Source organism: Paenibacillus sp. FSL M7-0134 (genome assembly GCF_038007865.1).
Taxonomy (GTDB): domain Bacteria; phylum Bacillota; class Bacilli; order Paenibacillales; family Paenibacillaceae; genus Paenibacillus; species Paenibacillus polymyxa_B.
The window spans coordinates 230,686-461,371 of the sequence record NZ_JBBOXV010000002.1 but is presented as its reverse complement, the minus strand read 5'-3'; the positions used below and the strand labels follow the sequence as shown (position 1 = coordinate 461,371).

The 230,686-nt window shown below is 45.4% G+C and carries 194 protein-coding genes, 3 rRNA genes and 2 riboswitches (2 of these 199 running past the window's edge); of the genes, 51 read left to right on the top strand and 146 right to left on the bottom strand.

Annotation, left to right across the window (positions count from 1 at the left end; all coding sequences use genetic code 11):
• The 5 genes from purB to NSQ58_RS17780 form a co-directional block, all read right to left on the bottom strand.
• A protein-coding gene (gene purB, locus NSQ58_RS17800; protein ID WP_013308794.1) for an adenylosuccinate lyase crosses the window boundary here: on the bottom strand, positions 1 to 754 show its 5' portion. The gene continues 545 nt to the left of window position 1, outside the view; the window shows 754 of its 1,299 coding nt (coding positions 1-754); the start codon lies at positions 752 to 754; its stop codon lies beyond the left edge, outside the window.
• A 2-nt stretch (positions 755 to 756) separates the two neighbouring features.
• Positions 757 to 1,932, bottom strand: a complete 1,176-nt coding sequence (gene purK / locus NSQ58_RS17795) for a 5-(carboxyamino)imidazole ribonucleotide synthase (protein ID WP_341057949.1) — start codon at positions 1,930 to 1,932, stop codon at positions 757 to 759.
• Positions 1,929 to 2,414, bottom strand: a complete 486-nt coding sequence (gene purE, locus NSQ58_RS17790; protein ID WP_023987047.1) for a 5-(carboxyamino)imidazole ribonucleotide mutase — start codon at positions 2,412 to 2,414, stop codon at positions 1,929 to 1,931. The genes purK and purE overlap by 4 nt, the downstream gene beginning before the upstream one ends.
• A gap of 148 nt (positions 2,415 to 2,562) precedes the next feature.
• Positions 2,563 to 2,664: riboswitch (purine riboswitch) on the bottom strand.
• A gap of 350 nt (positions 2,665 to 3,014) precedes the next feature.
• Positions 3,015 to 3,449, bottom strand: coding sequence for a universal stress protein (locus NSQ58_RS17785; protein ID WP_023987046.1), 435 nt, complete (start codon positions 3,447 to 3,449; stop codon positions 3,015 to 3,017).
• 147 nt (positions 3,450 to 3,596) lie between these two features.
• Positions 3,597 to 3,860: a DUF1294 domain-containing protein gene (locus NSQ58_RS17780; RefSeq protein ID WP_023987045.1), complete on the bottom strand. Its 264-nt coding sequence runs from the start codon at positions 3,858 to 3,860 to the stop codon at positions 3,597 to 3,599.
• A 191-nt stretch (positions 3,861 to 4,051) separates the two neighbouring features.
• Between NSQ58_RS17780 and NSQ58_RS17775 the strand changes: the two genes are divergently transcribed.
• Together NSQ58_RS17775 and NSQ58_RS17770 are read left to right on the top strand one after the other, a co-directional pair.
• Positions 4,052 to 4,180, top strand: a complete 129-nt coding sequence (locus NSQ58_RS17775) for a DUF4023 family protein (protein WP_023987044.1) — start codon at positions 4,052 to 4,054, stop codon at positions 4,178 to 4,180.
• 345 nt (positions 4,181 to 4,525) lie between these two features.
• Positions 4,526 to 5,686, top strand: a complete 1,161-nt coding sequence (locus tag NSQ58_RS17770; protein WP_339201454.1) for a type II asparaginase — start codon at positions 4,526 to 4,528, stop codon at positions 5,684 to 5,686.
• Positions 5,687 to 5,870: 184 nt separating this feature from the next.
• Here the strand turns inward: NSQ58_RS17770 and NSQ58_RS17765 are convergent, their stop codons facing one another.
• From NSQ58_RS17765 to NSQ58_RS17710, 12 genes are all read right to left on the bottom strand, one after another.
• Positions 5,871 to 6,008, bottom strand: coding sequence for a hypothetical protein (locus NSQ58_RS17765; protein WP_023987042.1), 138 nt, complete (start codon positions 6,006 to 6,008; stop codon positions 5,871 to 5,873).
• A 98-nt stretch (positions 6,009 to 6,106) separates the two neighbouring features.
• Positions 6,107 to 8,242, bottom strand: coding sequence for a DNA topoisomerase III (locus tag NSQ58_RS17760; protein ID WP_341057948.1), 2,136 nt, complete (start codon positions 8,240 to 8,242; stop codon positions 6,107 to 6,109).
• Positions 8,243 to 8,371: 129 nt separating this feature from the next.
• Positions 8,372 to 9,364 (bottom strand): ketoacyl-ACP synthase III, encoded by a 993-nt coding sequence (locus NSQ58_RS17755; RefSeq protein ID WP_341057947.1) that lies wholly within the window; start codon positions 9,362 to 9,364, stop codon positions 8,372 to 8,374.
• Positions 9,365 to 9,578: 214 nt separating this feature from the next.
• A 5S ribosomal RNA gene (gene rrf / locus NSQ58_RS17750) occupies positions 9,579 to 9,695 on the bottom strand.
• A gap of 144 nt (positions 9,696 to 9,839) precedes the next feature.
• A 23S ribosomal RNA gene (locus NSQ58_RS17745) occupies positions 9,840 to 12,764 on the bottom strand.
• Positions 12,765 to 13,168: 404 nt separating this feature from the next.
• Positions 13,169 to 14,724: ribosomal RNA gene (locus NSQ58_RS17740) — 16S ribosomal RNA — on the bottom strand.
• Together the 16S, 23S and 5S rRNA genes form the textbook arrangement of a ribosomal RNA operon.
• Before the next feature lie 449 nt (positions 14,725 to 15,173).
• Entirely contained in the window at positions 15,174 to 16,544 is a 1,371-nt protein-coding gene (locus NSQ58_RS17735; RefSeq protein WP_023987039.1) for an NCS2 family permease, read from the bottom strand.
• Between the two features lie 223 nt (positions 16,545 to 16,767).
• Positions 16,768 to 17,157, bottom strand: coding sequence for a hypothetical protein (locus NSQ58_RS17730; RefSeq protein ID WP_341057946.1), 390 nt, complete (start codon positions 17,155 to 17,157; stop codon positions 16,768 to 16,770).
• Positions 17,158 to 17,197: 40 nt separating this feature from the next.
• A complete protein-coding gene (locus NSQ58_RS17725) occupies positions 17,198 to 18,136 on the bottom strand; it encodes an NADP-dependent oxidoreductase (RefSeq protein WP_053324647.1) in 939 nt (312 codons plus the stop codon).
• Between the two features lie 21 nt (positions 18,137 to 18,157).
• Positions 18,158 to 18,628 carry a MarR family winged helix-turn-helix transcriptional regulator gene (locus tag NSQ58_RS17720; protein ID WP_023987036.1) on the bottom strand — a complete coding sequence of 157 codons (471 nt, stop codon included), beginning with the start codon at positions 18,626 to 18,628 and terminating at the stop codon, positions 18,158 to 18,160.
• Positions 18,629 to 18,787: 159 nt separating this feature from the next.
• Positions 18,788 to 19,459 (bottom strand): SGNH/GDSL hydrolase family protein, encoded by a 672-nt coding sequence (locus NSQ58_RS17715; RefSeq protein WP_023987035.1) that lies wholly within the window; start codon positions 19,457 to 19,459, stop codon positions 18,788 to 18,790.
• Between the two features lie 19 nt (positions 19,460 to 19,478).
• Complete coding sequence (locus tag NSQ58_RS17710) at positions 19,479 to 20,324, bottom strand: LysR family transcriptional regulator (protein WP_076265274.1); 846 nt, start codon at positions 20,322 to 20,324, stop codon at positions 19,479 to 19,481.
• A gap of 131 nt (positions 20,325 to 20,455) precedes the next feature.
• Between NSQ58_RS17710 and NSQ58_RS17705 the strand changes: the two genes are divergently transcribed.
• Positions 20,456 to 21,586 carry a Gfo/Idh/MocA family protein gene (locus NSQ58_RS17705; RefSeq protein ID WP_341057944.1) on the top strand — a complete coding sequence of 377 codons (1,131 nt, stop codon included), beginning with the start codon at positions 20,456 to 20,458 and terminating at the stop codon, positions 21,584 to 21,586.
• A gap of 70 nt (positions 21,587 to 21,656) precedes the next feature.
• On the opposite strand, the gene NSQ58_RS17700 is transcribed toward NSQ58_RS17705, so the two are convergent.
• On the bottom strand, positions 21,657 to 22,274 hold the full coding sequence (locus NSQ58_RS17700) for a Type 1 glutamine amidotransferase-like domain-containing protein (RefSeq protein ID WP_076295349.1): 618 nt from the start codon (positions 22,272 to 22,274) through the stop codon (positions 21,657 to 21,659).
• A gap of 474 nt (positions 22,275 to 22,748) precedes the next feature.
• The gene (gene guaA / locus NSQ58_RS17695; protein ID WP_023987031.1) at positions 22,749 to 24,287 is read right to left on the bottom strand and encodes a glutamine-hydrolyzing GMP synthase; all 1,539 of its coding nucleotides are present in this window, start codon (positions 24,285 to 24,287) and stop codon (positions 22,749 to 22,751) included.
• A gap of 145 nt (positions 24,288 to 24,432) precedes the next feature.
• Here guaA and NSQ58_RS17690 point away from each other — a divergent pair, with 145 nt between their 5' ends.
• Positions 24,433 to 25,089, top strand: coding sequence for a DedA family protein (locus NSQ58_RS17690; protein WP_341057943.1), 657 nt, complete (start codon positions 24,433 to 24,435; stop codon positions 25,087 to 25,089).
• On the opposite strand, the gene NSQ58_RS17685 is transcribed toward NSQ58_RS17690, so the two are convergent.
• Complete coding sequence (locus NSQ58_RS17685) at positions 25,090 to 25,338, bottom strand: hypothetical protein (protein WP_028540993.1); 249 nt, start codon at positions 25,336 to 25,338, stop codon at positions 25,090 to 25,092. It abuts the gene before it with no gap.
• Positions 25,339 to 25,546: 208 nt separating this feature from the next.
• On the opposite strand from NSQ58_RS17685, the gene NSQ58_RS17680 reads away from it, so the two are divergent.
• Entirely contained in the window at positions 25,547 to 25,900 is a 354-nt protein-coding gene (locus tag NSQ58_RS17680) for a spore germination protein (RefSeq protein WP_068939403.1), read from the top strand.
• A 206-nt stretch (positions 25,901 to 26,106) separates the two neighbouring features.
• On the opposite strand, the gene bcp is transcribed toward NSQ58_RS17680, so the two are convergent.
• From bcp to NSQ58_RS17660, 4 genes are read right to left on the bottom strand one after another with little or no spacing between them, the layout of a single operon-like run.
• Complete coding sequence (gene bcp / locus NSQ58_RS17675; RefSeq protein ID WP_341057942.1) at positions 26,107 to 26,583, bottom strand: thioredoxin-dependent thiol peroxidase; 477 nt, start codon at positions 26,581 to 26,583, stop codon at positions 26,107 to 26,109.
• A gap of 42 nt (positions 26,584 to 26,625) precedes the next feature.
• Positions 26,626 to 27,414 (bottom strand): ABC transporter permease, encoded by a 789-nt coding sequence (locus NSQ58_RS17670; protein ID WP_341057941.1) that lies wholly within the window; start codon positions 27,412 to 27,414, stop codon positions 26,626 to 26,628.
• A 4-nt stretch (positions 27,415 to 27,418) separates the two neighbouring features.
• Positions 27,419 to 28,213 carry an ABC transporter permease gene (locus NSQ58_RS17665; RefSeq protein WP_053324641.1) on the bottom strand — a complete coding sequence of 265 codons (795 nt, stop codon included), beginning with the start codon at positions 28,211 to 28,213 and terminating at the stop codon, positions 27,419 to 27,421.
• Entirely contained in the window at positions 28,206 to 29,246 is a 1,041-nt protein-coding gene (locus tag NSQ58_RS17660; RefSeq protein ID WP_023987023.1) for an ABC transporter ATP-binding protein, read from the bottom strand. The genes NSQ58_RS17665 and NSQ58_RS17660 overlap by 8 nt, the downstream gene beginning before the upstream one ends.
• Before the next feature lie 103 nt (positions 29,247 to 29,349).
• Here NSQ58_RS17660 and NSQ58_RS17655 point away from each other — a divergent pair, with 103 nt between their 5' ends.
• The 3 genes from NSQ58_RS17655 (at position 29,350) to NSQ58_RS17645 (ending at position 33,038) form a co-directional block, all read left to right on the top strand.
• On the top strand, positions 29,350 to 30,471 hold the full coding sequence (locus NSQ58_RS17655) for an LCP family protein (protein WP_023987022.1): 1,122 nt from the start codon (positions 29,350 to 29,352) through the stop codon (positions 30,469 to 30,471).
• A gap of 83 nt (positions 30,472 to 30,554) precedes the next feature.
• Positions 30,555 to 31,871, top strand: coding sequence for a glutamate-1-semialdehyde 2,1-aminomutase (locus NSQ58_RS17650; protein WP_305954146.1), 1,317 nt, complete (start codon positions 30,555 to 30,557; stop codon positions 31,869 to 31,871).
• Between the two features lie 207 nt (positions 31,872 to 32,078).
• Positions 32,079 to 33,038, top strand: a complete 960-nt coding sequence (locus tag NSQ58_RS17645) for a DMT family transporter (RefSeq protein WP_023987020.1) — start codon at positions 32,079 to 32,081, stop codon at positions 33,036 to 33,038.
• 94 nt (positions 33,039 to 33,132) lie between these two features.
• On the opposite strand, the gene NSQ58_RS17640 is transcribed toward NSQ58_RS17645, so the two are convergent.
• The 14 genes from NSQ58_RS17640 to NSQ58_RS17575 all read right to left on the bottom strand — a co-directional run bounded on the left by NSQ58_RS17640 (position 33,133) and on the right by NSQ58_RS17575 (position 47,813).
• Positions 33,133 to 33,534, bottom strand: coding sequence for a sensory rhodopsin transducer (locus NSQ58_RS17640; protein ID WP_341057940.1), 402 nt, complete (start codon positions 33,532 to 33,534; stop codon positions 33,133 to 33,135).
• A 51-nt stretch (positions 33,535 to 33,585) separates the two neighbouring features.
• Positions 33,586 to 34,620, bottom strand: coding sequence for a glycoside hydrolase family 88/105 protein (locus NSQ58_RS17635; RefSeq protein ID WP_023987018.1), 1,035 nt, complete (start codon positions 34,618 to 34,620; stop codon positions 33,586 to 33,588).
• A 72-nt stretch (positions 34,621 to 34,692) separates the two neighbouring features.
• Positions 34,693 to 35,805 (bottom strand): rhamnogalacturonan acetylesterase, encoded by a 1,113-nt coding sequence (locus NSQ58_RS17630; protein ID WP_341058532.1) that lies wholly within the window; start codon positions 35,803 to 35,805, stop codon positions 34,693 to 34,695.
• Between the two features lie 112 nt (positions 35,806 to 35,917).
• Complete coding sequence (locus tag NSQ58_RS17625; RefSeq protein WP_023987016.1) at positions 35,918 to 36,757, bottom strand: carbohydrate ABC transporter permease; 840 nt, start codon at positions 36,755 to 36,757, stop codon at positions 35,918 to 35,920.
• Between the two features lie 5 nt (positions 36,758 to 36,762).
• Positions 36,763 to 37,671, bottom strand: coding sequence for a carbohydrate ABC transporter permease (locus NSQ58_RS17620; protein WP_023987015.1), 909 nt, complete (start codon positions 37,669 to 37,671; stop codon positions 36,763 to 36,765).
• Between the two features lie 238 nt (positions 37,672 to 37,909).
• Entirely contained in the window at positions 37,910 to 39,202 is a 1,293-nt protein-coding gene (locus NSQ58_RS17615; protein WP_341057938.1) for an ABC transporter substrate-binding protein, read from the bottom strand.
• Between the two features lie 175 nt (positions 39,203 to 39,377).
• Positions 39,378 to 40,937, bottom strand: a complete 1,560-nt coding sequence (locus NSQ58_RS17610; protein ID WP_076160626.1) for a response regulator transcription factor — start codon at positions 40,935 to 40,937, stop codon at positions 39,378 to 39,380.
• Positions 40,915 to 42,645 carry a sensor histidine kinase gene (locus NSQ58_RS17605; RefSeq protein WP_023987012.1) on the bottom strand — a complete coding sequence of 577 codons (1,731 nt, stop codon included), beginning with the start codon at positions 42,643 to 42,645 and terminating at the stop codon, positions 40,915 to 40,917. Before NSQ58_RS17605 ends, NSQ58_RS17610 begins: the two co-directional genes overlap by 23 nt.
• A 124-nt stretch (positions 42,646 to 42,769) precedes the next feature.
• Positions 42,770 to 43,012: a hypothetical protein gene (locus tag NSQ58_RS17600; protein ID WP_023987011.1), complete on the bottom strand. Its 243-nt coding sequence runs from the start codon at positions 43,010 to 43,012 to the stop codon at positions 42,770 to 42,772.
• A gap of 37 nt (positions 43,013 to 43,049) precedes the next feature.
• On the bottom strand, positions 43,050 to 43,916 hold the full coding sequence (locus NSQ58_RS17595; RefSeq protein ID WP_023987010.1) for an inositol monophosphatase family protein: 867 nt from the start codon (positions 43,914 to 43,916) through the stop codon (positions 43,050 to 43,052).
• A 174-nt stretch (positions 43,917 to 44,090) separates the two neighbouring features.
• Positions 44,091 to 45,092, bottom strand: coding sequence for a UV DNA damage repair endonuclease UvsE (uvsE, locus tag NSQ58_RS17590; RefSeq protein ID WP_254349235.1), 1,002 nt, complete (start codon positions 45,090 to 45,092; stop codon positions 44,091 to 44,093).
• A 138-nt stretch (positions 45,093 to 45,230) separates the two neighbouring features.
• Positions 45,231 to 45,554: a hypothetical protein gene (locus tag NSQ58_RS17585; RefSeq protein ID WP_023987008.1), complete on the bottom strand. Its 324-nt coding sequence runs from the start codon at positions 45,552 to 45,554 to the stop codon at positions 45,231 to 45,233.
• A 101-nt stretch (positions 45,555 to 45,655) separates the two neighbouring features.
• On the bottom strand, positions 45,656 to 46,744 hold the full coding sequence (locus tag NSQ58_RS17580; RefSeq protein WP_068939418.1) for a D-alanine--D-alanine ligase: 1,089 nt from the start codon (positions 46,742 to 46,744) through the stop codon (positions 45,656 to 45,658).
• Between the two features lie 73 nt (positions 46,745 to 46,817).
• On the bottom strand, positions 46,818 to 47,813 hold the full coding sequence (locus NSQ58_RS17575; protein ID WP_023987006.1) for an amidase domain-containing protein: 996 nt from the start codon (positions 47,811 to 47,813) through the stop codon (positions 46,818 to 46,820).
• 420 nt (positions 47,814 to 48,233) lie between these two features.
• On the opposite strand from NSQ58_RS17575, the gene acnA reads away from it, so the two are divergent.
• Positions 48,234 to 50,945: an aconitate hydratase AcnA gene (acnA, locus tag NSQ58_RS17570; RefSeq protein ID WP_341057937.1), complete on the top strand. Its 2,712-nt coding sequence runs from the start codon at positions 48,234 to 48,236 to the stop codon at positions 50,943 to 50,945.
• 267 nt (positions 50,946 to 51,212) lie between these two features.
• Here acnA and NSQ58_RS17565 read toward each other — a convergent pair whose 3' ends face one another.
• Entirely contained in the window at positions 51,213 to 52,049 is an 837-nt protein-coding gene (locus tag NSQ58_RS17565) for a YitT family protein (protein WP_023987004.1), read from the bottom strand.
• A gap of 506 nt (positions 52,050 to 52,555) precedes the next feature.
• Here NSQ58_RS17565 and NSQ58_RS17560 point away from each other — a divergent pair.
• Positions 52,556 to 52,708, top strand: coding sequence for a hypothetical protein (locus tag NSQ58_RS17560; protein ID WP_010348453.1), 153 nt, complete (start codon positions 52,556 to 52,558; stop codon positions 52,706 to 52,708).
• Between the two features lie 121 nt (positions 52,709 to 52,829).
• On the opposite strand, the gene thiC is transcribed toward NSQ58_RS17560, so the two are convergent.
• Entirely contained in the window at positions 52,830 to 54,674 is a 1,845-nt protein-coding gene (gene thiC, locus NSQ58_RS17555; protein ID WP_341057936.1) for a phosphomethylpyrimidine synthase ThiC, read from the bottom strand.
• 187 nt (positions 54,675 to 54,861) lie between these two features.
• Positions 54,862 to 54,974, bottom strand: a riboswitch (TPP riboswitch).
• A 155-nt stretch (positions 54,975 to 55,129) separates the two neighbouring features.
• Positions 55,130 to 55,873 carry an IclR family transcriptional regulator gene (locus NSQ58_RS17550; protein ID WP_023987002.1) on the bottom strand — a complete coding sequence of 248 codons (744 nt, stop codon included), beginning with the start codon at positions 55,871 to 55,873 and terminating at the stop codon, positions 55,130 to 55,132.
• 298 nt (positions 55,874 to 56,171) lie between these two features.
• On the opposite strand from NSQ58_RS17550, the gene NSQ58_RS17545 reads away from it, so the two are divergent.
• Together NSQ58_RS17545 and NSQ58_RS17540 are read left to right on the top strand one after the other, a co-directional pair.
• The gene (locus NSQ58_RS17545) at positions 56,172 to 57,209 is read left to right on the top strand and encodes an alpha/beta hydrolase (RefSeq protein WP_023987001.1); all 1,038 of its coding nucleotides are present in this window, start codon (positions 56,172 to 56,174) and stop codon (positions 57,207 to 57,209) included.
• A 253-nt stretch (positions 57,210 to 57,462) separates the two neighbouring features.
• Entirely contained in the window at positions 57,463 to 58,842 is a 1,380-nt protein-coding gene (locus NSQ58_RS17540; protein ID WP_341057935.1) for a Fe-Mn family superoxide dismutase, read from the top strand.
• 20 nt (positions 58,843 to 58,862) lie between these two features.
• Here the strand turns inward: NSQ58_RS17540 and NSQ58_RS17535 are convergent, their stop codons facing one another.
• From NSQ58_RS17535 to NSQ58_RS17505, 7 genes are all read right to left on the bottom strand, one after another.
• Positions 58,863 to 59,708, bottom strand: coding sequence for a lipoate--protein ligase family protein (locus NSQ58_RS17535; RefSeq protein ID WP_341057933.1), 846 nt, complete (start codon positions 59,706 to 59,708; stop codon positions 58,863 to 58,865).
• Between the two features lie 165 nt (positions 59,709 to 59,873).
• Positions 59,874 to 60,467, bottom strand: a complete 594-nt coding sequence (gene folE / locus NSQ58_RS17530) for a GTP cyclohydrolase I FolE (protein ID WP_013308743.1) — start codon at positions 60,465 to 60,467, stop codon at positions 59,874 to 59,876.
• Positions 60,468 to 60,521: 54 nt separating this feature from the next.
• Positions 60,522 to 60,776 carry a YneF family protein gene (locus NSQ58_RS17525; RefSeq protein WP_013308742.1) on the bottom strand — a complete coding sequence of 85 codons (255 nt, stop codon included), beginning with the start codon at positions 60,774 to 60,776 and terminating at the stop codon, positions 60,522 to 60,524.
• Between the two features lie 105 nt (positions 60,777 to 60,881).
• On the bottom strand, positions 60,882 to 62,630 hold the full coding sequence (queG, locus tag NSQ58_RS17520; protein ID WP_028541010.1) for a tRNA epoxyqueuosine(34) reductase QueG: 1,749 nt from the start codon (positions 62,628 to 62,630) through the stop codon (positions 60,882 to 60,884).
• 95 nt (positions 62,631 to 62,725) lie between these two features.
• Positions 62,726 to 63,163 carry a ribonuclease HI gene (rnhA, locus tag NSQ58_RS17515; RefSeq protein WP_023986996.1) on the bottom strand — a complete coding sequence of 146 codons (438 nt, stop codon included), beginning with the start codon at positions 63,161 to 63,163 and terminating at the stop codon, positions 62,726 to 62,728.
• Positions 63,164 to 63,256: 93 nt separating this feature from the next.
• Complete coding sequence (gene lepB, locus NSQ58_RS17510; RefSeq protein ID WP_264454185.1) at positions 63,257 to 63,841, bottom strand: signal peptidase I; 585 nt, start codon at positions 63,839 to 63,841, stop codon at positions 63,257 to 63,259.
• A gap of 131 nt (positions 63,842 to 63,972) precedes the next feature.
• Positions 63,973 to 64,398, bottom strand: a complete 426-nt coding sequence (locus tag NSQ58_RS17505) for a GNAT family N-acetyltransferase (protein ID WP_023986994.1) — start codon at positions 64,396 to 64,398, stop codon at positions 63,973 to 63,975.
• Positions 64,399 to 64,919: 521 nt separating this feature from the next.
• Here NSQ58_RS17505 and NSQ58_RS17500 point away from each other — a divergent pair.
• Positions 64,920 to 65,534, top strand: coding sequence for a superoxide dismutase (locus tag NSQ58_RS17500; RefSeq protein ID WP_023986992.1), 615 nt, complete (start codon positions 64,920 to 64,922; stop codon positions 65,532 to 65,534).
• 134 nt (positions 65,535 to 65,668) lie between these two features.
• A complete protein-coding gene (locus NSQ58_RS17495) occupies positions 65,669 to 66,160 on the top strand; it encodes a DinB family protein (RefSeq protein WP_028541012.1) in 492 nt (163 codons plus the stop codon).
• A 192-nt stretch (positions 66,161 to 66,352) separates the two neighbouring features.
• Here the strand turns inward: NSQ58_RS17495 and NSQ58_RS17490 are convergent, their stop codons facing one another.
• On the bottom strand, positions 66,353 to 67,786 hold the full coding sequence (locus NSQ58_RS17490) for a PTS transporter subunit EIIC (RefSeq protein WP_053324633.1): 1,434 nt from the start codon (positions 67,784 to 67,786) through the stop codon (positions 66,353 to 66,355).
• Between the two features lie 24 nt (positions 67,787 to 67,810).
• Positions 67,811 to 70,003 (bottom strand): alpha-galactosidase, encoded by a 2,193-nt coding sequence (locus NSQ58_RS17485; RefSeq protein ID WP_341057932.1) that lies wholly within the window; start codon positions 70,001 to 70,003, stop codon positions 67,811 to 67,813.
• 174 nt (positions 70,004 to 70,177) lie between these two features.
• Here NSQ58_RS17485 and NSQ58_RS17480 point away from each other — a divergent pair, with 174 nt between their 5' ends.
• Positions 70,178 to 70,999 (top strand): AraC family transcriptional regulator, encoded by an 822-nt coding sequence (locus tag NSQ58_RS17480; RefSeq protein ID WP_341057930.1) that lies wholly within the window; start codon positions 70,178 to 70,180, stop codon positions 70,997 to 70,999.
• Between the two features lie 138 nt (positions 71,000 to 71,137).
• Here the strand turns inward: NSQ58_RS17480 and mutY are convergent, their stop codons facing one another.
• Entirely contained in the window at positions 71,138 to 72,370 is a 1,233-nt protein-coding gene (gene mutY / locus NSQ58_RS17475) for an A/G-specific adenine glycosylase (protein WP_069080779.1), read from the bottom strand.
• A gap of 4 nt (positions 72,371 to 72,374) precedes the next feature.
• Positions 72,375 to 72,779, bottom strand: coding sequence for a holo-ACP synthase (acpS, locus tag NSQ58_RS17470; protein ID WP_076295362.1), 405 nt, complete (start codon positions 72,777 to 72,779; stop codon positions 72,375 to 72,377).
• Positions 72,780 to 72,963: 184 nt separating this feature from the next.
• Between acpS and NSQ58_RS17465 the strand changes: the two genes are divergently transcribed.
• Positions 72,964 to 73,779 carry an alpha/beta hydrolase family protein gene (locus NSQ58_RS17465; protein WP_341057928.1) on the top strand — a complete coding sequence of 272 codons (816 nt, stop codon included), beginning with the start codon at positions 72,964 to 72,966 and terminating at the stop codon, positions 73,777 to 73,779.
• Between the two features lie 211 nt (positions 73,780 to 73,990).
• Here the strand turns inward: NSQ58_RS17465 and nadE are convergent, their stop codons facing one another.
• From nadE to NSQ58_RS17450, 3 genes are all read right to left on the bottom strand, one after another.
• A complete protein-coding gene (gene nadE, locus NSQ58_RS17460; protein WP_025722646.1) occupies positions 73,991 to 74,800 on the bottom strand; it encodes an ammonia-dependent NAD(+) synthetase in 810 nt (269 codons plus the stop codon).
• 101 nt (positions 74,801 to 74,901) lie between these two features.
• Positions 74,902 to 75,336, bottom strand: coding sequence for a BrxA/BrxB family bacilliredoxin (locus NSQ58_RS17455; RefSeq protein ID WP_023986978.1), 435 nt, complete (start codon positions 75,334 to 75,336; stop codon positions 74,902 to 74,904).
• A 141-nt stretch (positions 75,337 to 75,477) separates the two neighbouring features.
• Positions 75,478 to 77,217: a two-component system sensor histidine kinase NtrB gene (locus NSQ58_RS17450; protein WP_076295363.1), complete on the bottom strand. Its 1,740-nt coding sequence runs from the start codon at positions 77,215 to 77,217 to the stop codon at positions 75,478 to 75,480.
• Positions 77,218 to 77,507: 290 nt separating this feature from the next.
• Between NSQ58_RS17450 and NSQ58_RS17445 the strand changes: the two genes are divergently transcribed.
• A complete protein-coding gene (locus NSQ58_RS17445; RefSeq protein WP_069080782.1) occupies positions 77,508 to 78,767 on the top strand; it encodes a BaiN/RdsA family NAD(P)/FAD-dependent oxidoreductase in 1,260 nt (419 codons plus the stop codon).
• Positions 78,768 to 78,979: 212 nt separating this feature from the next.
• Here the strand turns inward: NSQ58_RS17445 and NSQ58_RS17440 are convergent, their stop codons facing one another.
• From NSQ58_RS17440 to NSQ58_RS17415, 6 genes are all read right to left on the bottom strand, one after another.
• A complete protein-coding gene (locus NSQ58_RS17440) occupies positions 78,980 to 80,650 on the bottom strand; it encodes a ribonuclease J (RefSeq protein WP_028541023.1) in 1,671 nt (556 codons plus the stop codon).
• Positions 80,651 to 80,762: 112 nt separating this feature from the next.
• Entirely contained in the window at positions 80,763 to 82,193 is a 1,431-nt protein-coding gene (locus NSQ58_RS17435; RefSeq protein ID WP_023986975.1) for a YfcC family protein, read from the bottom strand.
• Positions 82,194 to 82,195: 2 nt separating this feature from the next.
• Positions 82,196 to 83,779: an amidohydrolase gene (locus tag NSQ58_RS17430; RefSeq protein WP_053324626.1), complete on the bottom strand. Its 1,584-nt coding sequence runs from the start codon at positions 83,777 to 83,779 to the stop codon at positions 82,196 to 82,198.
• Between the two features lie 135 nt (positions 83,780 to 83,914).
• A complete protein-coding gene (locus NSQ58_RS17425) occupies positions 83,915 to 84,628 on the bottom strand; it encodes a GntR family transcriptional regulator (protein WP_023986973.1) in 714 nt (237 codons plus the stop codon).
• Between the two features lie 96 nt (positions 84,629 to 84,724).
• Complete coding sequence (locus tag NSQ58_RS17420) at positions 84,725 to 85,537, bottom strand: PfkB family carbohydrate kinase (protein WP_069080921.1); 813 nt, start codon at positions 85,535 to 85,537, stop codon at positions 84,725 to 84,727.
• 28 nt (positions 85,538 to 85,565) lie between these two features.
• Complete coding sequence (locus tag NSQ58_RS17415; RefSeq protein ID WP_053324625.1) at positions 85,566 to 86,534, bottom strand: SIS domain-containing protein; 969 nt, start codon at positions 86,532 to 86,534, stop codon at positions 85,566 to 85,568.
• Positions 86,535 to 86,851: 317 nt separating this feature from the next.
• On the opposite strand from NSQ58_RS17415, the gene NSQ58_RS17410 reads away from it, so the two are divergent.
• The gene (locus NSQ58_RS17410; RefSeq protein ID WP_316244520.1) at positions 86,852 to 87,484 is read left to right on the top strand and encodes a LysE family transporter; all 633 of its coding nucleotides are present in this window, start codon (positions 86,852 to 86,854) and stop codon (positions 87,482 to 87,484) included.
• 21 nt (positions 87,485 to 87,505) lie between these two features.
• Here the strand turns inward: NSQ58_RS17410 and NSQ58_RS17405 are convergent, their stop codons facing one another.
• Together NSQ58_RS17405 and NSQ58_RS17400 are read right to left on the bottom strand one after the other, a co-directional pair.
• Entirely contained in the window at positions 87,506 to 88,843 is a 1,338-nt protein-coding gene (locus NSQ58_RS17405; protein ID WP_316243292.1) for an amino acid permease, read from the bottom strand.
• Between the two features lie 206 nt (positions 88,844 to 89,049).
• On the bottom strand, positions 89,050 to 89,484 hold the full coding sequence (locus NSQ58_RS17400; RefSeq protein WP_023986968.1) for a hypothetical protein: 435 nt from the start codon (positions 89,482 to 89,484) through the stop codon (positions 89,050 to 89,052).
• 290 nt (positions 89,485 to 89,774) lie between these two features.
• On the opposite strand from NSQ58_RS17400, the gene NSQ58_RS17395 reads away from it, so the two are divergent.
• Complete coding sequence (locus NSQ58_RS17395; RefSeq protein WP_013369372.1) at positions 89,775 to 90,239, top strand: MarR family winged helix-turn-helix transcriptional regulator; 465 nt, start codon at positions 89,775 to 89,777, stop codon at positions 90,237 to 90,239.
• 175 nt (positions 90,240 to 90,414) lie between these two features.
• On the opposite strand, the gene NSQ58_RS17390 is transcribed toward NSQ58_RS17395, so the two are convergent.
• The 8 genes from NSQ58_RS17390 to NSQ58_RS17355 all read right to left on the bottom strand — a co-directional run bounded on the left by NSQ58_RS17390 (position 90,415) and on the right by NSQ58_RS17355 (position 100,135).
• A complete protein-coding gene (locus tag NSQ58_RS17390; RefSeq protein WP_341057927.1) occupies positions 90,415 to 92,007 on the bottom strand; it encodes a glycoside hydrolase family 32 protein in 1,593 nt (530 codons plus the stop codon).
• A gap of 106 nt (positions 92,008 to 92,113) precedes the next feature.
• Entirely contained in the window at positions 92,114 to 93,613 is a 1,500-nt protein-coding gene (locus NSQ58_RS17385; protein ID WP_023986966.1) for a glycoside hydrolase family 68 protein, read from the bottom strand.
• A gap of 609 nt (positions 93,614 to 94,222) precedes the next feature.
• A complete protein-coding gene (locus NSQ58_RS17380) occupies positions 94,223 to 95,737 on the bottom strand; it encodes an MDR family MFS transporter (protein WP_023986965.1) in 1,515 nt (504 codons plus the stop codon).
• A 175-nt stretch (positions 95,738 to 95,912) separates the two neighbouring features.
• Positions 95,913 to 97,472, bottom strand: a complete 1,560-nt coding sequence (locus NSQ58_RS17375; RefSeq protein ID WP_341057926.1) for an ABC transporter ATP-binding protein — start codon at positions 97,470 to 97,472, stop codon at positions 95,913 to 95,915.
• Positions 97,473 to 97,528: 56 nt separating this feature from the next.
• Positions 97,529 to 98,116, bottom strand: coding sequence for an ECF transporter S component (locus NSQ58_RS17370; protein WP_023986963.1), 588 nt, complete (start codon positions 98,114 to 98,116; stop codon positions 97,529 to 97,531).
• Positions 98,117 to 98,273: 157 nt separating this feature from the next.
• On the bottom strand, positions 98,274 to 99,032 hold the full coding sequence (locus tag NSQ58_RS17365; RefSeq protein ID WP_023986962.1) for an energy-coupling factor transporter transmembrane component T family protein: 759 nt from the start codon (positions 99,030 to 99,032) through the stop codon (positions 98,274 to 98,276).
• Positions 99,016 to 99,612: a GNAT family N-acetyltransferase gene (locus NSQ58_RS17360; protein ID WP_023986961.1), complete on the bottom strand. Its 597-nt coding sequence runs from the start codon at positions 99,610 to 99,612 to the stop codon at positions 99,016 to 99,018. The genes NSQ58_RS17365 and NSQ58_RS17360 overlap by 17 nt, the downstream gene beginning before the upstream one ends.
• 217 nt (positions 99,613 to 99,829) lie before the next feature.
• Positions 99,830 to 100,135, bottom strand: a complete 306-nt coding sequence (locus tag NSQ58_RS17355) for a hypothetical protein (RefSeq protein WP_023986960.1) — start codon at positions 100,133 to 100,135, stop codon at positions 99,830 to 99,832.
• A 341-nt stretch (positions 100,136 to 100,476) separates the two neighbouring features.
• Here NSQ58_RS17355 and NSQ58_RS17350 point away from each other — a divergent pair, with 341 nt between their 5' ends.
• Positions 100,477 to 100,956 carry a GAF domain-containing protein gene (locus NSQ58_RS17350; RefSeq protein WP_023986959.1) on the top strand — a complete coding sequence of 160 codons (480 nt, stop codon included), beginning with the start codon at positions 100,477 to 100,479 and terminating at the stop codon, positions 100,954 to 100,956.
• Positions 100,957 to 101,045: 89 nt separating this feature from the next.
• Positions 101,046 to 101,522, top strand: a complete 477-nt coding sequence (locus NSQ58_RS17345; protein WP_023986958.1) for a hypothetical protein — start codon at positions 101,046 to 101,048, stop codon at positions 101,520 to 101,522.
• Between the two features lie 98 nt (positions 101,523 to 101,620).
• Here NSQ58_RS17345 and NSQ58_RS17340 read toward each other — a convergent pair whose 3' ends face one another.
• Together NSQ58_RS17340 and NSQ58_RS17335 are read right to left on the bottom strand one after the other, a co-directional pair.
• Positions 101,621 to 102,385, bottom strand: coding sequence for a MerR family transcriptional regulator (locus tag NSQ58_RS17340; protein ID WP_023986957.1), 765 nt, complete (start codon positions 102,383 to 102,385; stop codon positions 101,621 to 101,623).
• A 133-nt stretch (positions 102,386 to 102,518) separates the two neighbouring features.
• Complete coding sequence (locus NSQ58_RS17335) at positions 102,519 to 103,112, bottom strand: TetR/AcrR family transcriptional regulator (RefSeq protein WP_028541034.1); 594 nt, start codon at positions 103,110 to 103,112, stop codon at positions 102,519 to 102,521.
• 207 nt (positions 103,113 to 103,319) lie between these two features.
• Between NSQ58_RS17335 and NSQ58_RS17330 the strand changes: the two genes are divergently transcribed.
• Positions 103,320 to 105,320 (top strand): oxidoreductase, encoded by a 2,001-nt coding sequence (locus tag NSQ58_RS17330; protein WP_053324616.1) that lies wholly within the window; start codon positions 103,320 to 103,322, stop codon positions 105,318 to 105,320.
• Positions 105,321 to 105,396: 76 nt separating this feature from the next.
• Here the strand turns inward: NSQ58_RS17330 and NSQ58_RS17325 are convergent, their stop codons facing one another.
• Both NSQ58_RS17325 and NSQ58_RS17320 read right to left on the bottom strand, forming a co-directional pair.
• On the bottom strand, positions 105,397 to 105,768 hold the full coding sequence (locus tag NSQ58_RS17325; RefSeq protein WP_076265263.1) for a MerR family transcriptional regulator: 372 nt from the start codon (positions 105,766 to 105,768) through the stop codon (positions 105,397 to 105,399).
• Between the two features lie 115 nt (positions 105,769 to 105,883).
• Positions 105,884 to 106,459 carry a hypothetical protein gene (locus NSQ58_RS17320; RefSeq protein WP_023986954.1) on the bottom strand — a complete coding sequence of 192 codons (576 nt, stop codon included), beginning with the start codon at positions 106,457 to 106,459 and terminating at the stop codon, positions 105,884 to 105,886.
• Positions 106,460 to 106,780: 321 nt separating this feature from the next.
• Here NSQ58_RS17320 and NSQ58_RS17315 point away from each other — a divergent pair, with 321 nt between their 5' ends.
• From NSQ58_RS17315 to NSQ58_RS17305, 3 genes are all read left to right on the top strand, one after another.
• Positions 106,781 to 107,245, top strand: coding sequence for an AbrB/MazE/SpoVT family DNA-binding domain-containing protein (locus NSQ58_RS17315; protein ID WP_023986953.1), 465 nt, complete (start codon positions 106,781 to 106,783; stop codon positions 107,243 to 107,245).
• A gap of 419 nt (positions 107,246 to 107,664) precedes the next feature.
• Complete coding sequence (locus NSQ58_RS17310) at positions 107,665 to 108,171, top strand: hypothetical protein (RefSeq protein WP_076265262.1); 507 nt, start codon at positions 107,665 to 107,667, stop codon at positions 108,169 to 108,171.
• Positions 108,172 to 108,390: 219 nt separating this feature from the next.
• Positions 108,391 to 108,909 carry a hypothetical protein gene (locus tag NSQ58_RS17305; RefSeq protein WP_076265261.1) on the top strand — a complete coding sequence of 173 codons (519 nt, stop codon included), beginning with the start codon at positions 108,391 to 108,393 and terminating at the stop codon, positions 108,907 to 108,909.
• A gap of 178 nt (positions 108,910 to 109,087) precedes the next feature.
• On the opposite strand, the gene NSQ58_RS17300 is transcribed toward NSQ58_RS17305, so the two are convergent.
• Entirely contained in the window at positions 109,088 to 109,654 is a 567-nt protein-coding gene (locus NSQ58_RS17300; RefSeq protein WP_028541035.1) for an NAD(P)H-dependent oxidoreductase, read from the bottom strand.
• 431 nt (positions 109,655 to 110,085) lie between these two features.
• Here NSQ58_RS17300 and NSQ58_RS17295 point away from each other — a divergent pair, with 431 nt between their 5' ends.
• From NSQ58_RS17295 to NSQ58_RS17285, 3 genes are all read left to right on the top strand, one after another.
• Complete coding sequence (locus tag NSQ58_RS17295; RefSeq protein ID WP_028541036.1) at positions 110,086 to 110,997, top strand: helix-turn-helix transcriptional regulator; 912 nt, start codon at positions 110,086 to 110,088, stop codon at positions 110,995 to 110,997.
• An 88-nt stretch (positions 110,998 to 111,085) separates the two neighbouring features.
• The gene (locus NSQ58_RS17290; protein ID WP_023986948.1) at positions 111,086 to 111,436 is read left to right on the top strand and encodes a nuclear transport factor 2 family protein; all 351 of its coding nucleotides are present in this window, start codon (positions 111,086 to 111,088) and stop codon (positions 111,434 to 111,436) included.
• A gap of 161 nt (positions 111,437 to 111,597) precedes the next feature.
• On the top strand, positions 111,598 to 112,392 hold the full coding sequence (locus tag NSQ58_RS17285) for an SDR family oxidoreductase (RefSeq protein WP_341057924.1): 795 nt from the start codon (positions 111,598 to 111,600) through the stop codon (positions 112,390 to 112,392).
• Positions 112,393 to 112,463: 71 nt separating this feature from the next.
• Here NSQ58_RS17285 and NSQ58_RS17280 read toward each other — a convergent pair whose 3' ends face one another.
• From NSQ58_RS17280 to NSQ58_RS17250, 7 genes are all read right to left on the bottom strand, one after another.
• Positions 112,464 to 113,882 carry an aldehyde dehydrogenase family protein gene (locus NSQ58_RS17280; protein ID WP_341057923.1) on the bottom strand — a complete coding sequence of 473 codons (1,419 nt, stop codon included), beginning with the start codon at positions 113,880 to 113,882 and terminating at the stop codon, positions 112,464 to 112,466.
• A 41-nt stretch (positions 113,883 to 113,923) separates the two neighbouring features.
• Positions 113,924 to 114,352, bottom strand: coding sequence for a universal stress protein (locus tag NSQ58_RS17275; RefSeq protein ID WP_023986945.1), 429 nt, complete (start codon positions 114,350 to 114,352; stop codon positions 113,924 to 113,926).
• 27 nt (positions 114,353 to 114,379) lie between these two features.
• Entirely contained in the window at positions 114,380 to 115,591 is a 1,212-nt protein-coding gene (locus NSQ58_RS17270; protein WP_023986944.1) for an MFS transporter, read from the bottom strand.
• Between the two features lie 40 nt (positions 115,592 to 115,631).
• Positions 115,632 to 116,087 carry a MerR family transcriptional regulator gene (locus NSQ58_RS17265; protein ID WP_341057922.1) on the bottom strand — a complete coding sequence of 152 codons (456 nt, stop codon included), beginning with the start codon at positions 116,085 to 116,087 and terminating at the stop codon, positions 115,632 to 115,634.
• A gap of 342 nt (positions 116,088 to 116,429) precedes the next feature.
• Entirely contained in the window at positions 116,430 to 116,531 is a 102-nt protein-coding gene (locus NSQ58_RS17260) for a hypothetical protein (protein WP_023986941.1), read from the bottom strand.
• 113 nt (positions 116,532 to 116,644) lie between these two features.
• On the bottom strand, positions 116,645 to 117,229 hold the full coding sequence (locus NSQ58_RS17255; protein WP_023986940.1) for a TetR/AcrR family transcriptional regulator: 585 nt from the start codon (positions 117,227 to 117,229) through the stop codon (positions 116,645 to 116,647).
• Positions 117,230 to 117,483: 254 nt separating this feature from the next.
• Entirely contained in the window at positions 117,484 to 118,095 is a 612-nt protein-coding gene (locus NSQ58_RS17250) for a pyridoxamine 5'-phosphate oxidase family protein (RefSeq protein ID WP_023986938.1), read from the bottom strand.
• A gap of 115 nt (positions 118,096 to 118,210) precedes the next feature.
• Here NSQ58_RS17250 and pdxR point away from each other — a divergent pair, with 115 nt between their 5' ends.
• Entirely contained in the window at positions 118,211 to 119,725 is a 1,515-nt protein-coding gene (gene pdxR, locus NSQ58_RS17245) for a MocR-like pyridoxine biosynthesis transcription factor PdxR (RefSeq protein WP_053324611.1), read from the top strand.
• Positions 119,726 to 119,734: 9 nt separating this feature from the next.
• Here pdxR and NSQ58_RS17240 read toward each other — a convergent pair whose 3' ends face one another.
• Positions 119,735 to 120,373 carry a pentapeptide repeat-containing protein gene (locus NSQ58_RS17240; RefSeq protein WP_053324610.1) on the bottom strand — a complete coding sequence of 213 codons (639 nt, stop codon included), beginning with the start codon at positions 120,371 to 120,373 and terminating at the stop codon, positions 119,735 to 119,737.
• A gap of 151 nt (positions 120,374 to 120,524) precedes the next feature.
• On the opposite strand from NSQ58_RS17240, the gene NSQ58_RS17235 reads away from it, so the two are divergent.
• Positions 120,525 to 123,824: a DUF5695 domain-containing protein gene (locus NSQ58_RS17235; protein WP_341057920.1), complete on the top strand. Its 3,300-nt coding sequence runs from the start codon at positions 120,525 to 120,527 to the stop codon at positions 123,822 to 123,824.
• 261 nt (positions 123,825 to 124,085) lie between these two features.
• Here the strand turns inward: NSQ58_RS17235 and NSQ58_RS17230 are convergent, their stop codons facing one another.
• Entirely contained in the window at positions 124,086 to 125,132 is a 1,047-nt protein-coding gene (locus NSQ58_RS17230) for a hypothetical protein (RefSeq protein ID WP_341057918.1), read from the bottom strand.
• 173 nt (positions 125,133 to 125,305) lie between these two features.
• Between NSQ58_RS17230 and NSQ58_RS17225 the strand changes: the two genes are divergently transcribed.
• On the top strand, positions 125,306 to 125,740 hold the full coding sequence (locus NSQ58_RS17225; RefSeq protein ID WP_254349252.1) for a hypothetical protein: 435 nt from the start codon (positions 125,306 to 125,308) through the stop codon (positions 125,738 to 125,740).
• A 503-nt stretch (positions 125,741 to 126,243) separates the two neighbouring features.
• Here NSQ58_RS17225 and NSQ58_RS17220 read toward each other — a convergent pair.
• Together NSQ58_RS17220 and NSQ58_RS17215 are read right to left on the bottom strand one after the other, a co-directional pair.
• Positions 126,244 to 126,552, bottom strand: coding sequence for a DUF2500 family protein (locus tag NSQ58_RS17220; protein ID WP_028541043.1), 309 nt, complete (start codon positions 126,550 to 126,552; stop codon positions 126,244 to 126,246).
• Between the two features lie 465 nt (positions 126,553 to 127,017).
• A complete protein-coding gene (locus NSQ58_RS17215) occupies positions 127,018 to 128,412 on the bottom strand; it encodes a helix-turn-helix domain-containing protein (RefSeq protein ID WP_049828369.1) in 1,395 nt (464 codons plus the stop codon).
• A 242-nt stretch (positions 128,413 to 128,654) separates the two neighbouring features.
• Between NSQ58_RS17215 and NSQ58_RS17210 the strand changes: the two genes are divergently transcribed.
• The gene (locus NSQ58_RS17210; RefSeq protein ID WP_028541046.1) at positions 128,655 to 129,107 is read left to right on the top strand and encodes a hypothetical protein; all 453 of its coding nucleotides are present in this window, start codon (positions 128,655 to 128,657) and stop codon (positions 129,105 to 129,107) included.
• A 959-nt stretch (positions 129,108 to 130,066) separates the two neighbouring features.
• Here NSQ58_RS17210 and NSQ58_RS17205 read toward each other — a convergent pair.
• The 7 genes from NSQ58_RS17205 to NSQ58_RS17175 form a co-directional block, all read right to left on the bottom strand.
• Positions 130,067 to 130,894 carry a carbohydrate ABC transporter permease gene (locus NSQ58_RS17205; RefSeq protein WP_341057917.1) on the bottom strand — a complete coding sequence of 276 codons (828 nt, stop codon included), beginning with the start codon at positions 130,892 to 130,894 and terminating at the stop codon, positions 130,067 to 130,069.
• The gene (locus NSQ58_RS17200; protein WP_023986930.1) at positions 130,891 to 131,775 is read right to left on the bottom strand and encodes a carbohydrate ABC transporter permease; all 885 of its coding nucleotides are present in this window, start codon (positions 131,773 to 131,775) and stop codon (positions 130,891 to 130,893) included. Before NSQ58_RS17200 ends, NSQ58_RS17205 begins: the two co-directional genes overlap by 4 nt.
• Before the next feature lie 38 nt (positions 131,776 to 131,813).
• Positions 131,814 to 133,094, bottom strand: a complete 1,281-nt coding sequence (locus NSQ58_RS17195; RefSeq protein WP_023986929.1) for an ABC transporter substrate-binding protein — start codon at positions 133,092 to 133,094, stop codon at positions 131,814 to 131,816.
• Positions 133,095 to 133,312: 218 nt separating this feature from the next.
• Positions 133,313 to 134,380, bottom strand: a complete 1,068-nt coding sequence (locus tag NSQ58_RS17190) for a response regulator transcription factor (protein WP_341057916.1) — start codon at positions 134,378 to 134,380, stop codon at positions 133,313 to 133,315.
• A complete protein-coding gene (locus NSQ58_RS17185) occupies positions 134,377 to 136,176 on the bottom strand; it encodes a sensor histidine kinase (RefSeq protein WP_341057915.1) in 1,800 nt (599 codons plus the stop codon). Before NSQ58_RS17185 ends, NSQ58_RS17190 begins: the two co-directional genes overlap by 4 nt.
• A gap of 133 nt (positions 136,177 to 136,309) precedes the next feature.
• Positions 136,310 to 138,316 carry a beta-galactosidase gene (locus NSQ58_RS17180; RefSeq protein ID WP_341057914.1) on the bottom strand — a complete coding sequence of 669 codons (2,007 nt, stop codon included), beginning with the start codon at positions 138,314 to 138,316 and terminating at the stop codon, positions 136,310 to 136,312.
• 57 nt (positions 138,317 to 138,373) lie between these two features.
• Positions 138,374 to 139,768, bottom strand: coding sequence for an MFS transporter (locus NSQ58_RS17175; protein WP_075153715.1), 1,395 nt, complete (start codon positions 139,766 to 139,768; stop codon positions 138,374 to 138,376).
• 174 nt (positions 139,769 to 139,942) lie between these two features.
• On the opposite strand from NSQ58_RS17175, the gene NSQ58_RS17170 reads away from it, so the two are divergent.
• Entirely contained in the window at positions 139,943 to 140,857 is a 915-nt protein-coding gene (locus NSQ58_RS17170) for an AraC family transcriptional regulator (protein WP_023986924.1), read from the top strand.
• Between the two features lie 160 nt (positions 140,858 to 141,017).
• Here the strand turns inward: NSQ58_RS17170 and NSQ58_RS17165 are convergent, their stop codons facing one another.
• A complete protein-coding gene (locus NSQ58_RS17165; RefSeq protein ID WP_103744619.1) occupies positions 141,018 to 142,106 on the bottom strand; it encodes a site-2 protease family protein in 1,089 nt (362 codons plus the stop codon).
• Positions 142,107 to 142,439: 333 nt separating this feature from the next.
• On the opposite strand from NSQ58_RS17165, the gene NSQ58_RS17160 reads away from it, so the two are divergent.
• Complete coding sequence (locus NSQ58_RS17160) at positions 142,440 to 143,390, top strand: macrolide 2'-phosphotransferase (protein WP_076265253.1); 951 nt, start codon at positions 142,440 to 142,442, stop codon at positions 143,388 to 143,390.
• 166 nt (positions 143,391 to 143,556) lie between these two features.
• Entirely contained in the window at positions 143,557 to 146,922 is a 3,366-nt protein-coding gene (locus NSQ58_RS17155) for a DEAD/DEAH box helicase (RefSeq protein ID WP_341057913.1), read from the top strand.
• A gap of 128 nt (positions 146,923 to 147,050) precedes the next feature.
• Here NSQ58_RS17155 and NSQ58_RS17150 read toward each other — a convergent pair whose 3' ends face one another.
• The 3 genes from NSQ58_RS17150 to NSQ58_RS17140 all read right to left on the bottom strand — a co-directional run bounded on the left by NSQ58_RS17150 (position 147,051) and on the right by NSQ58_RS17140 (position 149,195).
• Positions 147,051 to 148,001: a ring-cleaving dioxygenase gene (locus tag NSQ58_RS17150; RefSeq protein WP_053324602.1), complete on the bottom strand. Its 951-nt coding sequence runs from the start codon at positions 147,999 to 148,001 to the stop codon at positions 147,051 to 147,053.
• Between the two features lie 55 nt (positions 148,002 to 148,056).
• Positions 148,057 to 148,683: a nitroreductase family protein gene (locus tag NSQ58_RS17145; protein WP_341057912.1), complete on the bottom strand. Its 627-nt coding sequence runs from the start codon at positions 148,681 to 148,683 to the stop codon at positions 148,057 to 148,059.
• 140 nt (positions 148,684 to 148,823) lie between these two features.
• On the bottom strand, positions 148,824 to 149,195 hold the full coding sequence (locus tag NSQ58_RS17140; protein WP_023986918.1) for an MmcQ/YjbR family DNA-binding protein: 372 nt from the start codon (positions 149,193 to 149,195) through the stop codon (positions 148,824 to 148,826).
• A gap of 531 nt (positions 149,196 to 149,726) precedes the next feature.
• Here NSQ58_RS17140 and panB point away from each other — a divergent pair.
• A complete protein-coding gene (gene panB / locus NSQ58_RS17135; protein WP_028541056.1) occupies positions 149,727 to 150,599 on the top strand; it encodes a 3-methyl-2-oxobutanoate hydroxymethyltransferase in 873 nt (290 codons plus the stop codon).
• Complete coding sequence (locus NSQ58_RS17130) at positions 150,599 to 151,522, top strand: ketopantoate reductase family protein (protein WP_023986916.1); 924 nt, start codon at positions 150,599 to 150,601, stop codon at positions 151,520 to 151,522. Before panB ends, NSQ58_RS17130 begins: the two co-directional genes overlap by 1 nt.
• Before the next feature lie 101 nt (positions 151,523 to 151,623).
• On the opposite strand, the gene NSQ58_RS17125 is transcribed toward NSQ58_RS17130, so the two are convergent.
• The 7 genes from NSQ58_RS17125 to NSQ58_RS17095 all read right to left on the bottom strand — a co-directional run bounded on the left by NSQ58_RS17125 (position 151,624) and on the right by NSQ58_RS17095 (position 157,487).
• Positions 151,624 to 152,181 (bottom strand): NADPH-dependent FMN reductase, encoded by a 558-nt coding sequence (locus NSQ58_RS17125; protein WP_023986915.1) that lies wholly within the window; start codon positions 152,179 to 152,181, stop codon positions 151,624 to 151,626.
• Between the two features lie 241 nt (positions 152,182 to 152,422).
• A complete protein-coding gene (locus NSQ58_RS17120; protein WP_023986914.1) occupies positions 152,423 to 153,430 on the bottom strand; it encodes an AI-2E family transporter in 1,008 nt (335 codons plus the stop codon).
• A gap of 55 nt (positions 153,431 to 153,485) precedes the next feature.
• The gene (gene psiE, locus NSQ58_RS17115) at positions 153,486 to 153,902 is read right to left on the bottom strand and encodes a phosphate-starvation-inducible protein PsiE (protein ID WP_025723919.1); all 417 of its coding nucleotides are present in this window, start codon (positions 153,900 to 153,902) and stop codon (positions 153,486 to 153,488) included.
• 87 nt (positions 153,903 to 153,989) lie between these two features.
• Positions 153,990 to 154,484 (bottom strand): DedA family protein, encoded by a 495-nt coding sequence (locus NSQ58_RS17110; RefSeq protein WP_013308662.1) that lies wholly within the window; start codon positions 154,482 to 154,484, stop codon positions 153,990 to 153,992.
• A 22-nt stretch (positions 154,485 to 154,506) separates the two neighbouring features.
• A complete protein-coding gene (gene pssA, locus NSQ58_RS17105) occupies positions 154,507 to 155,016 on the bottom strand; it encodes a CDP-diacylglycerol--serine O-phosphatidyltransferase (protein WP_023986912.1) in 510 nt (169 codons plus the stop codon).
• 24 nt (positions 155,017 to 155,040) lie between these two features.
• Positions 155,041 to 156,810, bottom strand: a complete 1,770-nt coding sequence (locus tag NSQ58_RS17100; protein ID WP_028541059.1) for a sensor histidine kinase — start codon at positions 156,808 to 156,810, stop codon at positions 155,041 to 155,043.
• Positions 156,807 to 157,487 (bottom strand): response regulator transcription factor, encoded by a 681-nt coding sequence (locus tag NSQ58_RS17095; protein WP_028541060.1) that lies wholly within the window; start codon positions 157,485 to 157,487, stop codon positions 156,807 to 156,809. Before NSQ58_RS17095 ends, NSQ58_RS17100 begins: the two co-directional genes overlap by 4 nt.
• A gap of 210 nt (positions 157,488 to 157,697) precedes the next feature.
• Between NSQ58_RS17095 and NSQ58_RS17090 the strand changes: the two genes are divergently transcribed.
• From NSQ58_RS17090 to NSQ58_RS17080, 3 genes are all read left to right on the top strand, one after another.
• Positions 157,698 to 159,041 (top strand): glycoside hydrolase family 30 protein, encoded by a 1,344-nt coding sequence (locus NSQ58_RS17090; RefSeq protein WP_071559335.1) that lies wholly within the window; start codon positions 157,698 to 157,700, stop codon positions 159,039 to 159,041.
• Positions 159,042 to 159,203: 162 nt separating this feature from the next.
• On the top strand, positions 159,204 to 159,593 hold the full coding sequence (locus tag NSQ58_RS17085) for a winged helix-turn-helix transcriptional regulator (RefSeq protein ID WP_023986908.1): 390 nt from the start codon (positions 159,204 to 159,206) through the stop codon (positions 159,591 to 159,593).
• Between the two features lie 270 nt (positions 159,594 to 159,863).
• On the top strand, positions 159,864 to 160,310 hold the full coding sequence (locus tag NSQ58_RS17080) for a hypothetical protein (RefSeq protein WP_076265249.1): 447 nt from the start codon (positions 159,864 to 159,866) through the stop codon (positions 160,308 to 160,310).
• 103 nt (positions 160,311 to 160,413) lie between these two features.
• Here NSQ58_RS17080 and NSQ58_RS17075 read toward each other — a convergent pair whose 3' ends face one another.
• Complete coding sequence (locus NSQ58_RS17075) at positions 160,414 to 160,905, bottom strand: phenolic acid decarboxylase (RefSeq protein ID WP_013308656.1); 492 nt, start codon at positions 160,903 to 160,905, stop codon at positions 160,414 to 160,416.
• Between the two features lie 166 nt (positions 160,906 to 161,071).
• On the opposite strand from NSQ58_RS17075, the gene NSQ58_RS17070 reads away from it, so the two are divergent.
• A complete protein-coding gene (locus tag NSQ58_RS17070; RefSeq protein ID WP_076265248.1) occupies positions 161,072 to 161,620 on the top strand; it encodes a PadR family transcriptional regulator in 549 nt (182 codons plus the stop codon).
• A 63-nt stretch (positions 161,621 to 161,683) separates the two neighbouring features.
• On the opposite strand, the gene NSQ58_RS17065 is transcribed toward NSQ58_RS17070, so the two are convergent.
• From NSQ58_RS17065 to NSQ58_RS17055, 3 genes are read right to left on the bottom strand one after another with little or no spacing between them, the layout of a single operon-like run.
• Positions 161,684 to 162,883, bottom strand: a complete 1,200-nt coding sequence (locus tag NSQ58_RS17065) for a Ger(x)C family spore germination protein (RefSeq protein ID WP_028541064.1) — start codon at positions 162,881 to 162,883, stop codon at positions 161,684 to 161,686.
• Positions 162,880 to 163,974: a GerAB/ArcD/ProY family transporter gene (locus tag NSQ58_RS17060; RefSeq protein WP_028541065.1), complete on the bottom strand. Its 1,095-nt coding sequence runs from the start codon at positions 163,972 to 163,974 to the stop codon at positions 162,880 to 162,882. The genes NSQ58_RS17065 and NSQ58_RS17060 overlap by 4 nt, the downstream gene beginning before the upstream one ends.
• Before the next feature lie 25 nt (positions 163,975 to 163,999).
• Positions 164,000 to 165,688, bottom strand: coding sequence for a spore germination protein (locus NSQ58_RS17055; RefSeq protein ID WP_341057909.1), 1,689 nt, complete (start codon positions 165,686 to 165,688; stop codon positions 164,000 to 164,002).
• Positions 165,689 to 165,926: 238 nt separating this feature from the next.
• Here NSQ58_RS17055 and NSQ58_RS17050 point away from each other — a divergent pair, with 238 nt between their 5' ends.
• From NSQ58_RS17050 to NSQ58_RS17040, 3 genes are all read left to right on the top strand, one after another.
• Positions 165,927 to 166,268: a phage tail protein gene (locus tag NSQ58_RS17050; RefSeq protein WP_023986902.1), complete on the top strand. Its 342-nt coding sequence runs from the start codon at positions 165,927 to 165,929 to the stop codon at positions 166,266 to 166,268.
• A gap of 46 nt (positions 166,269 to 166,314) precedes the next feature.
• A complete protein-coding gene (locus tag NSQ58_RS17045; RefSeq protein ID WP_053324595.1) occupies positions 166,315 to 170,205 on the top strand; it encodes an immunoglobulin-like domain-containing protein in 3,891 nt (1,296 codons plus the stop codon).
• A gap of 224 nt (positions 170,206 to 170,429) precedes the next feature.
• Positions 170,430 to 171,797 carry an exosporium glycoprotein BclB-related protein gene (locus NSQ58_RS17040; RefSeq protein WP_341057907.1) on the top strand — a complete coding sequence of 456 codons (1,368 nt, stop codon included), beginning with the start codon at positions 170,430 to 170,432 and terminating at the stop codon, positions 171,795 to 171,797.
• Positions 171,798 to 171,868: 71 nt separating this feature from the next.
• Here the strand turns inward: NSQ58_RS17040 and nirD are convergent, their stop codons facing one another.
• The 8 genes from nirD to NSQ58_RS17000 all read right to left on the bottom strand — a co-directional run bounded on the left by nirD (position 171,869) and on the right by NSQ58_RS17000 (position 181,158).
• Positions 171,869 to 172,198: a nitrite reductase small subunit NirD gene (nirD, locus tag NSQ58_RS17035; protein WP_023986899.1), complete on the bottom strand. Its 330-nt coding sequence runs from the start codon at positions 172,196 to 172,198 to the stop codon at positions 171,869 to 171,871.
• A 39-nt stretch (positions 172,199 to 172,237) separates the two neighbouring features.
• Positions 172,238 to 174,667, bottom strand: a complete 2,430-nt coding sequence (gene nirB, locus NSQ58_RS17030) for a nitrite reductase large subunit NirB (protein WP_076295384.1) — start codon at positions 174,665 to 174,667, stop codon at positions 172,238 to 172,240.
• A gap of 259 nt (positions 174,668 to 174,926) precedes the next feature.
• Complete coding sequence (locus NSQ58_RS17025) at positions 174,927 to 175,598, bottom strand: DUF4867 family protein (RefSeq protein WP_023986897.1); 672 nt, start codon at positions 175,596 to 175,598, stop codon at positions 174,927 to 174,929.
• Positions 175,595 to 177,454: a beta-glucoside-specific PTS transporter subunit IIABC gene (locus tag NSQ58_RS17020; protein ID WP_076295385.1), complete on the bottom strand. Its 1,860-nt coding sequence runs from the start codon at positions 177,452 to 177,454 to the stop codon at positions 175,595 to 175,597. The genes NSQ58_RS17025 and NSQ58_RS17020 overlap by 4 nt, the downstream gene beginning before the upstream one ends.
• A 141-nt stretch (positions 177,455 to 177,595) precedes the next feature.
• Positions 177,596 to 178,555 (bottom strand): DUF7916 family protein, encoded by a 960-nt coding sequence (locus tag NSQ58_RS17015; RefSeq protein ID WP_023986895.1) that lies wholly within the window; start codon positions 178,553 to 178,555, stop codon positions 177,596 to 177,598.
• A gap of 42 nt (positions 178,556 to 178,597) precedes the next feature.
• Positions 178,598 to 179,047 (bottom strand): ribose 5-phosphate isomerase B, encoded by a 450-nt coding sequence (gene rpiB / locus NSQ58_RS17010; RefSeq protein ID WP_023986894.1) that lies wholly within the window; start codon positions 179,045 to 179,047, stop codon positions 178,598 to 178,600.
• Positions 179,048 to 179,066: 19 nt separating this feature from the next.
• The gene (rpe, locus tag NSQ58_RS17005; RefSeq protein ID WP_068941342.1) at positions 179,067 to 179,723 is read right to left on the bottom strand and encodes a ribulose-phosphate 3-epimerase; all 657 of its coding nucleotides are present in this window, start codon (positions 179,721 to 179,723) and stop codon (positions 179,067 to 179,069) included.
• 424 nt (positions 179,724 to 180,147) lie between these two features.
• On the bottom strand, positions 180,148 to 181,158 hold the full coding sequence (locus tag NSQ58_RS17000; RefSeq protein ID WP_068941340.1) for a LacI family DNA-binding transcriptional regulator: 1,011 nt from the start codon (positions 181,156 to 181,158) through the stop codon (positions 180,148 to 180,150).
• A 232-nt stretch (positions 181,159 to 181,390) separates the two neighbouring features.
• On the opposite strand from NSQ58_RS17000, the gene NSQ58_RS16995 reads away from it, so the two are divergent.
• From NSQ58_RS16995 to NSQ58_RS16985, 3 genes are read left to right on the top strand one after another with little or no spacing between them, the layout of a single operon-like run.
• On the top strand, positions 181,391 to 183,070 hold the full coding sequence (locus NSQ58_RS16995) for a spore germination protein (RefSeq protein WP_068941338.1): 1,680 nt from the start codon (positions 181,391 to 181,393) through the stop codon (positions 183,068 to 183,070).
• 24 nt (positions 183,071 to 183,094) lie between these two features.
• Positions 183,095 to 184,198, top strand: coding sequence for a GerAB/ArcD/ProY family transporter (locus NSQ58_RS16990; protein ID WP_068941337.1), 1,104 nt, complete (start codon positions 183,095 to 183,097; stop codon positions 184,196 to 184,198).
• On the top strand, positions 184,191 to 185,384 hold the full coding sequence (locus tag NSQ58_RS16985; RefSeq protein WP_023986889.1) for a Ger(x)C family spore germination protein: 1,194 nt from the start codon (positions 184,191 to 184,193) through the stop codon (positions 185,382 to 185,384). Before NSQ58_RS16990 ends, NSQ58_RS16985 begins: the two co-directional genes overlap by 8 nt.
• 113 nt (positions 185,385 to 185,497) lie before the next feature.
• Here NSQ58_RS16985 and NSQ58_RS16980 read toward each other — a convergent pair whose 3' ends face one another.
• The 7 genes from NSQ58_RS16980 to NSQ58_RS16950 form a co-directional block, all read right to left on the bottom strand.
• Positions 185,498 to 187,540 (bottom strand): serine hydrolase domain-containing protein, encoded by a 2,043-nt coding sequence (locus NSQ58_RS16980; protein WP_341057906.1) that lies wholly within the window; start codon positions 187,538 to 187,540, stop codon positions 185,498 to 185,500.
• Between the two features lie 121 nt (positions 187,541 to 187,661).
• The gene (locus NSQ58_RS16975; protein ID WP_053324586.1) at positions 187,662 to 188,963 is read right to left on the bottom strand and encodes an ATP-binding protein; all 1,302 of its coding nucleotides are present in this window, start codon (positions 188,961 to 188,963) and stop codon (positions 187,662 to 187,664) included.
• Position 188,964: 1 nt separating this feature from the next.
• A complete protein-coding gene (locus NSQ58_RS16970; protein WP_069079786.1) occupies positions 188,965 to 189,705 on the bottom strand; it encodes a LytR/AlgR family response regulator transcription factor in 741 nt (246 codons plus the stop codon).
• 201 nt (positions 189,706 to 189,906) lie between these two features.
• Complete coding sequence (gene treR, locus NSQ58_RS16965; RefSeq protein WP_279835498.1) at positions 189,907 to 190,665, bottom strand: trehalose operon repressor; 759 nt, start codon at positions 190,663 to 190,665, stop codon at positions 189,907 to 189,909.
• Between the two features lie 73 nt (positions 190,666 to 190,738).
• The gene (gene treP / locus NSQ58_RS16960; RefSeq protein WP_075153707.1) at positions 190,739 to 192,697 is read right to left on the bottom strand and encodes a PTS system trehalose-specific EIIBC component; all 1,959 of its coding nucleotides are present in this window, start codon (positions 192,695 to 192,697) and stop codon (positions 190,739 to 190,741) included.
• Between the two features lie 97 nt (positions 192,698 to 192,794).
• A complete protein-coding gene (gene treC / locus NSQ58_RS16955; RefSeq protein WP_023986883.1) occupies positions 192,795 to 194,534 on the bottom strand; it encodes an alpha,alpha-phosphotrehalase in 1,740 nt (579 codons plus the stop codon).
• Between the two features lie 272 nt (positions 194,535 to 194,806).
• Positions 194,807 to 195,388 (bottom strand): LysE family transporter, encoded by a 582-nt coding sequence (locus NSQ58_RS16950; protein WP_023986882.1) that lies wholly within the window; start codon positions 195,386 to 195,388, stop codon positions 194,807 to 194,809.
• 113 nt (positions 195,389 to 195,501) lie between these two features.
• On the opposite strand from NSQ58_RS16950, the gene NSQ58_RS16945 reads away from it, so the two are divergent.
• Positions 195,502 to 196,053, top strand: coding sequence for a helix-turn-helix domain-containing protein (locus NSQ58_RS16945; protein WP_023986881.1), 552 nt, complete (start codon positions 195,502 to 195,504; stop codon positions 196,051 to 196,053).
• Between the two features lie 116 nt (positions 196,054 to 196,169).
• On the opposite strand, the gene NSQ58_RS16940 is transcribed toward NSQ58_RS16945, so the two are convergent.
• The 5 genes from NSQ58_RS16940 to NSQ58_RS16920 all read right to left on the bottom strand — a co-directional run bounded on the left by NSQ58_RS16940 (position 196,170) and on the right by NSQ58_RS16920 (position 202,121).
• Entirely contained in the window at positions 196,170 to 196,739 is a 570-nt protein-coding gene (locus NSQ58_RS16940; protein ID WP_028541083.1) for a sugar O-acetyltransferase, read from the bottom strand.
• A 13-nt stretch (positions 196,740 to 196,752) separates the two neighbouring features.
• Entirely contained in the window at positions 196,753 to 197,967 is a 1,215-nt protein-coding gene (locus NSQ58_RS16935; protein WP_075153704.1) for an MFS transporter, read from the bottom strand.
• 237 nt (positions 197,968 to 198,204) lie between these two features.
• Positions 198,205 to 200,559, bottom strand: a complete 2,355-nt coding sequence (locus NSQ58_RS16930) for a glycoside hydrolase family 2 TIM barrel-domain containing protein (RefSeq protein ID WP_341058527.1) — start codon at positions 200,557 to 200,559, stop codon at positions 198,205 to 198,207.
• A 79-nt stretch (positions 200,560 to 200,638) separates the two neighbouring features.
• Entirely contained in the window at positions 200,639 to 201,433 is a 795-nt protein-coding gene (locus NSQ58_RS16925; protein ID WP_053324579.1) for a Nif3-like dinuclear metal center hexameric protein, read from the bottom strand.
• Positions 201,434 to 201,554: 121 nt separating this feature from the next.
• Complete coding sequence (locus tag NSQ58_RS16920) at positions 201,555 to 202,121, bottom strand: 5' nucleotidase, NT5C type (protein WP_069079794.1); 567 nt, start codon at positions 202,119 to 202,121, stop codon at positions 201,555 to 201,557.
• A gap of 473 nt (positions 202,122 to 202,594) precedes the next feature.
• Between NSQ58_RS16920 and NSQ58_RS16915 the strand changes: the two genes are divergently transcribed.
• Complete coding sequence (locus tag NSQ58_RS16915; protein ID WP_069079795.1) at positions 202,595 to 203,578, top strand: glycoside hydrolase family 5 protein; 984 nt, start codon at positions 202,595 to 202,597, stop codon at positions 203,576 to 203,578.
• Between the two features lie 96 nt (positions 203,579 to 203,674).
• Here the strand turns inward: NSQ58_RS16915 and NSQ58_RS16910 are convergent, their stop codons facing one another.
• From NSQ58_RS16910 to NSQ58_RS16900, 3 genes are read right to left on the bottom strand one after another with little or no spacing between them, the layout of a single operon-like run.
• Positions 203,675 to 206,032, bottom strand: a complete 2,358-nt coding sequence (locus tag NSQ58_RS16910; protein WP_341057902.1) for a beta-galactosidase — start codon at positions 206,030 to 206,032, stop codon at positions 203,675 to 203,677.
• A 21-nt stretch (positions 206,033 to 206,053) separates the two neighbouring features.
• Positions 206,054 to 207,340: a cellulase-like family protein gene (locus NSQ58_RS16905; RefSeq protein ID WP_341057901.1), complete on the bottom strand. Its 1,287-nt coding sequence runs from the start codon at positions 207,338 to 207,340 to the stop codon at positions 206,054 to 206,056.
• On the bottom strand, positions 207,333 to 210,689 hold the full coding sequence (locus NSQ58_RS16900) for a DUF5107 domain-containing protein (RefSeq protein WP_341057900.1): 3,357 nt from the start codon (positions 210,687 to 210,689) through the stop codon (positions 207,333 to 207,335). Before NSQ58_RS16900 ends, NSQ58_RS16905 begins: the two co-directional genes overlap by 8 nt.
• Before the next feature lie 136 nt (positions 210,690 to 210,825).
• Here NSQ58_RS16900 and NSQ58_RS16895 point away from each other — a divergent pair, with 136 nt between their 5' ends.
• A complete protein-coding gene (locus NSQ58_RS16895) occupies positions 210,826 to 211,707 on the top strand; it encodes an AraC family transcriptional regulator (protein WP_341057899.1) in 882 nt (293 codons plus the stop codon).
• 115 nt (positions 211,708 to 211,822) lie between these two features.
• Positions 211,823 to 212,797 (top strand): bile acid:sodium symporter family protein, encoded by a 975-nt coding sequence (locus NSQ58_RS16890; protein ID WP_023986870.1) that lies wholly within the window; start codon positions 211,823 to 211,825, stop codon positions 212,795 to 212,797.
• 266 nt (positions 212,798 to 213,063) lie between these two features.
• Here NSQ58_RS16890 and NSQ58_RS16885 read toward each other — a convergent pair whose 3' ends face one another.
• The 14 genes from NSQ58_RS16885 to NSQ58_RS16820 all read right to left on the bottom strand — a co-directional run.
• The gene (locus NSQ58_RS16885; protein ID WP_023986869.1) at positions 213,064 to 213,489 is read right to left on the bottom strand and encodes a MarR family winged helix-turn-helix transcriptional regulator; all 426 of its coding nucleotides are present in this window, start codon (positions 213,487 to 213,489) and stop codon (positions 213,064 to 213,066) included.
• 486 nt (positions 213,490 to 213,975) lie between these two features.
• Complete coding sequence (locus NSQ58_RS16880) at positions 213,976 to 214,185, bottom strand: hypothetical protein (protein WP_023986867.1); 210 nt, start codon at positions 214,183 to 214,185, stop codon at positions 213,976 to 213,978.
• Between the two features lie 304 nt (positions 214,186 to 214,489).
• On the bottom strand, positions 214,490 to 214,735 hold the full coding sequence (locus NSQ58_RS16875) for a hypothetical protein (protein ID WP_341057898.1): 246 nt from the start codon (positions 214,733 to 214,735) through the stop codon (positions 214,490 to 214,492).
• Between the two features lie 278 nt (positions 214,736 to 215,013).
• Positions 215,014 to 216,681, bottom strand: a complete 1,668-nt coding sequence (locus NSQ58_RS16870; RefSeq protein WP_341057897.1) for an AraC family transcriptional regulator — start codon at positions 216,679 to 216,681, stop codon at positions 215,014 to 215,016.
• Positions 216,682 to 216,834: 153 nt separating this feature from the next.
• Positions 216,835 to 217,797, bottom strand: a complete 963-nt coding sequence (locus tag NSQ58_RS16865) for an ABC transporter substrate-binding protein (RefSeq protein ID WP_341057896.1) — start codon at positions 217,795 to 217,797, stop codon at positions 216,835 to 216,837.
• Between the two features lie 266 nt (positions 217,798 to 218,063).
• Positions 218,064 to 218,882 (bottom strand): alpha/beta fold hydrolase, encoded by an 819-nt coding sequence (locus tag NSQ58_RS16860; protein WP_339201406.1) that lies wholly within the window; start codon positions 218,880 to 218,882, stop codon positions 218,064 to 218,066.
• Positions 218,883 to 218,985: 103 nt separating this feature from the next.
• The gene (locus tag NSQ58_RS16855) at positions 218,986 to 220,107 is read right to left on the bottom strand and encodes a pentapeptide repeat-containing protein (RefSeq protein ID WP_341057895.1); all 1,122 of its coding nucleotides are present in this window, start codon (positions 220,105 to 220,107) and stop codon (positions 218,986 to 218,988) included.
• A 432-nt stretch (positions 220,108 to 220,539) separates the two neighbouring features.
• Positions 220,540 to 221,874, bottom strand: coding sequence for a DUF418 domain-containing protein (locus NSQ58_RS16850; RefSeq protein WP_081365930.1), 1,335 nt, complete (start codon positions 221,872 to 221,874; stop codon positions 220,540 to 220,542).
• A gap of 221 nt (positions 221,875 to 222,095) precedes the next feature.
• Positions 222,096 to 224,909 (bottom strand): M14 family metallopeptidase, encoded by a 2,814-nt coding sequence (locus NSQ58_RS16845; RefSeq protein WP_341057893.1) that lies wholly within the window; start codon positions 224,907 to 224,909, stop codon positions 222,096 to 222,098.
• 129 nt (positions 224,910 to 225,038) lie between these two features.
• The gene (locus NSQ58_RS16840) at positions 225,039 to 226,031 is read right to left on the bottom strand and encodes an LCP family protein (RefSeq protein WP_028541103.1); all 993 of its coding nucleotides are present in this window, start codon (positions 226,029 to 226,031) and stop codon (positions 225,039 to 225,041) included.
• A gap of 47 nt (positions 226,032 to 226,078) precedes the next feature.
• A complete protein-coding gene (locus tag NSQ58_RS16835; RefSeq protein WP_028541104.1) occupies positions 226,079 to 226,777 on the bottom strand; it encodes an SGNH/GDSL hydrolase family protein in 699 nt (232 codons plus the stop codon).
• Between the two features lie 27 nt (positions 226,778 to 226,804).
• On the bottom strand, positions 226,805 to 228,607 hold the full coding sequence (locus NSQ58_RS16830; RefSeq protein WP_341057892.1) for an acyltransferase family protein: 1,803 nt from the start codon (positions 228,605 to 228,607) through the stop codon (positions 226,805 to 226,807).
• 184 nt (positions 228,608 to 228,791) lie between these two features.
• Positions 228,792 to 229,937: a hypothetical protein gene (locus NSQ58_RS16825; RefSeq protein WP_071559361.1), complete on the bottom strand. Its 1,146-nt coding sequence runs from the start codon at positions 229,935 to 229,937 to the stop codon at positions 228,792 to 228,794.
• A gap of 3 nt (positions 229,938 to 229,940) precedes the next feature.
• Positions 229,941 to 230,686, bottom strand: partial view of a sensor histidine kinase gene (locus NSQ58_RS16820; protein ID WP_341057891.1) — the 3' portion only. The gene runs 715 nt beyond the window's last position; 746 of the gene's 1,461 nt are visible here — the last part of the coding sequence; its start codon lies beyond the right edge, outside the window; its stop codon occupies positions 229,941 to 229,943.

Sequence of the window (230,686 nt, the reverse complement as noted above, 5' to 3'; positions counted from 1 at the left end):
CCACCTCACGGAACTCACTCTTTTGCAGAGCACGGACTTCTGTAGCAAATTTGTCCAACGATGTGGCGATCAACGCCAATGTTGCCATGTATTCGGCATGACGGTCGCGCTGTAGCGTCTGTGTAGAAATCGGTGCAGGCTTGGTGCCCAGCTTGCGGCATACAAATTCTTCTACAGCCGGGTCAATGTTGGCATATGTTCCCACTGCACCGGACATTTTACCGTATTGTACTTGGTCAGCCGCAAAACGAAAACGTTCCAGATTGCGCTTCATTTCCTCGTACCACAATCCCATCTTCAGTCCAAACGTTGTTGGCTCAGCATGTACTCCGTGTGTACGTCCCATCATCGGTGTATGCTTGTAAGCCAATGCCTTTTCCTTCAAAATTTCAATAAAATTCAAGATATCACGTTCCAGGATTTCATTCGCCTGCTTTAACAGGTAGCCCAGTGCCGTATCAACTACGTCTGTGGAAGTCAAACCATAATGTACCCATTTGCGCTCGTCTCCAAGACTTTCGGACACCGTGCGGGTAAAAGCAATGACATCATGTCTTGTCTCCTGCTCAATTTCATAGATCCGTTCAATATCAAAACTTGCATTCTTACGCAGAGCCACAGTATCCTCTTTGGGAATAACTCCTAATTCCGCCCAAGCTTCACAGGCACACAACTCTACTTCCAGCCACGCTTTAAATTTATTTTCTTCCGTCCAAATCGCTCTCATTTCCGGTCTGCTATAGCGTTCGATCATGACTATTTATTCCCCCAAATATTGGTTTGTTCAATCCATTCCAGCGCTTGTTCCGCATCCTGGCACAATAGATTAATATGTCCCATCTTTCGGCCTGGCTTGGCTTCACTTTTTCCATACAAATGCAGCTTGGGTACAACATCCAATCTTTCAGCTTCAACATCCGATTGCGCAAACCGCCGAACCACGTCCTCCAAATGCTCACCTAACACATTGACCATCACGACGGAAGTCAGCAGCTTCGTGCTGCCCAAGGGTAAACCGCAAATCGCACGTATGTGCTGCTCGAATTGCGACGTCGCGCATCCCTCCATCGTGTAATGGCCGGAGTTATGCGGTCGTGGTGCCAACTCATTAACGTACAATTGTCCATCTTCGGTGACAAACATCTCCACAGCGAGCAGTCCCACCGCACCCAGCGACTCTGCCACAGCCAGCGCCAACTTGCGTGCTTCCTCCTGGACAGGTTCTGGCACACGCGCAGGCACAATCGACGTGTGCAAAATATTGTTCACGTGAATGTTTTCGGCAGGTGGAAAGGCTTTGGCTTCACCGTTCGTGCTGCGAGCTACAATCACCGAGATTTCGCAGCGAAAACGGATGAACTGTTCCAATACCAGTTCCGCACCGCCTCCTGCCAGTTGTTCGTAGGCAGCCGTGGCTTCCTCCGGTTGGCGAATGACCACTTGTCCCTTGCCATCATAACCACCGACTGCTGTCTTGAGCACACACGGTACACCCAGTTCAGCTACCGCTTGAACCATATCCGCAAGACTGCTGATTTCACGATACGGAGCGACAGGGACACCAGCAGCTTCAATAGAACGCTTCTCTCTCAGACGATGCTGCGTTGTGTACAAAAGACTGCTGCCTTGCGGAACGCTGGATTCCTGTTCCAAAAGTGCAGCCACACCCGCGTCCACATTTTCAAACTCATACGTGATCACATCGCATCGCTCAGCCAGCTCTCTGGCTGCATGCTCATCATCATAGGCAGCGCGGATTTGTTCTGACACCTGTCCACATGGGCTATCCGGTGTAGGGTCCAGTGTCACAAAGCGATATCCTAGATTGGTTCCCGCCAGTACAAGCATTCTTCCTAATTGCCCGCCTCCCAAAAGTCCAATCGTTGTACCAGGAGGTCGGATACGGCCTGTGGGTTCACCTGCCCCATTCATAGCGAGTCACTGCCTTCCAGCACCTCATCACGGATACGGTCGCGTCTCGCCAAAACCCGTTGGCTTATCTTTTCGTCAAAAGCGCCTAATATTTGTGCTGCCAGCAGCCCTGCATTCGTAGCACCTGCCTTACCGATTGCCACAGTGGCAACCGGAATACCACCCGGCATCTGCACAATGGAGAGCAGGGAGTCCAGACCGTTCAGAGCCTTCGACTGAACAGGCACACCAATGACCGGCAAGGATGTCTTCGCAGCCACCATCCCTGGCAGATGCGCAGCCCCACCCGCTCCAGCAATAATGACCTTTAGTCCACGCCCGGCGGCCTCTTCTGCAAAACGAAACATTAAATCCGGTGTACGATGGGCTGAAACTACTTTTTTCTCATATCCGATTTCAAGCTCGTCCAGCACAGCACATGCATGCTGCATGGTGTCCCAGTCTGATGTGCTGCCCATAATGACAGCGACCTGCACTGACATGTCCTTCACTCCCTGTTTATCAATAAGCGCCAAAAATCCGGCACTCGAAAATAACGTTATTTTCAAGACACCGGACTACGAAAAAACAAACGACAGAGCCTCTTAAAGGCATGCCAAAAGCAAGCCTCTTCCACCGCATCCAATGCGGCTTCAGCCGTATGTCTCCCGTAGTCCGGAAATTTAAGGTTTCCAGGTAGAAACTTCCGGGCCATATCCCCGGCATTATACGAGTTAGCATTGTGCCTATTCCATACCCAACGATATTCTTTACAAGTATGATCGTGGTCAGTTTCGGCTCAAACATGTGTACCTTATTAAATTGCACCTTAAGTTCATTTTTTATCGACAATACACTTCCTAGTTTAACAATTCCCTACACCTTATGTCAACTTGAAAACGAACATTATAATAAACATACAATAGAATGTTCGTGTTTAACAAAATCAACACCCTTATATACCCATAGGTCAGGACTATTGTATTACATTTAGCTATCTCTCACCTATCCTGATAACAGCGAGCGCACCGCATTTCACTGACAAAAATAAAAGTCGGCACTCCCTATACAGGCAGTAAACCGACTTTTACTTTTTTATTCAGTTATTTTACGACCAACACAGGAATACGCGCATGCTGCACCACATTGTGGCTTACGCTACCCAATACGAATTCACGGATACCACCTAAACCGCGGCTACCAATCACAATCACATCGAAGTCATTCTCATTGGCATAATCCAAAATGACTTCGGCTGGCGAACCTTGAATGAGCTCCACCTTGGCATCTACGCCCTGCTCAGCAAGCCGCTTTTTAACTTCATCCGTAGTTTGTTCGGCCAAATCGTAATATTCTTTATTCACCGAAGCTGGAATAGGAGCCAAACCCTCGCCCATAAAAATCCGCGGAAAATCAAATGCTGTTACCACCTCAAGCTGCGAGGACGGTGATGCCTTGACCAATTCAGTCGCCTTCAACAAAGCCTTGTTGGATGCATCCGAACCGTCATAAGCAAGCAATATTTTTGAAAATAGCATAATACGCACCTCTTCCTCATTCAGTTTGTTGATTCAAAGCATAAATATGTATTCCTGTTGTTGTTCATGCCATGTCATCACTGGATGGCTGGAGTAGTCTTCTCACTCATCATTAAACTTCCCTATGAGAACCTAAACTCCTCCCCTTTACCGCAAAAAATACCCATACAGCAATGCGTTTATGAATAGCAACGCAGGAATACCTAATCTGAAGCTCATATGCCGTGTTTTATGGCGTTTACGGTACATGGCAATTAGAACGCCTAATGCTCCCCCGATCAGGGCCAGGAAAAACAACGTCCGTTCAGGTACACGATCGCGATGTTTACGTGCTCTCTTTTTATCTTCCGACATTACCAGATAGCCTACTGCATTGATAAACAGCAGCCATACCAACAAGCCTGTCTGCAATGTCTCTCCTCCTTTTGCACACCTACCAAGTTCAGGATTAGGCCTTATATAGCGCTCCCCCCTCATTATAACCCCACCCCTTTTACAGAAACAACGCCTCCCCTGACTTGGATAGTGCTTTTGCGGAAATAGTAAGGTGGCATAAGGGCGATCCCCGAGTGCATCTATTTCGTCTTAAAGGAGGGACTACGATGGAAAGCACCCATGAATACGTTGAAAAGCTGCGAGAAAATGCAAAAAAGGCAGAACGCAACCGCAAACGAGGAAAAGGAACTCCCAGCGCCAGCTTGCCGACAAAACAGCATACCAACAATCCTTGATCAAGGAATCTGTATTAAGCTGTATAGCCACGTTATTAACGTATAGTATCACTTAACCTTGCAGCTTTTCCTGAGAATTGAGTACAAGGTAAACTCCGTTGTTTAGCTTCCACAATAACAGCAAGCAGACTCCTTATGAGATATCTGCTTGTTGTTTTTGCAAATATTTTTTTGAAATCGATTACATTTATAATAAACAAGTTCTAAAGTCACATTCCCTAACATAAGTGTTGACTAAAAACAATTTTACACCCTATAATTCGTGATATTAACGTAATTCGACAAATTATTTGTCAGTTAATCTATCATTAATATTTGAGGTTTAAGATTGGAGAGGAGCTTTATATGACTAACATGAAAAAAATGACGATGATTCCCCTGTTGGCTAGCTTTATTCTCGGAAGTACCTTGTGGAGTGGTGGATTTACCGCCAACGCTGCGGCAGCAGCTACAACCAGCACAACTGCACCTACTTCTGCCACTACAACGTCGGACAAATCCGCAAATCCTCAAACCAATCATTTACCCAATATTAAAATACTTGCCACGGGAGGGACCATTGCAGGATCATCTTCCGTCAATACGGATACGACCGGCTACAAAGCAGGAGCGTTAGGTGTGGAAACTCTGATCAATGCCGTTCCTGAGATGAAAAGTATTGCAAATGTCAGTGGTGAGCAAGTTGTTAATGTAGGTAGCCCCGACGTTAATAATGAGATCCTCTTAAAACTTGCCAAACGTACCAATGAACTGCTTGCCAGAGACGATGTAGACGGCATTGTCATTACACATGGCACAGATACATTAGAAGAAACCGCTTATTTCCTCAATCTTGTTATCAAAAGCGATAAGCCAGTAGTTGTCGTTGGCTCTATGCGTCCAGCTACTGCCATCAGTGCCGATGGTCCCTTCAACCTGTATAATGCAGTGAAAGTCGCCGGGGCTTCGGCCTCTAAAGGTCAGGGTGTACTCGTCCTGCTGAACGACCGTATCGGTGCAGCAAGATATATTACTAAAACAAACACAACAGCAGTCGATACGTTCAAGTCTGTGGAGCAGGGATACCTTGGAGCTGTTGTGGGTGATCAAGTGTACTACTACAACAAATCCACGCACAAGCATACGACTTCTTCTGTATTCGACATCTCTAACCTGACTCAACTGCCGCAAGTAGATATTTTATACGAGTATCAAAACAATGGTCGCTATCTATATGATGCAGCCGTAGCAGCTGGTGCCAAGGGTATTGTCGTAGCTGGTTCCGGTAATGGTTCCTTGTCCAAGACCTCCTCAGAGGGCGCAGAGGCCGCAGGTAAAAAAGGAGTGATCATTGCCCGCTCCAGCCGCGTGGGAAGTGGAGTTGTGTCCCCGTCAACAAAAGACGCGGCATCGAACTTTGTGTCGACCGATTCGCTTAATCCGCAAAAAGCACGGATTTTGCTCATGCTTGCTTTGACCCAAACACACGATGTTAACCAAATTCAATCCTTTTTTAATGAATATTAAAAGCAGTCATCCCAAATCAAATAAATAGATCATCTTTATTATGAAAAAGAAGCAGCGATTACGGTTGACCACCGTAACTGCTGCTTCTTTTTTTTGCGAGACAATTCTAGCATTAGTAACTATTTCATCTGATATCCAATCGTCTTGGTCTTAAACAGTAATTCGTTGTTCCTCCCATGTAGCATCAAGACTGCTGTTTGGGAATCCCATTCAAGCTTGGAGGATATTTCGCTTGCTTCTCTGGATGAGGAGCGATTTCTTCCTCCAGAATACTTGATTTATTTTGCTGATTATTGATTTTAAGCGACTTATGCTTGGGCATAAATACTCACCTCCTCGGATTACCATGCCAAGGAGTGATCGTTTTTATACCGACGTATACCTGCTGATTATGTTGACTACAGCACTTTTGGTCATCCGTTATTTGCCCTGCTTTTGTTCCATCGCTGCTTTTAGCAAATCACCCAAACTGGAGCCAAAAGATTCTTGTTTTTCAAATTTCCTTACTAGCTTTTGCTGTTCCCGTTTGTTTACCCGTTGCTTGTCCGTATCCAACGTCTCAGTAATGCCGCAGGGCAGGCATCTTACATATAGCCCTGCCTTGCCCTCTTTCATTTCCATTTTCTTATGACACTGCGGACAACGTCGATTGGACAAACGTTTTTCCCCTGAACGACGGTAACCGCAATCCGCACTTGGACATACAAGGAACTTTCCTTTCTTCCCCTTCTTCTCCAACAGCTTTGTACCACAATCAGGACAATGACTATTCGTCACGTTGTGGGGCTTGTACTCCGCACTGCTATTTTTTACAGTGGAAACCAACTCTTTCGCCATAGCACGAATAGAATTCAAAAACGGTTCCGGTTGTCCTTGACCACGAGCAATCCGTTCCAGCTCCGCTTCCCAACGTGCCGTCAGTTCGGGCGTTCTTAGCTGTGGAGCCGCCAGTTCAATCAGTTGCTTACCTTTCCCTGTGGGATGCATCACGTTCCCCTGACGCTCAATCGTATCCGAGCTGACAAGCTTCTCAATCAGATCGGCACGGGTAGCAGGAGTACCCAGTCCATGCTTTTCCATCTGAGCGAGCAGGGCTGCTTCTGTATACCGCTTCGGCGGCATCGTTCGCCCAGCTCGTACAAGACAACGTTGTAACCGGACTGAATCTCCTTTTTGCAGCTCAGGTAAAATAACGCCTTGTCCATTGTTTTCCCGATCCTCTGCTTCTTCATCATCCATATCATAATGGTTCGCGTCATATACAGCACGCCATCCGCTATCTTTTACCGTTGTGCCTTTTACCTGAAACGTCTCCTGCTCCACCGTTACTGATACGGCTACAGCATCATAACGTGCAGGTGGATAGAATAGACTGATAAAACGTCGTGCAATCAGATCATACAGTTTACGTTCCTCTGGGCTCAACTGATTAAGCAATAATGTCTGCTCAGTAGGAATAATCGCATGATGATCCGTGACTTTACTGTCATCCACAATTCGCTTTGTGATTGGTAGGTTGTTACGCAATAGCGGACGTGCCAAGGAAGCATATGGACCTACTGCTACACTACTGAGCCTTTCCTTAAGTGTGTCCACCATATCGGATGTCAGATAACGGCTGTCCGTACGTGGATAGGTCACCAGCTTATGCTGTTCATACAGACGCTGAAGCAGATTAGACGTCTGTTTAGCCGAAAAGCCATAGCGCTGATTAGCATCTCTTTGCAGCTCCGTTAAATCATACGCTAGCGGGTGAGGCTCGTTCTTTTCGCTCTTTTTAACACTCGCAACTGTGCCTTTGGCCCCCTCAAGCCTGCGGCGCAAAGCCTCTGCTTGAGTGCGGTCAAACATGCGTGAATCCCCGCTCTCTGCCCGCCAAGTTGCCTGAAAATCGCCGAAATCCGCCGTCAAAGTATCATATTCCTGAGAACGGAATTCGGTAATTTCTTTCTCACGCTCCATAATCATCCCCAGCGTTGGCGTCTGCACTCTTCCAGCCGAAAGTTGGGCGTTATAACGACAAGTCAACGCGCGAGTTACATTGAGACCAATCATCCAGTCTGCTTCAGCTCTACAGCGAGCCGATTCATATAAACGATCAAACTGCTGACCAGGCAATAGCTTTGCAAAACCTGCCTTAATCGCCTTGTCCGTCTGCGAGGAGATCCATAAGCGCCGGAAGGGCTTTTTCCAGTTTGCCATTTGGATGATCCAGCGTGCCAACAATTCTCCTTCACGAGCAGCATCTGTTGCCACGATAAGCTCTCCAATGTCCTGCCGCTTCATGAGCTGCTGCACAGCTTTGAACTGATGATTACTTTCGCGCAGCACCTTTAACTTTGAACTCTTCGGAAGAATAGGCAGGTCCTCCAAATTCCAGGTCGCATACTTAGAATCGTAATCCTCCGGCTCTGCTAAGCCGACCAAATGTCCCAGTGCCCACGTCACCACGTACTGGGGTCCTTCTATATAACTTTTATGCTTCTCGCGGCTACCCATCACACGTGCAATCTCTCTGGCCACGGACGGTTTTTCTGCCAATACCAATACCTTCATGTTACGCTCCTTTCTCTCATAGTGTTAATTATACCATCCTGCCATCTTACGATAAATTCTAATGCCAACGGCTCTTATTAACATGATCCTACATACTATTGCTATTGCTTCTACATCGGTTAGGATAACTTACAAATCAGGCACACTCCATTTTAATAGCAGACCCGCATAGGTGAGGCCTCCCCCAAATCCATATAACAACACATGTTGTCCATACCGTAAACGTCCATCATCCAAACCACACTGCAAAGCCAACGGGATGGATGCCGCCGATGTATTACCATACAACTCTACGCTGGTCAGCGTTTTTTCCAAAGGTACTGTACTTCTTTCACATATGGACTCGATCATTCTCAAATTAGCGCTATGAGGGACAAACCAGTCAAGATCCTCCTTCTTCATATTTGCCTTATCCAATAATCGTTCGATTCCCGTTGGAACAGAGCGAACAGCCCATTTATAAACCTCACGTCCATTTTGAGCAATAAATCCATGGTCTTGCAGCTTCTCTCCATCCAAATGATCAGATAATCCCACACGGTAAAGATGTGCTCCCCCATGCCCATAAGTACCTATATCAGAAGTTAAAAATGATCCTTCATCCTCGTCATATTCAACAAGGGCAACTCCTGCACCGTCTCCAAAAAGTATACACGTCGTCCGATCCGTATAATCTGTAATTTTGGACAACGTTTCGGCTCCCACTACTAGCACCTTACGATGCAGACCACTCGTAATAAGGCCATTTGCCAAATGAAGTCCATAGGAAAAACCTGCACATGCTGCACTAATATCCATTGACCCCGTATTCGGAATATCAAAATGAGCCTGAATACGTGAAGCCGTGCTTGGAAAGTAGTAATCAGGTGTACTAGTCGCTACAATGATCATCTCAACATCGTTTATATTTACGTCGTATAGGTTAATCATACGTGTAATAGCTTGTATACATAAATCAGATACATATTGATCTTCAGCCGCAATTCGTCTTTCACGCATACCCGTTCTTTGTACAATCCACTCGTCACTAGTGTCCACAAGCTTCTCCAAGTCGGCGTTTGTCAAAATGCGTTCAGGCACATAAGTGCCAAAGGCCGTAAGCTTAGCTTTTGAATCCAACAATCTGATCACTCTCCTTTGTAATCCTTATTCACATTATAACACCAGATACTAATACCTGGTACTAAATTATTTTAAAAACGTCTTCTTATTTACTAGTTAATATCCACTTATCCAGTTGAACTTATAACAAACTCACTTTAAATAAAATCCCTCTGCCTTTTAACGCAAAAAAGAGACCATGATCTTCTGAAGATCATGGTCTCTTTTGTTTGTTGCTTGGCGACGTCCTACTCTCCCAGGACCCTGCGGTCCAAGTACCATCGGCGCTGGAGGGCTTAACGGTCGTGTTCGGGATGGGTACGTGTGGAACCCCTCCGCTATCGCCACCAAACATGAATTTACATCGTAAATTCTTTAACAGGAATCAGCATCGCCAAATGCTGTGTGTTCGCTTGTTTCATATAAGCTACTTGAGCTTATACAATACAAAACTTACACCCTGAAAACTGGATCCGAAACTCATTTGCGTTTTATTTAGGATAAGCCCTCGACCGATTAGTATTGGTCAGCTCCATGCATTACTGCACTTCCACCCCCAACCTATCTACCTCGTCGTCTTCAAGGGGTCTTACATACTGGGAAATCTCATCTTGAGGGGGGCTTCACGCTTAGATGCTTTCAGCGCTTATCCCTTCCGTACATAGCTACCCAGCGGTGCTCCTGGCGGAACAACTGGTACACCAGCGGTACGTCCATCCCGGTCCTCTCGTACTAAGGACAGCTCCTCTCAAATTTCCTACGCCCACGACAGATAGGGACCGAACTGTCTCACGACGTTCTGAACCCAGCTCGCGTACCGCTTTAATGGGCGAACAGCCCAACCCTTGGGACCTACTTCAGCCCCAGGATGCGATGAGCCGACATCGAGGTGCCAAACCTCCCCGTCGATGTGGACTCTTGGGGGAGATAAGCCTGTTATCCCCAGGGTAGCTTTTATCCGTTGAGCGATGGCCCTTCCATGCGGTACCACCGGATCACTAAGCCCGACTTTCGTCCCTGCTCGACTTGTAGGTCTCGCAGTCAAGCTCCCTTCTGCCTTTGCACTCTTCGAATGATTTCCAACCATTCTGAGGGAACCTTGGGGCGCCTCCGTTACTCTTTAGGAGGCGACCGCCCCAGTCAAACTGCCCACCTGACACTGTCCTCGCACCGGATCACGGTACCAAGTTAGAACCTAGATACGATCAGGGTGGTATCCCAAGGATGCCTCCCTTCAAGCTGGCGCTCAAAGTTCTACGGCTCCCACCTATCCTGTACAGATCGTACCCAAATTCAATATCAAGCTGCAGTAAAGCTCCATGGGGTCTTTCCGTCTTGTCGCGGGTAACCTGCATCTTCACAGGTATTAAAATTTCACCGGATCTCTCGTTGAGACAGCGCCCAAGTCGTTACGCCATTCGTGCGGGTCAGAATTTACCTGACAAGGAATTTCGCTACCTTAGGACCGTTATAGTTACGGCCGCCGTTTACTGGGGCTTCGGTTCATAGCTTCGCCCGAAGGCTTACCACTCCCCTTAACCTTCCAGCACCGGGCAGGCGTCAGCCCGTATACTTCGCCTTGCGGCTTCGCACAGACCTGTGTTTTTGCTAAACAGTCGCTTGGGCCTTTTCACTGCGGCCCCCTCGGGCTATTCACCCTACCGAGGCACCCCTTCTCCCGAAGTTACGGGGTCATTTTGCCGAGTTCCTTAACGAGAGTTCTTCCGCGCGCCTTAGAATTCTCTTCTCGCCTACCTGTGTCGGTTTGCGGTACGGGCACCTTCTCCTGGCTAGAGGCTTTTCTTGGCAGTCTGAGATCATGACCTTCGCTACTATAATTTTCGCTCCCCATCACAGCCCAGCCTTACGATGTGCGGATTTGCCTACACACCAGCCTCACTGCTTAGACGGACATCCATCAGTCCGCGTCACTACCCTACTGCGTCACCCCATCGCTCATAACGGATTACGGTGGTACAGGAATTTCGACCTGTTGTCCTTCGACTACGCCTATCGGCCTCGCCTTAGGTCCCGACTTACCCTGAGCGGACGAACCTTCCTCAGGAACCCTTAGGCTTTCGGCGGATCTGATTCTCACAGATCTTTTCGTTACTCATACCGGCATTCTCACTTGAATGCAGTCCAGCGCTCCTTACGGTACACCTTCAACCCGCATTCAACGCTCCCCTACCCCTGATGCATTGCATCAAGCCATAGCTTCGGTGGTGTGTTTAGCCCCGTTACATTTTCGGCGCAGAGTCACTCGACCAGTGAGCTATTACGCACTCTTTCAATGGTGGCTGCTTCTAAGCCAACATCCTGGTTGTCTGTGCAACTCCACATCCTTTCCCACTTAACACACACTTGGGGACCTTAGCTGATGGTCTGGGCTGTTTCCCTTTCGACAATGGATCTTAGCACTCACTGTCTGACTCCCGGAACTAAATCTATGGCATTCGGAGTTTGACTGAGCTTGGTAACCCTTGCGGGCCCCGCACCCAATCAGTGCTCTACCTCCACGATTCTATTTCCGAGGCTAGCCCTAAAGCTATTTCGGGGAGAACCAGCTATCTCCGGGTTCGATTGGAATTTCTCCGCTACCCCCACCTCATCCCCGCATTTTTCAACATGCGTGGGTTCGGGCCTCCAGTGCGTGTTACCGCACCTTCACCCTGGACAGGGGTAGATCACCCGGTTTCGGGTCTACGTCCACGTACTCATTCGCCCTATTCAGACTCGCTTTCGCTGCGGCTTCAGCTCTTCACCTTAACCTTGCACGGGAACGTAACTCGCCGGTTCATTCTACAAAAGGCACGCCATCACCCATAGATCGGGCTCTGACTTCTTGTAAGCACACGGTTTCAGGATCTATTTCACTCCCCTTCCGGGGTGCTTTTCACCTTTCCCTCACGGTACTGCTTCACTATCGGTCGCCAGGGAGTATTTAGCCTTGGCAGATGGTCCTGCCGGATTCATACGGGGTTTCACGTGCCCCGCACTACTCGGGATCCGTCTCGGAGAGAACAAGTTTTGAACTACAGGGCTTTTACCTTCTCTGGCGGGCCTTTCCAGACCTCTTCATCTAACCGGTTCCTTTGTAACTCCATGTGAGACGTCCCACAACCCCAAGGAGCAAGCTCCTTGGTTTGGGCTAATCCGCGTTCGCTCGCCGCTACTGACGGAATCACTATTGTTTTCTCTTCCTCAGGGTACTTAGATGTTTCAGTTCCCCTGGTCTGCCTCTATTCTGCCTATGTATTCAGCAGAAAGTGACTGTCGATGAAGACAGCCGGGTTTCCCCATTCGGACATCCCCGGATCAAAGCTTGCTTACAGCTCCCCGAGGCTTTATCGTTGTTCGCCACGTCCTTCGTCGGCTCCTGGCGCCTAGGCATCCTCCGTGTGCTCTTTGTAGCTTAACCTAGACTTTTCTTTCAAAGAAAGAAAATGTCGATGTTCGATAAAGAATGATTTTTGCCAAAGGCAAAAGATCTTTCCTTACCTGCTACCTTTATTTCACTTGTTTACACAAGATCAGCTTAAAGGAATATTCTAAAACGCAATTTCGTTTCGGTATCCAGTTTTCAAGGTGCAATTCGCTTCTTCGAAGCGAAACCCGATGAATATTTCGGTTCCACACGGATGTGTGAATGAAACATTCGTCGAAGCTTGAGAGTTTGAGCTCTCAAAACTGAGCAACGAGTGAGTAATTTAAGGATATTCATTTCATTCACACGAACGTGATGAACCGAATTGAATATCCGGTCGCAGGTACATTGTACCTGCTTATTTGAATGTTTCCATTGCAGGAAACGATTCTCCATAGAAAGGAGGTGATCCAGCCGCACCTTCCGATACGGCTACCTTGTTACGACTTCACCCCAATCATCTACCCCACCTTCGGCGGCTGGCTCCCTTGCGGGTTACCCCACCGACTTCGGGTGTTGTAAACTCTCGTGGTGTGACGGGCGGTGTGTACAAGACCCGGGAACGTATTCACCGCGGCATGCTGATCCGCGATTACTAGCAATTCCGACTTCATGTAGGCGAGTTGCAGCCTACAATCCGAACTGAGACCGGCTTTTCTAGGATTGGCTCCACCTCGCGATTTCGCTTCCCGTTGTACCGGCCATTGTAGTACGTGTGTAGCCCAGGTCATAAGGGGCATGATGATTTGACGTCATCCCCACCTTCCTCCGGTTTGTCACCGGCAGTCTGCTTAGAGTGCCCAGCTTGACCTGCTGGCAACTAAGCATAAGGGTTGCGCTCGTTGCGGGACTTAACCCAACATCTCACGACACGAGCTGACGACAACCATGCACCACCTGTCTCCTCTGTCCCGAAGGAAAGGTCTATCTCTAGACCGGTCAGAGGGATGTCAAGACCTGGTAAGGTTCTTCGCGTTGCTTCGAATTAAACCACATACTCCACTGCTTGTGCGGGTCCCCGTCAATTCCTTTGAGTTTCAGTCTTGCGACCGTACTCCCCAGGCGGAATGCTTAATGTGTTAACTTCGGCACCAAGGGTATCGAAACCCCTAACACCTAGCATTCATCGTTTACGGCGTGGACTACCAGGGTATCTAATCCTGTTTGCTCCCCACGCTTTCGCGCCTCAGCGTCAGTTACAGCCCAGAGAGTCGCCTTCGCCACTGGTGTTCCTCCACATATCTACGCATTTCACCGCTACACGTGGAATTCCACTCTCCTCTTCTGCACTCAAGCTCCCCAGTTTCCAGTGCGACCCGAAGTTGAGCCTCGGGATTAAACACCAGACTTAAAGAGCCGCCTGCGCGCGCTTTACGCCCAATAATTCCGGACAACGCTTGCCCCCTACGTATTACCGCGGCTGCTGGCACGTAGTTAGCCGGGGCTTTCTTCTCAGGTACCGTCACTCTTGTAGCAGTTACTCTACAAGACGTTCTTCCCTGGCAACAGAGCTTTACGATCCGAAAACCTTCATCACTCACGCGGCGTTGCTCCGTCAGGCTTTCGCCCATTGCGGAAGATTCCCTACTGCTGCCTCCCGTAGGAGTCTGGGCCGTGTCTCAGTCCCAGTGTGGCCGATCACCCTCTCAGGTCGGCTACGCATCGTCGCCTTGGTAGGCCTTTACCCCACCAACTAGCTAATGCGCCGCAGGCCCATCCACAAGTGACAGATTGCTCCGTCTTTCCTCCTTCTCCCATGCAGGAAAAGGATGTATCGGGTATTAGCTACCGTTTCCGGTAGTTATCCCTGTCTTGTGGGCAGGTTGCCTACGTGTTACTCACCCGTCCGCCGCTAGGTTGATTAGAAGCAAGCTTCTAATCAACCCCGCTCGACTTGCATGTATTAGGCACGCCGCCAGCGTTCGTCCTGAGCCAGGATCAAACTCTCCATTAAAGACCAACCGAAGTTGGTTTATAGAAAGAGCGATAAGCTCATTTTGAAACTGACGAGATAAAAATATCTCTTGTTTGATTTTGCGAACAAAATCATTTTACTCACTCGTTGTTCAGTTTTCAAAGATCAAACATTCTTTTTCGTTGATTTAGCTTGTCACTTCATCAACTCTTATATCATATCATGTCCGAACCAACTTTGCAAGCATTTTTTTGAAATCTTTTTTTGTAACACTCGCTCGCAACATTGTACTTCTTGGCCGGAATTAGAATATACCATATGCATATCCCTATTGCAAGCATTTATTAGATAAGATTTCACAATGCTTTATTTATTATTCGTTTTCCTTCTATATAATAGCTTCTTTGTATCTATCTGCGTCTAACTACAAAAAAAGAACCTCTTCCCTTAAGCAACAGGAAAGAGGTTCTGTGTTCTATATCTACTGATTATTCGGAGCCCATAAAGGCAAAGCGGATCACTACAATAATAGCAAGCACCCACATGAGCCAGTGAATTTTAACTTTATTGCTGGTAAACAGATTACTGAACACAGCCAGCACAACGTAAGACAGAATACCAGCAGAGATACCATTCGCGATTCCACCTGTGAAAGGCATTAGCACGATGGTCAAAAATGCAGGAAATGCCAACAGGAAGTTATCCCAGTCGATGTTGCGAACCTGACTCATCATTAGGACCCCAACGATAATCAGAGCTGGAGCAGTAGCGGCAGAAGGCACAACCAGAGCCAATGGTGCAATAAACAGGGCCAACAAGAACAGAACACCTGTCGTTACAGCAGTCAGTCCGGTACGTCCGCCTTCTTCTACCCCTGCGGAGCTTTCTACGAATGCTGTAATCGTACTTGTACCCAATACTGCGCCGGTACTTACGCCAACAGCATCCACCAGCATCGCTTTACCGATAATTTTCTCGCCTTTTTTCTTATCTTTCATTATACCCGCGCGTGTAGCTGTACCTACCAAGGTACCGAAAGTATCAAACAACTCTACAAATGTGAAAATGAAAATGATATCAAACAGACCAATATGCAAAGCTGCTTTCAAGTCTAACTGACCTACAGCCAAATTACTGAAATCAGGAATCCAGTTGCCTGTTGTCAAGCTACTCAGATTTGTTACTCCCATCGGAATACCGATTAATGTAGTAGCTACGATTCCAATCAGCAATGCACCTTTGACCCGAACGACCATCAGTGCTGCGATAATAAGCAATCCGATTAGCGCCAGCAGTGCATCCTTTTGATGTACCAGACTTCCCAGAATCAAATTAAAAGCATGACCCGGAACCGGTTGACCAACATCTGTCCCTGGAACGATACTCACCATAACCAGATTACAAAGCTTGAAGCCGACAATCGTAATAAACAAGCCGATACCCACTGTGATGGCTGTCTTTAAATTTTCCGGAACTGCAACAAGCAGCATCTGTCTTACTCGTGTCACGGTTAAAATCAGAAAGACGATACCGGATATAAATACAGCGCCAAGTGCCGCTTGCCAAGTAATCATGCCATTGGAACTCAGGACTACAGTCATAAAATAAGCATTCAAGCCCATACCCGGCGCCATGCCGATCGGCACATTAACGAATAAACCCATCAGTATGGTAACCAAACCTGCACCTACCGCCGTCGCAAAAAAGACAGCTTCACTGGGCATACCTGCTCCAGTCGGACCTAAAAAAGTATTGTTGACCACCAGAATATAAGCCATGGTCATAAAAGTAGTAATCCCCGCAATAATCTCTGTGCGGACGTTCGTGCCATGTTCCTTTAATTTAAAGAAACGCTCCATGAGTCGTAATTCCTCCTACGCAAAGCATACTCGTATTGTTATCGTTCGTTTGAAGTAATATTCGCATTCATATGCGCTATATTATTACATTCGTTATTTTAGGCTCTCACCTACTGCTTGTCAACAGAAAAAGCGAATGTTACAAATTGAACACATATGTATTGTTCGGAAAACAGAAAACCCGCAAGCTATTATTCAGCTGACGGGTTATGATTTAGAGGAATCAGAGATTTTTGTACTTATCAAAGGCATTCGCTGTGTCTGGTATATTTTCCAGATAAACGATCTTACCTTCCGCATCCAGCCGGGCCTTGTCCACTCCAGTAAGTGTATAAACTTCGCCTGTTGCTTTTTTACCACACACTGCCCATTTGGTTTGATAAGTATCAGGTTCTCTGGGTACAGGTTTCCAACCTTCATACATATGCTTGATTTCGAGCGATCCCTCAAAGAACATATTCAAGAAGCTTTTCCAACTGCTCACACCTTGTTTTCGATCACCATTCAATACAAACTCAATCTTCTCAGAAAAAAGGCTAATTAATCGTTCTCTACTCTTCTCGTCATCTTTTGCTAAATCATAGTAGTGAAAATATTCTTCTAAAATCTTCATCGTGTGCAATTCCTTTCGTGCTGTATATGTGTATGCGTCCTTATGAGAAGGTTATTGCAATTTTACCGACAGCGTGGTGAGTTTCGCTTAAAGCGTGTGCGTCATACAAACCTTTTTGTGAAAAAGGAAACGTAGCTCCTACTACCGATCTTACTTTCTTTTGCTCCAACAGATCGGCAATTTCCTGTAGTTGCTGTCCGTTGGGCTCCAGCCATATATTTTTGGCCGTTACGTTGTACTCCTTCACCAGCTCTTCGTCAAAATTGCTGACAATGGATATGATCCGTCCGGTATCCCTTTTCATTACCTTAAAGCTATTCTTCTGAACATCCCCACCCATCGTATCGAACACCACGTCCACATCAGATAAAACTTCCTCAAAACGAGTTGTACGATAGTCAATGATTTGGTCGGCTCCCAATGAAGCAAGCAATTCATGATTACGCTCACTGGCTGTAGTAATGACATAGGCTCCGGCCTGTTTGGCAAACTGGATAGCAAACATGCCTACGCCACCTGCACCTGCGTGGATTAATACTTTCTCCCCTTTGGTCAGTTGACCATGTGTAAAGAGCGCCTGCCAAGCAGTCAACCCCGCCAAAGGTACAGAAGCGGCTTCCTCCCAAGAAATTGTGGCAGGTTTACGTGCCAGCAGGTGATCATCCACCAAGGTATACTCGGCATAGGTACCGAACCGTGTGGTGTCCGGGCGTGCAAACACTTCATCTCCCACTTTCCAATCGGTGACCTCGCTGCCTACTTCCGAAATAGTGCCGGCTACATCCCAGCCTAAAATAATCGGGAACTCCCAATCCATCATTTGTTTTAAGTAACCTTCACGCAGCTTCCAGTCAATTGGATTGATGGAGGTAGCCGCCACTTTGACTACAACCTGATGAGCCTGTGGTGTAGGAGTAGCCACTTCTCTTTCTTTCAATTCATCCTTGCTTCCATACTGATCTATAACGATGGCTTTCATATTCATTTCCTCCTCGCACATTTACATATTCTTTACATTGCTAGACATACGCTGTAGCACATCTGTCAAAGCCACAATTTCCTCATCTGTAAACTTACATAGCAGCTTTTCCTGAAAGGCTTGTCTTTGCTCTGACAAAACTTGCAGCTCTTGAACCCCTAATTCGGTCAAACATATATAGGTCACACGCTTATCCTGCTCTTTTTTACTACGTAAAATCAGACCTTCCTCTTCCAGCCTTCTCAGATGTCGGGTTACTGCTGCACCATCCAGAACGAGCAGGTGTTGGAGTTCCAGCTGACTTAGTTCCTGACGATGATCAATATGATACAAAATTTCAACCTTGGTAAAGCTGGTTTTTAACTGTGCTTCAAAGGCGTTATTCATTTCTTTACACAAAAGATGCATGCGATAAAACAACTGGCTTTTTTCAGAGCAATGTTCGATGACAAACCCTCCTCCTAATACTTGACCTATCAATTGATATATCAAGTATTATACACCCCCTCTAAAAATAAACAAGCCCTGAGACAAGTCTATATATACAAATCCTACAATCACAAAAAAATGCTCAAGCTAAACGAATAAGCCTGAGCAATCTAGAATTTGTAGTTAGTAGGGTCATTCGATAAAACGATGAAATGGTCCAAATTACAGAGTATTCATAAATCCGATAATACGGGCCGCCATCCGCTCGTGGCCTGCCTGATTCGGGTGCAGGCCGTCAGGAACACCATTTTCCCCTGTAAAGTACATCTGTTTATGTACAGGCAATAGTGGTTGAATTCCGGCGATATTCCACAGATCGCAGCACGGGAAAGAATAAAGTGAGGCCACTTCTCTCACGGCCTGTGCATACGCGCTATAGACTTGACCAGTAATGGCATTAGGCAGATGCTCAGGAACCGTATCACTTGATCCGTGAGGCGGAGTCAAAAAGACGATCAGCTTGTCCGGGTAACGGTTAATTAGTCCTTCGGCAATATGCTTGAGCGCACCATAAAACGTACGCGTTTCTGTCGATGGCGTATCCAAGCTACCGAACGGTATTTCTCCCATCGAAAAATCGTTTCTTCCCCCCATAAAAAAGATCACGTCTGCATGAGGGTTCATTTTCTCATAACGCTCACACATCGGTTCAAAACCGCCGCTGGCTACACTGCTGCCGGATATGCCGTGATTCTCAAAGGTTAGGAATCCCAGTGCGTCGCTCACAAGGTGGGGGTAAGGCTTTTCTCCATCACGCAATTCATATCCAAACGTAATGCTATCGCCCAGAAATACAGCATGGCTGCCTTGGTATTTGCCTTGATTGATTGTCATTCGATATCTCTCCTATCTATTAGATCGTATTGTTGATTTCGATAAATTTATGTTCAATCGCTGTCATTTCGTGATTTGACCGGGTTATTAAATATGTATCCATGTAGCCGAAGGTTGGGGGAGCGGGCAAATAGGATGTTACTTTAAATTGCCGCGCCAGCTTTTTGGACATGAGGGTGATTCCCATTCCCATCAAGGAAAATTGCACCATCGTATCAAACACACCGACCTCCACCACCTCGCCATGGGTCAATTGCATGTCCTGATACATCTTCTCTAAATACGTGAGATACAGGCAGCCATCCGACAATATAATAATAGACGCTCCTTGGAGTACCTGTTTGAGATCCGAGCCTTCATGTATGCCTTTCCCCACCAGCACCAGTTCTTCACGGCATATTTTTTGATAATGAATATACGGGTTGGCGGGATACCCTGTAACAAAAGCAATATCGAGTTCGCCGTCAAGGATCAATCGCTCCATTTCCGTCGTGGTTCCGGTTTTTAATGTAACCGAAGCCTGCGGATACAGCTCATATACCTTCGTGAGCGCCCTCGTTGTTTCGCCCGCCACGATGGACTGCATGGTACCGATGCGCAGCTTTTCCTCCTGCGGTCTCATTTTCATCTCCGTGTCTTGCCATAGCAACAACATTTGCTTGAACTGAGCATACAAGGTTTCTCCTGCGGGTGTCAGCTCCATACCACGGGGCTTTCGGTAAAATAACGCTGTGCCGTAATGGGCCTCCAGCTTCTTTATTTTGGCCGTCATATTCGATTGCAGGTGATTCAACTTTTGTGCTGCTTCTGTCAGGCTTCTCAGCTCTGCCACCGAAACAAATGCCTGCATATTTTCAATATCCATCCCTTCACCTCCCATCAAATAAAATGATACCTGTATCATAAACAAGCATTATTATTTATGAGTTAAGTGTATTATATTGGCCTTGGATGCTATTTTCCACCCTCATTTTAAAAATCAGGAGGTATGGCAACATGATCAAAAAGAAGATTCGTGTAGGTATCGTAGGAGGTTCGATGAATAATAAATGGGCCAGTCAAACGCATATTCCGGCTTTGCTCAAGCACTCGAACCTGGATATCACTGCCGTCGGTACCTCTCGTATGGAGAGTGCGCGACAAAGCGCAGAAGAAGTAGGTGCGGCACTAGCTTTTGATGATTCCAAAAAGCTCGCAGCTTCCGAGGATGTGGACATGGTCGTGGTGAGCGTAAAAGTTCCCCATCATTACGAGGCGGTGATGGCGGCAATTCAAGAGAGAAAGCATATTTTTTGTGAATGGCCCTTGGGGGCAAACACTGCGGAAGCTGCTGAAATGGCCAAAGCGGCGGAACTGGCAGGCATTCATCATACCGTCGGCTTGCAGGCACGGCAGGATCTTGAAGTGCAAACGATGAAAAAGCTCGTGGAGGGCGGAGAGATTGGTGAAATTATATCCTGTCATATGCAAGTAGCTACTCCCGGCAAAGGAGGACAAGTAAATCAGGACACTGCTTATCTGCTGAATAGAGCCAATGGGGCTAATCTGCTCACGATTAATGGCGGGCATTCCCTGGATGCGCTGCAATACATCGTTGGCGAACTCCGCGAGCTATCAGCCATCACATCATCTCGTTATCACGAAGCCACTATTCAGGAAACGGGTGAAGTCATTTCCAAGGATACAGCCGATCAGATTCTGATTCACGGACTATTAGAAAAAGGAGCACCGGTATCCGTTCACATTCAAGGTGGAGTGAGTTCTAAGTTTGAGATAGAGATTCAAGGGAAAAAGGGCATTTTGCGTTTGTCACAGAATCCTTCGCTTGGGCATGTTCAATTCGGGAATCTAACGCTCGAAAAACTTGTGTACGATCCAAGCAGTACGCAGAGTCATGGTCCTAATGGCGCTTTTGAACAAATACGTATAACTAGAGAGCCTAATATAAGCCTAGATTTCCCAAAAGAAGGGGTAACCCTGAATGTAGCCAAGGCTCATTATGTTTTTGCCGAGGATATTTTGACACACACCCGTCTCGCTCCCGATTTCAACCATGCCTTAAAGCTGCATCAGCTACTGGACCGCATTGAGGAATCAGCTGCAACTGGGAAAAGGATCGTATGGTAAGGTAGAATTATAAAAAAGAACCTTTAACACCACGATAGATGTGGAGTTAAAGGTTCTTGATCTTTTAAAATCATGCATTCTCGACCTTTATACTGTCATTTTCAACCAAAATAACTTCCGCGTTGCTGATTGGATATAAATTTAATTGGCTGCCATATTCCTCAATGATGCTCTCCACCGCTTTTTTAAACGGGATGTTCGTATGGTGGGGGACTGGATAGAATTCAATTATCCCGAGCGCAATAAAGGAATCCAAAGCAGGCGCCTCCTCCACATTGTCCATAAGTCGGGCATATTCGATATTCGGTGATAAAATCATCGAACCTGCCGATTCGCCTATATATAACTTCCCTGCATTAACTTCATCAGCAATGATTTTGTCAGCCCCGGTTCTTCTCAACTCTTGAAGTAAATAAAATGTGTTGCCTCCGGTAATATAAATATAGTCATTTTCTCTAATTTTACTCTCTATTTCGTTCAATGTTGCTGTGCCGATTTCGATTTCATCCACGACTAATCCTAAATTCTCTAATGCTTTTTTCCCTGAATCCACATAAAACTTAACTTTCTCTGGAATACTTGCGGTTGGGATGAAGGTGACTTTTTTTCCTTCTAAGTTTTCCCCAGCGAAATGGACTAAGCATGGTGCAACATCCTTAAATGAGGACGACAGAAATAATTTTTTCATCTCTTTATTCTCCTTAGAACAGCGTTTAATAAAACGAGATATGCAACACTTTAATCTAGGTACATTATAAAATATATTAGTATCAAAACATGACACCATTAGAGCATGACATGAAAAAGAAGTGAAAGTTTAATTTCATACTTGATTTAAGCTATTTATAGCTTGAATCTAATAAAACCATATAAAAAAAGGAGACATTACCATTGAATAATATCTCCTTTTTTCAGCTTCATATTCCGTTTTGCAACAATAAATGACTTCATATCTCCGCCGCATGAGGCAATGCTGTTCGCCTTTAGCTAACCCCCGTCGATTGAGGTTGCCGTACAGTAAACTTTCCCGAGCAAAGGTTCGACCTGGCACCCGTAAAAAAGACTCCAACCGCATAGCGATATTTCGCCGATACGTAGGAGTCCTGATGTTGTATTGGTAAATCTTAAAGGATTGATGGTTACGGCGCGGGAGTCTCCGCGTTTATTCCCACTCAATCGTTGCTGGTGGTTTGGAGGTGATATCATACACGATGCGATTCACGTTATCCACTTCGTTTACGATACGTACCGAAATTTTCTCCAGCACATCCCAAGGGATACGTGCCCAGTCGGCGGTCATACCGTCGATGGAGGTTACTGCACGAATACCTACAGTGTAAGAATACGTACGAGCATCGCCCATAACGCCAACACTCTTCATATTCGGCAAAGCGGTGAAGTATTGCCAGATTTCCCGGTCCAGACCGGCTTTAGCAATCTCCTCGCGCAAAATGTAATCCGACTCACGAACAATGGTTAGCTTGTCCTCTGTCACTTCACCCAGCACACGAATGGCAAGACCCGGACCTGGGAACGGCTGACGCCATACAATCTCAGGTGGCAGTCCGCATTCTTCGCCGACTTTACGCACTTCGTCCTTGAACAGGGCATTCAACGGCTCGATCAGCTTGAACTTCATGTTCTCCGGCAAACCACCCACATTATGATGGGATTTAATGGTCTGTGCCGTTGCTGTTCCGCTCTCTACAATATCCGTATACAGTGTACCTTGTGCCAGGAAAGTAAAATCGTCGAATTGAGAAGATTCTTCCTCGAACACATAGATAAACTCGTTACCGATGATTTTACGTTTTTGTTCCGGATCATCAACTCCTGCCAGCTTGGACAAGAAGCGCTCACGTGCGTCAATTTTGACAACTTTCATATCAAATTTACCAACGAACGTCTCCATTACACTTTCGGCTTCACCTTTGCGCAGCAATCCATGGTCAATGAACATACACGTCAGTTGGTCACCGATCGCTTTGTGAATAAGCATCGCTACAACAGAAGAATCCACGCCACCGCTTAAGGCACACAATACTTTCTTGTCGCCAACCTGTTGACGAATCTCACGAATTTGATCTTCAATGAACGATTCCATGGTCCAGTTGCCTTCACAACCGCACACTTCATAAAGGAAGTTGCTGATCATCTCGTTACCTTGAACGGAATGACGTACCTCTGGATGGAATTGCACCGCATACAGATTCCGCTCCAGGTTACTCATCGCGGCAATCGGCGCACTCTCTGTTCCTGCATCTAGTGTAAATCCGGTTGGCAGATCTGTAACGTGATCCCCATGGCTCATCCATACGGTTTGACGAGAATCCAGTCCTTTAGCCAAGCGGGCATCCTGATTGAATTGCACGTCTGCTTTGCCATACTCACGCTTGCCCGCACGTTCTACCTTACCATCCAGTTGGTGAGCCATCAGTTGCATGCCATAGCAAATACCAAAGATAGGGATGCCAAGATCATAAATTGCCCGATCCACCTGAGGAGCATTGTCTGTATATACGCTGGAAGGTCCGCCTGAGAAAACAATCCCTTTTGGCGCCAGCTCTCTCAGCTTCTCCGCAGGCGTATTGTATGGAAGGAGCTCGCTATATACACCGAGATCCCGAATTCTTCTTGCGATTAACTGGTTGTATTGTCCTCCAAAATCGAGAACTACAACGATTTCATTAGGCTTATTCATTACCGTGCCTCCCTCAATTGTTCGTTTCATTATACGCAACGATAAAACAAGACGTCAAGAAATCAACCGGAGTTGAGTGGGCATGAAAAGATTGTTAAAATGAATTGATTCTAAAATACTCAATCTGTTCGTAGGAGTGTAAACGATGGATGTGCTGAAGTGGATCGCGCAATTGTTCGAAGAATACGGCTACGGCGTCCTTTTTTTCGGCTTGCTGCTTGAGTTTATTGCTTTACCTTTTCCCGGGGAAACCACAATGGCTTATGCGGGATATCTTTCCTATGCCGGTACCCTGGATTACGGTAAACTGGTGCTACTAGCTTTCTTGGGCACAACCATCGGTATGACTATTACCTACTTTATCGGAAAGTGGGCTGGACTCCCCTTTATTCAGAAATATGGTAAATGGGTTTTGTTATCGCCGGACAAGCTTCAGAAAACACAAAAATGGTTTCAACGATATGGATACTGGCTTATTTTCCTTGGATATTTCATCCCCGGTGTCAGGCATTTTACCGGTTATTTTGCCGGGATTATTGCTCTTTCTTTCCGTAAATTTGTCTTGTATGCTTACAGCGGCGCTTTATTCTGGGTCATTCTCTTTCTAAGCATCGGCAAGCTGTTTGGTCCCCAATGGGATGTCATTTTCCATTTGGTAGAGCTGTATGCACTGCGAATTGCGGGAGTCGTTGGGTTCATGATCCTGCTGTATATTATTTACCGGTGGAGAAACTTCCTGTTTAGCTCGCTACGCAAATCCGAAAAATCAGTGAAAACCAGCAACAAGGATGACACGGAGTAGTCAAACTCCTGCTGCCTTACGACTACGGGTCCTTGCATAATACATTGAAATCACGATAGATATCACCACAAACCCTGCGCCTCCACCCAAGCCCAACATACGCGGCTCCATCATTTCAATCGCCACCCCTGCTCCAAACATAGACAGTCCGATGATACCTTGGCTCCACGCCGTCAGCATGCCCAGCATGACCACAATGGACCCTGTAAATACAATGGGGTCTCCCGCATTAATAATGTATCCAGACAAATGCCCCCCTACCCCGCTAGCAACCAGACCCGCGCCCAAAGCGGCTTAAAACACTCCAATTCCGGCATCGTCCAGCCTGAAATCCTGCACTGCATATAATTAGTTGTTTATCTAATTTATAAAAATCACTCTATAAACCGTCAAGGCATAAATTCATATATTCAGAACATACTAAGCCAACAAACTCCAATATCGGAGGATTTTACGTATGCCAAATCAGAATAAAAGTTGTCCAGTTACTCATGTGTCCTCTAACTTGAGGGATAATGTAAACCATATTGAAAGCTCCTTTGGAAACAGCGGAGATTTAATCATTAAAGAGCTATTATGGATGCAAAAATGGCCAGCGGCTTTGTTTTATATCAATGGTCTGATTAACACTCAATTACTCCATGATTCCGTTCTGCGTTCATTAATGCGGGAAAACGAACATCATGTACCAGAGGGCGCGGAACCATTCGACTATTTAAAGGATCAAGTATTGATTGCTGGTAACTCAGGTAGTTTGGAGGAAATGGATATTACTGGTGTTTACTGTACTATCGGGAATAGAGGCTTTTAGTCGCGTTAGTGAGATGCTGTTATCTGTATATGTATTCATTTTCTGTGGCAACGGCTTGATCATTCCACTTCTATTATGGGGTGTTTATCTCTGCAAGCAAAAGTGGAAGCAGCGGCAAAATATATCTAAAAATTAACAAAAACCTTTTGAAACCGATACGCCTGAAAGCACGATCCGGTTTCAAAAGGTTTTCTTTGGTTCTTCACTTACGCCATATCCTGAATGTATGCCAGCGCAGCATCAATATGTCCTTTTACTCTTAAACCACGCCATTCATGAACTAAAATTCCATTTTCATCAATAAGGAACGTAGACCGAACAATACCCATGTACTGCTTGCCGTACATCTGTTTTTGCTGCCATACACCATACGTCTCAGCCACGTGATGCTCTTCATCAGATAACAACTGAAAAGGGAGTCCATACTTTGCAATAAACTTGTCATGCTGCTTGAGTGGATCTGGGCTTATCCCCAGAATCACCGTGTTCAAGCCTTCAAACTCCGTATGTTTATCCCGAAAATCACAAGCCTGGGTCGAGCAACTAGAGGTCAAATCCTTGGGATAGAAATACAACAATACCCTACTGCCTCGATAATCAGACAGCTTGACACGCTTTCCCTCACTCCCAGGCAATTCAAAATCCGGTGCCGGTTGTCCAATAATGGTAGATGTCGTGGACATCTCATCATCTCCTATCTTGTGGGAGTTCTTATGTGATCCGCCCTATGAGCCTGCCCCTCTGTAACGGCGAACTCCCCAGTTCCATGCCAGTAAACCCAAAGTCAGAAAGACAATTCCCATCACAGGAGTTAAGAGCGCCATATGGCGCATGTCCTCTCGGTGAAGGAACAGGGAGGCTGGATATACGCCAACAAAAGCAAAAGGCAGTATCCAAGTCAGCACAACCTGAATAGCACGGTTATAGATCGTTACTGGATAACGTCCGTAGCCCTGAATATTGTACATGAGCGGGATAATTCCTGTAGGCGCATCCGAAAAGAATGAAAGAGATGTCAATATGGTGTATATGCCCGTATAGATCGCCACGGCACTTAGGCTCAAAACGATCAGCGCTGGTACGAACCACCACTCCATAGCCAAATCCATCTGTGCCCCGCTGATTCCCATAATAATCAGACCGATCACTGAGCCCACCAGCGCAGGCGGATCCACATTTTCAAGGAAAATCTGGAACAGATTATACGCGGGACGGGTCATTACCCGGTCGAGTTCACCTTTCACGATGTAACGCTCGCTAAAGTTCCAAAGATTTACAAAACAACTGAATAGTCCGTATGGAACCATGAAAAATCCATAAACGAACACTACTTCATTTTCACTCCAGCCGCCCAAACTGTCTGTATGCATAAAAATAACCAGGATAAAAATAAGATTTGTGGCCTGAAACAGCAGGTCTGAAATCACTTCTACCCAAAAGTCGGCCCGATAGGTGAGCCGTGACTTCATGTAATTTTTTAAATATTCGCTAATGAGACCCAAATAGTACATCATCGGCTTACCCTCCCTGCACGAACAGACGTCTGCGCGCCAGTCGCCAAATGATGATCATCGGCACGAGCAGAACGACCAGCCAAATGATTTGGATACCCAGTACATTCCAGATGCCAACGCCTTTTACACGTCCCGTAAATACAGAGCCCGGCAAATAGGTAATCGCCTGAAACGGCATCCATTGGGCGATCGTCGCCAGCCAGCCTGGAAACAAACTGATTGGCAAAATCAACCCAGAAAACAGATCTACAACTACGCGCTTCATACGCATCATGCCCTCATTATTTTCGATAAAAAAGGCCGTTAACCCCGTAATAATATTGATCTGAGTGTTGATCATAAAGCTAAAAAACAGCATGACCAGAAAACCAACCCAGGCTACCGGATCCGTGGGAAGCTTTACCGGAAATAGCAGCATCGCAATCGCCATGCCTGGAATCATAAACAGCAGAAAACGGAACATTCCCTCGCCGAGTCCTTGCATAAATTTAACAAGTACATAGTTATAAGGTCGGATCATCTGAATTGCAATGCTTCCATCACGTATATCCGTCGAGATTTCACGATCCAGATTGTTAAAATAAAAGGCTCTCGCCATCCACGATACTGCTACATACGTCGTCATCTGAGCAGCGGTAAAACCTCCAATGCTACCCGCATCGCCATATATCGCTTTGTATGTGAAATAATATACGCCAATATTCATGCAATAAATAAGGATTCCTGAATAATAGTTCACACGATACGCAAGCATCGTGAGAAATCGGATACGAATAAAATCGGTGTATACGCTAAGCATGAACTTTGGCCTCCACTATCGGATTGCCCTGGCGTTCAGCCGAACCAGACTGATAGATACTGCGGACGATATCATCCGTGTTGGTTTCAATGATTTTGATATCCGTAATATCCGTGCGACCGACTACGCAAGCGAGAACATCCGATACATTAATATGAAGAGGAATCCATACTTTGGCAGCCAAATCATTATCCATCGTCCAAGCCAGTGGCATATCAGCAGTCCATGCCTGTAATTGTTCCAACTGGGTCGATGTGCCGAACTGGAACCGCACTTCTCGACCTGTCCCCCAACGCGCCTTCAGATCCTCCAGACCACCATCATAAATGATATTTCCATCATCCAGCATAATGACGCGCGAGCACAGCGCTTCAATATCCTGCAAATCATGGGTTGTCAGCAAAATAGTCGTACCATAATCCCGATTCATGTCCTTTAGAAACTCGCGGATTTCGGACTTTACCATAATATCGAGCCCAATGGTCGGCTCGTCCAGAAAAACAATGGACGGATTGTGCAGCAAGGCTGCTACTAACTCACAGCGCATCCGTTGCCCGAGACTAAGCTTGCGTACCGGGCGGCTTAGCAGATCCTGCAATTGCAGTCTCTCTACCAGCTCATCCAGCCTGCGTTTGAAGTCCGTGGCCGGAACCTGATATACTTTCCGCAGTAGTTGAAAAGACTCGATCACACCGATGTCCCACCAAAGCTGGCTGCGCTGACCGAAAACAACACCAATGTTGCCTACAAATTTCTCGCGTTCCTCATAGGGGACATAGCCGCCCACCTTGAGATGTCCCGATGTCGGCACGAGAATGCCTGTCAGCATCTTAATCGTGGTGGACTTTCCGGCGCCGTTCTCACCGATATAACCGCATATTTCTCCTTGCGGAATACGGAAGGATATATCTTTGACCGCGGCTACCTCGTTGTATTCGCGGGCGAATAAATCAAGGAAGGCACCTTTTAAGCCCTCGCGATTTTTTTGAACCTTAAATGTTTTGCGCAGATCCTGCACATCAATTGCCAGCATGTTATACCTCTCAATCAGGATTTGTAAAATCCATAGTTAAATTGATTGTGCTCCAAAAAGAAATTATAATGTAATGAACTGAAAAGCGAAAGGGAGAGCATCCATGACAAGCAGAACCAAAAGGACGATATGGTCGGTTCTAGCCGTGGTAATCGTCGCGATTGTCGGCTTTGCCGTGTACTATTTTACATCCATTTATAATCAGCTGGATAATCTGCATAAAGAGGGCGCTAACTCCCCCTTCAAAAATGTAAAGCAGGTCGATCAGGTTCGTACGCCAGAACCGCCCAAGTGGGAAGGTACCGATATGGTTAACATTTTGCTGATGGGTGTCGATGGGCGCGGTATCCAGAAAGGGGAAGTTCCCCGATCAGACAGCATGATGGTCGTATCGCTGGACCCCGTTAAGAAAAAAATCCACCTGTTCTCTATTTTGCGTGATACGTACGTGGATATTCCCGGCTATGGAAAAAATCGAATTAACACCGCCATTACTCACGGACCCAACACAGCCATGAAGACGGCTGGCGATCTGTTAGGCATCCCGGTGCAATATTATGTGTACACGGATTTCCAGGGCTTTATCAAACTGGTGGATGCCGTAGGCGGGATTGATTTTGAAGTGGAAAAGGATATGCATTATACAAGTAATGCGGATAAACATCAGTACGATATTGATTTGAAAAAGGGCATGCAGCATCTAGATGGCAACACGGCGCTTCAATATGTGCGGTTCCGCCACGATGCAATGTCCGACTTCTCCCGATCAGGACGGCAACGCGCATTTTTGGAGGCAATAGCCCAGAAAATGCAGACCACGACTTCCATCGCTAACTTGCCAAATATTTTAGAGCAGGTTAACCCGTTCATTGACACGAATCTCAGTGTTAACGATATGTGGAAGCTGGCAAATGTGGGGTACCAAAGCAACTTTGCAGGCAGCGAACAGGTTCCACCGATGAAGATGCTCGGAGAAGAGAATGTGGGCGGCGCGGCAGTTCTTACTGTCCGCGATCCGGAAGAACTGAAAACGTATGTGCAGGATATATTTAATAATCCACCCGCACAAACACAGGAACAAAACAAGGATCAGAACGAAACGAAACAGCCAGACAGTGCATCGTCTACCAAGAAGGATAAAGCTTCTTTTACAGGGGGCAGTAAAACCAGTAATGAGGATGCTTCCACACAATCAACAACAAAGACAGGACAAAAAGAGCTATAATGATGTATGCAGGGGCAGCCGTGAACGCTGCCCTTTGGCGTGTGTATACCCTATTTTAATGAACGGAAAGGAAGTTTTTGATGATGAAACGGGAAAACTCCGAAGCACTATATAAAGAAGCCCTGGAGCATATTGTCGGGGGCGTTAACAGCCCTTCACGCTCCTTTAAAGCTGTGGGCGGCGGCGCTCCAGTATTCATGAAACGCGCTAAAGGTGCTCATTTCTGGGATGAGGATGATAATCGGTATATCGACTATTTGGCGGCTTATGGCCCTATTATTACTGGACATGCCCATCCCCATATTACTAAGGCTATCAGCGAAGCGGCCGCGAACGGCGTATTATACGGAACCTCAACGGTATTGGAAATCAAACTGGCCAAGATGCTGAAGGAAGCAATTCCTTCTATGGACAAGGTCCGGTTTGTGAATTCTGGCACAGAAGCGGTTATGACAACGATTCGTGTTGCACGGGCCTATACGAAACGGAACAAGATCATCAAATTTGCCGGCTGCTACCACGGTCACTCGGATCTGGTACTTGTTGCCGCAGGCTCCGGCCCTTCCACGCTAGGCATACCTGACAGTGCAGGCATTACGACCAACATTGCGAGCGAGGTTATTACCGTACCATTCAATGATCTCGACGCGTTACGCCAAGCCTTGGAGCGTTGGAGCGACGATGTGGCGGCAGTCATGGTCGAGCCCATTGTCGGTAATTTTGGCATGGTCATGCCGCAACCCGGTTATTTGGAAGGGTTGTGCTCCATGGCGCGTGCGAACGGCTCACTCGTCATTTATGACGAGGTCATTACCGCATTCCGATTCCACTTCGGTTCCACCCAAACGTATGCAGGTTTGGACAACCATGATGCGATTCAGCCAGATTTGACCGCGCTGGGCAAAATCATGGGCGGTGGTCTGCCGATTGGTGCCTACGGCGGCAGCAAGCACATCATGGAGCAGGTTGCCCCACTCGGCCCAGCTTATCAGGCGGGTACGATGGCGGGCAACCCAGCGTCCATCTCGTCAGGCATCGCCTGCCTTGAAGTCCTTCAAGGGGAAGGCGTGTATGAAGAGATGGAACGTCTGGCTGTGAGGCTGACGGACGGTATCCAGTCCTCTGCCGAACGCTACGGCGTGCCATTGACGATCAACCGTATTCGTGGAGCGTTCTCGACGCATTTCTGTGATCATCCGATCACGAATTACGCGCAGGCGCAGGATACGGATAGCGAAGCGTTTGCATCCTTCTTCCGTCACATGCTGGATCGCGGTATTCATCTGGCACCATCCAAGTACGAAGCCTGGTTCCTCACAACAGCGCATACGGACGAAGATGTGGATGCTACGCTGGAAGCGGCGGACGATTCGTTCCGGGCGATGTCACAAGGTAAGTAAACTAAGCAGTAAGTGATAGAATATGAATAGGATAAGAGCTGGAAGTAGTCTTAGGGATGGGTATCCGACCTCTGGGGCTTCGTTCCGGCTTTTTTTCATTTCACAACTGTACCCGTACAGTTGCAGGTATTATGGATTGTATCAGGTTATGCCCTCCGGGTATATTGAGAGAACCACAGGTTAAGGTCATTATTACGGAGGTTTATTATGAACAGTCGTTCCAGAAATGGAGCCGCCTATCTGGCAGCTCTCAGCTATGCAGCTATACTTGGATTTTCATTTTTATTTGTAAAATTGACAGTCACAGAGGCAAGCCCGCTGGATGTGATTGCCCACCGCTTTGCGCTGTCATTTATCGCTTTGACCATTCCCGTGTTGCTCGGTTGGATTAAGATCAACATCAAGATGCGTGACATTCTGCGCATTTTACCACTGGCGCTGCTCTCGCCATTAGTGTATTTTCCACTGCAAGCCTTCGGGCTGATGAGCACTTCTTCATCGGAAGGTGGAATTATCCAAGCAACCGTTCCCATCTTTACGCTGCTGTTAGCTTCCTATTTTATTAAAGAGCGTACAACGGTAGTCCAGAAGATTTCCTTACTGCTCTCTGTCTTTGGCGTGGTTTTTATATTTGTGATGAAAAGTGGGGCACCGCTAGCATCCAGTAGCTATGGTGGTATTCTTCTGCTCGTGCTCTCTGCGATATGCCTATCCGGCTATAACGTACTGGCACGTCCATTAACACAAAAGTACAACCCAATGGAATTGACCTACGTTACCTCTATTTTGGGATGTATCGTTTTTAACGTGGTGGCACTGGGATATCATGCCATAGACGGCTCCATGAGCGCCTATACCGCTCCACTGGTGAAGCCTGGTTATTGGATGGCACTGGCTTATCTAGGCATTCTGTCTACCCTCGTCACCTCGCTGTTATCGAGCTTTGCCTTGAAGTGGATCGAAGCTTCCAAAATGAGTGTGATCGGCAATTTATCCACCCTCATTTCCATGATTGCCGGTGCTTACATTTTGAAGGAGCAGCTCGCCTACTATCACATTATTGGGGCTGTGATGATCATTATCGGCGTGTTGGGTACCAATTTCGGAGGACGAAAAAACTTCACGCCAATCAAAACAACTTCGGCAAAATCACAAAAAACGGGCTAAAAATAGACACTCATTTGCCTGCAAAAAAAGAAATCTCCAGGCTGCGCAATTCCAGCCGAGAGATTTCTTTTTTCATTTCTTAGTCTTCGTCGCATTAGATAGGGTACGCCATGACACTCATTAACGCCAATTCCGGCTGTGTCGTGTCCAATCTGCTATATTGTACGATTATGGGCACATCGCTAGTGACCGTAATTGCGTAAGGAATACCTACCGGAATCTGCTCGCCGGATTTCTCCAACGAGGCTGTTCGGATATGACGGGTTCGTCTTCCTTCCACCACCTCGATCAATCCCTCCAATGGCTCGCGGTCTTCAAAATAGATGTCCATACTCAGATTTGCCACACGGCTCCCACAATTCAGCACGCATATACTCTCATGACTGAGCAGCTCACCCCGGCTTTCCGGTGGAATATACCCATCGGGGATGACCCAGAATAGGCTACCTCGCGGCTGATTAGCCACCTTATTCTGAGAAAGTTCAGCATTTCCCATACTATTGGCCTCCTTTACTCATAATACTTTTTGGCGCTTATCCCCCTTCTTCTAGCCGTACGGATTCTCCTTGGTACGCAACAGTTGAGCCAGAAAAGCAAGCGCCAATCCCTGACCCCATCCCTGAATGCGTTTGTATGGAACGTTTCGATAGCCGTCAATATCGTTCATCACAGCAGTTCCCGCGGATACACCCGTTACTGTGCCGTCGTCCTTAATGCGGGAAAGAATACCTTCGATCGCCTTTTGGGTGTATTTGTTAAACAATCTTCCTTGCATAAGCAAGGCGGTCGCAATTCCTGCCGAGCCCGAGGTTTCCAGATAAGAGGTATCATCGTTCAGCACCGTATGCCACAGCCCTTCTGGGGATTGCAGCCGCACCAGTGCATTGAGCTGGTCACGCAGCGAGCCGTCGATGATCATATAAGATGGATGCTGCACCTCCACAAGTTTCAGCGCTTTTGCCATCGTGAGGGCTGCCCATGAATTGCCGCGCGCCCAATATATTCCTGACATCCGGCTTTGATTCGCATGATCCCATCCGTGATAATACAGATTCGTATCCGGGTCCTGCAAAAATTCTTCATGCCCGTGATATTGACGAATTCCATCCTCCCAATACTCCTTGTTGCCTAACAGATGACCAATACGCAGCAAATAATAACCGGCCATAAACATCGTATCCACCCATGCTTGCTGCGGAAATACATCATGAAGTGAATTCACCGTATGCTGGAAAATGCCGTCGGCAAACCGCTCCGCTTTTTTGGCCAAAAATTCTGCCATCTCGATGGCAATATCAAGGTATTTTTGCTCACCTGTGGCCTGATAAAGCGTCAACAAACAGTGCCCGACAGAAACGCCGTTCACCGAGAGAGACGGAAGCCCATCCTCGATATTTTCGTCTACCCATTCTTTTAGCTTGGTCAGATACTTTTCGTTCCCTGTCGCTTCATACGCTTCGCATACTCCGTAAAAGGCTACTCCGCCCGGCCAATCCCAGCTGTAGTGCATTTGAAAGGTGCGTTCTACTACCCGGTCGATCACCTGCTTAACTTGTTCTTCATCAAAAATCAATGCAGGCATTTCCACGTCTCCCCCTTTGGTAAGTTTCACGTGAGTTACCTCCTTGACGCCCGTACATGAAAAGGTCGTCCTTCAACGTAAATACATGCGCAGCGGTTGCAAATCCAGTTCCTTCACAGCATCCACCACCATGTCTGCAATACGAACCGCGCCATTCTCATGAAAATGCGTGTTATCCTCTAAGCCGCCGGAAAAGTTCATGTATTCACCAGGCAGCAACCACATAAAAAGCTCTTTACTCTCTTCGGGACCCAGCTGCTCATATAACTCCTGCGTGCGGGCAGACAAATCAATCAGCGGTACATTCGCTTCTTCCGCCAGCTCACGAACCGCTGTTACATAGTCACCATGTGTGTCAGATAGCGTACCATCCTCGCTAAAATAGCGACGATGTACGGGCGTGACCAGTACCGGGGTTGCCCCATGGCTTCTTGCGCCGTCGATATAGAGGCGAAGATGCTCCTTGTAGGTTGTAAAAGGCTCTGTAGCCCGCTCCGGATCAGGCTTCTGATCATTATGACCGAACTGGATGAACAGGAAATCTCCTGCCTTTATTTCGCCCAAAATGACACCCAGCCGTCCTTCGTCCACGAAGCTTTTGGAGCTTCGTCCCGATACGGCATGATTATCCACACAGACATCATGCTTGAACAGGGCGGGCAAAGCCTGACCCCAGCCTGTATACGGATAACCGGATGCGTCCTGATCCGTAACCGTGGAATCTCCGGCTAGGAATAGCCGGAGATTCTGTGGCGCTGGCGCAATCTCCAGCGCATTGAGCCGTGGCGCGGTGCCTGACACGGTGAGGCGCAGTTTGCCACCCCGGACAGGCACCGCAAACAGTGCTTCGGTGAACTGCCCTGGCAGCGTGTGCACTGGGGGAAGCATGTGCTTGCCTTCACCAGCCTTGAGTCGCGTGAGCGTTTCCGCCTGCGAATCGCCGACCAGTATAGTGACAAGATACAGCCCGTCTGGCACATCTACAACAAATGCAGCGTTTAGTGGAATACAAAAGCTGCTTCGCAGCCGCGTGCGTGCATCCTTGGCTGCACTCTGCCTTTTCCGACCGTACACATGCTCCGTAGTCTCAAAGCCATAGCCCTGTTCAGTTGTATATAAGCAATCCGAAGACACTCCCTTGTAGCCATCCGCAGGCTCCCCCGGACCAAAATCAAACTTCCACAATTTACTCACCTCTCAGCCATCGCCCTCAAATCCCGTCCATTCAATCGCGCAAACCCGGATGCCTTCCATTTCCACTCGTAAGCTTCATAACTCACGCTATGGATTTTGGATCTTACCCCTTCAAACCACTCGTACTCATTCCTTCTACAATTTGCTTCTGGAATGCGAAGAATACAGCGATAACTGGAAGCAGGCTTAGGATAGACATCGCGAACATTCCTCCCCAGTTGGAAGCCGACTCGCTGTCGAGGAACATCTTGAGTGCAATAGATACGGTATATTTCTCTGGCGAATTCAGATACAGTACCGGACCAAGCAAATCCTCCCACTTCCAGTAGAAAGAGAAGATTGCCGCTGTAGCCAACGACGATTTAAGTAAGGGTAAAATAATTCTGAAATACAGCCGGAACTTGCCGCATCCGTCAATCGTCGCCGCCTCATCCAACTCTGCTGGAATCGTCCGTATAAACTGCACCATCAGAAAGATGAAGAACGGCATCCCGAAGAAGGAGGGTACCACTAACGGTAAGATCGTATTGATCCAACCGAGCTTGGTGAAAATAATATATTGCGGTACCAGTACCACATCCCCTGGTAGCATAAGCGTCACCATCATCAAAGCAAACCACAAGTTACGCCCTTTGAATTTCAAGCGTGCGAAGCCAAATGCGATCAACGAGGAGGAAAGCACAGCTCCAATCGTTGAAATCACCACGATCGTGAGCGAGTTCAGAATGTACGTGCCAAAGTTGTAGCCAGTCGTCCCTTTCCAACCTGTTACATAGTTTTGCCAGATCCATTCTGTAGGGAAAAGCGAGGATGCCGTGACGAATATCGTCCGACTTTCTTTAAACGAGCTGAACAGCATCCAAAAAACGGGATACAGCATCAGGAGCGCCAGTGCAGCAACCAGTATGTGATAAATTGGCCATTTGACCGTTTTCCATGCCATCAGTATCAGCGCCCCTTTTCCGTTTCATAAAATACCCAGTATCTGGAGGTTATAAATAAAATCGCTGTCAGTATCCCAATCATAATGAGCATGACCCAAGCCATGGCTGCCGCATATCCCATGTTGCTGAACATAAACGCCTGCCGGAACAGATACAGTGAATGCAGCATCGTTCCATCCATCGGGCCTCCTTCGCCCTTAGAAATAACATAAGCCGGGACGAAGGTCATAAAGGCGCTGATCGTCTGCATAATCAGATTAAATAGAATAATGGGGCTAAGCAACGGCAGCGTAATACTGAAAAATTTTCGTACTGGCTTAGCACCATCTACACTGGACGCCTCGTACAATTCAACAGGAATGTTCTTCAAACCTGCCAGAAAAATTAGCATGGAGGAGCCAAATTGCCATACGGACAGGGTGATCAGCATCGTAAGCGAAGCATCCGGATCACCAAACCATTTCACCGGGGTCGCCCCTAGAGTCGAAAGCAGGCTGTTCACTATGCCGTTATTACTGAAAATGTTCCGCCACATAATCGATACCGCAACGCTACCTCCGATAATGGATGGCAGATAGTACATCGTCCGATAGGTGCCGACCATGCGCGATTTGGTATTCAAAATCATAGCCACAAACAGCGCGAAAATCAGTCGCAACGGTACACCGACCAATACATACGTAAACGTGACCCTGATCGAATTCCAGTATTTCGGGTCGCCTGTGAACATCTTTTCGAAGTTACCCAGACCAATCCATTTGGGCGGGGTGAACAGGTTGTAGGTGGTAAAGGACAGATACAGCGAAATAAACATTGGAATTAACGTAAACGCCAGAAAGCCCACAATAAAAGGGCTGATAAACGCATATCCGGTCATATTGGCTTTCAAGCTCTGATGATTTCGCAAGCTCATCAAGCCTCCCTTCTGTTGCATTTAAAGAATTAGTAAAACTTTATGATGTCAATAATTCGTTGTTATGAGAATAATATCGTGATGTCTGCAAAGGGTGCTTATGCAGTTGCTTCGTCGAATCAACCGTGCGCAATCATGTTTTGGACTACGCACGGTTAACTTAACGAAATGTTCCTTCGATCCTATCGATTCTTATGCTAAAACGTTGTCAGATATCCTAAAGGTCTCATTACGCTTATTATTGCTTGTTATTCGCAAGGATGGTATTCGCATCAGCCCGGAATTTGGTCGCTGCGTCTTCAGCCGTCATCTGTCCGAAATTGACCTGCTCAATATAATCGGTCAGAGTCGCAATCACTTCCGGCGATCCGACTGGTGGCGGCGGGCTCATTGGAGAAGCCTTCGGCTCCATGGAAGCTACAAATTCAAACACCTGCTTCGTAGGCTCGCTCAACTCTGGTGCAACAGCTTCCTTGATTTTGGCGGAAATCGGCACGCCCCGTTCGCCTTTAATCAATTTATTCGCTTCTACATCGTTCATCCAGAAATCAATAAACTTTGCGGCCTCATCCTTCACCTGTGAACGGGAAGCAACCGTCCAGTACATCGTAGGCTGCATATATACGCCTTTTTCCATATTCGGCCCAAACATCGGAGCCAGTGCCATTGGGCGGTTAACGACCTGCTGTAAGCCCACATACTGATTGGACCACTGCCAAATACCGATGCCTGTTCCTTTTACGATATCGGATTCCTCAAGAATCCCCTTGGTCTGGTTCATGATTTCAGGAGGCGGGGTCGCTCCCTTCTTAATCAGATCAGCCAATCCGCTGAAGAAGTCAACAAACAGCTTATCGTCGTCATACCCCAATCCTGTTCCTTCCGCATTGTAGAGAGTCTTTCCTTGAGTACGCAAATAGTAGTGGAAGAAAATATCGGCAGCCATCGAGCTGTCAAAGTATACTTTATTGGAACCAGCCTTTAAAGCCATTTCTTTGTATTGATCCCATGTCCAGTTGTCAGGAATTTTGTCTATACCCGCCTTCTTGAGCAACGCCGGATCATACTGGAAACCCAGAACATTAACACCGGTTGGGATACCATATTGCTTTCCAGCAATTACGCCGGTTTTGAGTACATTTTCTGTCACATCAGCAACCTGAATTTTTTGATTCAAGTAGGGCGCGAGATCCTCCAGTTGACCATTTTTTGCATATTGGCTAATGTACGAAATGTCCATTTGCACGATATCCGGCAACTGATTAGCCGCAGCCTGCGGAGCGAGTTTTTTCCAATAGTCATCAAAAGAGGCATATTCCACATCAATCGTTACATTTGGATTTTTCTGCTTATACAAATCAACGACCTTTTGCGTGTATTCATGACGCGTATCCGATCCCCACCAAGCGATACGTAACTTTACTTTCCCGTCTGCACTTGTGCCCGAATTGCCGCCGCCGTCCGCTCCGCTACATGCCGTCGTCAAAACGAGCAGCATAGCTATGATCAGAAACCATCCCTTTTTGCTCACCTATCTCTCCCCTTTTCGCTGTTCTAGAAAGGAGCCAAATTACGAGTGACAACGCACTTTCGCAACTTTGATAGCGTTTACATTAGCTCCTGTTGTTATTTTCCCAAAAGCCGAGAAACATTGGAATACACAAATCAGGTTTCCTGGGTTTAAAAAACAGTGGGACTCCATACGCTCATCCCCGTTCATGTGATTTAATGTACTCGGAAGGCGTCATACCCGCCCACTTTTTGAACACCTGGCTAAAATATTGTGCGTTCCCACCGAAGCCGAACCATTCCGCCAGCTCAAACACCTTCACGTCTCCTGTCTCCCGAATATGCTCAGCCGCACGTTCGATCCGATAACGATTGACGTAGTGTGAGAAGTTTTCGCCCGTCACCTTTTTGAATATCTTCCCTAAGTAGTCGGAATTCATATACAGCATTTGACCTGCCACTCCGTTCAGCGACAGATCCGATTTTCTGTAGTTTTGCTCAATAATAGTGATCATTTTATCAACGGTGGAAGATTGGCGATACACATTACTTTTATAATAGATTGCGGTCATTCGTTCGGCAGCTTCTTGTACAAAAGATTTGAGACATGCCAGCGTTTTTTGCTCTGCCAGCACCACCATTCGGCTCGTAAACGCCGCACGCTCTTCTTCGGGGCATATACGGATCATAGCGGCATAGAGCTGAAGCACATAGGAGCGGGTCACGGAAATTTCCAGCTTCATACGGGACAGAATACCGAACAACCGATCCACTTCCTGTGCAACCTCCACCGTATTTCCAGCCTTGATCAGCAGACCGAACTTCTCCTCGTCCAGCTCCAAATCTGCCATCTCCCGGGTATCCTCAGCCGCTAAATCCTCCTTCGTAATCAGACTGCCTTCCCCGGTGTAAAACCGGTGATTCATACAATGCAGTGTCTCCCGATACATCCCCCGTGAATGCTGCATACTATCCGACTCACTAACTGCGACCGTTACCTCCAGCTTGTAAAAGCGATGAAATGTCGCACGTACCGCTTCAATCTGTTTCATAAACCGTGACGTGTCATCCTCACTTTCCAGCACGATGAGCAATTGCCCCTGCATGGTCGTACTGAGCAAGACATCATCCATCAAATCTGCCGCTATATTTTGCAATGCAAACAAATGCTCCGGCTCATGTGATTCCTCCACCCGCAGCAGCAGCATTCGAACCTGCTTATCTTGCAATTCAAGTCCGAATAACCGCTCATAAAAAGCGATATCGCGGCTACCGTAAGTTTTATAGGAAATAAACTCCTTCAAAAAGTGTTCCTTCACATGAGGCAGCATACGCTGAAAATCTAGCTTCATCCGGTTTACAAACTGCTTGCGTTCTTCCTGCTCCTCCCGCTCCTGCCCCAACTCGGTCAGAGCCTCATGAATTTGCCGCTCATTGCATGGCTTCAACAAGTAGTGCTTCACCCCGTATTGCATGGCCCGACAGGCATAGTCGAAATCTTTGTAACCAGACAACAGAATGAAACGGACGTCTGGAAAATGCTCCGTCGTTTTGGCAACCAGTCCGATACCGTCTAGTCCAGGCATAGAGATGTCGCTAATCACAAAATCAGGCGGGCTGGCCTGAATCTGATCATAAGCCTCAATCCCGTTACGTGCCGTACCAACCAATTTCGTTCCCGCTTTACCCCAATCAACCACCTGCGATATGCCTTCCAAAATCATACGCTCATCATCAACCAGTAGCACCTTGTACACGACCCTGATCCCCTTTCACATATGGAATACAGACATGAATCGACGTTCCTGTTCCTGACTCGCTATGCAGTTCTATCCCCCAAGGTGTACCAAATGTCAGGTTAATCCGTTCCTGAATATTCGTAAGTCCAATGCCCTGCCCACGAGTCGTGACCTGCCCGCTCCGCAGTTTTTCCAAGAAATCCGGCGTCATTCCCGGTCCGTCATCTTCAACTCGCAGAAATAGAGCCCCCTCGCTTTCTCTCGCAATAATAGCAATCCGACAGGGTTCAATTCGCGGCTCCAACGCATAATGGATGGCATTCTCCACCAAAGGCTGAAGCGTTAGCTTCGGAATTTGCGCATCCATCAGTTCTTCCGGGACATCCAGATGGAAAACGAGACGCTCATCAAAACGTGTTGTTTGGATCGTTACGTAGCTCCTTACAATATCCAGTTCTTTTCGAAGCGGAATCAGTTGCTCTTCAAAACTGACCGCACTACGCAATAGAAAAGCAAGTGCTTCCACCATCTCTGAAATCCGATCCTGCTTGTTGGCCTTGGCGAGCCAGTTCACGGATTCCAGCGTGTTGTATAAAAAATGTGGATTAATCTGTGCTTGTAGTGCCTTTAGCTCTGTTTCCCTCAGTAATAGCTGCTTGGCAACATTTTCATTAATGAGCTCACGAATGCGGCGAATCATTTTCTTATATGTCCGATGTAGCAAGCCTACCTCGTCCTGTGTGGAAAGGGGGACCGCGCCAAGTGCTTCTTCTTCCAAACGGTCGAGATCGCCTTTTTCTATTTTACGCATGTTCTGGATTAGTTGAACGATCGGTTTGGTAATGCTGCCTGACAACCTAGCTCCCAGTGCCAATGCAATAAGTAGCATAATGACAAAAATAGCGCTTACAACTTCTTTAATGATCGTAATGCTGCGAAACATATCATCGAAGGGGGTCATATGCAAATACGTCCAACCCGTATAAGAGGATTTGATTTGAGCAGCGAAAAAGGTTCCTCCTGAGTAGGTCGCAATCCCGTAAGGCTGCTTCCGACCAAGCTCGGCCTGAATATCACTCTCACTCAATAGTGGTGTTTCGGGATAAATCATCCGCCTTCCATCTGTAATCATCAGTTGTCCGTCACGGCCGGAGGTTTGCACGCGGTCCGCTACAATCCGGTCAATTCGCACACGAATCGCAAGCGTTCCGAGCCCATTCAGCGTAAAATTGGAATCGGTAAAGGATTTGAACTGCCGAGCTGCCAGCAAGGAGGAATGGCCTGCCGCATACCATGCATTGGAACCGTCATGTTCGTCTGCCAGCTCCGACAGGGTGGATCGAAGTTCTTGGGGAATACCTTCGCGGTTGCCTGCACTCATGACCTGTCCCTCTTTATCGATCACTATCATAGAATAGACATAGGTCTCAGAGCCGGCAAAGGCGACGAGCCTATTCGTTATTTTTTTACGCAGCACCATTTTGGCATAAGGTGACGTTTCCTTTTCCAATTGCAGCAAATAACGTTGAAGCTGCTCGTCCGTTGTTACCTTGAAAGTAACTTTTTCCACATCCTTCAACTCATTTTCTATACCGATTGAAGAAATATTGAGTACTTCGGATGTTTTTTTGTACATTTGATTATCATAAATATGAAATACGTACTTAAGTATGACTGCAACTACTGCAAAATTAACCAGCATAAGCACCGTAATCAGTAGTACCATTTTATGATGGATTCCAGCATTTTTGTAAGCGCTTTTAAAGTAGGTAATCAGTGAATGTCGCCTCCTTTATAACATACAAAATACCCCATGCCTTGGTCATTCGGCAAGAGGTATTTGTATTTGCTTAGCGTTGATCGGATGGTTTCGATTTGTCCGCCTTGCTCATATATTCGTCGTATCGGTCATCAAGTTCACGTGCCATACTCCGGTATTTACGCGTCTCCTCAACAATGGGATCGATATGAGTCTGAACCCGCACCTCATATTTAGGGCTGAGCCGTTCCCGCTTTTTGGCCTCATTCTCACGAATTTCGCCTTCCGTCAGCAGTTCACTGAGCTGGCGTTCCAATTCTTCGGATTGGCTCATCGCGATTTCCTCCTTCAGGATGATGGTCTACGTAGAATTATAACCCGGTTGCGTCTGCTTCTTTCAGCACTTGAATAAGTTGAGAATGAATAGCTGTATTCGTAGCTGCAATATGCCGTACACTCAGGTCATAAGGTCTGCCCAATGTATCGGTGATGGTACCGCCTGATTCCTGTACCAGCAAAGCGCCCGCTGCTACATCCCACGCATTCAAACCAATTTCGCAATAAGCCGACAGCCGTCCTGACGCTACATAAGCCAGATGCAATGCTGCCGATCCCAGCGCCCGAATGCCACGTACTTGAGGTGTAAGAACCTGCGTAATTTTCATATTTAGCGGTTGTGCATACGTACGGTCCGGTGGGAAGCCGATGCAGACCAGACTATCTCCCAGTGTTTCTTCTCTCGATGCTTGCATGCGATTGCCATGTACATACGCGCCTTTTCCTTTTTCCGCTACAAACATTTCATCACGGGACGGATCATAAATGACCCCGACAATCACCTCTCCACGATGGGCCAAGGCAATAGACACACTGTAATACGGCAGACTGTGTACAAAATTGGTAGTGCCATCTACCGGATCAATAATCCATAAATATTCCTCTTCACGGGCAGCCTCTAATGCACGAGCCGAAGCTTCGGCTCCCGGCTCTACACTCTCTTCACCCAAAATGGCATGATCGGGAAAATGGGTCAGAATCAGTCTGCGAATCATCTGCTCTGCACCTTTATCTACCTCGGTCACTAGATCCGTAGGAGACTGTTTGGTATTCAAATGTTCAACAGTTCCCAGTCTGCTCTTAATCCATTCCCCGGCTTTGGATGCCGCGTTAATAGCCACGGCAGTATAGCTTTTTCCTGATACGATATAGGGAACCTTTTCGTTTTCATGTTCGTTCAACGTGTTCACTCTACTTTCTATATCATTGTTACGTGGTTTATGAAGCTGCCCTACAGCACAGTCTCTTAACCATCTCTGTTTCATTACAAGTTTGCTAGTTTACACATTCTAGTATACACAATAAACTGCATAAAGTTTCTCTAAATGGGAGCTTTATCCGCGAAATGCTACTTTCTAAGGCATAATTTCTACGGAAGCCCCATCCAGCACTTTTACCCCATTGTCTTCCTGAAGGCGCAGTTCATTCATCAATCCGAATAATGCTTCATCCTTAAGCTTGGCTTCAAGCATGACATCAATTCGATCCGTATATCCGGCAATATTGCGCAAAAAGGTAAGCAACGGCTCCACTAGAACACCCTCCGCATGGCCCCGGGGATCTTTTTCACTTTTGGGACTGGACGCATGAATTTTGGGCGGCAATGGATAATCAGCAGAAGATCCGGCTTGGGCCAACTCCCCTTTCCAAGTATCCAAAATACCCGGCCATAGCTCCCACGGCTTTTCCCCCTCATTATTCACCCATTGATGATGAATATCGAGAACCATCGGCAACCCCGTCAATTTGCAAGCCTCCAGCGTTTCCACCGCATTGAACGTTTTATCATCATTTTCCAGCGTTAACCGTTCTCTTAACGAAAGATCCAGCGCACTAACCTGCTCTACAAAACGCTGACCTGAGGTCACCTTATCTCCGTATGCACCACCAATATGAATGTTGTTCTTGGCTTCGGCACCGAGCCCCATGGCCTCCAGCATCGCTTTGTGGTACTTCAGATCATTAATGGAGCTCTGCAACACCTCAGGACGGGGAGTGCTTAACACTGTAAAATGATCGGGGTGAAACGATACCCTCATCCTATTCGCCTTGACATAGTTCCCTACCTCTGCAAAATCAGCAGCAAGCGCCTGAAACGGGTCCCAATCCCGCAGATCCTGATGGGTCGCGAGCGGAATCAGCTTAGATGAGAAACGATAGACCTGGATATCACTCGCGCGATTATGGCGCAACAGCCTCAAAGTATTATGGAGATTTTCGGCTGCTATCCGTTCTAGCTTGCGGATCGCAGCTTCTCGGTCTCCAATCTTGGTAAAGCTGCTCATTGTCATGGTTTTAGAGGGGGATGCATTTTGCACGGTAACCGACATGGCTACATAACCGAACCTTACGATCATAGGGTGTCTTCCTTTCAGCAGTCGCAGTAGATGGTAAGGCCGCTTTCGTTCTGTGACCTAAAACCCTTTTCTACTGATCATACCCGGAAAAGCACCTGCTGATTCGGTGTTATCGCACAAATTGCAAGAAGGAAACAGCTAGGATTGCTGCTGTGCTCCAAAAAACATTTCATCCGCCAATGCGGTCTGAATTCTTGCTTCCTCTTCATTCAGCTTACGAATGAGAATCATTTCAACTTCGGTCACTTCATCGCCCTGGAAATTAATTTCGGCGATACAGCCCACAATCTGCACGATGGCTACTGCCACGTTATCCACGCTGTAAGCGATGACCTTCTGGCCTGTCGGAAACACGCGCAGCCCGGATTTAACCATTTTGCCACGTCCGTATTCCAGGAGTTCGTAAAGTTCTTGTTCGCTCTTGAATTTGCACACTGAGTTAAATTCAGTTTGAAAGCCCATGTGTAGCCGCCACCTTTCATGATTAAGGGTTTAGTGTTGTGCTCAAAGATATGCCATTTATATGAACAAAAAGGAGAGTGATCAGCTCCCCTTTGTTTCGTTTATGAGTTCTCGTAGTGCAGTGCCGACCTGCGCTCATAACGCTCCAGTGCAAGGGCAATCATGCGGTCCAGCAGACTTGCATAGGATACGCCTGTTTCTCTCCACAGTAATGGATACATACTGAATGGTGTAAAACCAGGCATTGTATTCACTTCATTAATAAGGATATGTCCGTCCGAGCGTCTGACGAAGAAATCGGCACGGGAAATCCCGCAGCCTTCTAGAGCGCGGAATGCTTGCAATGCGGCTTCACGAATACGATCTGCCACTTCCTCATCCAACGGTGCCGGAATAAGCATTTCCGATTGGCCATCCGTATATTTGGCAGCGTAATCGTAATAATCACTCGCCGATACAATTTCACCCGGTACCGAGGCAATCGGCTCATCATTGCCCAGTACACTGACCTCAATCTCACGGGCATCGACGTACTCCTCAACAATCACCTTTAGGTCAAATTGCAAAGCCAGATCTACAGCCTTTTCCAGCTCTTCTCGGTTGCTGGCTTTGGAAATACCGACACTTGATCCCAGATTGGCTGGTTTGACAAAGCAAGGATAACCTAGCTCGGTTTCCATGTTACGTACCAGATCATGACTGGTTTGGGCCCACTGTGTACTATTAAAATAACAGTATTTCACTTGCGGCAATCCTGCATGCTCAAACAGCTTCTTCATGACGCCTTTATCCATACCTGCTGCCGAAGCCAGCACTCCCGCACCGACATAAGGCATATCCGCCATTTCGAACAGACCCTGAATCGTTCCGTCCTCGCCAAAGGTACCGTGCAGCAACGGAAACAGCACATCCAGCGTCTGCTCTCCGTACAGCTTGCCGAACAATGTATCTAATGCCGCCTTGGTGCCACCCTCTGCGCGTTCCAGCTTCAATTGCTCTACAGAAGCCAGAGGAGCGCTTAATAGCGCCCCTCTACGCCAATCGCCAGCCTTCGTAATATAAAAAGGAATAATCTCGTATTTCTCATAGTTAAAAGCGTTCATTACCGCATACGCTGTTTGCAACGAAACCTCATGTTCGCCCGATTTGCCACCGTACACCAGCCCTACGGTCAATTTTTGATTTGCCATGCCTATCCTCCGCTTTCCTGCTTTCGTCATTGTGACTGATTTGCATCACTGTACCTGTTATCCATCATCTCATTTAAAAATAGTCGGCGATGTGATAAAAGCGATATACCGTGTTGTCGGTCCACGCATACGAATTTTTATAGTCCCAATAACGATGTCTGGAGCTTACCGTATGTGCATTGACTAGCGGCATGCCGCCCGCATCAAAGGCCGTGACCACCGTGCTGTGCTGGAAGGTTCCGTCACCATCCCAATCGTAAAAAATGACGTCCCCCAGCATGAGCTGCTCTGGGCGACTCACTTGCTCAGCAGTCAACCCCCATGAACTGGAGCCCAAATACCGCTCCAGACTGTTGGAAACTGCCCAACTGTAGCTCCACAGCTCACGTCCGGCAACCCGTCCTTTATACCACCAGCCCGATTCTCTTTTACCAGTATAGTGGATCGGTGCTCCCCCTGCAAAGAGGCATTGCGAGATATAATTGGTGCAATCCACATCAAAACCTTCAAACTCCGGATTGAAGCTATCCCACCACTGATCTGCATAGGCCGCTGCTTCTTCGCGGCGATATCGGCTGGGACGTGCTGATGAGCCGAAGCCCAGCACACCGCGATTCAGCAGCGGCAGATTTCCTCCTTGATTAAACGAAGCCTGTTCAAAAGGAACCTCTCCCCCCGCTGGCTTCCTTTCTGCCGGATCGCGCTCAATTCTCGCTACCTGCCAGGCTTCACCCTCGCGTGTGAACGTCAGACGCTCCCGTTCAATCCGATCCTCCCGGTGAGTCATCCCGCCCTTTTCATAAAAGAGTCGGACATGCAGTTGTACATCTACCACAGCCTCATCCGGGGTATCCTGCACCATTCGTAGCGGCTTGGCGCGTGTCTCGCTGCGTAGGGGAACAGCATCCCGTTCGTTGTACCACTGCTCCAATCTGGCCGCACGTGCTGCTCGTTCCATCCGCTGACCCACCTCCAGATACTCATCCGGCTGCGGTACACCATTCACTTCACTGCGATTGTATTGATTCACGTAAGCAAAAAGGGCCTGTTTCCATTCCCGCTCCCCCATCCCAATCCCTCCATATTCGTCCCGCTATCCTTTTCCGGGGATAACCGGAATGATGTATAACTTCCTTTCTTCCCTCTCTGGTCTGATATGCTCTCTATCTATAAGTATGAATCTCTAAAGCTTGGTATGAACATCGAAACGCGAGGGAGCGGAACGTTTTATTTTCCAATCTGCAACGCATCATTTAGGCCAAAAAAACTTTACGGAACCGTCTGAAAACGGTATACTTAATCCAAAAGCAATCATTTTGAAATCACGTTTCATCTAATGAAACAAATTACATTGATCGCAACCTCTAACACGTAATGAACCACTGAAGATGTAATTGAGAACGCAACCAATTTAAACCAACTGTGCAAGACGTCGAAAAAACGACATCCCTATTTTCCCCCAAGCATCCACTTCAAGGAGGTAATACTTATGTCAGGAAAAGATCAATTCTCCATTGCCCGTAGTCTCGAAGTTAACGGTAAGCCTTATCGCTACTATAGTCTTAAGGCACTGGAGGAACAAGGAAAGAGCGGTATTGCCAAGCTGCCTTTCTCCATTAAAGTGTTGCTGGAAGCCGCGGTTCGCCAATTTGACGGACGCGCCATTACAGAAGAACATGTGCAACAGCTGACAGGATGGGCTGAGGATCGTGACACCAACAAGGAGATTCCGTTCATTCCTGCACGCATCGTGCTTCAGGATTTTACCGGTGTCCCGGTGGTTGTCGATTTGGCAGCTATGCGTGATACGGTGAAAAAAGCGGGCGGTGATCCGAAACAAATCAATCCGCTCGTCCCTGTCGATCTCGTTATCGACCACTCGGTCATGGTCGATGCTTTCGGTACCAGTGATGCGCTGGATTACAATATTAATGTAGAGTTTGAACGCAACGAGGAGCGGTACCGTTTTCTGCGTTGGGCGCAAACGGCGTTCAACAACTTCCGCGCCGTTCCGCCATCCACCGGTATCGTCCATCAGGTCAATCTGGAGTATCTCGCCTCCGTGGCCGCCACCAAAACCATTGACGGCGAAACAGTCGTCTTTCCAGATTCCCTCGTGGGAACAGACTCCCATACCACGATGATTAACGGCCTTGGTGTTGTTGGCTGGGGTGTCGGCGGGATTGAGGCAGAGGCGGGTATGCTGGGGCAACCGCTGTATTTTGTCACTCCCGATGTGATTGGCTTCAAGCTGACAGGCAGTCTGACGGAAGGCTCTACCGCCACCGATCTGGCGCTCACTGTAACGCAAATGCTGCGTAAAAAAGGCGTAGTCGGCAAATTCGTGGAATTTTACGGGCCTGGTCTGGCTAACATCAGCTTGGCTGACCGTGCGACAGTTGCCAACATGGCACCGGAATACGGCGCAACGATTGGCTTCTTCCCTGTCGATGCGGAAACGCTGGCCTACCTGCGCAGCACCGGACGTTCCGATGAGCAAGTAAGCCTCGTAGAGGAATATTACAAGGCGCAAGGCATGTTCCGCACATCCGATACGCCGGACCCTGTATTCAGCGATACCATTGAGCTGGATCTGGCTTCGGTTGTACCGAGTCTCGCGGGACCCAAACGTCCGCAGGACCGTGTTGAGCTTAGCCGCATGAAAGAAACGTTTGAAGGCATTATCCGTACCCCGGTGGACAAGGGCGGCTATGGACTGAGCGATGAAAAAATCGCACAGAAGATTCCTCTGACCCATCCGGACGGCTCCACCAGCGAGTTGGGTACAGGAGCAGTCGTTATTGCAGCTATCACAAGCTGCACGAATACCTCCAATCCAAGCGTTATGCTCGGTGCGGGCTTGCTGGCCAAAAAAGCAGTGCAGCGCGGGCTCAAAAAACCAGGCTATGTTAAAACAAGCTTGACACCAGGCTCCCTCGTCGTGACGGAATACCTGCAAAAAGCCGGATTAATCGGACCGCTCGAAGCCCTCGGCTTCCATGTAGCAGGTTACGGCTGCGCAACCTGTATCGGTAACTCCGGCCCACTTCCTGACGAAGTGAGTCAAGCCATCACAGACAATGATTTGACGGTTGGCGCAGTCATTTCCGGCAACCGGAACTTTGAAGGTCGTGTGCATGCGCAAGTAAAAGCCAACTATCTCGGCTCACCGCCACTGGTTGTCGCTTATGCGCTGGCAGGCACAGTGAACATTGATTTGGTGAATGATCCGCTCGGTTACGATCAGGACAATCAGCCTGTCTACCTGAAAGATATCTGGCCAACCTCCGAGGAGATCAAGGAAGCCATCAGCCTGTCTCTCAGCCCGGATATGTTCCGTCGTAAATATGAGAATGTATTTACTGCCAACGAAAAATGGAACTCCATTCCGGTTCCTGAAGGCGAACTATATGAATGGGATGAAAAATCAACTTATATTCAAAATCCACCATTCTTTGAAAAACTTCAGGATGGCGTGCAGGATATCAAGGAAATCCGTAATGCCCGTGTGCTTGCCCTGTTGAATGATTCGGTCACAACCGACCATATCTCACCAGCAGGCAACATTTCTCCTTCCAGCCCGGCAGGACTGTACTTGAAGGAGCATGGCGTGGAACGCAAGTACTTCAACTCCTACGGCTCCCGTCGCGGTAACCACGAGGTCATGATGCGCGGTACATTCGCCAACATCCGTATCCGCAACAATGTGGCTCCAGGTACTGAAGGCGGCGTGACCAAATACTTGCCAACGGATGAGGAAATGTCCATCTATGATGCATCCATGAAATATCAGGCAGCCGATCAAAACCTGATCGTCATTGCTGGTAAGGAATACGGCACAGGCAGTTCCCGTGACTGGGCGGCCAAAGGTACGCTTTTGCTGGGTGTTAAGGCTGTCATTGCCGAAAGCTTCGAGCGGATTCACCGCAGTAACCTGGTCGGCATGGGTGTACTGCCTCTGCAATTCCAGGAAGGCTATGGCTGGTCCAGCTTGGGTCTGAACGGTCGTGAAACGTTTGACATTCTTGGCATCGACAATGACGTGAAGCCTGGTCAAGAGCTTACGGTTGTGGCTAAACGCGAGGATGGCACGAAGTTCGAATTCCCGGTAATTGCCCGTCTGGACAGCACTGTCGATATCGACTACTACCACAACGGTGGTATTCTGCAAACCGTATTGCGTCAAATGATCGAAAGCTAAGTTTATGAACTTCATATGTGAAGAACCCCCGTTTTGCAGATAAAGCTGCAATCGGGGGTATTTTTTTATTTATATAAACCGAACTTAAGAGTTACCTATAGCGCCACTGCGCAGTCGGATGGTGCTTCGCTTGTACAGCACCATTCCGCCTACTCCGTTTTGATGTTCATTTTTCAAGTTCATCTTATTTATATAAAACAAAAAAAGTCGATCCCTCAGGACCGACTTCTAGCCACGTTCTCTTATAACCCTACCTTCGCACGCGAGTTACTTCGAAATATCCAAAAAGCCCTCTCCGAACACGTCCCGCACGTCATGAATGGTGATAAATGCTGCTGTGTCGATGGCTTTCACTATCTTTTTAAGCGCTGACACCTCTTGTTTACTAATGACGATATACAGCACTTCTTTTGGATTTTTAGTGTAATATCCGTGGCCTGACAGGACGGTAACTCCACGATCCATTTTCGTGATGACCATCTCGGCAATTTTATCTTGGTGCTCCGAAATGATCATGACCGCTTTTTTAGGGTTTAGTCCTTCGATCATGAAGTCCATCACCTTCGTACCAACGTACAAAATAACGATAGTTAGCATCAATTTTTCTGGACCAATAATAAAATAGGAAGAGAACGCGACAATCAAATCAAAAAACAGCAGGCCATAGCTGATATTCCAATCCAGATACTTGTTGGCAATTCGGGCTAAAATGACCGTTCCCGCCGTAGTGCCACCTACACGTACAATTAAGCCAATGCCGACCCCCACCAAAACTCCGGCAAATACAGCATTAATCGTCGGCTCATGCGAATCAATCCGCCAGTTGACCGTTAAATGTAGAAACAGCGAGTTAAAAGCGACCGCAATTATAGTGTACAGGGTCGTTCTCTTGTCCAAAAATTTATATCCGACAATCAACAGCAAGCCATTGATCACCAGATTGACGATCGAGGGAGACCACTGAAACAGGTAGTACAAAATGATCGTAACCCCTGTAACGCCCCCCTCACCAAACTCATTCGGGATCACAAACAGATTAACAGCTAGCGCGAAAAAAAACGCACCCAGAATAATAAATGCGATATCTGCAATACTTTTTTTCATATATGCTCTAATCCTTTCTCTAACATTTCAAAGGATGAATCGCCAGATGGATTGGCTGACTCTTGTTGCCAAAATACGCTGACAACCAGTTCATGGTATCTACTACCAAACATAAAGTCAATACAACTTTGACACTTTAATTCGCCACCAGACTGCCTCAATCCTGACTTGGATTCCGCAAAATTCTCCTTTTACAAGGTTATTCGACAAAATAACACAATCCCGACTACTAAACTAAGAAAACGGGCCTCTAGCCCTTGTTTTAGACCTAGGCACATTTTCCTCTAAAACGACCATCCTCCTAATCGACATTTTGGACACATATGACCATCTTCCTGTTTTATGTCAAAAGCGTTTTACTTTGAAAAAATGTGGGTATAATGATTGAAACATTACCAAGCAACCTACATAGCATCACGACATCAAGTACATACAAATAGTCCTATACAGACGTCCTAAGCAACTCAATCTGAATTTGACAATATGGAATTGGAGGAATGACCTACATGAATACAATGAACTTAACCGTCCACACCCTGATGCCCTTTCACCACCAATACCAACGTGCCAACGCGGTGAGTATGCAGAAGAAAGAAGATAGCTCGGAGAAGAAGCTCAGCTTTCAGGACATTTTGAATGAAAAAATGGGTAAAAAATAAGGCGCCGTTTATCCGGTTGCAAGATCCCGCTTTACATAAGCTAAAAAGCCGTAGTTCCCTACATCGACTGTAGAGAACCACGGCTTTTTTAATTCATTTTTCCTAAACTCACACGTTCGTTTTACTGACCTCCATCCCGATACTGCTCTGCCTTCTCACGCATCCCGGCAGCTACTGCTTCTTGAGTGTTCAGCCCCTTATCCGCTGCATAAGCGCGAATGTCCTGCGTAATGCGCATACTACAAAATTTGGGACCACACATCGAGCAGAAATGTGCTTCCTTGGCGCCCTCTGCCGGTAGCGTTTCATCATGGTAGGACAAGGCCCGCTCGGGATCAAGCGACAGATTGAACTGGTCCCGCCACCGGAACTCAAAGCGTGCCTTGGACAAAGCATCATCCCGCTGCTGTGCCCGTGGATGACCCTTCGCCAGATCGGCAGCATGTGCCGCAATTTTGTAGGTAATGACACCCTCACGGACATCATCCTTATTGGGCAGACCCAAATGCTCCTTAGGCGTAACATAACACAGCATGGACGTCCCGAACCAACCGATCATCGCCGCCCCGATGGCTGAGGTAATATGATCATATCCGGGGGCAATATCCGTCGTGAGCGGTCCCAAGGTATAGAAAGGAGCTTCCTTACAAATCTCCATTTGTAAATCCACATTCTCTTTGATTTTATGCATAGGGACATGTCCTGGCCCTTCAATCATGACCTGAACATCATGCTTCCAGGCGATTTGCGTTAGCTCGCCCAACGTTTCCAGCTCTGCAAACTGTGCTTCATCATTCGCATCATAGATGCTACCCGGACGTAGACCATCCCCGAGAGAAAAGGCCACATCATAGGCTTTCATAATTTCGCAGATTTCTTCAAAATGCGTATACAAAAAATTCTCCTGATGGTGCGCAAGGCACCAGGCTGCCATGATCGACCCACCACGGGATACAATTCCCGTCATTCTATTCGCCGTCATCGGTATATACCTCAGCAATACACCCGCATGAATTGTAAAATAGTCCACTCCCTGCTCCGCCTGCTCAATCAGCGTATCGCGATACAGCTCCCACGTCAGCGCTTCTGCTTCGCCGTTCACCTTTTCAAGTGCCTGATACAGCGGTACAGTCCCAATCGGTACAGGAGAATTCCGAATGATCCATTCACGTGTTGTATGGATATTACGGCCTGTGGACAGGTCCATAACTGTATCCGAGCCCCAACGCACAGCCCAGGTCATTTTCTCCACTTCCTCCTCGATGGAGGAGGTAACCGCAGAATTACCAATGTTCGCATTGATCTTCACGTGAAAATGACGCCCAATGACCATTGGCTCACTTTCCGAGTGATTGATATTCGAAGGCAAAATGGCTCGTCCAGCCGCCAACTCCTGCCGTACAAACTCAGGCTCCACCCCTTCGCGGATCGCCGCAAATTCCATTTCAGGCGTAATGATCCCTTGCCGCGCATAATGCATTTGCGTCACTGTACGACCTTGCGAAGCACGAAGCGGACGGTTGGTCACGCCGGGAAATTCAACTGTCTCCCGTTTGGAGCCAGGTTTCAGTCCATTATCCTCCGGTTTGACGGCGCGTCCCTCGTAAGCCTCCACATCGCCCCGTTCCAGGGCCCAAGCTCGCCGTAATGGAGGCAGGCCCTGACGGATATCGACCTGATAGGCTTCGTCGGTCATGGGACCGCTCGTATCGTACACACGCAATGGCTCATGATGCTCCGTGCCCTGCGGCGTATGTGTAGGATGAAGAGCAATTTCCCGCTCTGGCACGGCAATGTCCGGCCGTGAGCCTTGAATATATACCTTACGGCTCCCTGGAAAGGGCGTTACCCCTCTGGCTTGCTCCCCGTTTGTCTTCTCTACCTCAACTTCTTTTGTTCCTACCAATCTTACTTCTGTTGATTTCAATTCTGTTCCTTTTGTTCCTTCTACTTCTGTCGGCTTCATTGTCCATTCCTCCCGTTTCGATGAAATGACACACCGATCCGGAACCATTCCCAGGGTGGCGCTGATCTATGCAAAAAAGCCGGTTCCCTAGGGAACCGGCTAATCTAACGAGGCAGCTATCCAGACAGTACGCATGTGGAATAATCCTATTCCAATGCGCCACTGTAGACAGCAGCCGCGTATACATTTCAATGGCCGATTACTTCCCTACGCTGGTATGATCCAGATCAGGTGCAAAGGGTCCGGAATCTTGCACGATTCCATCTCAGCCCGGCATTACAGGCTCCCCCAGTAACTGTGATACTTCTATTCACATGAGGCGGCTATAACAGATATCCCGCCATCCTTACCAGACTACTTTAAATTTATGGCTTTGGCAACCCTTCTAGGTTCCCTTTACCAAGGAGACGCTCCCCATCAAATCACTTTGCTTGCTTCAACTGTGCTCATTCTTGTTACGGAAGCATAAGTCCCATTTCCTTCGCCGCTTCAATCAAAATCGGAGCAAAGTCATGTAGCGTCTCGGGTGCAAGCCGACTGACCGGACCGGATACAGATAAAGCCGCAGTGACCTGTCCCTTCCGGTTTACAATTGGGGCAGCCACAGCAGCAGCCCCTGGCTCCCGTTCTTCATAGCTGGTCGCATAGCCCTTCTCGCGAATGTCCTGCAGCTGGGCTTTATAGACCTCCGGGTCTACTGAGGACGGCCATTCATCCCCGCTTAGCAGGGCTTCCAGCTCCTGCGGCGGCATAAAGGCTGCCAGCACTTTGCTGGAGGCCCCTACAGCCAGCGGCATACGCGCACCTACAGGCGCAACCCTGCGGATCGCCTGATTGCTCTGCACGGCTTGTATGCGAATACGCATGCTGCCGTCCCGTAAGTACAAGCTGACCGTCTCGCCCAGACGATCACGTAGTCCTTCCATTGCAGGCTGTAACAACACCGCCGGCTCGTCGCTTTGGGACAAGTGCGTGGATAGCTCCCAAATGCGGAAGCCAAGTCGATATTTTTCCGTTTCGGCATTCCGAACGACAAAGCCCCGATCCTCCAACGTAGTCAGCAGCCGATGAACCGTGCTTTTATGTAGACCAATTTTGGAGGCAATCTCCGTCAGGCCAAGATCCGAATCTGCGGTAAAACACAGCAGTATATCAAGTGCACGCTCTACAGCGCGAACGGTTAATTTACGGTCTTCCATCGTGAACCGCTCCTCTTGTATCCATATTCGTTTCACACTATGAAACATGGTTACATAAATTATATAGAATAGTCGCGGCTACTGTAAACCGATGTTTTTGTGACAACCATATTACAGAACGAGAACAAACATCGACAATTCTTTGCATCATTTTTACTTTTCCGGTTCAGGCGTTGACTTTGGATAATCCCCATCATACGATAATAGGTATCTATACGGATCTACACTACTATTTTCAAGTGGAATTATACCTAAATTCTATGAAACGAAGATCAATTTTATATAAGGAGGCTCTTACATGATTTCGACATCCCAGCGCAACGCTCAGCTACAGACCGCTGTTCAGGAGCCGTCCACCCCACTCTTTAATCCCCGTCTGCTGCGGTTCAAGCACGTTGTGATTGCTCTGCTGCTGTCGGTCGTCTTTTTTCTGTTGTTTTGTTTTATTGCCTTGCATGCTTACATCGCATGGGTACTTACGAATCCCACCGTTGCACCACTGTACTCTAATCCGATGCAGGCCAAAAGCATGCCTTATGAGGAAGTCAGCTTCCCTGCCAAGGATGGTAGCCGCATGGTACAAGGCTGGTATATCCCGGCGGATCAATCGCGGAAAACGATTATTTTCAGTCATGGCTATGGGGCTAACCGCGAAGAAAGCTGGATTCCCATGTATGATCTGGCGCATTATGCCCACAGTTTGAACTTTAATGTGGTCATGTTCGATTATGGATTCGCGTCACAAAACAGCAAAGCAGTCGCAACCGGAGGCAAAGCAGAATCCCAACAGCTCCTCGGAGCAATTCAGCTTGCGAAGCAACGCGGCTCGTCGGAGATTATCGTATGGGGCTTCTCCATGGGGGCAGGAACCGCTCTTCAGGCGGGCTTGCAAACCAAGGATGTGGACGCAATGATTTTGGACAGCACCTTCCTGCTGGAGCCAGATACGCTGTACCATAACATTCACAATCAAATTAATCTGCCAAGACATCCGTCTTTGGAAATTCTGGAGTTGCTGTTTCCAGTCTTGAACGGAACCAGCTTGCATCAAATTCCATATCAGGAAGTTAAAAAGGAAAACTATCCGTTCCCGATCATGTTTGTGCATGGTACACAGGATGAAAAAGCTCCTTATCCTATTGCGGAAAAGCTCGCTGCCAATCAAACCAACCCGCTTTCCAGTGTATGGATTGTTAAAAACGGGATACATGAGCTTATTTTCAGAGAGCACCCTCGTGAATATTTGCGACGGGTATCGACGTTTCTAAGCAGTGTACAGGAGCTGGAGGACAAGAAAACCATCGCTGATGCCCACAAACAAACGACTACGAAGTAAATTTTTCGAAGAACTGTATTCTATTCTTCGCCTGGAAGAAGCCTGCCTATGGACACTTAACCCGTGCCGTAGCTGGGCTTCTTTTTCGTTTTCCATGGGTATTCATTGTTTTACGTAACAGATGTGACCGGATTAAGGGAGTTCATAGACATATTCCTGATGAGACAGCGAATATACTGGGTACGTATGCATCCAGGGCAGATCTGCCAGATCCGCCGGATAGCCATAGTAGGATACGGGAGGTAAAAAAACGATGCTGAGTACTTATGGGTCTTTCCTGCCCTTACGTGTGCTGGAGGAAATTCGGCATTGGAAGCAGCAGGAAAGTTGGCATGTGGAAGTGATTAAATCCGCTACCGAGGGATTGGAGCCAACTTATGTACGGTTGCTGGATGATTGGCGGACTGTATTCGAACAGACGGAACGCACCGCCATAGAGTTGCTGGAAGAGCAACGGAGCGCACTCGATCCGGCAGATCAGGCGTGGCATCAGGAATGGAAACAGATGTCGGCTGCTCCACAAGCACATACACACGAATTCACTGAACATTCAAAACAGTCAAGGGGATTAGACGCATCATCATCTGTAAAGATGCCATTGTCAGAGTCAGCCTTAAACTCTCAGCCTGACTCACAAGAATTAAATCGTCGACTGGACGATTTGCTGCAAACCGCAAACCGTCAGTCACAGGAGTATGTACGACAGCTCGGTCTGCTGAGCGAGCACAGTCATGCATTGCGTCAGCAGCCAAAATCCGCCGGAGTTGTATTACACGCGGCACATGAAAGCCAATATTTCCTAATCTCGACAACCGCCTTTCAAGAACCTGGCTCCATCGCAAGGGCTGCTAGGTTGTATCATGTAGCGGCAGAGGGTGAGAATTACCCAGAGGAAGCGTTTCGAGAACGGCAGGCAGGCATAAGGGGAGAAGGCGCATGGACGACTAAAAGCGTCAAGTCCAGCCAGGCACAACCTTCGGCAACGGAAAAAACCTCAATCGGCCGCTCGGTTCCTATTGGGGGACATCGGCTACCGCCGCTCCCTTACCCCTATAATGCGCTTGAACCGTATATTGATGAGAAAACGATGCGTATTCACCATGATAAGCATCATTTGAGCTATGTGAATGACCTGAATAAAGCGGAAAAGAAGCTGGAAGAAGCCCGAAAAACAGGTGATTTTGACCTCGTAAAACATTGGGAACGAGAACTGGCATTCAACGGCGCAGGCCATTATCTGCATACTCTTTTTTGGACGATCATGAGTCCTAAAGGTGGTGGAAACCCAAGCGGACCGCTGGCTGAACAGATTAAAAAGGATTTTGGCAGCTACGATGCGTTCAAAAAGCAATTCAGCTCGGCAGCCGAAAAGGTCGAGGGTGGCGGCTGGGCTATCCTGGTATGGAGTCCACGCGCGGGCCGGCTTGAAATTTTGCAGGCCGAAAAGCACCAGAATCTGACTCAATGGGAGTCCATTCCGCTGCTGGCGATAGATGTATGGGAACATGCATATTACTTAAAGCATCAAAATGAGCGTAACAAATACATTGAGGATTGGTGGCATGTCGTTAACTGGCCTGAAGTGGAAGCGCGCTACGATCAAGCCTCCAAACTGAGATGGCAACCCTTCTAAGCTTCTAAGCTAAAGAAAAACTACACCTGCAAATCGTATCGCTCTCTGAGCGCTGCCATTTGTTCGGTCAATCCTTCCAGTTGTACCAACCAGCCATCGGCAGGTAAAATGGCTGTCCGGCTCTCAACGACACGGCGCAGAGATGCCGTGTACGCCTCAACAGACGGCACTCCAGCCAGCTCTGCCAGGCTACCCATCGTTGCTGGATTCACCCGGGGGTAATCCTGCTGCTGCACGCCTGCCGATGTGTCCCCGGCTGCCTCTGTATAGAAATGCTGCACCGCCTGTGCACGCTCTGCACCGCTGCCCTCAATCATCACGAAGGCTGTGATGATATACGCCTTGGCTTGGCGCCGCTGTGCAATGCCGCAAAACTTGCGGCCCCGGACGCTGACATCGTAATCCCCGGGACAGAAGGACCCGAGGATTTCTCCGGTCTGCGCCTCGCCAGACCACGGAACCAGCGCATCGGCAATTAGCGCTGCCATGAGCCGAAAATCCTCATGCAGGCTGATGGCCCGCTGTGGATTCGGCAGGATTAAGGACAGGTTCAGTACCCCTCTGTCCAGCATGACGGCTGCTCCACCCGAGGGGCGTACGCATACCGAGGTTCCCGTGTTGCGCACTCGTTCCATCGCCTGTGGGGCGTAGGGAAGCCTGCGGTCCCGGTGACCGATCACAAGCGCTGACGGATGCCGCCATAGATGCAAAATGGGTGTAGCTCCTTTCCCTACTTGCCGACAAGCCAGCTCCTCCCAAGCCAGCGGAGACAAAACATCCTCCTGAGTGGCCGCGAGTGGCGCTTCAAACCACTGTAACTCAGGCAAAGCTGTTGTTTTTTCCGTTGATCTATGTACATTCTCCATACGTTATCCCCTATCTATAAAAATAACTGTTATCCATAGGCAAATCGTAATTTTAAGGCAGCTATCCCGTCGTCTCTATTTCTGATGTTAACAAAAAAAGGTGGCTACGCCTATGCGTAAACCACCCTTTTTTTGTTCATCACATAAACGTCTTGCGATGTTCGATCAATCCTTGAGCAGCGACAAAAACTCTGCGCGCTGCGCTGCATCATCACGAAACGTACCGCGTACCGCAGACGTTACCGTTTTGCTACCAGGCTTTTTGACACCTCTTGCACACATGCACAAGTGCTCACCTTCCACGACCACCATAACCCCGTGAGCGGAGACCGCTTCATTTAAAATATCAGCGATCTGTGATGTAATACGCTCCTGTACCTGCAATCGGCGGGTCACTGCCTCTACCAGGCGTGCAAGCTTGCTCAGTCCTACAATTTTGCCGCTGGGTACATAGCCGATATGCACTTTTCCGAAGAAAGGAGCCATATGGTGCTCACACTGGCTGTAATAGACGATGTCCTTTACGATCACAAGCTCCTCGTGATTCTCGTCAAATGTCACACCCAACGCATCCCGGGGATCAACCTCATAACCCGCAAATATTTCCTCATACATGCGCGCAACGCGTGCCGGTGTTTCCAACAACCCTTCACGCTTGGGGTCCTCACCGATCAGTTGTAAAATCTGCTCCACATGGTACTCGATTTTATCCCGGTTATCCGCAGCTTTGCGGTTAATATAATCTTTTACGCCAGCCACAGTAATCCTCCTCTATGCAGCAACCTCATGCGGCATCCGTGCTCACGTTGCTCATTATTTCCGACGGCCCTGATTTTTACGCGGACCAGGCTGATTTTTGGAGAACTGTTGGTTCTTCATCATCTGCTGGGCTTTTTGCATTTGTTTCCCATTCAGGTTGTAACCCATCTGTTTGGCCATTTTTTGCAGCGTTTCGGGGTCGTTTTGCATCTTTTCAAGCTGTTTACGAAGATAATAAGCACCGATGAAAAATCCCCCAACCAAACCAGCAATCAGGGTAATAATCGGAATGACAATATTCCACACCACGAAGTCGTCACCTCTGTATATTTATATGAAACATCTTGAATTGCACGAACCTATCATAGCAAAACATGGGACAGCTAGCAAATCACTTTTTGCAAACATATGTCCTTATTGTTTCTCCAAATCCAGCAGCTTCGTCTTGACTGGTAAGCCTCCAGCATAACCGACCAAACTTCCGTTTGCACCCGATACCCGGTGACATGGAAACAGAATGGGTAACGGATTTTTGTTATTGGCTCCACCCACAGCACGTACCGCCTTGGCTCGTCCGATCGATTCTGCAATATCTTTGTAGGACACACTTTGTCCGTACGGAATATTTTGTAATGCACGCCATACCTGCTCTTGAAAAGGAGTGCCCCTCAAATCATAGGCTATACTGAATTCCCGTCGTTCTCCCGCAAAATATTCACGCAGTTGGTCCGCGGCTTCGCGCAGTTTTTCCGGCTCCTGCACATAGACATATTCCCCAATCCATGTTCGGGCCCATTGCTGAAGCAGTGCTTCCTTTGCATGAAAAACGCCATAGTCTATTCGGCACAGCCCCCGATCCGTAGCGCACAGCGTCAACGTGCCCACAGGTGTCTCCATCTCATCATAATAAATGGTGGTTGGACCCTGTGAATCTCCGGCCGTTACTTCTGATTTTGGTAATTCAGACGCCTTTTGCTGTTCTGCCTGCTCTTGTTCCTCTAGTTTGGAATGCGCTTGCGCGATCATTTCGCGTACTTGCTCATGTTGTTCCTTCTCTGATGCTTGCTTGATCGCTGTCATAGCGTTCTCCCCTCCTATTCGACTCAAAGCCCACGCCGCCGTGCCTCGTAGCTCGGGACGCGGATCATCCAATAAAACCTCCGTTAACTTGGGCACCGCGCTGATATCCTTGAAATTGCCCAGTCCAATGACTGCATTGCGTTGAATGGGCTTCTTCCCCCGCCAAGCCGCCGCACTTTGTCCAAATCGGTCTTTGAATTCACGGTTGCTCAAATCCAATAACGGCAGCAGCAACGGCTTCACAATTTCAGGATCGGGTGTAAGCTCGGGATGGTGATCCCAATTGAGACCCCGATTTTTGGGGCATACCATTTGGCAGGTATCACATCCGTATAGCCGATTCCCTATCTTCCGCATAAACTCCTCATCCAGAAAGCCCTTCGTTTGCGTCAAAAAGGACACACACCGCTGGGCATTCAGCTGTCCAGGACCCACAAGCGCGCCCGTAGGACAGGCATCCAAACATTTGGTACACTCGCCGCAACCATCCGTTACCGGTTCATCTGGCTGGAAAGGAATGTTCGTCAACAGCTCACCTAGATAAATCCATGATCCCAGCGTCGGTGAAATCATCATCGTATTTTTGCCGCTAAAGCCAATCCCTGCGCGTTCCGCAACGGCTCGATCCGACAATTCTCCGGTATCCACCATGTTTTTCAATATGGCATCAGGTACCCGCTCACTTATAAAAGCCTCAAGCTTTTCCATCGCTTCGCGTAGTACCAGATGATAATCTTTCCCCCAGGCTGAACGTGCCAAAATACCACGGTACTTCCCCTTGTCCGACTTCGGCGGGTCCTTCATTTTAGAAGGGTACGCCACCGCAATAGCAATCAGAGATGCAGGCTGTGAGCCATACAGCTCCGGGTAGATCCGCTTATCAATATCTGGCTCCTCAAAGCCGGATTCATAGCCTTTCGCACGATGCTCTTCCAATATAGCTTTCAGAGACAGAAAGGGGTCGGCGGATGCGAACCCGATGGAGTCGATACCCAGCCCTGGAGCTGCCTCAATAATTTCCTGCTTGAGCGAAGCCCAAGTCGAAGCGGTTCCGGCAGCCGCCTGAGTCAATCCGCGTTGCATCCGATACTCACCTCTCTTCCACTTTTTATCATTACAGATATGAGGATTTGCAAAATTCTCATATCTCAAATTTCAACAGAAAACAGCAGCAGATGCTACCGTAAATTTTTAACAGCACTGGTCGCCAGAAAATCACAGCGATTATTCAGTTCATTGTCACTGTGCCCCTTAACCTTCACATATTCAACCTCATGCTTACCCATCAGTTCCCACAGTTCTTCCCATAGTTCCTTGTTCTCCACTGGCTGATTTTTACTGTTGCGCCAGCCATTACGAAGCCAGTTCTTAATCCAGCCCTGTTTGAAGCAATTGACCACATAGGCAGAGTCACTATGTACTTTCACATGGCAAGGCTCCTTGAGCAGCTTCAGTGCTTCAATCACGGACTTGATCTCCATACGGTTGTTTGTCGTCATTTTCTCGGCACCCGACAGCTCCTTACGATGTTCCCCATACAGCAAAACAATCCCCCAGCCCCCAGGACCGGGATTTCCCGAACAAGCACCGTCGGTATATACCATCACTTCTTTCATCATCCTCTTCCTTTCCTCATCGGTAACCGCCTGCTCCGTCATGGTCCTGATCGGTTCGGACGTGTTCCGCATTAATTTCAGACTTTAGTTGCTCTATAGCCATTTCCACTCAGATATCGGCCAAAATATAAATTCTGCACGTCCCAGTAAATCTTGAGATTTAATGCTTCCAAAATAGCGGCTATCCTTGCTCGCTGCAATATGGCGATTATCTCCCATGACAAAAAAGTGCTCCGGCTCCACCGTAAAAGGACCATAATCACCATCCTCCACGTCAGAGTTGGTGTAGGGTTCATTTAGCAGTTCACCGTTCACATACAAATGATTATGTTCAACTCGGATTACATCTCCGGGAATACCTATGACTCTTTTCACTAAAAATCTTGGGCTCGACAGCTTGGAATCGGGATCTTTTAAAATCACAATGTCCCCCCTGCCCGGATCATGAAAATTATAAACCAGCTTGTTGACGAATAAATGCTGGCTTTCCATTAGCGTCGGCTGCATCGAATGTCCTCTGACCGTGGACAAGTTAAATACAAACAGGTTCAGAAGCAGCAAGACGACCATGGCAATCAGAAGGGTGACTAACCAATCGCGTATGTAACCAGAGCGACCTGCTGGTTTGGACGTTTCCGGCGAGGGAAGTGGGCCTGACGAAGGAGCCAAAGCGTCCATAATTAAACCTCCTCAACCCTGTTATAAATAGAAAAGCATATCCCGTACCCGATTGCAACGGTTACTCAGATATGCTCTAAATGTAAATATTATACTTAATGTTATTCAATTCTCTTTATTTCGATTCCCGATTAATGAGGCGCCAAAATACTCAGCTTCTGAAAAGCCTGTAAAATCTGGCTTGCTCCATAGCCCATCGCTTCGTACAAAGGCATGGCCGCACTGTTATGCTTGTCCCCTGCTACCCAAATACGGCTAACCTTACGTTGCTGAAAACGCTGCTCCATGGATTCCACAAGCGATTTGCCGATTCCCATCCGACGACGATCCGGATGAATAGCGATACGATAGTAACAACCATCATTCTGATCGATCGTGCCGATCAAAGCACCAACGATCTCACCCTCTTCTTCTGCAACGATGATCAAACCGGAATCCCACGAAAGCTGACGGGCAAACGCACTCACCGTCTCTTTGTAGCACTCCTCTGACAAGGCAATTTGCATGAGTTCCGTTACTGAGTTCACATCACTTAATTGAAAGGAACGAACGTGCATAAGTAATATCTCCCTTTTCGTAAGCATAATAAAAAAATTGAGACAGCACCGTCATTTTTACATAAATCCTTAAATTTCTTATCATGGTGTTAATCACAAGGCATTATGATAAAAATGCATACGATCTGCTATATATGAAATGAAGAACAGGAAAAGGGTGTATGCCCTCAAGTTCGTCATGTCATAGACATGACAGATTATAGCAGACGACAAAAAAGCCGAAATTTCTGCTTCCTTGACCATTAAACCATACTTTTTGATGGAATACATCCCTTTTTCTCATGTAAGCGCTGTATATAAAGCGTTTACATTTCAATGTTCACAATTTACCTCTTATTACCTAGGTATTATGTATTCAAATCGGGTTTTTGGACATGCTAGCTACCAGGCCGTATTGCCCAGTTTGCTATTTTACAAACAAAAATGTTGATTAAATAGGCTGAATGCGGTTTAATATAACTGTCGAGGGTATTATTACATAGGAACACTTACCCAACCATATAACCAGGAGGGATTTTACTATGGCATTTCAATTACCAGAACTTCCTTACGCAAAAGACGCACTGGAACCGCACATTGATGCACTGACAGTAGAAATTCACCATGATCGTCACCATAACACATATGTAACGAACTTAAACGCAGCTCTGGAGAGCGCTCCTGAACTGCAAAGCAAAAGCCTGGAGGATCTGATCTCCAATCTGGACAGCGTTCCTGAAAGCATCCGCACTGCGGTTCGCAACAACGGTGGTGGACACCACAACCACAGCCTGTTCTGGGAAGTTATCGGTCCTAACGGCGGTGGACAACCGACAGGTGCTATTGCTGAAGCAATCAGCAACGAGCTGGGCGGCTACGACAAATTTAAAGAAGACTTCACTAAAGCAGCTACAACACGTTTTGGTAGCGGCTGGGCTTGGTTGGTTGTCGGCAAAGACGGCAAACTGGCGATCACTAGCACTCCAAACCAGGATAGCCCGCTGTCTGAAGGTCTGACTCCGGTACTTGGATTGGACGTTTGGGAGCATGCTTACTACCTGAAATATCAAAACAAACGCCCAGACTACATTGCAGCATTCTACAATGTAATCAACTGGGATGAAGTAAACAAACGTTACGCGGCTGCAAAGAAATAAGCCAGTAACAACATCTCTATCCTATAATAAAGGGCTGTCTCAAAAGTAGATTTTCTACGAATGAGACAGCCCTTTTGGCATTCCATGGTAAACTGGTGGAGATGATTCTCAAATACAGCTCTGGAGGTTGATGGATGCAGACTTTTTTTCGTTACAACTGGATGATTCGGGAACAATGGTACCGCTGGTGTGAAGAGGTGTCGCAGGAGGAATTACTGAAACAACGCGTCGGCGGAGTCGGCAGCATTCTAAAGACACTCTTTCATATCGTTGATGTGGAGTGGAGCTGGATTCAAACGATTCAGGGCAAACCCGACTTTCAGGAGGACTTCTCTCTGTATGATACGCTCGACAAAGTCCGTGAGCTGGATGCAAAGTTTCGACTCGATGTCGAGCCGTTCGTGCTCGCCTGGCATGATGGTCTGGAACGGAAAAGGTTTGAAGATCACCTCCCGGACGGCAGGATTGTAATTGATGCCTGGGGCGAGGTGATGCGTCATGTCATCGCCCACCAAATCCACCATATTGGGCAGTTGTCCATATGGTCTCGGGAGCTAGGCAAGCCTCCGGTTTCGGCCAATGTAATCGGCAAAGGGCTGATTGAAAGCGATGGTGGCATCGATTAGCTTTAACGAACATACAAGTATATTCATGTGACTCAGAGCCGTCCTCGGTCTTTTTTAACGACTGAGGACGGCTCTTTTACTTTTTCATCTATACTCTCTTGTCCATTCCACGCATATTCTCTTCTTTTAACCGTTTTCATAAAGCCTGATTGTAACTGATTAAGTTATTCAACTTATCAATACTCTCTTGGTTCAGAGTGTTGACCTCTTGCTCTTGATAGCACCGTAAGCCAATGTAAATAATGCTCCACATAACAGGGCAATAAGATGAGCGATAAGATAATTCATATGACCATGGTTCTCTGACGCTGCAATTGCAAAGCCAGGAAGAGCCGTGGTTCCGAATCCTATGGCTGTCAGCTTGCTTAAATATACATATGCTCCCGCAATCATTCCTCCAAGGCATCCAGCAATCAGGGGGAATTTATACTTTAAAGTGACCCCGAAGATCGCTGGTTCGGAGATTCCAAAAAGTACAGACCCGAATGCAGAGTAACCCATTTCTTTAACCTTGGTGTCTTTGCGATTCAAAAGAATATACCCCAAAACGGCGCCCCCTTGAGCCATCAAAGCTACTGATGCCAATGGGTTGATAAAATTTCTGCCTGTATCGGTTAGCAGCTGCGCTTCTACCGCACCCATAACATGATGTAAGCCTGTAATAACAATGATCTGCTGAATGCCTGCAAAAAACATAAAACCGAATATCCCAAGGTTTTGCGTCATCCAAAGCAGCGAAACGGTGACCAGACTGGCTAGCTCTCGCCCAAGAGGGCCGATAATCGTAAACAATAGCAGGGAAGAAATAAAGACCGTCAGCAACGGAGCCAAAAATAGTTTAATCATGTCTGGAACCTTTTTGTTAAAAAACTGATCCAACTTGGCTACCACATATCCCATCATTAGAGCAATAATAATACCGCCCTGAAATCCAACCAACTGTACGGGAAGGCCGAAAAGACTGATCGATTCCGGATTTTGACTTCCTTTAGCTACCTCAAAAGCATCTGCCAGTGCCGGATGAAGCATAATCGCACCCAGCACAAGCCCCAGAATAGGACGACCGCCGTATCTCTTGGTTGCGGAATAAACAACAAGCAGCGGCAGGATTGTAAAAATACCCGTGGAAACGATTTGAACAAAGCGATTGATCCCTTGAAAAATTGGATACATCTCCACAATCGACTTAGGACCAAATAACCCCTTCTGACCTAACAGCCCGGTTATCCCCATTAACAATGCGGCAGCAAGAATTCCCGGCATGATCTCAATGAAGACATCTGACAGCGATTTAATGGCCTTTTGAAAAGGATTTTGCTTTTGTGCGGACTTCGATTTGACATCACTTAATGACATATCTTCTGTTCCGGTCAGTTTGGAGAACACGGCATAGATGTTATTGACCAACCCTGCTCCAAAAATGATCTGCAGTTGGTCCCCCGCTATGAAAACGCCTTTAACCAGATCAATATCTTCAATCTTTTTTAATTCCGCTTTTTCATTGTCCTCAAGTACAATTCTTAATCTTGTGGCACAATGGGCCACACCGATAATGTTCTCTTCACCACCGATATATTTTAAAATTTCTTGAGAAATTTGCTTATACTGCTTTTCTTTTGCTTCCATCTAGTAAAACCTCCTCTAGCTGAGTCAGATGTCTTCTTTAACAAATCTCCAGAACATGCCTAAAAAGTCCTGCTTTACCCTGGCAAGCGTTATGCCGACATGCATTAATTCATCACCGCCGAACAGCTCACCGGTTTCTACATTTCTATAAACGTAGTCTGGATTCAGACCTTTGAATTTTAATGTTTTAATCGCGGCAGCAGGTTGGGATAAAATCTTGAAATAGCTGGCCGCCATTTCCATTTGATCCTCTGATACAAAGCTCCATGCGGCTTCATTTTCATCAAACGGATTAATTATTCTGTAAAACTTCCCAAATTGAATGAGCGATCTCATTTCTTTATATAGAGCTATCTGTTTTTTTACTATTTCTTTTTCCTCAACGGTTAATGTCGTCAAATCTAGCTCATATCCAAAATTCCCGGCCATGGCGACATAACCTCTTGTCTCCAAGGGAGTTATTCTGCCCACTTGATGGTTGGGTACTGTGGAGACGTGTGCCCCCATGGTAACTGGAGGGTAGACAAGACTTGTTCCCCATTGAATTTTCAGTCGGCAAATGGCATCCGTATTGTCACTCGTCCAGGTCTGAGGCATGTAATAGAGCATACCGGCATCAAAACGACCTCCTCCACTAGAACAGCTCTCGAATAAGACATGGGGAAACTTTGATGTAAGCTCTTCCATAATATTATAGAGTCCCAGGATATAACGATGCGCCGTCTCCCTTTGTCTCTCAGGCGGCAAGGCTGCCGAACCCACATCCGTCATGTGACGATTCATGTCCCATTTTACATAAGTAATTGGAACGTCCGATAAAATATCGGAAACCGACTTAATAATGTACTCACACACTTCCTTCCTCGATAAATCCAACATCAGTTGATTTCTTCCCAACGTATACGGACGATCAGGGACATGGATACACCAATCTGAATGCTTTCTGTATAAATCGCTGTCTATGGATACCATTTCAGGTTCAAACCACAAACCAAACTCCATACCCAGATTTCGTATGCGGTTTGCAAGATCCGGCAATCCATCTGGAAGTTTGCGACGATCCACCACCCAATCGCCTAATGAAGTATTGTCATCATCCCGTTTTCCAAACCACCCATCATCCAGTACAAACAGCTCCACTCCTACACTTTGAGCCTCCTTCGCCAACTGCTCAATCTTGTCGGCATCAAAGTTAAAGTAGGTGGCTTCCCAGTTATTAATCAGGATCGGCCGCTCCTTGTCACGAAAAGGCCCACGACATAATCTGCTCCTGTATAATTCATGATAAATTCTTGACATGCCGCCCAATCCATTTTCGGTGTATACCATGACCACTTCTGGCGTTTGGAAGGATTCCTCCGGTTCAAGCAGCCATGTAAAATCAAAAGGATTAATCCCCATCGCGACTCTTGTGTTCCGATAGGAATCTACCTGAGCCTGTGCCGTAAAGTTCCCGCTGTACACCAGATTAAAGGCGTACACTTCACCCTGTTCTTCATCTGTTCCTTCTCTTACAAGTGCCATAAAGGGTGCCTGTTGAGGGCTGCTGGCTCCACGGCAGCTGTCTACCATTTGAATTCCGGGTAAAATTTTTCGCCTTGCTATATTTTTTTCATTATTATGCGCACCGTACAAGGTAATTAGTTCGTATTCATCATCACGAAAATCCACACTAGCACTTAACGCTTTAAGCAGTTTTAACTGCTGCCGACCTTCATTATCGAACCGGACTGAACGGGTGATGACATCCCACTTTTGATATAGGCTATAGGATAGTACAATCTTTACATCAATTAATGGGTCTTCAAGGACGATTTCCAGAGTTTCTACTTCGCCATCATCCTCTGCATAAGTAGAAGGAAGCCCTTTCAATTTGGGCTTGCCTTGGTAAACCTGATGTTCTTTATACCGAAAGTCTGTCACGGTAGAACCATTCTCCAATTGAAGCTGATACGCAGGAATCCTGAAATCACTATTTCCAAATGACGGATATTCTTGTGGGATGGTATCCAGTGAAAAGGTTCGATCCTCACCATCCGGATTGGGTGAAAATCCTCTATCCATAAAGATGATCTTATTGCTTCCCCGATAGTTCTGAATTTTCTTTCCCCAATACAGATGGGCTAAATAACCATCTCGTATAACCTGCATGACATAACTCGTATTGCTGCCTTGTAAATGGAATAAAAGATTCTCTTTATCGATGTGTATAGTCATAGCAACCCCCTTATAGCGCCAATAGTACGTTTTTTCAAAATTATAAATTATGTTGTTTTCTTATTGTTTACATCCTAATAATAATTGAATAGTTTTAATAATTATATGGAATAATGTAGACTCTATATGAAACGGTGTGATAATATACAGAGATGAATTAAGGGGTGAAAACAAATGAGTTCGCACTTTTCCAATCATTCCTATAACAACCTGGATCTCAATTTATACACATGTGGCAAAGAAAGCTGTACCAGCAAGCACTCTTATGGTCCAGCCATTCGAAGCGGGTATATGGTGCATTATATTTTAAAAGGAAAAGGGATCTTTAAAGTCAACGATAAAATCTATCATTTGGAGAAAAACGATGCTTTCTTCATTGAGCCGAAGGTTTTAATTTACTACGAAGCGGACGAAGTCGAACCATGGGAATATGCCTGGATTGGTTTTAATGGGGTGCAAGCAAAAGAATATCTAAGCCGTACCTGTATCAATAGGGACAATCCCATTTTCCGGTTTGAAGCGGAGGGTAGCCTTGCCCGCTGTATGGAGAGCATCGTCGTTTCTTCTACACTGAAATCCAACAAAGACCTGCTGCTTGCATCCAAGCTATATGAATTTCTGTATTTGATGTTTGAACATTACCCTAATCAGGAAGTCAACCATGAAGTAAGACAGCAGCGGTATATTAAAGAAGCGCTTCTCTTCATTCAGCAAAACTATTCACACTTCATTACCGTAAGTGACATTGCCAAGTACATTTCAATTGACCGTTCGTATTTGCATCGTTTATTTAAACAGCAACTAAATAAGTCACCGCAGGAATTTTTATTACATTTGAGGATTGAAAAATCGTGCTCCCTATTAAGAAATACTTCCCTTAAAATCGGAGATATTGCGCGGTCTGTAGGGTATAAAGATGTACTCCTATTCTCCAAAATGTTCAAAACGGTCAACAAGGTGACTCCATCCGAATACCGAAAAAATCCCCAAAAATAACACGCTTCGTTCGCAATTAAATTAGGCATATTCATTCCAAAAACAGAAAAATAGCGGCAGTATGGATCAACCTCATGTCCATACTGCCGCTATTTTTTTAACTACCCTCTTTTATGGGCAAAACCTTTAGTTTGACCATTAGTTCTCTTTTTGCTTCGCATAATACTCGGTGATCAGATCAAGGAACACCTTGGGAAATGCCAAGGTGGCCATATCCGCCTCGCTGATCCAGCGGTACCCCGCTGGCAGCGCATTGCGCGTGTGCTCCGCCTGCTCAGCCAGCGTAATCAATGCACCCGGCTTCGCTCCGGTGCTGTAGCTGGCCCGCTGTTCGGCAGCCAGCGGATGTCCTCCCGCCTCTCCGGCAGGGGCGGCGACCTCTTCACACTGGAACACACGCAGGTTCCAGTGAATGTGGCTGAACGTGTGCTCCGCCTCACGTACAAACCGCACCGGGCGCGCAAGCACGCCCTCTGCCAGCAAATGAGCCGCCAGATGGTCCATGGCGGGCTCATCCGGCACCGGGCCGTTGTAGCCCTCCGGCCCGGCAAGCTCATGCGGCAGCTCCCACATGCGGGCCAACAGGCCCTTGGCCGGGCGCTGCCGTACGAGCAAGCGGCCGGCGTTCGCTCCGCTGCCCTCGATGAGAGCGACGGAGCGCGGCTCCAGCCGCGGCGGCTTCGCCTTGGTCTTGACTGGCAGTGTCTCCTCGCGACCTGCCAATCTGCCCGAGCAATGCTCCATGACCGGGCAGGTCAGACAATGAGGCGACTTCGGCGTGCAGACCAGCGCCCCCAGCTCCATCAGAGCCTGATTAAAATCAGAGGCTCTTCCTTCGGGAATCAGCTCCCGTACCAGACTTTCCATATGCGCCCGCGTGCTACCCTTCATAATATCCTCTTCAATGAGAAAATAACGCGACAGCACACGCATCACATTCCCGTCCACAGCAGGCTCTGGTCGGTTAAAGGCGATACTCATAATCGCCCCCGTCGTATACGGGCCTACTCCTTTCAGTGCAGCGACAGCTTGTGTATCATCCGGTACCTGCCCGCCGTGAAGCTCAACTACTTGTTTTGCCGCAGTTTGCAAATTCCGGGCCCGCGAATAATAACCCAGCCCTTCCCACAGCTTAAGCACATCCTCTTCGGGTGCTTCCGCCAGTGCTTCAATTGTAGGAAAACGTGCAATAAAGCGATTAAAATACGGAATGACCGTATCCACACGCGTCTGCTGAAGCATAATTTCCGAGATCCAGATATAAAAAGGATTCCGATGGCGGCGCCACGGCAAATCGCGTTTGTTACGTGTATACCAATTCAACAGTTCAAAGCTGAAATAACGCTTTTGTTCCAATGTATTTGTAGTCATCACATCACATCTCCTTATATTCGACAATCACAAAAGCAGAGGCAATGTTAGGCTGATGTGTAATACTCAAGTGAATGCTGTAATTCGAGTCACCTGTAGACGGCAACCTCAGTCTATCCCACGCGGATGAAGACAAATAAACTACTGGCTTCCCCCCAGGTTCCGGTAAAATATCCATATCGCCGAACCCGATGATTTGCCCAATTCCACAACCGAAGGCTTTCGTTATCGCTTCCTTGGCGGCAAAGCGCCCTGCTACGAACTCCGTTAGTCTACCCTTGCGTTCCACAGCAAGCTCACGTTCTGCCGGGGTCAGCACACGATTCAAAAACGAATCTGCATATTTACCTGCCAAAATATTAGCCATACGGCTTATTTCCAGCACATCATGTCCAATTCCGTAGATCATTTGGGTATTCCCCGTCCTTTTTACTTTACTGGATCTATTGTAACAGTGCGTCCACACCCTGGCGAGTCACAAAAGCGTAAAAACGGCACCAAAATATGTTAAAATAAGAAAGGCTACAGGTGAATGTTTTGAAATTCAGCTGATATGCCCATTTAAAAAAATTCCCGTAGAAAGGAAGGATAGGATGTCAGAAACCATTATTGTTGAAGCAGGAACAGATGCGGTGATCCGGGCTTCCTGGTTTCCCGCTAAAAATACAGCCAAAAGCCTGCTCATCATCGCTCACGGCTACAAAGGATTTAAGGATTGGGGCATGTTCCCCTATATAGCAGAAGCATTGAGTATGGATAACCATGTTGTGACCTTCAACTTTTCACATAATGGCATAGGTGAGGATCTAGAGAATTTTACCGAGCTGGAAAAGTTCGCACGCAACACCAATAGCCGCGAACAAGAGGATTTGGAACTATTGCTATCCAATCTGAGAGCACGTCATGAGTTCAGAGAATTGCCGTTGTTTCTGTTAGGACATAGCCGAGGCGCGGGGAGCTGCTTTGTATATGCTCTAGATCATCCCGGTGAGATTGCTGGCGTCATTTCATGGAATGGCGTGACAGATCTTGATCTGTTTACTTTACCGCAAAAAGAAGAAATGCGCGCCAAGGGGCGCAGCTATGTGGAAAACGCCAGAACCGGACAACAGCTTCCGCTGGATGCTGTCATTCTGGAAGACCTGGAACAAAATCGCCAGCGTTTTGCCATTGTAGACAGACTTGCCAACAGTCAGCTCCCAGCTGTACTGATCCAGGGAACCGAAGATTCCAAACGTCTACGGGAAGGCTCTGCCCAGCTCACATCCGTTCGTCCCGACATCGAATGGGTACAAATTCAAGGCGGAACTCATACCTTTAATACCGTTCATCCATTCCAGGGAGGCAGTCTTCCGCTCGATCAAGCGATTACCGAAACTCGCCGCTTCATTGAGTGGATCGCCAATTAATTATTGCCCCTTCAATACAAACGGCGATCCGCCGGGCGGATCGCCGCATTTATTTACTTCAGGATTTTGCAAAATTCGATTCCATTCGCTCCAAGTGCAATATATAGACGAACTAGACCATTTCGATCTATATATTATTTATTGAAAATCGCTTATTGGATTTTTGCAAAATCCTCACTTGAGCATTTTACAATTCCATAATGATTAATGCTTACACTCCTGGGATGCTTGTCCGCTTATGCGCTGTACGTGTAAAGAAGCTTTCCAGCTTTTCGCGTGCCGCGGGGTCAATTTCCTTGCCTTCTAGGTAGTCGCTGTTTGCTTCGTAGGAGATCCCCAGTTCTTTTTCATCCGTCTGGCCTTCCCACAATCCTGCTGTAGGCGCTTTGTCCAAAATGGCCTGCGGAACTCCGAGATAGCTGGCCAGCAAGCGCACCTGACGTTTGTTAAGCGTGCTAAGTGGCGTAATATCGACCGCTCCATCGCCCCATTTGGTATAAAAGCCTGTGATGGCTTCTGAAGCGTGATCTGTGCCAACGACGAGCAGATTCAGCTCATTCGCGAGTGCGTACTGAACCACCATACGTGTTCTTGCCTTTACATTCCCTCTCACTTGCGGAGTAATGGAACGCTCCAGACCGATATCCTTTAACGTATGCTCCACTTCCACGGCAACCTTGTCCACGGCTTCCTTAATGTTCGTTTCCCCAGCATATTTCAGGTCGAACGCTTTGGCTACCGCGTAGCTATGCTCGATATCTTCCTGTTGGCCATATGGCTGGAATACACCCAGCGTTTTGTATTCGTCCCCTTGCTCCTGCGTCAATTCATCTGTAGCCCGCTTGCACAAAGCGGCTGCTACGGCACTGTCAATCCCGCCACTGATGGCGATCAACAGCCCTTTGCTTCCCGTTTTCGTTACATACGACTTGAGGAAATCCACACGCTTACGGACCTCCGCTTCTACGTTAATCGTAGGCTGTACTCCCAATTCAGCAATAATCTGTTCCTGCAAACTCATCAGATAAGCACCTCTTTTTTAGGAATTTCCTTCACAAGCCAACATGCAAAAGCCCCGGCAAGTTTCGCAGGCGAAAAATGCGGGGCATAGCTTGAGCAGTCTTACCGGCAAAAACGATCAAATGCACTGGTCAAATCAGCAGCGATCTGATCTGCCGAACGATCCTCCACCTGATGACGCTCGATGAAGTGAACCAGCTCGCCGTCTTTCAACAGCGCGATAGAAGGGGAAGACGGTGGATAAGGTGCGAAAAATTCGCGAGCCTTTGCTGTTGCTTCCTTGTCCTGTCCGGCAAAAACCGAATACAGATGATCTGGCGTAAGATCATGCTTCAGTGCTTCAGCCACACCTGGGCGGCACTGGCCTGCGGCACAACCACATACCGAGTTCACAACAACCAGCACTGTACCTTTAGCATTAGGCAGCTTGGCCTCCACATCTTCAGAAGTACGCAGTTCCTGAATCCCAAGATTCGTCAGTTCATCGCGCATTGGCTGAACTGAATCTCTCATATATTGATCGAAAGACATAGACATATTCTTTCACTCCTTTTCCAAAAATCATGTATACTACGTTTCTAATTTCATCCTTTGCCGTAGTAAAGGCATGGACATCTAAACTTCATTATACAATCTTTTTCACGTAATTTGCAAAAATCCGGCTATATATTTGCACGATTATTTCTGTATCGAATTCATGACAGGAAACTCAGAATGATCCCGGTAAGTCGGAACGGTTCTGCGCAATCGAACTTTAAACTGCGTGCCCATTCCCTCCACCGAATCTACGGCAATTGTACCGTGATGACGCTCCACTATACTTTGACATAAGGCCAGACCCAGACCTGTACCTTTCGTTTTGGTCGTGTAAAAAGGTTGGAACAGCTTTTCAAGCTGCTTTTGCGGAATTCCCGGACCTGTATCCTTTACTTCCATTTCCACGAAATCCCCTTCCTCATGAGTCGAAATGGTCAGCACTCCCTTTTCCCCCATAGCTTCCATCGCATTACGCGATAAATTAAGCAGCAATTGCTTCATTTCCTTAGGGTTCAAATGCAGCATCGTCACATGATCCTCTAACTTTAGCTCAATCGTCTGTCCCCTCAGATTCGCATCTGCCCACAATAAAGGCGTCAGTTCGCGAATAATATCATGCAGATGACATTGCTCCTTCTCAACAATTCGATTCTGGGCCAGTGAAAGAAAATCGTTAATAATCCCGTTCGCCCGGTCAAGTTCCTCCATCACAATGCGGTAATAATGGTTGAGGGATTCTGGGCTTTTCTCACGCATAAGCTGTAAAAAACCACGCACAACCGCCATCGGATTACGTATTTCATGAGTAATGCCTGCTGCCATCTGTCCAACCAGACTGAGCCTTTCAAAATTACCCAGCTCACTGCGCAGCGTCTCCAGCTCTGTAATATCTTGCAAGGCGATAATGACACCTGTCGTTTGGTTTGCATGTTTATCCCGAATAGGAAGGAAACTTGAGAAGAATACTTTGGGGGTAACATTTATAAAATCAGCCCCCGCCTCTCCTTCCAACGCTTTCGCAACTCGTTCGTTAACCGCAGGCAAAGCGCTAAAACCATATAACGAGGTGAATGGACGACCTACTACCTCAGGCAGCGTAATGTAGGGATCGTAGTCCCGATAGAGTTCCAGCATCGTTTTGTTCATATGTATAACTCGTTCTTCGCTGTCCAAAGTAACAAGAGATAACGGCATCAAATCCATAACTTGACGCAGCTTATCCACTTCAATTAAATATTTGCTCGTAAACTCAGTCACATCACGCCGTAACGTCAGCTTCTCAAAGGCATTATGCATCAGGCTCACGACCGTAAAACTTGCCAGTACCCCTGCACCAATATTCCAAAACGTTGTAAGTAAGTCAGGAATGTATACCGCAATATCCTGTTTGCCCCACAGTAGCGGAAATATCGCCTTAAACAGCATATCAGCCACAACATATGCGGAGATCAGGAGCTTTTTGTCCAACATTGTTCCTCTTTGAAAAAACTTGACATGCAGGAGCATAAAAGGAAAAAGGATAAAACCCGTGCCCACGTACATCGGGGACATTTCTGTTGACTGGGCTATAATTAGGACTCCCATCAGTGCGGAAGCGGCGAGCACGAAGGCAGTGCGACGTCTACCGTACATGATGCCAACTGCAAGGGGAATAATACCGAGATTGGAAGGTAGACCATATGGAGACTGATATTGAAAGAGTGTACATAACAATATGGCTGGCAAGCAACACAAGTACAGTATTCCTTGATTGGGTCCAGGAAGCAGTTTGCCACCCCAAACCTTTTTCTTATCCCCATAATCCGTTAATATAGAGAAAAAACCCGCCGATATAACGGCAAGGAGAACTTGGAGCACACTTTCCTTCAACGCAATTAACAAGGACTTCTCCCCCTCATCATCTTTCCTTGACGCCGTTAGTTGAATTAAAGCACAGGCTACAATATATTACAATATATGTGTTAAAATCCCGGTGTAGAACGACAAAATTTGCTAAATACTAGATGTTTATAAGAGGAGCGTTTTTACGCAATCCATATCCCTACAATTGAAAGATATACGCGTTACTGTACTCGAAAACTATCTAAAGTGACGGTATTACGTTATGATGAACAATCGGTTACACCGTTCTGAATGATTTTGAAAATTTGTCGACGAAAAGGAAGAGGTTAATGACTTACGACGTTATTGTGATCGGAGGCGGCTCAGCCGGATTAATGGCTGCTGCTGCTGCCAGCGGTGAAGGTGCCAAGGTGATTTTGCTGGAAAAGGGAAATAAACTCGGGCGTAAGCTGGGGATCTCTGGTGGAGGCCGTTGCAATGTCACGAATGCCAAAGAGCTGGACGAACTCATACGGCACATTCCCGGCAATGGCCGATTTCTGCACAGTGCACTGGCGGCTTTCGGCAATCGGGATATCATCGCCTTTTTTGAACAGTTGGGTATAGCCTTAAAGGAAGAAGACAACGGGCGTATGTTTCCAGTGACGGACAAAGCCAAAACAGTTGTCGATGCTTTGATCAACAAGGTACGCTCTCAAGGAGTCGAGATTCGGACAAGCAGTCCTGTTCAAGAGGTTATTTACACTGAAGGTCATACAGCTGGGGTGCGACTGCGTTCCGGTGAAATCCTACATAGCCGTAATGTCATTGTAGCCGTTGGTGGCAAATCCGTCCCGCATACAGGCTCGGAAGGTGACGGCTATGCATGGGCAGAACAAGCAGGGCATACCATTACGGAGCTGTATCCAACAGAGGTGCCGTTGACCTCAGGCGAGACGTTTATCCAGACGAAAGAGCTTCAGGGACTATCCTTACGCGACATCAGTCTGACCGTATGGAATGCGAAGCAAAAGAAAGTTGTCGTCCATGAAGGAGATATGATTTTTACACATTTTGGTCTATCTGGCCCGACTGCTTTGCGGTGCAGTCAGTTTGTCGTCAAGGGAATAAAAAAGGATAAGGTGAACACGGTGTTGTTGACTCTCGATTTGCAGCCTCACAAACATGCCGATGAAGTCTACCGTGAGACACTGGAATTGGCATCGGTCGATGCTAAAAAAGCGATCAAAAACGTGCTTAAGCCTTATTTACCGGAACGCTTAATTCCATTGTTGCTCCAGCAAGCCGAACTGCGTGAGGACTTGACCTATGATCATATTCCTAAGCAGCAGTGGCAAGAACTTGCTCATCGCATTAAGGCCTTTCCAATCCGTGTGAACGGTACGCTCTCTCTGAAGGAAGCATTTGTTACCGGGGGCGGTGTGAATTTGAAGGAAATTAATCCGAAAACAATGGAGTCCAAGCTGATGCCTGGATTGTTCTTCTGCGGTGAGATTCTCGATATTCACGGTTACACTGGAGGTTATAATATTACAGCGGCGTTTACGACAGGGCATACAGCAGGAACCCAAGCGGCCGTAAGCGATTAAGACGCTGCGCGTAGGATTTGATCTTACGATCGCTGTTGCTTCTCCAGATTCAAATCCTCCGCTGCGCTGCAAACCGCCATTACATCCGCATTCTTATAGGAAAAGTAGGAAGGAAATCAAAAAGACTTAAATCAGTCATGTTACTGATTTAAGCCTTTTTTTTAAAATGGCGTAAAGAACAAGCTCCATCTTGTTTTGACATTTGCCGCTATTTAAACCTCAATAATGATAGGTAAAATCATGGGTCTTCTCTTCGTCTGACTGTAAATAAACCGGCCAACATCATCTTTTAACATCTGCTTAATCAGTCCCCACTGACTCATTTCGATTTCGGTTAACTCGTTCACTGTGGACATAATCGTGTCGTGGATCTGGCTCATGAGCTCTTCGGAATCCTTAACATATACAAACCCTCTTGATATGACCTCTGGTGTTGCGAGCATTTGCTTCTCGTTTTTGCTCAACGTCATCACAATAATCAGCATTCCGTCTGATGAAAGCTTTTTACGGTCTCGCAGTACAATATTACCTACGTCCCCTGTGACCAACCCGTCTACCAAGCTATTGCCTGCTGCTACTTTGGGGCCTAGGGATGCCCTTCCCTCTTCGATTTGAACAGTGTCACCGTTATGGACGATAAATACATTCTCCATCGGAATTCCCACAGACTCCGCTAGCTGACGATGCTGATACAACATCCTGAATTCGCCGTGTATGGGAATTAAAAACTCGGGTTTCATCAGGGTCATCATTAATTTTAATTCTTCCTGGCTGCCATGACCGGACACGTGCATCCCTGTGGTGCTGCCTGATCCATAAATAACGTTGGCGCCCAGTACGTACAGGTTATCAATGACCTGGGAAAGATTCCGTTCATTCCCGGGTATGGCTCCTGCAGCAATGATTACAGTATCACCAGGCAAAATTTCGATTCTGGGATGCAGGGAATTGGCTAGACGGGACAGTGCAGCCATTGGCTCACCCTGACTTCCTGTACATAAAATAGCAATTTCTTCTGCAGGAAACCGTTCTGTTTCTCCCGCCTCAATCAACAAGTCCTCAGGCATGTGCAAGAAACCCAGCTCCTTAGCCACTGACACCACATTTATCATGCTGCGACCCAGTAGAACGAGTTTTCTGCCTGTTTCTACAGCCGCGTCAATGACTTGTTGGACACGGTTCACATTGGATGCAAACGTAGAAATAAATACTTGCTGTTTGGCTCTGGCAAAAGCATCCAAAATATGTCCGCCAACCAAACGTTCTGAAGGAGTAAATCCTGGCCTTTCGGCATTTGTACTTTCGGAGAGCAGCACTTTTACCCCCTTCTTTCCTATTTCAGCCATGCGATGAAGATCGGGGAAAGGTCCACTGACGGGAGACATATCGAATTTGAAATCCCCGGTATGGACCACATTTCCTTCCGGTGTCTGAAAAAAGACACCCAGGCAATCCGGGATACTGTGGACGGTAGTGAAAAAGGATGCCTGAATCGTTCCCGCTTGAACGGTTGAATCCGCATCTATAAGATGAAGCTCAGCATCACGTAAAAGGTTGTGCTCCCTTAACTTAATCTTAATTAATTCGATGGTGAGCTTTGTTCCATAAACGGGCATATTAATCTGCTTCAGCAGATAGGGAATACCTCCGATGTGATCCTCATGCCCATGAGTCACAATGAGCGCTCTGACTTTATCCTGATTTTCCAGCAGATAGGTGACATCCGGCACAATGAGGTCAATACCAGGCAAGTTCTCATCAGGAAACTTGGAACCACAATCGATAACGACAATATCCTGATCGTATTGGATAAAATACATGTTTTTCCCGATTTCATTAACACCGCCTAGAGCAGCAATGAGTAATCTATTATCAGCATGCATCAATTTTATTTCCTCCTTAGGAAAATGCTATCCATATTATTCATTTTCCACGTAAACTTATGCACAAAAAGAAACCCTTGTCTCTAAAAGACAGGGGCTCTCACTTGATTTATTAGATACCCACCGCAGCCGAAATAGCAGCAAAAATAGCAGCAACTAACCACAGGATCGGGAATAGCTTGAAGATTACCTTCAGCCACTGTCCAAAGCTGATCCGGGCAATGGCCAATCCCGCCAGCAGTACTCCGCCTGTCGGTGAAATTAGATTGGTTAACCCGTTACCGAATTGGTACGCTGTGACTACTGCTTCACGATTGATACCTACAAGATCGCCAAGCGGTGCAAGTACAGGCATGGTTAGTGCTGCTTCCCCCGAAGAAGATGGGACTAGGAAAGTAATAATATTATGTGCAACCAACATAATGGTAGTGAACAAGTAACTTGGCAATCCTTCCAGAATGCTTGCGAGTGCATTCAATACGGTATCGATGATCATACCCTGCTCGGCGATGATCAGAATTCCGCGGGCAAGACCTATGATCACTGCAGCGTAGATGAATTCTCCACACCCTTTTACAAAATTCTCAGCTATTTCCTTCTGGCTCATTTTAGTAACTACCCCGACAAAAAGACCCAGTGCGAAGAAAAGGGCACCAATTTCAGTCATATACCAGCCTTTGGACAAAATTCCCCAGACAATTGCTCCAAGCGTTACAATAAATCCACCTATTATTAATTTGTCCCGAAACGTGAAGACGACGTCCTCACCTGTATTTTCTTTTATAAATTGCTCACGATTTATAATATCACTCTGAAAAACAATGGATTTCTCCGGATTTCTCTTAACCCGATGCGCATACCACATCGTAAAGGCAATAGAAATCATAGTAAATACAAGCCATTCAATAAATCTCAGCCAGAGCTGAGGATTCCCCTCCACTCCTGCGATCCCCTGGGCAATCAATACTGAAAATGGATTAACAGTCGAACCAACATAGCCAATTTGCGTTCCCAGAAATAGAATGAGAATAGCAGTCATAGAATCGAAGCCTAGGGCAAACATTAACGGAATGAAAATCGCATAAAGCGGAATAATTTCTTCGCTCATCCCAAAGGTAGAGCCTCCGAGACTGAATATAACCATGGCAATTGGAATAAGCAGAATCCCCTTATTCTTCAGCCGTCTGGCAAGAGCTGTCAGGGCACGATCGATGGCTCCCGTCTGCAATATAATCCCGAAGGAGCCGCCCACAATAAGGACAAAAGAGACGACATCCGCGGCATTGATAATCCCCTCAATAGGAGCGCTTAGGATTTGAGGGAGGCCTTGTCTTAAATCACCGTTCTCACCAGTTTTGGGTACAGTGTGATAGGTTCCCGAAACGATCGCCGTTTTGGTCACGCCGTTTACTGTCACTTCATGACGCTCAAATTGTCCGCTGGGCACAATCCATGTCAATGCGGCGACTGTAATAATAATCAAAAATATTAAAGTATAGCTATGGGGCAAGGATAATTTCCATTTCATATTCTTGATGTTCATGTTTATCCCTCATTCCAAGAATGGTTATACGTAACCTTCCCTCCCATAATGGTCAATATCACTTGGGCGTCCCTGATGTCACCAGCGGATGCGTTAAGGAGGTCGCGATCAAAAACGGCGATGTCAGCATATTTTCCAGCCTCTAGCGTGCCTGTAACCTCTTCCATATAACAATGTTTGGCTCCATTAATGGTCCATGCCTTTAAAACTTCGGATGGCGGCATCCCCCGATCGGGATACCAGCCTCCAGCAGGTGATCCGTCCGGAAATAACCGATGAGAAGCTGAGTACAGTGAATCGGGAACACTCGTGATAAATAAGGGCAGATCAGTCCCAATGGTTATTGGCACATTAGCCTCCAGCATAGATTTATAATTATAAAACCGATTTTCATTACCTTTGCCTACCACAACAGGCATATAGGCCTCTTCATAGGTTGGATTCAGTAGCAGGATTTGAGCGTAGACTTCGGCAAAAATTTCGTTTTCGCCCATTCTGATCAGATCATCTGGATGAGGATACTCTAGATCACTGATCGAATGTCTGATAAGGTTATTACCTTGTTGTTCGCGGCATTTTTCAATCATGGATACCGCTTGGCGAATCGCAGCATCACCTTCTGCAGTTAGGCAGCATTTGATACCTTGGCTGTCTGCTTCCAGCACAGAGGCTTCAATCTTTTTGTAGTCAACCGTCCTCAAAGTCGTTACTCCGGGCATATCTGCGTAAGGTTCCAGCATGTCCCCCGTATGATCTGCTACGACACCGTCAAGCATCAGCTTGTATCCTTGGAAACGAATAAGGTCTCCATTATAAAGTGCTTTATACTTCATACCGGTGGCAATATCAAGCGATTCAACAACGGGTTCAAGCGAGAAATGAAATCGGAGTGGCAGTTCCCCTGTTTCTTTCAATTCTTCTAGAATCGGCAGCAACTCGCTATGCCGGTCAAAGCCAATATCTTTTATGGAAGTAACTCCTCGTGCAGCTAGTATGCGGCAAAACTCCATAAACTCTTGTTTGACAAGACTGTGGTCCTGCATCATAGCTTGGAGCAGCAAAGCGCGTGCCTCAGCACTGCATTGATCCGGCAAAAATTGATATTTCTCCTGAGCCAGTCGGTTCATCCAGCAGTAGCTTTTATTTAGGTTAATGGCAATTACCGCCCGATCAGGGAACAGCTCGTCCAACAAGCTTTGCTCAGGCAGCTTGCCCCATCCTTCCTCGCTCCAACCGTAAGCGGTTACATCTTTCCCTGGCAGAAGATTGTTTGCCGCTTGTAGCATTGATTCCACTGCTTCTTCAATCGAGGCTGCATGAGTCAAATCCACGCCCCGATGCATCGACATATATCCGGTAAAAAATACATGGTTGTCATGAACTCCTGGCATGATAAAAGCATCACCCAAATCACAGACAACCGTTCCCGCTCCTATCCAAGCTTGTGCTTCCTCGGGACGCCCCACTGCTGCAATACATTCTCCTCGCAGTGCAATAAACCCAGGCGAGGCTTCATTTTCTAAGCCATTAAAAATAGCATTTGACAGTAAAACTTTGTCCGCTAATGTGTCATTCTTCCCTTGCACAATTTCACCCCCTCATTATTTATCCGTCCTATAACATAACGTAATATAACGTTATAATATTGCTTCTGCTTCTCTTATGAAGTGGAAGCAGAAGCTGCGCCGTACCTGAATAACATTACCTAACAGGCAACGGATTTATATTGAGAATTGATAACGGTCTCCAATGATGTACTGCTTACCTACATGAACGGGGCTTCCATGCTGATCATAAATAATCGTGTGCATGTAGAACAACGCCTGTCCGATGGCCGTCTCCAGCAGCTTTGCTTGGTATTCATCCGCCAAAGCGATTTGTAATATCGTCTCTCCCGGTTGGTTAGGATCGATGCTGTATTTATGACGCAGCAGTTCGTATACAGAGCCCTCCAACTGTTCTTCCATTAGAAAAGAAAATCGGTCATAAGGATAAAAATTATTCTCCAGCATTAGCGGTCGATCACCGGCGTATCTCTTGCGCTGAATAAATAACACTTTTTCTCCTTGTGGCAGCTGCAACTGATGTGCAATTTTCTCATCTGCTTCTATGATTTCACGTTCTGTGACCACACTGTGTGAAGAGAGGCCGTTGGATTTGCAGGCAGCTGTAAAGCTGATAATATGTTCAATCTTCCGCCCAATTTTGGGTACATTGACAAAGGTACCTTTTCCTTGACGTTTGGTCAGATAACCTTCATGAACCAATTCGGCAATTGCTTTTCTTACGGTAATTCGACTTACATTGTAGGTCTCGCTTAGCTCAGTTTCGGTAGGTATACGACTTCCCTGCGTAAATGTTCCATTATGAATAGCGGTTTTGACTGCTTTTTGTAATTGAATATATAATGGCTCTGCTTGGTCTGAATTCAACATAATGTGCCCTCACTTGTCATATAACGTTATATTACTCCCACTTAGAGTATCAAATGTTACATATTCTTACAAGTGAAGATATTTGAAAATATTTTATTAGTAGCGGACGCCGTATCCGAAAGAACCTTCTACCAGACAGCTCTGGGCGGCAACCCTCGAGCCTTCTGCCATAGCGTCCTGAATGTTGCTATTTTTTAAAAAACTCAGTAAAAAGGCGGTTATATAAGAGTCTCCTGCCCCCATCGTATCCACAGCGTCAACGGAATCAGGCATTTGAAAATAGAACTTAGTACCATCATAGGCAATAGATCTATCTCCGCCGCGTGTGGCTACCAGGATTTGCCCCTCTTTTTTTCGATTGGAGCGGATATAGTTCTGTGTCTCTTCATCCGTCATATGGCTGCAAGAGAAGAAAGCGAAATCGGCATACGCAATATATTTCTCCACCTGTGCATCTACGAAATCATCCGAAAAGTCAAAAGAAAGAGGGATTCCCAGCGTCTCCAATTCAGGCAGCAAGTGCCCTGTATGACTGTACAAGCCGGTGTGTATAAGGTCGAACCCGCCAACATAGGCCTTGTCTTCTTCACTCAGCTCCAGCGGATGGAGACGTGTAACTCCTCCCTCATTGCTGCCCAGAAATACTCTGTCTCCGTCTTCCAGGGTTACACGTGCGCAGCCGTTCTCACCGCTGTGATATCTGCACCGTGAAATGTCAATTTCCAGCTCACGGAGAATGTGTTCTACATGCTGCGCTTCGTTATCATCTCCGAATACTCCTATAAAGGCTGCATCTACTCCCGCTTTTTTGGCAAATACACTGAAATTAAGCGCATTGCCGCCAGGATACATCATGCGCAGATGAACATATTTATCTACCACATTATCGCCAATGCCTAGAACTTTCATGATGGTTTCCTCCTGTTGGTAAGAGCGCTTAGTAAGCTACTTTGCCCATATAACGGCGAGTTTCCAGTGGGTGATTGCGTACATTTGCGAGTGCTTCACGATAAACACATACAATGCTGTAAAATAAAACCGGGTTAAAAAACTCGACGACCTCGTCGGCAATGGTTCCGATTCCAAGCTCCTTCGCATCGATCACTTCCACTTTCTCGGCATATTGACTTAGGAAAGTCCGTGCCCGCTCATCCAGTGCCCGTGTGCGTCCTTCGTTGATCATCAGAATAAATGGAGTTTCTTTATCCGTTACTTCAAACGGACCGTGGAAAAATTCACCGGAATGGATTGAAGCCGCATGGAGCCATTGCATTTCCATCAGAGAACAGATAGCAAATCCGTAGGCATGTCCATAAGAAGCTCCGCTGGTCAGGATATAGAAAAGGTCTTCATTGCGATATTTGTCAGCAAATACACTGGCACGGGGTTCAACTTGTATTTTTGCCCGGTTAATAATTCCATTGATTGCTCCCAAGCCGTTCTGGAAAGCTTGATAATGCACATAGCCTTCAGCGATCTGAAGCAGCTCAACAGTAAGCTCTAAAATAATGGCCATAGGATTATTTTTAACATCGCTCTCATCTCCCCATTCGTAGAGGAATGAATAATCGGAATAATTGAGCAGTGTCGCTTCACTATTGTGGGTTAAGCCGATGGTGTAAGCGCCTTTCTCTTTGGCTGATTTAGCAGCCGCAACCGATTCCGGCGTGTTTCCACCATGGGAGCAAACGATGACTACTGCGTTTTTACCTAAACGTTTTGGCAGCGCGTGCACAAACTCATTCGCCGTATACATGCCTGCTACCAGCTTCTTTGCTTCACTATCCAGAAAATATTTTGAGGGATACATATCGACTAATGAGCCCCCGCAGGCTACTAAATAAACCTCTGAAATCTTCCCACTCGCTTGTTCATAAATCGTTTGAACCGTCTGATGTACATTCATTGTTATCTCTCCCTTTTATATAACGTTATATAACGTATTGTTTACGAGATAAATATAAGCGCTTTCAATAAAAGTGTCAAGCCCAATTATTCGATCAAATAGACTTTTTTTATAACCTGTCATTAAAAAAGCTCTAATCCTTTTATGTAAGGGATTAGAGCTCCTTTTTTAGTTTTAATTCATTGATAGTGGTTGGCAATATCGAGGCTACTCCTGCAATATACGTACAAAATAATGGTCTTACAGATGGGTTTGTCCGAATAAACTAATATAGACAAATACATAACATCCAATAATACTCAAGGAGGAAAAAGGACATTAATACGTTTATCAGTTATATTTTTCTTGGTTTGTCACTTTCCGCTCCCATTGGACCGATTAATGCCGCACAGTTGGATCGAGGTATTAAGAATGGGTTTTGGCACGCCTGGTTTATTGGGCTTGGTGCAATAACCGCAGATATAATCTATATGTTGCTTGTCTATTTGGGAATGATCCACCTTCTTAATGCCCCGTTTGTCAAAGCTTTTTTATGGATGTTTGGTTTTTTCGTGCTTGTGTATACAGGTCTTGAAAGTATTAAAAATGCTGGCGTGATTTCAGAATCTGAATTAAGGGGAAATGGTAATACCCTAACCAACTCATTTCTAGCGGGTTTCCTGATGTCATTATTCAATCCCCTCTCCATCCTGTTCTGGCTTGGGATTTACGGGTCCATACTCGCAAACGTCGCTAATACATATCCAGTACAACAGCTAATGATCTTTAGCGGAGCGATTGTATTAGGTGTGCTACTCTGGGATGTGACTATGGCAGCCGCTTCAAGTATTTTCCGTAGGTTTCTAAAAACCGGATTGCTTAAAACCATCTCTTGGATGTCTGGATTATCTCTTATCGGTTTTGGCTTTTATTTTGGTGTACAAGCATTTCAATTACTTTTTTTACACTAACTCTTTGGCTTCTTGGCAAAATTACCGAGATACCTTCGTATGTTTTCGGCGAATCCATTGTACGATAAGGTCACATATTGCAATTAACAAGACAAGCAATAAGCTGATGTAAACTCCCGGGCGGCTAAGCTTATGAAAAAATGATCCGACCACAGCCATAGCTATCAACAATAATCCAATCCAACGTTTAATATGGTTTGATCTACTCGATTCCAGTAGCTTACCTGAAGACAGCAAAATAAAGCACCAATTATACAACAGCATTAAACCCGCTGCAGTAGTGATATATTCATATACTTTTCCCGGTAGTAGCAACGACATTACGATGGCTGAGATTAATCCAACGGAGATCAAACTAAGTGCATATAGAGGATATTTACCCTTCCACTTCCGTGAAAATAATGTGGGTGCATCTCCTTCCTGTGCGAGTGTAATCATCATAGATGTCTCTGCATATAGAGATGCTGTCATTGTTGAGAACCCTGCAATAATAAGCACTCCATTAAATAAATGAGGCATAAAAACCAGATGATCGCTGCTGAGCGCAAGCACAAAAGGACTTTCTTTCGGGTTAAAGGCACTTAATGGCACCATAGACACAGCCAGACCAATCGAAAGCACATACACTGCAACCAGTGTAACCAGCATTACTTTTCCTGCTTTAGGTGCATCCTCCGGTTTTTGAAGCCGATTTGACATAATTCCGAGCACTTCAATACCTCCGTATGCATAAAAGGCAAAAATAAAAGATGACCACAATCCTATACCGCCGGTAGGGAAAAACTCTTTGTAACTGATGGGGAACTTTGGATTATATTTTCCTCCTCCGATCCAGCCTGCCAAAAGAGCAACGGCCAAGACCAGAAACATAACAATAGCTGCCATCTTAATGATGGCCAATACATTTTCAACTCGATCAAAACCCTTATTGCCAAAAAAAACAATCACAAGCCCTAAAATCCCGAAGCCTGCCGCAAAGATCCACATCGGTACCTGAGGAAACCAAAAACGTGAGAATATAGACAACGCAGTTAACTGGCTCCCATTAATAAGGAGTTCCGAAAACCAATATACCCAGCCACTGCCGAATCCTGCCCAACTTCCAAATGCTTTTTGGGCATAGGAACGGAAGGAACCCTGTTCAGGATGATCTGCCGTCATTCGCGAAAGAGCATCAAACACTACATATGTTCCAACCGCTGCCAAAAAGTATGCAATCAGTACGGCTGGACCGCCAATAGAAATCGCTAAGCCGGACCCCAGAAAATATCCTGTACCGATAGTACCTGCAACTCCTAACAAGCTAAGTTGCCACCATTTTAGTTTTTGTTCTTTTTGCATATCAGACGGTTTGTCCATTAAAAAATCACCCTACTCCTAGATTTTGGGACAGATCTCTCCATTCTTTAGATTGCCCTCTCCAATATATTTCATGTGAATGAATGACTCTTCTTTATCAATAAAAAAGCACCAGCTAACCCGCTCAAGGTTTACTGGTGCTTTTTACTTCACAAAACATTTGGAACATAAACAACCGCCTAATCGACATAGCGTCATCATTTGGGTCAAATATGGATGCTTCCAGAAAATCCATCCACTTCGTCTTCCGGTTGTTGATCAGAGCTGACGTTGTGCTCCCCAGTTGTGTTGCTGTACGTTCGAGAGGAACCGTTTTTATACGCTTCACTCCAATCCTCGTTGATCGTGTGCGCCGGGATAATCCAGTCCTCCGGGCTATAACCTGGATTTTGTACACCGACATTTCCTTGCAGATCGGGAATTGCATCCGGTCTAGAGAAAAGAGTTCCTACCTCAATCATACTTCCTTCATAGGCTTGGCAAATCTCCAATGCAGACAACACATCCTGGTTCTCAATATGAACACTGAGACCTGTGTCACCATTTGTGCTGGCGGAGTATCCAATTTCCTTTAATGTTTCACAGGCTTGGGTGGCTTGCTGCGGATCACGAAATTGAAAACGGAAAGAACCCGTATCCATGTGTTTCATCTCCTCTGAAGTAGCTTATTTTGTTAATTGGGGTTCATTAGGTTAGGTATGTTATTTTTAATATAACCAACCGGAACAGTATTTTTACATTCAAAACCTTTATTTTTCAAAAATTTACTTTAAAGCTTTGAAATTAAATAGTTAAAAAAGCAGCTACTGTGACAAATCGCATGTTTTCGCTACGTAAATCCCTTTATGCTAGTAACAAGGGTATGGTTGCCCGGTCATCCGAGCCGAGCGGTCAAAGGATGCCCAAATCCATACATAAAGGCGGAATGAAGATGATAGATTACCGAACATTGGTGACACAGCAATCTATGCATTTGTATAGCGTGTTTGCCAAGTCATTCAAAAGTGTAAACGAACATGCGGTTGCTGGCATCAAAACGGTGGGCTTCAACCCAACGGCCTTCGCCGTGATGGAAGTTTTATATCACAAGGGCGCGCAGCCAATCCAACAAATTGGAGCAAAGCTGCTTCTGCAAAGCGGAAATGTCACTTATGTTATTGACAAGCTGGAAAGCCGCGGTTATTTGCACCGTCACCCGTGCGACCAAGATCGTCGGATTATATATGCAGAATTGACGGACGAAGGACAACGTGTCATGGACGAAATTTATCCTGATTATACACGTCAGATTGAACGTGCCTTTAGCGGAATCAGTGAAACCGAAAGAGATCAACTCATCGGCTTGCTCAAAAAATTGGGCCGTAGCGCTGATAACCTGTCACCTTATCACAAATAGAACGAATAGTAATTTTAGCAACTGATCGTTTGTGAATAAACGAACAATCTTATAGCTGTGCTAAACGAAAATTTAGATTTACACAGAAAAGTCCACCCTTATATTCATGGGTGGACTTTTCATATACCTGAATAGAGCGAAATATGCCCAAGCTTACGAGCAGCATAAGTACCTGCTATCGACTAAAATGTTTGACCACTACATTATTAAAAATTGCTGGACCGCCATCGGAAAACAGAGTGATTTTCTGATCCTCTAACCGTGGAAATATTAAAGAGGAATAAGCTACTTCTCCACCATCGACAAACACTTCAATACTGGTTTTATCGACGAGAATGTTCAGGTGGACCTTTTTCTTATCGGGATCAAAAGGCGCCTTGCTCTCTACATATTTTCCACTCTGATCCGGCTGCCCCGTGTTCGCTCTGTTTACGTAAGAGTATTGACCTTCCACTGAGACACCCACATCGACATGACGCTTGCCATCCGTCGACTCTCGAAGCCTCAATCCTACATTTTTAATCGTGGACCAAGATACATCCGCCTCTAGCTGATAGGCATCGCCTGCTACTGGAAGCCGGTGAGCACCCTCTACTTTAATCGTTCCTAATGATTTTTTGGATGTTTGGAATCGCTCCAAATTGGGTACCGGCTGTGAAACCAAACGATATCCAGCATCTGCCGTATGTTTCAGTCGAATTTGGCGAACAATCGAATCCATTCCATTAAAGCCTTCCTTTAGGGTAGGCGTGTTATTGGCATAATCCCAATTGTTCATCCAGGCCAGAGCATAACGGTGACTATATTTATCTTTGTCTTTTCCTTCCTCGAACGTAACTGCACCATACCAGTCAAACCCATAATCCAGCCACTCAGGTTCACTGTGATCAGGGAGAAATGCTTCTCCATTAAAATCTCCCGTCCAATAGGCATACGTGTTGGGCCCGCCTGTTGATTTGCTATTGGCGCTCACGCCTAGAATCCATTGATAGGTTCCATCATCCGCACGCATCCGGTAAAGGTCAGGACATTCCACAAGCCCGATATTTTCCGTTTGAAAGCCGCTCGTATACCGCCAATTCTTTAAATTATCAGACTCATAAAAGCCAATCTTTGTTCCCTCTGCCATGACCATCACCCATTGATTACGTTGAGGATCTCGGATGATTTTGGGATCTCTGAAGTCCTTTGTACCTGGGTTGGACATCACAGGCTTGTTGCGGTAAGAAGTAAACGTCTTGCCTTTGTCCTTACTGTACCACAAAAATTGTTCCTGCTTTCCGCCATCTGCGGAGGGCTGTGTCACAATGGCTACCAGCGTGCCTTTTCCAAAACCTGCGGTATTATTATCATCGATCACGACCGAACCGGACCAAGGATCTCCATTTGGGTTCGTATATTTGGGAATCGCCACCCCTTCATCTTTCCAATGTACCAGGTCGGTTGATGTGGCATGTCGCCATTCTGTACCGTTCTTTTTGGGATAGTCACGATTATACAAATAGTAATAATGATATTTTCCATCAAAATAAATGGGCCGTTGAGGATCATTCTTCCACTTATCCGGAACAGTAAAATGATAGGATGCCCGATAGGTCGGTGTTTTATGCTTACTTTGATTAGCTTGATTTTTGGGAATTGCAGCAGGTTTTTGGGGTTTGGCTGCATCCTTTTGGTACATACTCCATCCCATAGCTATAAATATAGTTAAGCCTGTGATGATTACAACGGATCGTATCCAAATGCTCTTGGGAGCTTTTTTTCTCATTATGACGATCCTCCTTACCTCTCATTGCATTGTTATGTATCGTCCGACGGACGGCAGATCGGTAAGCTACCAAACCGCCGCCTTCGGACATACTGCATATACCTACTTATTTCTTCCCATACTCATTTGGAGATTCTTTTTTGTCATTCGTTGGATCAACCGTGATTTGCCCTTGCTCCAAAATACCGTTTTTCACAACAGACGTTTTCGAGCCTTTAATATTCAGCAGGAAGCTTGGCGCGAAAGTAGATTTGTGATCCGGGAAAAGCCCTCGATTAGTCATATAACTCGAAACGACTACGTTATTGCCTTTGCCTTGCGGGATAGCAAAATGGGCATACGTCCAGGTAATATCATCACGATCCAGATCCTGATGAAGAACGAGACCGGTTCCATTCAACGGTTTATAAGGCCCTGTCAAGGAAGTAGAAACATAACCCAGCATGTAAATATCATCGTCTCCGATCGCATCTACAGTCACCTTGGAACCTCTCGTACTCGTAAATAAATACCACAAACCGTTCATTTTGAACACATTCGCCCGTTCAATTTCATCTGTTACCAGATTGGAAGCAATCAAAGGAGGCATTACATTTTTCAACGTATAATCATCATTCAATTCAACGATGCCCAGTGCGCCGTTCGCCAGCTCAGCTCCTTTTTTCTTAGGACTTTGCTGCAGATTAGAAAGCTCTTCCCTGAAGAATTTCTTATTGCCGCCATAATAAGCTGAGTTTTGAAGCGAATCTTCGCCTTGGTAGCCTGTCTCTGTCCCTGTATTGGCTTCAAATATAATATATTTGTGGCCTTGATCCTCGACATAGTGAGGGTCTCTAAACGTATGGTTATCCATATCCACTCCGACGCTTTGCTGCACATTTTGATAGGTTTTCCCATCTCCACCGTCATAGATCGATTTCAAATCCTCGACTCCATCTACTTTCAGTGTCTTATCGTCAGGCTGAGAGACATTAATTTGAGCCGTGCTCAAGGTTTGCTTGCCGTATAATTTGTTATTCGGATCATAGGGCTGTCTGCTGGTATAAAATAAACGTACTTGTCCATCAGAGGTTAAGGTAGCTGAACCTGACCATTCTTCTGACTGATTTTTTAGAATCGGATCGTTGGCAAGCAATTTATCATTGTCTTTAAATACTCTGCCGGCATTTTTCCAGCCGCTCAGTGAAGTATTGCCCGCTTTTTGATAGAACAGGTATATGAATGTATCCTCGCCTCTTTTAGGATCGCCTGCCAATCCAAAAACGATATTATACCCTTTGTAATTGGCTACTGTGCCATCGGCATTTTGTAACGGCCAAGAGTCCCAGACATCGAAATCAATTAGCTTGCCTGAGCTGTCGCGACCAATAGCAGAAGGAATATTCTTAATTGTAGACGCATCGAAGGACGGAACCTCATATTTTTCTTTGCCTTGCTGTTTGAAAATATTCAGCATGTCATTACGCGTAATTTGGGTAAATGCATTGTCTGTTTTGAGATCAGATGCATCATTTTCCTCGGCAAAAGCCTGAACGCCGCCTCCTAACAGCAAGGTAGTTGCTACTGTTGCAGTGGCTGCTTTACTGAACCATTTGTTAAACTTCAAGTACTCCATCTCCCTTAATCTAATTATGCTTCTAGATTTGAAACCCAACTTTTTGGTTGGTAGGGCCATTTTATATGGTATGTCAAACGATTGATATAGACTGAAAAGCCCTATTATGTGAGGTAAGCAAACAGGTGCCTCTTGAATTTCATCCTCATATTTTCCTAGTAATTTTCTGAAAATTCCTATATTTTTCATTTTTATTACATTCAGAAAAATTTGCTACTTGATTTTTTTCCGTGTCCCATTTTGCTAGGTTGGTTGCTTCATTCACATGCAAAATCGTTCTAAAATAAATCATACAAAGCCCGATTTGTAAGCGGGTTCAAAAAAATGGTTCCTTAGTACCCTACAGCTCAATTCAGAAACATATTTTTTGTTACAATTTCTTAAGACTTTTTTACCATTTTGTTACCTATACCCTATGAATATATAGCAACTCTAGGGGGTTTTCATCTCCTTTTTGTATGCTGGGGAATTTATCGGTCCTATACGAGGTGGCTATTTTGCTGAATCAGTAGGAGGAGAGACCATTGCATAAAGAGACAGCCCGGACCCTTATTTGGTGTACCGGACTGTCTCTTTATCATGAAAGATTAATATTATTTTTTATGCATGTTCTCTTTGTGGTGTCTTTACGCGCTGATCTGCCTCTTCTTCAGTGCCCGGCGGACGGTTCCGCAGTCCGAGGACGACAAACCAGCTAATAACCGCAATAACGACCATGATAACGAACAGAGAATGCAGACTGTTTTCCAATACAGAACGAAGTAATCCAGCAACCTTGTCACTTAGACTCTGTGAAGCATGAGGTGCAAGCAGACCGTTAATATCCTCCTGCGTTACCCCTTGCTGTGTAAGCTGTCCGTCTGCTGTCTGGGCAGCAATGCGATAATTCAGCCATGAACCGAAGGCTGCAACCCCGATCGTTTGCCCCAACGTGCGCAGGAATGTATTCAAAGCTGTAGACGCGCCACGCAACTGGAACCCGACCGAGGACTGGGCAATAATCGTAAACACAGTCATCGAGAAGCCAAACCCCAGTCCATACAACAATGTAGACAGGAACAGCAGCCAGATCGGAGCCGTTTGGCCCATCAAGGTCATGACGAAAGCCCCCAAAACAATCAGGGTCAGCCCAATCAAAGAGGTTCGACGTGAGCCCAGGGTCAGCAAAATGCGTCCTCCGATCATGGAGCCAAATAGCCAGCCTACGGACATTGGAGCCAGCGCGAGACCAGATGAAGCGGCATCTCCACCGTGTACACCTTGAATCCATAGTGGAAGATAGCTAGTCAGTCCGATCAGCAGGGTGCTGACTAACAGTGCTGCGGCACAGGAAAAAGCGATATCCCGTATCCGAAATAGCTTTAGTGGCACCATCGGTTCCTGAGCGCGTTTTTCGATAACCAAAAACAGAATCAGGAACAAAATGGCTACGGCAGCCAAGGCCAACAATTCAGGAGAAGCCCAGCCGATATACTGCCCGCCCAGTGCCAATACGAGCAAGAGGGCCGTCATCCCGATGGTAAAGGTAACCGCTCCCGGCACGTCGATACGCGCAGTACGCTTGCTTACCTGTTCCCGCAAGTAACGGGCGATGAAGAACATAGCCAGCAATCCAAAGGGAACGTTAAAACCGAAAATCCACTCCCAGCCAAAATAGGTAACCACATAACCACCCAAGAGAGGCCCGATCAGGGAAGAAATCCCCCATACGGAGCTAATCATGCCTTGGACTTTGCCGCGTTCCTCCATTTTGTAGATATCACCGATGATGGTAAAAGTAACAGGAATGACACCACCCGCACCAATACCCTGAATGGCCCGGTAGATAATAAGTTGCTCCATACTACCAGCCAGCATACAAAGCAAAGAGCCAAGTACAAACAACGAACAGCCGATTAAAAATATGGGTTTTCGGCCAAACAAATCGCTAAGCTTGCCGAAAATGGGTGTGGTCACAGCCATAGTCAGCAAATATGCCGTAAAAATCCAACTGAGCAAATTCACGCTGCCCAGCTCGCTAACAATCGTCGGTCCCGCCGGACCGATAACCGTTCCTTCAATTGCGGCCAGAAAAGTGGCCAATAGAACACCTGTCAGCACGAGTCCGCGCTTCATGGGTTTATCGTTTGCCAAGCAAATCACAAATCCTTCCCTTATAAAAACTGTGTTGTATCTGTGCGCGGTTTGCCTTTCCAGATTGGTTTATTACCCGCACTGCATAATCGTAAACAGGCGGCCTATATAGGCCGCCTGTTTTGTACGATGTATATATATTATTGTCTACATGTCGTTAATTTTTGTCAACTGTAATCGTATGATAAATCTCACTATTTTCCACTTTATAGAGATGACCCTCTTCCATGCACAGAACATCGCTGGCAAAGCTTTCAGCCACCTGCATATCGTGGGTGATGACCAGAAAAGCCGCACCTTCGGCAGACTGCTCTGTGCACATACGGAGCAGAATTCTCGCCCCTTCGTAATCCGTTCCTGCGGTAGGCTCATCCAGAATGTATAGCTTTTTGGGCAAGATGAACTGTGCCGCAACGCTCAACAGTCTTTTTTCGCCTCCACTTAGTAGGTACGGGGAGGCATCCAGTCTGTGCTCCAGCCTGGCGGCGGCCAGTAAGCGCTGCGCCCGTTCCACATATGCGGCGGGAACTGGCTCCCCGGTCCGTAAACCAAGCTTGGCGCGCACGCTGTACAAGCACTCCTCCCATACCGTTGCAGCTGCAAACTGATGCTCTGGCTGCTGGAACACATAGCCGATTCCGGCAGCCAACTGGTGAATTGGCAGCTTCGCCATATCCTGCCCCTCCCACCGCATGCACCCCTTCGGTGCTGGGAGCAGGCCCATGAGCAACTTGCCGAGCGTGGTTTTACCCGAGCCGTTCTCACCCAGCAACACGGCTCGTTCACCGGGCGCAAGAGCTAGGCTCACGCCCTTTAGCGCTGCCCGCTGGCTACCGGGATAGGTGAAGGTCAATCCCTTCACCTCCAACAATGGCTGCCCAGCGCGGTCTGCCGCTGAGCCGGGATTCACCTCCGGCTCACCCGGCATGTCTCCCCTCCCTGCGGGAGAGGGGAGCAGCCCCAAGGCGACCAGCTGCGCACCATGCTCGCGCAGCAGCGTTTCGGGCGGACCCTGTAGTTGTACGGTCCCGCCCTTCAAGACGATGACGCGCTGCGCTGCCCGCACGCCATCGTCTATGCGGCCGGACGCGGTAACCACCGTCCGGCCTGCCGCATGGAGCCGCCGACATAACTCTACGAAGTCGCATACAGCCGGCGGGTCCAACTGCGCAGCTGCGTCGTCGAACACGACCAGCGGCGCTTCCAACGCCAGTACCGCAGCAATCGCGGTGCGTTGGCGCTGGCCTCCCGAGAGGCGCCGCACGAAGGAGTCGCGCTCGGGAGCTAGGCCGACGGCTTCCAGCGCAGTAGCAATGCGCTGCGCTATTTCTGCCGGAGGCACGCGCAGGTTCTCCGGCCCAAAAGCAATCTCATCTTCGACGATTCCCTGCACCAGCTGGGCATCCGGGTCCTGAAGCACGACGCCAACAGTGGTGGCGACAGTAGCCAGATCAGCGATATCGGGGTCCATCCCGTACACGGTCAGCTCCCCTGTCCGTTCGCCCTCACCGGAACGGGACAATCCACCATGAAGCAGCTGACATAGCGTAGACTTTCCACTTCCACTAGCTCCGACAATGGCTACATGCTCACCCACCGCAATGTCCAGTGTCAGACCATGTAACGCTGGCTCTACCTGATCATCATACCGATAGCCAAAATTCTTCAAGGATACGGCTATTTTACGGCTAGAATTATAATCGCTATGTTCAATCATAACTGAAATATCCTCGATCCCCATTGTTGAAGATATAACCACATGCATAGCCACGGCTATGCACGTGAAGCGCGTCCCAGTTCAAACCGTTTTAACAGTCCCGTACGATTTAAGGCATCGCCCAGCACTTTCGTCAGCAGACCGCACAGGACAATGCCGCTCAGGATACGAACGACCAGTGCAATCGTCAGCACCTTCCACCCCCAATGCATATAGCCAAACATATTGGCTGCGACAATAAACCACAGCGGAACCATAGCCCCACCCACTAGCATCAGCGAAACTGCGTTCCAGCGCCGATACCGCAACAAGGCAAATACCAACTCAGCCGCAATCATATAGCAGACAGCCGCCGCGATAATAGAAGCAATTCCATAGGCGGAGCCCATAAAAGACTGCACTACCGCGCCAAATGCATAAGCAATAACCGCCGTACCCGGCTTACGAATAATATAATAGGCCAACAAGCCGTATATCATGTACAGCCCGACAATAGCGGAAGTTGCGATAGGCCCTCCCAGACTGTTTAATGTTTTGTTAATGAGCGACAAATACACGGTCATGACGCCGTTCAACGTGGCCAGCATCGCCATGAGTACGATATCCAGCGTTGTAAACTTTGCAAACATACGAGATTCCTTCATATGTATTTCTTGACTCCTCTCCCTATCTAATCTATAAGATTACAGCTCTGATCCTTGTACAAGCTGCTACTGTATAAATGTATTCATTTGCAGCCTTATTGTCAACCTAATTATATTTTACAGGTTGACAATAAGAACAAAAATAAGAGGCTTCACTTTATAAGCTCCACCATAAAACAGCCGTAGTTAATACAGCAGTCACAGCACATAAGTTGCCTACACGCCCATTGTTCAGTGTACGAAGATATGTCCGTTCTGCATAAGCGCCGAAACCTTTGCCCTCCATAGCCAGCGCCGTCTGCTGAACCCGTCTTACAGCATTCACCAACACGGCAGCCGCATACCCGCTCCACCATGATAACCGATTGCCCCACCCTCGTGGTGGTTCCTGTCCACGAACACGCCGTGCTGCCATAATTGTTCGCCCTTCTTCTTCCAATAAGGGGAGAAACGTCAGTGCCACTGAAATACCGAACGCAAACCGATAAGGAACACGCAAGCGCAGATTCAATGCCTGCACAAAATCTCGGGGATCCGTCGTCGAGAGATAGATATAAGATGCCAAAAACAACACAAAAATCCGCAACGTTAACGCCCCTGCGATATCCAGTCCCTCTGCTGTAATGACAATGGGTCCCCATGAAGCCACGGTATGTCCTTCTCGAATCGCTAGGATAGACAGTATAAAATACGGGATACCTAAACCAATCAGGAACGACATAGCCCGAAGTTGGCGTGCTAAGGTCAAACGTGCGCCCAAGCCAGCCACAGCAATCAGTACAGCCAAGAGTGCTGCTTCCCGCAGCGTCGAATCCCATGCCATCGACAGGAGGCTAAAGCACCCCACCCATATTAGCTTACTTAACGGCCCTAGCCTGTGCAGCGGCGACGAACCGCCGTTATACTGAAACAGCATTTCGTTGTGCCTCCAGTCTGAGCCATTCTTCATGCAGTAAAGAATACATCAGCATATCCTTAAAGCCTGTAGATGTATGCTGTACCTGCCGCAACAGTCCTTCCTGTGTCCAGCCCATCGAGGACAGCAGGGCTTGCGAGCCTGTATTACGCGGGTCCACCAGCGCTTCGATCCGATTCAACCGAATCGTGTTATACCCGAATGACAGCACCAAGCGTAGCGCCTCGGTCATGTAACCCTGTCGCCAATAAGGCTTGGCTATCTCATAACCAATCTCGGCTTTATAAGCTCCCTCCGTCTGCCAATAATTAAACCCACAGCTTCCAATCAACTTCCCATTCTCCTTCAGTTCTATTCCCCAGCGCAGCGCATCCTCCGTCTTCGCCAGCTCATTCAACAACTCAATCATATCCTCTGCATCCTCACGTCCTGACATACCAGAAAGGTTCATATAACGGTGAACCTCCGGGTCAGACCAGCAAGCGAACATCGTAGCCGCATCCCCGCTTTCCATCCTTCGCAGCCGAAGACGCGGACTTTCCAGCGGTGGTATATGCCCCTTACATGCATATGCACACATGTTCAATCATCCTTCCAACATTAAAATGACAATAAATATACGCTACATTTAAGCATACACCTTCAACAAACACAACCTTATTTAAGCTGAGAAGCTTATATATATAAATAGCCCTCCTGTTCCTAGGATTAGGAATTAGAAGGGCATCTTCTATATTATAAGAGATTAAACCGTGCGAGCTTGTCTTCCGAATCAAAATTATCGAGCCTCTAAGCCTTTAAGAAGAGACTCGGGTAGTGGTGCGAGTCGGTTTCTTCACAACATCCTTGTACAGTACGCCTAGCATCGACTGAATTTCCTGTAATTCATCGATCCCTGCACCGGTAATGCTAAACATATCATCATGCGGTGTCAGAAAGTTTTCCTGCGTCAAGTTTTCAAGCTCCTGCTTGACCTCACGTTCTCCTACACGGTAACCGCGTTCTTCCAACACAGGTTGAATATCTCTTACCGTGAGATCGTTCTGATGTGCATAAGAAAGCATCTGTATACGGATAAACAAGTTCTGAACATCTGCATGCATAATTGCAACTCCTCCCTGGCCTAGGCCAACCATGTTACACTGTTTTTACCCATAGAGGATAAGCTGGAAACAGATGAGGGCAACCCTTGCTGGATTACTTTCTATACTGTTTGCCCCGCTAAAACGTATAGCTTATCCCCTTCCCAAAATGATTCTGTACAGAGGTTAGAGTACGGAGATACCAAAAGGTTACAGAGTGATTTTTCACTTGACTGAATATATACAATCGTTATATCTTAAATTAATTAACCAATGGTAAAAGCGAATTGCATAATTACCTATTTTTGACGATATATACAACAGTTAATGTAAAAATTTAATGTTAGGAGCGTGAACTCTACATGTTTCAAACCATACCTTACGAGGGCACACGTCATGAACAATTCGAATCGGTTCTCGGACAACTCCGGGCACTTATTCATGATGAATCCAATACCATTGCCAATCTGGCGAATGCTTCAGCACTACTTGGTCATTTCCTTCCAGATATTAACTGGAGCGGCTTCTATCTTTATGATGGTACTGAGCTTGTACTTGGTCCTTTCCAGGGCTTACCTGCATGTATACGGATTCCATTGGGACGTGGCGTATGCGGTACCGCAGCAGCTGAACAACGAACACTTGTTGTAGATGATGTGCATGCGTTTCCAGGACATATCGCCTGTGACGCTGCTTCCAATAGTGAAATCGTTATTCCCCTTGTCAAGAATGGGGAACTGATTGGAGTGCTGGACATTGACAGCCCGCTAAAAGGCCGCTTTGATCACGAAGATCGTGTATTCCTAGAGGAATTTACGGCTATTCTGGTGTCTAGCTTGTAACCAAAATTGTGCATATATATGGTCTCCCTTCGCCACAATAAATGAGGGTCTGAAACCCAAAATTATGCGGCGAAGGAGATTGATGATTCATGTACAACAACATGGCTCCACAACAACAACTTCATCAATGTGAACAAATCATGCAGCAATTGGTACAACAAACACAGCAAGGAACTGCCATGTATCAGCAGTTGCTGCAACAGGAACAACAAAATGCATCCAGTCTTGAAAGCCTGGTGCAACGTGAACGAAGTGCAGCTCAAATGATCCAAACTGCAATTCAGCATCACCAGCAGGCTATGCAGCAGTACCAGCAAGTTATTCAACTGTGTAGTCAGTTGGAAAACTCCATCCGTTCCAGCAGTCAAATGACTCAGCCCGGATTTGGCGATAGCTACGCCTCACGCAGTATGCAACCATCCTCCTATAATGCAGGAAGCCACATGAATCACAGCTTCCCGCAACACATGGGGACGACTGGACAGCATTATGTAAGCGGTAGTGGCATGCAGCAGTACGGAAACAACAGCCAGCAAGGCATGAGAGCGACACAAAGCAGCATGTAAACTGCTCTACACACAAAAAGGGTGAACAGCAGGCCATCGGAATTGGCTTGTTGTTCACCTCTTTTTCAGACCTTTTACAGCCCTTCTTCCCCGCTTTGTTAATTTAATTCCCGTTTGGCTAGAACCTTCATCCCGTCTCGCAAATACTCAGCTAGTCCGGGGCGATAGCCTTCATACATTTTACTGAAATCCTCATGCTCCACATACAAGTCTCCCAGCCCGCTATAAATTTCTGCTGTAGGAGTATAGAATCGGCTTACCCATTGAAGATGACGGCGGATCAGCGCCTGTACTTCTTCACTATTATGCTTCAATCCTTTATTCATGGCTTCAGCCAGCTGCCGATGAATCTGATCAGCCTCTGCCTGTGAATCCAAATAATCCTCTTTGCTCCAGTTCTTTGTCGCCGTCTTGCTCTCCTGAATTGTTTCCTGAGCCTCTTGACCATAACGGTCTGTCAAATCACGTTCGTACATTTCCTGCTTTTCCGGGTTAAACCCTTGGTACATGTGCTCTGGTTTCATTGCTTGTTCCCCTTTCAAATGAGCCACCGTTTCGTCGATGGTCTGTAGGAGAGTATGCAAGCGGAAGACTTTGGCCTCGACCTTGGCTCGATGCTCCTGTAAAACCTCAGCTTTTTGTTCCTTGGTTTGCTCCAGCACCTTTCCAATTTCAGATAAAGGCAAATCCAGTTCCCTGTACACCATGATTTGCTGAAGCCTCAAAAGTTGTTCCTGTTCGTAATAGCGATATCCATTATTTCCAATATGATGCGGTTTCAGCAATCCGATTTCATCATAATAATGCAAAGTTCGTACGCTGATTCCCGACAGATTAGATACTTCCTTTACCGTATAGGCCATTCCGCTTCACCTCCCTTGCTTGACAGTCTAGTGTCTCACGTGGCGTGAGAGTCAACACCCCCACTTGCCCACCTTGGTACTACACTTTTACCCGTTAAGCGTGTGATGAACCGTCCCTGTGACAAGGATACAATCAATTCTTTTGTTTAAAGATCGTGATCAGACGACTCATATATTCACGCATATTTACAATTAAATTCGAGTCGCCATCATGAAGACACCAGTTGTACATGACCCCACGAGCTGCAATAAATAAGTAGTCTGTCATCTCTTCGGATGTCATGCTTTGATCCAACTCTCCTGCAGCTTGTCCTCTCTCTATAATCTGTTGAAGTATATTTTGCATATCACGACCCTTAGTAATGAAAAGCTTGTTATTAGTTGTATATAACTGTTTCACCGTCTCTAAACCAATATTCTGATTATATTCCGCATAAACTTCAAAATATTGAATAATATCCTGCACAATACTTTCTGAAGGTGGTTCATTCTTAAATTTCAATTCAAAGTAGTCATCGGCCTGTGCATACATCTCCACCAAAATATCACTTTTAGTCTTGAAATGATTATAAAATGAGCCCACAGACACTCCGGCCCTCCGGCAGATATCCTCAATTCTAATTTTTTCCAGACTCTTTTCATGCATTAGCTCTAATGTACTGTTATATATATTTTTTTTAGTCTGCAGGCTTTGCAGCTTTCGTCCACTCAATTGTTGGTTTGGCATTTACCTACTCTTCCTTTCTATTCTAAACATTCCTATCCTCGATGCCTTGTCCATGTTACTTAATTATAATAAGAAATGCTATTTTGTTTAATTGTGAAAACAATCACATAATAATGTCCGCTACCGTCCTATACTGAATCCATTCAATGAATTCATTCACTGAATGGATTCATTGAAATGGTCGATTCATAATTAGGAGGCATTGTTATGAAAGAAGAGCATCGAATTTTATTTGAGCCTATGAAAATTGGAAAACTAGAAATTAAAAATCGGTTTGTCATGGCTCCCATGGGCCCTGGTGGGCTTTGTGATGCCGATGGCACCTTTAATGAGCGCGGCGTCGAATATTATGTTGAACGGGCAAAAGGCGGGACAGGACTGCTCATTACAGGTGTAACGATGGTTGAGAATGAAATTGAGAAATGTGCCCTGCCATCAATGCCCTGCCCTACTCTAAACCCCTTAAATTTTGTTAAAACGGGTAAAATGATGACGGAGCGGATTCATGCATACGGCACAAAAATATTTCTACAATTATCCGCAGGCTTTGGACGGGTAAGCATCCCTTCAATTGTAGGTAAAACGGCTGTCGCTCCCTCTCCTATCCCTCATCGCTGGCTTCCCGATGTAATCTGTCGTGAGCTAACTATCGATGAAATTCACACCTACGTCAGAAAATTTGCGGAATCTGCGGCTATTGCCAAAAAGGCAGGCTTTGACGGTATTGAAATCCATGCGGTTCATGAAGGCTATTTACTGGATCAATTTGCGATTTCTTTCTTTAACCATCGGAAAGACCAATACGGCGGAAATCTGAGAAACCGCTTAAGATTTGCCATAGAGATCGTCCAAGCCATCAAAGCCGAATGTGGACAGGATTTCCCGGTATCTCTTCGATACAGCATCAAAAGCTTTATTAAAGATTGGCGTCAGGGTGGATTGCCAGGCGAAGAGTTTCAGGAACAGGGACGGGATATTGAAGAAGGAATTGAAGCGGCCAAAATATTAGAGGAAGCTGGATATGATGCTTTTAATGGTGATGTTGGTTCGTACGATTCATGGTATTGGGCACATCCACCAATGTATCAGGAAAAAGGACTCTATCTTCCTTATAACAAAATTTTAAAAACCATTCTAAAGGTACCTGTCATTACTGCTGGCAGATTGGATAATCCAGACTTGGCCAGCAAGGCTATACGTGAAGGAAAAACCGATATGATTGCACTGGGTCGGCCATTGTTGGCTGATGCTGACATCCCCAACAAAATCAAGGCCGGGAAAATAGAAAAGATTCGTCCTTGCCTCTCCTGCCAGGAGGGCTGCATGGGTCGATTGGCATCTTTTGCAACGATTTCATGTGCCGTTAATCCGGCTTGCGGCAGAGAAAAAGACTATGCACTCGGAAAAGCAGATCAGTCCAAAAAAGTCTTGGTGATCGGTGGAGGACCCGCAGGATGTGAAGCTGCCCGTGTAGCTGCTATTCGCGGACACCACGTTACCTTATTCGATAAAAATAACCGATTGGGAGGTAATCTGATCCCGGGTGGAATTCCAGACTTCAAAGAAGACGATCATTTACTTGCGACCTGGTATGAAGGGGAGCTAAAGGATTTAAAAGTTGACGTCCAATTGAATACCGAGGTTAATCGGACTACCGTAAATGAATATGCAGCAGATGTTGTTATTTTTGCTACCGGCTCCTCTCCCAAAACCTTCTCCATTGGTACATCTACTAAGGTGTATTCCGCAGAAGAAGTTTTGCTTGGGAAAAAAGATCCCGGTGCTTCCACCGTAATTGTCGGAGGTGGGCTTGTGGGATGCGAAACTGCACTTTGGCTTGCTGATCAAGGTAAAAAAGTAACGCTGGTGGAAATGCAAGAAGATATTTTAACCGTCGGCGGCCCCCTGTGCCATGCAAATGAAGATATGCTGCGTGACCTTGTTGCATACAAGGATATCCATCTCCTGACCAACGCCAAAATTGTCGATGCCAACGATCAAGAATTCGTTCTTCAAAATAAAGATGGTGAAGAAACGATTCTAAACGCAGATTCAGCGATTCTGGCTGTAGGATATACTCCTCAGCAATCGCTTTATGAAGACATTCAAAATGAGGTTTCCGAGTCCTACTTAATCGGCGATGCCAAGCAAGTACAAAATATTATGTATGCTGTCTGGGACGCCTATGAGGTTACTAGAAATATATAGTACCCCGCTACCTCCAAAGCCGTTTACTATGTAAGCAGGCGGCTTTGGCTTTTTTACCTTTGCAGCAATTGCTTAGTTAAGAGAGGTTTTTCCCCATAACCACATGATCATAAAAAGCTATCTTTTGAATAATTTTCTCCAAATTGTGCTGCGTTTGTGCCACATGTGCTTCCACTTTCTTTTTGTGGGCTACAAGGAAATCTCTTCTCTCTTGGATTGTGGCTTCTCCTTTTACATTTAGCTCAAGGTATGCCTTAATTTCTTCAATAGTCATCCCTGTATCTTTCATAGCCATAAGGAACCTAATCCAATCGATTTGTTTTTCGGTATATACCCTTCTTCCACCTTCATCCCGACCGACATCAGGTAATATGCCTTCTTTTTCATAATAACGAAGGGTGGATGCGGGCAATCCGCTCTTGATTTGAACTTCTTTAATGGAGTACATGGTTATTCCCCTCCTCGTTCTTTTATTTTCTCTTCAAGTCAGCTTTAACGATAAGTATAAGTTTTCATAGTAAAGAGTGCAAAATTAAGATTCCGATATTCGTCTAGCAGAAAAGCTAGCCCTCTCCCTGTCCTTCTTCTCTCAATTTCCCAATACAACTCCTAACATTCTCCTCCGGATGGTTCACTTCCCAATGATCCAACAGCCGATTAACCTCCTCATCCAGAGGGTGCAGCCGATAATAAAATATGGCAGCTCGTAATTGGTGATGCTCCTCGACAGGTTCATCGTCGGGCCAGTGGTACTCTTGCTTGCCATTCTCATCGGTAGTCCCTATAGCTCCATCCAGCAAGGGAGAACGGCCTTCTAGGCCTTCACCGCGGGCAATTGCTTTGAGAAAATCGGCATGCCTCATGGCAACATCCGGCGAACAACGGTACAAATTCTCGAAAATATCAAAGGCATCAATCGGATCGTATTCCAGATTCTCAAGGAAATGCCTTTGCAGCAGCGAAGCAACCTTCTTATTGCCCGTCAGTCCAGACAGAAAATAGAACGTGGGCATCTGTGCCTCATAACGAAAATCGTCGACATGGCTGATAATATCGTCCACAATCTGGTCGGTCTGAAGACCTTCACGTGCTAATCGAGTTAGTATTCGCACCGCCTTATACTGCGTCCAATCGTACACACCGAATAGCAGTATCCAAATCGATTGCCACTACAGCTTTCTTATTCTTCTTCCAAAACTGAAATATTCTCATATGTAATTCACAGCTCCTTATCCCGTGTTACTAACAATTTCATTGCCAACTAGAATATTCTTTATGAATATATATCGGAAATTCTTTATAATCTCCTCAACACGTTTCCCCCAATAACAAAACATATTTTGGAAATTACTTGTATACTTTTCAACAGTTTACTAAATATATGCGATTGCTTCTCTAAGCCTATTCTTTTTTATCATAACTATTTAGTATTATAAGGATATAAAAAAGGAGGTTATCATTTGAAAAGTACAGGTATGACACGTCCCCTAGATGCGTTAGGCCGTATCGTTATCCCCAAAGAAATGCGAATTTCCATGGATTATAATGTGGGTGATCCTGTTGAGATTTTTGCAGATGAGGAAACTGGTATTCTCGCCTTTCGAAAATATACTGGGGTGACGTGTAAAATGTGTGGTTCAACAGAACAATTAACTTATTTTAGAGACAGCTTTATTTGCGGGGAATGTATTGAAAGTTTAAAAAAGGGAATACATTTTAGCCCTATCCTAAGACCAGCCAAGTCAGCTTTATCCAACTCACAACGATCTAATAAAGAGTCCAAACGTCTGCGGCGATCGACACAACAGATGATCGAAAGTCTAAAAGAATTAATGCAAAAACACCCCAATGCAGCACAGCACGAATATGCCAAAATACTTGAGGTTTCCCAAGCCCGTATATCCCAGCTCAAAAAAATGCTCTAACTACAGCTTGATACCCTACATAGATATACACCAGAGATTTCATCATGTGCAGCTACTTTTGAACCGTGATACGCAGCATCATAGCTAACCGACAAAACGCATGAACGTCCATACGAAAATTCCACACTAGGTATAAAGAACTAGTGAATGACTTGCAAGCGAGAACGCCTATAAGCAGAAGGCTGTGCTACATTTAATAATGGTTCCTGAATTAAAAAATGACCTTCTTTAATTAGAGAAGGTCATTTCATTTATTTATTCATTTTTCTATAGTAAACCACCACACACTTCTAATGTTATTTTTCAATTAATCCACTTTAACCCCAATAATGTAAAAAAAATTTTACAACTATGATTTATCACAAAAAAAGTAAAACTGTTTTTACATATGGTTGTAAATAAGGATGGGTGAATCTAATATGAACAGACCTGCTCAAATTATTTCTATTCTTATATTTTCCGTAAGTGTAAGTGTGTTTGCTGGTTGTGGAAAGCAGGAAACAACGGATACATCTACCAATGGAACAATACCAACAACCTCAGAAACGGTAGTAAAAGAAGAAACAGATCAACCAGCCGCCCTGCAAAACTTGGACGAGATCAAATGGAATGATGTTAAAGACCCTCTAATTGAGGATGCCATGATAGCAAAACTCAAAGCAGCAATAGCTGCCTTCGTGTCAAAAGATTTGGATCAATTCCATGCTGCGCTCGGTCCAGACGTTGGAACAGGTCACGATTACCTCTTCGATCATCCGGTGAAGTTTACTGGTATTGCTGAAGCTATGAAAGAAAATAATCGGATATTGATACCCATTGTAGGGGAACGGCTGAATAATGAAGAAGGATATTCACCCGATATACGATATACCTTCTATTTAGAAAAAGATAAAGATGGTGCATGGAAAATTGTTTCAATTGATTAACTAAATTCTCTAAGATGCATTTATCTCGATTTCATCCATGATGCTATAAACCAAATGCTTTTCATTCGTAAAGGTATGTTTTTAGTAGTCGCTAAAAGCACACTTTTTTGGGACAATGAATTTTTCCAAAAAAATATCTTGTAGCAACATTGCCCATTCCAACAAGTACGTTTGCACATATGATGTCACAAAATTCAATCTAAAGGAGAGATACACACCTTGTCTAAACATTCTTCTCATCGTTCGATGGGGCCGTTACAACCACATTTCGCGACCACTACTGAAGTGAGCAATTTTGTTAATTTATGGGGAATATTTACTGTGAATGGTCAACAGATCGTTGCTTTTGTAAAAAGCGTAGATCCCGCTAACAAATCAATGTTAGTGCTATATCCTAATGGTACACAATCATATATTGATGTAACTCAAATCAGTCAGGCACAAGGCCCTTATCCAAGTATGCCTTCTATTCCAGGACAAAGCAGTGGTCAGGGCGGTCATCAAGGCGGTGGATCGCCTTGGCCTCCTCACGGTCAAGGCGGTGGTCAGGGCGGTGGGTCGCAGTGGTGGCCTCAACATGGTCAAGGCGGCGGTCAGGGCGGTGGGTCGCAGTGGTGGCCTCAACATGGTCAAGGTGGCGGTCAGGGTGGTGGATCACAGTGGTGGCCTCAACATGGTCAAGGTGGTGGATCACAGTGGCCTTCCGGTGGATCTCGTAGCGCCAATCGGAAAAACTAATACCCAACCCTTATTGTAGCAATTGCCGTTTGCCATGAGCGAGTGTCGATTGGAACACATTCAATATTGGACCAAACAAAAAGGCGTCGCCTGCAAATGCACGCGATGCCTTTTGGATTAGCCACTGGCTACTTCGATTCCCCTAATTCTTAATCCTCTGCTCCTAAACATATTTCCATTAGGCTTTGCTGGCCATGTCTGCAATCTGGCGAAGCCACACTTTACGTGTATCCTCATCGGATTGGGGTACCGACTCGAAGAACAGATGATACATGACGTCAAGCCCACAGTATTCAAATATACCTTTGTCGGACGTCAAGCGAAGTGCTTGATCCATGCCATTGCTAGCATATTCCGCATGTGATTTTCCTTGCGTATTGAGGATAATAGCTTTCTTTCCCTTGAGCATTCCCATCTGCACTCCATTTACATATTTATAAGCAAATCCATAAGAGAATACACGGTCAATATACCCCTTCATAATAGCTGGCATCCCCGTCCACCAAATAGGATAAATAAAGGTGATTACCTCTGCCCATTGCAAAAATTCCTGTTCCCGTACAACATCTTCTCCGATTCCTTCAATGACCTCGCTGCTGCTAATCACAGGTTGAAAGTTGATTGCATATAGATCACGAACAACCACATCATGTCCTTTTTGCTTTAGCCCCTCGACTGCTGTGGTCAAAATTGCATGATTAAAGCTTCCCTCGGATGGATGTGCGTAAATAATAAGATGCTTCATGTTCTCTCCTCCATTTACTTTAAAATAAGTGATTGATCAATTACTTAACTACGTACTCCTTCAATCAACTGAATCTGCTCAATCCATAGTTCGGATAAAGATACGTTTGAGTAAACTTTAGCGGTATCCTGCTCATGAATATCACCTCCGTTGCTTATTAATCCAGTTAGTGATTGATCAATCACTAATGATTGGCCTCAGTATAGTATATTCCTTTTTACTTTGCAAGTGCTCTTTGTTCAACTTTATATAAAAGATTGTAAAAAGATCTGATCCCAAAACAGTGTTATTATCGCTGTTCAAAGTAAATAAAGTCCCCCAGTTGGTTTTAAACAGATTGATGTCCATCATGGTGTGATATCAAGCAATCACTTAATATGACTTTATAATGTCATATTATAAGGTGTATGCTACTGAGAGAGGTGAAGCGTATGCCGTTAAGCAGACATTTTGAAATCGTTTATATATTACTCCATAAGAAAAAAGTGACTGCTGATGAATTGGCAGAGCATTTTGAGGTTTCCACACGAACGATTTATCGGGACATAGATGCCTTAAGCGCAGCTGGGATTCCCATCTACAGCAGTAGAGGCAAGGGTGGCGGAATATCATTGATGGAGGGTTATGTCTTTAACACCTCTTTACTGTCCGAGCAGGAACAAGATGATATCTTAATGGCCCTTCAGAGTGTGGCTACAGCTACCATCCCACAGGTAGAAGAAGTGCTAAACAAGTTGAGTAGGATTTTTAAAAAAGACATGGGAAACTGGATCGAAGTAGATTTTTCGCCATGGGGAAGCCAAAACAGCCAGAGACAGCTATTCACTCTTATACGCAACGCAATAATCACAAGCCGTGTTATAAAGTTCCGCTATTATAACGTCGCCGGGGAACAGAGTTATCGTAGCGTCGAACCTGCCAAGCTCTTGTTTAAAGATAAATCCTGGTATGTGGAAGGTTACTGTTTAAATACCGAAAGTCATCGTGTATTTAAGATTGGCCGAATGAAAGAGATTGCAGTTACCGAAATTAGTTATGAGCCAAGAACAGTCGTAGCATCTACAGACACAAAGATGAACGACTTGCTTCATACCATTGAAGTAACTCTTCACATTTCTGCTCAAGGAGCTTACCGCGTATACGATGAATTTGCCGAGAAAACAATTACTCAGAAGGAAGACGGCTCTTATACCGTCACGGCACAATTTCCTGTAGGCAATTGGCTGGACAGTTATCTGCTGTCCTTTGGTCCCCTCCTTATAGAGGTTAGCCCCGAACAAGTACGTACAAGAATATTGTCTCATTTAGAAACGATGAAAAGAAATTTAAATGATCCTCTATAATATGACACCATGTAGTCATATTATCACTGCTATGATGAGTTTGAAGTTATCGCTCACAACATACTCACCATAGGAGGTTGAAGGATTAATGAATCCACATAAAACCATGCCACCGGCAGTAGAAACTTACTTTACATCAGCGAACAAATCCCAGCTTGAAGTATTTACTTCCGCTTTCGATAAAGATGCGTTGATCTTGGATAATCATCGCGAAATCAAAGGTATGGAAGCCATAAAATCATGGTGTGAAGCAGAAATATTGGAGCCGAATGTCACCTTCGAGATCGTGGATATGGATGACAGTAATAATACCATCGTCGTAATTGCGAAAGTAGACGGAGACTTTGATAAATCGAATCTTCCCGACCCACTCCTCCTTAAACATCAATTTCTAGTAAACAACAATAAAATTAAAGAACTGATTATTACACTTCCATAAAGGAATTAAAAAATAAGAAAGGGAAAACGAATATGCCTGCTTATGTTGTTTTTATACGTGAACAGAGTACCGATCAAACTGAACTCCAACTCTATTCTCGGAGTGGAGATACCTAGAGGTATTCCTCAACCACATTGTAAAATTTAGGAGGAATTATTCGCATGAGTTTTCAATTAGAAAGCATATTAAGTGAGTTTAAAGGCAAAAGGGCCTTGGTCACAGGCGGTACCAAAGGAATGGGAGAGGCTATTGCTAAGAGACTTACGGCTGCAGGTGCTACCGTAATAACTACGGCTCGAACGACTCCAGTTAATTTAGAAAATCCAGACCTGTTTATTCCAGCCGATATTAGTACGCCTGAAGGTGTAGATAAAGTAGTAAACAGTGTTCTTGAGCGCCTAGGCGGTGTAGATATTCTTGTCAACAATGTTGGAGGCTCGTCAGCCCCATCTGGGGGAGCTCTTATCTTGACAGACGAGCATTGGCAGCAAACTTTTAACGCCAATCTGTTTGCTGCCGTCCGTTTAGACCGTGGACTGCTGCCGGCTATGGTGGAAGAGGGTTCCGGTGTTATTATTCATATTTCATCCATTCAACGTCGCTTGCCGCTATATGATGCAACATTGGCTTATGCTGCAGCCAAAGCAGCTTTAACTACTTACAGCAAAGGGTTATCCAAGCAGTTTTCACCTCAAGGCATTCGTATTAATACAGTTGCGCCAGGCTTTATCGAAACGAAGGCAGCACAAAGTTTGATTGATCGGATTGCTGAGATGACAGGTGACCGAGAAAGTGCATTAAAGCAACTGATGGACTCGTTGGGAGGAATTCCAATTGGTCGTCCAGGACTACCAGAAGAAGTCGCTGAGCTTGTTGCTTTTCTGGTATCCGACCGGGCCGCTTCAATTACAGGAAGTGAATATAATATTGACGGTGGAACAGTTCCAACGGTCTAAAACTTTATTTTCATCTGACAATCACGCAAAACGTATTATCTATGTTCATCAGATAGGCTTTTATATAACTACTACCGTTTAATAACGATCAGCTTTGTTTCCAGCATTTCTTCCATGGCATACTTTACACCTTCGCGTCCCGTGCCACTTTGCTTCACACCACCATACGGCATATGATCAACACGGAAGCTTGGAATGTCATTGATCATCACGCCGCCCACCTCAAGCTTGTCCGCTGCATCCAGCGCGGTCGTGATATTACGAGTGTAAATTCCCGCCTGCAGGCCATAGATCGAATCATTTACATGGTTTACGGCTTCATCTATAGAGCTAACAGAATGAATCAGCACAAGCGGGGCAAACACTTCACGACAGGACACCTTGGAGGTCGGGTCCACATTAAGCAAAACCGTCGGCTCCAGAATACCTCCCTTGGCTTGGCCACCCAGAGCGATCCTTGCGCCTGCTTGAACCGCTTCTTCCAGCCATTCACGGACACGTTCGACATCCTTGGCTGAAATAAGCGCGGATACATCCGTGTCCGGCTCTAGCGGATCTCCAATTTTTAAACGTTGAGTTGCTTCTATAAATCGGGATACAAAGGTATCATACAGTTCATCGACAACGTAAATACGTTGAACTGAGATACATACCTGCCCCTGATTGGCAAAGGCTCCACTCACACAACGGTCGATGACCGCGTCTACATCCGTATCACGGTCGATAATAACGGCCGCGTTGGAACCCAGCTCCAGCGTGACCCGCTTCAAGCCAGCCTTGGAGCGAATTTCTGTACCGACCGCCGGGCTACCGGTAAAAGTGATATAGCTGACGCGCGGATCAGTGACAAGTATGTCGCCAATGGTTTTACCATCGCCGCTGATCACGTTAAGAGCGCCCGCAGGCAATCCAGCCTGCTCCAGCAGCTCCGCAATCAAGTAAGCCGACAACGGCGTCTGCTCCGCAGGCTTCAATACGACCGTATTGCCTGCTGCCAGCGCGGGACCCACTTTATGAGCAACCAGATTCATCGGGAAGTTAAATGGTGTGATAGCTCCTACTACCCCTACAGGTTCTTTGAGCGTGTAGGCCATACGACCCTCGCCGCCCGGTGCGGCATCCAGCGGAATGGTTTCCCCGTGAATCCGTTTGGCTTCTTCAGCTGCGAACTTGTAGGTTTGCACCGTCCGGTCAACCTCCGCCAGCGCAGCCTTCCATGGTTTGGATGCTTCACGTGCAATGATGCGCGCTGCATCCTCACGCCGCTCTTCCAGCAGGTCAGCCAGCTTCTCCAAAATGGCTGACCGCTGGTGCGCTGGCATGGTCCGCATCTCCGAGCGTGCATCAGAGGCCGCCTGAATAGCAGCCTTGGCATCCTCTGCTGTGGCCTCTGCCACCTCAGCAATGATTTCCCCGGAATACGGTGATTTCAACGTCGTGTACGATGAAGCTGCTTTCCATTCTCCACCGATAAATAAATGCTGCTGCATGCTTTTTCCTCCTTCTCTTGATATCACGTTCCTTTTACCATCTATTTTACCGTCAACACCGGACAAGGTGCATGCTGAATCACCTGATGGCTCACGCTACCCAGTATCATTTCAGAAACAAGTCCTTTGCCCCGCGTTCCCATAATGATCAAATCCGTCTTTTCCTGCTTTGCACTTTCGCAAATGACACTCGCCGGATCACCGTGACCCGCCAGCATACGGTAAGAAATACCCTCGTCCTTCAAATAGTCGGATGCTGGTTCCAAGATATGACGACCTTCCTCTTCGATTCGCTCATCCACATCAACCCCAACCGGGGGCTCATTCATGGATAAAGCCGGGTTTACATGTAATACAGTCAGATGTGGATTCCCCTGAAGCTGCTTAGACAACGTTTTGGCTGTCTGCAACGCATTCATAGCATGTTCCGAACCATCAATCGCGACCAGAATATGTTTGTATTCGCTCATACTCTTTTCCTCCTCAGAAGTTCGATCTTAGTGTGCATCCACCTGAATATCCTGCATATGTCGACGACGTACGATCAGCACAGCTACGCCAATCAGTACCATCAATGCTCCAAAATAAAATGGGGTTTCTGCTGAGTACCACTCTGACAGCTTCCCTGCAAGCCACGGCGAAATTGCCCCGCCCAAAAACCGCATGAAGCTGTAGGCCGCAGATGCTGTCGAGCGCTCCACTGGAGCAGCCTGCATAACAGCAGTTGTAATCAATGTATTGTTAATCCCCAGAAAAATACCAGCCACAATGACGGCGACAATGACAGTCGTTGGTGAACCAGCTACCGTCCCGATCGCCATAACACCTAAATCAATGGCAAACAGCGTCAGCATGATACTAATGGAAGATACCACGCTCAAGCGTGCTTGAATCTTCGGTGCTACAAACACCGAGGTAAAGGCCAGCATAATTCCCCAGCCAAAAAACACATAACCCAAACCATGCTCGTCCAGATTCATTACATATGGAGAATACGCCATCAACGTAAAAAATCCAAAGTTATATAACAACGCTACAATACCGAGCGTGAGCAAAGCCGGATAACTGAGCGCTTTGAACGGATCGGCAATGGAACCGCGTTTTTTGGGCTTTGGAATGGAAGGCAGCATAAACGTAATGAACAAAAATCCCACTACCATCAGTCCGGCTACACCGAAAAACGGACCGCGCCAGGAAATGGAACCTAACTCACCGCCCAGCAACGGACCCACTGAAATCCCGAGGCCCAATGCCGCTTCATACAAAATAATTGCTTTAGCTGTTCCAGAAGTGGACAGACCTACAATCGCAGACAACGCTGTTGCGATAAACAAAGCGTTCCCCAAACCCCAGCCTGCCCGGTAGCCCACAATTCCGCCAACTGTACTGGCTGTGCCGCCCAGTCCAGCAAACACAATAATAAATAAAATCCCGGTTAGTAGTGTCCATTTGACACCCAATCGACTAGATACAACGCCTGTAATCAGCATCGCAACGCCTGTTACCAGATTATAGCTGGTGAACAGCAATGACACTTGGCTTTTCGTAGCATGAAGCTGATCAGCAATGGCCGGAAGAATCGGATCGACCAATCCCAGACCCATAAATGAAATAACACAAGCAAAGGCGACTGCCCATACCGCTTTAGGTTGAGACAGCAAGCCTGAGCGTTCTTTTAACTCTTCAGGTAATGCATGTTGTGAACTCATATTATGATGTTACCTCCACATCTGAATGTAAATGTTCTTGTTATGACGGGTCGTGATCAAGTTCATCATCCAGAAGAACCTTGCGTTCACGCACCCTAACCCGTAACTCCTCCAACTCAGTCTGGAGCATACGGATGCTGTTGATTTTTCCCTCCATTAATTCCAACTGCTCGTTCAATGTACTTTCCATATCCTCCAACATGGCCCGTCGCTCGTTCGGTTGCAAATGCTCCGTTCGCTCGCGATATTCCTCCCGCTGACCCTTAAGCATTTCCGCTGCGGACATGTAACGCTGAAGCTCTTGCAAGGAGAATCCAAGTACTTCCTTGGCACTCAATATTTTTTTTAGTAAGTCCACATCCTCCTGCGTATACAGGCGCATATTTCCTTCACTGCGCTGCGGAGAGGGCAATAAGCCGATTTCCTCATAATAACGAATGGTTCGCTTGGTTAATCCGCTTTGTTTGGCGACCTCATCAATTTTATACGTAACCATGACACCCACCTTATGAAAAAGATTATATATAAATACTACGCCTCTATAACGTTAACGTCAACGTAAACTTCAATATAAAAAAAACCGCCTCTAATTGGAGACGGTTCCTATTTTGACTAGTACGGTCATAGACCCGAGCATCGGTGCTCAAGCCCATGAATATAGCTTTAGATGAAACAAGTACGAGTGATGATAACCAGTAAAATGAAGAGAACCAGAATAACACCAGTGGAGGTGAACATGTTACAACCGCCACAACCTCTATCTACTTCACCCATTTCGTATTCCTCCTCCCTACTGATTCCAGCAAATCTCCCGAATTTTAAATCCTTGAGCTACGAATTAGATGATAAATGCTTTGGAAATAATAACGAGCAGAATGAAAAGTACCAGAATCGCTCCTGTAGATGTAAAAGCTCCATAACCAGCGCCTACTCCAGACATGGTGATTCCTCCCTTCATGGTTTACAAGAGCATCTTATGCTTATGCCATCATCCATGATAGGGACAAATGCCGCGCCTGCCGCCCAAATCTAGGTTGGGGTTGTACTGTCCTGTTATTCTTCGGACCCGAGCATGCCGTGATACAGGAGGTTTCGTGCCTGCTTGGCAAGCACAGACGGACTTTCACGTCCAGGCAGCAATTTAGTTAACGTCAGTCGTTCAATCAAGCCGATCACGCATTCTGCTGTCAGTTCAGGGTCCAGTTCCTCACGGCAGGAGCCCCATCGTTGCGCCGCCAGCAGATGTTTTTTGATATGCTCAGCCATTTCCGCCTTAATACGCACCGAGTCTGTCGCCTGGTAAAAACCGACACGAGTGATCGCCGGATTATTAGACAACACACGAAAAATAGCTTCTAGAAACACCTGTCCCCGTCTCAAAATTTCAGCCTCGCTTAGGTCTGGGCCTATCTTCATGCTTTGTACCGTATCATTCACCAAAGTACCGAAGCTCTCCACAAGCTCCTCGTATAACTGTTCCTTGCTTTCAAAATGAATATAAAAATCCGGCTGCGTCAATCCTGCACGTGCCGCGATCGAACTTACCTTTGTCTGATAAAACCCCGTCTGAGCAAACTCTTCAGCCCCCGCTTCCAGTAACAACCGTCGACTCTCCCGACTTCTGACTCCTGCTCTCATCACGGTCTTGCCCCCTTACGCCACAAATCTATCGTATTATAAAGTTCCTTTGCAGTAAGAACAACGGGCTTGAGGATGATATATACCTGTCCTTCAAAAGTCCTAATACAGAAGGACTGAACGTTTTGGAAAATCAAGGGCATCTCCCTACAAGGTATAATTAACCAATCTGACGGTGAGCGAGCAGGAATTATTAAGCCGAATTCAAATATTTATACTTGAGGATTTTGCACAACCCTGACTTTCGATATATATCAGTGATGAGGACAATATTTGCGCATCATCTCAATCGTTGTCAGATCATCATCCAACCCCCGTTGTTGCAAGCCGTCGATAATTTGCTGACGTTCCTGATCTTTAACATTTTGACCGAATTTAAACTTGGCAGTCCATTCCTCCGGTACAATTTTGATCAGAGCGACCCCTTTTAAACGTGAAGCATACCGAGAATCGCTGGCATCAATCGTGTCATACCCGCCTTCCGGTTGCAGCTTACTCATAAAAATGGAAAAGGCCGATGCTTTTTCTTCCAAATCCACTACATGCTCCGCATGACCACGCACGGTAATACTTTTAAAAAATGAAGTCGCCGGACATGCCATATGTTCATCCGTAAAATAAGACGGAATGAGCGCATATTCTTTGGCGGCTGAAAAAGTAACTCGATTATCTTCTTTCATCCGTTCCATCTTTTCTCCAGCACGGCTGCCATGAATATAAAAAACGCCATTTCCATAAGCGAAATTCAAGGGAACCACACGCGGAAAACCATCCTCGCTGTTCATGCCTAAAAATCCGAAACTGACCTCGCTTAGAAACTGCTCTATTTCCTCTAGTTCTGCCACCGTAAATTCTTTTCTTCTCATAGGGAATTCTCCTTCCATCTATTGACCAATGATACATTTCAGATTATGTTGAAAATGGATTCATAAAAAGATCCAATATGAACGAAAATGAGTGGCCCAATCGAAGGAGAAGAGTATGGATATTACGATTGCTTATCAGCGTGCGCTTCAAAAATATCATTTAAAATATTTGGCATTGTATCATGCTCTTCGTGAGGGAATCCTCAATGGTTCCCTTGCCAGTGGTACGCGTCTGCCTTCCACTCGTGATCTGGCTGTGATGTATGGAATTTCACGAGGGAGCGTTAAAGAGGCATATGATATGCTGTTGGCAGAAGGATATATAGATTCGGCAGTAGGCAGAGGAACCTTTGTTATGGAACAGACAGCGGTGCTGCCCGACAAATCTTTAATCAACCAGCAGAACCAAAATTCACCTGTTGTAAAACAAAAAGCCCCTGCTCTATCAGCTTGGGGACAACGAATCATGCAGATCGAAAGGGAACGAAACTTACAGCCGTCTCCTGCTTCTGCTACAAATAGAGACAGTGCGCAACAGCCTTTGATTTCTTTTCAGGCAGGAGAAGTTGTATTGGAGGGCAGTTCACAGATCGCATGGAAAAGCGCAATGACTGCCGCTGGAAAAGATCTGCAAAAGCCCTCGGCTGACGCGACGACTGCACCAGTGAGCGGTGATGAATGGCTGCGTGAAGCGATTTGCCATCATGTTGGCAGAACACGCGGAATTACAGCCACTCCGGATCAAGTCGTATTATGCAGTGGTTCCATGGAAGTGATCACGTTATTAAGTCAGTTGCTTATTCATGAACAAGATCGAATTGTATTAGAAAACCCCTGTTATTCCGGCATCTACCGTGCAGTTACTGCCTCAGGCGGACAGATACATGCTGCTGAGATGGATCAACATGGAATTGTCCCACAGGATTGGGATTCCAAACTCCTATTTGTTACACCTGGACGACAGTTTCCAACCGGTGCAGTGTTGCCATTAACACGCCGTCAACATATTTTGCAATGGGCAGCATCCAAGGGAGCGTGGATCATTGAGGACGATTATGACAGTGAATTCCGTTGGGCAGGACGACCCATTGAACCATTAAAAGCACTGGATCGCACAGAATGTGTCATCTATGTCGGCTCCTTTTCCAAAAGCATGTTCAGCAGCCTTCGACTCGGGTTTGCAATCTTGCCCGTTGAATTAGCCCAAGCGCTGACAGCTGCCAAACGACTATACGATCCCCTGCCGCCTGCCCGCTTGGAACAGCGCGCACTGGCACGTTTTATGATGCGCGGCGACTACGTTCGCCATGTGCGTCGGATGACTCGAATATACAGATCACGCTACGACGTGTTCCAGCGTGGAATACAGCAGTTAAGTGAACTATTTCACTGGCATCAGAACGATTGTGGACTACATGCCTATGCCATCTGGAAGCAGGAGTCTGCCCAGTACCATCATTTGATGCAGACAGCACAATTTTACGGAGTCACATGGCGTGATGCCGCCGATTACCAACTGACACCGGGACCTCCATCAGCCTGCTTTATCTTTGCCCATTTAACGGAGCAACAAATTGTTGAAGGGTTTAACCGTCTGCGCCAGGCTTGGGACCATATTAAAAATCAATGAGGAGTTCCCTTATTTAATCACTAGCCCCAACAGCCCTACAAATGATGAAGCTTGATGCGGTGAGATGATGCAGCCATTCAAATCTTCTATATCCACCTGTAACCCATCAAATTCACAATCGCTCAGATCAATCCCGTTGAGCTTGGACCCCGATAGCATCGCTTGATCCAGATTGCAACGGTTAAAAAAGGTTTTTTGTAGTGTTAAATGATACAGATCGGCACTTATTAAAGAACAATCCTCAAAACCAACTTGCTTAAAATTAGCAAAACGGAACATCGAATAATCCGCTAAGCAATCCGAAAAACGAACGTTTTGGAGCCTGCTTCTGGAAAAGTCTGTTCCAAGCAATTTGCAGTTTTTGAACTCTACCCGATGGATAAAGGAACCGGAAAAATGAACATTAGACAGATCGCATTTATCAAAAATGACGTCTGTCCATTCACTTTCCGGTAATGACGATTCCATGATCGTTACATTTTTAAAAGTCATCTTCTCTAATGAAACCTTAACCGCTTCCACATTATCCAAAATCATATCTTCTACAGACCCCATACTATATTCGCCTTTGGACCGTAAGGAATACATTTCTTCGTTTAGTACGGGCAAGTCCGCAGGAATTTTCGGCAACTCCATTTTAATTTTCATAATAACTCTACCTCCACGATTGAGAGCCCTCTAGGACATCTATATGAATCTATTTTCTATCAATTCTCATACATAGGGTAGCAAAAGTATTTCTCACACATATATTAACGTAGTGAGCACGCTCACGAACCTTTGTTAGGAGGTTGATAGCATGGCAGTACAACTATCTAATCAAGTGTTCTCCATCTCTGTCGGAGATTACGGCGATCTCTCTTCCTTACGGCTGGTAGGGGACACTTTTAATACCAACTATGTCATGAACAGCTCCAACGCACCTAAACAGAATACGTCGGATCATCAGTGGCTGGGTGAACTGATGTTCACCTATCGTCTCGGCAACGGAGCGTGGACTCGGGCATGGACAAGTAATTCTGCTGATGCGCGCCAGATCACCTCTTCTGGAAACAGTGTCCAGGTAGCCTATCAGAATTCATCAAACAATCAGGGAATACGTAATTTCATTTTACATGAAACTTATTCGTTGGTTAACGATTATTTGCATTGGCAAATGAAAGTAACGAACACCTCTAATCAAACACTGGAGATCGGAGATTGGGGACTGCCGCTTCCGTTTAACGAGTACTGGTCCGGCGGCAATAATGAACAAATTTATGAAACCAGAGTACTCTCACACTCCTTTGTAGGCCATAACAGCTCCTTTATTACCGCTGGACGACCTAGCGGCATCGGACCGTATGTACTGCTGATCCCTGATGCCTCAACGGGTGCTGGTCTCGAATATCAGGACCATTGGAGAACTGAGGAGCATCCCCGCAGCACATGGGCTATGGAGCAAGGTGGCTGGTCCGAAGGACTGAATGTGTTCTATATCCATTCCAATGTCATCAAGAGCACCAACCGTGGCTATCTTGGAAGCACCAGTCTGTCGCTGGCTCCTGGTGAAAGCAAAACGTATGCCTTTAAATTTTACAAGGTAGCGGACGAGCAGGCTGTAAAGGACAGGCTGTACAGTGAGGGACATGTGGATGTGACCGTGGTTCCGGGTATGATTTTCCCGACGAATCTCAAGGCCAAATTCGATCTGCATACCAGCAAATCCATTACCTCTGTCACAGCGCAATATCCGTCTGAAACGACCATCAGCTATCTGGAAACAGCCCCTACAAACCATAAAATATATGAACTCACACTGGGACGACTGGGACATAACAATATTACTGTAAACTATGGTAACGGCGAAAAAACCGTTCTCCAGTTCTATGCCATCGAGCCAGTCGAAGCTGCACTTCAGCGTCACTCTACCTTCATGGTCAACAGCACCCAATGGAACGTGCCGGGCGACCTGAGGGACAAGGTCTTTGATGACTGGATGATGCAGTACAAGGCTAGACGCAACAGCTTTGCTGGTTACTGGGGCTGGGGTGATGATTGGGGACTAACTCACGGCCAGTTTCTGGCGGAGAAAAACGTTCAGAAGCCCGTGGCATCTGAGATCAAGGCAGTCGATGATTATTTGGAAGTAGCCATCTGGACGAATTTGATGGAAGGCCATCATACCGATTATCTGGTCCCTGATTTCCTGATGCCGCAGCCTAACACGACACCAACGTACCGTGGCTATGCCTATCCGCACATTTATAATACGTTTTTTAGCATGTATAAAATTGCCAAGCTGTATCCCAACCTGATCAGCTATCGCAATAGCAAAAACACATATTTGCTACGTGCTTATCGTATTTTTAAAGCGTTGTATGAAGGCCCTGTTGCTTATAACTGGAACACGGGACTCATGGGTGAGCTAACTACACCTGATATGATTAAAGCGCTTCAGGAAGAAGGCTTGACCACCGAGGCTAACGACCTGATTGGCAAAATGGCTACCAAGTACAACAATTTCAAAAACACCACCTATCCTTATGGCTCTGAGTATAACTATGACAATACAGGCGAAGAAGCCGTATATACACTCGCCAAAATGAACAACAACACGACGATGATGAGCAAAATCAACGCCAAAACGCGTGCTGCACGCGGTCATATGCCTGTCTGGTACTATTACGCCGATCCGGTCACCATCACCGGAGAGAATTGGTGGAACTTCCAGTACACCACCTCACTTGCCGGCTATGCGATGGATGACTGGACACGTCGGCATTCGTCCAAGCCCGAAGTGGATCAGCGTCTATCCTATGCCGCCAAGCTGGCGAACATCGGAGCGATTAACTCGGGACAGATCAGCTCTGATCCTGCCAACATCGGGGCGGTATCGTGGACATATCAGGCGGGCAAGGGCAATTACGGCGCACTCGGTCTGGACGGTGGCCCTCTCTTTAACGGATGGCGCGGCATGTCCGGGGAAGCCGATCTGGGACTGTTTGGAGCCATCAAAATCCTAAGCTCGGATGTTGCTGTAGATCCAATATTCGGCTTGTTCGGCTATGGCTGTGACGTTACAGAAAGCAGTAACAGCTACGCGATTACTCCAAAGGACGGTGTATTCCAACGACTGCATCTGATCACCCAAAAGCTGAGTTTGGAGCTGAATCGGGATCAATATAGCTTGGCCATCGTGTCCAAGTCCAAGAACAACATCCGTCTGACACTGAAAAATATGACTCCAGGCACGACTCATACCACCGTTATGAGCTTGACCGGACTCGCGGCAGGTACGTATGACGTGCTTGTAGATGGCACAAAAACCGGGTCAGTCACGGCTACTAACAGCTCTGCGACCACGGTCAGACTGAATATTGGTACGGCAGCCAACTATGATATCCGTATCCAGTCGAGTACAGACAACCCGTCTCCCGCCGGAGACATTGTAGCCCGTTATGAATTTGACGAAACGGCCGGATCTACCGCAGCCGATTCGTCAGGTTATGGACAGCAGGCCAGTGTAAGTGGAGGCGCGTGGGGCGCCGGACGAAAAGGTAATGCCCTGCACTTTAACGGTACAGACGCCTATGCTAGCCTGCCCGGTGGTATCGTTAGCAGCATAAATGACTTTACGATTGCCGCGTGGGTACGGGTGAACACGCATAACGGCTGGGCACGCCTGTTTGATTTTGGAGCAGGCACGGATCGGTATATGTTTTTGACACCCAAGGCCGAGGGAACTGGCATGCGCTTTGCTATCACCGTCTCGGGGAACGGAGAGGAACAACAGTTGAATGCGCCAGAGCTGGCAACTGGGGTTTGGAAGCATGTCGCCGTGACTTTGTCAGGCAATACTGGAATGATGTATGTGGACGGTGTAGAGGCGACGCGTAACACCAACATGACGCTGAAGCCTTCTAGCCTTGGACTGACAGACCGGAACTATATTGGGAAATCCCAGTTTGATGATCCCTATCTGAACGGTGCAGTGGATGAACTGATCATTTACAACAGAGCCCTGACCGCTCAGGAAATCCGGGGCTTGGCCTCGGCAAGCAGCACCATTACAGCCCATGATGAGGGAGCCCGTTCATATGCCGAAGGAGCAGATTAGAATACATTTACGCATTCATTCATGCCGTTAACGTTTTAGATTGTGAATGATTTGTACTGTGAATCATTTGCGTCGTAAATGATTGGTATCGTGAATGATTCTTGCTTATATTAGCTCTACCCCCGGATTTCTTAAGTTAAGTCTGTAATCAGGGGAGAAATCCGGGGAGATGATGCTTCCGAGCGAGCCACCCTATGGAAAGCATTTAAAGCGACCGCCTTACCGGGACGATCAGCGGCAACTTTTCCATCTGGAGGGCGTTTAGCTCCGTCTAATGCGTGTCGTTCTTGGTCTTAAGCGAACCAGTTCCTCACTAGTGAGTTGCCTAGTATAGGAGCGAGGGGAAGATCCTGTATCTACCCTCAGTACTCTGCCTGCCCCGTTGGGGCGGGCTACCCGTGTGTTGAATACCTGCATGGCCCACTGCACCGGAAAGGCTATAGATAAGCGACCATCTGCCGTGCCTGCATAGTTGACCGCAGCTGCATAATTATCTGACTGTCTGAGCCATACAGAGCCAGAATCCCCAGGTAGTGATACGGGAGTCGTACCTCTAATAACCGTCTGATCTTCGAAGGTCAGTAAGCCCAACTCTCCACCATAATTGATTTGCAGGTCCGTATAGACGGACTCTACCGTGCCATTGACCCGCCCGGTCGTACGCCCTACCTTCTTCAATCTTTCCCCTATGCGATATGCGGTCACATGACCCGGAATCGCTCCTACTGTAGCATAACGCGGATTGAGCAGGTTGTTGCGGGTCGGAAGCGAAAACGCCGCATCAATCAGGTTCGTTCCGGTGGGATTCAAGCGTACGTAACGATAAAGCCGTCCTATACGATCCTGGGCAACCGTCCCACCATCGGCTCCGCCTGGCTGAATTGTAGCCTCTCGATTGTCTGTATTGGAGGGATTGAGGACATGGTTATTGCTAAAAAGATAACGTGTCGCCGGCGCTCCAGTTGGGGCAACGATGAGTCCGGTTGAACCGGAGCCTTCAATCGTCCCGACACTGTAGCCGGCGATGACCGGGCGTATGCGCACTTTGTAGTCCGTGGCATTGGCTCTGATCTTTCCAGTCTTTACAATTCGGACTGGAACGTTCGTTTTCTTTCCTAATGCGGTGGCCGACAGGAGTCCGGTAGAGGCCGACGCTAAACGGTCCGTGTACACAATGACAGCGGCTCCTCTTTTGGGATGAGCAGGGTCCCTGTACCCTACGCCAATGCCGTGGACACCGGACATTTTTAAAACTCGCTTGGCCATCCGCTTTTTCACCTGAAGCGCGGCCGAGAAGGTAGCCAACATAATCATCTCCTTTTACATTCAGATGAAATATTGTATGGCTAAGGCCGCTTCGCGTTCCATTTGATCATACGATCGCTGTATTGAAAGGCATATGAAAACATTCCAAAAAATGGTATACTCATTTCCGAAATTGACATCTTATCATTTGATTCTGGTGTTCAAGGAGGTACTTTATGTTTTCAATCATGTTGACATATAGCATACAAGCAATTGTAATTTTACTGATTATCTTTGAATTGTTGAGAAATAACAGAAAAAAAATAGGCTGGGGATCACTTTCACTGCTTTTATCTCTTCTTGGTATGGCTGTTTCTTTCGAATTTGGCAATTACATATTGGGAGACCAGTTGCTTTCCTTTTTAGGATTGCCCGCCTGGTCTAACAGTGTTGATAATACTAGGTTTCACTACACCATTTTTCTATCCAGTATTTTTTTTATTCCCAGTTTAATCATTGGATATAAAAATCCTAAGGAGTTTGGAGCTACAATCGGAAAACGGATTTCCAGTATATATCTATTTTTGATCATCATTTCACTTTTATTTTTATTATCAGCATTTTCTCGAAGTGAAAGTTGTCTTAGCGGAGGTTGTTGTTTTATACATTAAATCCGAACAATCCGGGGTGAGTAATTAGATCAAGGAGTTGGTATTATCTATAATTCATTTACCTCCATATTCTTTCCGGCACTGACTGCAATCATCCTTATAAAGATGCCAATATTGGAAACAAGAGTGGACAAAGGTACGATGTTGAAAGTGAGAATTACAATAATAACAGTCCTGCTTATCGGAGTCGTGTTGTATATAATTGATACTCAGTGGTGGATTGTGATTGCTTTTGCAGTATTTTTCTGCATACTACTTGTTATAAAACTTTTGAAAAGGCGTAATAAGCCACATTGATTTATGATTCTCATACTCAGCGTCTAACAAAAGCCCTCCATTAATGGAAGGCTTTTTATATTACGTAGCATATTTAAATTCCCAACTTATTAAAACACCCCACCAGCGTATGCCAGCAGGGTGCTACCGATGCTTTCGGATTTATATGGGAAGTATATAACGTTTGGGTGATTATGTAAATAAATATATAGATTAAGCTGATCCCCTCATATTATGACACGTTCTACCCAGTTCCAAGTACCTTGGCTTGTTACTTTGATTTTATCCCCTACGACAAAAAGGCCATATTTATCGTTACTAACTGAAATTTCTTTGCGCTCATTGCTTTCGAACTCGCAAGTTATATAAAATGTTTTTGAAGACGATCCTTCAGTCCAATCTACCCGCTTATCAACCACCTCACCTATACGTTCTATTCTCGGTTGTTTACGATTATTGCTCGCAATCCGAGAACCGCCTATAAACGCTGAAAGAATAAGTCCCACGACTATAAGTAAAAGAATCCAAAAGACCATCTATAATCCTCCTAAGTATTCATTAGTTGGTAATTATGATATCGGCTTTTCAACTGTTTATTTTGATATCGATTGAAAAATGAATATAAAAACACCCCACCAGCTTAGCCAGTAGGGTGTCACCGATGCTTTCGGATTGCACAACAGTACTTCCGTATTCGTTTTATCAATACGATTGGTTTGGATAAATTTGTAAATACAATATGTATGGTTCATGCTGATCACCTCAAGATAGGTATTCGGTGATTGATGTGTTAATTCCTCCAAAATAACAAATCACCGCCAACCACTGGATGGCGGTGATTTGTTTGCTTACGCTTAAGCACCTCCATGCTGTACATGAGGCTGTATATCATGCGTCTGGGCAGGTACAGTAACAATAAACAAAAAACTAGCTGCAATCATTAGCAGTACCATTTTTTTAACATTGTCTAACCATTCATTCTAAAATAGAGGGCATAAATATTAATAGTAAAATAATCTTTCTCTTTGCCCTACACTAACTAAACTTTCATACTTTATAAAAGTTCTAACGTCAGCAAATTGTTTAAACTGCTCAAATAATCTTATGCATCTAATGAAGAAGGATTCTTTGTTATTGGCTAATGATTTAGATAAAACGTCTAGCAGGTATCTGAAGCCATAAGAGTAATTGCCTCTGTTCAAGTAGTATTTAGCAAGTTCATATTTAAAACGTGTTGTTTGCTCTGGTACTACCTGATAGGTATACATATCCGATGATGGCTGTTGTACAAAAGAATCAATAATCATTTCAAACCGTTTAAGTATATCATTCACGTCTAACTGAAATCGGTTAGCTGCAAACATTACGTTCAAAAGCTTTACGATCATTTCCTTATCGACTTTATCACTTGATGCAATAATATATTGAACATAATCGTTTAGCACGCTTACATCTCCAGATAAAAGCTTATATACGTACGTGTTACCTTCTGCCCAGTTTTGGAACAAGCCCATCCAGTATTGGGTGTCCTCGTCCTTCTCCAAAACCCAATCTAAATTAGTGTAGGCGTATGTATACTGTAGGGCTTGGTGGTAATCGCCTTTAGCTTCGCAAGAACCTGAACACAACAAATCAGCATAAGCGATGTACACAAACAGTGGACGACTTAGTTTCTTGGAAGACTCATCACGCATTCGACTCTGCTGTTGATGTTCCAAAGTATATTGGATTTCAGCTTTAGCTCTCATTGTTCTAGCTACTTCCTCAACCTTGTCCCATTTACGCAAAGACCTGTACACGTTTGCTAAATCCTTCAGCGCGTCAAGCTGTTCTATTTCATCCAGACGTTCCACGAAGGATTCAAATAGCGTTGCTGCCTTGAGATTCCGGCTTTGATCGTTTCCAACTTGAATCGTGAATATACGATATTGGCAGACTGCCAATCGTTCAGAATGTTGATACTTCTCCGCTTCAGCCACACCCTCATAGAGCAGTAGTGCAGCCGCATGTCTTCCCTGCTTCAACAATTCTTCTGCAATTTCAAATAGCTTGGGCGAATACAGTAGATTGTCCATGATGGCTCCCACCACTCGACTAATCGCATCCAACTTGTCCAACTCCGCACAACGAAATAGAAATGGCTCGATTCGCCTCATATTCGGGGGGGTGTCGATGATGTAGTTTTCTATAAACAGATCGTAAAAATACCCTTCTGGTAAATCCATAGCCTCAGTGATTAGGTCAAGCTGGTTAACAGACATTGACTTATTCCCTGTCACAATAGCACTTACTATTCCCCTATTCATGCCTGCAAGTTGTCCGAATTGCGCTAAGCTCAAACCCTTTTGTTGTAGGTAACTATCTAATTCTGCTCTAATCGTAGGTGTATGCTTCATGTCATATCCACCTTCCACACAGAAATTCCAAAACTTTTTATTATTGCATTCTATTTTTGTCCATAATTTAACAGTTGTCAATAAGCTTTGAAATATATGTCATGCAATATTCGAATAAAATATATATTTTCGAATATTAATGCTTTTTACCATTTTGTTAACAAAAATATACACTATATTCCTTTTTTAATGATATACTTGGTCAGTAGTACAAATTATACCAATCGAGAGGGCGATTTTTGATGAAGTTTAAAAACACAGTAATCATTCTTACAGGTGTATTGGCTCTTACGGCAGTAGCTCCGCTGGCTGCTACTGCCGCACCAGTTACGGGGATTAAAGTATCGAAGGATCATGGAGGTATAGTTATCCAACAAACTGGTCAAGAGGTACATGAGGTTCTTGGTGGGACAAGTCCGACGATGGACTTAACTGTTGATAAAGGTTATGGACATGTAAAGATTAAAGTTCGGAATCAAGGAACATCAACTATCTCTTGGAGCTTGCAGGGTAACGGGAAAGAATATGTCTATAAAACTGTTGGCAAAGGAGGCTCATTAACGTGGAATAGTCTTAATTCATTCCCTAATGGGATGCCTTCAGGGAAATACGTAATTCAATTCAGAGCCGACGGAAACAAAGTTGATGGCGAGGCTTGGGCTACTACTGGTCAGTACCCATCAGACATTAACTAACCGTTATTACAAGCAGGGGAGCGTCTTGGAGTTAAATCCAAGGCGCTTTATTTAATTTTTCCAAAAAAATAAAGGTGAAGGTAGCAAAACACCTGATGTAGTGATAATTGTTGGTTTAGTGATCGGAGTTCTCATAGGTATCGCTCCTGTCTTTCTTAGTGGAATACAAGAGTGGACTTGGCACACTACAGTCCTTGTACTTGGTTCTGCGCTTGTTATTGGTCACATCCTTTATAGTTGGATAAAGGAAAAGATAGTATATGAGACAAACTATGTCACGGTATTCGTAAATTAAAGCCCTTGTTGCAAATGGAAGACCTATTCATTGTAATGAAGAGGAGAGAGTGATGAAAAAGAAATTTTTTATCGTAATTGGAGTTATAATAGGCATCCTGTTCTTCTTTTACTTGTTAACTTTATGGGCGGCAAACAATCTCCATGTGCCCTCTCAATAGATTAAACAAGTTATATCGATTTTGTTTGATGTTCATTTACAATTCACATAAACGTTCCTTTCCATAAAGAGTTGCGTTTGCAATATACTCAAAAGTAAAGGAATTGTGGCTAACTTCAAATGAGAAGCATATCTTATTACAAGTAAACTCTCAACATTTTAAGCCCAGTGGAATATGAGGTATGCATAATAATCAAGGGAGCTGATATTATCTATAATTCATTTACCTCCATATTTTTTGCTGCGTTAACTGCAATCACCCTCATAACGCTGCCAAAATTAGAAGCTAGGGTGAGTAAGAGAATAATGTTGAAAGTGAGAATTTCCATAATAACAACAGTTCTGCTGATCGGAGTCGTGTTGTATATCATTGACCCTCAGTGGTGGATCATTGTAGCCTTTGCAATTTTGTTTGTAACCCTTCCTATCTTTTTATTGAAACGTTGGCGCGAAAAAAGCTGAATCAGAGAAAAAGCCTTCCTTGTTGATAGGAAGGCTTTCCACCTTATCCCTTAACCGCTCCCTCCGCAATGCCCTCCATGATGAATTTCTGAAAGAAGGCGTAGATCAGGATAACCGGGATGGAGGTCAGCACAAGTGCGGCCAGAATAAGCGACCAATCCTTGTTGTACTCTCCAAACAGCATATTGGTCGAGAGAATCAGGGTGTAATGGTTCACATCCGTCAGCATCAACAATGGAAGCAAAAAGTCATTCCAAATCCACAGAAAATCCAAAATCGCAATGGTAACTGTGATTGGCAGCAGCAATGGAAATATAATGCGAAAGAATGTTTGAAACTCATTACAGCCGTCCATTTGTGCGGATTCTTCCAGCTCACGAGGAATGGATTTGACGAATCCATGATACAAAAAGATCGCCATATTCACACCCAAGCCGATATAGATCAGGGCCAAGCCGTACGTACTGCCTTGAACGGACAAATCTTTTGCCATTCGCGTAAGCGGTATCATAATAGAGTGAAACGGCACCAGCATCGATGCGACAAACAGGAAGAAAATCACACTACTCAATTTCCCCTGTGTACGAGACAGCTTGTAGCCTGCCAGTGCCGAACAGATCACAATGCCACCAATGCCGATAAAAGAAATAATCGTGGAATTAAGGGCGCTGTTCAGCAAATGAGTCTGATGAAAAGCCTGACTGTAATTTTCAAAGTGAAGCTTCGTGGGCAGCGCCGTAAAGGATGCAAACATCTCACCCTGTGTTTTAAACGAGTTAATTACCGCCATGTAGATTGGGAAGAAGGACACGACTGCGCCCACGCACAGAATCAGCGTAATCAACAAGGAATTGGCTTTCTTCAGCCTCATGCCTCCACCTCCCTCTTCTTCATGACACGCAGCTGAATCAGGGTGAAAATGAGAACGATTGCGAATAAAATAACGGATTTGGCGCTCGCATAACCATAACGGAAGTTGTTGGAGAAGGCCTCCTCATAAATGTTCATCGTAATCACCTGTGTACTGCGCCCCGGCCCCCCGCCAGTCAGTCCGTATACGACCTCATACACCTTGAAGGCACCATTCAGCGTCAGGAAGAAACAGATCGTAATCGCATGAGTAATCATTGGCATCGTTACGCTTCGCAATGTCTGAAATGCGTTCGCCCCGTCAATAATAGCAGCCTCCTTCAAGCTTTGTGGTACACCTTGAAGCGCAGCCAGATAGATGATCATCATATAACCGACACCATTCCAGAGCGACACGATAATAATTGAGAAGAAAGATACTTTCGGATCGCCCAGCCACGATTGGCCCAAAAATGCGATAGCCGTCTTTTCGGCGATCTGTGGCAGCACGGAAGAAAAAACGAAGGTCCACATAAATGCGCTAATAATGGTACTGATCATATTGGGCATGAAAAATATCGTCCGGAAAAATCCTTTGGTACGTGTACGCGACTCAATCAACACTGCCAGTGCCAGTGCCAGTACATTTTGCAGCACAATCATGACCAATACGTATTTAAGGGTAAACCAAAGGGAATTGAGAAAATCGGGGTCTTCCTTCAACGATTCCACAAAGTTCCCCAAGCCGATAAAGCTGTAATTAGGATTCAATCCGTTCCAGTCTGTAAAGCTGTAGTACATGCCGCTGATCGTTGGAATGAGCAGGAAGATAGCATAAAAGATCAGCGCCGGGGCTGTAAACGCCAGTAACATGACGTATTTTTTATAGATTTTAAAAGGCATGGAGTCTCTCCCTCCCGGTGTAATTCTGTAGGTTACCGTTACTTGTTCACTTTGTTATACGATTTCCATGCCTTATCCAGCGCCTTAATTACGTCATCCTGCGAGAGCTGACCAGCATAATAGGATTGTAGCGATTTGCCTGCCTCGTCCTTAACCGCTTGCGGGATAGATGGATCTTGGTACGACTTGCCTGCTTTCACGTATTCGGTAGCGTCATTAACCCAAGGATAGCTTTTAAACGTATGCACTTTGGAGATCGGGTTAAATTTCAATGCTTCATAGAACGCGCTAGAATCCTTGTCATCCAGCACATAGTTAACAAAATCGAGCGCAACCTCCTTATTCTTGCTTGTAGAGGATACAGCCAGCGAAGTCGAAGTGGACAAATTAATCAATGTCGCATTGGAATCGTCATTGATCGGCAGCGGTGCTACCCCAAAATCCATCTTCGGATCCGATTTTAAAATCGTTTCCGCGAACCACGGCCCTTGAATCCACATCGCCGCTTTACCCGAGGCAAACGCAGCCGATCCATCATCCCCGCCGATTTCCAGCGCCTTGTCAGTACCGTTGCTATTTACCAGATCAATAATATCGAACATGCTCTTCATTTCGGAAAAAGAGCCTTTATCCTGATTCATCCGGTCGATAAAATCCTTATTCTGTGTGTTCATCATTGCACCTGCCGTAAGTGGCACAAACAGCTGTGGAATCCAGGATTCCTTGTAGGACAACAGGAACGGTTTCACATTATTCGCTTTCAGCTTCTCGACCACAGCCTTCATTTCGGTCAACGTTCCCGGCGGCTGCAAATCCAAATCCTTAAATATCTTTTTATTGTACAAGTAGCCCCATGAGATCGTCTCCAAAGGAACCGCTACGACCTTTCCGTCTTTGGTTGTCACCGAAGGCTTCACACTATCCATCAATTTGTTAACAAAAGGCTGACCGGACAAATCCTCCAAATAGCCCGCTTTATAAAACGGAGGAATTTCATTCACCGCGTGCAATGCAAATACGTCCGGCGCATCGTTGGATGCGAGTCTTGTCTTCAAAATTTGTGCGGCGTTGTCAGCAGGCGGCATCTCCAGTTGGACCGTAACGTCGATATTTTTATCTTTCTTCTCTTTCGCTACGAACGCATTAATGTATTTATCGTAGTGCTCCTTCAAACGGGGCTGAGCAATAAACATTTTGAGATTCACCGTTTTGCCGTCTCCACCGGAACCGCTGCTGTCACTGCCTGAAGAATTCGCTCCACACCCGGCCAATAACGTGCCAACCAGCATCGTGCTCAATACACCTTTCCACACTTTCATGAAAAATGACCTCCCCTATTTTGAAAATAACTGTTACCCATCGGCAAATCAGCTGTTATTCAAAGCAGCTATGCCGCCGGTCTTCAACCTCTATTCAGCTCTGTGCGAACTTCGTAAGGCCAAATTCCTTTGTACCGCTTGTTTTGTATACGCTTTCATTATAGAGTGGGAGGTCACTTCTGCCATTGGACACCCTTAGCTTATTGAATTGGACTTTTTTAAACTTCCTTCCTCATTTCACCGGGTGCCATGCCAAAATGCTTTTTAAATACCCGATAGAAATAAGACACATCCTCATATCCTGCCATCTCCGCAACTGCTTTAATTGAAATCTGTTTATTGGCCAGCCATTCCCGCGCCTTTTCCATTCTTCGCTCTACGATGTAGTCCGTTACATTTTGACCATACTCCTGCTTAAATACCTTGCTCATATACTCTTTGCTCACAAAAAAGTTTTTCGCCAACTGCTCCAGTGTAATCGGCCCAGCAAAGTGACTGTCGATATATCGCCGTACCTCTTCTAAATTCAGTTTGTTTTTGTATTTCCGCTGCCGAATGAGCTGATCCAGTTCCTGAACATAGCACGACGATACGAATTCCAGCGCATGTTCTACAGAGGATACGGCATCCTGCGGCAGTGGAAATCCTGCCTTTGTCGTAGAATTATCCAGCCCGTTATCCGCTGCGAGCTCTTTCAGCAGGGAAAGAAGCTCCTGCACCAGCCTGCCTAGCATATGTGGACTTGGTGCTCCATAACTCTCCAACTCCTGCATAACCTGCCTGCAGGTTAAGTTCACCCCGTCACAGTTCAGCTCATTAAAATAAAGACGCAGCAGTTGCTTATACCGGGTCAACCTGTGAAAAAACTCATAATCCAGCTCTGTCGCTTCTTGCTGCTGTTCAGCCACCTTGACCTCCAGATCGTTTTTGCATTTGAGTAGCACTGCATTCAGCTCTGCAGGATTGACTGGCTTTAACAAATAATCGACGGCCTTATAACGGATGGCATGTTTGGCATACGCAAAGTCATCATATCCACTCACGACAATGATTTTCACATCAGGACAATGGTTATTTAGTGCTTGCAGCAACTCCACTCCGTCCGCACCCGGCATGCGCATATCAGTAATCACAATATGGGGAGCTAACTCCCCGACCAGCCTGAACGCCTCGTCCCCGTCTTCAGCCTCACCCACTACCAACATTCCAAGTTTTTCCCATGTGCCAAATGTCTTCAGAATATCGCGGTTCCACGGCTCATCGTCCACAATTAATACTCTGATCATACTTTTCCCTCCTCTGCTGAGGTGAATGGAATGCGGATGGTGACACGTGTACCGACTCCCTGCTCACTATCTATCGTCACTCCGTAGTGCACTCCAAAATTCATCCGTATGCGTGAAGACACATTGCTCAATCCGATATGACTACCCTGCGCCCAGATCGGTTCCTCCGACGCGTTTTCCAGCTTTGCCCGTAGTTTTTCCAGCTTGTCCGGGGCCATGCCGTTTCCATTATCGCAAACCGTAATACACACATCTTGTTTCATAATCTCCACCCGAATCCCTATTTGCCATGCCCCCGCCTTTCGATCAAGACCGTGCTGAAAAGCATTTTCCAACAATGGCTGAAGCGATAGCTTAGGCAGTCGAATATCCATCGCCTGTTCTTCCGTCTCCACCTGGAACACCAATCTTTGTGGAAATCGTCGTTGCTGGATGCGCATATAGTGTCCCACATGGTCGAGCTCTGCGCGTAAAGAGGCCAAATCCTGAGGTTCCCGTACCACGTAACGGAACATCTCACTCAGCGACCGAATGACTTCATAGGTGTCCTCCGGCTTTTGAGAAAATACCATACTTCCGATCATTTGCAGCGTATTTTGCAGAAAATGTGGATGAATCTGCGCTTGGAGTGCTTTCAATTCAGCCGTCTTTTTTTGCAAATTTATACTGTATTCCGCCTGAATATGCTCGCGAATTCGGCCTGCCATCCCATGCAGACTTCTTTCCAGCAGCCCAATCTCATCCGGGCGTGTACTTGGCTGTCCAATCGGTCCTTTGATCATATCCAGCTCCTGTACGGAACGCGCCAAATGAACAATCGGACGTGCAGTCCGCCATGCGATGAAAACGGCAATGCAGATGGAAACCAGGATTGAAATCACGCCTACGATAATACCATACAGCATGGTTGAAAAGGCACTGTGGTTAATGGAGGAAGTGGGTACGATTTTGACCAGCTTTAGCCCAACTACATCCAGATCATTATAGAACACATAATGTTCAGCAGTTTGAATCACTCCAGGGCCTGACTTAACGTCACGAAGAGCTGTCAGCACACCTGCAGGTGGAGGCGACTGCCGAGCCTGTGCTGGATACATGACCCTGCCATCCGCATCTGTAATTAGCACCTGATGCTGATCCCCTCGTCCCAGCAGGCCCAGCGTCTGATCGAATTGCGACCACAATACATCCAATGAAATAGCTCCCGTCTGCTTCTGATCTTCAAAACGCCGAATACTGCGCGTCAAAGTAAAGCGTTCCGGGTCAGCAGAGCTTGGACGAATCGAATAATCCTTATTCGCTTGCCACATCTCGGCATACTGTGGGGGAATACCGCTCACTGTCGTAATTTCATTTTGCATGCTATTAAAGGTAAACAGGGTTTGCGATTGCTTCAAATAAAGCTGGATGCCGATCACATGACTTCCGGCCGAATAATACACATTCGCCATCGTATTCAGCATTTTTCGCTGGGCATTAAATTGGCTCGAAAGATTGTCAGGCTCGCGCTCATTCAAATAATCGCTCAGATCAGGGCTGATCTGAATGCTGTAAATCAGATGATTCAGACGATCTAGCTGGTCGCTGATATAGATCCCCGTCCATTTCATATTGGACATGTTCGTCTCTACCACTTCAGTTTCCATGGAAGCTCTACTTTTTTCCGCAGCCAGCACCGTGACAGCAATGACCGGCAGCACAGATAGAACAATCATCGTCAAGATCAGCTTAAGCTGAATGCTGCGTCGATACGGGGCCGTCAGCGCCCGGAACCAGCGGACTGCTCGGGTTGGCATAGCGATGCACTCCTCTACTCAGCCATATGCGAAAACGCCCCGCAATTCGCAGGGGCGCTTCATTTACCGGATACTCCCGGAGAATACCTATATGATATTATTCGTAAGTTGGTTTCAGCTCATTATTCATCATTTACGCTTCTTCGATAATTATAACACCCCAAGGCTCTAATGGAAGCGTTTGTCCTTGGATAACTGTACGCCTCCCGATTAACTCCTTGCCGTCTCCATGTGGATATACCACCGAGCCTGCTTGTTCGGAATAGTTAAAATAGTACCGGATTGTCCGTCCCAGCTCATTTGTGCCGGATTTAACAATGATCGGATAAGACGTTTCCTGATCCACTCCCCATACTCCCGCCTTTTTGGCTACAGAGCTGAATAGTTCGCGGATGACCGCCGGGCTGACGATACAGCCGATGTAGGTCGCTGTTCCCTGACCATAGCGGTTTTGCGTAATCGCGGCATATTTTCCCCAATGCGGGTGATCGTAATAGGCCAACACTTCGGCGGTCGTCGGGGTAATCAGCTCCATCCACGTATCTACCTGATTGTCCTCTGGTGCCACCTCAAAAGGATTATTTTTGAGCGTCACCTTCTTCGGCTCCACGAACAAGCTGTAATGAATGCCGCAGGCTTCGCTAATCACGCCCGGCTGCCGGGACGTTCTCACCTGCACATGCTCGTCAGTAAATCCGCTTCGGAATGTGTATACTATATGACCACCTTTCTCCACATATCGGTTCAGCTTCTCCAGTAGTGCGTCTGGGGCAGAATAGAGGACCGGGACGATCAAGAGATCATAGTCGTCAAACGATTCTGTACCTGGATGAACAATATCCGTCCCGATATTCAGTTTATACAACTCGTCATACAAACGGCGTACGATGTCATTGTAATTCAACGGGCTGCTCATATTAAATTTAAACCAGTCAATCGACGTCAATGCTTCGTTGCTGACCAGAATCGCCGTTTTATTTTTCTTTTTCAGGTTGACCAAATGCGGAGACAATCTTGCAAAATCCTTCCCTATGGTCTGTGCTTCCTCATACACAGGATTCGGTTCAAAATCATGGCTGAGCAGACCCTTCCAGTAGGTTTCGAAGGAATTATGGATGGAATGCCAGTGCCAGTATGCCACCATATTGGCTCCAGAAGCCAGATGGCTGAACGCTTGCAGACGCAATTGCCCCGGATAGGGAACCCAGTGGGTAAAAGCCTGCGCTTCCGTTTCCAGCACTAGATAGTTGTTATTTTTCGTCGAACGCGCTACATCGCCACCGAAGGAAATTTCAATTCCGGTCAGATCATCCTGTGATGGATGGTAAATATCCACCCCAGTCACATCAAAGGCTTGCGATGCCGCAAAGTGATCCACGTCTGGCTGAACACCAAAGGAATGACCTCTCCATTCAAAATCAAAGTTTTGCGTAACAAATTGGTCTTCCCGCTTATATTCATTCACCAGCGCGACCTGCCATGCCAGGAAATCCGTCACCAGCTTGCGCTGGAATTGGGAAAAGGCTGCGCCCAAACTTCCATTAATCGTTCCGACCACCGAAGGAAAGTCCTCCCAGCTATTGATGCGATTACTCCAGTAGTCCAGACCAAATTTGCGGTTTAGCTCCTCCAGCGATTCGAACCGCTCCCGCAAATACTTTACAAATTGCAATTGCACATTGGGCCCACTCGTGTGGTAATGCTTGGTCTCATTATCCGTCTGAAAGCCAATGACCGCCGGATGCTGACTCACCCGTCCGATCAGCTTGCGTATGATTCGCTCGGCATGGAACAGGTACACCGGGTTCGTAATGTCCATAATCTGGCGAGCTCCATATTTGCCCGGACCTTGAGGCGTTGTTGCCAATACATCAGGATGCTCCTTCACTAGCCATGTGGGTACGGCATAGGTGGGCGTCCCCACAATGACTTCGATACCCGCCTTATGCATGGCGTCCAGCACCCGATCCACAGAGGTAAAATCAAACACGCCATTTTGCGGTTCATGCGTACTCCAAGTGGATTCGGCAATCCGCACCACGTTGATGCCCGCATCCTTCATCATTTGGATATCCTGGTCCAAACGGTCATATGGCATATACTCATCATAATAGGCAACACCGTACAGTAGCTTTTTCATCAAGTCGTCCTCCAATTAGGTTCGTAATAGGGTATGTGGAGCTATATAAGGTTATTTTCAAACACCGTGGCTGTTATGCGGTTTTTTCAGGGATGGAACGGATATCGTCTTGTCGGCAACACCCTGCTTCGCAGAATCTGCCTGTTGTAGATTTTTTTTCGCACTTGCCAGCCAGCCTTCTACGTCTTTTTCTTTAATCTTGTACAGCCATGCAAACAGACCTGCCGTAATTAAGGCCCCCACTCCAGGTACTACTGCATAGAGCGCGAATATCCATGTGAGAACCTGTCCGGTCTGCGGTACATTCGGGACATAGCCTGCAAAGGCAAGCGCATAAGCGACGATTCCACTGGCTGCCGCTCCCCCCAGTTTTCCTGCAAACGTTTGGGTAGCAAAAGCGGTACCACTGGCACGTACGCCTTTTTTGAATGCGCCATATTCCACACAATCGGCCGTAAACATCGGTACCATGAGCTGTGGTGCAGAGCTGAACAAACCGAAAAGAACCGCAAATACACATACGACAACAGGGTTGCTGTAACCGATTACAAATAAGGACAAGCCCGTAGTAAACAATCCAATCAAGCTGACGACATTCACTTTCCACTTGCCGAATCTTTTAATAATTGGTGGTAAAATCAACGCAGTGAGCAGCTGCACACCCAAGGAAATGAACATGAGAATGGAAATATAAATAGGATTTTTCAAGTTGTATAAGGCAAAGTAACTGACGACAATCCCTTGCAGATTGGTCATAGACAGCATCATAAACGACGTCAGGTAAAATAAAAGCTGCTTGTTTTGCAATGGATACGTCATAATTTGCTTGAGCGTAACCTTCTCCGCCTTGTTGGAATACCGTTCTTTGACATTAAAGCGAGTAAAGTTCATGAGTATCAAACCCGCTATGGCAACAATCAGTGCCAAAATTGGCCATGATATCTGATTGGCCACAGCTACCGAAGATGAGGAGATGACCATAAAACCCAAGAAGACCATCGTCCGGCCTCTGGACATTAACAGATCACGTTCATGCGTATTTTTCGTCATCAGTGTAGCCAACCCAAAGCCAGGCGCATCACTGATCGTATAACACATTTCCCATGCCAGATACGTGACGGCGATATAAATCACCTTGGCGGTAAGCGACGCATCATTAGGAACGAGAAAAATAAGTACAGTAAGTATCGGCAAAATGATGGAAGCCAGATTCGTCCACGGTTTGAACAAGCCGCCCTTCAGATTGGCCCGGTCAATGATCACACCGAAGATCGGAGCGCTAAGGGCATCCCATATACGGGCTAGTACGAATAAAGTACCGATAATAGAAACAGATATGCCAACATAATCCGTATAAAATAGCATCGCAAAAGAGGCGACCAGACAGAGAATTGCGTTGCTCCCCAAAAAGTAAACGTAATACGATACACGTTCTTTCGATGTTGTTTCCATAGCTCCTCCTGATTACAATATGGCATCGCTTTCAAAAAATCTACATATAAGCGCTTTCTTTTATGTAAAAGCTTATACTATAGCATTTGTAAACGCTCTTTTATTATAGTTAAATGTTAGATACAATGAGATTGTCTAAGCGGTGTAAAATTTGCCCTAATCGAAGGTGATCTGATGATATTAAATCCTGATGTTGATCCAGCTCTATTCCACGATTGCCGATGGCTGCCCATTATTGACTGGAATGTGAAATTTTTTGGCGCCCATATTCACCGGGTCAAAGCGGATTGGTGCATGCCTGAGGAATCTCATATCGGTTTTGAAATTGCACTCATTTTAGAAGGTCGTCAGGAAACGATTATGGAAAATAACGTATATTCGGTTGGGGAGGGTGATATTTTAATCATTCCGCCTGGCTTCAAACATGTGAGTCAGTGTGTTTCCCCAAACGGCATGTACTATTTTAGCTCTCATTTTAATGTCGATGATCCATTGTTCCGTCAGGAAATGATTAAGAGCAATCAGCTCTTTTTCCCAGCGGGTACTGAAACGAATACCAAGCTGCAAAAGGTCGTCCATAGCTGGATTGGCATGGTGCAAGAAAGCGGAGAATATACGACAGCAGACCGTTTTCGTATGCAAATTGCCTTATTTGAGCTATTCGGGATATTCTCGCAAATGATATCTACCGGTTTGGAGCCCAGAATTGCGCCTTCATCCGTTCAATATGCCAAGGCCATCATGGAAGCCATTCAATCAAGGTTTAAACCTTATCGGGAAGATGAATCTGGCGAGCAAGCGTTCCGCCTTGAAGATGTGGCGGCTTCCCTCGGGATCAGTCCTGGCTATGCCCAGGAAGTGTTCCGCAAGGTATACGGCTATTCTCCACGTCACTATCTATCGGAGACCAAGCTGCATGAGGCTAAGGTGCTGATCCAGCAGCCCAATCTGCCACTCAACAAGGTAGCTTCCCTGCTCGGATACTCCAGTCTGGCTCATTTCAGCAGACAGTTCAAGCGCTGGACAGGCACCAGCCCACTTAAATACCGTCAGACGTTAAAGCCGATTACTGATGCACAAAGGATTTAAGATATAAGGACGGATAGCAAGGGCTCCACCCTGCTATTCATACAAAAAAAAGAGCGTGACACCGAATATTGCGGTTGTCGCGCTCTTTTGACTCTATTTTCTATAAGCTCTACCGTTGCCTTAATGATCTAAAATCTTGACTAAGATCTCATTACTCGAATCACAGCCTAATATCCCCTATATGCTGGTGCACCACATACATCATCCCCATCAGAAATACGGCCAAAGCCAAGTAACCGATGCCGAATTTCCAGCGCGATGATGCGGGTACTTCGTAATATTTATCATTTTCAAACGGAATGCAATCAATCCCACACAGCAATCTGAGCTGGTACGCATCCGGCGTCGGTATATGTTCCACACCGTTCAGCCATACATGCTGGACAAGACACTGCTGTGGCAGCAGAAGCGTCTGTTCCACATCCAGACTTTCCATATACACCGTCACATATTGCTGCCCCTCCAAATCCGAGTAGGTATTAAAAGATAATCTGCGCGTGTGCTCCGGTCCGGGCAGCGGATATCCTTGCTCATACAGATGCTGTACGTTCACCAGCGGCTTTTGCAAAAAGGATTGGACCTTAACCTCCTCTTTATTGCGTTTAACATATTTTTTGTACAAATCGTAGGCAAAGAACGCCCATATCAAGAAAAATAAAAAGGATTTTAAATATACTACGACTACAATTCCACCCAATAGGCCCACCAGCCACAGCCAACGCGTCACTGCCGTGGAAATCCGTCCTCCGTCGAGCGGATGAATCGGCAGCAGGTTGATCAGGTTCAGGAAAAATCCGACATACGAGAGCGCATACAACAGGGGACTGTCTGTTGCATAGGCTCCTGCGTATACCGCCATAGCCCCAACCGTCCCCAGTAACGGGCCGCCCATGGCTACATAAGCCTCTGTCTGCGCATCCAAAGGTTGCCGTTTCATTGTGATCAGCGCCCCGAGAAAAGGAATAAATAACGGTGCTGATACGGGAAGCCCCTTGCGCTTGGCGGCCAATACATGCCCCAGCTCATGCACAAACAACAGCAACACGAATCCGACCGCAAATCCCCACGGGTAAATGATCGCATATGTGCCAATCGTTATCGCCATAGATATCAGCGCACCGCCAAATTTACTGAATTTTAAAAGGGCAAGTAACGACTTACCTTTCAGAAGAAGCAATGCTGCTGCACTACCAAGGTACCATTTGGATGAGCCGGATTTGGAATCGGTCTTTTTCTCTTCATTTTGCAAAAGTATCCGCCTCCTTTCTTTAACACTTCCATTGTATCCTGCTATGTGCAGCTTGTAAAAACTTCTCTAACTCACAGATAAGCGAACTGGGGTAGCCATTTATATTATTCCTCGTATTGTAGACATCCTCCAATGTAGGATGTTATATTGGTGCTGGGTTAGATGCCCTATTTTGTAAAGGAGGTTTGCTCTTTCATGTGTACTCACTACATGCGTCTCAGATAAAAGGATAGGCTTTTCAATGAAGCTCAACCCGTTTTTTTATATGGAAGGTTGAGGCTTGTTTAAGTTACCTTTTTTTAAACTAAATCTGAACAATGAGGTGTGTTTCATATGACTGAAAAGCGTTCCTTGACTAACTCAAAAGACGTTAGTGATATATTGGCCCTTGCCAAAAGCAACGGGCTTCACATACTACATGAAGGATTAGAGCTCAACGAGTCCGGGCTAGATTTCCGGGCACTATTCGCCAAAGACATTCAGGGTACCCCTTGGGTTCTACGTACACCGCGACGAACAGATGTGGTCCAATCAGCCGCTTACGAGCACAAAGTGCTTCAGTTGATTCGGGATACTCTTCCTGTAGCGGTACCGGATTGGCAAGTGTATAGTCCAGAGTTCATCGCCTACCCTCAACTGGAGGGCACTCCTGCCGCTACCATTGATATGGAAACCAAAAGCTACGTATGGTTCATCAATCCTGAGGCTCTGACGGAAAGATTCGTTGCTTCGCTCGCTAAAGCCCTAGCCGCGTTGCACCGGACGGATCACCAACAGGCAGCAAATTTCGGTGTCCGCGTAAGGCAGCACGACGAAGTTCGGCAATTGATGGACCAGCGGATGAAGGAAATAAGGAGCGTCTTTGGTGTATCTGGCGAGCTATGGCAACGATGGCAAACCTGGCTGACAGACGATAGCTACTGGCCGGAATATTCCGTACTTGTACACGGTGATTTGCACCCAGGCCATATTTTAGTCTCTTCGAATACAGAGGTTACTGGAATGCTGGACTGGACCGAGGCCGAAGTAGCTGATCCGGCGATTGATTTTACGAGTTACTATACTTTGTTCGGAGAAGTAGAGCTTACTCGTTTATTGAAGCTTTACGAGGCAGCAGGCGGACGTGTATGGCCGCGTATGAGCGAACATATCGTTGAACTGACCGCGGCTTACCCTGTGCTTATCGCCGAATTCGCCCTCAAATCCGGGCTAGATGAATATATGGAGATGGCACGTAACGCGCTGGGTGTCCATGAGCAAGAAGAAGGACTGCCCGACATATAATATAGCTGTAGCCACCTGGCAGGCTTTGGTTCAATGACGGACCAAGGCCTGTTTTTTTCTGCTCTCCTTTTTTTGTAAAGTTACGTTTCGCGCCCAAGTGTCCATCCTCCTGTCTGTTCTGTTATCATGTAAGAAAACGGAATAACTCAGGAAAGGATTACGAATCATGAGTTTTGAACTTACCCGGCGAGCCATCAGACAACTATGCAGTCAAGCTGCTTATGACGACGGGGATGCCTATTACCGGGCCAAAAGAGTGGCCTTTACACAAATAGATCATGATGAAGGGGTATACGAAGCTACGGTCAAAGGAAGCAGCTTTTATGCTGTTGCGGCGATGATCCGATCCAATGGAAGTATCCGAGCAGAGTGCACCTGTAGCACATTTCAGAACACCGGACGATATTGCAAACATATCGCTGCTGTTCTCCTTAACGCCCATGATATACGCCGTGGAAAAAGTCTGTCTGTACGCTCCTACGCCTCCAGACTTCATCCCGGTACTACCCCAGATACAGCAGGAAGCATGGATTCAGACGGGATGTACACATCTACAGATGCTCCATATGATCACACTGCTAGAGCGGCACGATCCTCTGACATCACACAAGGGGATCTCCAGCTGACCGACAGTATGTTAAAACTATTTGACCGCAAGCGACCGCTTCGCAGCACGCCTACCCTGCTGGATACTCGTGCGGTCTTGGATTTTCAGTTTGTCATCCGGCCTTTTGCCTACGGTTACCAAAAATATATGTTTGGTGTAGAAATGAAGGCTGGCCCCAAACGATTATATATCGTCCAGAAAATTCGTCCGTTTCTGGATAGTATTGACCGTGGGGATAGCTACATGTTCACGAAAAGCTTCTCGTACGAGCCTGAGTTGTACCGCTTCCGACCTGAACATGACGCTATTCTCCAGCAATTATCCCAGGTATGCCACCATGAGCGTATGATTCGGGAAACTTCAGGCACGTATTCATCTTCCAGTAGTCATATGAGCGGCGAGCGAATGCTCCTCATTCCGCCTGCGGCTTGGGAAAAGCTGCTCCCCTTGCTGACAACAGCACAGGGCGTCTACTTTGAAATTCACGAAAACATGAGCGAGGGTATTCCCCAATCCGACCTGATGCTTCCACTGCAATTTGAATTTGATGAGGCCGGGGCCGTAACCGAAGGCTACCAGCTAAGCATACAAGGATTGGATGACTTGACCATCATGGAGGACTATGGTGTCGTCATTGCCGATGGCAAGCTTGTCAAACAGAAGGCCGATCCCTTACGGCGTTTGTCCGAGCTAAAACGGATGGTAGAGGTACACCACAGGCGAAAAGTTCTGATTGCGCCAGAGCAGATGGAATCTTTTATGGACAAGGTTGTACCCGGGTTAATGAAGCTCGGACGTGTTCATATGACTCGGTCCGTCTCAGATCGGGTCACACAGCAGCCATTGAAGGCAAAGCTATATCTGGACCGGGTAAGAGACAAGCTACTGGCAGGGCTGGAGTTCCAATATGGGGATATCATCATCAACCCGCTGGAAACAGATGCACGAACGCCTGGTAACGACCGAATTCTGATACGTGATGGGGAACAGGAGCAGCGGATTTTAGAACTGATGGAGCATAGCTCCTTTGCCAGAACAGACAGCGGATATTTTATGGAAGATGATGATGCAGAGTATGATTTTTTGTACCATACTGTTCCTCAACTGGAAAAGCTGCTGGACGTCTATGCTACAGGTGCAGTCAAAGCGAAAATAAACAATACTCTGCCTACCCCAAGGATACGGGCGGAATGGGATGAACGTACGGATTGGCTTGAATTTAAATTTGATATGGAGGGCATTCCGGAACCGGAAATTCGCAAACTGCTCAAATCGTTAGAGGAAAAACAGAGATATCACCGTCTGCCGAATGGTGCCTTGCTGCCGTTGGAAACAGAGGAGTACAAGGAATTGATTCGGTTCATGAATGAAACAGGTATCCGCAAAAGCGATCTGGATGCAGCGCAAATTCGTGTTCCCGTCACGCAAGGACTGTACTTAATTGATCCTCACGATCATGGAAAAAACCTGACTTTGGGTAAAACCTTTCGCCAGCTGCTGGAAAATATACGTAACCCAGACCATCTCGACTTTCCAGTTCCAGACATGCTTGCTCCAATCTTGAGAGATTATCAGGTTTACGGCTTTCAATGGCTTAAGACATTGGCGCATTACCGTTTTGGGGGCATTTTGGCAGATGATATGGGGCTGGGTAAAACGCTGCAAAGTATCGCCTTTCTCGTCTCAGTATTGCCGGAGATTCGCAGCCAGCAGCTTCCAGCCATGATCGTGTCCCCTGCATCACTGGTGTACAACTGGCGGAATGAGCTGGAGAAATTTGCTCCACACGTCCGCGTCACTATCGCAGATGGCAGCCCAGAAGAACGCGGCCGGATCATACGGGATGCCGCCAGTTATGACGTCGTCATTACGTCCTACCCGTTGCTACGGCGCGATGCAGATGTGTACAGCAAGCCATCGTTTCATACGCTCATACTGGACGAGGCGCAGGCTTTCAAGAACCATGCCACCCAGACGGCACAAGCTGTTAAGGATGTAAAAGCCCGTTACCGTTTTGCCCTGACAGGAACGCCTATAGAAAATACATTGGAAGAGTTATGGTCCATATTCGACGTTGTATTTCCTGCGCTATTTCCCGGTGGGAAAAGAGTGTTTCACAACCTGCCTCGAAATGTGATTGCCAAGCGGGTTCGTCCGTTTCTGTTGCGCCGTCTTAAGAGCGATGTCCTCAAGGAGCTGCCGGAGAAAATCGAATCCGTGCAGGTATCCCGGCTTCTGCCAGATCAAAAAAAGTTGTATACAGCCTATCTGGCCAAGCTCCAGCATGAAACGTTGAAGCATCTCAACGAGGAAGGATTTCAGAAAAATCGAATCAAAATTCTCGCAGGTCTGACCCGACTTCGTCAGCTCTGCTGTCATCCGGGCTTGTTCATCGAAGGATATACGGGAAGCTCCGCCAAATTTGAACAGCTGTTGGAGATCATTACGGAATGTCTCAGCTCCGGGAAACGGATACTCATTTTTTCACAGTTCACTACGATGCTTCAAATGATCGGACGTGAGCTTGCTCGAGAAGGGGTGTCCTACTTTTACCTGGATGGGCAGACTCCCGCTCCGGAACGAGTCGAGCTGTGCAGTCGCTTCAACGAAGGAGAACGCGAGCTGTTCCTGATTTCCCTAAAGGCAGGAGGCACTGGCCTGAACCTCACCGGCGCAGATACAGTCATTCTGTATGACCTGTGGTGGAATCCCGCTGTAGAGGAGCAGGCTACCAACCGCGCACACCGAATGGGTCAGAAAAAAGTCGTACAGGTTATTCGTCTCGTCGCCCAAGGCACGGTAGAGGATAAAATGTATGAGCTGCAACAAAAAAAGAAAAACATGATCGACCAGGTCATTCAACCGGGGCAAGAAACCCTTTCGGCACTGACCGAGCTGGAGATTCGTGAACTGCTCATGATCTAGCCAACTCTTCCACGCTTATTTATACGTTAGTATGACAATTCCACATGCAAAAAAAGGTCCAATCACGGTAGAAATCTTCCCGCATTGGACCTTTTTGCTTCTAAATATGATTGTTTGGATCGAGCAGATTAATCCTGTTTTAATACTCTAGGTTCAATGGGAACCAGGTTAGACTCAATCTGGGTGCGCTGAGGCTCATACCATTCAGGCAGCATCAGCTTGTGCCCTAACTCATTCAATTCCTCATCCACGGTAAATCCGGGTGGATCGGTTGCGATCTCGAATAAAATACCGCCCCGCTCGCGGAAGTATACGGCATTAAAGTATTGGCGATCTACAATACCACTGGTCCCAAAACCATGCTGATGAACCCATTCGTTCCACGCCTGATGCTCCGTATCGTCCTGCGCGCGCCAGGCAATATGGTGAACCGTACCGGCGCCGCCATTCCCCCACGGGACATCTTTGACCGGAATGTCGATCAGGTTGCCCAAATCACCTGTCGCCTGATAGCGGATGTAGCCTGCATTTGCGTCTTCTCCGATGGGAGTCATCCCCAGGACGTTCTCCAACACCTCTTGCGTATGCTTGGAATCCGCACTGTACAGTACCGCCCCGCCAAAGCCCTTGATAGCTTTATCCGTAGGCACGCCGCCAGCTGTCCACGTGTTCACCGGGCCATCTTCCCGCTCCACCAGCTCCAGATGCAAGCCCTCGTTGTCTCGGAACTGGATGAATGACTCGCCAAAACGAGTGGCCTTCGTGAAAGACACCTTCAAGCTGTGCAGACGGTTTTCCCAGTATTCCAAAGCACCGGACGGCACGACATACGTCGTAATCCCGACCTGTCCACCTCCAATCTTACCCTTGCGTGTACCCGGAGCTGGAAAAAAGGTAATGATCGTTCCCGGGCTGCCCTCTTCATTACCAAAGTACAAATGGTATACTTCTGGAGCATCAAAGTTGATCGTCTTTTTAATCAATCGTAAACCAAGTACGCCTGCGTAAAAATCAACGTTGCCCTGCGGGTCTCCTGCAAAGGACGTGATATGGTGAATTCCAGCGGTTTTCAATGACATCTTTATCACTCCTTCATTAACATGATGATTTATTTACACAAATGATTTACAAATTTCAAAATCCATTGTAGCTGACAAATTGTCCAACCGGCTTGCGGTATCCCCGTGCCCGCTGACCCGATTCGTCCTCTTTACCCAAGATAATCATCATCACGGGTACAAATTGCTCTGGAATATTCAGTACTTCCTGCACCTTCGCCGGATCAAAACCGATCATCGGGCAAGTATCCCAGCCTTTGTCCTTGGCAATCAACATCAATTGCATAGCCGACAGACTGGCATTACGGATCGCTTCTTCTCTCTGGAAGACAGGTCCCCGCTCGCGATAAAACTGAGTTACCGATTCCACCGTACTATCATATTCCTGCTTGCTTAGGACACCTAAATTCAGGAATCCTTCGTTGAGGTCAGCTACCTTGGTATAAGCTTCTGTATCCCCCAGCACTACAATGGTCGCCGAAGCCGTTAATATTTTATACTGCTTACTTGCCTCATCATGCAGTCTTTGTTTGGTATCAGCATCCTGCACTACGATATAGCGCGTATGCTGTAAATTAAAAGCCGATGGAGCAAACTTCACCAACTGAAATATTTCTTCTAGTTCTTTTGCATCTATAGTAACATCAGGAATAAATTTAGAAGCTGATCTTCTCTCTTGAATAATATTCACCAGTTCGCTCATGTTAAGTTCCACTCCTTGATATTATTTTCAAATGAATTATCTTTAAATTAAGAATATATCTATTCGTGTTTTCTGTCAAGTAAAACTATAATAATGTTAGTAAGTATTTTTGGATACAACCTAAGGGCTTCACCAGCCCTTTACAAATCCGTTGCCCGTATTCTCATCGTAATCGCTTCGCGTTGCGCTTTGGTTAAGCTCTTGAAGACTAGCTCATACGAATGGTCGATCATGCTGTACAAATCCTCCAGTGGGAAGGTAGCATCAACCTCAATCGTATTCCAATGCTTTTTATTTAAATGATAGCCTGGCTTAATTGCCTTGTTTTGTTCACGCAGATTTACCGCAATGATCGGATCACATTTCAAGGATAGATGGCTAATGCCGTCCTTTTCAGATAATAGAGCAAACATCTTGCCTCCAACTTTCAGTACTAGCGTTTCAGCACCGAATGGATAATCCTTAACAGCCTCTTTTTGGCTCAGACCATACGCTACAATTTGTTCATACACCAGCCTTCACTCCTCTGCTTGAGTCATCATCTATAAAACGATTTGTGCCCTATTATATCACGCTCTCCACATACAATAGTCCCATGTTACAATTAGAATTCTATCGGGAGGGTCAATCCTTTCTATATGAATTTATCGACCGTCCGTGACCTCATACACGTCCTAAAGATTTAGCGATATTTCACATACTGTATCTGCAAGCTGACAGCCCTTCACTTCCGAATAGGAAGTTGGAGGGGCTTGTTTTGTTCATATAGTAGAGAATGTTATGCAACAGCCCTATATTTTGGTATACTTCCGTGAGAGGCTGTATCGATACATTCGAACGGTACTCTAGTTACTGTAATTCAATATGTAGATGTGTGAGCCTATGGAGGTGAACTCGTTGGATTTTGCTCTGATCCGCAAGGACCGAGACAAAAGAACGGTCGCAAATTGACTCTTTTTTTGCCTTTCGGACCTTTTCAGCCATGTGCTGAAAGGTTTTTTTTGTGATCTAAAATAAAGGTAGGAAAGGATTTGAATGCAACCATGGCAACCTCGAAAGCACTTAATATTTTGCAATTGAAGAAAATGAAACGAGAAGGTTCACCTATAAGTATGATTACGGCGTATGACTATCCATCTGCTCGTTTGGCTGAGGAAGCCGGGATCGATATCATCCTTGTCGGTGATTCCGTAGGTAATGTGTTATCTAATTATAACTCCACACTGCCCGTCACTATGGATGATATGGTCTATCATACACGGTCTGTCGTGCGCGGTGCGGAACATACTTTTATTGTTGCGGATATGCCATTTATGACGTACCACGGGAGTAGTGAAGAAGCCCTTACTAATGTGCGCAGGCTCATGCAAGAGGGACATGCCCATGCCGTGAAATTAGAAGGGGGCATGGAAATTTGCGACACCGTGAAGCGAATTGTTCAATCCGGCGTCCCACTACTGGGGCATATCGGACTTACACCACAGTCTGTGCATCAAATCGGCGGATACTTCATTCAAGGTAAAAACTCACAGGCCGCTGAGCGCCTTCTAAATGATGCCCGGGCCCTGGAGCAAGCGGGAGCTTTTGCCATCGTGTTGGAGCTGGTGACAGAGGAAGTGGCGAAGAGCATCACCCGAGAAATATCTATTCCGGTCATAGGCATCGGTGCAGGGAGATACTGTGATGGCCAGGTTTTGGTGTATCATGACATGTTACAATACTCAGCTCCTTACCGGGAGAAAAAGTTCGTAAAAACCTATTCGGATATAGGTGCTTTGATTCGCAACAGCATCGGGCAATATGTCGAAGACGTGAAGAATCATTCTTTTCCAGGCGAGGAGCATGTTTTTAAGGCAGATGAGAACGTAGTAGAAGGATTATACGGGAATGCAAAAGTAAAGGCAGGGACCCTATAATGCGATTTCTGATTGTAGGTGCAGGGGCGATTGGAGGCTATTTCGGGGGACTTCTTGTTCAAAAAGGAGAAGACGTGACCTTCTTCGTACGCCCTTCAAAAAAATCTCAGTTGGCAAAAGACGGTCTGATTATTAGAAGTGTTCATGGAGATTTCCAGACGCCAATCCGTGCTATTACAAATGGTGAAGCTGCCGATCCGTTCGACTGTATTATCATTTCGGTCAAAGCGTATCATCTTCCCCAATTGCAATTCGATCTTGAGCCTTATGTCGGTGATCATACCATGATTCTTCCGTTACTTAATGGTTACGAACATTTTGACTTTTTGCGCAAACAATTCGGTTCTGAAAAAGTGCTGGGCGGACTTTGTTATATTGAAACTACGTTGGATCATGATGGTTCTATTGTTCAGACAAGTCCGTTCCACCGTATCGTCTTCGGTGAATGGAACGGAGTGCAATCAGAGCGTACACAATTGCTGCTGAATCATCTTGATCATGCAGGCTTCACAGTGGCACGAAGCCACGATATCCAGCGTGAAGTTTGGCAGAAATATATATTCGTTGCCAGCTTGAGTGCAATTACAACACTGATGGATGCCTCGGTCGGAGCTATACTTGCCACGGCAGAGTCACGTGCTATTTACGAAAAGCTGCTGCATGAGATTGTCACACTTGCTCGCAACGCGGGGATGCCGATTGATTCAGAGATGGAAGTTCATACACTGAAAACGATGGAATCCTTACGACCAGAGATGATGTCATCCATGCAACGCGATATGCTTAAAAAGCTTCCGGTTGAAGCCAGTCATCTACATGGTTCACTGCTTGCATTGGCTGCAACCGGTAATACTGTTTACCCCATACTCGAAACGGTATATGCCCGATTAAAGGTATACGAGAGCTTATTGGACACTGTCTAAAATTCAAACTTTAAAATCAATTAAAAGAGGAAGCGGCAGCTTCGAAGGTGAAAATGAAATCTTAGACTGCCGCTGCTTTTCCTTTATTAAACTTCAAAAATCTAAAGAGTTCCTGTGCTTGAGCATGCTTGCTCAAGCCCTTGAAGTAATGCTTCTAGCTCCTGCCTAGTTTCAGCGTTTGTAATTTCACCTTCCTGATTTAGCTTCAAGGTGATATGCGGAATAATGACCTTTCCATTCTTTACAATCTGTGCATTGATCATTTGCAATGTGAGCAGCAGCGAGGCATGCGCAAGATGGCCGCCCATAGGAGACGGTGACGCGCTAATGACCGCTGTAGGTTTATTTACAAATTCACCTGAAGATACGAGCCAATCCAAGGCATTTTTCAAAGCACCCGGCACACCATTCCCATATTCCGGTGTACAGATCAGCACTCCATCCACTTGTTTCAATTGCTCCCGTAGCTCTTTTACGGAAGCTGACCCCTCATCTACATCCAAGTCAGGGTTAAAATGCGGGAGATCCCCCAATCCATCATAGACTGTGAATATCATATTTTCAGAAGCCAGCCCAATAGTAGCCTTCATAAGCGCTGTATTGGAGGACTTTTGACGAAGGCTACCCGATATAGCCAATACCTTAATTTTCTGTTCCATCCGATCATCTCATTTCTTTTAACTTGATCTAATCTTGCATATTCAGTGTACTATAGCTAACAAGAGAATTAAAAAATAAGTGAGAATGCATTGATAATGCCGTTGGACACCTCCTGCATGATGATGAGCGTCAGCGATTTTTTCCTATGAACAAAAGGGCAATAAAAAAATGCCTGCGGCTTCGCAGGCATTCGTGATGAATCAATAGTCACTATACAAGGGTGGAATCTGTAGTGCTGAATCAAGTATCCTTCTCTTGCTTGCGTTTTATCCCAATCAGATCAAGGAAGAAAACAAACAACGGAATACCTACAATCAAGCCCCAAATTCCAATCAGATGCTCAGAGAAAATAAGTACGACAAAGGTAAAGAAGATCGGTAAATTCGTTTTGGATGACATCAGCTTCGGATTTAAGAAATAGGCCTCAATCGCATGAATCACCACGATCAGAATAACTAGATAAATCACATATTGAATGCCGCCGACACTGAAAGCGATCAGGCCGAGCGGTGCCAGTGAGATAAACACACCTGCCACTGGAACCAATCCAAGTACGAAAATGATGAGCGCAAGACCAAGCAGATTAGGGAAACCCATAATCCAGAGTGCAATCGTGGTCAATATACAGTTAATAAGTGAAATCAGTAGTTGAGCCTCCAATACCTTCCCGAACGTATCCAGAAACATACGGCCAAAATGACCCACTTCCTTGAAAAACCAACCCAGTTTGCTATCTACAAACGTAGCTGTAAAACGTGTAATATATGATTTTTCCATCAGGAAGAACAAGCTCAAAATAATCGACACCAGAAGCTGTGTTCCCAATTGACTGACCTTCATCACTGCACTCAGGCCAGGCTCAAATAGCCGCTGAACATTCAGCGTGTCCATAAATTCGATAATCGTTTCGTTCCATTGATTACGATCAGGATACATATACGCTTGCTGAATCATGAGATACACCTGCTTGACCTGTACAACGATTAGCGGCACCATTCGGTAAACGCCCCACACCATAATCAGAATTAGCAGCCCATACACCAGTAGCAACACGATCATTGACGGCACATTGACGAACCGCTTGACCAGCTTATTCACTCCGTTATATATACTACCAATCAAGATCGTAAGCAGCAGTGTTAACAACATAATATTCATCATGCTTCTTAACATAAACAACAGTAAAACGATTATCGCAAGGACGGCTACCCGCCTGACGCCCGCATGATTCATCCAGTTTCTTACCATTCGTCTTTATTCCCTCTTTCCCACTTGACTGTCAACTTTGCAATCTTCCTGAGCATCAATTTTCTCTTTTTATCAATTTACTGTTAGCGATCAATAGAGAACCTACCATGACTAGGATAGCAATAGACCACCAGAATGTATTTTTAGCATCATCATGATCTACAATAATGAGCCTGATGACAGCCGTGATCCCAATATAGATAAAATAACGTAATGGAAAATGAAAATTGGTTTTAAAGTACTTAACTATTAATGCTATGAATTCAAAATACAAGAAAAACACAAGCAACTCTTCCGTGAATTCATAGTAATTTTTGTCGGCCTCTGTGTACAAAAAAACATAAGAAAAAATGGACCATGTTTCTTTTAGAAGTAAGAAGCTTAAAATCAGCCCGACCAGAAACAGCGAGATATTCAAGATCATTTGCAGAAAACTAGGTAACTTCTCAATATACTTCATTAATGCATTCAATACAGATCCCCTCACTGGTTGTACAGTATCTTTATTTATATTATCGGTGGTATACGTGAAAAATGCTACATTACTTTTGAGGTCACCTTAATGAAAGTTTATATTCGCCCCTGCAATATAACCAATGGAGATAAAGATAAGCGTCCATATCAGAGAACCTGCGCTTGCCACCAGCATATATTTTCGGACAGGCATCGCACTAATGCCCGACAAATAGCTTGTCGCATGTCTGACTCCTGGGATAAAATAACCAAACAAAATGGTCCATAACCCAAAACGCGCAAACCACCCCTTAACTCTTGCAAATCGCTTCGGTGTCAATCCAACCCACTTGCCGTGCTTATCCACCAAGGGCTGACCCAGCTTTTTGCCTAGCGTGTAGCTGATCATCATCCCTGTCATTGCACCGATGAAGCTGACTAATATAGACACCGAATAATTCAGTACCATGATAGAGGATAAATAGCCGACAAACACCATAATAATTTCATCCGGAACCGGTAGACCGATAATCCCAAGAGCAAGAAGAGCAAAAATAGCGATATATCCGTATTGTGTAATCATGCTGATGACCCATTCCATAGGAGAGCCACCTCCTGACCGATTATTTTTTGAAGGACGGAAAGGGAATACGGCTAACCATCAGGAACGACAGCACTACCATTAATGCAAGCAACAACCCCGGCTTCAAATGCTCACTCCATAAAAACATAAAGGACAAAATCACACCCGCCGCCGTAATCGGCATACCTACAAAGCCTTTGCTAAAAGCCATTAGGTTGAATCTTGCCAATCTTACCGCACCGCATATGACAAACAAAACAGCCACAAGCGGTCCTATCCAATGGGTATCTCCCAGTTTGTATAACAAGATCAAGAAAGCAGGGGCAACCCCAAATGAGACAACATCCGCCAGCGAGTCGAGCTGTTTGCCAAAATCACTGGAGCAATGCAACAGCCTTGCCAGCAAACCGTCTAATACATCCCATAAAGCAGCCACCACCACGAGAATAAAAGCGGTCATGTATTGCTCATGAATCGTAAAATACAGGGATAAGACCCCTGCCCCCAGGTTTGCAATCGTGAATAGTGAGGGCAACCAATTCCATTTCATACTCCTTAACTCCTTTGCCGTAGCTTAGCCTCCGAATATAACAACAAAACGGACGCCGTCCTTGGTATTCTCCACCTTATAGCGGAATTCGTGCAAATCTAAAATTCGTTTGACGATCGACAGCCCCAGTCCTGTCCCACCCGTCTGGCGGCTACGTGACAGCTCGGCCCGGTAAAAACGGTCCCATATCTGCTCCAGTTGATCGTCAGGAATGGTCTCACCTTTATTTTCAATGGAAAAAAAACGGATTTCCTCAGCGCCTTCGATACGAATCGTGATTGAGCTTCCTTCCTCAGCATGCCGTATGGCATTGACAACAAAGTTGATAATCACCTGTTCCATCCATCCTACATCGGCATGAATCGGCATCTCATTGGCGGGGATAATGACCACTTCCAGCTTTTTCTCCTTCAACAGATGGAATAGCTTGTCCACGACTTCCTCCACCAGCTCACTCAAGATAAAGGTCGTCTTGCGGAGCTTGAGAGTACCCGATTCCAATTTGGCGAGGTCCAGCATATCTTTGACCAATCGCTCCATTTTGTCCGCTTCCTCTACAATGACTTTCATATAATGATCCTGCTTCCCGGCGCTAACCCCATCTTGTAATCCTTCTGCGAAGCCTTTAATGATACTCAGCGGGGTTTTCAGTTCATGAGAAGCGTTGGCAAAAAAGTCTTGTTGCACAGCCTCCATCCTCTGTTTCTGTTCCATGTCCTCGACCAATTGTTGATTGACCTCCTGAAGCTCGCGCAAAGCCGTGTCCAGGTTCTGGGACAGGGTATACATGCTGTAGGACAGGCTGCCCAGCTCATCATTCTGCCGGATTGGTGTATGGGCTGTAAAATCGAGCTTAGCCATTCGCTTGGCGGTATTATTCAAAGCAATGAGCGGACGGGTCACCATCCGGGAATAGAACAGGGACAAAATCAGAATGAGTGCAAATCCCCCGATCCCTAGGTACAGATAAAACCAGCGCAGAGCTTCATTCGTCTCACTAATTTCCTGCAACGATGTCACTGTGAACAGGAGGTCGATCTCGCCTGTGTCCTGACGAACAGGATGGACTATGACTGCATTACGTACCCCTGTCCAAGGTTCCGTCCAATCTTCCTCCAACACTTCGAAATTCTTAAGTTTCTCCAGATGCGCCTGTGATAAAGGGAACCATTCCTCCAGCGCACCAAACAGTAATCCTTGTCGCTGACTCCATGTTTTCAGATCTGGCAGTGCAATCTCTGTCACCGTACCGGATAACCTTACACTGTCATCTGTGCCAGCCGCTTGCGATGTCGTTCCTATATTTTTGAAACCAGGCTTCTGAATGCCTAATGGATAAATTAAGTTGGGGGAAGTGATGCCGTCAGTCCCCAATACCTCACCTTCAACCGTTACCGTATCACCGGGCTGAATCCGGGCAGCTCTCAACTCATCTCCGTACTCGCTCATAAACAGAGACAGCGATATCTTAACAACTTTACCATCTGCTGTTCTGAGACTGATATGAAACGCATCATCCAGCTTTACTTTGCCGTCTAGGGTAACAATCGCCAACTGGTTCTTATTCTGAAGCATAAAGCGAGCTGCCTCTCGCGAAACCCTGCCCGATCCCCAAGCCTCCTGGACATAACTTTGACCGAAGCTTTTCAAACGGCTTTCCACACGACCAATCTTCTGTTGCTGATAAAAATTTTCAAAAAACAGAAATTGACTTAAAATCACCATACCGTAAAAACACAGGAAAAACACAACCGTCATAATGAACAACTTAAAGGTAACTCCCCGTTTGTTCATTCTTCCTCCTCAAACCTGTAGCCTGTACCAAAAACCGTGCGGATATGGCGTGATTCACGGCCTAGCTTACTTCTCAGCTTTTTGATATGAGTATCGACAACCCGTGTGTCTCCTTCAAAGTCGATGCCCCACACCCGGTTCAGTATCACATCCCGTGAAATGACTATGCCTTTATTATGTATAAGCAGCCGCAGCAACTCATACTCCTTGGGCGTCAGCTCGACTTCCGCCTGATCCACCTCAAGTCGATGAGCCATCGTATTGAGAATGGCAGTGCCGAATCGCAAAATATGCAACTCCGGCTGCACATGTCCTTCCACTCGCTTCATCAGCGCGTTTGCGCGGGCGATCAACACCTTGGGGCTAAAAGGTTTGGTAACATAATCATCGGCTCCCAGTTCAAAGCCTAATATTTTATCATCATCACCGGATTTGGCTGTCAACAAAATGATCGGCACACCTGAACGGCTGCGTACCTGGCGGCACACCTCCCAACCATCCAGCTCCGGCATCATAATATCGAGTATAATCAGGTCCGGCTGCACTGAATCAAACCAGATTAGTGCATCTTTTCCATTACCTGCTTCATAGACTTCCCAATTATTTTGTTTAAAATAATCAGCAATAACTTCACGAATACGTATTTCATCCTCCACGAGAAGAACCCTTTTCTTCAATCGACTTCCCTCTTTCGTCATTCTAGGACACCAGCATATCAAAGACATGTGTACTTTATGTGTTCTTGATACCTCTTATCAGCAGAACTTCTCATCAGCAAATTCGACCTTGGATTAGGGCAAATTTGTCTTGGCTCAGACCATCTCATCTCCTGTGATCCTACCCTATAATAAGAAGAGATACAAAAAGCCTGAACAGGAGGGTAATACATGAGTAATCAAACCATTCAGTGGTTTTCCACTTCTAAAGCTAAAGCTTGGCAATCCCAAGCTCATCATCTTACCGATACCCAAGATAGTGCCAACCTAACCCTTACGGGAGAAACACATCAGCTTGTCGAAGGTTTTGGTGGCTGTTTTAATGAATTGGGTTATGTAGCCCTGAACCATTTGGAAAAGGACGAACGAGATCGGGTGCTTCATTCTCTCTTTCATCCAGAGGGCGAGCACAAATTTGCAATATGCCGACTTCCTATTGGAGCGAGTGACTACGCGCTGGAGTGGTACAGCCACAATGAAACAGACGGCGACGTGGAGATGAAGCACTTTTCCATTGAGCGTGATCAGCAATATCTCATTCCTTTTATTCGGGAAGCGTTACAACTCAATCCTAACCTGAAGTTGTTCGCTTCACCCTGGAGCCCGCCGACATGGATGAAATCACCGAAAGCTTACAATTACGGCACTCTGCGCTGGGAAAAGGATATTTTGAAAGCGTATGCATTGTACTTTGTCAAATTTGTTCAGGCTTACCGCGAGGCAGGTATTACGATCCATCAGATTCATGTTCAAAATGAAGTCATTGCCGATCAGAAGTTCCCTTCCTGTGTATGGACCGGAGAGCAACTGCGTGAATTTATTCGCGACTATTTGGGTCCTGCTTTTGAGGAACACGGACTAGATACGGAAATTTGGCTGGGGACCATTAACGCTCCCGATCCGTGGGAGGAATTAATGAAAAAGACTTCGACCGGATTCGATGAGTATGCCCATACCGTGTTGAGTGACCCCGAGGCCTACAAATATATTAAAGGCGTAGGCTACCAGTGGGCAGGCAAAAATGCCATTCAGCGCACCGTTGCCAGCTATCCTGAGCTTCGTTACATGCAAACAGAAAATGAATGCGGTAACGGAGAAAACTCATGGGACTACGCCAAATATGTATATAATCTGTACCAGCACTACTTCAGCAATGGTGTGAATGCTTATATTTACTGGAATATGGTTTTGGAACCGAAAGGCAAGAGCACATGGGGCTGGGAGCAAAATTCGATGATTACCGTTGATCCCGCGGATCGAAAACCTGTCCTGAATCCAGAGTATTATGTCATGAAGCATTTTTCTCATTTTGTATTACCAGGTGCCCGACGCATCGGACTTCGTGGCTCATGGACTGGAAATGCAGTTGCTTTTCAAAATACAGACGGGCAAAGGGTGGTGGTCATCGCCAATCCGTTCAAGGAATCGCGTGTGCTGAATCTGTCTCTCGGTGAAACAACACACCGCTTGGAGCTGGAGCCGGAGTCCTTTAATACTATCGTGATTCCTTCTTAACGCCACAGATTTCTGGACTCTTCCAGCTTGCACACATCATTAGGTACCCCTGTCCGGTCTATAAGTGTCCAAGCATATGTATAGTTTCCAAAATGGATGTATATCCTTTTGCGTATAGTAGCTATAAATAGTATACTTGGAATAACTACGGACAGGAGGTCGATGAATATCACTACTGTAAAAGACCGGATTGATTTGAAGCTGATTAATTGTGATAAGGAATTGACTCTCGCGGTCATCGGTGGAAAATGGAAGCTGATTATTTTGTGGCATCTCGGTATGGAAGGCACCAAGCGGTTTGGTGAATTGAAGAAGCTGATCCCCCATATTACGCAAAAAATGCTGACCAACCAATTGCGCGAGCTGGAGGAAGATAAACTCATTCTTCGTAAAGTCTATCCCGTCGTCCCTCCACATGTGGAATATTCACTGACGGAGCATGGCGAAAGCCTGATTCCGGTACTGAGAGCAATGTACGATTGGGGATCAAACTATCGCGAGAACGTGATTTGGAAAGAAGAAGAAGCGATTCAGGATGTCACACCCGTGTGATCAGCAAAACAAGCATTTTGCAAAATGCTGAACTATATTTTTGTAGAGACGACCCTGGGGAGATCTGGGGTTGTTTTTTTGTGATATAAAGACGTTCCCCAAGATAATAAAAGAAATGGATGCAAGTATCCGTTTCCATTGGCATTAAAGCTCGTTTTCCGCTACATATCCTCATTTTACACTTGTATTCGTGATTTACATTACATCCGCTGTGACGTATGATTCTTCCATCCCTATTTACAGTGAATCCGAGAAGGAGGCCGTTCTAGCATGAGCATGACGCTTGCCCAGCCCACAACATCCCAAGCGACCCAATTAAGTATTGGTTCCATGGAAATGATTCAATACGACTATCGTCAATTTTCTGACTCAAAACCTTATCAACACCATTGCTGTGGCTTGCTTACTATGTCGTGTAACGGCGCTCAAGGTTTGGCGGAATATGAGCTGTCTGAAATTAAAGGTGCCTTTGACCTTGTCCGCTGGGCTTCCGTGTTTACCTCGCTCAAGGGTCTGTCCTTAACCGAGGCTGAGCAATATATTCAGCACCATGCTGATCACTGGGGGCCTGATAAAACAGAGCTAGCTCTATCTGCCTTATCCGATCTGACTACCCATGCGAACCTGCACATTCTCTCCCCATCAGCGACCATACTCCCCCCTCGGATTAGTCGTTCATATCTTATCGAGCATGGTCTGGTCTACTATTCATTCTAAATATCGTCCACAACTCCATTAGCAATCCACTTTCCAGTTCACGTAAAAAAGCCTGAGACTGTTTATCACAGGCCAGGCTTTTACACTTTCAGCACAGAGTTGATTACACTTGCAGTTTACCTGCACGAATATCGTCTGTCATTCCTGCATAAGGTGCTTGGGAAATTAATTGTTCGTTGTTCACACCTGCATTTTCGATGAATGTAATATCTGCAAATTCAGGAACCACATACTTCGGATATGTTTCATACTTTTCACGCGATTCCTCCATCAGCGGAATAAAATCGTTTTGATAGCGCACAGTGATTTCCGGATGCTCATGAACCCATTTAGGAAAGAAAATAATGCCGTGCATACGTTTTTCCTCAGGCATAAAATTCAGAGACACGTCAGTGCCTGTCGGTTCGGTCCACGATACTTTATACACATTTTCCACCAGCTTCACCAGATTGACCTTCTGATCACGTACCCAGCGGCCGCCTACCATACCACTATGAATGCGATAATCGATCGTATCTTCATTTTTAATATATATTTCGTACTCCCAACCATTCTCATAGGTGTAGATCATGTGGCTGCCGATAAACTTGTCCATCTTGCATCCTTCTTTCCTAAATTATAAGTTTTTATGAATTGAGTAGGAGACCAAAAATAAAAATATTCAATTCAAAACATGTAATGTTAAACATGTTATTAAGTACATATAAATTGTAGCACTATGGTATACTAGTGTCAAATAATGTTTGACAAGGAGAACTACGTTGAAGCGCACATTAAAATACGCCATTTTGGGCCTGGTTCATAAAGAGGAAATGAGCGGCTACGATATTACGAGTCAATTCAAGAAGGAAATCGGACAATTTTGGAGCGCCAAACACAGTCAGATTTATCCTGAGTTAAAAAGGCTGACCGAAGAGGAGCTTATTGAATATCGCACCTCCATTACAGGAGCCAAGCTGGAAAAGAAGCTGTACTGCATCACCCCCAAAGGAACCCAAGAGCTGACCGAATGGCTGTTGAGCGCCAAAGAGTTACCGGAAACGGAAAAGGATGAGTTTATGCTCATGCTGTATTTCTCAGCAGCCATCCCCAAGGAAGAGAACAAGCGATTGTTCGAGGACCAGATAACCAAACGTAAAGAGAAGCTGGAGTATCTGTACGAAAGTAAAAAATCCCTCCAACAGCTGGACGAGAACCTTCAAGCCCCCGGTTCTAATCAATTTGGGCATTATCTGGTGCTGAGCCGTGCCATTAATCGGGAAAAAAGCTATATTACGTGGCTGGAAGAAACACTGTCCCTGTTTGAATAGCCTAAAAAACCTTCAACGCCACGTAGATTCGTGGTATTGAAGGTTTTTCTAAATAGGTGCAAACTAGTCTGCCGTCGTAATCGAAGAGCCGTAATCTTCAATATGGATATCTGTGCTAAAACGTACAGGAATGGTACTAAAAATGTTATCCCAATCCTCTTTAACCTTACGCCAAACTTTAGGATGCTGAATCCTCAACGCTTCTCCGAAACCTCCAACATCAACCTGCAGCTTTTGCATTTTGGCTACAGTTTGTTCAGTTAATGAATTCACTCTCTCTTGAAAGATACTCTCTTCTTGTCCGAGCACATCATTGCTACGCAAATTTTCTTTCTTGTTAAAAACCTCGGAAACGCGTCCCTCTGAGGTCATTTTTACTTGGAAGGAAATGTCGCCCCCCTGAACGATGGCCTTGATCCTGCTTTTCACCGCTTTGATCTCATAGGCTATATTTTTACCGGTTTGGGGATCACTACTTTTCAGCACGCCTCCAACCAATTGACCTTTGATCCACATGAGGCCCTCGACCTCTGACTCATTCAGAAAGCCACCGTAGGTTTGTGTCTTTCCCTTGATGATTCCCGCACCTGCGAGCTTGATTTCATTCTCAGCCGTAATGACATTGGGCAATATAAAGCTTCTTTTACCCTTCATGGGCCCGACCACTTTAACCAAAGCCACGGGCTTTATCAACCGGGCATTCCGTTTACGATTTTCGAAAATATCCTTTAAGATATAGGCAGGAATTTGACCAGGAATTTTCTCCTGAAGCGCATTGCCCGCCTTGTCTGTACTAATCAGCAGCTGGACGCTGGGCCGAATGTCATTATCCCCCAAGAAAAAGTCCAGCAGCTCATACAATGGAATTTTGCGAAGCAGACTGGAGCTGATAATAATCGTTTTCAAATGTTGTCCGATGGGCGGTCGGTTGGTTCGCAATGAAATTTCTCTTAACATTTCAAAAACGGAATCCCCCGTTTCCGTAATATTAAAAAACTTTTTAGCTTGTGGGGAGGAGCTGTTGGAGCCGCCGCTTTCCTCTGGGATGATAAATTGAAAGGTTCCGGTGATTAACTCTTTTTTCGGATAGTCTCCTCCTTTCCGTTTAATTTGTTCTTCTTGTGAAGATTGTGACACTACATCCATAGCAATGCCCGTCTCCAGATTTAGATCCTCCACCGGAGAGCTGCTCCAGCAGCCTGAAAGTGTACAGCATGTCAGGAGAGCCACCATTCCGAGTAATCCTGACTGGACTCTCTTCATGACCGCACCCCTCTCCAATGAGAAATAAGCAGCAGAGGGAGTGGAAGCAGAGCGAATAGAACGAAAGCTGCATTCCCGATCATCGTTCCAAAAGAAAATAACTCATTCAGATTTTTGGGAATTTGGGACAGGACGTAGATGAACGGGAGCAAAATAAACAGCGCCTTGGAATAAGAGCTATTCAAAATTTGAGAAACTCCGAGCGAAGCGCAATAAAAAGCAATACTGAATGTAGCAAAAATTTGCATGATCCAAATGGACAACAATAGGGATTCGAACCGTTCCAATAACAGATACTCCACTTCAAAGGAGCGGGCCAAGTCTAAAAAAGGCCAGGTTCTGGTCATAACTCCTTCCACCGAAAAGGCGCCAATGCATAAGATCAGCGTAGCTGTATAAAAAATGGTCGAGATCCCGATTGCCAGTCCGACCGCCTTAGTTGCTTTCTCCGGTTTTTCCATCCGACAAAGAATAAACAGTAGGCACTCTGTCCCCGTTAGGGTCAGGGTTGTAGTCTTGAGCGCTTTAATCACTGGCATCACACCCTCGGACAAAACAGGACGCAAATTATTCAATTCGAAAATATTCAAACTCAGCAAACATATCAATAAAAAGATAGCTGCCGTAATCGGGAATATAACTTGACATATTTTACCCAATGTACCTATCCCCCCCAAGCAGAGATACAGAGAGATCCACATAAAGGGGGCTGAAATAGCCCACACTGGAGTTCCTTCAAGCAAAAAGAACGACGTTACTTCCTCCACAGCTCGGATTTCGTATGCAGCTATACAAATAAAATAGATGACGAACAAGATGCCCAACACTTTGCCGATGGCTTTGCCAGTTATCCGCTGAACATACTGGTAAAAGGTGCTTTCTGGAAACCGTGAACTTAGTTTGACTATAATCCATCCGAACAGGAAAGTGGCAGCCCCTGCTAAAATGACGGACATCCACACATCCGGTGTTTTTGCAGTTTCAACGGCTACTCTGGGAAGAGTAAGCAACCCGGCAGCCAGCATAAAGCAAAGCACGATTTCCGTCGTCTGTAACGTTGTAATTTTATCCGTTTTTTTCCCACGGGCCATCTTGCTCCCTCCTGTGTTGTTGAACTCATCCTTGTCGCTTAGGATCTTTATGCTTCAATAGAATGGGTCTATTTTTCATAAATTGTAACGGTGCTCGCAAAAAGTAATCTTTCCAGTCCTTCAATGAACGGGGGGCCGTTAAGCTAAGATATGGCACGCCGAAGCTGTGTAATTTAGCCATATGAATGCTCAGCATCAGGAAAAACATGATCACTCCATACAAACCGAAGATAGCAGCCGTGAACATGGCCCCAAAACGAAGAACACGCATAGAGATCCCGGCGCTGTATACAGGTGAGGCAAAGGAAGAAATCGCCGTGACCGCTACCACAATAACGAGAATCGGACTCACAATCCCGGCGTCAACAGCGGCCTGTCCAATAATCAAACCGCCGACGATGCCCATCGCTGGACCGATGGGTTTGGGGAGCCGAAGTCCTGCCTCGCGTAAAATTTCGATGGAAATTTCCATAATCAGGGCCTCAATCAGCGTCGAAAACGGAACTCCCTGTCTCGCACTGATAATGGAAATGACCAACTTGGTTGGAATCAGTCCGGGATGAAACGAGATAAAGGAAATATAGAGCGCCGGGGCGAACAGAGATATCGTAGTTGCCATAAAACGAAGAAATCGAATAAGCGACCCCGGTATCCATCGTTCATAGTAATCTTCGGGAGACTGGAGCATCATCCCGTACGTCACAGGCATAAGGAGCGCAAAAGGTGTACCGTCCAGCAGAATCGCCACACGTCCCTCCAGCAATGCAGCCATGACCCGATCCGGTCTCTCCGTATTTTGAATTTGCAGAAAGGGGCTAAGAAAATTATCCTCAATAAGTTGCTCCACATAGCCCGACTCCAGCACCTCATCCATATCAATGGTTTTGACCCGCCGCTTCACCTCATCCACAAGCTCCGCGTCGGCAATGTCTCTGAAATACACCACCATCAGCTGCTTTTCCACTCTTTTGCCGACTTTAAAGGACGACATGGCTAGTTCCGTACTTTCTCCATGCCTGCGCAGCATCGCTGTATTATCGCTGAGTATCTCTGTAAAACCGACTCGCGGTCCCCGCAGCACCGATTCCGATATGGGGTCTTCCACCCCTCGTGTATTCCCTTTGGGTGTACCCAGCACGAAAGCACCCGGTATGCCCTGAATCAAGAGTATGACTGAACCGAACAGCACCTTTTGCAAGGAGAACTGCACCTCTAACGTATACTCTGTCTCCGATACCAGCATAACCTGACGAATAAACATATCCCGAAGCTCTTCTCCTCTCGGGAGATCTTCCCCCTCTTGCCCGGAGCTGCCCCAATCCATCAACGGCTTTAAAATATTCTGATCCATGCCAACCTTGTCCGTTAATCCATCCACAAAAAAAAGTGTGCCTACAGCGTTCAATTTTTCCAGAAAAATAGATCGTTCGTTCACGTCTGACATATCCGTAACTGCTTGTCTGATTTTTGCTACATTGGCTTCATAATCTTCGGTAAAGGTCCCAGCCTCACTTACAGACGGATTACGATCTGCATGCTGCGAACGGTCTTCTTCTTCTAAAAGCTTTAACCGTTCCATACGTCTGCTCTCTCGACCATCCATCGCTCTAATTTGTCGTACCGTCAGAAAAATAATCAAAGGGATGAGGAACAAAAAGAAAGCTTCCATCCATACGTTCCATTTGGGCATATGAGTTCCGATGACCTGCCACACACTCTTTCCTCCTTCACTTCCATAGGATTTGTATATAGATTTACCTGGATTAGAAAAAAGATGCATGGGCAATGGAATAAATTTCTTTACTCACAAAAGGAATAAAAAGGTGAATTTGATAGATGAACTGTAGTGCCAAAAGTGGAATTACATGATAATATCTATTCATTCTATGACTAATGTCACAAATTTGTTGAATTCGTGGGCCATTATTCGAAACTAAAAAGGAGTTGTAGGTATGAAGAATCATTTTTGGAAGAAAGCCGCTGTGTTGAGTTTGTTAGCGGTCATTTTGTTAGGGGGAACGGCGATCAGTCCCAAACAGGCACATGCAGGTTATGAGCCTTATATTGGGGAAATTACGGTGTACCCGTACATGTTCGCTCCTAAAGGTTGGCTAAAATGCGAGGGTCAGCTCTTATCTATTTCGCAAAATACAGCACTGTTCAGTCTGCTGGGCACTAATTTTGGCGGCGATGGAATGAGCACATTTGCATTACCCGACTTGCGCGGGGCTTCCCCGTTGCCGAATGTAAACTACTATATCGCAACCGAAGGGGTTTACCCATCCCGCCCTTAATGAATGTGTTCATCGGTGGGCTAATTAATGAAGAAGAGGTGATGGCGTGCTCGAAGGCAATAACTTCACACGCAACAAATTGAAACCCTATCGCTTGCTGGTTCCATTGCTGCCATTTATCGGCGGTACGTTCCTGCTCATAGGGACGAATGAGGTTCACGCTGCCGGTTGGGAAAATGTGGTGCTTAACAAGCCAGCCACATCCAGTGGCTACAGCCAGCCCTATGATCCCTCCAGAGCTGTGGATGGGTCAATCGAACCAACAAGCCGCTGGTATCAAGCCAGCAACGGTGAAAAATGGATTCAGGTAGATCTGAGAGACTGGTATATCGTAGATCGATACGTTGTTACAGGTATGGGAATCCATAACGGGTGGCAGGATCAACGTGATCCATACAGTTTCCGATTGCAAACAAGCAGCAACGGAAGTAATTGGGTGACTGTTGATACCGTCCAGAATAATGAGAGCTCTAATGTTGAAAAGAACATTGCCCCTGTAACTACACGATACTTGCGATTATATATTGATCAAGGAAATACAAGAAACAATCAGTGGGCTTCCATCATGGAATTCGCAGCTTATGGGGAGCGATTGCCCGTTCCACAGGCTCCGGGGCATTTTACAGGAACCAAAAATGGAAATACAGTGGAGTTAAGCTGGGATGCCGTTCCTTATGCAACTTCATACAAAGTCATACGAGATAGTGTAACCCTCTATACAGGTAACTTAACCCAATTCATAGACACCTCAGCATTGCCGCCAGGTGAAGCCCTTTACACGGTTCAGGCCGTGAATGCTAAGGGGGAGAGCACTCCCTCAGAGGTTAAAGTGAACATACTTACCGATGCCGAGAGAGTTGCACAGGCAAAGGCTGCTCTTGCATTAGGCTTCGCATCTGGAGATTCAGTTGATTCCGTATCCCAAAAGCTGACACTGCCACTCGCTGGATTGAATGATACGACGGTGAGCTGGAGTTCGGATACTCCTGACGTCATTACGAACGAGGGGGCTGTCACACGCCCGCGGTACGATCTGGGTGACCGAAAAGTAAAACTGACAGCTACGATTGCGAAGGGAAGCGCCTCGGATACTCAAACTTTCGAAGTTACCGTACCGAAGATAACTGCACAAGATACATTGGATCAAGCAGCAGACACCCTCTCGCTTGGCAATTTGTCTGCGGTAACAGAAAATATTTCTCTCCCTTTATCCGGTTATGGTGGAGCGCAGATCGAATGGTCCTCAGCCAAACCACTAATTATTGCAGCAGATGGAACACTCACCAGACCCTCTTATAATAGTGGAGATACGGATGTTACCCTAACGGCTACCCTGCAACTTGCAGGCTTAACGAAAACAAAGAACTTTACTGCGCATGTACTCAGTCTGCCCATGAGCGATACAGAAGCCGTTGACGCAGCATACAGGGCGCTTGAGCTGCCAATGACTACAGTAACCGGAGACGTATATTTGCCAAAAGACGCTCTGCATGGTGTTCAGGTGTCATGGTCATCGACTCAGCCCCAGTTCTTGGATCATACTGGGCATGTAACATTCCCAAGCTATGTGCAGGGCGATCAGACCATCACGCTGGAAGCAGTTGTGTCACGAGGCGGGGTTGAGCTACGAAAAACATTCAGCCTGCTCGTGCCTGCACTGCCCGTAAGCGCTGATGAAGCCGTAAATTTGGCAGCTAATACACTGAATTTAGATTATCCGCAAGGGATTAAGGATTCCATCGCTCTGCCTCGTACAGGAGCATTTGACACCCAGATCGACTGGTCTTCGGATCAACCAGATATCCTCAGCAATAGCGGTCAGGTGAATCGGCCTAAATATACAGACGGTGATATGAATGTACAGTTAATTGCCATTATTTCTAAAGGTACCGCTTCTGTACAAAGAACATTCACAATCACAGTGCTGAAGGCATTACCGAATACACCTTACGTACGATTGAACGGCAGTAATCCAATTGTTCTGGAAGCCGGTGACAGCTTCACTGATCCGGGAGCCAGTGTACTGGACAGCGTATACGGCAATATCCTGATCCCTGAGCTTTCAGGTAACGGGAATGTCGATATAAATGTACCCGGTGTATATGTATTGAACTATGCTTATAGCGACAATGGAGGTTGGACAGCGGAGCCAGCAGAGCGCCATATAAACGTGCTGCCCCGTGCTGTTAGAGCCGCAGCAGGCAATGGGGATATAGCCTCTGTGGTCGTTACAGGTGCCTTACCAGGCGCACGGCTTGAACTGTACAATGCCCAGCAGGAGCTTATAGCGGAAGGAATCGCTTCGGGAGAGGGAAAATATACATTTACACCTGTGCCTGAAGGAGCCAGCTACTATGTGCTACAGAACGTAAATGGTATGAAGAGTGCCCCGTCAGGGCTAGTATATCCGCAAGGGTTAACCGCGCAGCGCGTTGCGGATTCCATCACAAGCATAACAACTCCTACAACAAGTGACACACTGCTCAGGTTGCCTGTTGTACCTGATGGTTTCCGTGTGACCATCAGCAGCAGTAGCCACCCAGACATCGTGCGTACAGACGGAACTATTGTTCAAGCAGATACTCCTTCCGTTGTAACTATCATGCTGGATGTTATAAGGGTAAGCGATGGTTCTCATGCGTTGACGCAAGCCATAGAAGTCACCGTCCCTGCCAAGGTAATTGCAAACACAGGCAAATCTAACAAAGATAAGAATGAGGATCTATCTGCTTTCGTACCACAGATCGGAATTTCCGAACAAGGGAAAGAGTTCTCCCTCTTTGTTCCTTCGCCGGCATTCCTGGATGAGCAGATACAGCAAGCACTTCGCGAAGGCAAAGCATACGCAGACATTCGTTTGGAGCAGGAGAAGCAACTGAGTCGTGTTATCCTTTCTCATTCTTTACTGAATAAATGGGATAAGATTGGTGCATCGGTAATATCCCGATATGGAACACTGATGATATCCAGTGACACCTTAACCCGCATGGCCTCAGGCCAGCAGGACGTTACATTGTCATTCCAGCAGGTAGATGTACAACGTGCACAGCAGATCCGTGATTGGGCTGAGCAACAATCCAGCCTGACGCTGATGGGTCCGGTTACAGACATCAAAGCCAATGTGACAGGAACCTCGTCGATCATTCTACCGCTGGATAACGAATCCTTAGGTGAGTTACACAATGCAGAGCCCCAGTTCTCCATTCTTGTTATTCATGAGAATGGCGAGCGTGAGATTCTAAAAGGGACTGCTGTAATGGATTCAAAAGGGATTTTGTCGGGTGTGAGTGTCAATACGACCGGGTTAGGTACCTTTGTCGTCGCCACAGACGCAAAGTCTCAAACCAATAATGCCAGTGTGCAAAATGACCAAATCAATTCGTCAGATTCGCAAGAGCTAGCTCAGGTATGGCCGGATGTACAAGGCCATTGGGCAGCGAAGTCCCTGCAATCTCTTGCAGACAAAGGCTGGATACAAGGCTATAAAGACGGCAACATACGCCCTGAGCGCGCTGTAAGCCGTGCAGAATTTGTAGCCATACTGACCAGAGCATTGGGAACTGCTGGAGATGAGAGCCCTTCTACCTCATTTACAGATATGCAGGGACACTGGGCTGGATCAGCCGTGGATTCTGCTCATCGTCAGGGATGGATTCAAGGGCTAACCGCTCAAACTTTCGGACCTGATGAGAGTCTTACCCGTGAGCAGGCGATGGTGATCCTGTCACACGCGATGCAGAATCAGATATCCATTTCCAGTACTACTGCACTGCAATCCTACAAGGATGAGCAGCAGATTTCAGCATGGGCCTCCGCAGCATTTCAAAATGCAGTATCCTCCGGTTGGATCAGCGGTTATCCAGATGGAACACTCAAGCCAAAAGCAGCCATCAGCAGAGGTGAGATGGCTGAACTGCTGGTACGTATTCTTAAATAAGACTTTTCAAGCTTCATACATCAGATGAGTATAAGCAAATACAACGCGGCCTCCAAGCTTTTCGGGGGCCGTATTTTTTTATGTACAAGCCTCCAACAATCATTTTTGCTTGTTTATTCACCCTTTTCGCTTCAGTAAATATATTATGAATATCTGCGAAGCGGGGCGATGAACCACCTATCACCTCTACAGTAGGAAGAATGATAAGGAGGAGATATTTGAGCATGAAACATAAAAAACCGTTCAGGTTCAGTGGTGCTTCAAAAAAAGACGAAGACTGTAAACCAACAAGAGTAAATAAAAGTATCGAAGCTCTTCTCAGACTGATTAATGAATTGACCGCGATCATCCCCGTCGTATTCGCAAACCCCTCTGCGGCTAATGTATCTTCCTTGCAACAGATTTTAAGACGTTTGTTGTCTCTGGCGAAAAGCTTAAGACTTAGAGGCGGGGTTAAGGCAGACTTGCTGGCAGCGCTGGAGCTTGCTATTGTTGCGTTAGAAGCTACACCTTTCTCTCCGATCGGCGTAGGTACTGCACTGCAACAATTGCTGGATGCCCTATTGTCCATCGTTTTACAAGAATCCCTTGATCCTGCTCTTAAAGACAGCTTAATCAGCGCGATCAGAATCGCTGGAACGACGGTTAGCAACGCATTAGGTGAAACATACTTGTCAGGGGAGTCCGGTGCACAAGGACCTCCTGGACCTGTGGGACCCGGCGGTGCGCCTGGACCCGCAGGTGGACCAGGGCCACAAGGGCCTCCCGGACCTATCGGCGCCGCTGGACCTATCGGAGCACCCGGACCTGTTGGCCCTGCCGGGCCCGTGGGGCCTGCGGGGCCCATTGGAGCGGCTGGACCTGTTGGCGCCGCCGGGCCTATCGGGGCCGCTGGACCGGAAGGCCCGGCCGGACCTGTCGGCGCCACGGGTGCTGCGGGCCCTGCCGGGGGTGTGACAGGCGCCACGGGCGCTACGGGCGCGGATGGATTGGTCGGGCCAGCCGGGGCCATAGGGCCTGCTGGAGCCACGGGTGTTACGGGCGTTACAGGGATTACCGGAGCCACCGGCTCGGGAGCCATCATCCCGTTTGCTTCAGGAGGACCTGCTATACTGACAACTGTTCTTGGCGGAGTGGTAGGAACCACAAGTTTGATCGGCTTTGGGAGCTCAGCAACAGGTATTAGCCTCGTAGGCGGGGTCATAGACCTGACAGGTACACTTGTAGGACCTCTGATTAACTTTGCTTTTTCCGTACCACGGGATGGCGTAATTACATCTATTGCTGGTTACTTCAGTACAACAGCTGCATTAACTCTCGTGGGTTCAACTGCGACAATTACTGCCCAGCTGTTTAGTTCCCCAACACCTAATAACACTTTCACAGCAGTTCCGGGAGCTATCGTTACATTGGCCCCTCCACTGAATGGCATTGTTGCTTTGGGAACGACCTCTAGCGGCATTACTACTGGTTTGGCTATCCCCGTAACCGCACAGACTCGTCTGCTCCTTGTCTTCTCTGCCACAGCTACAGGTATTTCCCTCGTAAACACTATCGTAGGTTATGCAAGCGCAGGCGTTACCATTACCTGATCCAAGACGAAAAAAGGGCCCCACAGGATTGTTCCTGTCGAGTCCTTTTTATTTGTATTCCAACAGACGAACTAAACCGTTTCGAACGATATTTTTACTTCTTCTCCCTCTTCACAAACGGCGAACGTTTTAATTTGTCCGTGATCAGGCTCTTGAACGATGCCCGTCTGCAGATCAATTTTCCAGTCATATAAAGGATCATAGATATAATGACCAGATACTATAGCCTCTGTAAGAGGACCTCCTTTGGGATGAGGACTGCTATTTTCAACGGCATAAAGCTCATTCTCCGAAGTGCGGAAAACAGCAATTTCAGTACCTTTGATATGGATGGTACGCCCTATTCTGATCGGAAAATCCTTACTATGACCGACGACAAGCCATTCGGCATTTTTGATCATTTGCTTGATCGCTCCCTTCCTCAGGCATTTTAGATACAATTACACAATAGACGGGGTGACAACCTCGAATAAATTTTTGCGTGAATCCTCATCATTGATGATCTTTTTCCAAGGGTCTTCGACCTGTTGTAATGCAAATTCGATGCGTTCTACTAAAGCTTGTCGATGATCTGTATCATGAACGACAGCCTTCTGAATCTCCTCCAGACCGATCCGTTCCACCCACTCCGAAGTACGTTCCAGGTATTGTCCTGTTTCCCGGTAGAGTTGCATTACGCTTCCTACAATATCAATCAACTCGGCGTCGGTTTTTACTTTACAGAGTGAATCAGCCAACCGCGCTTTAATACCGCCATTACCACCGATAAAGATCTCCCAGCCCCCATCATTACCTACGATTCCGATATCTTTGGTACATGATTCCGCACAGTTGCGTGGACATCCATTAACCGCTAATTTGAATTTTGCCGGGAAATCCAGTCGTTCGAATTTCCGTTCCAACACTTCTCCCATTCCCATCGAGTCCTGTGTGCCAAACCGGCAAAATTGTGATCCAACACAGGTTTTAACTGTACGAAGTGACTTCGCGTAGGCATATCCCGACGGCATATCGAGTTCTTCCCATACTTTAGGCAGATCCTCTTTACGGACACCGATCAAATCAAGCCGCTGTCCTCCTGTTACTTTAACGACCTTAACGTTGTATTTAAGAGAAACATCTGCTATCTTCTTCAAATCTTCTGGGGTCGTTACACCACCGTACATTCTAGGAACAACTGTAAACGTTCCATCCTTTTGAATGTTCGCGTGCAATCGCTCATTTACAAAACGGGAATCTCCCTCATTTTCATAGGTATCCGGGTTAATCATTCCCAGATAGTAATTCAGCGCTGGCCGACATTTGGAGCATCCTTCATCATTATGCCAACCCAGTACATTCATAACTTCACGCGTTGTTGTCAGCCCTTTGGTTTTGATCGCTTCCACAATCTCGTCCCGACTCAAAGTTGTGCAGCCACATATTCCTTGCTTGGCTGACGTCTTGAAGCTGTCTCCAAGAACGTACTGCAGAATTTGCTCTACAACCGGCTTACACCCTCCACAGGAACGCGTTGCTCCGGTACATGCCTTAATTTCATCGACTGTGGTCAGTCCATTATCATTAATCGCATCCACAATCGTCTTTTTGGTTACACCGTTACAGCCACAGACAATTTCATCATCAGCCATCGTTTCAGCGGATAATGATTTCGCCCCGTCCTTGCTGCATCCAGTACCCATGATCTGTCCATATATCTCATCAGTCATCAACGTTTGCTGACGCACATATTTTTGAAGGCTAGCAGATTCGCTCACATCGCCAAACAGTACAGTTCCTACAATCTTATTTTCACGAAGCAGCACTTTTTTGTATGTGCGCTTCCACTCATCCTTTGCAACAATCACCGTATGTTCAGGCTGGGTTATGAATTCGCCAGCTGAGAAAACATCCACCCCTGAAATTTTGAGCTTGGTGGAAACCACCGATCCCATATAACCTTCAGTATCCGCACCTGCCAAATGTTTGGAAATTACACTCCCCTGTTCAAACAGCGGAGCTACCAAGCCGTAACAGGTTCCGCGGTGTTCAACACATTCCCCTACAGCATATACATCCGGCACGGAGGTTCTCATCAAATCATCGACTACAATACCACGGTTCGTTTCCATGCCACTTTGCACAGCCACCTGAATATTAGGTTTGATCCCGACGGCCATAACGACCAAATCCGCTTCCAGCTCGCTTCCGTCTGAAAACCGCAGTCCTTGTACCCGATCTTGACCGTACACCTCCGCAGTTTGCATTTGCATAGCAAACTTGATTCCCTGGCGTTCTAGTTCTGCTTTCAGCATCGCAGAGGCTTCCCGGTCCAGCTGGCGTTCCATCAAATCCTCCATTAAATGAACGACCGTAACATCCATACCCAGGTTGACCAAGCCTTTAGCTGCTTCCAGCCCCAATAGGCCTCCACCAATGACAGCTGCCTTTTTAAAGGTCTTTGCTGCCTCAAGCATTGCCGAGCAATCGGCGATATCTCGGAAACCGATGACACCCGGTAATTCTTTACCCGGAATAGGCAGAATAAATGATTGTGAACCAGTAGCTACCAAAGCTACATCGTAATCAATTTCCAGTCCGTCTTCGGTGCGAATCTTCTTGTTCTCACCGTCAATGCTTTTCACCATTTTTCCTGTATATAAAGTAATCCCTTGATCCGCGTACCATTGCAAATCGTTCAGTATGATATCATCAATCGTTTTACTACCTTCCAACACATAAGAGAGCATGATCCTGTTATAGTTCGGATGCGGCTCATTTCCCAGGACCGTAATTTCATACTTATCCGTTAATTTCAAAATTTGTTCGACCGTATTGATACCAGCCATCCCGTTCCCTATAACCACAAGTTTTTGTTTACTGTTTATCATATACCGGTTCCTCCATTCATTCGACGATGCTTCCTATCCGACGACATCTCCTACGTTCCTATGAATATTGCTTATGCTTCTATTTTAATGCAGCAGATAGAGCTATATGTGATTAGAATCACAATGTAGTTCAAATTAAAAATATTTAGGGATTTCCCTATTCTGCTTCAAGGGATAAAGGTAAGCAGCTGAAATTGAGTTAAAAAAAAGGACCAGCTAGCTGGTCCCTTAATTTAATTTATGAATGATGGACTTTGACTCAAATGGGTGAAATATTCAGCAACTTCCCGTGCAGCCCGGGATGGACGCCAGCCGCGATTTTTTCCATCTGTGTACTATGAACCATAAGAAATTTATTTTTCTTAGTCAGCAGTAGGTTCCCCCGGCTACCTTCTCCCGCTTCAAGTGGCATATTCGTTCCTGCCGGAAGGATCACAATCGTCAAATATCCTTCACTGTCAACTTTACAGGGAGCATAATGAAGTGTCGTTGAATATATCTCGACAACCGTGTTTTTAGGCTGAAAAAACACCTGAACATTTGCACTGTCATAGGAATTGTCCTCAATGTCCTGTACTCTGCCGACAAGATGAATACAGTCTGTAGCGGCAATCACCACCTCGCTGCCCTGATGATATTCCAGCCCGGTCAGACCCGTATTCTGACCTGCGCAAAAACCAGCCTGAATTGGAAGTTGGCCGTACACCTCATCTTGAATCCGGTGAATTACACCGAAGTCTTCGAGTTCTGCGACCGAAGGTACATAATGGTTTCCCTGATCGGGTACGCTGGTCGTTTCTTTTGCATACTTGATAAGCTCTGTGGTATTAAAATGAGGCAGCAGCCTTCCATACGGGCGGAATGCTTCGCTCATTACCTCATAAATAACCAAAGGTGCATTGATTTGATTTAGTCTTTCCGTAGTCTTCATAGCTTGACCTCCAGCAATGAATCTCCTGTGTACACTCGGTTATTTCCCAGCACCTTAACGTCAGAGTATTCGGCTGTATTCGTCACAATAATCGGTGTAGTCATGTCATAGCCCAGAGCTTTAATTGCTCCAATATCAAACTCGACCAGCAGTTGACCTTTGGTAACCCGATCCCCTTCTGAGATATGCGTTTTAAAATGCTGTCCTTTCAACTTGACGGTGTCCATACCGATGTGAACCAAGATCTCCGTTCCTCCATCCGATACAATACCAATCGCATGGCCTGTACGGAAGGCATTAGCTATAGTTCCGTTGAATGGAGAGAGCAGTTTGCCATCCTCAGGCACAATAGCAACGCCTTTACCCATGGCTCCAGTAGAGAACACTTCATCAGATATCTCGGATAACGGTTTGACAGTACCCGTCAGCGGGCTGGAAATATTCTCGTTCGTTAGCGCAGGAGCTGGGGTTGCAGCTTCTTTCTTCTCTTCATGGACTGCAATCATTTCTGTTTCCATGGAATCATTAAATCCAAAGAAATACGTGGTAATGGCTGTGAATATATAAGCTACGATAATGGCAATTACGAATCCGGCAAATCCTGTGCCGAAGAATATCGGCAGGGATGCCAAGCCCGGTATACCTGGAGCAATTGCCACGGAACCCGCCGCACCTGTGATTGCCCCGGCGATAGCGCCCCCGATAATAGCCCATACGAACGGTTTTTTGTAGCGGATACTAATCCCGTAGATGATCGGTTCCGTGATGCCAAACAAACCTGTTATCGCTGCAGGCCCGGCAATCGCTCTCACTTTTGGATTTCTGGTTTTAAGGAATACACCCAGTGCCGCACCTGCTTGTGCAAAGTTAGAAGGCGCAAATAATGGTTTCAAAGTATCATGACCGTATACCGCAATGTTATTGTACATGATAGGAATAAACGCCCAGTGGAGCCCCATAACAACTAACATCTGCCACCCGGCACCTACAATGACTCCCGCTACAATCGGACTCAAATTGTATAAGAAAGTGTAACCCTTAGCCAGCCCCAAGCTCGCATATATTCCAATTGGTCCAACCGCAATCAGAGTCAAGGGAACAATGACCATCAGACAGATAAGTGGCGTTATAAAATTTTTCACGCTATCATGAATTACTCTATTCAGGAATTTCTCCAGAATGGATAGCAACCAAACCGCGATAATCACTGGAATAACCGAAGAAGTATAACTCATAAGAACAACAGGAATATTGAAGAACGAAATATCCGTTTTATCGTTATACAAAGTAATAATATTCGGATACACCAGAGCCCCTGCTACCGCAAGCGCAACAAAGGTATTGGCTCCAAATTTCTTCGAAGAGGTCACAGCAATCGCGATCGGCAGGAAATAAAAGATACTGTCTGCGGCAGCGAACCAGATCGAATAGACACCACCTGTTTTGGTGAGCCATCCTAACGAGACGAGCATTAATAAAAGCCCTTTCAAAATCCCCGAAGCTGCCAGTGCCCCCAAAAATGGTGTAAAAATACCGGAAATAATGTCCACCGTTTTGTTGAACCAGTTGCCTTCAGGAGCAGCGGATGCATTCGATTTGTCGTCATCTCCAAGGCTACTGATCTTTAAAATGTCTTTATATACGTCCCCTACCGTATTTCCAATGACCACTTGATATTGTCCACCGTTTTCAACAACTGTAATAACCCCGGGAATATTTTGTGTTTGGTTCTTGTCGGCCTGATCCCTGCTATTTAATTTAAATCTTAACCGAGTGGCACAATGCACCAAGCTAGAGACATTTCCTTCTCCGCCAACGGACGCTAAAATGTCTTTTGCCAGTTTTTCATTGGACATACTGCTCGCTCCTTTAATCCTCATTTGGCATTTTTCTATAAAAGTAAACGTTTACATGGATGGTGGTAATTCAAAGACTCTACGCGCACTCCAAGGAGTACGAAAAGAATATAGAGTCTCTGAATTACACGGGGTCAATCGTTACCGGCTTCTTCCTACCATTCTCTTGATTGTATGTCTGCGTCCTTTAATGGACAGCGCAAGCTGGTATACGTTTTCAGGAAGAGGTGTTCCTGCATAACCACCATCTCCAATGGCATGAATATCCGCGCCCGTCTGTTTCATCATGAGTGCGATCCAGGCAATCGTTTGAACATCTGCCCCTTCAACTGAGCTGTTCAGGAAAGAAAGAGCAAGCGTTCCGGGTTTATATGAATGGACAAATTCTACACATTGTCTGACGTGCTCCACTGTAATACCATGTCTGGAGCCAGGTGCAGGCAACGTAATAACGTCAGCACCAGAATCGATCAAGTCCTTAATAATTTCATTGGAAGGTCTCTCGCTCAGTGGATCACCCAATACTTTCTCAATGGTTCCGTCTTCCCATTTTCCGGCGCAGATCAGGATTTTGTCTCCCAGTGTTTCTTTTGCCAGCTTGGTAGCCTCAATGATCCGTTCAAAGGTTGTACCTGCGGAAGGATTTCCTCCCAATACGATAAAGTCAGCTCCAATCTCTAAGGCACGCAGGAAGTTCTCTCTGGAAGCGATTCTTCCTTCTTTGGCCTCCACATATTGTTCTCCCGCAACCTGAGCATCCGGGCTTGGACACTCAAAATAAATACCGAGCGGAACACCGGCCCATTCCTTGATTTGCTTCAGGCTATACGGCTTATCAGCCAGCTTGCCATGCTTCATTTCACGCAATCCGATATTGGATTCTTCCTTGATCATATCAAAGCCATTCAGCATAACCATATCTGCGCCGTAAGCTGCTTGGATCTCCGCATTGGTAACGCCATCGACCAGGCCGGAATTCAGCATCACATGATGCTGTCCCATAATGACGCGCCCTTCAGAAGCCAGAATGGATTCTTTTAGATCTGCTGCGCTAAATTTCAAAATATCCGTTTTCGTGCTTGCGATTAATCTTTTTGCCAATGTAATCTCCTCCAAGTCATTTATGTTTTAAGTGGTCGTTCGTCAGCACAAATGCTGTTCCTCGATGTCGGATATCATCTTGATGCGGTCGCCATGGCGTCCTCCTTCAAACTCAGCCTCCAGCCATGATTTCACTATCATTTTCGCCAATTCGCTTCCGACGACACGTGCACCGAATGCAAGAACATTTGTATTGTTGTGCTGCTTGGACAGCTGTGCAGAGTAAGGCTCGCTGCATACTACAGCCCGAATTCCCTTGACTTTGTTGGCCGAGATGGATATTCCCACGCCTGTGCCGCAAATCAGAATGCCTGCGTCAGCCTGCTTTCCGACCACAGCCTCTGCAACGAGCTTTCCATACTTCGGATAGTCGGTTCTTTCTGAAGTTTGCGGTCCATAGTCCATGACCTCATGACCCAGTTCATTAAGATAAGTTGAAATCGTCGTTTTAAGCTCTACAGCCACATGGTCGCTACCGATGGCAATTTTCATGGCTTTATTCCTCCCCGAATTAGATATTTTTTAATCTGTTAATGATGGTTTTGTAAGATTCTTCTTTACCAAACAAAGTGGATGTCCCCAGTACGAATCCTTCAACCCCGTAGTGTGCCAATTCGTTGATCTTCTCTTCGGAGATAGCCCCATCAACCACGATTGTATAATTCAATCCCTTTTCGTGTTTAAAAGCTTGCAGCGCTTTAATCTTGTCGTTCACGAAGGGTAAATATTTTTGCCCTGCAAAACCCGGATTTACGGTCATGACCAACACATAGTCAACCATGCCAAGTAAAGGTTCTACTGCAGCAATGGCTGTCCCCGGATTAAGAGCGATTCCCGCTTTTACCCCTCTTCCAACAATTCGGTCAATGGTGCGCGTCGGGTGCATATCGGCCTCCGGGTGAAAATAAATGATGTCTGCACCCTTATCGGCAAATAAATCAATATAGGCGGAAGGGTTGTCTATCATCAGATGTACATCCATTGTTTTTTGGGTTTGTTTACGGATAAACTCCAAATCCTGAAGCCCCATTCCGAAATTAGGGACAAATCTACCATCCATAATATCAATATGATAAATATCCACATTGGCTTCTTCCAGCGCGTTTACTTCATGTTCCAAGGAGCTGAAATTAGCGCACATCATGGAAGGACATAATAACATACTCATTCATAATCACCCTTCTTCTAAAATAGAGTAAACGATTACTCAAACGACATAATCTGTTTAACATTTTCCAAAAAGCAACCGTTAATTCTTCTGCTCTTTGGTATTGAATAAACCAATTAGGAAAACGTTTACCCATTAAAAAAATAACAACAGTTCATGGCTCGAACTTCATCACTTGTTGGTTTCTCACACATCATATGGATTCTGAACTCTCTTGGGTAAACGATTGGGTAAACGATTACATTTAACATAATTAAAGTTATCATTTTCTGATATTGTTGTCAAACCATTTTTTTGTTGGATATTAAACGGGAAAGTTTACAGCATAATAGAGCACAGCTCGACCATCTTACTCTGGAGAGGTAAAACAGTACCTATGCTCACCTCTCCCTTGGCTAATGCAAGATGATATCTGACCACGAAACTAGGTGGTACTGCGTTGTATCAATCGTACTGGGATGGAATAATGCTGCTCTTGTTCCATCTTGTCTCCACTCAGCATACGAAGCAGCATACTGGAAGCTTTATCTGCAAGTGTTTCTTTATCCTGTTCAATTGTGGTCAATGGTGGATTACAATATTGGGAAATTGTGTCATTATCAAAACCCACTATCTTGACTTCACCGGGGACCTGTACTCCGAATTTCTGTAACGCCAGTAATCCGCCCAAAGCCAACCAGTCATTAGTTGCAAAAATACCGTCAAACCGCAGTCCTTTTTCCAAGACATGTTTAATAGCAGCCTGTGCGGTCTCCAGAGTAGGCCCATCATTGCGAACTGCAACCAAGCGGTCCTCGGATGGATGCAGTCCATGCTTTTGCAGAGCATCTTTATACCCGTACAGACGCTCATTAACAGAGGATAGATTGTTTTGCTTGGTCAACAGCAAAATTTCCTTGCAGCCTTTGTTAATCAGCTCCTCTGTCGCCAAAAATCCACCCTCATAATGATTGGACTCAATAAAAGCTACGTTCGTATTAATCTTTGGTCGTCGGTCAATACATACAATCGGAATGGGACGTTTAAGCAATTCCGCAGAAAGCTCCTCCTGACCCGAAATGCAGATCAGACCATCTACCATTTTTCCATCCAAAGTTTTCAAATATTCTCGTTCCTTCTCCGCATCTTTAGCAGTATTACATATAATGGTAGAATATCCTTGTTTAAAAAAGAAGCTTTCCACTTTTTGTACAATGACTGAAAAAAATTCATTATTAATATCCGGCACCAAAACGCCAATCGTCTGTGATTTACTCATCCGCAGGCTTTTGGCGATGCTGTTAGTCTCATATTGGTACTTTTGGATTACTTCAACAACCTTCTGCCGTGTTTCCTCAGAGAAGCGACCATTCTCGTTAATCACACGGGAAACCGTAGCTACAGAAACTCCACTTAACCTGGCAATATCCTTTATGGACACTTGATTTTTTTTCATATTATTTCCCTCAAATAATTATATTGAGTAAACGTTTTCCTGATTGGAGATTAACATAATCCTAATATGGGTGTCAACTGACACACTAGCATAGAAAGAGTTTTCCGCCAAAATACGAAGAGACCACAAGTCAACATACCATTTAATGAGTAAATACAACCTTTATAAGGAATACTTTAGGAACAACTTGTATCTTAAGGAAAAATGAATTAATCGTATGGAGGTGATCATCATGTGGTCTAAAATAATTTCTTATATTCCAAGCTGGAGTACACTCTTTCAAGCAGGCCTCGCATTGATTATTCCTTTAGGGATTTATTATATAAACACCTCGATTTATTCGTTTGTTGGCAGTAAGGGAGCGAAATCCAAGCATTCTTCTGGTCGTTCTCTTTCCGACGAACATAACGAAGGCCACGCTGATCAGCAGCATGAACCAAGCTCCAAAATTACAGGGAATTATGATTCCGACTTAAAGTCGATCCAAGAAGCTATAGGCGAAAATAGTGATGTGCATTTTCGTGAGTTTGTAGTAAAGAAATATCATGCACGGTCCGTTTTAGTCTTCATAGATGGTATGCAGGATGAAAAGCTAATGAGCAAGCAGGTATTGGAGGTCTTGATGTTTGACGGCCAGCAGGCCCCACAGGAACAGCAGGAAAGTATAAATAGCTCTTTTATAAAAGAAAGCTTGATGCCGCTTACGCAAATTAGTGAAGTTGCTGATATGGAGGACCTGCAAGAGTCTATACTTTTAGGGCATACTGCCTTATTAATTGAAGGAATGAAGGGAGCACTGCTGGTAGGCTCGCCTAATGGCGCCATTCGCTCCGTCAATGAACCAACCTCTGAAGCATTACTTCGGGGGCCCAGAATTGGTTTTACGGAGGTATTAAGTGAAAATACTTCGATGCTTCGACGCCAAGGCATAAACAAAAGTCTGGAAATGAAGAAATTCCAAGTGGGAAGCCGAATCAAAAAAGATCTGGTTGTCGCGTACATCAAGGATATTGTGAATCCGGATCTCCTCGAAGAAGTAAACAGCAGAATTTCAAAAATAGACATGGACTTTTTAGCTGAATCCGGTTATGTGGAGCAACTTATTGAAGACAATTATTTAAGTCCGTTCCAGCAGGCTCACAACACTGAGCGCCCCGACCGTGTCATGAGTGCCTTGTTGGAAGGAAGAGTAGCGATTCTGCTGGATGGTACTCCCTTTGCACTTATTGTTCCGGTGACCTTCAGTATGCTACTCCAATCTCCCGAGGACTATTATGAGCGCTGGATTCCAGGGACACTTTTACGCGTGTTACGATTTTGCGGAGCTTTTATAGCGCTTATGGGTCCTGCTTTATATATCTCTTTCATATCGTTTCATCCCGGTTTGATTCCAACCAAGCTGATTATTAGCATCATCGAGACCCGTCAAGGCGTTCCTTTTCCATCTGTCATAGAAGTTATGATTCTGGAAATCTCTATCGAAATCCTGCGGGAAGCCGGCATACGATTGCCCAAACCTATCGGTCCTGCCATGGGCATTGTGGGAGGCTTAGTCATCGGCGATGCTGCTGTCAATGCGGGCATTGTTAGCCCGTTCCTGGTGATTGTGGTTTCGGTTACTGCCATCTCTTCGTTTTCGATACCGACATATAGTGCGGGCATTACCTTGCGTCTTTTGCGTTTCGTTGGCATGCTATTTGCAGCAATCCTGGGCATGTTTGGAACCGTATTGTTCTTTCTGTTAATTTGTATCCATCTGACGAAATTAAAAAGCTTTGGCGTACCGTATGTGACTCCCTTCTCCCCTATGCGTCCAAGCGACTGGAAGGATGTGTACATTCGAGCCCCTATATCTCTGATGAAACGAAGACCCGTTATGATGAAAACTCAGCAAAGCAAGCGCAAATCATAGCACCCGGAGGAAGGAGGAAGGATTGTGTTTAGACGTTCTGATGATAAGATTACATCCAAACAGGCGGCAGTATTCCTGACCAATACGGTATTAGGCGCAGGGATTTTGACACTGCCGAGAGGTGTAACTGAAACGGTAAAGACTCCGGATGCATGGCTCTCTGTCCTGCTTGGCGGATGTATTGTCATATTAGTGGTGTTGCTCATGGTAAAATTAAGCCAACAATTTCCCGGTAACACTGTGTATCAATACTCCAGGAGAATCGTCGGTATCATTCCAGGAGGATTTTTAAGTCTATTATTAATCATATACTTTATCATCATCGCTGGCTTTGAGATTCGTGTTTTAGCTGAAGTGACGATTTATTTTTTGCTTGAAGGGACACCCATATGGGCGATTGTGATTCCATTCATCTGGGTGGGAAGTTATCTGGTTTTTGGAGGTATTAATCCCATTGCGCGGTTATACCAGATTGTACTCCCGATCAGTCTCTTCTTTTTACTCATCTGTTTTGTCCTTAGCCTAAGGATCTTTGAAATTGACCATCTTCGTCCTGTATTGAGTAGCGGTATTCTTCCAGTAGTTAAGGGGCTAAAGTCGACTGTCCTTGTTTTCACTGGATGTGAAGTCATCATGACACTGGTCGCTTTCTTACAGTACCCTGAAAAAGCCATAAAGGCCATGGTAGTGGGAATCAGCATCCCTTGGGTATTATACTTTTTGACAGTAGTTATGGTAGTCGGCGGGTTATCGGTGGACTCTACTATGACAAGTACCTGGCCCACCATTAATTTAATGCGCAGCTTTGAAATCTCCGGATTTCTTTTTGAACGTCTTGAGTTTCCGTTGCTGGTAATCTGGATGATGCAAATGTTTTGTAATTTCTGCAGTTTTTTCTTCAATGCATCCTTAGGTGTCTCACAGGTATTTGGCCTTAAATATCGTTATGCGATTTTCGGCTTAATCCCAATTATCTTTATCTCCACAATGACTCCTGTTCGTATGATGGAAGTGTTTAGCCTAGGCGATGCGATCGGATACATGGGAATCATTTTATTTTTTCTGGTCCCGGTACTTCTCTCCATCGTTTTCATGATCAGGAAGAAGGGAATGAAGCAAAATGTATAGGCAACAAATCCTATCTTTGCTGCTTGCCTTCATTCTCCTGGTAACTCAAGCCGGTTGCTGGAGCAGCAGAGAAATAGAAGAACTAAGCATGTATACAGGACTGGCTCTGGATAAGGGTGAGCCCAGCACAGTGGAAAAGGACCTGGAAAAGGAAGGCAGCCGTTACTTCAAGAAAAATAAAATTACTGCCACTGTGCAAATCGTCCCCAAAAAGACTTTTGGAAACACGGCAAAACAAGGTGGTGGACAAGGGCCAAACTATATTAATATAGCTGCCACCGGGGATTCTTTACTTGAAATCTTCCGGCAATTATCCCTTCGTCTGGATCGCCCGATTATTGGTCACCATCTAAAGGTCATGGTGGTTTCCACCAAATTGGCAGAACAACAGACGATGCAGCAATTGATGGATTTTGTGCTTCGTGATAATGATATTCGTCCGAGTTGTTTTGTTTTCTTAAGTAAGGAACGTGCAGCTGATACCTTAGTTACCAAATATAAGGACGAGGTCCCATCCATTCATATTCTATATATGCTTCGTAATCATTTCAGAACCAGCAAGGTGATGAGGGGAGTCAATTTGTCTGAGTTGGATGGGTTGATGCACTCCAAAAAAAGCTATATATTGCAAAACATTTCTGAATCCGATGGAGAATTAGAATTTTCGGGTGCTGGTGTTATTAAAGGAGACACCGGTCACTGGATCGGTAGTTTGGGACAACAAGACGTAGAGAGCATTGCATGGATTAAAGGTGATGTTGAGGGCGGAGCTGTCAAAACGTATGACAAGCGGAATGAAGCTATAACTTATGAGATCAAATCGGTAAAAAGCAAAATAACAGCGAAGGTGACCGAGGGTAACGATATCTCGTTTCACGTAAAAATTGAATCCAAAGGACGTTTAATCGAAAACTGGGATGAGAAAGTGAACCCGACAGAGACACGAAACATGAAAGAGGCTGAGAAAGAATTTGAAAAAGAAGTGACTAGAAGGATTAAGTCTCTTATGCACAAATTACAATCAGAATATAAAGTCGATGTCGCCAGTTTTGGTGAACGTTTAAATATTGAGCAGCCTCAAGTGTGGAAAAAAGTAAAGGATGATTGGGATTACAAATTCAGCAAAATACCCGTAACCTTCGATATAAAATTATCTATTACGGATTTAGGCTCATCTGCCGAATGAAAGAGTCGAATTGGCCTTATATAAAAGCCAATTCGACTTAAGATTCGCGGTTGTCTTCATAACCATCCAACACTGCAACGGTCGCTCCTGAATTTCCAGAAGCGGCTACACGCTTAATTCAAATTGATTTTAAATCCATCCCCTGCATGGCCACCTAAAACGATCAAGCCACCTTTGGGCAGTACAACCGAATTGTTATTGCTAGCAGTTGAAAATTGTACAACCGCTCCGTTTTCATCATAGACAGCGAAGCCTCCGCTTTTTGGAAAATCAACGGTCATCGTTTTATTGGCTGAGTTTTTATCTATTTTATACCATGTGGCTTGGCCATTAGATGGTATGGTGTACACTGATTTTCCTCCCAAGATAGGTTTAACAGCATCTTCACTGATATAGGATTGTCCATCTATGGTTAAATACTCCGAACCATCCTTGGTATAAAAATTCAGATCAAATGCATCTCTTCCACTCATAACAGGAATCTCAACGGCATTTACTGCTTTATTCTCATCCACAATTTTAGTACCACTTGCGTATCCATCATGATCAACGGATATTTTTTTTGTTATAAATGAGGGGGCCAGATAAAATATGGAAGATATCTTTTCATCCAAAGCATAATAATTTTTCCCGTTTCTATTTTCCCATGCCTTTTTAACTGTAGTATTTAGAGGATTGGCATCAAGCTTTTGATATTCATAAATCACCATAACCATTTGGCCTAATCCCGGAAAGTTTAAATAAATGTTAGCCTTAATATACGTTTTCCCGTTTTTTTGTTTGTCAAAGCTTACGGCTACACTGCCATCACTGCTTTTGAATTGTCCATCACCTGTATACACATATTTTTGCGCCGGGACGAATCCATCCAAAAAAGCAGGTAAATCAAACTCACCGTTTTTAATCTCTACATTGATGGTTGTACCCACAGAACCGTATAATCCCGAATAAGAAAGTAAATCAGATGGCATTTCCACTTTTACAGGAGCCTCAAATGTTTTATCTGGTATGATGTCTTTAATGATGCCCTTATCTTTTAAAACTTCCAATAAAACGTTAGAAGCAAAAATACTATCTAAGATGGAAGACCCTCCAGATGAAAGCACAGCCATAGAAATTTGATGCTCTGGTATGGTGATCAAAGTAGAGTGATACAAAACAGTATCCCCACCCTTGGATAGCGCAGTTATTCCGTAATCACTAAACGGTGCCAACTGAACCGCATCCCAGCCAAGCCCATAATTAAAGCTGTTTGTCTCTTCAGGTACCCATATTCCTTTTCGATATTCATGACTTTGCATGGACTTCGCCGATTGTGCAGATAAAACATCGGGTCTGTTTCCCATTAATACTTCTGAAAACATAGCCACCTCTTCTGCGGTAGAGTATAAGCCCCCTGTCCCGATGACATTGGCATTTTCAACGGGTAAGGCCCCCTCAATCGCAGGAAAATAAGTTTTGGACAGCTTTTGTCTGTCAAACTGATCGAGTGGTGTTTTCGTAGAGTTCAAACCCAAAGGGGCACTAATATGCTTTGCCAGAAATTCGGTATAACTTAGACCACTCACCCGTTCAACCAATATTTCAAGCAATTGAAAACTATCATTACTATATACAGAATATTCGCCGGGGTTGGATTTTAAAGTTTCTGATCGTAATCTCAGCAATAGCTCATCATGATTTTCTGTATCATTGTCATTAAATAACATACTATTTTTATAGTGGGCACCGTAAAGACCCGACGAATGATTTAACAGCATACGTGGTGTAATTTGTTTGTACCTTTCATCAGCCATTGTAAAGTCCTTAATGTATGTTGTTAGCGGCTGATCAATATCTACCTTATGGGCATCCACCAGCATCATCGTTGCAGCAGATACATACATTTTGCTTGTAGAGCCTATACCGAACATCGTATCCTTGGTGATTGGCTCGTTGGTTGCTTTATTCTTTACACCCACGCTATCCGATAATACGATGTTTCCATGGTCCCTAATGGCATACTGCACACCGCTAGCACCGTATTTGGATACCAGCTCCGAGGCCAGACTGCGAGCCTTTTCCTTAATGGGTTCAGGATTGTCTTGAGCAAAAGCATTCGTCATCGGCAGTACAAAAAGCATAGCCGAAATGAACACAGCTATTATTTTCTTCATTCCATATTTCCTCCTCTTATGGGTTCCCAGATTATTACTGGACTGATCATACTATGAACGAGGATTCTATATAAAAAAGTCACCCTGAAACGAAAAAAACAATCCCTAAACAGCAAGATGTCTAAGAATTGTCCTTATAAAATGGCAATAAAACCATATTATCGAATACTTTATTTTTTGTTTCAATGGTCATATTCCCACCGTATTTGTCACATATTCTGGATATATTGGTCAAGCCAATGCCATGTACATCCGGGTTTGATTTTTGACTATGCAAATGAGCCACTTCATTCTCCACATGATTAAGGATGTGAATGAAAAGCGCGGACTCATTGGAATGTATTTTAATAAGAATGTACCTATCATCCGCAATCTTGATCTTTTTAGATGCTTCTATGGCATTATCCAGCATATTGCCCAGAGCGACACACAAGTCATAACGTTCAATATTTACTTTTTGTGAATACAAGTTAAGCTGAGTATCTACCTTGATGCCATTGGCCTGAGCAATATTAAGACTATTTGTGACAAGAGCATCTATAACCAGATTACCGGTATTAACCCTTTGATAGGCTCCTTCGATTTTATTTAATGTAACCTTAATATGTTCACTCGCCTCAGCCAATTCATTTCTCTTGATACATTCTTCAATATACAAAAACTGTTGGTGTGTATCATGAATGATTCTTTTCATATTTTTGAAGCTGTAAACCGTTTTTTCGTAGTTAGCATCTTGGTAGTCCATCTGATGTTGTAATTGAGCATTTTCATGCATTAATTGAAATTTTTCAATGATATTATCGAAAATATATATGATAAAAACATTTAAAAAAATAAAGCTAATAATAGAACCAAAATAATACATATTCTTTTCACTATAAACAGATAAAACATTGACCTGGTATAAACTTATGATGGGAACGATTAAAAATAAAATATAGTAACGATGCTGCAAAGGGAAGGTTCTGCGTTTGGCAAATAGCCGTATAATCTGAATGACAGCAAACATGATAATGCAGCTGAGTAACATAACCTTAGAGGATATCAAGTGATCTTGCCCACCCAAATGGCTAAAGTTGCTAATTTTAACGGAGCCTACAGCATATAAAATATAAAGAGATATAAAATTAACGATGGTTATCAATACAGCATAAAGGATAGAAAAAATGATCTTTGTCTTTATTTCCACTGTATACGAGTGCGCTAAACTAAATATGACAAGTAATGCCAAAATCGAGGATAGCGTAGGAGACAGATAAACACTTAAATATAAGATGTTCAGCAACCCGAAAATAATGAAATATATGAATCTATTTGGCTTTCGATTGGACTTATCAAAAACGGAGTTAAAGTAAAAATTCACTTGAAAGCACATCACCAGTACAACACATAGGTTAAGAAGCAGGTAGCTATATTCCATCATATTAATGCATCTTCATGATCATAAATTTGGTATATAGATCTTTAACTTCTTTTATTTTAGAACGCCCAATAGGTAACTTCACATCATTTGACATCAAAACATCACCGCCAGCAAATTTTTTCACATGAATTAAGTTTATAATAATCGAACGATGAATTTGTAGAAAATTATGTTCTTTTAATGCTGAAGCATAGTCCGAAAGAATCCCTTTGCTATCATAGGTTTGAGTAGAGGTTACAAAATGCAGTTTGTTTTTTATGGTTAAGCTTTTGGCCACTTCAATACTAATGATATCATCATATTTTAAAAGCACTTCCTCATAAGCTGACTTGATGATAACGAATTTTTTATCGAGAGATTGAAAATATTGACACAGCTTTATCATTTTTTCCTCAAAGATATGGGGAGCAATCGGTTTTATTAAATACTGAAATGTGACTACGTCAAAACTTTCCACCATATATTCAGGGTAGCTCGTTAAAAAAACAATCTGTTCATCCAGGTGATTTAAATTCCTTATTTTTTGGGCGGTTTGAATTCCGTTTATGCCATTCATTTCAACATCCAATATTAAGATATGGAATGGAGATTCATGGTTTTGATAATGAGATACCAGCTGTTCTCCTGAGTCGAATAATTCAACTTTAAATTCTATATTGGTCTTTATCGACAAAGTGATCAGCATATTTTTAACAAGTTCTCTGTGCTTGTGCTCATCATCGCAGATAGCCACTCTATACATAAATAACATACACCTCATTCCCATTGCATTGATCATGGAATTGTATTCTAAACAGTATATAACCTTTTAATATTCTATAAACAGCTTTTGGATAAAACGCAAATTCAAATCCCTCAAATGCCAGTATACAAGCTGCTCAGCAGTTGCATCCAAGGCAAAAAAGAAACCCTCGTCTTCAAAAGACGGGGTTTCTTAACTGTTTTATTGATCGTTATTAAAAAAATCAGTTCTTTTCTCTTCACCGTGGGAACGTCTGGCAAAGTCGACAAATTGGAATTTGTCCAGCCGATGCCTTGACTCGGTATACTGGAACAAGGTGGTGTCCTCCAGATAAACATAGTTACGTACTACGACCACATGAGTGTAGTTCTGAAGGTCCATCAGCTTATGATCTTCTTCGTCTGCATTTTCTACGGAAACCACTTTTTTGGCATAACTGATTTGAAGATGGAGTTCTCCCTCCAAATATTCGTAGATGGACCCACGACTAATTTCCTCGGTAAGCACAGGTACAATGTCTGATCGAAAGTAATCTTTATCCAGTATGACGCATTCACCCTCAATCTCACGCGCACGAATAACTTTCCAGACCAAATACTTGTCTTTGTTAATCTCAAGATGATTGGCTATGTCATCTGGAACTGGAATTAAATGATTTTCATGTACAATTGTTCGTGATGTACGCCCAATCCGTTCAGACATTTCCTTGAAACTGACCAAGCCTCCTATAGGGAAATCCATCCGTCCCATATCCAGAACAAAAGATCCTTTAGCTTTTATTTTATGGATATACCCATTTTGTGCAAGCATGTGAAGTGCCTTACGTACGGTTTCGCGAGAAGTGTTATACTCTCGGGCCAGTTCATTTTCAGATGGCATTTTCGTGCCTGGAGCCAATTCGCCTGTCTGGATTCGTCCCGAGTACTCCTGATAAATTTGCAAAAATATATTCTTTGTCAATTTTCATCACCACGTTCATTGTAGCATCCTTTCACTTCCTGTTCACTAAAATAGGCTGTACGATGAATCTGACTTAATTCGTATTGTCTGATGAAGAATTCAAATGAATTCTCATTAAGGTATACTGCAAATCGTCTGCCTCACCCGGCAGTTCCTCAACCGATTCAATCATACTCTGACCATCCGGGACAATGACTGGTGTAATAATGGGGTATCCCGATTTCTGAATCAGCTCACGGTCAAATTCCATCAATAGCTGGCCTTGCTTTACGGTTTGACCTGTCTCCACATGCATGGTGAATCCTTCCCCCTTCAGGGACACCGTGTTAATTCCCACATGTACCAGAATCTGTACACCTGTCGGATGCTCTAAGATCAAGGCATGCTTGCTTTTCACCATGATGTGAATGACTTGCCCACTGAAAGGGGCAAGAATTTTGCCATCCTTCGGTTCCACTGCTATACCTTGACCCATCTGCCGTTCGGCAAAAGCCGGGTCAGGAACTTGTTCTAACGGTACAACACGTCCTCGTACGGGAGTCCTCACTTCAAGCACATCTAGTGCGGTATTTTGCGGAAGCGAGTCTTTCCTTACGGAATCATCGGCTGGTGCAGCCTGACGGCGCTTAGTTAACAACTTGCCATACATTAAAGTTAAAGCAAACGGCACAATTAACACGATCGCCATCCCGATGAAGAATACACCCCAGTTGTTTGGGAAAATAGACAAGAAGCCTGGAATCCCGCCCACACCAATGGAAGAAGCCATCACATGATTTACGGTGAGCAATATACCTGCAATACCGGAACCGATCATTGCGAATACAAACGGATATTTATATCGGATATTCACTCCGAATATGGCAGGCTCGGTTACACCCAGAAATGCAGACACTGAAGAGGTAAGAGCCAATCCTTTTCCCTTTTGCTCCTTCAATACCAGCATCATTGCCAGTGCTCCGGCACCCTGAGCGATATTGGACAGCGCCAGCATCGGCCAGAGGAATGTTCCACCCTGCGTACCAATTAATTGCACGTCCACCGCCAGGAAAGTATGGTGCATTCCCGTAATCACGAGCAAGGAGTACAAGCCTCCATAAATCAGGCCTCCCAGCGCAGGAGCCAAATCGAAAACGTATACAAGACCAGACGTAATGGCATTACCAATCATAAAAGTAACCGGACCGATCACTGTAAAAGCCAGAAATCCCGTTATTAATAATGTAATCGGTGCTACGAGTAACAGCTTAAATGAATCCGCTATCTTCTTATTTAGGAATTTCTCAATGTGGGCGAGCACGTAAGCGGATACTAAAACGGGTAAAACCTGTCCTTGATAACCAATCTTGTTCACTTCCCACCCAAACAAATTCCAAACCGGAACGGTGCCCTTTGTAACCGCATCCGCATAACCGTATGCACTTAGCAGATCCGGATGAACCAGAATCAGACCCAGTACGATCCCGAGTAAAGGACTGCCGCCAAACCTGACAACGGCCGACCATCCAATTAAGGCAGGTAGAAATGTAAATGCGGTGCTGGCAATGGTGTTAATGATAGCAGCAAAGTCGGTCCATTGAGGATAGACCTGAACCAAAGCCATTCCTTCGAAGAAGATTCCCTTACCAGTCAAAATATTATTTATTCCAAGCAATAAGCCTGCAGTCACGATTGCGGGCAAGATAGGGATAAAAATATCTGCCAGCGTCTTGATGGCACGCTGAATTGGATTTTGTTTTTTGCTTGCCGCATTTTTGACATCGTCTTTAGAAGCCCGACTACCTCCTGTAATGGAGATCATTTCGTCATATACCTTATCCACCAGACCTGGGCCAATTACGACCTGATACTGTCCTTGTGAAGAAAATTGGCCTTTGACCAGATCATTTTGTTCGAGTGCATCTTTGTCTACCAGCTTATCATCATAAAGGGCAAATCGCAGACGAGTTACGCAATGCGTAGAGGCCTCTATGTTGTCTTTGCCACCAACGGCTTTTATAATGTCTTCTACCTGTGATCTTTCAATCGCCATTTAGCCCACTCCCTTAACGTTCGCTCATTTTAAAGCAGCAACCCCGGTTATCAAAGATAACGTGCCCGTGCCCGGGGTGCTACTAGATGTCTCCATACTATTCACTAAGTCTACAAACAATCCACATATATGAAGCATATGGGGTCAAAGAGATCACTTGTTTTAGCTCCGGGGCGTGCTGAGTATTACCAATTAAGAGCTCAGCCGCATCCAACGCTTGATTTTCTAAACATGAATAAAATGAATCCGGTATACGGAATTGCGTATCCTGTCCGCTAAAATTGGAGATGACGATCAAAGTCTCCTCTTCATTGCTGCGTTGATAGGCATAGACCTGAGGATGAGCTTCGTCCAGGCGTAGATAATTCCCATCGGTAATGACTTGCACCGTCTTACGCAGATGAATTAGCTTACGGTAATGGTGATAGATAGAGTTCGGGTCCTCTAACTGAGCCTGAACATTAATCTGTGGATATCGTTCATCTACCTTAATCCAGGGAGTACCTGAAGTGAAGCCCGCATTGCGAGTGCCATCCCACTGCATCGGTGTTCTCGAATTATCACGAGACCGCTCTCGAATGATATTCAATGCTTCTTCTGCACTTTTGCCTTGCTCCTGTAAGATACGATACATATTCAGAGATTCGACATCCCGAAACTCTTCAATGTCTGCCCACTGCGGGTTGGCCATCCCAATCTCTTCACCCTGAAATATATAAGGCGTTCCTTGAAGACCATGTAGCGTGGTTGCCAGCAGCTTAGCGCTTTCCGCTTGGTATTCGCCATCATCCAAAAAGCGAGAGATTGCCCTTGGCTGATCATGATTATTAAAAAACAATGCACTCCAGCCACCGCCCTGTTGCATGCCCGTTTGCCAATCCGAGAATAGCTTTTTCAGCATTTCAAAATCATATGGCATCAATTCCCACTTTTGTCCATTTGGATAATCCACCTTCAAATGATGAAAATTAAAGGTCATGGACAATTCTTTTCTCTCTGGATTGGAATAACGGATACAGTGATCCAGTGAGGTGGAGGACATCTCACCCACAGTGACGCTATTCTGTTTGGCAAATACTTTCTCATGTAACTCATGGATGTATTCATGCACATGTGGACCGTCCGTATAATACTTACGTCCGTCGCCAGGAGCCGTGCTTCTATCATCGTCCGAGAATTGCTGATCCTTGGAAATCAAATTAATGACATCCAGTCGGAAACCACTGACTCCCTTCTCAGCCCAAAATTCCAGCAGATTGACAACTTCTTGACGGACTTTGGGATTTTCCCAGTTTAGATCCGCCTGAGTCTTATCAAACAGTGTCAGGAAATATTGGCCTGTTGCCTCGTCATATTGCCAAGCTGGTCCACCAAATTTGGAAACCCAATTGTTTGGAGGTCCACCATCGGGTGCTGGATCACGCCAGATATAGTAGTCCCTATACTCACTATCCTTAGAAAGCCGTGCCTCCTGGAACCAGGCATGTTCTGTGGAAGAATGGTTAACCACGATGTCGATCATTAGGTACATCCCACGCGCCCGGATTCCCTCGCTCAATTCTTCAAAATCCTGCATTGTTCCATAATCGGGATTAATCTGGCAATAATCGGCTACATCATACCCGTTATCACGTTGTGGTGAGACATATACAGGCTGCAACCAGACAATATCCACACCCAGTTTTTTTAAATAATCCAGCTTTTGCGTCAGTCCTCTTATATCACCGGTTCCTTTGCCCGTTGTATCGTTAAAACTTTTGGGATAAACCTGATAGACCACTGATTTGCGCCACCAGTCCTTATATTGAGGAATTAAAGTCTTGTTCATTGCTTCCATTCATGCTCATTCCTTTCTTGCGAAATGAAGTAGCGTAAAAAATAATATAACGCTTTCAACATCTTGTATATACAAGATTAAGTCATGTATATACAAGTTGTCAACAGCTTTATCTATTAAGGTAATACCCGTTTTACAGCTAAATGATCAGGAGACTCATCCATTCTGTCCGATTGTATGTTATGACTCGTAGAATAAGCTCAATTCACACGAAAAAAGGCTCCTGCCTATAGTCAGGAACCTTTCTTTTCTATGATGAATAAGGTACTCATTTACATCCATATCGATAGTGCACTATAAAGGAGCAATAAGGACATTATGATATTGAAGGAACGCTCATGCTTATTCAAGAAACGTTGAAACACTGCGCCAAAAATCGCCCAGCTCACTACAGCTACAAAACCAATACAGGTCAGGAGTAATGAAATCGTAATAAGCTCTATATACGATACATCATAAGGCATTACAAACGTTGAAATGACCGTAATACCATACAAAATGATTTTTAAATTGATAAATTGTAGCAACAGTCCTGATTTGAAGGAATATCCCTCATTGTGATCATTATCCTCCGTAGAGGATTTGCTCTTTGCAATTTTCACCGCCAGATAAAGCATATACAGACTGCCGAGAACATTCATCCAGATCTTAACCCGTGGCAAAAAATGATACAAAGCAAGATTAAAATAGCAGGCTAACAGCATAATGGCGAAACAACCTGCTGTTACTCCCAGCAAGAATGGGAATGCTTTTTTCAAACCCAACCGCCTGGCACTGTCTAAAGACATAATATTGTTGGGACCTGGCGTAAAGCTGCTAACAAGTGCATAAGAAAGGAACGGAATAAACGGCATGCAACAATCAACTCCCGTATGTTATAATTGAATGAAATGTACGTTGAGACGTACATTTGTACTTTATGATTGTACAATATGTTCTTTATAAAGCACAATAGGAGCGAAGAATTATGGAGAATATTAATCTGATTTTAAGTAAAAATTTGAAACATCTAAGAAATGAAAGAAAATTAAGTTTAGATAAATTAGCTGATCTGACGGGGATCAGTAAAACGATGCTCGGTCAGATTGAGCGCGGAGAATCTAATCCCTCGATTACAACCGTATGGAAAATTGCGAACGGCTTGAAAATCTCTTTCACTGCTCTGATTAATGAACCACCTTCAGATGCAGTAGTCGTTCCTAAAAGCAAAGTACAAGTGCTTGAAGAAAATAATCAATATCGGTTGTATCCGTTTTTCCCCTATGAAGGCAGTAGAAATTTTGAGGTCTACACCGTAGAGATTGAAGCAGGCGGAGAACTGAGTTCAGCGCCGCATCGTGAAGGTACAGAAGAATTTATTACGGTATTTGAGGGTGAGATGGTGGTAAAAGTCAGTGAGGAAATATACACGGTTAAAGCTGGAGATTCGATCCGCTTTAAAGCAGACCGCCCACACATTTACTATAATCTAGGAGAAACCCTGGTTCGGGTGAATATGATTATTTATTACTCTGTATAGTTCAATCTTGAAGACCATAAGTATACAAGTCTTTAAATTAAATGATCCTATTAAAATAAGGAGCGCTTTTAATAGGATCATCGGTACAAATATTAAATGATTTGCCTGTATGCTGTTTAGGAGATTTTAATTTGCTTTATCACTCGTGCTGGATTTCCAGCTACAACCACATGATCTGGAACATCCTTGGTTACTACTGCTCCTGATGCCACTACGACATTATTACCTATCGTAACACCGGGATTAATAACTGCTCTACCGCCGATCCATACATTGTTGCCAATCGTTACAGGTTTTCCATACTCTGGGCCAGCGATTCGTTCAAACGGATCTATGGGATGAGTCGCTGTGTAAATATGGACTCCTGGAGCCATGAAACAATTATCTCCAATGCGCACTTCGCAAACATCCAAAATGGTACAGTCAAAGTTGGCGTAGAAATTTTCCCCAACATGGATATTGTATCCGTAGTCACAGCGTATGTTGGGTTCCATACCTATATTTTCACCAGTTGATCCGAAAAGCTCCTTAAGTAACTTTTCACGGTACTCACGATCCGTCTCTGCCGTCTGATTAAAGAGACGTACACATCTTCTCGCATACTCTCTTTCATTTGTTAATTGAGGATCAGCAGCTACATAAAGTTCTCCATTCATCATCTTTTGTTTTTCCGTTTTCATAGTCATGGGACAATCCCCTTTATATTTTAATCTGATTTTTTTCTTTCATCCCAATAGGTTGGGCTGCGCCCGATATCAAGCCAGCAACAATAACGCCAACAAGCACTACAATCAAGGCATGTAGAAGTCCAACATGTTCACCTAAAAACCCTAAGCTTGGAGGGCCTACTAAAAAGGCAATGTAACCGATCGTGGCTACGGCTCCAACCCGGATAGCTGCACCACGAGGATCGTCTCCGGCAGCAGATAAGCCCACAGGAAAACCAAGTGAGGCTCCAAACCCCCATAATACGACGCCCAGTCCGGCCATGAGGTAATGCTGTCCCCAGATCACTAGAATGATACCGATAGCAGCCAGGACAGCACTCCCTTTCAACACAGGGACACGGCCGTATTTATCCAGTATGAATCCGCCAGTAAAACGTCCAATGGTCATCGCTGCCACAAATAGTCCATACATATAGGAACCTGTTAAAGAATCCACGCCATAACCATCTACCATCGTTAGCGGCAGCCAGTCATTCGCAGACCCTTCTGCAAACGCCATACCTAACACGATGATACCGATTAGTAAAATCCGTCTTTCTTTCCATACAGCAAGCTGCACCTTGAGATTAGATCCGACCTTTTGAGTAGGTACTTCTTTCTCTATACCTGTATCGCGGGGCAGAAAACGATAAAAATAGAAAGTTACCGCTGCAATCATGACAGCCATAGCTCCAAAATGGACCACAACAGGTATGTGTAGTGCCGCTGCTCCAGAGCCAATAACCGCACCTACAAGTGTCCCCATACTAAATGAACCGTGAAAAGCAGGCAAAAGCGTTTTTTGCAATTGATTTTCTACCGCAGAACCTTCGACATTAAGAGCTACTTCCGCTGTCCCATAGCCACCTCCAAAGATGACCAAACCAGCAAATACGATGCTCGTGAGCGAAAATGCAGTTCCCAACCCTACAATGACAAAACCGATCACAATCAAAATCGCACTTACCAAAATGACCGCCCGTGCACCTATACGAGAAATAATGTTTCCCGCACTAAGTAGTCCCACTAAAGAACCTGCGGCTAATCCAAAAATTATAATTCCCATTTCGGCAGTCGAGACATGTAAAATATCCCGGATAATAGGCGTTCGAGACACCCAGGAAGCAAAAGCTACACCCGGTAAAGCGAATAACAAAAATAAAATGTTACGAATTACCCTGGGATTCATGGAGGGTTCTACTGGCATTTACTTATCTCCTTATCACCACTTTTTATTAATCTTTTAATAAGTTATATTATAATTAGTCATTCTATTCGTATCCAAACTATTTGTCAAAAAGAGAATTATAGTCATAGATCGCTATTGACCGTCTGCTGTAAACATATTAAAAAAGGTCTGAGCAGGTAGGGCATAAGCATTCACCACCTGTTCAGACCTTTTAATTAAACTATACAAGCTCTATACTGAATCAGCCTTGAATTATCATTTGGGTTCTTCTTCTATTTTCAGTCTGGTTTCTCCCAGCAACCCCCCATCTGCTGACGCTTGAAGCAACAACTCACCAGCCACATAACCGGATTGTACAACAACGAGACACCTTCCTCTGTGTGTATGTCTCTCATTCCCCTTAAAGGATTCATCGCTGGTGAGATCCCCATTGTCTATTCCAAGGATACGACCATCTCCCTGCAGTTTAAAGATTACATCAAAATCCTGGTTAGGTACGATGATCCCGTTTGGGTCTATGACCGTTACTTCCACATGAGATATCTCATGCCCATCAGCAGGTAGAACCGTCCGATCGGCCTCCAACTTTAGAGCATAAGGAGCCCCGGCAGTGGTCAGTTCATGCTCACAAACCTTCTCGTTTCCATTACGACCCACAGCCCGGATTTTGCCCGGTGTATAGGGAAGCTCCCATAGGATTAGATGATTAGGGTAATCCACTAGCTTCCTCTCACCGTATGATTCATCATTCACGATCAATTCCACACTCTCACAATTAGTGAAAGTAACCAACCGTATCAATTTTCCACCGTATTCAGGAAATGTCCAGTGATCTTCCATAGCCGGAGATTTCCAGTGCATCGTCCATGTCGGATTAAATTCCGATTTCATATGTTCGTTAAATGCGGCTATGTGCACAATAGGCTGATCAGACCATAAACTTTGTTGAAGATAAGATACTGGTTTGCGGAATCCGCAAGTATCAATCAGACCCGAAGACCACCCTTTGGAGGGATAGCTCGTTTCTCCCAAATAGTCAATTCCACTCCAAACAAATTGACCGATCACATAATCATGATTAGCGACATCAAACCAGGGATTCATAGGCAAATAACCTTTAACCCGGTTATCCTTACCCCGATAGTATGGGAATGTTTCTGTTCCAAGGATAAGCGTATCCGGCATGGCCGCTCTATAGTGCTCATACCACTGCTCCTGATAGTTTACCCCCAGAACATCCACTCGTTGTGCCAGCTGTTTGGTATGCTCCACTTTGGCCTCAATCGAACCCTCACGCAAGCTGATCGGTGTATTATGCGGCTCAAGCGCACATGTAACCGGTCGAGTCGGGTCTTTTTCATGGCAGAAACCCACGAGCTGCTCCAACATTTTGAGCATGGATGGCTGACCTTGATTCTCCACTTCATTCCCAACGCTCCACATGAAAACACTGGGATGGTTCCTGTCTCTGAGCAACATTGCTTCCAGATCTTTTTCCCACCACTCATCATATAAATGCTCATAGAAAAGAGACTTCCATTTGTCAAAAGCTTCATCAACCACCAAGAACCCCATCTGATCACATAAATCTAATAATTCGGGCGCCATCGGGTTATGAGCAAAACGAATCGAGTTACAGCCCATTTCTTTCAGCCTCTGCAGCCTTCTCTTCATGGCTGTATCATGGTAAGCAGCCCCCAGACAGCCTAAATCATGGTGAATGCACACTCCCTTTAGCTTTAAGCTGTGCCCATTCAGAAATAAACCTTTTTGAGTGTCCAGCTTCACTTCTCTTATACCAAAAGGAGTACAATAACGATCCACCTCTGTATTGTCGCAATAGATCGTCGTCTGGGCTTCGTAGAGCACTGGGTTGTCCGGTGACCATAGTTCTGGCTCTAAAACTTGCGCTTTTTGCTCTATTTCCCTCGTTTCACAGCCCAAAAGAGTTACTCGGTTTTCCACTTTTCCTTTGATCTGTCCCTGTGGGTCCAGCATTTCAGTCATAATCGTACACTCTACGGCATGCGCGTGATGATTAGTGACCTGGATTCTGGCAGTCACCTTGGCTTCATCTGGCGAAATTTCAGGTGTGGTAATGTAAGTCCCCCATTCGGTTATATGAATATAATCTGTACAAATCAGCCAGACATTACGATAAATACCGGCCCCCGAATACCATCTATCAGGTGAAAGAATCGTATTGTCCACTTTGACGGCAAGCACATTCTCCTCATCCCACCGAATATATGGAGTCAAATCATATTGAAAGCTAACATATCCATAGGGTCGCTCGCCCACAAAATGCCCATTGATCCAAACCTCACTGTTACTGTGAATGCCATCAAATTGTATGTATACGCGCTGTTTTGGAGAGGAGGGCTTCACATTAAAATGCTTTCTGTACCATCCCACAGACCATCTCGGCAAATAAGCTTGATTGCCACCATACAGCATATGCGGATCAAAGGACTTTTCAATGCTCCAATCATGAGGGACTTGAAGGAGTCGCCAATGCTCATCGTTGTAGTCCATTTTCTCAGCACCTGCGTAATTACCCTCTATAAACTTCCAGTCCGTTTTGAACGGCATAATCACTCTGCTTCCCATCATCTTGCCTCCATTTCATAAAGTGGATGAACGGATATAACAGCAGTGCTGGATGACCATCACAAAAGACGTGTTCTCATTACAATATTTGATACACCGGGCGATCTTCTATAAAGTGTACGGGGAGCATTGGAAATTGGGCGGAAAGTACATCTGCGAGATACTTCATCCCAGGTGCTTCACTTTCAGCATGTCCCAGCATGATAAGTGCTTTACTTTGCCCTTGATAGACAGCATCTTTAACATATTCTGGTGTTTCCCATTCTGGGCCCTCACCGGCAATGACTAAATCCACATTTTCATTTAGAAATAATGGAATGGCTAGTTCACCACCTCCCCTGTATCCTACTGAGATTCCCACTCGTTCACATGGCATGGAAACCTCGCCAGCCACCCGTACATAACGAATATGTAGTTTGGCTTTGATATATTCAGCGATCTCCTTAACTTCCATAGCCGGAATAGTCAAAATGGCGGCCGTCGGCTGCTGTTTCACAATGTAGTTGTGCCAGCTAAGCGCCTGAAGAAGCCCAACCATCACTCCATCCGGTTGATAACGATGTATGGCGTCATGAAACCGATAAATGCCTATACCTGCATCGGCAATGAGGCGAGATTTTTGCAAAAAAACAGGATCATGTAGTAAACATTCATGCATTCTCTGATGACTATAAAAGATGCCTTCATGCGTAATGATAAAATTTGCACCTAGAGAAATAGCTTGTTCTATCACATACTGCGAAGCGGAGAAAGCGGTTACAATTCCTTGCACCTCAGTATCTATATATCCTGGGTCCAGTAGATCTACGGTGGTGTTGGGTATGCTTATTCCCTTGGTCAGATGATTCACAATCTGACCCATAGTCATGGTCATACACGTTCCCTCCTCATGGATAATGCATATCAATTGTACCATTTTATTTCAATCATAAGTGCTATTCTTTCTAGCAAAATAGCCAGTTCCAAAGGAGCCAGCTGTTTTACGAATGGTTCTATTATTTATACAGAACTCCTAAAATGGAGTCGATTCGTTCTTTTGCTCCTTGCCAGGATGTCATGACGGGGAACTCATATTGCTCTCTTACTCTCAGATTCCATGGATGAGGAATGCAAAGCACCTTTTTCCCCTCCTCTAGCGCAGGCACTAAATTATGAGGACCATCATCAATCAGGAGATCATAGTTAATCAGGTTCTTTCGTTTACATGGGAAAAAGTTCTCAATCGGAATGAATGGCATATGTCTTTGAAGCCAGTTCCATTTCTCTACGACGGTCTTGGGTTCTGCCGCTGTCACAATAATGACATCAAAAGCATTGCAAAGCTTCTCCATCTCTTCTACAACATACTCGTCATACAGTTCAAGTTCCTCAAACAAACCCGGTCGCCCATAAAATACATCATGCGTGCTCTTGGGATGACGTAGATGATCAGTATTCCAATCTAACATTTCTTCATACCGAAGCGGATGAGTGGGAAATTCACTATTGTTATGGTATATGGCTCGTTTGACGAGATGACAGATGGTATCGTCCATATCGACTGCAATGATTGGTTTTCTCATCAGCTTGCCCCTATTCACTCTGGTAAAATTTTTCACAAGAATATCATACTATAATTTAATATCGCGGTGAAGCTTAGGTATTGCTGGCCGATTAGATCTCGCCTTTATTCAAGATAATTAGCCAAGCACAACGTTAGGTTTATCTACATAAATCAGATATATTAAAGCAAAAAAGTTAGGTTGGTTTTATTAAAATAAACTAAATTTCAAACAAATATAAGCAATAAATACAATGATATCATAGAAAATCTCACTTAAATAATAAATCTATGTGTTTATTCTTAGAAAACACAAAAAATAACTAAAAAAATCAATTGAATAACAAAAACTCAAATGATAGAATAACAAAAATAACTTTTCTCCAAATTGAAAACGCTTAATTTGTGTTTAGCTTACTGCTATTTACACACTTACATACCTACCTCATCTCTGTATAGCAGGAAGTTGAATAATATATTTAGGGAGGAATAAAAATGAAGGTATTGTTAAGAAAAGCATTATTGTCTGGACTGGTCGGCTTGCTCATCATGATTGGTTTAGGAGGAGTTTTCTCCAAGGTAGAAGCTGCTTCAGGATTTTACGTAAGCGGTACCAAATTGTATGATTCTACAGGCAAGCCATTTGTTATGAGAGGCGTCAATCATGCTCACACATGGTACAAAAATGATCTTTATACAGCTATCCCGGCAATTGCCCAGACAGGTGCTAATACCGTCCGAATTGTCCTTTCTAACGGAAACCAGTACACCAAGGATGACATTAATTCCGTGAAAAATATTATCTCTCTAGTCACGAGTTACAAAATGATTGCTGTGCTTGAAGTTCATGACGCTACAGGCAAAGACGACTATGCGTCTTTGGATGCAGCTGTGAACTACTGGATTAGCATAAAGGATGCTCTGATCGGCAAGGAAGACCGGGTTATCGTAAACATTGCGAACGAATGGTATGGTTCTTGGAATGGAAGTGGTTGGGCTGATGGATACAAGCAAGCGATTCCCAAGTTGAGAAACGCAGGTATCAAAAATACGCTCATCGTCGATTGTGCCGGATGGGGACAATATCCTCAGTCTATCAATGACTTTGGTAAATCTGTATTTGCAGCTGACTCTTTGAAGAATACGGTATTCTCCATCCATATGTATGAGTTCGCGGGTAAAGATGTTCAAACTGTTCGAACCAATATTGATAACGTTCTGAATCAAGGACTTCCTCTGATTATTGGTGAATTTGGCGGTTACCACCAGGGAGCAGACGTCGACGAGACAGAAATCATGAGATATGGCCAATCCAAAGGAGTAGGCTGGTTAGCCTGGTCCTGGTATGGTAATAGTTCCAACCTTTCCTACCTTGATCTTGTAACAGGACCTAATGGCAATCTGACGGATTGGGGAAAAACTGTAGTTAACGGAAGCAACGGGATCAAACAAACATCGAAAAAAGCCGGTATCTACTAAAAACACATTAAGAAAATAAAAAATACTCATGTATTCACTGGCCCCTTACTTTATGTGAAATTAGTCTGGAAAGGAATCACCATGTAACCTTCTGGGTTATATGGTGATTTTGATTTCATATACAGGCACAAGGCTAACCGAACCGATATCTACAATACTTTCCTTTGTCGTCTCTTTCCAGCCAGCCATGGTCGTATTGCTATTGAGAACCTTACCTTTTCGAATGGAAGAAACATATACGTACAACCCTTGCTCGATGAGCCGATGCTCAAATGCTTTCAAACCTATTTCCCAGGTCGTATGGTTGCAGAAATTATCGTTGATCAGTTCGCCATCAATAAAAGCATAACCGATATCTCCAGTATAATGGATACGCAGCAGAGCTTCCTTGATTCCGTGAAAGGCATCTAATTCGAAATCAAGGGTAAATTTATCGTTATTTATCCTTTTCAAATTGAAATGAATTTCTTTCTCAGGAGCCTTTAAACGATATGTTTTGAATACATTGTTTTCTGTTATTTCAAGCAGTTCTCCACCGGAAATCGATGTGAATGAGGCGTCAAAATCCGGGAATACACTCAGGGTTACCATTTCTTGGTCCGTTGATTCCAGCCTTAGATCGCCCTCAGATACAAGTACATTGGCATTTGTCAAAATGACTCTGTCCCGGCCTTGCATGTTTACCTTCCAAAATGTAAGACTTTGCTCATCAGTCATCGTATAGATGGCAACTTTTTGACCACTTTCAGATACCAGATGGATGAGACTATCCTCCTCTTCAGCAACCTTAATGATCGTGTTCCCATCCAATTGCTCTATCGAACCTTTGTCGATTGTGGCACTAATTATATCTTTTGACTCCATTACATACGTTCCTTTCATACCCTCTGGTACAAAGAAAAAATAATATGCTTCTCCATCCTCTTCTATCCTTGTTATCAGCTGTGCCGTAGCATATTTGAGTTTCATTCCATCTAAATTGAAGTTAAATGGCAATATGGCAAAACTATCACGTCCTAACGTCAGTTCACCTTGGCTAGGGATTACAATTGTTTCCTCGGGTAGCTCAATACTCACATTAAAATCGCACAGGTCGTAATTTTCGACATGGTCTTGAAAATTATTTAGAAACAGGTAACCCGATCCGGCACTAGATCGCACTGCATATCGTAACGTATCCACATCATAAGGGTCCATCTGGGACGTATCCCCTGGCAGAATTGTCTTTGTTAGTGAGAATTGCTTTTGGAACGTTGAAAAAAAGTAATGCTGCAGCTTTGTTCTTTGGTATGATTCCCTTACTTGGCCGAATTCGCCGATCATAGCGTTGAAATCATAGGATATTTTAGGAGTGGCTAGATCATTTGTGAACGGGTTAACCTTACCTCGAGGATTGGAACCCCCATGATACATGTAGTATCCGATCAGGTTACAGCCTTCTGCAACCTTCATGACAGTCATCGCTGGAACACTGCGGTAGGGAAATGCGAACCGGTATTTATAAAACTGAACCATGCCGCCACCCATTTCACAGCAAGCGTACGGATAGTCCTCAGGCGCGTATTGAGGCTCAAAATTGTAGCTCTTTGGAATCTTGTTATTATGCTTGTCTCGGAAAATGTATTCCGGTGTCGCAGGATGCTCGTTCATCCCCTCCATCCGTCCCTCTTCGTAGTAGATCCATGGCCAATAGGCATACCCGCCCCATAATGGCAGCATATCAGGTACAGGAGTTGTCGCTCCTCCCCATCCTGTGCACGTATAGATCGGAGTATCAATCCCTGCTTCCAGAGCTATTTCTTTAAGTTTTAACATATGCGAGTTACCGTCACTTCCGCTGTTTAACCACATATCATTAATTCCTACAGTCAAGGCCCACTGGGCAGATGAATGATTATGCTCGTTTTCGATTTGGGTGCCGATAATTGGCCCCCCCTCCTTATATAACAACCCTTTAACCTGAGTACCGATTTCGTTATACATTCTTCTTGTATAGAACAGATACCCCTCATCATTAGAACGAACCTCAAATGGTCGACCAAATAACCAATCCGGCATACCGCCGTTTCGAATTTCCCCATGATCAAAGGGTCCGATCCGAATCATGGAGTATACCTGATGCTTGCCGCACAACTCGATGAAACGACGAAGATTTTTGTTCCCACTCCAATCAAAAATACCTTCAACTTCTTCATGTAGGTTCCAAAAAATATAAGTGGCAATGATGTTTACGCCGCCCATTTTTATTTTAATAATTTCGTCTTCCCAATAGCGTTCATCATAACGGGCATAATGGAATTCACCACAAATACCGAAAAAGGGCTCTCCGTCCTTCTCCATAAAATAGTTGGTGAATCCGATTTCCTCTCCTTTGGGATTGGTGCCGCCAAGTTTGATATGTCCTTTAACAATATGCTTTTGATCGTCTTTGACTGTAACCCGATAGTTTCTCATGGAGTTCACTCCCCTCACTCGTTAATCTGAATTCAAGATAAATTGATTCCATTTGCGCTGCCAAGCGATATCATTCCAGAATGGATGATGGGGAGCACAGTTAGAGCAGAGGGTCATTCCCCAGAACCCAAGTGCCATTCCTTTTCGCAACACATATTCAGCGATAAATTTGCCGACTGGGCCTTCTTCAAATTGGGCATACAACGGCGTGTAGCCTACATAACCTTCTCCTATGACAATTGGAATGCCGGAATGACGAGTCCATTCATGAATCTCTTCCAAACGGGTGTCGGCCTTCTGCAACATGGCAATTTTATGGTCTCCATACCGATCGTACAAAAATAAATCCCATTGGTCGGGATCTACCCAGTCGTGTAAATAAATAAGCCTCATACCGACTGGATTGCCTTCCATCCGCCAATTCTGCTCCGGAGGCAGGGTCCACTTTGCAAATGGAGGAGCATCTTCTCTTAATAGGGATTGTACGAATGGATTGGGGAACGGCGCCAACTCTTCATAAAGCCCTGCCGCTTCCATAAGCTCATTGAGCACCCCTTTAATATAAAGATGAAAATGGGCAACCTGCATATTGCGCGCGACGTAAGCTTTAGGGTAGGCTTCATTTAACGTATAGCTTGCCGTCATCATAATATCGGGATGACATTGGCGAAGATATTCAATCGCTTCTTCTACATAGGGCTGCATGGCTTCAATAAGCGCTGGTACATTCGTTTCGGCTATGCCTTCAGACGTCCCAACAGCGTTTAACTGCCCAAATTCCACTTCGTTATGCAACTCTGTATAGATGATCTGGTTCCTATAGCCTTCTGCTGTGACGAAACGGATCAACTGATCCATTGATTTTGCAATGGCCATGAATCTCTCCTTAGGAGGTATTGCAGCTAATTCATCTCTAAGCTCAGCATGAGCCAGAAAGCTGGGACTCTGCTGATATTCCCAAGAGGATAACATAATGTAACAGTTATGAGCCTTTGCTTGTCTAAACAGTTCAAGTAAATGAGCATGCCCGTCCAGCACTGCGCCGCCACGACAGTTATACCAACGCGTACGCTGACCTACTTCCCCAAGGTTAGCAAACTCCAAGGGTCCAGGACGTTTGCCATCCGCTGTAAACAACATGAATGGCATAGCACATATTCGGATCGTATTGTAGCCTCTTTCGACCGCTTCTTTAAAACGGGCTTCAAGATCGCTGTAGGGCTCACCTTCCTGCGTCATTGTATACCAAGAAAAGTCCCACATGGTGATCGTCAATTTGCGCGGTACATTTCTCATGAGATTACTCATTTGATTTCCCCTCCCAGCTCCAGTCCATATGGTTCAATGCTCCTTGATGATTAGCTTCCAGCTTAAGCACCGATTCAAAATGCAAGATAGCTTCGTCCTGTCGACCTAATCCAAGCAAACCAAGTGCTTTCATATAAGTACAATGAACCTGATTACGATTATTCAGGTCATCTTCAAAGATGAGAAAGTCGGGTAACGAAACCGCAAAATAATCCATTTTCACGGGTTCGAATAAGTGCCTTTCGGCGTAATCAATGAGCTTGTTGAATCGACGATTGCCTTCCTTCGCATAACCAAGTTTCTGCCAGGCCAATCCTTGGTAAAATATCATATCCGGCTGTTGATCGTTATAATACATGGCGTTAATGGGTTCCCCCTGTCCTTGAGAGGCCGTGGAAAAAGCCTGCCTTGCCTCATCTGTTAATTTCAATAGCTCATACGCGCAGCCCAAATAATAGTAGATATCGTTATCTCGGGAACCCTCTAGCTTACCTTCGCCAAGATTCTCTGGATACACTAAAGCCTCCCGCAGCCCTTTTACAGCCTGTTCAATCCGCCCAGACCTCAGGTCGGACTTCGCAAGCTCTACCTTGGCAAGCCTATACTGTCCAGTTACCTTCCCCTCTCCGCCTTCCCATGGATGAAATATTCTCCCTGTCAGCAAGGACAACGCTATTTTATGCTGCTTCATCGTATTGTGAACGGTTACATATTCTAAAAATAGATCATCGCGAAGCTTTATGATTCCCGGATACCTCTCCATTAGGTTCAATCTGTCGTTGGGCTTGATGTTCAGCTTCTTATACAGCTGGTCAAGCTCATAAAGAACACGCGCGTCTGAAGTATTGCACGCAAATGCCTGCTCTAACGAATGACAAGCCTTCTCTACTTGGCCTTGTTTGTTAAAATATCCAAGAGCAAGATTACGGTGAACAACGGGGTAAGTATCGTCAATGGAACGAGACGTTTCCCAGCTGGAAATGGCATCCCAATGCCGTTTCTTATCATAGAGTAAATTACCTAAGTAATAATGCGCCTTTCCATCCCCCGGTCTCGTTCGAATTGCAAATTGTAACACATCCAACTCCAACAGACTGTTAGGAAAGCAGTAGTCGGGAACTGCAACTGCGGCCTGCGCGAGAGCATTATTCGCCTGCTCATGCTTGCCGATTTTAGCATAGCAGAAGGCCTGAACGTAATGCAGCATAGGGTATGTTTTCGCCTGCTCTGGAGCTTTTTCCAACACACATACTGCATCCTCATAGAGTCCCGCCGCTGCATAGTCCGATGCTACTGCTATATAATTATGCACATCTCCACGCATCCATTTTTCCAGCTCTTCGAAGACCGTTTTAGCATCATCTCGTAACCCGAGAGCCTCTAATGATAATGCTTGCTCACGGTAAGCTCCAAAATCGGCGATATCGAGCTTAATCGTTTCCTTGGAATAGGCTATTGCCGCTTCGTAGCTGCCAAGCTTACGAAGAATAGCCGACTTCAGGTTGCGTGCTTTGTAGTTGCGAGCATTTCGGATTGTCGAGCGCTCCAAGAGTTCCAACGCTTCTTCATAGTTCCCTTTTTCTGTCGCAATCTGTGCCAGTGAGAAGTACCCGCTGTCTTGCCATGCCGCACTCCATACTGATTTATAAAATGCAGCAAACGCCTCATCCATCCGCTCTTGGTATTTTAGCGACAAGCCAAGCTGGTAGTAGGCCTCACCGTCATAGGGATTAGAGTTACGCCAGGTTACCCGCGAGATAGCTTTACGAAAGCACTCTTCACTTTCTGAATACAACCCTCTACGAAGAAGCAACGTACCATATGCCACATTTATGCGGCTGTCATTTTTATCTCTTTTCAGGCCCTCAAGATAATACGCCTCGGGTTCAAAGGTAGCATGACGGTATTGCTCCAAGTGTTGTCCTGCTAAATATAATTCTTCGTTCGTTCTTAATTCCTCCGGTTCTGGCAGGGCGGCAGCAGCAGCCGGCATCTGTTCAACTTCCTTTTTCTTCGGCTGATAGCTAATCAACTCCCTTCCGGTCGCGTCTTTGACGGTTAAGCATAGTTCATAATCCTCATCCTCAGCCAAAATAACTGTCTTCTGCATAAAGGCCTTATTAGGTGTCAGATCTAAGGTTTCTTGGATATAAACTTTCCGCTGACTACTTAATTCCACAACAGCGTCACGAAATGACGAAGTTACATAGACTCCAATCTGTGCTGTCCCTTCGCTGCGATTTAATTCCAAATTAACGGCTGCGTCAATTGAAGCGTTTTTGACAATACCAATATGTTTGTAAGGCATAAAATACTGCGAGAACGATTTTTCTTCATACGGCTGAAGCCAAGTGAAATCTGGTTGGTTATCGGTATATACCCCCGTCATCAACTCGATGTAGGAGCCGTCTTCGTCTGTTAGATTCCGGTCCCATGCTTGGCCAAATTCGCCATTTCCCCATGTCCATTGCTTTTTTCCGGGAGAGATGTGATGGTTAGCCACATGCAAAAGCCCGGCTTGTTTCATATGGTCGTAACCACCTATGAAATTGTAATCCGATTTATAGGCCATATATGAAGTGGGGACAGGAATATTTTTGTATCGGGAGATATCTACGCCTTCAGAATAATCCATTTTATAATAAGTGCCTGTAGCGATCGGGAAACGGGATACATCTCGCTTTCCATGGTCGAACACGGCTGATACGTCTGGAGGAAAAACAGATTGTGTGTGCTCATGTACCGCTACGGCTGGATTGGCCCACCATAGAAACGTTTGAGGCTCGGCAGTCCGGTTGTATAGCTGGGCCCCAACTTTAAGGTATGCTTTATCCGGTTGGAGTGTAAATCCAGCTGTTACTTTCGTGCCGAACATACGATCAATTTCGCTCACCCATACCGTTGCGCTTCCGTCCTCATGTTCTTCCAACTTGTATTCAACGGGTCCGTAAGTGTTGGGACGGTGATGCTGAGGCCAGTTGAACTCAATGCCTCCAGATATCCACGGCCCCAATAAGCCCACAAGCGCTGGTTTGATGACCCTGTTATAATAAACAAAATCGTAACCGTTGGTCTTGTCGACCGCACGATAAATGCGGCCTCCCAGCTCTGGCATGATCTCAATGCGCAAGTATTTATTTTCCAGAAAAACAATTTGGTAATTTTCAAGTTTCTTCTCATCCTCAATTTTATCAATTACCGGATGCGGGTACACTCGACCGGAACTTCCCTGGTAGACACGTTTCTCCAGAAACATTGGATTTTTGTCGGGTTTGCCAATTCCATACGTGGGGATCTGCACGGTTTCCTCCCACACGCGTGCCTTAGCGTCGAAGATGCTCAATTCCATCACTCCCTCATAGTCGCTCTTATATTCAGAGCTTACAAGTAAGCGACAGTACAGACAATTGACAATCCACTGTTTATGATGGACTATATACGTATTTCATCATTAGAGCCGCCTAAGGCTAGGAGATGGATAGATTATGAATAAGAAAGCTGATGGATTTGAGGGTGAAAAGTTATATGTCCTTCCACCCTATATGCTGGATAAATTAAATATGAATCCGCTTACAAAAAATCTATATATTACGGACATAGGCTGCTTCAACCATGCCCGCCATCATTTTCGTGAAAGAATGCACGGATGTGACTCTCATATATTCATCTACTGTGCCAGCGGAAAAGGTTGGATACGAACAAAGGATGGCCTAACGATTGACATGACGGAGCGAAGCTTTGCGTACATTCCCAGGGACATGCCACATGCTTATGGGGCTGACGATGGAGATCCTTGGACGATTTACTGGTTTCATCTTAAAGGGGACCAAGCTGATGATTTTATGGCATTATTCGAGCCTTTTAAAACGTATATTTCGATGGCCGCCAGTGATGAAGTCAAACTACTGGAGCTATTTCATCAGTGTTACGACCTTTTACTGAACAAACCATACTCCATCATACATTTAGTTCAAGTATCGCAAACTGTCCGTTATCTGCTGATTTTTGTTGTATCCGTTGCATTTCGCAAGGAAGACAGTACGTACCAGAGTCATGTGGATAAGGCAACACGCTATATGAGTGAACAATTGGAATCCACCCTTTCGCTTGAGGAGCTTAGTCGGCATGTTCAGGTATCCAAGCAGCATCTGAACTTGATATTCAAACAATCCACCGGCTACTCTCCTGTCGATTACTATTTAAGAATGAAGATACAGAGGGCCAATCAGCTTTTGGATTTGACGAATGCTTCTATTAAAGAAATTAGCATACAACTCGGTTTTAGGGACCCTTACTACTTCTCCAGGCTATTCAAAAAAATAATGGGTTGCTCTCCTTTGGAGTATCGAAATAATTTGAAGGGTTGATCTATGTTCATCAGGAGTGTTCAAATTTGCTTCTATCGGGCTATCGCAAGGTCACAGATCATTTACGAATCAGGGGTGCAAGGTCTATACTTAAGGTTAAAAAAGGAAGTTTTGTATGCTCCTCACGTTGAATCGAAGACTAAATGCAGCTATGCCGCTAATTACACCAATCAGTATTCTAATTGGCGTCCTGATCGGTACGCCGTTGTCACAATATACCGAACTCTCTCCCTGGCTGTTTGCATTCATGACCTTCGCGGGCAGTATCAGTATGGGGTTTAAGGATTTTGTCCATGTGATAAAGCATCCTGGTCCGCTCATCGCCTGTCTGTTTATTCTTCACCTGGCCATGCCGCTTCTCGCCATGATGCTGGGGCATCTGGCCTTCAGTAATGATCCTTATACGATCACTGGACTTATTCTTGGTGCAGCTATCCCTACAGGTATTTCCAGCTTCGTGTGGGTCAACATCTATAAAGGCAACACGGCGCTGACATTGGCGATCATTCTAATTGATACGATTTTGGCCCCATTCGCCGTGCCGGGCATCATGTCCCTGCTGATCGGAGCGGATGTGCATCTCGATACCTGGGCGATGATGCAGAGTCTGTTCTGGATGATTGTCGTTCCTTCGCTAATCGGCATGGTATTGAACGAATGGACTAAAGGGAAGATCAAGCAGGTATGGGGACCTCGGCTAGGCCCGTTCTCCAAGCTGGCTATGGCTCTTGTCGTCATGATTAACGGATCTGTCATCGCGCCTTATCTGGTCGATTTTAATCTCAAGCTTGTTGGAGTATGCCTATCCATAGTCGTCCTTGCTTCCACTGGATATGCGATCGGTTATCTGATATCAGGGCTGATGCGGTGGAATAATGCAGACCGTACGGCGCTTGTCTTTAACGGCGGCATGCGTAATATTAGCGCGGGAGCTGTGCTGGCCATCACCTATTTCCCGGCCCCGGTAGCACTGCCTGTTGTACTCGGGATGATTTTCCAGCAATCCACGGCATCTCTGGTCGGATTTCTGCTAAGTCGTCGCGACCGCGGCAACGCCAAGGAAAAGCGCAATACGGCCTCAGTTTCTTAAGCAAAGGGGGCTGGCGGCGGTTCCAGACGATAAAACTCCTCCTTATGAGGAGGAGTTTCGGAAGGGCGTTTCTATGCGCACATGGTTGGGAGCTTAATTAAAACATGCATGCACAATCATGTAAATGTTCACTTTCCAATCATAACATTTCTATTGAATCGTCTAGGGTAATAAACTAAGCCCCTGTAAAGAGCCTTTCGTGGCACAACGTTCAAGCCACATATTACCCTAAGGAAACTAAGAACGATATACACAGGTTGCAAAGTCTAAAATAGCTTTTGCGTAAGATTTTGAAATTGTGACTTCACTCCATCTTTCTGAAGTTCTGATTGTAACACCTGATTAAAGGTTTGAAGTGCACGCTGGAATTTATTTTCACCTAATTCCGTAATCCGAGTATACACACCTCGTCGATCATCCTCGCATGTATATCTTTGTAAAGCCCCGCAGTTTTTGGCTTCCATTCTCACTACGAGTCTCGATGTCGCACTTTGACTTAATCCCACCAATTCTTGAAGTTGCTGCAGTCGTAATTTTTTTTCCTCGGAATTGGATATAAAACCCAAAACATAAAACTCCTTCAAGGATAAATCATAATTTTGTAGTAGAGCTTGTTCTAACTTATCATTTAAAGTGGAATGGATGTGAGACAAAGACAACCATACATCCAAGAGTTCGTTTTCATGTTGCAAGTTTAGACCACACCATTCTATGTTAAAGTATCTCCACTAAGTTTATCCTATTGTATCAAGCTTAAATGGAATGGTCAAAACTCCTACAATATTTTAAATATTACAACCCGTCATCACCGAACCAGTATGCAAATGCAGCATAATGATTCTCGTTTCAGAGCGTCCACTTATTGACAGTAATCCATCCTAACTATCGTCCTATGCATGTACATTGCTGCAATTAATCTTAAAAATGCGAGAAAGCGAAGATAGGTCAATTATGGTGGTATCTGACCATAATCAACCTATTGAATGAACGGCATTGCTTTACGGCCCGATTTATCAATGTGTTCCGGCCGAGGATCTCCTTGCACAAAAATTCAAATTCCGTTGTCCTCCATGGGCGAACGGTTCCCAAATGAAGCACAGTGCTCATATGCCAACCGATCGCCAGAGCGCTAGCCGCATCGACTTGCGCGATGTGCTCCTGGAACACGAGAAAGTCAGTCAAGGAAATTCCCCGCCCCCAAGGTCTGATGGAACCGCCAATTTAAGGTAACCGATTTTCCTCAAATCGGTTATCAACATATAATTCAAGTCGTTTTCCGTATCCGCCTTCTCGGTCTCTGCTGCGTTTTGCATCAAGATTACGTCTAATCGAGCAAGCCATTCCTGCTGTCTATCCGTTGTTACCAATCCGTGCCGAACTGACGGCATAGGGTTGCACCCCCTTATATGCTTTGATTGAACTTTTTTAAAACTATAACAGCCATGATTCGGAAATTGAATGTCCAAAAGTGATTTCCGCTTTATCCAAATGCGAATTCTTTTACTATTCATATTTATTTACTTTGTTTTATGTGAAGCTCCATCTTATAATAAGGCAAAAGCAATGCTAAAAACTTTAATTTAGGAGGTGCATTCCATATGTCGACAAAAGCTTATGAAAATCACCTCAATGCACCAAATAAATATTTCTTTACTCCGACATCACTTGAAAAATCGAGCGGTGCTTGGCCAGTCAGGGTCGGGTCAGCGAAGCAAAAGTCCGTCGCCCAGTACCTGCTCCTTTATTCTGATTTAAAGGAGAAACACACACGTTATCAATGTGCATACGATCATCATTTCCTCCTATATCCAGAGCACCAATAGTTGTTTCTCCCTCTAAAATTGTAAAATGATTATATTTTTCTATATTCTCAGCTAATTTTCCATATGTTTCACAAGCTGGATTAGAATCAAAGTTCTCGTATTTATCCAAGTCCATGCATTACCTTCCCGATCAAGTTGAGGGGCACTCGCTTGAAACCAGGAATTCTTGGCGCTATAGTCACGGCCGTGCCCTTTTTTTCATCATCAAATATTAATGTTTTGTTCTCCCAGTATGCTGTAGATTCAGATGCGAGAGGCCTAAATCCTTGTTCCACTGTCCGAGCGGAATGAAAATCTGGCCATAGATGGAGAGTACATTCCTCGTTAATCGAGTTATGCTGGTTAAGCGCTGTCCACGCTCAAAAAAAGTGATTAGGGTTTAGCCTCCCCTGATCACTTAACTTTCTTATTAAAAATATACGGTAGCACCTCTAGCAACTGTCCGCGTGTAATGGGATCATCATAATTCCATATATTATCCACAAAATGAGTCTTACTGTTACTTAGATCGGCTAAAGCCGCAATATGTGGACAGTGAGCAACAGTTTGCAATTCCTGGCGAGAAGCCAAGACGAAATTACGATCTCCCGCATAGTGATTCATTTGATGCTGCTGAATTTCTATCCATGCTTGCCCTTGCTCGATTAGGTGCATCACATTGGCAGAAGGACGAAAGCCAAGAGATTCATACAAGGTGGCAGCCAATCCGCTCTGGCCCATAATATAAAGTTTTGTACCAAACTTGAGATAAACAGCAGCTGTCTCTCCAGCAACATAAGCATCTGCTAATTGCCTACGTACCAATCTTACTTTGTTCTCATATCTAGTAATCCACTTCTCCGCCGCTTTACTACGTTCAACTAGTTTAGCAATATACCGTAACCGCTCAAATAGTCTAAACTTACTGTTCAATATAACAGTAGGAGCGATCGCATCTAGTTTCTGCAAATCTTGTTCGGGATGAACATAGCTAAGCAATAATAACTCCGGCTGCAGTTGTGCAATTTTATCTGGATCTGCCCAATGCCCGATATTATGAATATTTCGCAACTTATTGTGATAAATCACGTTATCTTTCATTATAGAGATGGCCGCTCCTATAGGGGGCATGGCTAAAACGAGCAATTCTCCAAGCGTAAATTTGCCATCAGTCACGATACGTGTTGTATCTTTGGGAACATGAATCTTTTTGCCAAATGAATCGATAACTGTTCTTTGCCCAGTACGAAGATGAATATTCTCATACTCACGCGGGGTGTGTCCAGTTAATTTATGAAAGCACCGGCTGAAATAGTATTCATCCTTAAACCCAATTTGTCGAGATATTTTGCCCAATGTCTCGGTGGAATTACACAGAAGTTCTTTTGCGTGGTTTATACGTAATTGGACCAAATAATCATTTGGCTTTTTGCCGGTCATTATTTTAAACTTTTGACTATATTGCCATCTGACCATTCCAGCCATGTTAGCAAGTTTTTCAACTGTTAAGTCTTCATCATAATGCTGTTCCATATACTGTACGGTTTGTTGAACCAAGTTTATCTTTTCATTGTTCTGCAACTGGGAAACTTGCTCATCGAACTGAGCCATCAACCCCAGAATGAGCTGAAGTCTACCTTGCATCATAGCCATTTCTGATGTGGATAGAGAGGAACAACATTGGTTACTTATCCATGCTTCATTCCCTAATACTCGATTGATTTGAGAAATCAACAGATTATAGGGGTAACCACAAAGCAAAGGTGGATGAGCAACCGGATTCAAAGTCATTCCTTCTACTTTAAAGGTTTCAAAGGTAAAGCGTGCAAGCTGTGCCTCTTTGTTACTTGATTCCATAGTGTAGCGTTGTACAGGCAAAACCAGAATGCAGCTTCCTTGTCGTAGATCGATTGCAATATTGTCTACATACAGCCGTATGCCGTGACTGAGTGCTATCAATAATGTGCATAAATTTGTTTCATTGTCATTCATTCCCTCATTGTGGCCATTCGCTGGAATTATCTGGTCAACTTGAAACCTATCATAGTGTTGCAGCCTAATATACAGGGGTGCTAGATTCATAAGCAACTCTCCAACAATTGAAAATGAGAATCATTATCGTTATTGTAACATATAATGACCTGCTTTCAACTATAGTTCAGCTTTTAATAGTTGGAGTATGTGCTATTTTAGAAAACTAGCGATATAAAGAACTGAATGTGCAAAAATAAGTTCTTACTGTTGGTCCAGCCATTGTGGCATCTGTTCAAACAATTGCTCCAAAGCTAACAAATTATCTGTATTCCATTCACTGGGAACAACATAAACATTTCCTTTTTGGACTGCAGGCAAAGTTGCCCATATCGGTCTTTGTAGCAGTCGGTCAGCTACTGTTTTACTTTCATCATCATCTTGTACAATTACAAACAAATGATCACCAGCAAATTCTGAAAGCACTTCTTCTGAAATATTAACGAAAGACACGCCTTCTTGATCAAGAATATTCTTCTGTACAGCTGATGGGACGGCGAAACCGTTCTCCCCATAAATAATAGCACCCAGGCTACGATCGCCCATAACATAAAGTGTTTTACCCAACTGGTAGAAAATTGTCGCTGTCTCCCCTTCTGCTAATTGAAACTTATCAAACATTTCTTTCGACTGTGCTTTAAACTTAGCAATCAATTGAGCTGCCTCTTCCTGTTTGCCAAAGATATTTCCCATCTCCTTTACACGTTCTGTATAAGGAAGAGCTGGGTTAAAGGGGATAGTAGTAGCAATTTTCGACAATGCCTCATTATGATCTACTTCTGCCTTGTAATAACCATTAATAATCAGATCGGGTTTTAAACTCAGAATCGTCTCTAAGTCACCAGGATTTCCAACATCAACGATTCCTTCAAATCTACCTTCATAGTAACTAGGAGTATCTTGGGGAAGGTTATTACCAACAACTGGAATACCCATCGCCAAGAAATCACCAATTGTCTGGCCAATATAAACAACTCGTTTTGGATCTGCAGGTATTTCAACCTGTTTACCTGTTATCGTTGTATATTGAACAGTTTTCTCACTTTCCTCTTTCTGTTCATCAGACACGCTGCTATTAGCATTAGAAGTACTGCATGCCGATATTATCAACAACAGGAGGAAACTCCCTACCCAGAGTATAATTTGCTTTCCACGTTGTTTCTTCACACTTGTTACCCCTTTCCTTCTCTCTATTAATTGAAAATGATTATCATTTACGGCATTATTATAGGTAGTGTGAAAAGGGGAAACAATGAAAAAAACGCAAAGATTTATTTGGATAAATGTCAATGATCGTCCCGAATAAAACATCTGTTCTCTTATTTCATTTATATGCAGACAGATGCGAATGACACACTACTAGCAGCTATCCCAACCTTTGGACATAAGCTTTGCAGACGAGCCAAGCATTAGTTCAATGGATTAATATACAACTAAAATCCAAACTCTGTTACTCTTTCAAGCCACTCACGCATAAGTGACTCAAATAATAGAGCCTGTTCAATCTGAAGATTATGGCCTGCTCGATCTAGAACAGCAAAGGTTGCTCTAGGATAATTGTCTAAAATTCTAAAAGCATCTATGTAACCAACGACTGCATCTTGTCGCCCAAGAGTAAAAACTGTTGGTTTATCGAAAACTAATTCATCTATATTGGTGGAAAATCCATAGTTTCTTTGAATCTTGCTAAGAAAATCGTAGTCAGCGATCTTACAACCTGCCACTATCTCTTCAGAATACCTTTTCCAATTATATTCATTGAGAACGACTTGATTTGCGCTAAAATCACTTATTTGCTCTTCACTTAAGGTGTCCATAAACTCGCGATCACAATGAACAACAAAATGCTCGGGAAGTATTCTTCTTTTGTGTTCAGGAATAATTAATGGACAAATCAGTGCAGCTCCACCAATACGATCTTTATGTCTATTAATTATTCCTCTTGTAATATATCCACCGTATGATTCGCCTGCTATGAGATAATCTTGGTTTGGGACAAGAGTTTCAATAAAATTTATAACTGCTTCTAGCATTTCATCTGAATTACATATTTGTTCGTAGTCCTTTGTTTGTCCCATTCCAGGCAGGTCAAGATAGATACGACGCCAATCGGGATTATCTTCAAATATCGGTTCCATGCACCCACTCATTAACCGATGGTCTGGTGTAAAACCATGGATCATTATAATCGGTTTGCCTTTACCAATTTCCTCGTAATATATATTGGCATTCTTGACTTTACAATATGGCATACAGACTCCTCCAAAATTGAGTTATTTATAATATTCTTACACTAAAGAAGAATCTACATGTTTTATCAAGCCTAACAAAGCACAAAATAGGTTGTTATTATGGTTAAAGATGCATCCCTAAACTAAATCGGGTTCCATCCAGCACCGCCCCTTTGAAACAGGCCCCCTCTATAGCTGCACCAATGAAGTCGGCCCCCTGCAATATAGCCCCGGTGAAATCAGCATTCTGTAAGTAAGCGCCCTGAAATTTGGCTCCTGTAAGATCTGCTCCTGCAAAACTTACGGGTTGAAAACCAGGTCTTTCCCATCGTTCAGACTGGTATATTCCAGGTACAGCTACTGCATCTCGAAAAGACGTTCCTCTTAAGTTGGCTTTTTCAAAACGTGCTTCTTGAATCAAACAATCGCTAAAGTCAGCTTCTATTAAACATGCTTTATTCCAACAGGAGCCAATCAAATTTCCTCCTGTAAAAACACTATTGATAAAAGAACTTTCACTCAAATCGGCATATTGCAGACGTATTCTCTCATAATTTCCTTGAGACCCATCGATCTTGCGGAAAACTTCATGTATGTAGTCGTAGGGCTTTTTTTCCTCTAGCCAGTCTTTAATCACAATGGAATCTTTGACACGCACATCTCGTTTATAAATGACTTCACTTCGATCTAAATATTCTCCGACTCTCAGTTCGAATACATCTTCCAACTCTATTTCATGAGCAAACTGAATATCATCGAACCATTCTTCTGTGATACTAAAACGCGCCAAAGCAATGATATATTGATGAACATGTACTGCCACGTGCAATTTCATCCTCTGAATATCATCTAATCCGATTCTTCCACCGTATTTCTTAGCGTGCTTACTTAATTTCGTCTCCCACTCGTCCAAGTAGCGAAATGCCCAATCTGCATTATAGGTATCTCGACAATTATGGCGATCCATAAACCATCTCTTATCCATCGCCTCCACCAAATAGGTCGCCCTTCCATTTGCTAATTCGGTACGAAGCATGGAATAGGATATATACCCCAACGCCTGTTTGTTACCTTCTCGCTGCATCAACTTGACTTTCTCAAATATCTGCTCTAGTGAATTGCGAAATGCCTTAGCTAAGGCATGCTTATGATTTTGGAAATAGACTTCCAATGCGAATAACATTCGATGCCTTAGGGGTTCATAGATCTCATTTTCAAAATGTCGAAAGACCTCTTCACGATTCACGCTCTATCTCCTTTCTAGTCGTCACATTTACATAGGCTGCACGCCTCAATTAGTTGATATGTGAAATCATAATTTTCAAGGGTATATTTAACAGTAAATCATCCTTATGTATGTATCGGACAAATTAGTGATTTTGTTTACAGAAAGAACCATAACTGTACTCAATGAAAAAGGGGTGGGTTCACAATTGAACCCACCCCTTCCGAGAAATTAAATATTAATATTTTCTATTATTTTCATGATTAGTTTCTCTTTTTCAATTCTGTTCATTGATTATCTTATAGCTCAGTTTATTTAGGCACCATGATCAGAGCCGATGAATACCGAAAATCGGACTGTATTCTCTTTATCTGGTATCCTGTTTGATCAGTCCGTTTTAATTATAACCCGGCACTTTCTATGACTATAAATATAGAGTATCAAGAAGGCTATCTACTTTACTGTTTGTGAGACTGGTTGGGTAGGACTGAATACTCGGTCAAAACGGCGCATCAGTCCTTCAAGCGGGCCGACAGGAAGCCGCGCAATCAGCCAGCCCAGCAGTAGTGCCGCCACTCCGATAATCAGGTCGCCGAACGGAACGCCTTCGAGACTATGCCCGATTCCTATCAGATCAAGAATCCAGACCACCACAAACTGAATGGCATACATGGTCAGCGCCACGCGCCCGACTGCCGCAAAAGGCATTAATACAGCGGAAAATTTCTTCGCCACGAAGCATGCTAGTCCCAATACCAGAAACGAGATTCCCAGGCCTATAATCGTCTGGAATGACGAAGCGGTGTGCGGAGCCGACTGCAAAAGCATATGCCACATCGGTGGTTCCGTGTTAAGCGGCCAAATTGCGTATTCATCCGGCTGCATAGGAGCAATTCCCTGTACGCTGATCAGCCATTGTTCAAAACGAAGGCTCCAACCTGGAAGCACAAAAGTGGCCAGCGTTTTGCCTATCACAAGCATAACAATACCGCTGCCTGCGAGTATGAGAGCTGTGCGTATCCTGGTGAGGTCAAAGCGGCCAATGGCCATGCCGGCAACAAATGCAGGAGTCAAGGCGAGAGCTGACATCGGACCTCCCGCGATATCACTAAGAAGATAAGCTTTCGAGAAAATGCTTGATCCAAGAATCATTAGTGGCGGGGCCGTCACGAGCAAAACTGCTGCTGTTGTAACAATGGTGCGGGGCGAACGGCGAAATAACATTAGTGCCAACACAAACATAGCTGCATAGGCAGGCAAAATGACACCATATGGAGTGTTCAGCATAATAAGCAAATATCCGATAATATCAACAAATACGGCGCGTGCCAGCATTCGCGCACGGAAAGCGGCCGTATCCGCTCCCCGCTCCATCATGCGCTGTGCCATAATGGAATAAGATATACCCCCGCACAATACGAATAATAGTGTCGTGTTTCCGGAAACAATCGCAGAAACGTTTGGGTTCGATCCGAAGTGCTGCAAGTACATTCCCAGCACCGCCAGTCCTCGTACTGCATCAAGTGCTACAAGACGCCCGGTGCCCCGCCTTCTCCTCGACTCTTCTACAGAGCTTCGAGAAGGAATATCGCTTTGTGTACCGTCGTAGGATGTATTGGATATACCTGCTGTATCTACTGCTTTTTCATCCAATTTATTAGCAACCGTCTTTTCATCTACTTGATTTTCATTCAACTGGCTGTTTACGGAAGAAGCTCGTTTTTTAATATTTTCCTCTCCCTCATACTCTCTGACGAATCTGCTCATCAGCTTTATACTGCTTAGCAACTTGCATTCCTCCCTGAAAATACTGAATTCACATTTTTATCAACCTGGTTATGCAGAGGATTGATGTCACGCTATAGTCCAATATATCCTGCAGATGTCGCTAAAGTTTGATCAAGTTGTAAACAAAATGTCACAGTAGGCGAAACCGTTTTATCGCAAAAACAACCTTATTCGCAGTTGATCACTGGAATAAGGTTGTTTGCAATATTATTAAAAGTCACTCAGTATTTTTCGGCGACGGCATTAAAAATTGAATTGGCCAGTAGTCGGAATTGCTGCTGTGAATGAGCGCCATTGGTTAGATCATTGGAGAAAACAGTAAGATTCTTTTTGTTTTCCTTATAGGTGAAGGCCATGATCTTTCCTCTTGCGGCATCGTGACCTGGCCACCAGCCCGCTTTGAAGAAGTTTTCTTTATTACTTATGGTTGCAAGAACTTTTGCGGCTTTAGGTAGTTTCGTAATGTAAGAACCTGTAACGGTGTAGAAGTATTCTTCACTATCGTAAGGAGCTGTAATCACATGATCCTGTTTGATATTCGCCAGGAAGACCCCTTCGTATCTTTCCCATGTCGGTCCAGCAAACGCAAATTGGGGAATCCAGTTTTTCACATTAACCATCCCCATATTTCCATAAGCAATGTAAGGCTTCCCTTTCTCGACAAGTTTGTCGGAATCGAATGTATTCACCAGCACATCGGCATGCTGCTGATCATCGGTCACTTTAAAACCGAGATTTTTGAGCACATAAGCTGGTTCGCCGAGAGCGGCTACCGTAGAAGGTTTAAGAACTTTGCCAACAGGTCTGTTATTGCCGAATGCCGTTACATCAAGATCGTATTTCGAGGCCAGCGGGTGCAGATCATCATAGGCCACTGCAAAGTCACCCGCTTCATATCCTGTTCCGCTTTTGGATAGCATCGTAACCGCTTTGCCGGATTTAAGCAATTCATTAACCGTTTTGATGGCATCGTTATTGGTGTTTCGGATTAAAACATAGGCAGAATGATTCGGCATTTGTGTTGCCGGAATCGATACGGAAGTCACCGGAGAAGTTTTGCCCGCAAACACTCCGGCTTCTCTAATCGCATCACATTCAAATCCTCGTAGGACTGGAAAGTCCTGTACAATCTCGCCAGCTACGGAAGCATAATCTGAGACGTCAATACCATCATATAAAACCATGTTTGCAATGCCGTGTGTGGCCTGATGCATATTTATGATAAATGAACCTGCAGGGTAGGTCTTGCCAGCAGCACTTACAGCTTTTGTCGAGCGTTCAACCTTTACTCCATTGCGGATAAAATATTCAATCATCCGGTAGGCTTCCAGCGGATTTTTTTGAAGACTTTTATCAGTCGGCAAAACGTAATATTCAGGGAAAAAATTCTTATTACCGTGACGCGGGCGGCCAATGACTTGATTTTTTGCATTGACTAGATACCGATCTACGGCATGATCATCCATATTATTAATTCCACGTTCATATATTTTCAGCTGGTTCAAAAATAACTTTTCTTTCTTTTCCATAACATAATCGGTTGCTGCAGCGACACTATAGTACAATGCTTTGGTCGACTCCTCATTCGATTCAGGTGTTTCCAGCGTATGTCCCATTGCACCATGGTGCATGGCGAAGACAGCTGTATAGGCTGGAGACGCATCGTCCCATCCCGAAGCAGTTCCTTTGGAAACATATTTAGGATTTTCGGCCGTTTTACGATGTTCTTCATAAGGAATATGGTAGTAATCATACTTCGTGTTTGCAATACCTGCTTCACCCATCACTTTTGCCTGTTCTACCATGTTATCCATAAGCAAATCGTATTCAATATTCGGATTGTGAGGCGGTGTGGTAGGCTCAATCAGAAAATTCTTATCAAACCCATGCAGATCTAGGAAAGAAATCGGCGACCATCTGGCGATTTGCTCTGTTATACTGCGTGTTTCAGGCTGAGTTTGATATGAATTATCCCGATTCAAGTCAAAATCGACAGCATTTGAACGTTCGGTATGAACCCTTCCATCCGGATTCTCCGTATACAGGAACAGGAAAAATACATGATCAAGCGCATCATCCAAATTCAGAGTTACCGTACTCGATTTTCCATTGGACGAGGTAGTTTTGTACGTAACATTTTTATCGAGGGCCATTGTCTTAAAATAATTGATAATCGCATCAAAGCCCGGCGCTTCATTTGGATGAATATTGTTGATCCAGATGGGCACTTGATAATCTCCGAATGCACCGGATTTAATATCGTTCTCCAGCTTTGCAGGATGATTCAGCATGTCAGGATGAGTTACATTCTGATATTTGTCAATCGTTGCTTTATCTTTGGCAAGCACAGTCATATAAATATCGCGGCCTTCCACGGATTTGCCGATCGATATCGTCTTAATGTATCTGTTGTTTTTTTGAGCTGCCTGTGCCGTAATCGCATCAATCTCCGGCTTCAGTTCATCATAGGTACGGAAGCTGTCGTATGGGACCAACTTAATGGGAGCACGGGCAACAGTTTTTCCGTTGACTACTGCAGCCAGTTCATAGGTTCCCATCAATGATGCGTACAGTGGACGCTGCAGACTCGGTTCGGCAAGATTCTCCGTACCGTAAGTAAGACCGAAATTGATATTGGCAGTGACTTCTCCGTTTTCTGCTTTGACCTGAGTAACTGTGATAAAGGGGGCGCCATTATAATCGCCATTCTTGTACGATTTCCATTCCGATAATGGCTTTCCACCATATGTCCAGCGTATTTTCTTTATATTGGTCCCCTTCGGAAGTTTAAATCTAGCTTTAATTGTTCTTTTCTTCGTCATGGATGCTACATTGTTATCCAATTTCAGTGTCCGGGTATTTTCACCTTGCGTTGAAATTGTTTTTGTTGGTTGACTCTGTTTATCGTTCAATAACGTGCTTTTTGCACGCTGTGCAGCATCAGCCATAGCCATGTGCGGAGCAGTGATCTCCAGAAGCATGGCGGCGGATATGGTTAACGCCAAGCAGAACTTTACTATCGGTTTTGTACCCATTCTTTTTCCCCCTATTTATAACCGAAAGACCATGTTGTACTCTTCTTTATTCACAAAGAGCATTTAACAGACTATTGTCCGGCAAATGATGATTTTATATATTGTCCAATCCTATTCAAAATCTGTTTTCTACTTTTGTTCGGAAGGATTGTCTGTAATCGAGTTAGAAGCGTCGGAGTTTATGATACTTTGCACAAATTGCTTCAAATCCGTTCGACTTTTTACGTCCAGAACAGCCGCTCTGCCTACATAGGTTTCTTTTAACAGCTTCATTGGCGGTATTTGTTCATTTCCCTGTAATGTACTTTGATACCCTACCGAAGCCAAATTCCACATATCAGAGACTGACAAATTGGTATCGATATACGGACTGATTTCCTCTAGAATGGAAGGAAACTTCATAATGGAAGTCGTTGTTTTTACCTTCTCGGCTAATGCCGTAATCAATTGCCGCTGTCTTTTTGTTCTGGAATAATCGGACATGGCATCATGACGAAAACGGACATATTGAAGCGCCGTTTTGCCGTCGAAATGCTGCTGTCCCTGCTTTAAATTAATATCATACTCATGCTGATCGGCTTTGCTCTCATAGTACATATCCTTTTCGACATAAAAATCGAGTCCGCCTACAGCATCCACGAGTTTAATAAACCCCTGGAAATCCGTATATACATAAAAATGAACAGGCACCCCCAGCAATTCGCTGACTGCTTTCATCGCCGTATCTGGCCCATGCGTAACAGCGGTATTAATTCGATTTTTGCCGTACCCGGGAATATCCGTATAAGTGTCTCGAAGAATCGAAAATACATGAATATGCTTATTGGCAGGATTCAATGAAACGACCAACATGCTGTCGGATCTGGGTACCTCGCCCTTGTCACTTCCACGGGCATCCACACCCATCAGCAGAATGTTGACAGGCTCGGTTCCCTCCCACTCCGGAGCTTCCAGAGCTTCGGCATTATCGGTGCTTACTTTAATGAACGAGGAGTTTGCCGGTGTTTTGTTAAGTCCTTCTAATCCTTTGTAAATGGACAAGAAATAGTAAAAGACAAAGATTACAGCAGCGACCACAAGTAACAATGTTACAGTCAATATCCTCTTTTTCCTCTGTGTCATGTCATTCTTCCTTTCTGGATGATGAACGCCCCTGCCCCTTTCTGTATTTAAGATTTTTGCAAGGCTGCTACGAGAAGTGAAGTGTAGTATCGGCTACCATCTGGTTTTAAATGGACGCCATCTCTATAAAAATATTCATCTTTGCCTACACTAGCCGAATACCAGTCCACCACGCTGACGTTACTGTATTCACCAGCGACCTGTGCAATCGTGTCATTCGCCGTGTCTTGCCAGCCTTTCGGCACCCGGGTGGTGACCAAGATTACCTGTCTGGCTCCAGAAAGGGATTGCAGTACGTCGCGCAGTTGGTCTTTGCTAAACGGACCGTTGGTGCCGAGTTCGATAATGACCTGGTCTCCCAGTTTGCCTTGGGCGGACAATTCATTAATGACTTTTATAGCTTGAGACATCTGCCGGCCAACCTTGCCGTCAACCGTCATATTCGGAAGCTGCTCTTTTAAATAAGGCTCAATTCCGACCGTAACCGAATCTCCAATCATCGTGACGCCCTCGCCGTTTAAGGAAGCGGATGGTTGAGCTTGTTCTCCGCTGGTGCTGGAAGCCGCACGCTTTTGTGCAGCGGGCTGCATCGCATCAAGATTGTATAGAGAAGAATCCTTGCTGCGTGATTCGTTATCATCCGAATTTTGCTTTGCGTGCATATGGAGGCCGATGGCTCCTAAAGCGATAAGGATAACCATAAAACCCCCTAATGTTTTTACCATCCATCCATTTTTTTTGTTCATACCTAGTTCATCCTTCCCTTTAACATGCTAGTAGGTTTTATCTTGTTTGATAGCATCAATCAAAAACGAGGCATAATACTGAGCGCCTTCTGGTTTCAGATGAACACCATCGTCATAAAACAGATCGTTGCGGTTTTCGCTGGCCGAATACCAGTCGATAAGCCGGACATTTTGAAATTCACCAGCAATTTCACGTAGATTGTCATTTACGGTATTCTGCCACCCTCTCGGTACTCTGGTCGTTATCAGATAAATGTGCCGGGAATCCTGCAGTGAAGCCAGCAAGGACTTCAGTTGACTCTGGTTAAAAACGCCGTTGGTGCCGAGTTCAATAATAATTTTATGGCCAAGTTTGCCCTGTGCCCGCAGGTCATCAAGCACATCCTCGGCCTGTGACATTTGCCGTCCCACCTTGCCATCTATGATGATACCGGGAAGCTGTTTTTCCAGAAACGGGGCGGCATCCAGAATGACAGAATCTCCAATCGCCGTGACCCCCTCTCCTTCTGCGGAATGGCCTGTATTTTCAGCGGAATGATTTTCAGCGGAACAGCCGGATTGCAGCTTTTCTGTCTGGACGGATTCCCGGCTTACAGTTGCTGGCGCATCGGGTACAGGATCTGATGAATCCGTCTTCCATGATGTCAGGACCAGAATGATGGCGATAACAATTACGACAAGACCTAGTTGGCTGCCAGCGCCTGATCTGCGGAGTGATTTTAGGCTGGTCCCAAAGGTCCCGCGGCGGATGGGCTCTTCGATGTATCTGTAGGAAAGACCCGCCATTATGAAACTGACCATTACCTGCAGAGCAATGCGCATATAGCTGGCATCTTCGGTACTTACCGCGGGACTTGATAAAATAATGACCGGATAATGCCATATATACAGACTGTAAGATCGCTTACCGATCCAGCTTAGAGGCCGGCAGCCGAGCAATCGTTCCAGTCGATTGGCCGGATGAACAAGTACAGCAATAACAACTGCAGTAATGAGTGATAAATAAAGAAAACCGCCGCGATACAGCGAATCATCAAACTGGTTGGTCTGACCGATCAGGATAAACAGCATTACAATGCCCAGTACGCCAGTCATATCCAGCATGGTCCGGGACGAAGAAGATACATTGTCGCTCAGTCTCCAGCTGGGCCAAATTACCGCCAGAGCCGCTCCGATTAAAATGGCAAACGCCCGCGTGTCCGTCCCGTAATACACCCTGCTTGGATCGGTTCCGGGTTCGTATATAACGGCCATTGCTATGGCGGATACGGCGGCGCAACCCAGAATGTATAACATCAGTCTGCCTCGTCGCGGTGCAAGGCACAGACCGATCAGTAGAACAAGCGGCCAGATTACGTAAAACTGTTCCTCAATGGAAAGCGACCAGAGGTGCCCGATTGGAGAAGGCGGGCCAAAGCTCTCAAAATAGGAAACATGATGAAAAATGAGATACCAGTTGTTTACGTAAAAAAGCGAGGATACAAAATTCCCTCTTAATTCCTGCAGTCTGGAGAAATCGGTAATTAAAAACCACAATGCCACTGCAGTCATCATAAAGATCATTGCTGGCAGTAGTCTGCGCATTCGTCTTATCCAGAATTGCACAATAGAAAAACCGCTGCGCGTCCTCCATTCAAAAAGGATCTGATCCGTAATTAGATATCCTGACAGGACGAAGAAAATCTCCACTCCCAGCAGCCCACCCTCTGCCCATCTGAAATGAAGATGATAAGCAATAACAGCAAGCACGGAGATGGCCCTTAGCCCATCCAGACCGGTCATATAACGTTTTATGGGTTGATTCAGGTGCAAATTCCGGTTTCCATTCACTATGGTCCATTCCTTGTCCTTATAGGCTAATGATCTTGCTTCATTTACTATAGAAAAAAGATGTCGCTAAAGTTTGATCAACATGTAAACAAATTGTCACAACGGTTGCAAAAAGAAAAACCTTATTCCGGCTGAACAACCGAAATAAGGTTTTTGACATATACAAATATGGCGATCCTAATCACTATTTCAATTCAATGATCAATGACTCCTTGCTAGGAGAATCTGTTGGCGCAGTCTGCGAGGAATCCAATTGCTTTTGTCCTTGAAGCAGTACACTTTTATTGTTCGGATTCCAGTACATATGCGTCGGCAAAATTCCGCGATACACCGGTTCGTTGTACATTATATTTCTTCCTTGCACCTTGCCTACGTAAGTGACATTTTGATCATACACGGTGTATGCGATATTTTTCCTGTCAGGCGAGAATTCAAAATCAAGCACTTTTTCCAGAATGACGGAGAGCTCTCCGTTTCGCTGATCATATTCGTACAATGAACTATCCGTTCCGAGAAACACAAACTGGTCGTTATTCATCCAGGCTACTGAATCTCCACCAAACTGACGCTCGTATTGAAACTCAATATTCTTCCCGGAAACCTTCCCCATGGTTAACACCTTTTTCTGACCTTGTTTTGCACGAAATAACTGCAGCAGTACGCTGCGACCATCATTTGCAAGGTTAACACTCAAAAGCGTGTCTCCCTTTAGGATACCTTTTAACTGATATTTGCTGGAAGTTTGAGCCCCCATATCGTAGATGTACAGGCTATCAGCTCCATTATCAACCGGGTTTTCTACCAGGTAGCCGATATACGAACTGTTGGCAGACCAGGAAACATATTGTACATAAGAATCGTTTCTGGTACTGATCCTGTCTATTTCCTTTTCTTTGCCATCCTGCAAGGAAATAAGCTTTAAGGTTGTCTCCGAGGAAGAACGAGAAAATTCGCAAATATATTTACCATCGGGAGAAAGTATAGTATTGGAAGTTACATTGCCGATTCCGGGTATGGCCTTGCTCTGCTCATACGGATAAGTTAAACGTTCCAGCGTGCCTCGCTTCAGTATGGTCATGGCTCCGAACGAAGCGATGACAGCATCTGCAGACGACCAGCCCAGCAGCTGACCCGTATTCGCAAAACGATCCGGAAGCCGATATATTTTTTGGACCTGAAACGGCCGAGAGCTTTGATCAGCACTGGAAACTTCATTGCTGTCGGTGATGACGACGGTCTCTGTTTTTGGTTCTGAACTGCATCCTGACAGCAGCAATACCACAAGAGATACGACCAGCAGCATTACAAAATATTTATATTTATTGCCCATTATTCATTCTCCGTTCCCCGCGGTTTCCAGAGCTTTAAATTCCACCGTTACGATTGTTTCATTATGCTCGTTTGTAATCATGATGGAACCTGCAGATTCTTCAACGATGGATTTCACAATACTGAGCCCCAAGCCTACACTGCCTTCTTCCGCGCTGTCGGAATAAGCCGGATAAAATGGTTGTAACAAGCGTGACAGATGTTCTGCCTCAATCGGATCGCTTGGATTGCTGAAGATCAAGCGGATCTTTTCTTCTGACCGCACCGCTTTTACCGATACTGCCGAAAACGGCAAACTGTATTTTATCGCATTATCTATCAAATTGATGAACAGCTGTCTAATTCTGTCCCCATCGGCCAACATGATCAATTCCTCACTAATCTCATATTCAATGGTCTTTTTATAGCGCTGTGCCCGGATCGTCATCGATTCACACACATCCCGCAGGATCAGCCCGATATCCACCCGATCAAGCTCATTGATCATGATATTTTTGCGTGAAACTTCCAGCAGTTTTAGCACCATCGCATGCAGGCGCCTGCTCTCCTCGATAATATGATTCATTCCTTTATCAAAAAAAGCACGATCTTTCTCACCGTTCAGCCTGATCAGCTCTGCATATCCCAGAATGGAGGTTAACGGCGTTTTCAGTTCGTGAGTGATATTGTCAAAAAAGCGCTTTTCCTGCTGGTGAAGTTGCTTTAAATGGTCCCGGTCCTTCTCAATAATATGAATCTGTCTACTAATTT

What these genes read in the sequence shown, in the direction of transcription:
- NSQ58_RS17500 (WP_023986992.1), top strand. Translation starts at nt 64,920, where the DNA reads ATGGCATTTCAATTACCAGAACTTCCTTACGCAAAAGACGCACTGGAA.
- NSQ58_RS17345 (WP_023986958.1), top strand. Translation starts at nt 101,046, where the DNA reads ATGTACAACAACATGGCTCCACAACAACAACTTCATCAATGTGAACAA.
- NSQ58_RS17550 (WP_023987002.1), bottom strand. Translation starts at nt 55,873, where the DNA reads ATGGAAGACCGTAAATTAACCGTTCGCGCTGTAGAGCGTGCACTTGAT.
- NSQ58_RS17420 (WP_069080921.1), bottom strand. Translation starts at nt 85,537, where the DNA reads ATGAAAGTTCTAGGCATTGGCGATAATGTGGTAGATAAATATGTTCAT.
- NSQ58_RS17160 (WP_076265253.1), top strand. Translation starts at nt 142,440, where the DNA reads ATGACTGAAAAGCGTTCCTTGACTAACTCAAAAGACGTTAGTGATATA.
- NSQ58_RS17285 (WP_341057924.1), top strand. Translation starts at nt 111,598, where the DNA reads ATGAGTTTTCAATTAGAAAGCATATTAAGTGAGTTTAAAGGCAAAAGG.
- NSQ58_RS17455 (WP_023986978.1), bottom strand. Translation starts at nt 75,336, where the DNA reads ATGTCTATGTCTTTCGATCAATATATGAGAGATTCAGTTCAGCCAATG.
- NSQ58_RS16975 (WP_053324586.1), bottom strand. Translation starts at nt 188,963, where the DNA reads ATGATGGAATATAGCTACCTGCTTCTTAACCTATGTGTTGTACTGGTG.
- NSQ58_RS17000 (WP_068941340.1), bottom strand. Translation starts at nt 181,158, where the DNA reads ATGAAAAAAAATCAAGTGTCCATAAAGGATATTGCCAGGTTAAGTGGA.
- nirB (WP_076295384.1), bottom strand. Translation starts at nt 174,667, where the DNA reads ATGATAAACAGTAAACAAAAACTTGTGGTTATAGGGAACGGGATGGCT.
- nirD (WP_023986899.1), bottom strand. Translation starts at nt 172,198, where the DNA reads ATGATCAAAAATGCCGAATGGCTTGTCGTCGGTCATAGTAAGGATTTT.
- NSQ58_RS17250 (WP_023986938.1), bottom strand. Translation starts at nt 118,095, where the DNA reads ATGAGAAGAAAAGAATTTACGGTGGCAGAACTAGAGGAAATAGAGCAG.
- NSQ58_RS17360 (WP_023986961.1), bottom strand. Translation starts at nt 99,612, where the DNA reads ATGTGTGCATATGCATGTAAGGGGCATATACCACCGCTGGAAAGTCCG.
- NSQ58_RS16875 (WP_341057898.1), bottom strand. Translation starts at nt 214,735, where the DNA reads ATGGACTTGGATAAATACGAGAACTTTGATTCTAATCCAGCTTGTGAA.
- NSQ58_RS17705 (WP_341057944.1), top strand. Translation starts at nt 20,456, where the DNA reads ATGATCAAAAAGAAGATTCGTGTAGGTATCGTAGGAGGTTCGATGAAT.
- NSQ58_RS17065 (WP_028541064.1), bottom strand. Translation starts at nt 162,883, where the DNA reads ATGAAGAGAGTCCAGTCAGGATTACTCGGAATGGTGGCTCTCCTGACA.
- NSQ58_RS17565 (WP_023987004.1), bottom strand. Translation starts at nt 52,049, where the DNA reads ATGAAAAAAAGTATTGCAGATATCGCATTTATTATTCTGGGTGCGTTT.
- NSQ58_RS17335 (WP_028541034.1), bottom strand. Translation starts at nt 103,112, where the DNA reads ATGCCAAACCAACAATTGAGTGGACGAAAGCTGCAAAGCCTGCAGACT.
- NSQ58_RS17145 (WP_341057912.1), bottom strand. Translation starts at nt 148,683, where the DNA reads ATGAGCGAACTGGTGAATATTATTCAAGAGAGAAGATCAGCTTCTAAA.
- NSQ58_RS17275 (WP_023986945.1), bottom strand. Translation starts at nt 114,352, where the DNA reads ATGAGCGAATACAAACATATTCTGGTCGCGATTGATGGTTCGGAACAT.
- NSQ58_RS16825 (WP_071559361.1), bottom strand. Translation starts at nt 229,937, where the DNA reads ATGGGCAATAAATATAAATATTTTGTAATGCTGCTGGTCGTATCTCTT.
- treP (WP_075153707.1), bottom strand. Translation starts at nt 192,697, where the DNA reads ATGGCGATTGAAAGATCACAGGTAGAAGACATTATAAAAGCCGTTGGT.
- NSQ58_RS17130 (WP_023986916.1), top strand. Translation starts at nt 150,599, where the DNA reads ATGCGATTTCTGATTGTAGGTGCAGGGGCGATTGGAGGCTATTTCGGG.
- NSQ58_RS17365 (WP_023986962.1), bottom strand. Translation starts at nt 99,032, where the DNA reads ATGCTGTTTCAGTATAACGGCGGTTCGTCGCCGCTGCACAGGCTAGGG.
- NSQ58_RS17195 (WP_023986929.1), bottom strand. Translation starts at nt 133,094, where the DNA reads ATGAAAGTGTGGAAAGGTGTATTGAGCACGATGCTGGTTGGCACGTTA.
- NSQ58_RS16845 (WP_341057893.1), bottom strand. Translation starts at nt 224,909, where the DNA reads ATGGGTACAAAACCGATAGTAAAGTTCTGCTTGGCGTTAACCATATCC.
- NSQ58_RS17575 (WP_023987006.1), bottom strand. Translation starts at nt 47,813, where the DNA reads ATGGGGGAGCGGGAATGGAAACAGGCCCTTTTTGCTTACGTGAATCAA.
- NSQ58_RS17395 (WP_013369372.1), top strand. Translation starts at nt 89,775, where the DNA reads ATGATAGATTACCGAACATTGGTGACACAGCAATCTATGCATTTGTAT.
- NSQ58_RS17025 (WP_023986897.1), bottom strand. Translation starts at nt 175,598, where the DNA reads ATGAAGACTACGGAAAGACTAAATCAAATCAATGCACCTTTGGTTATT.
- NSQ58_RS16890 (WP_023986870.1), top strand. Translation starts at nt 211,823, where the DNA reads ATGCTCCTCACGTTGAATCGAAGACTAAATGCAGCTATGCCGCTAATT.
- queG (WP_028541010.1), bottom strand. Translation starts at nt 62,630, where the DNA reads ATGCAACGCGGATTGACTCAGGCGGCTGCCGGAACCGCTTCGACTTGG.
- NSQ58_RS17495 (WP_028541012.1), top strand. Translation starts at nt 65,669, where the DNA reads ATGCAGACTTTTTTTCGTTACAACTGGATGATTCGGGAACAATGGTAC.
- NSQ58_RS17725 (WP_053324647.1), bottom strand. Translation starts at nt 18,136, where the DNA reads ATGAAAGCCATCGTTATAGATCAGTATGGAAGCAAGGATGAATTGAAA.
- NSQ58_RS17225 (WP_254349252.1), top strand. Translation starts at nt 125,306, where the DNA reads ATGTTTTCAATCATGTTGACATATAGCATACAAGCAATTGTAATTTTA.
- NSQ58_RS17375 (WP_341057926.1), bottom strand. Translation starts at nt 97,472, where the DNA reads ATGATTGAACATAGCGATTATAATTCTAGCCGTAAAATAGCCGTATCC.
- NSQ58_RS17545 (WP_023987001.1), top strand. Translation starts at nt 56,172, where the DNA reads ATGATTTCGACATCCCAGCGCAACGCTCAGCTACAGACCGCTGTTCAG.
- NSQ58_RS17560 (WP_010348453.1), top strand. Translation starts at nt 52,556, where the DNA reads ATGAATACAATGAACTTAACCGTCCACACCCTGATGCCCTTTCACCAC.
- NSQ58_RS17380 (WP_023986965.1), bottom strand. Translation starts at nt 95,737, where the DNA reads ATGAAGCGCGGACTCGTGCTGACAGGTGTTCTATTGGCCACTTTTCTG.
- NSQ58_RS17635 (WP_023987018.1), bottom strand. Translation starts at nt 34,620, where the DNA reads ATGCCTGCATTGATTTTTGATGAAGAACAAGTTAAGCAGGTGATCGAC.
- NSQ58_RS17085 (WP_023986908.1), top strand. Translation starts at nt 159,204, where the DNA reads ATGAATATCACTACTGTAAAAGACCGGATTGATTTGAAGCTGATTAAT.
- NSQ58_RS16900 (WP_341057900.1), bottom strand. Translation starts at nt 210,689, where the DNA reads ATGGAATTGAGCATCTTCGACGCTAAGGCACGCGTGTGGGAGGAAACC.
- NSQ58_RS17280 (WP_341057923.1), bottom strand. Translation starts at nt 113,882, where the DNA reads ATGCAGCAGCATTTATTTATCGGTGGAGAATGGAAAGCAGCTTCATCG.
- NSQ58_RS17205 (WP_341057917.1), bottom strand. Translation starts at nt 130,894, where the DNA reads ATGAGGCTGAAGAAAGCCAATTCCTTGTTGATTACGCTGATTCTGTGC.
- NSQ58_RS16995 (WP_068941338.1), top strand. Translation starts at nt 181,391, where the DNA reads ATGTGGTCTAAAATAATTTCTTATATTCCAAGCTGGAGTACACTCTTT.
- NSQ58_RS16880 (WP_023986867.1), bottom strand. Translation starts at nt 214,185, where the DNA reads ATGCCGTCAGTTCGGCACGGATTGGTAACAACGGATAGACAGCAGGAA.
- NSQ58_RS16920 (WP_069079794.1), bottom strand. Translation starts at nt 202,121, where the DNA reads ATGAGAAAACCAATCATTGCAGTCGATATGGACGATACCATCTGTCAT.
- NSQ58_RS17715 (WP_023987035.1), bottom strand. Translation starts at nt 19,459, where the DNA reads ATGACAATCAATCAAGGCAAATACCAAGGCAGCCATGCTGTATTTCTG.
- NSQ58_RS17580 (WP_068939418.1), bottom strand. Translation starts at nt 46,744, where the DNA reads ATGGCAAATCAAAAATTGACCGTAGGGCTGGTGTACGGTGGCAAATCG.
- NSQ58_RS17235 (WP_341057920.1), top strand. Translation starts at nt 120,525, where the DNA reads ATGGCAGTACAACTATCTAATCAAGTGTTCTCCATCTCTGTCGGAGAT.
- nadE (WP_025722646.1), bottom strand. Translation starts at nt 74,800, where the DNA reads ATGAGTTTGCAGGAACAGATTATTGCTGAATTGGGAGTACAGCCTACG.
- NSQ58_RS17735 (WP_023987039.1), bottom strand. Translation starts at nt 16,544, where the DNA reads ATGGAGCGTTTCTTTAAATTAAAGGAACATGGCACGAACGTCCGCACA.
- NSQ58_RS17645 (WP_023987020.1), top strand. Translation starts at nt 32,079, where the DNA reads ATGAACAGTCGTTCCAGAAATGGAGCCGCCTATCTGGCAGCTCTCAGC.
- NSQ58_RS17620 (WP_023987015.1), bottom strand. Translation starts at nt 37,671, where the DNA reads ATGAGCTTGCGAAATCATCAGAGCTTGAAAGCCAATATGACCGGATAT.
- NSQ58_RS16950 (WP_023986882.1), bottom strand. Translation starts at nt 195,388, where the DNA reads ATGCCGTTTATTCCGTTCCTTTCTTATGCACTTGTTAGCAGCTTTACG.
- acpS (WP_076295362.1), bottom strand. Translation starts at nt 72,779, where the DNA reads ATGATCTACGGAATTGGACATGATGTGCTGGAAATAAGCCGTATGGCT.
- NSQ58_RS17485 (WP_341057932.1), bottom strand. Translation starts at nt 70,003, where the DNA reads ATGACTATACACATCGATAAAGAGAATCTTTTATTCCATTTACAAGGC.
- NSQ58_RS17400 (WP_023986968.1), bottom strand. Translation starts at nt 89,484, where the DNA reads ATGGATACGGGTTCTTTCCGTTTTCAATTTCGTGATCCGCAGCAAGCC.
- NSQ58_RS17775 (WP_023987044.1), top strand. Translation starts at nt 4,052, where the DNA reads ATGGAAAGCACCCATGAATACGTTGAAAAGCTGCGAGAAAATGCAAAA.
- purK (WP_341057949.1), bottom strand. Translation starts at nt 1,932, where the DNA reads ATGAATGGGGCAGGTGAACCCACAGGCCGTATCCGACCTCCTGGTACA.
- NSQ58_RS17295 (WP_028541036.1), top strand. Translation starts at nt 110,086, where the DNA reads ATGCCGTTAAGCAGACATTTTGAAATCGTTTATATATTACTCCATAAG.
- NSQ58_RS16940 (WP_028541083.1), bottom strand. Translation starts at nt 196,739, where the DNA reads ATGACTATGAAAACGGAAAAACAAAAGATGATGAATGGAGAACTTTAT.
- NSQ58_RS17265 (WP_341057922.1), bottom strand. Translation starts at nt 116,087, where the DNA reads ATGGTTACGTATAAAATTGATGAGGTCGCCAAACAAAGCGGATTAACC.
- NSQ58_RS16835 (WP_028541104.1), bottom strand. Translation starts at nt 226,777, where the DNA reads ATGAACAAAAAAAATGGATGGATGGTAAAAACATTAGGGGGTTTTATG.
- NSQ58_RS16925 (WP_053324579.1), bottom strand. Translation starts at nt 201,433, where the DNA reads ATGACCATGACTATGGGTCAGATTGTGAATCATCTGACCAAGGGAATA.
- NSQ58_RS17700 (WP_076295349.1), bottom strand. Translation starts at nt 22,274, where the DNA reads ATGAAAAAATTATTTCTGTCGTCCTCATTTAAGGATGTTGCACCATGC.
- NSQ58_RS17340 (WP_023986957.1), bottom strand. Translation starts at nt 102,385, where the DNA reads ATGGCCTATACGGTAAAGGAAGTATCTAATCTGTCGGGAATCAGCGTA.
- rpiB (WP_023986894.1), bottom strand. Translation starts at nt 179,047, where the DNA reads ATGAAAATTGCCATCGGTAGCGACCATGTGGCTGTAGAGCTTAAAACG.
- NSQ58_RS17150 (WP_053324602.1), bottom strand. Translation starts at nt 148,001, where the DNA reads ATGTCATTGAAAACCGCTGGAATTCACCATATCACGTCCTTTGCAGGA.
- NSQ58_RS17170 (WP_023986924.1), top strand. Translation starts at nt 139,943, where the DNA reads ATGATATTAAATCCTGATGTTGATCCAGCTCTATTCCACGATTGCCGA.
- rnhA (WP_023986996.1), bottom strand. Translation starts at nt 63,163, where the DNA reads ATGAAAGAAGTGATGGTATATACCGACGGTGCTTGTTCGGGAAATCCC.
- NSQ58_RS16870 (WP_341057897.1), bottom strand. Translation starts at nt 216,681, where the DNA reads ATGAATCTAGCACCCCTGTATATTAGGCTGCAACACTATGATAGGTTT.
- NSQ58_RS17655 (WP_023987022.1), top strand. Translation starts at nt 29,350, where the DNA reads ATGACAAGCAGAACCAAAAGGACGATATGGTCGGTTCTAGCCGTGGTA.
- NSQ58_RS17330 (WP_053324616.1), top strand. Translation starts at nt 103,320, where the DNA reads ATGAAAGAAGAGCATCGAATTTTATTTGAGCCTATGAAAATTGGAAAA.
- pdxR (WP_053324611.1), top strand. Translation starts at nt 118,211, where the DNA reads ATGGATATTACGATTGCTTATCAGCGTGCGCTTCAAAAATATCATTTA.
- pssA (WP_023986912.1), bottom strand. Translation starts at nt 155,016, where the DNA reads ATGAAATGGAATTGGTTGCCCTCACTATTCACGATTGCAAACCTGGGG.
- NSQ58_RS17120 (WP_023986914.1), bottom strand. Translation starts at nt 153,430, where the DNA reads ATGGTAAGAAACTGGATGAATCATGCGGGCGTCAGGCGGGTAGCCGTC.
- NSQ58_RS17220 (WP_028541043.1), bottom strand. Translation starts at nt 126,552, where the DNA reads ATGGTCTTTTGGATTCTTTTACTTATAGTCGTGGGACTTATTCTTTCA.
- NSQ58_RS17660 (WP_023987023.1), bottom strand. Translation starts at nt 29,246, where the DNA reads ATGCTGGCAATTGATGTGCAGGATCTGCGCAAAACATTTAAGGTTCAA.
- NSQ58_RS17465 (WP_341057928.1), top strand. Translation starts at nt 72,964, where the DNA reads ATGTCAGAAACCATTATTGTTGAAGCAGGAACAGATGCGGTGATCCGG.
- NSQ58_RS17650 (WP_305954146.1), top strand. Translation starts at nt 30,555, where the DNA reads ATGAAACGGGAAAACTCCGAAGCACTATATAAAGAAGCCCTGGAGCAT.
- NSQ58_RS17100 (WP_028541059.1), bottom strand. Translation starts at nt 156,810, where the DNA reads ATGAACAAACGGGGAGTTACCTTTAAGTTGTTCATTATGACGGTTGTG.
- NSQ58_RS17640 (WP_341057940.1), bottom strand. Translation starts at nt 33,534, where the DNA reads ATGGGAAATGCTGAACTTTCTCAGAATAAGGTGGCTAATCAGCCGCGA.
- NSQ58_RS16860 (WP_339201406.1), bottom strand. Translation starts at nt 218,882, where the DNA reads ATGCCATATTGTAAAGTCAAGAATGCCAATATATATTACGAGGAAATT.
- NSQ58_RS17665 (WP_053324641.1), bottom strand. Translation starts at nt 28,213, where the DNA reads ATGCTTAGCGTATACACCGATTTTATTCGTATCCGATTTCTCACGATG.
- NSQ58_RS16930 (WP_341058527.1), bottom strand. Translation starts at nt 200,559, where the DNA reads ATGGGAAGCAGAGTGATTATGCCGTTCAAAACGGACTGGAAGTTTATA.
- NSQ58_RS17110 (WP_013308662.1), bottom strand. Translation starts at nt 154,484, where the DNA reads ATGGAATGGGTCATCAGCATGATTACACAATACGGATATATCGCTATT.
- NSQ58_RS16985 (WP_023986889.1), top strand. Translation starts at nt 184,191, where the DNA reads ATGTATAGGCAACAAATCCTATCTTTGCTGCTTGCCTTCATTCTCCTG.
- NSQ58_RS17020 (WP_076295385.1), bottom strand. Translation starts at nt 177,454, where the DNA reads ATGTCCAATGAAAAACTGGCAAAAGACATTTTAGCGTCCGTTGGCGGA.
- thiC (WP_341057936.1), bottom strand. Translation starts at nt 54,674, where the DNA reads ATGAAGCCGACAGAAGTAGAAGGAACAAAAGGAACAGAATTGAAATCA.
- NSQ58_RS17505 (WP_023986994.1), bottom strand. Translation starts at nt 64,398, where the DNA reads ATGCACGTTCGTTCCTTTCAATTAAGTGATGTGAACTCAGTAACGGAA.
- NSQ58_RS17185 (WP_341057915.1), bottom strand. Translation starts at nt 136,176, where the DNA reads ATGCCAACCCGAGCAGTCCGCTGGTTCCGGGCGCTGACGGCCCCGTAT.
- purE (WP_023987047.1), bottom strand. Translation starts at nt 2,414, where the DNA reads ATGTCAGTGCAGGTCGCTGTCATTATGGGCAGCACATCAGACTGGGAC.
- NSQ58_RS17390 (WP_341057927.1), bottom strand. Translation starts at nt 92,007, where the DNA reads ATGAGAAAAAAAGCTCCCAAGAGCATTTGGATACGATCCGTTGTAATC.
- NSQ58_RS17535 (WP_341057933.1), bottom strand. Translation starts at nt 59,708, where the DNA reads ATGGAGAATGTACATAGATCAACGGAAAAAACAACAGCTTTGCCTGAG.
- uvsE (WP_254349235.1), bottom strand. Translation starts at nt 45,092, where the DNA reads ATGATCGTAAGGTTCGGTTATGTAGCCATGTCGGTTACCGTGCAAAAT.
- NSQ58_RS17350 (WP_023986959.1), top strand. Translation starts at nt 100,477, where the DNA reads ATGTTTCAAACCATACCTTACGAGGGCACACGTCATGAACAATTCGAA.
- NSQ58_RS17200 (WP_023986930.1), bottom strand. Translation starts at nt 131,775, where the DNA reads ATGCCTTTTAAAATCTATAAAAAATACGTCATGTTACTGGCGTTTACA.
- NSQ58_RS17710 (WP_076265274.1), bottom strand. Translation starts at nt 20,324, where the DNA reads ATGGATATTGAAAATATGCAGGCATTTGTTTCGGTGGCAGAGCTGAGA.
- panB (WP_028541056.1), top strand. Translation starts at nt 149,727, where the DNA reads ATGGCAACCTCGAAAGCACTTAATATTTTGCAATTGAAGAAAATGAAA.
- NSQ58_RS17680 (WP_068939403.1), top strand. Translation starts at nt 25,547, where the DNA reads ATGCCAAATCAGAATAAAAGTTGTCCAGTTACTCATGTGTCCTCTAAC.
- NSQ58_RS17060 (WP_028541065.1), bottom strand. Translation starts at nt 163,974, where the DNA reads ATGGCCCGTGGGAAAAAAACGGATAAAATTACAACGTTACAGACGACG.
- NSQ58_RS17325 (WP_076265263.1), bottom strand. Translation starts at nt 105,768, where the DNA reads ATGTACTCCATTAAAGAAGTTCAAATCAAGAGCGGATTGCCCGCATCC.
- NSQ58_RS16840 (WP_028541103.1), bottom strand. Translation starts at nt 226,031, where the DNA reads ATGACACAGAGGAAAAAGAGGATATTGACTGTAACATTGTTACTTGTG.
- NSQ58_RS17310 (WP_076265262.1), top strand. Translation starts at nt 107,665, where the DNA reads ATGAACAGACCTGCTCAAATTATTTCTATTCTTATATTTTCCGTAAGT.
- NSQ58_RS17670 (WP_341057941.1), bottom strand. Translation starts at nt 27,414, where the DNA reads ATGATGTACTATTTGGGTCTCATTAGCGAATATTTAAAAAATTACATG.
- bcp (WP_341057942.1), bottom strand. Translation starts at nt 26,583, where the DNA reads ATGTCCACGACATCTACCATTATTGGACAACCGGCACCGGATTTTGAA.
- NSQ58_RS17180 (WP_341057914.1), bottom strand. Translation starts at nt 138,316, where the DNA reads ATGAAAAAGCTACTGTACGGTGTTGCCTATTATGATGAGTATATGCCA.
- NSQ58_RS17785 (WP_023987046.1), bottom strand. Translation starts at nt 3,449, where the DNA reads ATGCTATTTTCAAAAATATTGCTTGCTTATGACGGTTCGGATGCATCC.
- rpe (WP_068941342.1), bottom strand. Translation starts at nt 179,723, where the DNA reads ATGAGTATGTTATTATGTCCTTCCATGATGTGCGCTAATTTCAGCTCC.
- NSQ58_RS17075 (WP_013308656.1), bottom strand. Translation starts at nt 160,905, where the DNA reads ATGGACAAGTTTATCGGCAGCCACATGATCTACACCTATGAGAATGGT.
- NSQ58_RS17175 (WP_075153715.1), bottom strand. Translation starts at nt 139,768, where the DNA reads ATGGAAACAACATCGAAAGAACGTGTATCGTATTACGTTTACTTTTTG.
- NSQ58_RS17355 (WP_023986960.1), bottom strand. Translation starts at nt 100,135, where the DNA reads ATGCATGCAGATGTTCAGAACTTGTTTATCCGTATACAGATGCTTTCT.
- NSQ58_RS17770 (WP_339201454.1), top strand. Translation starts at nt 4,526, where the DNA reads ATGACTAACATGAAAAAAATGACGATGATTCCCCTGTTGGCTAGCTTT.
- NSQ58_RS16915 (WP_069079795.1), top strand. Translation starts at nt 202,595, where the DNA reads ATGAAGGTATTGTTAAGAAAAGCATTATTGTCTGGACTGGTCGGCTTG.
- NSQ58_RS17190 (WP_341057916.1), bottom strand. Translation starts at nt 134,380, where the DNA reads ATGATCAGAGTATTAATTGTGGACGATGAGCCGTGGAACCGCGATATT.
- NSQ58_RS17440 (WP_028541023.1), bottom strand. Translation starts at nt 80,650, where the DNA reads ATGCATGCTGATAATAGATTACTCATTGCTGCTCTAGGCGGTGTTAAT.
- NSQ58_RS17765 (WP_023987042.1), bottom strand. Translation starts at nt 6,008, where the DNA reads ATGCCCAAGCATAAGTCGCTTAAAATCAATAATCAGCAAAATAAATCA.
- NSQ58_RS16910 (WP_341057902.1), bottom strand. Translation starts at nt 206,032, where the DNA reads ATGAGAAACTATCGGGTTACAGTCAAAGACGATCAAAAGCATATTGTT.
- NSQ58_RS17625 (WP_023987016.1), bottom strand. Translation starts at nt 36,757, where the DNA reads ATGGCATGGAAAACGGTCAAATGGCCAATTTATCACATACTGGTTGCT.
- NSQ58_RS17605 (WP_023987012.1), bottom strand. Translation starts at nt 42,645, where the DNA reads ATGGTACTACTGATTACGGTGCTTATGCTGGTTAATTTTGCAGTAGTT.
- NSQ58_RS17690 (WP_341057943.1), top strand. Translation starts at nt 24,433, where the DNA reads ATGGATGTGCTGAAGTGGATCGCGCAATTGTTCGAAGAATACGGCTAC.
- NSQ58_RS17490 (WP_053324633.1), bottom strand. Translation starts at nt 67,786, where the DNA reads ATGGAAGCAAAAGAAAAGCAGTATAAGCAAATTTCTCAAGAAATTTTA.
- NSQ58_RS17760 (WP_341057948.1), bottom strand. Translation starts at nt 8,242, where the DNA reads ATGAAGGTATTGGTATTGGCAGAAAAACCGTCCGTGGCCAGAGAGATT.
- NSQ58_RS17480 (WP_341057930.1), top strand. Translation starts at nt 70,178, where the DNA reads ATGAGTTCGCACTTTTCCAATCATTCCTATAACAACCTGGATCTCAAT.
- NSQ58_RS16970 (WP_069079786.1), bottom strand. Translation starts at nt 189,705, where the DNA reads ATGTATAGAGTGGCTATCTGCGATGATGAGCACAAGCACAGAGAACTT.
- NSQ58_RS17370 (WP_023986963.1), bottom strand. Translation starts at nt 98,116, where the DNA reads ATGAAGGAATCTCGTATGTTTGCAAAGTTTACAACGCTGGATATCGTA.
- NSQ58_RS17445 (WP_069080782.1), top strand. Translation starts at nt 77,508, where the DNA reads ATGACTTACGACGTTATTGTGATCGGAGGCGGCTCAGCCGGATTAATG.
- NSQ58_RS17050 (WP_023986902.1), top strand. Translation starts at nt 165,927, where the DNA reads ATGAAGAATCATTTTTGGAAGAAAGCCGCTGTGTTGAGTTTGTTAGCG.
- NSQ58_RS17270 (WP_023986944.1), bottom strand. Translation starts at nt 115,591, where the DNA reads ATGAGTTCACAACATGCATTACCTGAAGAGTTAAAAGAACGCTCAGGC.
- NSQ58_RS16905 (WP_341057901.1), bottom strand. Translation starts at nt 207,340, where the DNA reads ATGAGTAATCTCATGAGAAATGTACCGCGCAAATTGACGATCACCATG.
- lepB (WP_264454185.1), bottom strand. Translation starts at nt 63,841, where the DNA reads ATGGACGCTTTGGCTCCTTCGTCAGGCCCACTTCCCTCGCCGGAAACG.
- NSQ58_RS17215 (WP_049828369.1), bottom strand. Translation starts at nt 128,412, where the DNA reads ATGAAGCATACACCTACGATTAGAGCAGAATTAGATAGTTACCTACAA.
- NSQ58_RS17540 (WP_341057935.1), top strand. Translation starts at nt 57,463, where the DNA reads ATGCTGAGTACTTATGGGTCTTTCCTGCCCTTACGTGTGCTGGAGGAA.
- NSQ58_RS17090 (WP_071559335.1), top strand. Translation starts at nt 157,698, where the DNA reads ATGAGTAATCAAACCATTCAGTGGTTTTCCACTTCTAAAGCTAAAGCT.
- NSQ58_RS17415 (WP_053324625.1), bottom strand. Translation starts at nt 86,534, where the DNA reads ATGAATGTACATCAGACGGTTCAAACGATTTATGAACAAGCGAGTGGG.
- NSQ58_RS17290 (WP_023986948.1), top strand. Translation starts at nt 111,086, where the DNA reads ATGAATCCACATAAAACCATGCCACCGGCAGTAGAAACTTACTTTACA.
- guaA (WP_023987031.1), bottom strand. Translation starts at nt 24,287, where the DNA reads ATGAATAAGCCTAATGAAATCGTTGTAGTTCTCGATTTTGGAGGACAA.
- NSQ58_RS17405 (WP_316243292.1), bottom strand. Translation starts at nt 88,843, where the DNA reads ATGGACAAACCGTCTGATATGCAAAAAGAACAAAAACTAAAATGGTGG.
- mutY (WP_069080779.1), bottom strand. Translation starts at nt 72,370, where the DNA reads ATGACTACAAATACATTGGAACAAAAGCGTTATTTCAGCTTTGAACTG.
- NSQ58_RS16895 (WP_341057899.1), top strand. Translation starts at nt 210,826, where the DNA reads ATGAATAAGAAAGCTGATGGATTTGAGGGTGAAAAGTTATATGTCCTT.
- treC (WP_023986883.1), bottom strand. Translation starts at nt 194,534, where the DNA reads ATGGAAGCAATGAACAAGACTTTAATTCCTCAATATAAGGACTGGTGG.
- NSQ58_RS16945 (WP_023986881.1), top strand. Translation starts at nt 195,502, where the DNA reads ATGGAGAATATTAATCTGATTTTAAGTAAAAATTTGAAACATCTAAGA.
- NSQ58_RS17260 (WP_023986941.1), bottom strand. Translation starts at nt 116,531, where the DNA reads ATGTCTGGAGTAGGCGCTGGTTATGGAGCTTTTACATCTACAGGAGCG.
- NSQ58_RS17600 (WP_023987011.1), bottom strand. Translation starts at nt 43,012, where the DNA reads ATGAGCCAATCCGAAGAATTGGAACGCCAGCTCAGTGAACTGCTGACG.
- NSQ58_RS17435 (WP_023986975.1), bottom strand. Translation starts at nt 82,193, where the DNA reads ATGAACATCAAGAATATGAAATGGAAATTATCCTTGCCCCATAGCTAT.
- NSQ58_RS16980 (WP_341057906.1), bottom strand. Translation starts at nt 187,540, where the DNA reads ATGAAGAAAATAATAGCTGTGTTCATTTCGGCTATGCTTTTTGTACTG.
- NSQ58_RS17230 (WP_341057918.1), bottom strand. Translation starts at nt 125,132, where the DNA reads ATGTTGGCTACCTTCTCGGCCGCGCTTCAGGTGAAAAAGCGGATGGCC.
- NSQ58_RS17585 (WP_023987008.1), bottom strand. Translation starts at nt 45,554, where the DNA reads ATGGGCTTTCAAACTGAATTTAACTCAGTGTGCAAATTCAAGAGCGAA.
- NSQ58_RS17255 (WP_023986940.1), bottom strand. Translation starts at nt 117,229, where the DNA reads ATGAGAGCAGGAGTCAGAAGTCGGGAGAGTCGACGGTTGTTACTGGAA.
- NSQ58_RS17080 (WP_076265249.1), top strand. Translation starts at nt 159,864, where the DNA reads ATGAGCATGACGCTTGCCCAGCCCACAACATCCCAAGCGACCCAATTA.
- NSQ58_RS17040 (WP_341057907.1), top strand. Translation starts at nt 170,430, where the DNA reads ATGAAACATAAAAAACCGTTCAGGTTCAGTGGTGCTTCAAAAAAAGAC.
- NSQ58_RS16935 (WP_075153704.1), bottom strand. Translation starts at nt 197,967, where the DNA reads ATGCCAGTAGAACCCTCCATGAATCCCAGGGTAATTCGTAACATTTTA.
- NSQ58_RS17155 (WP_341057913.1), top strand. Translation starts at nt 143,557, where the DNA reads ATGAGTTTTGAACTTACCCGGCGAGCCATCAGACAACTATGCAGTCAA.
- NSQ58_RS17730 (WP_341057946.1), bottom strand. Translation starts at nt 17,157, where the DNA reads ATGAAGATTTTAGAAGAATATTTTCACTACTATGATTTAGCAAAAGAT.
- acnA (WP_341057937.1), top strand. Translation starts at nt 48,234, where the DNA reads ATGTCAGGAAAAGATCAATTCTCCATTGCCCGTAGTCTCGAAGTTAAC.
- NSQ58_RS17300 (WP_028541035.1), bottom strand. Translation starts at nt 109,654, where the DNA reads ATGAAGCATCTTATTATTTACGCACATCCATCCGAGGGAAGCTTTAAT.
- NSQ58_RS17125 (WP_023986915.1), bottom strand. Translation starts at nt 152,181, where the DNA reads ATGGAACAGAAAATTAAGGTATTGGCTATATCGGGTAGCCTTCGTCAA.
- NSQ58_RS17425 (WP_023986973.1), bottom strand. Translation starts at nt 84,628, where the DNA reads ATGTTGAATTCAGACCAAGCAGAGCCATTATATATTCAATTACAAAAA.
- NSQ58_RS17210 (WP_028541046.1), top strand. Translation starts at nt 128,655, where the DNA reads ATGAAGTTTAAAAACACAGTAATCATTCTTACAGGTGTATTGGCTCTT.
- NSQ58_RS17240 (WP_053324610.1), bottom strand. Translation starts at nt 120,373, where the DNA reads ATGAAAATTAAAATGGAGTTGCCGAAAATTCCTGCGGACTTGCCCGTA.